The organism is Pseudomonas viciae (assembly GCF_004786035.1).
GTDB lineage: Bacteria > Pseudomonadota > Gammaproteobacteria > Pseudomonadales > Pseudomonadaceae > Aquipseudomonas > Aquipseudomonas viciae.
Map to the genome: position 1 here is coordinate 2,948,137 of NZ_CP035088.1, position 229,238 is coordinate 3,177,374.

205 protein-coding genes and 1 pseudogene (1 of these 206 running past the window's edge) are annotated in these 229,238 nt (G+C 61.5%); 96 read left to right on the top strand and 110 right to left on the bottom strand.

Annotation, left to right across the window (positions count from 1 at the left end):
* Positions 1-18: 18 nt before the first annotated feature.
* Positions 19-192: a DUF6026 family protein gene (locus EPZ47_RS30220; protein ID WP_178084252.1), complete on the bottom strand. Its 174-nt coding sequence runs from the start codon at positions 190-192 to the stop codon at positions 19-21.
* 273 nt (positions 193-465) lie between these two features.
* On the opposite strand from EPZ47_RS30220, the gene gnd reads away from it, so the two are divergent.
* Genes gnd through EPZ47_RS13460 form a run of 3 tightly spaced genes read left to right on the top strand, consistent with a single transcriptional unit; the run spans position 466 to position 3,781 of the window.
* Positions 466-1,446, top strand: coding sequence for a phosphogluconate dehydrogenase (NAD(+)-dependent, decarboxylating) (gene gnd / locus EPZ47_RS13450; protein WP_135845220.1), 981 nt, complete (start codon positions 466-468; stop codon positions 1,444-1,446).
* Complete coding sequence (gene zwf / locus EPZ47_RS13455) at positions 1,443-2,963, top strand: glucose-6-phosphate dehydrogenase (protein WP_135845221.1); 1,521 nt, start codon at positions 1,443-1,445, stop codon at positions 2,961-2,963. The genes gnd and zwf overlap by 4 nt, the downstream gene beginning before the upstream one ends.
* Positions 2,960-3,781: an HAD family hydrolase gene (locus EPZ47_RS13460; RefSeq protein WP_135845222.1), complete on the top strand. Its 822-nt coding sequence runs from the start codon at positions 2,960-2,962 to the stop codon at positions 3,779-3,781. Before zwf ends, EPZ47_RS13460 begins: the two co-directional genes overlap by 4 nt.
* 57 nt (positions 3,782-3,838) lie before the next feature.
* Here the strand turns inward: EPZ47_RS13460 and nhaB are convergent, their stop codons facing one another.
* The 3 genes from nhaB to EPZ47_RS13475 all read right to left on the bottom strand — a co-directional run bounded on the left by nhaB (position 3,839) and on the right by EPZ47_RS13475 (position 7,180).
* A complete protein-coding gene (nhaB, locus tag EPZ47_RS13465) occupies positions 3,839-5,341 on the bottom strand; it encodes a sodium/proton antiporter NhaB (RefSeq protein WP_135845223.1) in 1,503 nt (500 codons plus the stop codon).
* A 95-nt stretch (positions 5,342-5,436) separates the two neighbouring features.
* On the bottom strand, positions 5,437-6,726 hold the full coding sequence (locus tag EPZ47_RS13470; protein ID WP_135845224.1) for an NHL repeat-containing protein: 1,290 nt from the start codon (positions 6,724-6,726) through the stop codon (positions 5,437-5,439).
* Positions 6,727-6,913: 187 nt separating this feature from the next.
* Complete coding sequence (locus EPZ47_RS13475) at positions 6,914-7,180, bottom strand: hypothetical protein (protein WP_135845225.1); 267 nt, start codon at positions 7,178-7,180, stop codon at positions 6,914-6,916.
* Positions 7,181-7,519: 339 nt separating this feature from the next.
* Between EPZ47_RS13475 and EPZ47_RS13480 the strand changes: the two genes are divergently transcribed.
* Positions 7,520-8,845: a sigma-54 dependent transcriptional regulator gene (locus tag EPZ47_RS13480; protein ID WP_135845226.1), complete on the top strand. Its 1,326-nt coding sequence runs from the start codon at positions 7,520-7,522 to the stop codon at positions 8,843-8,845.
* 137 nt (positions 8,846-8,982) lie between these two features.
* Here EPZ47_RS13480 and EPZ47_RS13485 read toward each other — a convergent pair whose 3' ends face one another.
* From EPZ47_RS13485 to EPZ47_RS13530, 9 genes are all read right to left on the bottom strand, one after another.
* Positions 8,983-10,263, bottom strand: coding sequence for a transporter (locus tag EPZ47_RS13485; protein ID WP_135845227.1), 1,281 nt, complete (start codon positions 10,261-10,263; stop codon positions 8,983-8,985).
* Between the two features lie 46 nt (positions 10,264-10,309).
* Complete coding sequence (locus EPZ47_RS13490; protein ID WP_135845228.1) at positions 10,310-11,056, bottom strand: hypothetical protein; 747 nt, start codon at positions 11,054-11,056, stop codon at positions 10,310-10,312.
* A gap of 61 nt (positions 11,057-11,117) precedes the next feature.
* Positions 11,118-11,798, bottom strand: coding sequence for a C39 family peptidase (locus tag EPZ47_RS13495; RefSeq protein WP_135845229.1), 681 nt, complete (start codon positions 11,796-11,798; stop codon positions 11,118-11,120).
* 174 nt (positions 11,799-11,972) lie between these two features.
* Entirely contained in the window at positions 11,973-12,956 is a 984-nt protein-coding gene (locus tag EPZ47_RS13500) for a heme utilization protein (protein WP_135845230.1), read from the bottom strand.
* A gap of 63 nt (positions 12,957-13,019) precedes the next feature.
* On the bottom strand, positions 13,020-13,598 hold the full coding sequence (locus EPZ47_RS13505) for an adhesin (protein ID WP_135845231.1): 579 nt from the start codon (positions 13,596-13,598) through the stop codon (positions 13,020-13,022).
* Between the two features lies 1 nt (position 13,599).
* Positions 13,600-14,046 (bottom strand): hypothetical protein, encoded by a 447-nt coding sequence (locus EPZ47_RS13510; protein WP_135845232.1) that lies wholly within the window; start codon positions 14,044-14,046, stop codon positions 13,600-13,602.
* Positions 14,047-14,381: 335 nt separating this feature from the next.
* Entirely contained in the window at positions 14,382-14,906 is a 525-nt protein-coding gene (locus EPZ47_RS13515; RefSeq protein WP_135847985.1) for an AAA family ATPase, read from the bottom strand.
* Positions 14,903-15,466, bottom strand: coding sequence for a nicotinamide riboside transporter PnuC (pnuC, locus tag EPZ47_RS13520; protein ID WP_135845233.1), 564 nt, complete (start codon positions 15,464-15,466; stop codon positions 14,903-14,905). Before pnuC ends, EPZ47_RS13515 begins: the two co-directional genes overlap by 4 nt.
* A gap of 265 nt (positions 15,467-15,731) precedes the next feature.
* The gene (locus EPZ47_RS13530) at positions 15,732-17,366 is read right to left on the bottom strand and encodes a methyl-accepting chemotaxis protein (protein WP_135845235.1); all 1,635 of its coding nucleotides are present in this window, start codon (positions 17,364-17,366) and stop codon (positions 15,732-15,734) included.
* Positions 17,367-17,635: 269 nt separating this feature from the next.
* Here EPZ47_RS13530 and EPZ47_RS13535 point away from each other — a divergent pair, with 269 nt between their 5' ends.
* Together EPZ47_RS13535 and EPZ47_RS13540 are read left to right on the top strand one after the other, a co-directional pair.
* Positions 17,636-18,466, top strand: coding sequence for an undecaprenyl-diphosphate phosphatase (locus EPZ47_RS13535; protein WP_135845236.1), 831 nt, complete (start codon positions 17,636-17,638; stop codon positions 18,464-18,466).
* Entirely contained in the window at positions 18,463-18,888 is a 426-nt protein-coding gene (locus EPZ47_RS13540; protein WP_135845237.1) for a DUF1294 domain-containing protein, read from the top strand. The genes EPZ47_RS13535 and EPZ47_RS13540 overlap by 4 nt, the downstream gene beginning before the upstream one ends.
* Here EPZ47_RS13540 and EPZ47_RS13545 read toward each other — a convergent pair.
* Positions 18,885-19,235, bottom strand: a complete 351-nt coding sequence (locus EPZ47_RS13545) for an MmcQ/YjbR family DNA-binding protein (RefSeq protein ID WP_135845238.1) — start codon at positions 19,233-19,235, stop codon at positions 18,885-18,887. The genes EPZ47_RS13540 and EPZ47_RS13545 overlap by 4 nt on opposite strands.
* A complete protein-coding gene (locus tag EPZ47_RS13550; protein WP_135845239.1) occupies positions 19,232-20,140 on the bottom strand; it encodes a LysR substrate-binding domain-containing protein in 909 nt (302 codons plus the stop codon). The genes EPZ47_RS13545 and EPZ47_RS13550 overlap by 4 nt, the downstream gene beginning before the upstream one ends.
* A gap of 130 nt (positions 20,141-20,270) precedes the next feature.
* Here EPZ47_RS13550 and EPZ47_RS13555 point away from each other — a divergent pair, with 130 nt between their 5' ends.
* Together EPZ47_RS13555 and EPZ47_RS13560 are read left to right on the top strand one after the other, a co-directional pair.
* Positions 20,271-20,879, top strand: a complete 609-nt coding sequence (locus EPZ47_RS13555; protein WP_135845240.1) for an FMN-dependent NADH-azoreductase — start codon at positions 20,271-20,273, stop codon at positions 20,877-20,879.
* Between the two features lie 182 nt (positions 20,880-21,061).
* A complete protein-coding gene (locus tag EPZ47_RS13560; RefSeq protein ID WP_135845241.1) occupies positions 21,062-22,099 on the top strand; it encodes an alpha/beta hydrolase family protein in 1,038 nt (345 codons plus the stop codon).
* On the opposite strand, the gene EPZ47_RS13565 is transcribed toward EPZ47_RS13560, so the two are convergent.
* Both EPZ47_RS13565 and EPZ47_RS13570 read right to left on the bottom strand, forming a co-directional pair.
* Positions 22,093-23,286: an MFS transporter gene (locus EPZ47_RS13565; protein ID WP_135845242.1), complete on the bottom strand. Its 1,194-nt coding sequence runs from the start codon at positions 23,284-23,286 to the stop codon at positions 22,093-22,095. The two genes, EPZ47_RS13560 and EPZ47_RS13565, sit on opposite strands and share 7 nt — an antisense overlap.
* A 207-nt stretch (positions 23,287-23,493) precedes the next feature.
* Positions 23,494-25,083 carry an ABC-F family ATPase gene (locus EPZ47_RS13570; protein WP_003181279.1) on the bottom strand — a complete coding sequence of 530 codons (1,590 nt, stop codon included), beginning with the start codon at positions 25,081-25,083 and terminating at the stop codon, positions 23,494-23,496.
* A gap of 404 nt (positions 25,084-25,487) precedes the next feature.
* Here EPZ47_RS13570 and lpxO point away from each other — a divergent pair, with 404 nt between their 5' ends.
* Entirely contained in the window at positions 25,488-26,387 is a 900-nt protein-coding gene (gene lpxO, locus EPZ47_RS13575; RefSeq protein ID WP_135845243.1) for a lipid A hydroxylase LpxO, read from the top strand.
* A 117-nt stretch (positions 26,388-26,504) separates the two neighbouring features.
* On the opposite strand, the gene ku is transcribed toward lpxO, so the two are convergent.
* The gene (gene ku, locus EPZ47_RS13580; protein ID WP_135845244.1) at positions 26,505-27,383 is read right to left on the bottom strand and encodes a non-homologous end joining protein Ku; all 879 of its coding nucleotides are present in this window, start codon (positions 27,381-27,383) and stop codon (positions 26,505-26,507) included.
* 214 nt (positions 27,384-27,597) lie between these two features.
* On the opposite strand from ku, the gene EPZ47_RS13585 reads away from it, so the two are divergent.
* From EPZ47_RS13585 to EPZ47_RS13600, 4 genes are all read left to right on the top strand, one after another.
* The gene (locus tag EPZ47_RS13585; RefSeq protein ID WP_135845245.1) at positions 27,598-27,939 is read left to right on the top strand and encodes a hypothetical protein; all 342 of its coding nucleotides are present in this window, start codon (positions 27,598-27,600) and stop codon (positions 27,937-27,939) included.
* Positions 27,940-27,986: 47 nt separating this feature from the next.
* The gene (locus EPZ47_RS13590) at positions 27,987-29,135 is read left to right on the top strand and encodes a PQQ-dependent sugar dehydrogenase (RefSeq protein WP_135845246.1); all 1,149 of its coding nucleotides are present in this window, start codon (positions 27,987-27,989) and stop codon (positions 29,133-29,135) included.
* A 217-nt stretch (positions 29,136-29,352) separates the two neighbouring features.
* Entirely contained in the window at positions 29,353-30,360 is a 1,008-nt protein-coding gene (ilvA, locus tag EPZ47_RS13595) for a threonine ammonia-lyase, biosynthetic (RefSeq protein WP_135845247.1), read from the top strand.
* A 379-nt stretch (positions 30,361-30,739) separates the two neighbouring features.
* Complete coding sequence (locus EPZ47_RS13600) at positions 30,740-31,027, top strand: DUF1652 domain-containing protein (protein WP_135845248.1); 288 nt, start codon at positions 30,740-30,742, stop codon at positions 31,025-31,027.
* 90 nt (positions 31,028-31,117) lie between these two features.
* Here the strand turns inward: EPZ47_RS13600 and EPZ47_RS13605 are convergent, their stop codons facing one another.
* The 10 genes from EPZ47_RS13605 to EPZ47_RS13650 all read right to left on the bottom strand — a co-directional run bounded on the left by EPZ47_RS13605 (position 31,118) and on the right by EPZ47_RS13650 (position 42,568).
* On the bottom strand, positions 31,118-32,056 hold the full coding sequence (locus tag EPZ47_RS13605; RefSeq protein WP_135845249.1) for a carbohydrate kinase family protein: 939 nt from the start codon (positions 32,054-32,056) through the stop codon (positions 31,118-31,120).
* A gap of 12 nt (positions 32,057-32,068) precedes the next feature.
* Positions 32,069-33,556, bottom strand: a complete 1,488-nt coding sequence (xylB, locus tag EPZ47_RS13610) for a xylulokinase (protein ID WP_135845250.1) — start codon at positions 33,554-33,556, stop codon at positions 32,069-32,071.
* Between the two features lie 122 nt (positions 33,557-33,678).
* Positions 33,679-35,160: a mannitol dehydrogenase family protein gene (locus tag EPZ47_RS13615; protein ID WP_135845251.1), complete on the bottom strand. Its 1,482-nt coding sequence runs from the start codon at positions 35,158-35,160 to the stop codon at positions 33,679-33,681.
* A gap of 15 nt (positions 35,161-35,175) precedes the next feature.
* Entirely contained in the window at positions 35,176-36,279 is a 1,104-nt protein-coding gene (locus EPZ47_RS13620) for an ABC transporter ATP-binding protein (protein ID WP_135845252.1), read from the bottom strand.
* A gap of 39 nt (positions 36,280-36,318) precedes the next feature.
* On the bottom strand, positions 36,319-37,149 hold the full coding sequence (locus tag EPZ47_RS13625) for a carbohydrate ABC transporter permease (protein ID WP_135845253.1): 831 nt from the start codon (positions 37,147-37,149) through the stop codon (positions 36,319-36,321).
* A 10-nt stretch (positions 37,150-37,159) separates the two neighbouring features.
* Positions 37,160-38,092 (bottom strand): carbohydrate ABC transporter permease, encoded by a 933-nt coding sequence (locus EPZ47_RS13630; protein WP_135845254.1) that lies wholly within the window; start codon positions 38,090-38,092, stop codon positions 37,160-37,162.
* A 150-nt stretch (positions 38,093-38,242) separates the two neighbouring features.
* A complete protein-coding gene (locus EPZ47_RS13635) occupies positions 38,243-39,553 on the bottom strand; it encodes an ABC transporter substrate-binding protein (protein WP_135845255.1) in 1,311 nt (436 codons plus the stop codon).
* Between the two features lie 262 nt (positions 39,554-39,815).
* A complete protein-coding gene (locus EPZ47_RS13640) occupies positions 39,816-40,721 on the bottom strand; it encodes an AraC family transcriptional regulator (protein WP_135845256.1) in 906 nt (301 codons plus the stop codon).
* A 91-nt stretch (positions 40,722-40,812) separates the two neighbouring features.
* Entirely contained in the window at positions 40,813-42,105 is a 1,293-nt protein-coding gene (locus tag EPZ47_RS13645; RefSeq protein WP_135845257.1) for a glycosyltransferase, read from the bottom strand.
* A gap of 91 nt (positions 42,106-42,196) precedes the next feature.
* Positions 42,197-42,568: a response regulator gene (locus EPZ47_RS13650; RefSeq protein ID WP_135845258.1), complete on the bottom strand. Its 372-nt coding sequence runs from the start codon at positions 42,566-42,568 to the stop codon at positions 42,197-42,199.
* 254 nt (positions 42,569-42,822) lie between these two features.
* Between EPZ47_RS13650 and EPZ47_RS13655 the strand changes: the two genes are divergently transcribed.
* From EPZ47_RS13655 to EPZ47_RS13675, 5 genes are read left to right on the top strand one after another with little or no spacing between them, the layout of a single operon-like run.
* On the top strand, positions 42,823-46,305 hold the full coding sequence (locus tag EPZ47_RS13655; RefSeq protein WP_135845259.1) for a response regulator: 3,483 nt from the start codon (positions 42,823-42,825) through the stop codon (positions 46,303-46,305).
* Entirely contained in the window at positions 46,305-47,120 is an 816-nt protein-coding gene (locus EPZ47_RS13660; protein ID WP_135847986.1) for a CheR family methyltransferase, read from the top strand. Before EPZ47_RS13655 ends, EPZ47_RS13660 begins: the two co-directional genes overlap by 1 nt.
* Entirely contained in the window at positions 47,117-47,704 is a 588-nt protein-coding gene (locus EPZ47_RS13665; protein ID WP_135845260.1) for a chemotaxis protein CheB, read from the top strand. The genes EPZ47_RS13660 and EPZ47_RS13665 overlap by 4 nt, the downstream gene beginning before the upstream one ends.
* Before the next feature lie 5 nt (positions 47,705-47,709).
* Positions 47,710-48,990, top strand: a complete 1,281-nt coding sequence (locus tag EPZ47_RS13670) for a hybrid sensor histidine kinase/response regulator (RefSeq protein ID WP_135845261.1) — start codon at positions 47,710-47,712, stop codon at positions 48,988-48,990.
* The gene (locus EPZ47_RS13675; protein WP_135845262.1) at positions 48,983-49,360 is read left to right on the top strand and encodes a response regulator; all 378 of its coding nucleotides are present in this window, start codon (positions 48,983-48,985) and stop codon (positions 49,358-49,360) included. The genes EPZ47_RS13670 and EPZ47_RS13675 overlap by 8 nt, the downstream gene beginning before the upstream one ends.
* Positions 49,361-49,468: 108 nt before the next feature.
* Here the strand turns inward: EPZ47_RS13675 and EPZ47_RS13680 are convergent, their stop codons facing one another.
* From EPZ47_RS13680 to EPZ47_RS13720, 9 genes are all read right to left on the bottom strand, one after another.
* Positions 49,469-51,136 (bottom strand): ATP-binding protein, encoded by a 1,668-nt coding sequence (locus tag EPZ47_RS13680; protein WP_135845263.1) that lies wholly within the window; start codon positions 51,134-51,136, stop codon positions 49,469-49,471.
* Positions 51,133-52,635 carry an ATPase domain-containing protein gene (locus tag EPZ47_RS13685; RefSeq protein ID WP_135845264.1) on the bottom strand — a complete coding sequence of 501 codons (1,503 nt, stop codon included), beginning with the start codon at positions 52,633-52,635 and terminating at the stop codon, positions 51,133-51,135. The genes EPZ47_RS13680 and EPZ47_RS13685 overlap by 4 nt, the downstream gene beginning before the upstream one ends.
* Before the next feature lie 153 nt (positions 52,636-52,788).
* Positions 52,789-53,844, bottom strand: a complete 1,056-nt coding sequence (locus EPZ47_RS13690; protein ID WP_135845265.1) for a tetratricopeptide repeat protein — start codon at positions 53,842-53,844, stop codon at positions 52,789-52,791.
* A 282-nt stretch (positions 53,845-54,126) separates the two neighbouring features.
* Positions 54,127-54,894, bottom strand: coding sequence for an SDR family oxidoreductase (locus EPZ47_RS13695; protein ID WP_135845266.1), 768 nt, complete (start codon positions 54,892-54,894; stop codon positions 54,127-54,129).
* Positions 54,887-55,687 (bottom strand): SDR family NAD(P)-dependent oxidoreductase, encoded by an 801-nt coding sequence (locus tag EPZ47_RS13700; protein WP_135845267.1) that lies wholly within the window; start codon positions 55,685-55,687, stop codon positions 54,887-54,889. Before EPZ47_RS13700 ends, EPZ47_RS13695 begins: the two co-directional genes overlap by 8 nt.
* Positions 55,680-56,501 carry a molybdenum cofactor biosynthesis F family protein gene (locus EPZ47_RS13705; RefSeq protein WP_135845268.1) on the bottom strand — a complete coding sequence of 274 codons (822 nt, stop codon included), beginning with the start codon at positions 56,499-56,501 and terminating at the stop codon, positions 55,680-55,682. Before EPZ47_RS13705 ends, EPZ47_RS13700 begins: the two co-directional genes overlap by 8 nt.
* Positions 56,502-56,586: 85 nt before the next feature.
* On the bottom strand, positions 56,587-57,246 hold the full coding sequence (locus EPZ47_RS13710; protein WP_135845269.1) for a helix-turn-helix transcriptional regulator: 660 nt from the start codon (positions 57,244-57,246) through the stop codon (positions 56,587-56,589).
* 52 nt (positions 57,247-57,298) lie between these two features.
* Positions 57,299-57,664, bottom strand: a complete 366-nt coding sequence (locus tag EPZ47_RS13715) for a cupin domain-containing protein (RefSeq protein WP_135845270.1) — start codon at positions 57,662-57,664, stop codon at positions 57,299-57,301.
* A 116-nt stretch (positions 57,665-57,780) separates the two neighbouring features.
* Positions 57,781-59,079 (bottom strand): NAD(P)/FAD-dependent oxidoreductase, encoded by a 1,299-nt coding sequence (locus EPZ47_RS13720; RefSeq protein WP_135845271.1) that lies wholly within the window; start codon positions 59,077-59,079, stop codon positions 57,781-57,783.
* A gap of 312 nt (positions 59,080-59,391) precedes the next feature.
* Between EPZ47_RS13720 and EPZ47_RS13725 the strand changes: the two genes are divergently transcribed.
* The 3 genes from EPZ47_RS13725 (at position 59,392) to hpaR (EPZ47_RS13735) (ending at position 62,174) form a co-directional block, all read left to right on the top strand.
* Positions 59,392-60,561 carry a p-hydroxyphenylacetate 3-hydroxylase oxygenase component gene (locus EPZ47_RS13725; RefSeq protein ID WP_135845272.1) on the top strand — a complete coding sequence of 390 codons (1,170 nt, stop codon included), beginning with the start codon at positions 59,392-59,394 and terminating at the stop codon, positions 60,559-60,561.
* Between the two features lie 71 nt (positions 60,562-60,632).
* Positions 60,633-61,574 carry a p-hydroxyphenylacetate 3-hydroxylase reductase component gene (locus EPZ47_RS13730; RefSeq protein WP_135845273.1) on the top strand — a complete coding sequence of 314 codons (942 nt, stop codon included), beginning with the start codon at positions 60,633-60,635 and terminating at the stop codon, positions 61,572-61,574.
* 177 nt (positions 61,575-61,751) lie between these two features.
* Positions 61,752-62,174, top strand: a complete 423-nt coding sequence (gene hpaR, locus EPZ47_RS13735) for a homoprotocatechuate degradation operon regulator HpaR (protein WP_135845274.1) — start codon at positions 61,752-61,754, stop codon at positions 62,172-62,174.
* A 138-nt stretch (positions 62,175-62,312) separates the two neighbouring features.
* Here the strand turns inward: hpaR (EPZ47_RS13735) and hpaI are convergent, their stop codons facing one another.
* The 8 genes from hpaI to EPZ47_RS13780 form a co-directional block, all read right to left on the bottom strand.
* Positions 62,313-63,110, bottom strand: a complete 798-nt coding sequence (gene hpaI / locus EPZ47_RS13740) for a 4-hydroxy-2-oxoheptanedioate aldolase (protein WP_135845275.1) — start codon at positions 63,108-63,110, stop codon at positions 62,313-62,315.
* Between the two features lie 14 nt (positions 63,111-63,124).
* Positions 63,125-63,928 (bottom strand): 2-oxo-hept-4-ene-1,7-dioate hydratase, encoded by an 804-nt coding sequence (gene hpaH, locus EPZ47_RS13745; RefSeq protein ID WP_135845276.1) that lies wholly within the window; start codon positions 63,926-63,928, stop codon positions 63,125-63,127.
* A 12-nt stretch (positions 63,929-63,940) separates the two neighbouring features.
* Entirely contained in the window at positions 63,941-65,245 is a 1,305-nt protein-coding gene (locus EPZ47_RS13750; protein ID WP_135845277.1) for an MFS transporter, read from the bottom strand.
* A 51-nt stretch (positions 65,246-65,296) separates the two neighbouring features.
* Entirely contained in the window at positions 65,297-65,689 is a 393-nt protein-coding gene (locus EPZ47_RS13755) for a tautomerase family protein (RefSeq protein ID WP_135845278.1), read from the bottom strand.
* 35 nt (positions 65,690-65,724) lie between these two features.
* Positions 65,725-66,582 (bottom strand): 3,4-dihydroxyphenylacetate 2,3-dioxygenase, encoded by an 858-nt coding sequence (hpaD, locus tag EPZ47_RS13760; protein ID WP_135845279.1) that lies wholly within the window; start codon positions 66,580-66,582, stop codon positions 65,725-65,727.
* A 216-nt stretch (positions 66,583-66,798) separates the two neighbouring features.
* Entirely contained in the window at positions 66,799-68,259 is a 1,461-nt protein-coding gene (gene hpaE, locus EPZ47_RS13770) for a 5-carboxymethyl-2-hydroxymuconate semialdehyde dehydrogenase (protein WP_135845280.1), read from the bottom strand.
* 5 nt (positions 68,260-68,264) lie between these two features.
* Entirely contained in the window at positions 68,265-69,035 is a 771-nt protein-coding gene (locus EPZ47_RS13775) for a fumarylacetoacetate hydrolase family protein (RefSeq protein ID WP_135845281.1), read from the bottom strand.
* Entirely contained in the window at positions 69,032-69,709 is a 678-nt protein-coding gene (locus EPZ47_RS13780) for a fumarylacetoacetate hydrolase family protein (RefSeq protein ID WP_135845282.1), read from the bottom strand. Before EPZ47_RS13780 ends, EPZ47_RS13775 begins: the two co-directional genes overlap by 4 nt.
* Before the next feature lie 187 nt (positions 69,710-69,896).
* Between EPZ47_RS13780 and hpaA the strand changes: the two genes are divergently transcribed.
* Together hpaA and hpaR (EPZ47_RS13790) are read left to right on the top strand one after the other, a co-directional pair.
* Entirely contained in the window at positions 69,897-70,802 is a 906-nt protein-coding gene (hpaA, locus tag EPZ47_RS13785; RefSeq protein ID WP_135845283.1) for a 4-hydroxyphenylacetate catabolism regulatory protein HpaA, read from the top strand.
* Between the two features lie 123 nt (positions 70,803-70,925).
* Positions 70,926-71,348, top strand: coding sequence for a homoprotocatechuate degradation operon regulator HpaR (gene hpaR, locus EPZ47_RS13790; RefSeq protein ID WP_135845284.1), 423 nt, complete (start codon positions 70,926-70,928; stop codon positions 71,346-71,348).
* On the opposite strand, the gene EPZ47_RS13795 is transcribed toward hpaR (EPZ47_RS13790), so the two are convergent.
* The 5 genes from EPZ47_RS13795 to wecB form a co-directional block, all read right to left on the bottom strand.
* Positions 71,349-72,131 carry an alpha-amylase family protein gene (locus EPZ47_RS13795; protein ID WP_238346755.1) on the bottom strand — a complete coding sequence of 261 codons (783 nt, stop codon included), beginning with the start codon at positions 72,129-72,131 and terminating at the stop codon, positions 71,349-71,351.
* A gap of 180 nt (positions 72,132-72,311) precedes the next feature.
* Positions 72,312-74,306, bottom strand: coding sequence for an NfrA family protein (locus EPZ47_RS13800; protein WP_135845286.1), 1,995 nt, complete (start codon positions 74,304-74,306; stop codon positions 72,312-72,314).
* On the bottom strand, positions 74,303-76,417 hold the full coding sequence (locus tag EPZ47_RS13805; protein WP_135845287.1) for a glycosyl transferase family protein: 2,115 nt from the start codon (positions 76,415-76,417) through the stop codon (positions 74,303-74,305). Before EPZ47_RS13805 ends, EPZ47_RS13800 begins: the two co-directional genes overlap by 4 nt.
* Before the next feature lie 12 nt (positions 76,418-76,429).
* Positions 76,430-78,643: a hypothetical protein gene (locus tag EPZ47_RS13810; protein ID WP_135845288.1), complete on the bottom strand. Its 2,214-nt coding sequence runs from the start codon at positions 78,641-78,643 to the stop codon at positions 76,430-76,432.
* A gap of 36 nt (positions 78,644-78,679) precedes the next feature.
* The gene (wecB, locus tag EPZ47_RS13815) at positions 78,680-79,912 is read right to left on the bottom strand and encodes a non-hydrolyzing UDP-N-acetylglucosamine 2-epimerase (protein ID WP_238346756.1); all 1,233 of its coding nucleotides are present in this window, start codon (positions 79,910-79,912) and stop codon (positions 78,680-78,682) included.
* Positions 79,913-80,848: 936 nt separating this feature from the next.
* Here wecB and EPZ47_RS13820 point away from each other — a divergent pair.
* The 3 genes from EPZ47_RS13820 to EPZ47_RS13830 are packed head-to-tail and all read left to right on the top strand — an operon-like array spanning position 80,849 to position 83,748.
* Positions 80,849-81,397, top strand: coding sequence for a TRAP transporter small permease (locus EPZ47_RS13820; RefSeq protein ID WP_135845290.1), 549 nt, complete (start codon positions 80,849-80,851; stop codon positions 81,395-81,397).
* Positions 81,394-82,674, top strand: a complete 1,281-nt coding sequence (locus EPZ47_RS13825) for a TRAP transporter large permease subunit (RefSeq protein WP_135845291.1) — start codon at positions 81,394-81,396, stop codon at positions 82,672-82,674. Before EPZ47_RS13820 ends, EPZ47_RS13825 begins: the two co-directional genes overlap by 4 nt.
* A 54-nt stretch (positions 82,675-82,728) precedes the next feature.
* Complete coding sequence (locus EPZ47_RS13830) at positions 82,729-83,748, top strand: TRAP transporter substrate-binding protein (protein ID WP_135845292.1); 1,020 nt, start codon at positions 82,729-82,731, stop codon at positions 83,746-83,748.
* A gap of 164 nt (positions 83,749-83,912) precedes the next feature.
* Here the strand turns inward: EPZ47_RS13830 and EPZ47_RS13835 are convergent, their stop codons facing one another.
* A complete protein-coding gene (locus EPZ47_RS13835) occupies positions 83,913-84,704 on the bottom strand; it encodes a transporter substrate-binding domain-containing protein (RefSeq protein WP_135845293.1) in 792 nt (263 codons plus the stop codon).
* A 212-nt stretch (positions 84,705-84,916) separates the two neighbouring features.
* Between EPZ47_RS13835 and EPZ47_RS13840 the strand changes: the two genes are divergently transcribed.
* Complete coding sequence (locus EPZ47_RS13840) at positions 84,917-86,077, top strand: GGDEF domain-containing protein (RefSeq protein ID WP_202879088.1); 1,161 nt, start codon at positions 84,917-84,919, stop codon at positions 86,075-86,077.
* Positions 86,078-86,107: 30 nt separating this feature from the next.
* Here the strand turns inward: EPZ47_RS13840 and EPZ47_RS13845 are convergent, their stop codons facing one another.
* Positions 86,108-86,740 (bottom strand): TetR/AcrR family transcriptional regulator, encoded by a 633-nt coding sequence (locus tag EPZ47_RS13845; protein WP_135845295.1) that lies wholly within the window; start codon positions 86,738-86,740, stop codon positions 86,108-86,110.
* A gap of 132 nt (positions 86,741-86,872) precedes the next feature.
* On the opposite strand from EPZ47_RS13845, the gene EPZ47_RS13850 reads away from it, so the two are divergent.
* Positions 86,873-88,114: an arabinose transporter gene (locus EPZ47_RS13850; protein WP_135845296.1), complete on the top strand. Its 1,242-nt coding sequence runs from the start codon at positions 86,873-86,875 to the stop codon at positions 88,112-88,114.
* Positions 88,115-88,183: 69 nt separating this feature from the next.
* On the opposite strand, the gene EPZ47_RS13855 is transcribed toward EPZ47_RS13850, so the two are convergent.
* Positions 88,184-89,056, bottom strand: a complete 873-nt coding sequence (locus tag EPZ47_RS13855; RefSeq protein ID WP_135845297.1) for a LysR family transcriptional regulator — start codon at positions 89,054-89,056, stop codon at positions 88,184-88,186.
* 101 nt (positions 89,057-89,157) lie between these two features.
* Between EPZ47_RS13855 and EPZ47_RS13860 the strand changes: the two genes are divergently transcribed.
* Positions 89,158-89,583, top strand: coding sequence for a VOC family protein (locus EPZ47_RS13860; protein ID WP_135845298.1), 426 nt, complete (start codon positions 89,158-89,160; stop codon positions 89,581-89,583).
* A 71-nt stretch (positions 89,584-89,654) separates the two neighbouring features.
* Here EPZ47_RS13860 and EPZ47_RS13865 read toward each other — a convergent pair whose 3' ends face one another.
* Positions 89,655-90,287, bottom strand: a complete 633-nt coding sequence (locus EPZ47_RS13865) for a response regulator (RefSeq protein WP_135845299.1) — start codon at positions 90,285-90,287, stop codon at positions 89,655-89,657.
* Between the two features lie 31 nt (positions 90,288-90,318).
* On the bottom strand, positions 90,319-91,680 hold the full coding sequence (locus EPZ47_RS13870) for a cache domain-containing protein (protein WP_135845300.1): 1,362 nt from the start codon (positions 91,678-91,680) through the stop codon (positions 90,319-90,321).
* 242 nt (positions 91,681-91,922) lie between these two features.
* Between EPZ47_RS13870 and EPZ47_RS13875 the strand changes: the two genes are divergently transcribed.
* Positions 91,923-93,983 (top strand): carbon starvation CstA family protein, encoded by a 2,061-nt coding sequence (locus EPZ47_RS13875; protein ID WP_135845301.1) that lies wholly within the window; start codon positions 91,923-91,925, stop codon positions 93,981-93,983.
* A gap of 16 nt (positions 93,984-93,999) precedes the next feature.
* Positions 94,000-94,197, top strand: coding sequence for a YbdD/YjiX family protein (locus EPZ47_RS13880; RefSeq protein ID WP_003182142.1), 198 nt, complete (start codon positions 94,000-94,002; stop codon positions 94,195-94,197).
* Between the two features lie 138 nt (positions 94,198-94,335).
* On the opposite strand, the gene EPZ47_RS13885 is transcribed toward EPZ47_RS13880, so the two are convergent.
* Positions 94,336-95,643 (bottom strand): ATP-binding protein, encoded by a 1,308-nt coding sequence (locus tag EPZ47_RS13885; RefSeq protein WP_135845302.1) that lies wholly within the window; start codon positions 95,641-95,643, stop codon positions 94,336-94,338.
* Positions 95,640-96,380 (bottom strand): response regulator, encoded by a 741-nt coding sequence (locus EPZ47_RS13890; RefSeq protein ID WP_123344949.1) that lies wholly within the window; start codon positions 96,378-96,380, stop codon positions 95,640-95,642. The genes EPZ47_RS13885 and EPZ47_RS13890 overlap by 4 nt, the downstream gene beginning before the upstream one ends.
* 231 nt (positions 96,381-96,611) lie before the next feature.
* Here EPZ47_RS13890 and EPZ47_RS13895 point away from each other — a divergent pair, with 231 nt between their 5' ends.
* The 3 genes from EPZ47_RS13895 to EPZ47_RS13905 all read left to right on the top strand — a co-directional run bounded on the left by EPZ47_RS13895 (position 96,612) and on the right by EPZ47_RS13905 (position 98,725).
* Positions 96,612-96,875: a DUF2790 domain-containing protein gene (locus EPZ47_RS13895; RefSeq protein WP_135845303.1), complete on the top strand. Its 264-nt coding sequence runs from the start codon at positions 96,612-96,614 to the stop codon at positions 96,873-96,875.
* 82 nt (positions 96,876-96,957) lie between these two features.
* Complete coding sequence (locus tag EPZ47_RS13900; protein WP_135845304.1) at positions 96,958-98,169, top strand: cytochrome c biogenesis protein DipZ; 1,212 nt, start codon at positions 96,958-96,960, stop codon at positions 98,167-98,169.
* Positions 98,170-98,395: 226 nt separating this feature from the next.
* Positions 98,396-98,725 (top strand): hypothetical protein, encoded by a 330-nt coding sequence (locus EPZ47_RS13905; protein WP_135845305.1) that lies wholly within the window; start codon positions 98,396-98,398, stop codon positions 98,723-98,725.
* A gap of 9 nt (positions 98,726-98,734) precedes the next feature.
* Here the strand turns inward: EPZ47_RS13905 and EPZ47_RS13910 are convergent, their stop codons facing one another.
* Positions 98,735-100,600 (bottom strand): sigma-54-dependent Fis family transcriptional regulator, encoded by a 1,866-nt coding sequence (locus EPZ47_RS13910; protein WP_135845306.1) that lies wholly within the window; start codon positions 100,598-100,600, stop codon positions 98,735-98,737.
* Positions 100,601-100,944: 344 nt separating this feature from the next.
* On the opposite strand from EPZ47_RS13910, the gene EPZ47_RS13915 reads away from it, so the two are divergent.
* The 5 genes from EPZ47_RS13915 to EPZ47_RS13935 all read left to right on the top strand — a co-directional run bounded on the left by EPZ47_RS13915 (position 100,945) and on the right by EPZ47_RS13935 (position 106,312).
* Complete coding sequence (locus EPZ47_RS13915) at positions 100,945-102,018, top strand: ATP-NAD kinase family protein (RefSeq protein WP_135845307.1); 1,074 nt, start codon at positions 100,945-100,947, stop codon at positions 102,016-102,018.
* 3 nt (positions 102,019-102,021) lie between these two features.
* Positions 102,022-102,999: a thiamine pyrophosphate-dependent dehydrogenase E1 component subunit alpha gene (locus EPZ47_RS13920; protein WP_135845308.1), complete on the top strand. Its 978-nt coding sequence runs from the start codon at positions 102,022-102,024 to the stop codon at positions 102,997-102,999.
* 35 nt (positions 103,000-103,034) lie between these two features.
* Complete coding sequence (locus tag EPZ47_RS13925) at positions 103,035-104,051, top strand: alpha-ketoacid dehydrogenase subunit beta (protein ID WP_047228964.1); 1,017 nt, start codon at positions 103,035-103,037, stop codon at positions 104,049-104,051.
* A complete protein-coding gene (locus EPZ47_RS13930) occupies positions 104,051-105,163 on the top strand; it encodes an acetoin dehydrogenase dihydrolipoyllysine-residue acetyltransferase subunit (RefSeq protein ID WP_135845309.1) in 1,113 nt (370 codons plus the stop codon). The genes EPZ47_RS13925 and EPZ47_RS13930 overlap by 1 nt, the downstream gene beginning before the upstream one ends.
* Positions 105,164-105,247: 84 nt before the next feature.
* Positions 105,248-106,312 carry a 2,3-butanediol dehydrogenase gene (locus tag EPZ47_RS13935; RefSeq protein WP_238346757.1) on the top strand — a complete coding sequence of 355 codons (1,065 nt, stop codon included), beginning with the start codon at positions 105,248-105,250 and terminating at the stop codon, positions 106,310-106,312.
* 65 nt (positions 106,313-106,377) lie between these two features.
* On the opposite strand, the gene EPZ47_RS13940 is transcribed toward EPZ47_RS13935, so the two are convergent.
* The 18 genes from EPZ47_RS13940 to EPZ47_RS14025 all read right to left on the bottom strand — a co-directional run bounded on the left by EPZ47_RS13940 (position 106,378) and on the right by EPZ47_RS14025 (position 122,619).
* Positions 106,378-106,881, bottom strand: coding sequence for a DUF6644 family protein (locus tag EPZ47_RS13940; protein ID WP_135845311.1), 504 nt, complete (start codon positions 106,879-106,881; stop codon positions 106,378-106,380).
* Positions 106,881-107,231: a DUF6152 family protein gene (locus EPZ47_RS13945; protein WP_135845312.1), complete on the bottom strand. Its 351-nt coding sequence runs from the start codon at positions 107,229-107,231 to the stop codon at positions 106,881-106,883. The genes EPZ47_RS13940 and EPZ47_RS13945 overlap by 1 nt, the downstream gene beginning before the upstream one ends.
* Before the next feature lie 26 nt (positions 107,232-107,257).
* Complete coding sequence (locus EPZ47_RS13950) at positions 107,258-107,812, bottom strand: DinB family protein (RefSeq protein ID WP_135845313.1); 555 nt, start codon at positions 107,810-107,812, stop codon at positions 107,258-107,260.
* Positions 107,813-107,955: 143 nt separating this feature from the next.
* Positions 107,956-108,873 (bottom strand): dihydrodipicolinate synthase family protein, encoded by a 918-nt coding sequence (locus EPZ47_RS13955; RefSeq protein ID WP_135845314.1) that lies wholly within the window; start codon positions 108,871-108,873, stop codon positions 107,956-107,958.
* 145 nt (positions 108,874-109,018) lie between these two features.
* A complete protein-coding gene (locus EPZ47_RS13960; RefSeq protein ID WP_135845315.1) occupies positions 109,019-110,047 on the bottom strand; it encodes a trans-3-hydroxy-L-proline dehydratase in 1,029 nt (342 codons plus the stop codon).
* A 120-nt stretch (positions 110,048-110,167) separates the two neighbouring features.
* Positions 110,168-110,890 (bottom strand): amino acid ABC transporter ATP-binding protein, encoded by a 723-nt coding sequence (locus EPZ47_RS13965; RefSeq protein ID WP_135845316.1) that lies wholly within the window; start codon positions 110,888-110,890, stop codon positions 110,168-110,170.
* Complete coding sequence (locus tag EPZ47_RS13970; RefSeq protein ID WP_135845317.1) at positions 110,883-111,533, bottom strand: amino acid ABC transporter permease; 651 nt, start codon at positions 111,531-111,533, stop codon at positions 110,883-110,885. Before EPZ47_RS13970 ends, EPZ47_RS13965 begins: the two co-directional genes overlap by 8 nt.
* Before the next feature lie 9 nt (positions 111,534-111,542).
* Positions 111,543-112,208, bottom strand: coding sequence for an amino acid ABC transporter permease (locus EPZ47_RS13975; RefSeq protein WP_135845318.1), 666 nt, complete (start codon positions 112,206-112,208; stop codon positions 111,543-111,545).
* Positions 112,201-113,976: a cis-3-hydroxy-L-proline dehydratase gene (gene lhpI / locus EPZ47_RS13980; RefSeq protein WP_135845319.1), complete on the bottom strand. Its 1,776-nt coding sequence runs from the start codon at positions 113,974-113,976 to the stop codon at positions 112,201-112,203. The genes EPZ47_RS13975 and lhpI overlap by 8 nt, the downstream gene beginning before the upstream one ends.
* Before the next feature lie 10 nt (positions 113,977-113,986).
* Positions 113,987-114,805 (bottom strand): ABC transporter substrate-binding protein, encoded by an 819-nt coding sequence (locus EPZ47_RS13985; RefSeq protein ID WP_135845320.1) that lies wholly within the window; start codon positions 114,803-114,805, stop codon positions 113,987-113,989.
* 226 nt (positions 114,806-115,031) lie between these two features.
* Positions 115,032-115,781, bottom strand: a complete 750-nt coding sequence (locus EPZ47_RS13990; protein WP_135845321.1) for an AraC family transcriptional regulator — start codon at positions 115,779-115,781, stop codon at positions 115,032-115,034.
* Positions 115,782-115,969: 188 nt separating this feature from the next.
* Positions 115,970-117,226 carry an NAD(P)/FAD-dependent oxidoreductase gene (locus tag EPZ47_RS13995; protein WP_135845322.1) on the bottom strand — a complete coding sequence of 419 codons (1,257 nt, stop codon included), beginning with the start codon at positions 117,224-117,226 and terminating at the stop codon, positions 115,970-115,972.
* On the bottom strand, positions 117,223-117,459 hold the full coding sequence (locus EPZ47_RS14000; protein WP_135845323.1) for a 2Fe-2S iron-sulfur cluster-binding protein: 237 nt from the start codon (positions 117,457-117,459) through the stop codon (positions 117,223-117,225). The genes EPZ47_RS13995 and EPZ47_RS14000 overlap by 4 nt, the downstream gene beginning before the upstream one ends.
* Positions 117,452-118,567: an NAD(P)/FAD-dependent oxidoreductase gene (locus EPZ47_RS14005; protein WP_135845324.1), complete on the bottom strand. Its 1,116-nt coding sequence runs from the start codon at positions 118,565-118,567 to the stop codon at positions 117,452-117,454. The genes EPZ47_RS14000 and EPZ47_RS14005 overlap by 8 nt, the downstream gene beginning before the upstream one ends.
* Positions 118,564-119,496, bottom strand: a complete 933-nt coding sequence (locus EPZ47_RS14010) for a 4-hydroxyproline epimerase (RefSeq protein ID WP_135845325.1) — start codon at positions 119,494-119,496, stop codon at positions 118,564-118,566. Before EPZ47_RS14010 ends, EPZ47_RS14005 begins: the two co-directional genes overlap by 4 nt.
* Before the next feature lie 125 nt (positions 119,497-119,621).
* The gene (locus tag EPZ47_RS14015) at positions 119,622-120,542 is read right to left on the bottom strand and encodes a hypothetical protein (protein ID WP_135845326.1); all 921 of its coding nucleotides are present in this window, start codon (positions 120,540-120,542) and stop codon (positions 119,622-119,624) included.
* 131 nt (positions 120,543-120,673) lie between these two features.
* Positions 120,674-121,345 (bottom strand): GntR family transcriptional regulator, encoded by a 672-nt coding sequence (locus tag EPZ47_RS14020; protein WP_135845327.1) that lies wholly within the window; start codon positions 121,343-121,345, stop codon positions 120,674-120,676.
* Positions 121,346-121,452: 107 nt separating this feature from the next.
* The gene (locus tag EPZ47_RS14025) at positions 121,453-122,619 is read right to left on the bottom strand and encodes an MFS transporter (RefSeq protein ID WP_135845328.1); all 1,167 of its coding nucleotides are present in this window, start codon (positions 122,617-122,619) and stop codon (positions 121,453-121,455) included.
* Positions 122,620-122,752: 133 nt separating this feature from the next.
* Between EPZ47_RS14025 and EPZ47_RS14030 the strand changes: the two genes are divergently transcribed.
* On the top strand, positions 122,753-124,141 hold the full coding sequence (locus tag EPZ47_RS14030) for an aminotransferase-like domain-containing protein (RefSeq protein WP_135845329.1): 1,389 nt from the start codon (positions 122,753-122,755) through the stop codon (positions 124,139-124,141).
* Positions 124,142-124,402: 261 nt separating this feature from the next.
* Complete coding sequence (locus EPZ47_RS14040) at positions 124,403-126,544, top strand: TonB-dependent siderophore receptor (RefSeq protein ID WP_135845330.1); 2,142 nt, start codon at positions 124,403-124,405, stop codon at positions 126,542-126,544.
* A gap of 52 nt (positions 126,545-126,596) precedes the next feature.
* Here EPZ47_RS14040 and EPZ47_RS14045 read toward each other — a convergent pair.
* Both EPZ47_RS14045 and EPZ47_RS14050 read right to left on the bottom strand, forming a co-directional pair.
* A pseudogene (locus tag EPZ47_RS14045) lies at positions 126,597-127,330 on the bottom strand (SDR family NAD(P)-dependent oxidoreductase).
* A 218-nt stretch (positions 127,331-127,548) separates the two neighbouring features.
* Positions 127,549-127,755 carry a tautomerase family protein gene (locus EPZ47_RS14050; protein WP_135845331.1) on the bottom strand — a complete coding sequence of 69 codons (207 nt, stop codon included), beginning with the start codon at positions 127,753-127,755 and terminating at the stop codon, positions 127,549-127,551.
* A gap of 127 nt (positions 127,756-127,882) precedes the next feature.
* Here EPZ47_RS14050 and EPZ47_RS14055 point away from each other — a divergent pair, with 127 nt between their 5' ends.
* Positions 127,883-128,806, top strand: a complete 924-nt coding sequence (locus tag EPZ47_RS14055; protein WP_135845332.1) for a LysR family transcriptional regulator — start codon at positions 127,883-127,885, stop codon at positions 128,804-128,806.
* Between the two features lie 108 nt (positions 128,807-128,914).
* Here EPZ47_RS14055 and EPZ47_RS14060 read toward each other — a convergent pair whose 3' ends face one another.
* Complete coding sequence (locus EPZ47_RS14060; protein WP_135845333.1) at positions 128,915-129,349, bottom strand: nuclear transport factor 2 family protein; 435 nt, start codon at positions 129,347-129,349, stop codon at positions 128,915-128,917.
* A gap of 216 nt (positions 129,350-129,565) precedes the next feature.
* Positions 129,566-130,462, bottom strand: a complete 897-nt coding sequence (locus tag EPZ47_RS14065; protein ID WP_135845334.1) for a LysR family transcriptional regulator — start codon at positions 130,460-130,462, stop codon at positions 129,566-129,568.
* A gap of 107 nt (positions 130,463-130,569) precedes the next feature.
* On the opposite strand from EPZ47_RS14065, the gene EPZ47_RS14070 reads away from it, so the two are divergent.
* The 5 genes from EPZ47_RS14070 to nahK all read left to right on the top strand — a co-directional run bounded on the left by EPZ47_RS14070 (position 130,570) and on the right by nahK (position 138,663).
* Complete coding sequence (locus EPZ47_RS14070) at positions 130,570-131,967, top strand: MFS transporter (protein WP_135845335.1); 1,398 nt, start codon at positions 130,570-130,572, stop codon at positions 131,965-131,967.
* The gene (locus tag EPZ47_RS14075) at positions 131,964-133,238 is read left to right on the top strand and encodes a glucarate dehydratase family protein (protein WP_135845336.1); all 1,275 of its coding nucleotides are present in this window, start codon (positions 131,964-131,966) and stop codon (positions 133,236-133,238) included. The genes EPZ47_RS14070 and EPZ47_RS14075 overlap by 4 nt, the downstream gene beginning before the upstream one ends.
* 298 nt (positions 133,239-133,536) lie before the next feature.
* Entirely contained in the window at positions 133,537-134,721 is a 1,185-nt protein-coding gene (locus EPZ47_RS14080) for a porin (protein ID WP_135845337.1), read from the top strand.
* A gap of 206 nt (positions 134,722-134,927) precedes the next feature.
* Positions 134,928-136,091 carry a nitric oxide-sensing protein NosP gene (nosP, locus tag EPZ47_RS14085; RefSeq protein ID WP_135845338.1) on the top strand — a complete coding sequence of 388 codons (1,164 nt, stop codon included), beginning with the start codon at positions 134,928-134,930 and terminating at the stop codon, positions 136,089-136,091.
* The gene (nahK, locus tag EPZ47_RS14090) at positions 136,021-138,663 is read left to right on the top strand and encodes a hybrid sensor histidine kinase/response regulator NahK/ErcS' (RefSeq protein ID WP_135845339.1); all 2,643 of its coding nucleotides are present in this window, start codon (positions 136,021-136,023) and stop codon (positions 138,661-138,663) included. The genes nosP and nahK overlap by 71 nt, the downstream gene beginning before the upstream one ends.
* A gap of 118 nt (positions 138,664-138,781) precedes the next feature.
* On the opposite strand, the gene EPZ47_RS14095 is transcribed toward nahK, so the two are convergent.
* The 6 genes from EPZ47_RS14095 to EPZ47_RS14120 form a co-directional block, all read right to left on the bottom strand.
* Positions 138,782-139,447, bottom strand: a complete 666-nt coding sequence (locus EPZ47_RS14095) for a response regulator transcription factor (protein WP_135845340.1) — start codon at positions 139,445-139,447, stop codon at positions 138,782-138,784.
* Positions 139,448-139,501: 54 nt separating this feature from the next.
* Positions 139,502-140,035: a PQQ-dependent catabolism-associated CXXCW motif protein gene (locus tag EPZ47_RS14100; RefSeq protein ID WP_135845341.1), complete on the bottom strand. Its 534-nt coding sequence runs from the start codon at positions 140,033-140,035 to the stop codon at positions 139,502-139,504.
* 164 nt (positions 140,036-140,199) lie between these two features.
* Positions 140,200-140,991, bottom strand: a complete 792-nt coding sequence (locus EPZ47_RS14105) for an ABC transporter permease (RefSeq protein WP_135845342.1) — start codon at positions 140,989-140,991, stop codon at positions 140,200-140,202.
* Entirely contained in the window at positions 140,988-141,719 is a 732-nt protein-coding gene (locus tag EPZ47_RS14110) for an ABC transporter ATP-binding protein (RefSeq protein WP_135845343.1), read from the bottom strand. The genes EPZ47_RS14105 and EPZ47_RS14110 overlap by 4 nt, the downstream gene beginning before the upstream one ends.
* The gene (locus EPZ47_RS14115; protein ID WP_135845344.1) at positions 141,716-142,702 is read right to left on the bottom strand and encodes a YVTN family beta-propeller repeat protein; all 987 of its coding nucleotides are present in this window, start codon (positions 142,700-142,702) and stop codon (positions 141,716-141,718) included. The genes EPZ47_RS14110 and EPZ47_RS14115 overlap by 4 nt, the downstream gene beginning before the upstream one ends.
* Before the next feature lie 27 nt (positions 142,703-142,729).
* Positions 142,730-143,914: an ABC transporter substrate-binding protein gene (locus EPZ47_RS14120; protein ID WP_135845345.1), complete on the bottom strand. Its 1,185-nt coding sequence runs from the start codon at positions 143,912-143,914 to the stop codon at positions 142,730-142,732.
* Positions 143,915-144,069: 155 nt separating this feature from the next.
* Here EPZ47_RS14120 and EPZ47_RS30105 point away from each other — a divergent pair, with 155 nt between their 5' ends.
* From EPZ47_RS30105 to EPZ47_RS14130, 3 genes are read left to right on the top strand one after another with little or no spacing between them, the layout of a single operon-like run.
* A complete protein-coding gene (locus tag EPZ47_RS30105; RefSeq protein ID WP_158296354.1) occupies positions 144,070-144,210 on the top strand; it encodes a hypothetical protein in 141 nt (46 codons plus the stop codon).
* Between the two features lie 2 nt (positions 144,211-144,212).
* A complete protein-coding gene (locus EPZ47_RS14125; RefSeq protein WP_135845346.1) occupies positions 144,213-145,469 on the top strand; it encodes a HAMP domain-containing sensor histidine kinase in 1,257 nt (418 codons plus the stop codon).
* On the top strand, positions 145,469-146,107 hold the full coding sequence (locus EPZ47_RS14130; RefSeq protein ID WP_135845347.1) for a response regulator: 639 nt from the start codon (positions 145,469-145,471) through the stop codon (positions 146,105-146,107). The genes EPZ47_RS14125 and EPZ47_RS14130 overlap by 1 nt, the downstream gene beginning before the upstream one ends.
* A gap of 29 nt (positions 146,108-146,136) precedes the next feature.
* Here the strand turns inward: EPZ47_RS14130 and EPZ47_RS14135 are convergent, their stop codons facing one another.
* Positions 146,137-146,781, bottom strand: coding sequence for a pentapeptide repeat-containing protein (locus EPZ47_RS14135; protein ID WP_135845348.1), 645 nt, complete (start codon positions 146,779-146,781; stop codon positions 146,137-146,139).
* Positions 146,782-146,917: 136 nt separating this feature from the next.
* Complete coding sequence (gene exaA / locus EPZ47_RS14140; protein WP_135845349.1) at positions 146,918-148,783, bottom strand: quinoprotein ethanol dehydrogenase; 1,866 nt, start codon at positions 148,781-148,783, stop codon at positions 146,918-146,920.
* Between the two features lie 252 nt (positions 148,784-149,035).
* Here exaA and pedF point away from each other — a divergent pair, with 252 nt between their 5' ends.
* The 12 genes from pedF (at position 149,036) to mqo (ending at position 163,669) form a co-directional block, all read left to right on the top strand.
* Positions 149,036-149,497, top strand: a complete 462-nt coding sequence (pedF, locus tag EPZ47_RS14145) for a cytochrome c-550 PedF (RefSeq protein WP_135845350.1) — start codon at positions 149,036-149,038, stop codon at positions 149,495-149,497.
* A 5-nt stretch (positions 149,498-149,502) separates the two neighbouring features.
* Positions 149,503-150,378: a substrate-binding periplasmic protein gene (locus EPZ47_RS14150; RefSeq protein ID WP_135845351.1), complete on the top strand. Its 876-nt coding sequence runs from the start codon at positions 149,503-149,505 to the stop codon at positions 150,376-150,378.
* Between the two features lie 10 nt (positions 150,379-150,388).
* Positions 150,389-151,147, top strand: a complete 759-nt coding sequence (locus EPZ47_RS14155) for a quinoprotein dehydrogenase-associated SoxYZ-like carrier (RefSeq protein WP_135845352.1) — start codon at positions 150,389-150,391, stop codon at positions 151,145-151,147.
* Between the two features lie 16 nt (positions 151,148-151,163).
* The gene (locus tag EPZ47_RS14160) at positions 151,164-152,099 is read left to right on the top strand and encodes a quinoprotein relay system zinc metallohydrolase 1 (RefSeq protein ID WP_135845353.1); all 936 of its coding nucleotides are present in this window, start codon (positions 151,164-151,166) and stop codon (positions 152,097-152,099) included.
* Between the two features lie 172 nt (positions 152,100-152,271).
* Positions 152,272-153,369, top strand: coding sequence for an RHS repeat-associated core domain-containing protein (locus EPZ47_RS14165; protein ID WP_135845354.1), 1,098 nt, complete (start codon positions 152,272-152,274; stop codon positions 153,367-153,369).
* Positions 153,370-153,768: 399 nt separating this feature from the next.
* On the top strand, positions 153,769-155,544 hold the full coding sequence (locus EPZ47_RS14170) for a PQQ-dependent methanol/ethanol family dehydrogenase (protein WP_135845355.1): 1,776 nt from the start codon (positions 153,769-153,771) through the stop codon (positions 155,542-155,544).
* A gap of 267 nt (positions 155,545-155,811) precedes the next feature.
* The gene (exaC, locus tag EPZ47_RS14175) at positions 155,812-157,332 is read left to right on the top strand and encodes an acetaldehyde dehydrogenase ExaC (protein WP_135845356.1); all 1,521 of its coding nucleotides are present in this window, start codon (positions 155,812-155,814) and stop codon (positions 157,330-157,332) included.
* Between the two features lie 247 nt (positions 157,333-157,579).
* Positions 157,580-157,651 (top strand): pyrroloquinoline quinone precursor peptide PqqA, encoded by a 72-nt coding sequence (gene pqqA, locus EPZ47_RS14180; protein WP_003253598.1) that lies wholly within the window; start codon positions 157,580-157,582, stop codon positions 157,649-157,651.
* 112 nt (positions 157,652-157,763) lie between these two features.
* Complete coding sequence (ercA, locus tag EPZ47_RS14185; protein WP_135845357.1) at positions 157,764-158,927, top strand: alcohol dehydrogenase-like regulatory protein ErcA; 1,164 nt, start codon at positions 157,764-157,766, stop codon at positions 158,925-158,927.
* Positions 158,911-160,281, top strand: coding sequence for a hybrid sensor histidine kinase/response regulator (locus EPZ47_RS14190; protein WP_135845358.1), 1,371 nt, complete (start codon positions 158,911-158,913; stop codon positions 160,279-160,281). The genes ercA and EPZ47_RS14190 overlap by 17 nt, the downstream gene beginning before the upstream one ends.
* A 168-nt stretch (positions 160,282-160,449) precedes the next feature.
* A complete protein-coding gene (locus EPZ47_RS14195) occupies positions 160,450-161,637 on the top strand; it encodes an acetyltransferase domain-containing protein (protein ID WP_406550172.1) in 1,188 nt (395 codons plus the stop codon).
* Between the two features lie 388 nt (positions 161,638-162,025).
* Positions 162,026-163,669, top strand: coding sequence for a malate dehydrogenase (quinone) (gene mqo / locus EPZ47_RS14200; RefSeq protein WP_135845360.1), 1,644 nt, complete (start codon positions 162,026-162,028; stop codon positions 163,667-163,669).
* Positions 163,670-163,723: 54 nt separating this feature from the next.
* On the opposite strand, the gene EPZ47_RS14205 is transcribed toward mqo, so the two are convergent.
* Positions 163,724-164,185, bottom strand: coding sequence for an Rrf2 family transcriptional regulator (locus EPZ47_RS14205; protein WP_135845361.1), 462 nt, complete (start codon positions 164,183-164,185; stop codon positions 163,724-163,726).
* Positions 164,186-164,329: 144 nt separating this feature from the next.
* On the opposite strand from EPZ47_RS14205, the gene EPZ47_RS14210 reads away from it, so the two are divergent.
* A complete protein-coding gene (locus tag EPZ47_RS14210; RefSeq protein WP_135845362.1) occupies positions 164,330-165,223 on the top strand; it encodes an NAD(P)/FAD-dependent oxidoreductase in 894 nt (297 codons plus the stop codon).
* A gap of 22 nt (positions 165,224-165,245) precedes the next feature.
* Here the strand turns inward: EPZ47_RS14210 and EPZ47_RS14215 are convergent, their stop codons facing one another.
* The 3 genes from EPZ47_RS14215 to EPZ47_RS14225 are packed head-to-tail and all read right to left on the bottom strand — an operon-like array spanning position 165,246 to position 168,280.
* Positions 165,246-166,553, bottom strand: a complete 1,308-nt coding sequence (locus EPZ47_RS14215; RefSeq protein WP_135845363.1) for a CitMHS family transporter — start codon at positions 166,551-166,553, stop codon at positions 165,246-165,248.
* Between the two features lie 51 nt (positions 166,554-166,604).
* The gene (locus tag EPZ47_RS14220; protein WP_178084255.1) at positions 166,605-166,928 is read right to left on the bottom strand and encodes an AtuA-related protein; all 324 of its coding nucleotides are present in this window, start codon (positions 166,926-166,928) and stop codon (positions 166,605-166,607) included.
* Complete coding sequence (locus EPZ47_RS14225) at positions 166,928-168,280, bottom strand: acyclic terpene utilization AtuA family protein (RefSeq protein ID WP_135845365.1); 1,353 nt, start codon at positions 168,278-168,280, stop codon at positions 166,928-166,930. Before EPZ47_RS14225 ends, EPZ47_RS14220 begins: the two co-directional genes overlap by 1 nt.
* 101 nt (positions 168,281-168,381) lie before the next feature.
* Here EPZ47_RS14225 and EPZ47_RS14230 point away from each other — a divergent pair, with 101 nt between their 5' ends.
* Positions 168,382-169,257, top strand: a complete 876-nt coding sequence (locus EPZ47_RS14230; protein ID WP_135845366.1) for a LysR family transcriptional regulator — start codon at positions 168,382-168,384, stop codon at positions 169,255-169,257.
* Positions 169,258-169,348: 91 nt separating this feature from the next.
* Here the strand turns inward: EPZ47_RS14230 and EPZ47_RS14235 are convergent, their stop codons facing one another.
* Complete coding sequence (locus EPZ47_RS14235) at positions 169,349-170,200, bottom strand: CAP domain-containing protein (RefSeq protein WP_135845367.1); 852 nt, start codon at positions 170,198-170,200, stop codon at positions 169,349-169,351.
* Positions 170,201-170,394: 194 nt separating this feature from the next.
* Complete coding sequence (locus EPZ47_RS14240; protein WP_135845368.1) at positions 170,395-171,168, bottom strand: L-iditol 2-dehydrogenase; 774 nt, start codon at positions 171,166-171,168, stop codon at positions 170,395-170,397.
* A gap of 246 nt (positions 171,169-171,414) precedes the next feature.
* On the opposite strand from EPZ47_RS14240, the gene EPZ47_RS14245 reads away from it, so the two are divergent.
* Positions 171,415-172,317, top strand: a complete 903-nt coding sequence (locus tag EPZ47_RS14245; RefSeq protein WP_135845369.1) for a helix-turn-helix domain-containing protein — start codon at positions 171,415-171,417, stop codon at positions 172,315-172,317.
* Positions 172,318-172,329: 12 nt separating this feature from the next.
* On the opposite strand, the gene mhpT is transcribed toward EPZ47_RS14245, so the two are convergent.
* Positions 172,330-173,541: a 3-(3-hydroxy-phenyl)propionate transporter MhpT gene (mhpT, locus tag EPZ47_RS14250; RefSeq protein WP_135845370.1), complete on the bottom strand. Its 1,212-nt coding sequence runs from the start codon at positions 173,539-173,541 to the stop codon at positions 172,330-172,332.
* A gap of 316 nt (positions 173,542-173,857) precedes the next feature.
* Here mhpT and EPZ47_RS14255 point away from each other — a divergent pair, with 316 nt between their 5' ends.
* Complete coding sequence (locus EPZ47_RS14255) at positions 173,858-175,165, top strand: OprD family porin (protein WP_135845371.1); 1,308 nt, start codon at positions 173,858-173,860, stop codon at positions 175,163-175,165.
* Between the two features lie 74 nt (positions 175,166-175,239).
* On the opposite strand, the gene EPZ47_RS14260 is transcribed toward EPZ47_RS14255, so the two are convergent.
* Positions 175,240-175,728 (bottom strand): MarR family winged helix-turn-helix transcriptional regulator, encoded by a 489-nt coding sequence (locus EPZ47_RS14260; protein ID WP_135845372.1) that lies wholly within the window; start codon positions 175,726-175,728, stop codon positions 175,240-175,242.
* A 213-nt stretch (positions 175,729-175,941) separates the two neighbouring features.
* On the opposite strand from EPZ47_RS14260, the gene EPZ47_RS14265 reads away from it, so the two are divergent.
* The 4 genes from EPZ47_RS14265 to EPZ47_RS14280 all read left to right on the top strand — a co-directional run bounded on the left by EPZ47_RS14265 (position 175,942) and on the right by EPZ47_RS14280 (position 181,255).
* Complete coding sequence (locus EPZ47_RS14265; RefSeq protein WP_135845373.1) at positions 175,942-176,772, top strand: p-hydroxycinnamoyl CoA hydratase/lyase; 831 nt, start codon at positions 175,942-175,944, stop codon at positions 176,770-176,772.
* A 106-nt stretch (positions 176,773-176,878) separates the two neighbouring features.
* Positions 176,879-178,327, top strand: a complete 1,449-nt coding sequence (locus EPZ47_RS14270) for an aldehyde dehydrogenase (RefSeq protein ID WP_135845374.1) — start codon at positions 176,879-176,881, stop codon at positions 178,325-178,327.
* 143 nt (positions 178,328-178,470) lie between these two features.
* Positions 178,471-180,348 (top strand): feruloyl-CoA synthase, encoded by a 1,878-nt coding sequence (locus tag EPZ47_RS14275; protein ID WP_135845375.1) that lies wholly within the window; start codon positions 178,471-178,473, stop codon positions 180,346-180,348.
* A gap of 193 nt (positions 180,349-180,541) precedes the next feature.
* Positions 180,542-181,255, top strand: a complete 714-nt coding sequence (locus EPZ47_RS14280) for a GntR family transcriptional regulator (RefSeq protein ID WP_135845376.1) — start codon at positions 180,542-180,544, stop codon at positions 181,253-181,255.
* A 147-nt stretch (positions 181,256-181,402) separates the two neighbouring features.
* On the opposite strand, the gene EPZ47_RS14285 is transcribed toward EPZ47_RS14280, so the two are convergent.
* The gene (locus tag EPZ47_RS14285) at positions 181,403-182,353 is read right to left on the bottom strand and encodes a PDR/VanB family oxidoreductase (RefSeq protein WP_135845377.1); all 951 of its coding nucleotides are present in this window, start codon (positions 182,351-182,353) and stop codon (positions 181,403-181,405) included.
* Complete coding sequence (locus EPZ47_RS14290) at positions 182,350-183,441, bottom strand: aromatic ring-hydroxylating oxygenase subunit alpha (RefSeq protein ID WP_135845378.1); 1,092 nt, start codon at positions 183,439-183,441, stop codon at positions 182,350-182,352. Before EPZ47_RS14290 ends, EPZ47_RS14285 begins: the two co-directional genes overlap by 4 nt.
* Positions 183,442-183,679: 238 nt before the next feature.
* On the opposite strand from EPZ47_RS14290, the gene EPZ47_RS14295 reads away from it, so the two are divergent.
* The 4 genes from EPZ47_RS14295 (at position 183,680) to EPZ47_RS14310 (ending at position 191,048) form a co-directional block, all read left to right on the top strand.
* Positions 183,680-184,105, top strand: coding sequence for a GlcG/HbpS family heme-binding protein (locus EPZ47_RS14295; protein WP_135845379.1), 426 nt, complete (start codon positions 183,680-183,682; stop codon positions 184,103-184,105).
* Positions 184,106-184,272: 167 nt separating this feature from the next.
* Complete coding sequence (locus EPZ47_RS14300; protein ID WP_135845380.1) at positions 184,273-185,109, top strand: AraC family transcriptional regulator; 837 nt, start codon at positions 184,273-184,275, stop codon at positions 185,107-185,109.
* Between the two features lie 52 nt (positions 185,110-185,161).
* A complete protein-coding gene (locus EPZ47_RS14305; protein WP_135845381.1) occupies positions 185,162-185,764 on the top strand; it encodes a LysE family translocator in 603 nt (200 codons plus the stop codon).
* Between the two features lie 181 nt (positions 185,765-185,945).
* The gene (locus EPZ47_RS14310; RefSeq protein ID WP_135845382.1) at positions 185,946-191,048 is read left to right on the top strand and encodes a dermonecrotic toxin domain-containing protein; all 5,103 of its coding nucleotides are present in this window, start codon (positions 185,946-185,948) and stop codon (positions 191,046-191,048) included.
* 145 nt (positions 191,049-191,193) lie between these two features.
* On the opposite strand, the gene EPZ47_RS14315 is transcribed toward EPZ47_RS14310, so the two are convergent.
* Both EPZ47_RS14315 and EPZ47_RS14320 read right to left on the bottom strand, forming a co-directional pair.
* On the bottom strand, positions 191,194-192,168 hold the full coding sequence (locus tag EPZ47_RS14315) for a class I SAM-dependent methyltransferase (RefSeq protein WP_135845383.1): 975 nt from the start codon (positions 192,166-192,168) through the stop codon (positions 191,194-191,196).
* A 93-nt stretch (positions 192,169-192,261) separates the two neighbouring features.
* On the bottom strand, positions 192,262-192,975 hold the full coding sequence (locus EPZ47_RS14320; RefSeq protein WP_135847987.1) for a murein L,D-transpeptidase catalytic domain family protein: 714 nt from the start codon (positions 192,973-192,975) through the stop codon (positions 192,262-192,264).
* A gap of 130 nt (positions 192,976-193,105) precedes the next feature.
* Between EPZ47_RS14320 and EPZ47_RS14325 the strand changes: the two genes are divergently transcribed.
* On the top strand, positions 193,106-194,668 hold the full coding sequence (locus tag EPZ47_RS14325; RefSeq protein WP_135845384.1) for a L,D-transpeptidase family protein: 1,563 nt from the start codon (positions 193,106-193,108) through the stop codon (positions 194,666-194,668).
* Positions 194,669-194,670: 2 nt separating this feature from the next.
* Here the strand turns inward: EPZ47_RS14325 and EPZ47_RS14330 are convergent, their stop codons facing one another.
* Entirely contained in the window at positions 194,671-195,291 is a 621-nt protein-coding gene (locus tag EPZ47_RS14330; protein WP_135845385.1) for an NAD(P)H-dependent oxidoreductase, read from the bottom strand.
* A gap of 87 nt (positions 195,292-195,378) precedes the next feature.
* On the opposite strand from EPZ47_RS14330, the gene EPZ47_RS14335 reads away from it, so the two are divergent.
* The 4 genes from EPZ47_RS14335 (at position 195,379) to EPZ47_RS14350 (ending at position 199,960) form a co-directional block, all read left to right on the top strand.
* A complete protein-coding gene (locus EPZ47_RS14335; protein ID WP_135845386.1) occupies positions 195,379-196,002 on the top strand; it encodes a TetR/AcrR family transcriptional regulator in 624 nt (207 codons plus the stop codon).
* Between the two features lie 489 nt (positions 196,003-196,491).
* Complete coding sequence (gene nirB, locus EPZ47_RS14340) at positions 196,492-199,053, top strand: nitrite reductase large subunit NirB (RefSeq protein WP_135845387.1); 2,562 nt, start codon at positions 196,492-196,494, stop codon at positions 199,051-199,053.
* A complete protein-coding gene (gene nirD / locus EPZ47_RS14345) occupies positions 199,053-199,439 on the top strand; it encodes a nitrite reductase small subunit NirD (RefSeq protein ID WP_135845388.1) in 387 nt (128 codons plus the stop codon). Before nirB ends, nirD begins: the two co-directional genes overlap by 1 nt.
* 80 nt (positions 199,440-199,519) lie before the next feature.
* Positions 199,520-199,960 carry a CBS domain-containing protein gene (locus tag EPZ47_RS14350; RefSeq protein ID WP_135845389.1) on the top strand — a complete coding sequence of 147 codons (441 nt, stop codon included), beginning with the start codon at positions 199,520-199,522 and terminating at the stop codon, positions 199,958-199,960.
* Between the two features lie 102 nt (positions 199,961-200,062).
* Here EPZ47_RS14350 and EPZ47_RS14355 read toward each other — a convergent pair whose 3' ends face one another.
* On the bottom strand, positions 200,063-201,100 hold the full coding sequence (locus EPZ47_RS14355; RefSeq protein ID WP_135845390.1) for an AraC family transcriptional regulator: 1,038 nt from the start codon (positions 201,098-201,100) through the stop codon (positions 200,063-200,065).
* Between the two features lie 9 nt (positions 201,101-201,109).
* Positions 201,110-202,024: a GGDEF domain-containing protein gene (locus EPZ47_RS14360; protein ID WP_135845391.1), complete on the bottom strand. Its 915-nt coding sequence runs from the start codon at positions 202,022-202,024 to the stop codon at positions 201,110-201,112.
* 461 nt (positions 202,025-202,485) lie between these two features.
* Here EPZ47_RS14360 and EPZ47_RS14365 point away from each other — a divergent pair, with 461 nt between their 5' ends.
* The 5 genes from EPZ47_RS14365 (at position 202,486) to EPZ47_RS14385 (ending at position 209,107) form a co-directional block, all read left to right on the top strand.
* A complete protein-coding gene (locus EPZ47_RS14365; protein ID WP_135845392.1) occupies positions 202,486-205,008 on the top strand; it encodes a TonB-dependent receptor in 2,523 nt (840 codons plus the stop codon).
* Positions 205,009-205,152: 144 nt separating this feature from the next.
* Entirely contained in the window at positions 205,153-207,069 is a 1,917-nt protein-coding gene (locus tag EPZ47_RS14370) for a phytase (protein ID WP_420825050.1), read from the top strand.
* 64 nt (positions 207,070-207,133) lie between these two features.
* Positions 207,134-207,841: a protein TolQ gene (gene tolQ, locus EPZ47_RS14375; protein WP_135845394.1), complete on the top strand. Its 708-nt coding sequence runs from the start codon at positions 207,134-207,136 to the stop codon at positions 207,839-207,841.
* Positions 207,842-207,854: 13 nt separating this feature from the next.
* Positions 207,855-208,301 (top strand): protein TolR, encoded by a 447-nt coding sequence (gene tolR / locus EPZ47_RS14380; RefSeq protein ID WP_135845395.1) that lies wholly within the window; start codon positions 207,855-207,857, stop codon positions 208,299-208,301.
* A complete protein-coding gene (locus tag EPZ47_RS14385; RefSeq protein WP_135845396.1) occupies positions 208,298-209,107 on the top strand; it encodes an energy transducer TonB in 810 nt (269 codons plus the stop codon). The genes tolR and EPZ47_RS14385 overlap by 4 nt, the downstream gene beginning before the upstream one ends.
* Before the next feature lie 115 nt (positions 209,108-209,222).
* On the opposite strand, the gene EPZ47_RS14390 is transcribed toward EPZ47_RS14385, so the two are convergent.
* Genes EPZ47_RS14390 through EPZ47_RS14405 form a run of 4 tightly spaced genes read right to left on the bottom strand, consistent with a single transcriptional unit; the run spans position 209,223 to position 213,845 of the window.
* On the bottom strand, positions 209,223-209,690 hold the full coding sequence (locus EPZ47_RS14390; protein ID WP_135845397.1) for a response regulator: 468 nt from the start codon (positions 209,688-209,690) through the stop codon (positions 209,223-209,225).
* Complete coding sequence (locus EPZ47_RS14395) at positions 209,687-211,999, bottom strand: ATP-binding protein (protein WP_135845398.1); 2,313 nt, start codon at positions 211,997-211,999, stop codon at positions 209,687-209,689. The genes EPZ47_RS14390 and EPZ47_RS14395 overlap by 4 nt, the downstream gene beginning before the upstream one ends.
* Positions 211,996-212,664, bottom strand: coding sequence for a response regulator (locus EPZ47_RS14400; RefSeq protein WP_135845399.1), 669 nt, complete (start codon positions 212,662-212,664; stop codon positions 211,996-211,998). The genes EPZ47_RS14395 and EPZ47_RS14400 overlap by 4 nt, the downstream gene beginning before the upstream one ends.
* Positions 212,661-213,845, bottom strand: a complete 1,185-nt coding sequence (locus EPZ47_RS14405; RefSeq protein ID WP_135845400.1) for a sensor histidine kinase — start codon at positions 213,843-213,845, stop codon at positions 212,661-212,663. The genes EPZ47_RS14400 and EPZ47_RS14405 overlap by 4 nt, the downstream gene beginning before the upstream one ends.
* 161 nt (positions 213,846-214,006) lie before the next feature.
* Between EPZ47_RS14405 and EPZ47_RS14410 the strand changes: the two genes are divergently transcribed.
* The 4 genes from EPZ47_RS14410 (at position 214,007) to EPZ47_RS14425 (ending at position 218,650) form a co-directional block, all read left to right on the top strand.
* Positions 214,007-214,528, top strand: a complete 522-nt coding sequence (locus tag EPZ47_RS14410; RefSeq protein WP_135845401.1) for an SgcJ/EcaC family oxidoreductase — start codon at positions 214,007-214,009, stop codon at positions 214,526-214,528.
* 177 nt (positions 214,529-214,705) lie between these two features.
* Positions 214,706-215,215, top strand: a complete 510-nt coding sequence (locus EPZ47_RS14415; RefSeq protein WP_135845402.1) for a sigma-70 family RNA polymerase sigma factor — start codon at positions 214,706-214,708, stop codon at positions 215,213-215,215.
* Complete coding sequence (locus EPZ47_RS14420; protein ID WP_135845403.1) at positions 215,215-216,159, top strand: FecR domain-containing protein; 945 nt, start codon at positions 215,215-215,217, stop codon at positions 216,157-216,159. Before EPZ47_RS14415 ends, EPZ47_RS14420 begins: the two co-directional genes overlap by 1 nt.
* A gap of 67 nt (positions 216,160-216,226) precedes the next feature.
* Entirely contained in the window at positions 216,227-218,650 is a 2,424-nt protein-coding gene (locus tag EPZ47_RS14425; protein ID WP_135845404.1) for a TonB-dependent receptor, read from the top strand.
* Between the two features lie 36 nt (positions 218,651-218,686).
* On the opposite strand, the gene EPZ47_RS14430 is transcribed toward EPZ47_RS14425, so the two are convergent.
* The 3 genes from EPZ47_RS14430 to EPZ47_RS14440 form a co-directional block, all read right to left on the bottom strand.
* On the bottom strand, positions 218,687-219,088 hold the full coding sequence (locus EPZ47_RS14430) for a hypothetical protein (RefSeq protein ID WP_135845405.1): 402 nt from the start codon (positions 219,086-219,088) through the stop codon (positions 218,687-218,689).
* 251 nt (positions 219,089-219,339) lie between these two features.
* Positions 219,340-219,816 (bottom strand): nuclear transport factor 2 family protein, encoded by a 477-nt coding sequence (locus EPZ47_RS14435; protein ID WP_135845406.1) that lies wholly within the window; start codon positions 219,814-219,816, stop codon positions 219,340-219,342.
* Between the two features lie 49 nt (positions 219,817-219,865).
* Positions 219,866-220,432 (bottom strand): TetR/AcrR family transcriptional regulator, encoded by a 567-nt coding sequence (locus tag EPZ47_RS14440; protein WP_135845407.1) that lies wholly within the window; start codon positions 220,430-220,432, stop codon positions 219,866-219,868.
* Between the two features lie 122 nt (positions 220,433-220,554).
* Between EPZ47_RS14440 and pssA the strand changes: the two genes are divergently transcribed.
* From pssA to EPZ47_RS14480, 8 genes are all read left to right on the top strand, one after another.
* Positions 220,555-221,898, top strand: coding sequence for a CDP-diacylglycerol--serine O-phosphatidyltransferase (gene pssA / locus EPZ47_RS14445; RefSeq protein ID WP_135845408.1), 1,344 nt, complete (start codon positions 220,555-220,557; stop codon positions 221,896-221,898).
* Between the two features lie 11 nt (positions 221,899-221,909).
* Complete coding sequence (locus EPZ47_RS14450; protein WP_135845409.1) at positions 221,910-222,926, top strand: AraC family transcriptional regulator; 1,017 nt, start codon at positions 221,910-221,912, stop codon at positions 222,924-222,926.
* A 306-nt stretch (positions 222,927-223,232) separates the two neighbouring features.
* Complete coding sequence (locus EPZ47_RS14455; protein ID WP_135845410.1) at positions 223,233-224,204, top strand: NAD-dependent epimerase; 972 nt, start codon at positions 223,233-223,235, stop codon at positions 224,202-224,204.
* Positions 224,205-224,236: 32 nt separating this feature from the next.
* Positions 224,237-224,980 (top strand): glycosyltransferase family 2 protein, encoded by a 744-nt coding sequence (locus EPZ47_RS14460; protein WP_135845411.1) that lies wholly within the window; start codon positions 224,237-224,239, stop codon positions 224,978-224,980.
* Position 224,981: 1 nt separating this feature from the next.
* Positions 224,982-225,275 carry a lipid-A-disaccharide synthase N-terminal domain-containing protein gene (locus EPZ47_RS14465; protein ID WP_135845412.1) on the top strand — a complete coding sequence of 98 codons (294 nt, stop codon included), beginning with the start codon at positions 224,982-224,984 and terminating at the stop codon, positions 225,273-225,275.
* A 67-nt stretch (positions 225,276-225,342) separates the two neighbouring features.
* Positions 225,343-226,800 (top strand): ArnT family glycosyltransferase, encoded by a 1,458-nt coding sequence (locus tag EPZ47_RS14470; RefSeq protein WP_238346758.1) that lies wholly within the window; start codon positions 225,343-225,345, stop codon positions 226,798-226,800.
* Between the two features lie 195 nt (positions 226,801-226,995).
* Positions 226,996-228,660, top strand: coding sequence for an AMP-binding protein (locus EPZ47_RS14475; protein ID WP_135845413.1), 1,665 nt, complete (start codon positions 226,996-226,998; stop codon positions 228,658-228,660).
* Between the two features lie 16 nt (positions 228,661-228,676).
* A protein-coding gene (locus EPZ47_RS14480) for an SDR family NAD(P)-dependent oxidoreductase (protein ID WP_135845414.1) crosses the window boundary here: on the top strand, positions 228,677-229,238 show its 5' portion. Its footprint extends 200 nt past the window's final position; 562 of the gene's 762 nt are visible here — the first part of the coding sequence; the start codon lies at positions 228,677-228,679; its stop codon lies beyond the right edge, outside the window.

Genomic DNA, 229,238 nt, shown 5'->3' on the forward strand with positions numbered 1-229,238 from the left:
GCTGTGCCTCTGGGACGCTTACCGAGCCACAGACTGGCTTTGGTGGGGTAGCTGGGAGTGCTGCAACTGCATGCGCAACTGCATCACTTCATCGAGCAGCAGATCACGCTCTTCTTTGAGTAGGCGCAATTCGTCGCGACGAATGGTCACGTAAAGGGTTTGGGGAGGACGTGTGGTAACGACAGGGCCCATTGCTCACCTCGCAAATGGCTACATCAACTATAGAGATGCCGCCAGCTTTTGGTCGACACCTCTACTATCGGCGCCGATTCTGATTTCTTTTGCTTGTGATTGGAACTTTTTTATTTTTCATGGTCGCTGTGTCTTCGGCCGGATCTGGAGCGTTATCCCTTGTGATCGCTCGAATTACCCGGAAACTATGCAGCAATGCTCTGGACTAACCTCCACTAGTCGATAGCGTTTCATCTTTGACACACCTTTATTTGTAGTAGGGAGCATCAGCACATGCAACTCGGGATTATTGGACTGGGCCGCATGGGCGGCAATATTGCGCGGCGCCTGATGCTCAATGGGCACACCACTGTCGTCTACGACCGCAATGCCGCTTTTGTCGAAAACCTGCGCCAGGAGGGCGCGATGGGCGTCGCGGACCTGCCGGCACTGGTCGCCGGCCTGGAAAAACCACGGGCAGTCTGGGTCATGCTACCGGCCGGCGCACCCACCGAAGACACCATCAACGTCCTCAGCGAACTGCTAGAGGCGGGCGATGTGATCATTGACGGCGGTAACACGTACTACAAGGACGACGTCCGTCGCGCCCAAACCCTGTCGGAGAAGGGCTTGAACTACATCGACGTCGGCACCTCCGGTGGCGTCTGGGGCCTGGAGCGCGGTTACTGCATGATGATTGGCGGTGACGCCGATGTGGTGAGGCGCCTGGATCCGCTGTTCGATAGCCTGGCCCCAGGCATGGGCGATATCCCGCGCACCCGTGACCGCAAGTCTGACGATGACCGCGCCGAACGCGGCTACATCCACACGGGCCCAGCGGGTTCCGGGCATTTCGTGAAGATGATCCACAATGGCATCGAATACGGAATGATGCAGGCCTTCGCCGAGGGTTTTGACATTCTCAAGACCAAATCCAGCGAAAGCCTGCCAGCGGAACAGCGTTTCGACCTGAACGTGGCCGATATTGCCGAGGTCTGGCGGCGTGGCAGCGTGGTTTCGTCCTGGTTGCTGGACTTGACCGCCGACGCGTTGGCCAATGATCCGCAACTCGACGGGTTTTCCGGCGAAGTCGCTGACAGCGGGGAAGGGCGCTGGACCATCGAGGCGGCCATCGAACAAGCGGTGCCGGTCCCGGTGCTGTCCAGCTCGCTGTTTGCCCGTTTCCGTTCCCGTCAGCAAAGCACGTACGGCGACAAGATGCTCTCGGCCATGCGCTTCGGCTTTGGCGGTCACGTGGAGACACCGAAAAAATGACCTCGATCGGCAGCAAATCCAAGGCAGAACCCGCGCCGCCGACCACGTTGTTTCTGTTCGGTGCCCATGGTGACCTGGTCAAGCGCCTGCTGATGCCGGCGCTTTACCATCTCGGTCGTGACGGTCTGCTGGGCGATGGGCTGCGGATCATTGGCGTCGACCACAACGCCATCAGCGATGTGGACTTCGCCAAGAAACTCGAGAACTTCATCCGTAGCGAGGCGGCGAACAAGGGCGGCGACCCCGACCGGGCGCTCGACCCGCAACTGTGGGCCAAGTTGGCCAGGGGCATCAGTTACGTTCAGGGTGATTTTCTCGATGACAGCACCTACCAGGCGCTGGCGGCGAAAATCGCCGCCAGCGGCACCGGCAATGCGGTTTTCTACCTGGCGACCGCGCCGCGCTTTTTCAGTGAAGTGGTCAGCCGCCTTGGTGCGGCCGGGTTGCTTCAGGAGCAGGAGGATGCTTTCCGCCGCGTGGTGATCGAAAAGCCGTTCGGCTCCGACCTGCAAACCGCCGAGGCACTGAATGCCTGCCTGCTCAAGGTCATGGGCGAGAAGCAGATCTATCGGATCGACCATTACCTGGGCAAGGAAACGGTGCAGAACATTCTGGTCAGCCGTTTCTCCAACAGCTTGTTCGAGGCGTTCTGGAACAACCACTACATCGACCACGTACAAATCACCGCCGCCGAGACCGTCGGCGTGGAGACCCGTGGCAGTTTTTATGAACACACCGGCGCCCTGCGGGACATGGTGCCCAACCATCTGTTTCAACTGCTCGCCATGGTGGCGATGGAGCCGCCGGCGGCATTTGGCGCAGACGCGGTACGTGGGGAAAAGGCCAAGGTGGTGGGGGCGATCCGACCCTGGTCGGTGGAACAGGCCCGCGCCAACTCGATACGCGGTCAGTACAGTGCCGGTGAGGTCGCGGGCAAGCCGGTCAACGGCTATCGCCAGGAAGCCAACGTGGCTGTCGACAGCAGCACCGAAACCTATGTCGCCCTCAAGGTCATGATCGATAACTGGCGCTGGGTGGGCGTGCCGTTCTACCTGCGCACCGGCAAGCGCATGAGCGTGCGGGACACGGAAATCGTCATCTGCTTCAAGCCGGCGCCTTACGCGCAGTTCCGTGATACCGAAGTCGACGAACTGCAACCTACGTACCTGAGAATCCAGATTCAGCCCAATGAAGGCATGTGGTTCGACCTGCTGGCCAAACGGCCGGGGCCGGCACTCGACATGGCGAACATTGAATTGGGCTTCGCCTACAAGGATTTTTTCGAAATGCAGCCATCCACCGGTTATGAAACCCTGATCTACGATTGCCTGACGGGTGATCAGACGCTGTTCCAGCGTGCCGACAACATTGAGAACGGTTGGCGTGCGGTGCAGCCGTTCCTTGACGCCTGGAAGCAGGACGAAACGATCCAGCCTTACAAGGCCGGTGAAGACGGGCCTTCGGCCGCCGATGATCTGCTGACACGCGACGGTCGCGTCTGGCACAGCCTCGGATGAGTGATCAGGTGAAACAACCCATCCGCTTTTTGCTCAGTGACATGGACGGCACATTGCTGCTGCCCGACCATAGTCTCAACCAACGTACCATCGAAGCCGTTCGCGCCTTGCGCGAGGCCGGTGTGCTGTTCAGTCTCGCCACTGGGCGGCCGCCCCGGGCGATGTTGCAACAGATCGAGGCCCTTGGCGTCGACCTGCCCACCGCTGCGTTCAATGGCGGCACCCTGGTTCATCCGGACGGCAGTTTCCTCGCCGTGCATTACCTGCCACCTGAGGCGGCCCTGACCACCCTGGCGCTGTACGCCGATCAGCCCGGCATCGAGGTCTGGGTATTTGCCGATGGCGACTGGCTGGTGCGTGACGCCAACGGGCCGATGGTGCCGGTGGAAACCCGCGGTCTGGGTTATCCGCCGGTACAGGTCGACAGCTTCGAACCCTACCTGGAACGTATCGACAAGATCGTCGCCACCAGCGCCAATACGGAGCTGTTGGTTGAGCTGGAAGGCCGGCTGCATCCGCTGCTCAAGGGCCAGGCCCAGGTGTCGCGTTCGCAACCGATCTATCTGGACGTCACGGCGATGAAAGCCAACAAGGGCGAAGCGCTGGCAACCCTGGCGGCGTTTCTGGACGTGCCGTTGGAGCAGACCGCTGCGATGGGGGATGGTGGCAACGACCCGGCGATGTTTCATCGTGCGGGTTTGTCGATCGCCATGGGGCAGGCGGAGGAGACGATCAAGCGTCAGGCCGATGTCATTACCGCCGCCGTTGTCGACGACGGCGCGGCACTGGCGATCGAGCGGTACATCCTGCCTCGATAGCGACCTTTTTAAGGGCTCCTGTGGGAGCAAGCTTGCTCGCTCCCACAGGCGTGTGGTTTACAACCAATAAGTCACTGCATACCAGCCCAAGCCACCCATCACCACGGTGTAGGGCAAGGCCATCCAGACCATCCGGCCATAGGACAGGCGAATCAGCGGTGCAATCGCCGAGGTCAGCAGGAACAGGAAAGCGGCCTGCCCGTTGGGTGTGGCGACGCTGGGCAGGTTGGTGCCGGTATTGATGGCCACTGCCAGGGTCTCGAACTGCTCACGGCTCATGTGGCCGGAGACGAAGGCCTGCTTCACTTCGGTAATGTAGATGGTCGCCACGAACACGTTGTCGCTGATGGCCGACAGCAGGCCGTTGGCAATGAACAGCATGCCCGGCTGTTGATCGGCGGGCAGGGCGAGCACCCATTGAATCAGCGGCGTGAACAAATGCTGGTCATGAATAACCGCGACCACGGCAAAGAACACCACCAGCAATGCGGTGAATGGCATCGCTTCCTTGAAGGCATTGCCGACACGGTGTTCATCGGTAATTCCGGTAAACGCGGTGATCAGCACAATCACCATCAACCCTATCAAGCCGACTTCGGCAATATGCAAAGCCAGGCCGGCGATCAGAATCAGCGCCGCGATGCCTTGTACTATCAGGGCCGCTCGCTGACGGGGGGTGCGCTGCTGATTGTCCTGTTCAGCAAAATTCGCCAGCACCGAGCGTACGTTATCGGGGAGCAGGACGCCGTAGTTGAACCAGCGCAGCTTCTCCAATGCCACACAGGTCACCAGGCCGGCGAACAGCACTGGCAGCGAAACGGGTGCGACTTTCAGAAAGAACTCTACAAAATGCCAGCCCATCTCATGGCCGATCAGCAGGTTCTGCGGCTCGCCCACCAGCGTACACACGCCGCCCAGGGCCGTGCCCACGGCACCATGCATCAACAGGCTGCGCAGGAATGCACGGAATTGCTCAAGGTCTTGATGGTGCAATGACGGCAGGTCGTGGTCCTCATCAATGTTGCTGTCCTGACGGGGGTCGTTGCCTGAGGCCACGCGGTGATACACAGCATAAAAGCCAACGGCGGCGCTGATGATCACCGCCGTGACAGTCAGTGCATCAAGGAACGCCGACAGGAATGCCGAGAGAAAGCAGAACATCAAGGACAACATTGCCTTTGACCGCACGCCCAGCAACAGGCGTGAGAATAAAAACAGCAGCAAGTCCTTCATGAAGTAAATCCCGGCCACCATAAACATCAACAGCAAAAGCACCGGAAAATTGTGCACCAACTCATCGTAAAGCGCTTTGGGCGTGGTCATGCCCAGTGCCACCGCTTGAATGACTAACAGCCCGCCGGGCATCAGCGGATAGCATTTAAGAGCCATGGCGAGGGTAAAAATGAACTCGACTACCAACATCCAGCCGGCAATGACCGGGCCAAGGGTCCACAGCACCACGGCATTGAGTATCAGGAAGGTGATAATGCACGCCTTGTACCAACGCGGTGAGTGCCCAAGAAAGTTGTGCGCGAACGCTTGAGCCATTGAACCGGACATCGGCTGCTCCTTTTAATTAGAAGCGCGCAACTTGCCGTAAGAAATGCGGAATATCAAGCGTAGGAATTGATATAACTCATCCGGGACCGTCCGGCTCAGGCCCAATACCGCGCCACCACCGCTCGATAAATGCCGTGAAGCGAATATCCCCCCACCAGGATTTTTCCGTCAGCCTGCACTGCGACGCAGGTGGCGGTGTCCAGGCTGTAGCCCAGTCGCGTACGGACCCAGCCTTTGCCCTGGCCGAAATCCGGATCGAGGCTGGCATCCGGCAAATGCCGGGCGAGCACGAAATCGGCATCGATTCCGCCGATAGTGGCGCCGACGGTCACCAGTTTTCCGTCCGGTTGAACCTCGGCGGCAGTCCACTGGCTGGGATTGCGCCCAATTTTCAGAAGTCGACATTGGCCCTGGTTGCAGTGGCGGTCTGGCTTGCCATCCGGGCGCACTTTAAGGGACAGGCTATGCATCGGATCGCGGCTGCTGCCGAATGCCTGCAAATCACCGTTTTCATGTTGAACGATCTGGCTGACCATCACGCTGTGATCCTGGGCCATGATGGACATGAAGCCGCCGTCGCCGAAGCTATCATCCAGTTTGCCGCTGGGGTCATAGCGAGCTAACAAGCCTTGCTGGGGCAAGTCGATGGCGCCGCCAACCACAATGTTGCCGTCGGCCTGGAGCGCCAGGCAACCCAGCCAGGTGTTTTTCAATAAGCGCCGGACCATCACAAAACCGCGACCGTTGAACGAGGTATCCAGTGTGGCGTCCGGCAGGAGCCGGATCAGCACGCCGACATGGTCGGACAATTGGTAATGATGGTTGGCCAGCAGGAGAATTCGTCCATCGGCCTGCACTTGCATGTCGCAGGCTTCGAGGCCGGGAACGCCGGGTGGGAGCCAGGGATCGCGCAGGCCTTGGGAGAGATCGCCGCTGAGCCGGATGACCTGCCGTCCGGCGTTGCCGAAGCGTTGGACGAGGCGGCCCTGTTGATCGAACAGCGCCAGGGCGGGAAGGGTACGGTCGGCGTTTTCGTAGTGCAGGCCTGACAACAGGATATGTCCGTCGGGCAACTCAATCACTTTGCCAGCGGTCGCTTCGAAGTCGTGTTCAAAAGAGCCGATGATGCAGCCGCGGGTTCCGAAACCTGGATCGGTCGAACCGTCATGGTTGAGCCGCGCCAGTCCGAACCGGCTGCCGTGGGCGGTCTCGATCCTGGCCGCAACCAGGATCCGCCCGACGTGATCGATGGTCACCCCGGTGGTCAGGCTTGAAATACTATCGGTGAAATGAACCCAGGCTTTGCCAGTAGTGGCAAAGCCTGGGTCGAGTTGCCCGGCGTGAGCCGCAGCCGTCGGAAGCGCAAACGCGGATTGATCGAGCATGCATGCCTCTCCTTGCGCGTCGACCAGCCCGGAAGGGGCGCGACGACTGCATGAGGGCAACATTCAACCCCTGAACGTGACAGCGCACAACTGTCAGATTCTACAGATACAGGGGCGATTCGTGCCATAACAATGGCTTTACGACCCAGTACCTAGCCTGCAATCAATAATAGGCTTTAGCGACGTGTTATTCAGGCATGGACCAGGATTGCAGTGTGTAACCTTCCTCGCTCAATTCGGCACGGGCCTGTTTCAACAGGTTGGCCAGTTGGGCTGGGTCGGTATAAGCGCTGCTTGGGATCTGAGTGCGACCAATATGAGTATTGGTGCGGTCGATGACGGTCAGACTCAGTTCGCCGTTACCGTCTTGTGGAGCCCAGGCCACGCACTGGAAAGGACGGAATGCGCGGTCGGCAATCAAAAGAGCTTCGTTGATACGGAGCGGGGCGTTCATGGCATTTTCTCTTAAGTGTGCCCAATCAAATGATCTGCCGTCGGTTGGGCGTACCGTGCGGCGGGTTACTTGTACTGATGTCCGCAACAGGGGGGCAGGTCACACAATCTTTAAATAAATTTCGACTTTCTTTCAGACAAGGCTTTTAGGCTTTTGTTTGAAAGCTGCATGAAAGATTCAGACGTGGGCAACTAACGAAGGCTTGCTTATAACCGCTTTGTGGCGATTTCGATAATCAATTGATACAAGGGCGTGTCAACTTCTTGCTACTGTTACATGCAGGTTTGCCAAACGACTGTTTTTACTAATATTTCTTAATTTTGGCGCCAAGGATCAGTCATGATCGAAGCCATCACGTCGCGTCGTCTACTTGTGGTTGATCCTTGCGATGATTGTCATCGCCTGTTGCCAGGTCTGCGCAGCATCGGCTGGGACGTCGCCAGCTGTTCACTCGAACATGCTGGCGATCGCACCTGCGATGTCGGGCTTTTGCGCTTGCAGCCTTTTCACCTGGAGCGCCCGGAAGCGGTCAAGGAGTTGATCAGTCGCAGCGGTACCGAGTGGATCGCTGTGCTCAGCCAGGAAGTGCTGCGTTTACAAAATGTGGGTGATTTTGTCTGTGAGTGGTTTTTCGACTTCCATACCTTGCCATTTGATGTCTCCCGGGTTCAGGTGACACTGGGGCGGGCGTTTGGCATGGCGCGTCTGCGAGGGCAGGGTTCGGTTCACATTGATCAGCCCGAACATGAGCTACTGGGCGACAGCAAGCCCATACGCGAGCTGCGTAAGTTGTTGAGCAAACTGGCGCCCGCCGAGTCGCCGGTGTTGATTCGGGGTGAGAGCGGCACCGGCAAGGAACTGGTCGCACGCACGTTGCATTGCCAGTCTCACCGCCGCAATAAACCCTTCATCGCGATCAACTGCGGCGCCATTCCGGAGCACCTGATCCAGTCCGAGTTGTTCGGCCATGAGAAGGGGGCCTTCACGGGGGCTCACCAACGCAAGGTCGGGCGGATCGAGGCGGCCCATGGTGGCACGCTGTTCCTGGATGAAATTGGTGACTTGCCGTTGGAATTGCAGGCCAACCTGCTGCGTTTTCTGCAGGAGAAACACATTGAACGGGTCGGCGGCAGCCAGCCGATTGCGGTCGATGTGCGGGTCTTGGCGGCCACCCACGTCGACCTTGAGGCGGCCATTGAGCACAAGCGTTTTCGCGAGGATCTGTACTACCGCTTGAACGTGTTGCAGGTGGTGATGGCGCCGTTGCGTGAACGCCATGGCGACCTGGCGATGCTGGCCAGTCACTTTTCCCATTTCTATAGCCAGGAAACCGGCCGCCGGCCCCGTAGCTTCAGCGAAGATGCGCTGGTGGCGATGGGCATGCATGACTGGCCGGGCAATGTGCGGGAGCTGGCCAACCGTGTCCGTCGTGGGCTCGTGCTGGCGGAGGGGCGGCAGATCGAGGCCCGCGACCTTGGCCTGGCCAGCCATCAGGGTGTCGTTGCACCGATGGGCACCCTGGAGGATTACAAGACCCGCGCCGAGCGCCAGGCACTGAGCGATGTGCTCAACCGCCACAGCGATAACCTGAGCGTGGCGGCCAGGGTGCTGGGCGTGTCCCGGCCGACTTTCTATCGGTTGCTGCACAAGCATCAAATCCGTTAGAGCTTCCAACACAAAACCCCTTGTCGGAGCGGGCTTGCTCGCGAAGGCGGTATGTCAGTGAGATTGATTAATCTGACACCATGCCTTCGCGAGCAAGCTCGCTCCCACAAGGGATGCGCTTAAAGCAATTCTCTGCGCTAGAAGTAATACGGAAACTTCAGGCTAAAGGTGAAGTCCGGCGCGTCGTCGGTCAGCCCGATGGACAGGTTGGGCACGATGGTCAGGTTGTCGCTGGCCGCCACGGTCATGCCGATGTTGAAGTAGCCGGCGTTGGCGTCGCTGGAGACCACCGATTCCCAATCCCCGCCGTCCTGCTTGAGCTTGCTTTTCTTTTGTATGAGGTCAGAAACCGAGAACGACATGCTCATCTTCTCGTTCAAGGCAAAGGCGATGCCGGCGCCGATCTGGAAGCTGTCGCCGATCCGCACCTTGCCCGGGACCTTCTGGTTGACGGTTGAACTGATGTCGTCGAATGACTCTTCCAGGTTGTGGGTGTAGGACAGGGTGCCGAACAGCACGGCCGGGTCGAAGGTCTTGACCAGGGAGATCCCGGGGGTGATCGACCAGACGCCGTTGCCGGTGGGCAGGTCTTCAGGCACGAACAGGTTGGTGTTGGCCGGGGACTGGCGCAGCTTGATGCCGAACGGATCCTTGCCCGTTGGCGCCTTGACGCGCAGGGTAACCACTGCGTCCGGGGTGTTGATCGATTCGTCCATGAACTTGTAGGCGACGCCGAAGTTGACGTCGCCAATGGTGGGATCGCGCGTCACGGTTTCTTCGCTGGTGACGCTGCCTGCTCCTCCACTCGCACCCCCCGACTGATAGGTGGACTCGCGATAGACCACTGGCACGTTGAGGTCGAACTGCCAGCGATTGTCGAAGTTATAGCGACCGGTGAGGTCCAGCGTCCAGGTGTCGGCCTTGATCCGGTCCAGATTGATGTTGCCCAGGAAAATCGAATCCAGGGCCAGGAAGCCGTTGAGGATCAGTTGCCGCGTGTCGTAGCGTGAATAGGTCACGCCGGTTTCGAAGCTGAATTTACCGCCGCCAAAGAAGCCACTGGCTTCGTCATACAGGTTGGAGACACTTTGGGCCGGTTGCGAATCATCGGCCAGGGATTGCCCGTAGCCGCTGCCGCCGGCCGTGGCCCCGCTGCCAGCTGCGGTCTGGTTGCCTTTCATGTCGGCCGGGGATTTGGCCAGGCGCTTGGGCGGTGGGGCGGCGGGTTGGTCCTCCACTTGGCGAACCCGCTGTTCGAGCACCGCCAGGGCCTTTTGCTGGACCTCGTATCGTTGCTTGAGCTCGAGAAGTTCCTGTTTCAGGGCCTCGATGTCCGCGTCCGGTGCCGCTTGCAACACGGTCGCCGGGAACAACGTGCTTAAACACATGACAGCGCGCAACGATACGGATCGATACATGAAATATGCCGTCCTTATTTGCCCAATGGTCGCAGATCAGCGTAGCTCAATAACCGAGGTTACGAAGGCCGCGTAGTTGGGTCAGGTTGCAGTCCAGAGCCCCGGCACTGGGGCCATTATTGTTCAGCACCACATTGAGCTGCGTCATGTTGTTGACCAGGTTGCTGTTGCCCAGCAGGCGGGTGTTCTGCAGCAAGCCGCCTTGGGCCACTTGTTGCAGGGTGCTGCCCTGGTTGTGGTTGGCCTGGATAGCCATTTGCACACCGCTGCCGGTGGCAGTGACCGCGACGCTGCCGGCGGCGTTGCTGCCGCTGATGGTCTGGCCCTTGGTCAGCAACTGCCCTTGGGACGGTGCCAGTGCGGGCGCGTGGCTGCTCTCCTTCACGTTGATGGTGACGTTGTTGTAGGCGCTGTTGCCATCGCCGGCGGCGCGTACACTCTGGGTTACGCCCTGGCTGCTGCCCAGGCCGGCACCACCGGCGATCGTGCCGCTGCCCTGTTCCGGGGCGCTGCCGTTGCCGGTTTGCTGGATGGTCGAGACGTAGAATTGCGGTTTGACGGTGGCGGCCTGGATCTGCATGGAACTGCTGGCGCCGATCAGATCGCCGCTGGCGTTGCGCCAGGTACTGCTCATGACGATGCCGAAGCTGATGACGCGGCCGGGCATGACATAACGACCGCGTAGCTCGGCAAGCTCCTGGTCCTTGACTTCGATGGGTTTGAATCCGGCATGGGCATAGCCCGAGGCGGTCGCGGCCAGGCAGGCCAGCGACAGCCAGTGTGAAGTTTTCATGTGTTGCTCCCGGAGCTTCCTGCCCCTTTTGTACTTATTGGCGTTGGCAGTTTGTCGGCGATTAAAAGAAGTCGCTCTGTATGAAGCCGAAATCCATCAGTTCTGCATCCTTGACCGGGTTGAAACCGTCCAGCTTGTTACGTGCCGTCAGCGGTTGCGGAGGGCTGCGCAACGCATTGGTCTTGTCATAACCCGGACCGACGATGGCAAAGACGATGCCATTCCAGCCTTTGACGAACTCATCATGGCTGTAGCGCTTGTGCCCCAGCACCGGGTCGCCGATGTAGACCCATTGCTTATCGGCCCGCTGCAACACCACGAAGTGCTTGTAGCCGCGTATTTCCATCAGGACCACCACCGGAATCGTCACCGCTTCGATCTTCTCGGGCGGTATCCGGTAGCCCCGGGCGCGCATGCCGATGGCTTCCACGTAACGTTTCATGTCCAGCATGGAAAACCCTTGGGTGCGGACCAGGTCATGGTCGGCATTAATCAGCATGCCCTTGATGACGTGTTCTTCATCGACGTCAAGCCAATAGGCCTGGCGCAGCACCGTGGCCAGCGCGGCAGCACCGCAGCTGAAATCGGTTTTCTGCTCGACGATGTCGCTGAACTTGCGCTCGCGTACGCTTTGCACCTGTTTGAAGACCAGCATGCCGCCAGGCAGGGCGGCGACCGGCATTTGCGCAGCTTCAGCCACGCACGCCATGCAAAGCAGCAGGGAAAGGGCAGTGGCACGCATGATCAATACACCTGGTAGAAATCCTGGAAAAAAAAGCCCCCTGCGGGAGCGAGCCCGTGGGAGCAAAGCTTGCTTGCGATAGCGATTTTAAAGCCAGCAGAGGTGCCGTACGTGACGACCTCATCGCGAGCAAACGGTGCTCCCACAGAGCCACTACTCCCACAGTGGTACTTTTTACATGCAGGCTCTGCAGCCAGCGGCGATGGACAGCGAGTTGCTTTGCTGGTTGCCCACGCCCGCCGACACGTTGGCGCCGCCGTTACCGGAGAAGCCGTTCATGGAGTTGGTCATGGTGGCGTTGTTGATCACAGGGTTTTTCCAGCCGTCGCGGGTCAGCACTTGCTGAGTGTTGGTGCCGGACAGTTCGAAAGTGCCCACTGCGGAGAACTTGAACTTATCGTCATCGTGACCGCCGCCGTTGCCACCTCTGTTGCCCCATCCGCCATGGTCGTCATCTTCCACGGTGCCGGTGCCTTTGGCCTTGAAGGTGCCAGAAGCGGCGTAGGTGCTGGTGAGGGTGTCGGTTTTGTAGGTCCGCACGCCTTTGTTGTCGACCACAAGGCCGGTGGAGGACTGATTGGCCTCGGCAGAGGCCTGTGCGACACGGCCACCCGATACCGCGATGGCCAGGTTGTTTTTCTGTTGGTTGAAGTTACCGGCGGTCACGTTGATGCCGATGTTGCCGGAGCCGTTGTTGCCCGCATTGGTGAGCGAGGCGTTGTTGTGGGTCGAGTTGTTTTTTACATAGTTGTTGGTGTTGGTTTGCGTGGCACTGGAGGCGGCGACAGCCGAGCCGAAGATGAAGCTTTCGTCGGCAGTAGCCAGCGCTGCGGCGTTATCTTGTTGGTTTCCGTCGCCGGCGGCGATGTTCGCCCCCATGTTACCGTTGCTGCCATTGAGGGAGTCGGTGGCTTCGGCGGTGTTTTTGGTGCCCTGGTTGAGCACTTCGTTGCCGTCGCTGCTCTGCTCATCGATCACGGTAGCCATCGCGCTGGCATTGATGGAAAGTTGTTCTTCCCACGTTGGGCCCTTGGGACCATGGTCGCCATGACCATTGCCGTGCCCGTTGCCGTTACCGTTTCCACCGGCCTGTGCGGCCATTGCCATGACAGCGGCGAGAGCGAAAACCAATGGTTTGAGTGCCATTGTAGGTTTCATGGTGTTTCTCCTTGCGTGTCGTTGGTTAAGTGTCAGTACTTTCTTATGGGTGCTGTATCCGGGTCAGTCAGCGACCCGGATGCTCAGGGTGTTAGCCATGCGGTTCCCCACCCCGGCACTCTGGTTCACCTGGATGACCCCACGGCTGCCGGTGAATGCCTGGTCGCTGGTGGCGACCTGGCGACTGCCGGTTGGGGTGCCAGTTGCTCCTGAGTTCGGTAGCAACGCCACGTTCTGTTGAGAAAGGGCGCTGTCGTCAATGCTCTGCGGATGGGCACTGATGCCCACTCGCATGACATTGGCCATCTGGTTGTTGGCCCCGGCGGACTGGTTGACGCCCAGTACCCCGTTACCGTTGGTGAATGAGTTGCCGCCGATGTGGGCGGTTGCGTTCATGGACGGGTTGGCTGGCGTGTCCAGGCGTTGGTGTACGCGGGTGGTGGCCTGGGCATGGGTGCCAATGGCGATGGCCCGGGTGTTGGTTTGCTGGGTCTGGTCGCCGGCCGCCTGGTTGACGTTGAAGTTGCCGGTGTACTGGCTGCCGGAATCCTGCAGGGTGGCGCTACTGACCACCGCCACGCCTGGATCGGCGAGCGCAATGGAGGTGCCGAGCAGGGTAAGCAGAAACAAGACAGGCTTCATGTCACTGGCCTCCCGCCAGCCGACCCAATGGGGCCAGTCCGGAACTCAGCGAGCGGTTGATGGTGCCGGAGATCGCGCCTCCGCTGCCGCCACCATGACCGGCACTCATGCCGGGCATGCCGTTGGGATTGGTGACGACATTCAGGCCCTGCACGCCGGTGTTCGGGTTGATGGTGTTGCGGATCGAAGAGCCGCTGGCAACGCTGGCGAACTCGCCATCACTGAGTTCAGTGCTGGTGATCGCCTGATTGATTCGGTCGGATGGGTTGGCGTTGACGGTGGTCGGGTAGGGGTCTTTGCCACCGTAGCGACCAATGTGCACGGGTTGCACGTCACGGTTGAGCACAATGACGCCGTTGCCCTCGGCCTGTACCGGTAGGCTGAGTGTCGCGCCGGCGGCGCAGCCGATCACCAGCAGGCAGGTCAAACTTCTTTTGAAAGTCCCCACGGCATCGATTCCTTCTTCGGTGGGCTGGCCCTAGTCAGCGTTGGGAAGAAGAGGAGCATGTGTTGTGCCGGGTTTTGGAAGGACTGTTAATTCAATGAGTTAGGTTTTTTTTGCATGGACTGCAGAGCGGATCTGTTTCATCCGTGAGACAGCCCTGATGGGCGTTAATGGCCGTGCGCTATCGCTTGGCTCTGGATCCAGGCAGTGCAGTGAGGTGTTTCAAGAAACTGACAGTGACGATGACAATTGTGTGAAAGGGCCCTGGGGCAGGGGTTGACGCACATGGAAGTGTTTCAGGCATGGAACAAATGTGGCTGTCACCCCCGTCACAGGGGTCAGGCGTCGAGCAGCCGGGTAACGGCTGCGAACACCCGCTCCCGACGTTGCACCCAATCACCTTCGATTACTTGGAAAGGCTGCTGGTGCCGGACCAGCCAATGCTCGATCGCGTCGAAGAAGCGCAGGCGCTCTGCCAGGTCAGGCTGGCAGCGCAGGCCGTCACCGATCCATTCGACCTGCTCGGGGCTCAACAGCAGGTGCAAGTCGTAATGGCGCGCGAGCAAGGCCGGCTCGAGCCAGGCTGGGCAGTCATCGAACAGGGTCTGGCTCCAGAGGATATTGCTCAACAGATGGGTGTCGAGGATCAGCAACCTCGGCAGCCGGGCACGAGCCATGTCCTCCCAGGCCAATTGGCCGGTGGCGATGTCGGTGATGTCGCCCAGGCAGGTATCGCGCAGGTGCTGTTCCATGAAATGGCGAACGTATTCATCCACCCGCAAACCGCCGAAATGCGTCTGCAACTGCGCCGCCAGCCAGCTCTTGCCGCTGGATTCCGGGCCGGTCAGAACCACCACCTTCATGCGCGCAGGGCCGGATCGGCGCGCCATTCCCGCCAGCCTTGGATCGCCAACAGGGTGAACAGGGCGTAGAGCGCGGCGGTGAGGTGCAGGTCCTTGTAGACGAACAGGCCAACGAAGATGACGTCCAGGGCGATCCACAGGGGCCAGCATTGCACGCGCTTCTGCGCCATCCACCACTGGGCCACGAGGCTGAAACCGGTGAGCGCCGCGTCGAGCCAGGGCTGGGCGGCGTCGGTCCAATGCGCCATGGCGGCGCCCAGCATCAAGCTGCCTGCGGCACCGATGGCCAACCCGAGCAGCACCGATGGCCCACCCAGGCGCGTCACCTGCCGGCCATCATGATGCTGCCCGGCGCGGGTCCATTGCCACCAGCCATAGAGTTGCAGCACGGCGTAGATCACCTGCAGCAACATGTCCGAGTACAACTTCACCTCGAAGAAAATCCAGCTGTACAGCAACACCATGACCAGGCCGATCGGCCAGCACCAGGGGTTCTGCTTGACGGTCAGCCAGACAGCAATCACGCCGAGGGCTGCGGCAAACAGTTCAAGCCCGGACATGGCGATTCCTTGGGGAAGAGGGAGAGGGCGGGGATTGTAAACGTTATGGCGTGGGCAGCTCCAATATCAATGCTGGCTGTGCCGACGCTATTGCGAGCAGGCTCGCTTCCACAAGGGATTTGCGGTGAGGACGAAACCTGGGCTCAGTACACCCCCCTCTGTGGGAGCGAGCTTGCTCGCGATAGCGGTGGCTCAGCTTGCATCAGTGCTGAATGTGCCGCCGTCATCGCGAGCAAGCTCGCTCCCACAAAGAGTCCATCAATCCTTAGACCCGGAACTGTGTGAGCAACCCGTTCAATTGTTCACTCAGTGCCTTGAGCCGCGTGCTCGCCAGGCTCGACTGTTCGGCCGCCACGGCCGTGCTGTGGGACAGTCCGGCCGCCTGGGTGACGTTCTGGTTGATGTCTTCCACGACATGGGCCTGCTGCAGGGTGGCACTGGCGATGGAGGCGTTCAGGCTGTTGAGGTTGCGCAGGGCCTGGCCGATAGCGTTAAGGCTGGCACCCGCCAGGCCGGCCTGTTCGATGGTCAGTTGGGAGGCGCGGCTGCTGTCGCTGATGACTTTTACCGCGGCCTCGGAATGGTTTTGCAGACGTTCGATCATCGCCTGGATTTCAGCGGTGGACTTTTGCGTACGCTGTGCCAGCAACCGTACTTCATCGGCCACCACCGCAAAACCACGGCCTTGCTCACCGGCGCGGGCGGCTTCGATGGCGGCGTTGAGGGCCAACAGGTTGGTCTGCTCGGCAATGGAACGGATCACTTCCAGCACGCTGCCAATCTGGGTGCTTTCGCTCGCCAGGGTGCGAATCACTTCCACCGCCTGGTCGATGGTCTGGGAGAGGCGGTCGATCTGCTGCAAGCTGCCATCGATATTGACCTGGCCTTGCTGGGCCTGGGATTCGGCGTCGCGCATCTCACTGGCGGCGTGCTCGGCGTTCTTCGCCACGTCCTGCACGCCATAGGTCACTTCGTTGATCGCGGTGGCCACCAGTTCCATTTGTTGCGACTGCTGCTGGCTGCGCTCCTGGGCCTGGGCGGCATCGTTGCCCAACTCGTTGGAGGATTGCCCCAGCGCGCTGGCCGAGGCTTGCAACTGGGTCACCACTTGCCGCAGCTTGGCGGTAAAGGCGTTGAAGTGCCGCGCCAGTTGCGTGACTTCGTCCTGGCCGTGGGTGTCGAGGGTGCGGGTCAAGTCGCTTTCGCCGCTGGCGATGTTGGCCATGGCGTTGACCGTTTCCTGCAGCGGTCGGACGATGCTGCGCACGATCAGGGTCAATAACAGCCCCATGAGCAACGTGATTGCCAGGCCGATCAACGAGGCTTTGATCAGTTGGGACTGGAACTCGGCTTCCACGTCATCCACGTACACGCCCGAACCGATGATCCAGCCCCAGGGCTCGAACAGCTTGACGTAGGAAGTCTTCGCCACCGGCGCCTCGGCACCCGGTTTCGGCCAGAGGTAGTTGATCATGCCGGCGCCCTTGGCCTTGGCGATGGCGACCATCTCGTTGAACAGCGCATAACCGTTCGGATCGCGGATCGCCGAGAGATTCTGGCCTTCAAGTTTCGGGTTGGTCGGGTGCATGACCATGACCGGTGTCAGGTCGTTGATCCAGAAATAGTCAGTTTCGTTGTAGCGCAGGCCGCGCACGGCGCTCAGGGCCTGCTTTTGCGCAGCGTCGCGGGTCAGGGTGCCGGCGGTTTCCAACCCATGGTAGTAGGTCAGCACGCCACTGGCGGTCTGCACCACATGCTGGGTCTTCTGCACCTTGGCCTGATAGAGGTCGGTGTGGATCTGTTTCAACATGAACGCGCCCAACGTGAATAACATCACGATGGCTACGACCAATATGAGCCACAAGCGTCGGCTGATCGACACACTGCGCAAGCTATTCATACGCTGTCACTCCGTTTTTATTCTTGTCATAACGACGGCCGGCACTTTAGCGCCCGCCAGGTACGCGTGATTGACCTGGGTCATAACGCGGCAGCGTTATCAGGGCTTGTCTGATAGGATTTCGGCCCCGCAGCGCAAAACCTGAGCCTGTCCTGATTTTTTCATTGGTTTTTTTGAGAAATCGCAGTCACCGTGCGCCTGCTGTTTGCACCTGCATATTGCTTAAAATTTTTATGAGACCTGCGCAAGCATAGTCTTTTGGGGGATGAATGGATTTGTGGACCGCCTTTTCGGCACTGATTCTTGGCGTGGTAGAAGGCTTGACGGAGTTCCTGCCGATTTCCAGTACGGGGCACCAGATCATTGTCGCCGACTTGCTCGAGTTCGGCGGCGAGCGCTCGATGGCGTTCAATATCATTATCCAGCTGGGCGCGATCCTCGCGGTGGTCTGGGAGTTTCGGCGCAAGATCTTCGACGTGGTATTCGGTTTGCCAACGCAACCCGGCGCCCGCCGGTTTACCGCCAATCTGCTGATCGCCTTCCTGCCCGCCGTGGTGCTGGGCGTGCTGTTTGCCGACCTGATCCACGAATACCTGTTCAATCCGATCACGGTGGCCGCTGCGCTGGTATTGGGTGGCTTGGTGATGCTCTGGGCCGAAAAGCGCCAGCACCAGGTGCACGCCGAAACGGTGGATGAGATCACGTGGAAGGACGCCCTGAAGGTCGGCCTGGCCCAGTGCATTGCGATGATTCCCGGCACCTCCCGTTCGGGGGCGACCATCATCGGTGGGCTGCTGTTCGGCCTGTCGCGCAAGACTGCGACCGAGTTCTCGTTCTTCCTGGCGATGCCGACCATGGTCGGTGCGGCTGTCTATTCGGGCTATAAATACCGCGAGCTGTTCGTTCCGGCGGATTTCCCGGTGTTTGCCATCGGTTTCGTCACCGCATTCATTTTCGCGATGATCGCGGTCAAGGGCCTGCTGCGCTTCATCGCCAGTCACAGTTACGCGGTGTTCGCCTGGTACCGGATCGCGTTCGGCCTGTTGATCCTGGCGACCTGGCAATTCGGCTGGGTGGACTGGACGGCTGCCCGGCCATGAACGATCCAGGCACCCGCAAACGCGTGGCGCGCAATACCGACGGCGCCGTGCAGAACCTGCGGCTCAAGTTGATAGTGTTTGTCCTGCTGTGTGCCTTGCCGTTGTTCGGGTCGCTGCTGCTCGGACTGCGGTCGGTGTCCTGGGTGCCGATGGTGGCCTATGGCGTCGTCAGCCTGCTGGCGTTTCTGCTGTACTGGAGCGACAAGCGCAAGGCTCGCATTGACGCCTGGCGCACCCCGGAGAACGTGCTGCATGCGGTGGAGCTGGCCGGTGGTTGGCCCGGGGCACTGCTGGCCCAGCAGGTGTTTCGCCACAAGACCCGAAAGGTGTCGTTTCAGGTGGTGTTCTGGTTCATCGTGCTGTTGCACCAAGTGTTCTGGATCGACCAGTTGTTCCTGGGGCGCCTGCTGACGTTGCTCTAGAGCAGCAACCCGACCTGGGTGCGCTTGGGCAATTTGCTGACCACCAATTGGTGAGAGCGTTGCAGCAGGCCTCGCAGTTCATCGGCACCCAGCGGGTAGGGCACCTGCATGATGATCCACTGGGCCCGCGCCAGGTAAGGCGCGGGATGAATGCCCGGGCGGTCGCAATGACCGAGGAACAGATCCTTGTCGACCTTGAACGCCAGCGAATCGCTGCGCAGGCCCTGGAGAGCGAACATCTTGTTCCCGGCGATGGAGAACACCCGCACGCCGCCCCATTTGTAGTCTTCGCGGGCACCGGGCAAGCCCAGGCAAAACCGTGCGACATCTTCTTCGCTCAAGCTCATATCTTTCGTTCTCCACAGCTCTCAAACGCTTCTACCAGATGGTCGATCCAGGCGCGCACCGCCGGCAGCACGCCGCGTCGATGGGGATAGACCGCCAGGAGCCAGCCATCCGGCAATGACCATTGCGGCAACAATTCCACCAGTGTGCCGTCGTGCAAATCCTGCTCGCAATACATACTCGGCAATAAGGTAAAACCCAGGCCATCGACGGCGCAGGCGCGGCGCACGACGAAGTCCTCGATGCCTAGCCGCGCCTCCAGGGCCAGTTCGACGCTCTGCCCATCGGCTTTACGCAAACGCATATGCACCAGGCGATCGGCCTCCAATGCCCCTAGCACCGGCAGTTGCTTGAGATCTTCCGGGGTGTCGATTCGCCGCCCTTCGACAAGCGCCGGGCTGGCGACCAGGATCAGTTGCGCCTGGCGCAGGCGCCGGGTCACCAGCAACGGGTCTTCGTCGCCCAGGTCGCGCACCCGCAGCGCCACATCGAAGCCTTCGCTTACCAGGTCCACGCGGCGATTCATCAGGCTCATTTCCAGTTGCACCTGAGGAAATTTCGTCAGGAACGTGCCAATCACCTGCGGCAGCATCTGGTGGGCCAGGCCCACCGGGCTCGAGACCCGCAGACGCCCGCGGGGCTCGCTGGACATGCTTGCCACTGCTTCGTCGGCCATCTCGGCCTCCAACAGCATGGCCTGGCAATGGCGCAGATAACGCTCGCCCACGGCGGTCAGTTTCAACTGACGGGTGGTGCGCTGCAGCAGACGGGCGCCGAGGCGCTCTTCCAACTCGGCGATACGCCGCGACAGCCGTGATTTGGGAATGCCCAACACACGCCCGGCGGCCGCGAAACCGCCGGCTTCGACGACTTTAGCGAAGTAGTACAGATCATTGAGATCTTGCATATCGAACTCGATTGTCCTGTCAGTAGAACGAACTATCGCATTTTTGTTGGCTTATCGACCATTGGTTTCATTGATAGGATTGTCCGCAATTGATCGCCTTGGTTGCGATCCTCACTTGGAGAGCACTCACATGAAACTGCTGCACATCGATTCGAGCATCCTCGGCGACCACTCTGCCTCCCGCCAATTGAGCCGCGAAGTGGTTGAAGCCTGGAAAGCCGCTGAGCCACAAACCGTGGTGACCTACCGGGATCTGGCCGCTGACGCCATCAGCCATTTCTCCGCCCAGACCCTGGTCGCCGCCGGCACCAGCGCTGAACTGCGCGATGCCGCCCTGCAGCACGAGGCCGATCTCAGCGCCGCCACGATGGCCGAGTTCCAGGCCGCCGACGCCGTGGTGATCGCTGCGCCCATGTACAACTTCAGCATTCCGACCCAACTCAAGGCCTGGATCGACCGCATCGCCGTGGCCGGCCAGACATTCCGCTACACCGAAGCCGGCTTCGAAGGCCTGTGCGGCGGCAAGAAACTGGTGATCGTGTCCACCGCAGGCGGCCTGCATGCTGGTCAGCCGAGCGGCGTCGGCCATGAGGATTACCTGAAAGTGATGTTTGGTTTCCTTGGCATCACTGACATCGAGTTCGTCCGTGCCGAAGGGCTGGCCAAGGGTGACGAGATGCGCATCAAGGGCATGAGCCAAGCCCAGTCGCAGATCAGCGAACAGTTCGCCGCTGCGTAAGGCTTGTGTAAAAACACCAGGCCCTTCGGGCAAGCTTGGTAAAACTCTGTATTCTGGTCGTCATGGACGGTCAGGGTGCGGAGTTTTTCCGCGTCTGGCATCAGGCTTTGTGGCGCAGGTTATGCACGGCCACAGCGGCGAGCGGCAGGGGACCCTGTCGGCTGGTGAGGATGGAACATTCGATGACACGTCTTGGTGCAGGGCTACTGCTTTGCTTGTTCGCCAGCCTGGGTTCAGTGCAGGCCGCATCGGCACCGCATCCGCATTGGAGCGCTGGTTTTCATGAGCTGAGCTTTCTCGATCCGCTGGATCGGCAACCGATGCATGCCTTCGCTTTTTATCCGTCCACCGCCAGGGAGCAGTCCAGCCTGCTCGATGGCTACCAGATCGATGCTGCGCCAGATGCCAAAATTGCTATCGGCCGCTTTCCGCTGTTGATGCTCTCCCACGGCAACACCGGCACACCGCTGGCCCTGCATGACCTGGCCACCTCGCTGGCGCGCCAGGGCTTCGTGGTGGTAGCGGTGATTCATCCCGGCGACAACGCCCAGGATCACAGCCGGCTCGGGACCTTGAGCAATCTGTATGGCCGGCCGATCCAGATTTCCGAAGCCATTACCGCGACGTTGAACGACCCGATGCTCTCGCCCTTTGTTAATGCGGAGCAGGTTGGGGTGATCGGCTATTCGGCCGGTGGCGAGACGGCGTTGATCCTGTCGGGCGCCACGCCAGACCTCAATCGCCTGCGCCGCTACTGTCAGGAACGGCCGGACGATCGTGATGCCTGCAATACCCAAGGCGAATTGATTGCCGACCGCGACGACCTGTCCCCGGTGGCCGACCCCAGGGTCCGGGCATTGTTGCTCATGGCGCCGTTGAGCCTGAAATTTGGCCGCCACACCCTGGCCGAGGTCCATGTGCCGGTGCTGTTGTACAGCGGCGACGGCGACAAGCTGGTGGCTTTCGATAAAAACGCCGCCGCCTTGGCCCGCAAGCTGCCTACCGCACCGGATTTCAAGACGCTGGCCGGAGCGGGGCACTTTGTCTTCCTGGCCCCGTGTACTGAAGAGCAGATCGCCGCGATGCCGGCGTTGTGCACCGACGCTGACGGTGTCGACCGCAAGGACATCCACCGCACCATGATTTCCGAGGCCAGCCGCTTCTTCGGCGAGGCCTTGGGCAAGCCGACCCGGGCGGGGATGAGGACGGCCGATCAATAATGGGCGTTTGTCGCTTGGCGACGTAGCAGCAGGGTCAGGCCCAGCCCGCTGACCGACAGCAACGCGGCACAGAAGAAGATCGACGAATAGCCCAGGTTCAATGCCACCGCGCCCATCAGCGGGCCGGCAATCGCCAGCGCCAGGTCAAAGAACACCGCATAGGCGCTCAATCCCGCGCCACGGCTGGTGTTTGGCACTTGCTTGATCGCTTCCACCCCCAGTGCGGGGTACACCAGCGACAGCCCGAAGCCCGCCAGCCCCGCGCCGATCAGCGCGACCGCGGTGTTCGGCGCCAGCCAAAGCAATACCAGCCCCAGGGTTTCGATGCTCATGCAGGCAATGGCCGAGCTGAAGCCGCCGAAGCGGGCGATGCTGGAGATGAATATCAACCGCGCCAGGATGAAGCAGACGCCGAAAACCGTCAGGCACCAGGCCGCTCCGGTCCAGCCGCGGCTGATATAGAAGAGCGTGATGAACGTGGTGAGTGTGCCGTAGCCGATCGAGGCCAGGCACAGGCTCGCTCCGTATGGCGCAATGCGCCCGAACACCGCCCAGAAGGGCAAGCGCTCGCCACGAATGACCGGCACCGACGGTTTGTTGCGAATCATCAACAGCGCTATGCCGGCCAGCATCGACAGGGCGATGCCCAGGCTGGCGAAGCCCAGCTCGCCGACCATCACCACCCCCAGTGGCGCGCCGATGGCGATGGCCCCGTAAGAGGCGATGCCATTCCAGGAAATCGAGCGGGCGGTGTGTTCCACGCCCACCTGGCCCATGCACCAACTGATGGTGCCCACGCCAATCAGCCCCTGGGCCACGCCGAGCAGCAATCGGCCGGCAATCAGAATCAGCAGGCTGGTTAGAGGGAAGCTTTGCAGCAGGGTCGAGATCAGCGTCAGCACACCGCTGAGTACAATCCCCGATAACCCGTAGACGATCGCCCGCTTGGTGCCAACGCTGTCCGACAACCGCCCGGCCATGGGGCGGCTGAGCAGGGTCGCCAGATACTGTGAGCCAATGGTCAGCCCGGCCACCACTGCACTGAAACCCAGCTGCTCGTGGACATACCCGGGCAGAACCGCAATCGGCAGGCCGATGCAGAGGAAGGCGATGAAGGTATAGAACACAATGGAGACGATCTGCAGGGTGATCGACAGGGAGCTGGGGGCAGATGAGGGCGTTGGCATGGGGCTCGTTCGCGGGCAGCGGTAGGAGAGCCTCATCATGGCGCGAGGTGGGGATAAAAGAAAGCAGGCTAACGGTTTGCATTGGTGGAGAATGTGCCGCCGCCATCGCGAGCAAGCTCGCTCCCACAGGTTTTTACCCTTGGAAGACAAAAAGCCCTGTCACAACGGACAGGGCTTTCACGTGCAGCGTGCAGCTAAGGGCGGTGCTTAGAACACCACACCCTGACTGCGCAGGTAGTCATCATAGGTGCCGCTGAAGTCGACCACGCCGTCCGCGCTCAGCTCGATGATACGGGTGGCCAGGGACGAAACGAACTCACGGTCATGGCTGACGAAGATCAGCGTGCCCGGGTAGTTTTCCAGCGCCAGGTTCAGCGCTTCGATGGATTCCATGTCCAAGTGGTTGGTCGGTTCGTCCATCACCAGCACGTTCGGTTTTTGCAGGATCAGCTTGCCGAACAGCATGCGACCCTGTTCACCACCGGAAATGACCTTGACCGACTTGAGGATCTCGTCGTTGGAGAACAGCATGCGGCCCAAGGTGCCACGAACCAGTTGTTCGCCACCCTGGGTCCATTGGCCCATCCAGTCGAACAGGTTGACGTCGTCTTCGAAGTCGTGGGCGTGGTCCTGGGCGTAGTAGCCCAGTTCCGCGGCGTCGGTCCATTTCACCGTACCGGCATCCGGTTCCAGTTCATTGACCAGGGTGCGCAGCAAGGTGGTCTTGCCGATGCCGTTCGGGCCAATGATTGCCACGCGCTCGCCGGCTTCGACGGTGAAGCTGAAGTCCTTGAACAGCGGCTTGCCGTCAAAGCCTTTAGCCATGCGCTCGACAATGACCGCCTGGCGGTGCAGCTTTTTGGTCTGCTCGAAACGAATGAACGGGCTGACACGACTCGACGGCTTGACCTCGGCCAGTTGGATCTTGTCGATCTGCTTGGCGCGGGAGGTGGCTTGCTTGGCTTTCGAGGCGTTGGCCGAGAAACGGCTGACGAACGATTGCAGTTCGGATATCTGCGCTTTCTTCTTGGCGTTGTCCGACAGCAACTGCTCGCGGGACTGGGTCGCCACGGTCATGTACTCGTCATAGTTGCCCGGGAACAGGCGCAGCTCGCCGTAGTCCAGGTCCGCCATGTGGGTGCAGACACTGTTCAGGAAGTGACGGTCGTGGGAGATGATGATCATCAGGCTCGAACGCTGGGTCAGCACGTTTTCCAGCCAGCGGATGGTGTTGATATCCAGGTGGTTGGTCGGCTCGTCCAGCAGCAGCACTTCCGGGTCGGAGAACAGCGCCTGGGCCAGCAGTACACGCAGTTTCCAGCCTGGCGATACTTCGCTCATCGGGCCGAAATGCTGCTCGATGCCAATCCCCAGGCCCAGCAGCAGTTCGCCAGCACGGGACTCTGCGGTGTAGCCGTCCATCTCGGCGAATTCGGTTTCCAGCTCGGCCACGGCCATGCCGTCTTCTTCGGTCATTTCCGGCAGCGAATAGATGCGATCGCGCTCGGCCTTGACCTTCCACAGCTCTTCGTGACCCATGATCACGGTGTCGATCACGGTGAATTCTTCGTAGGCGAACTGGTCCTGGCGCAGTTTACCCAGGCGCACGTTCGGCTCGAGCATCACCTGGCCGCCGGACGGCTCGAGGTCACCACCGAGGATTTTCATGAAGGTCGACTTGCCGCAACCGTTGGCGCCGATCAGGCCGTAGCGGTTGCCCGCGCCGAACTTGACCGAGACGTTTTCGAACAGCGGCTTGGCGCCGAACTGCATGGTGATGTTAGCTGTAGAGATCAAAGGTTTATCCTGCGGAACATTCAGAGTAGCTAAGGGTGCGGCAGTACCTGTTCAGTACCTGTTTGCGCAGGGCCCGACCGCGCAAAGGCGTCGCGGTCGCAAGCGCAAGGGTCCATCCGGCATAAGAGGACAGCAGCATACGGAGCGCCTGGCCCGAGTTGACGTGCGCCGAAGCCGGGTTTCCGGTATCGACCAAAGGGGGCGCATGATGTTTGGCGGCGATTGTACTGATATGGCCGCATTAACGATAGGGTATTGCCTGGGCATGACAGTTTTTCACAACTGAAGGATAACTTTCGCTTACAAACTCTGGCTAAAATGCCATCTCACCCGACGCCACCTCCCTTGCCGCTCGGCTGGCCGGGAGAAAGCAGCCTGTTCACTTCTGATTTGTGACGGATTCCGTGAAACTTATCTTTGCCACGATCTACCTTCTGTCCATTGGCTATGTGCACTTGCGTGGGCGCGTGCGGCACAAGTTCGGACGCCAGTTGAGTGATCACTCGTCGTTTCTCGCTCCGATCAACTGCTTGCTCTACCTGTGCTCGAGGTTTCCTAATAAAGCTTTCCTGAGCCCGGCGGATTTCCCGGACCTGAGCCCGTTGCAGACCCATTGGGAAGAAATCCGTGCCGAAGGCCAGCGCCTGCTGCAAGCGGGGGAGATCAAGCGTTCCAATCAGTACGATGACGTCGGCTTCAATTCGTTCTTCAAGACCGGTTGGAAGCGTTTTTACCTGAAGTGGTACGGCGACAGCCATCCTTCGGCCATGAAGCTCTGCCCGCGCACCACCGAGCTGGTGCAGGGCATCGGATCGATCAAGGCGGCAATGTTTGCCGAGTTGCCGCCAGGTTCGAAGTTGGTTCGTCACCGCGACCCGTATGCCGGGTCCTATCGTTATCACTTGGGCCTGGAAACGCCCAACGATGCTGGATGCTACATCAACGTTGATGGCGAGCATTACCATTGGCGTGATGGCGAGGCGGTGATATTCGACGAGACGTTCATTCATTACGCCGAGAACACCACCCCCCATAACCGCATTATTTTGTTCTGTGATGTGGAACGCCCCCTGAAGTTTCGCTGGGCCACAGCGTTCAACCGCTGGTTCAGTCGCACCGTCATGGCCGCCGCCGGTGCGCCCAATGACGCGGGTGACAGGACGGGGGGCTTGAATCGGGCGTTTTCCCGGCTCTACAAGATTCGTCTGCAAGGCAAGGAACTGAAGAAGCGCAACCGCAAGCTGTATTACTTGCAGAAATGGGCGTTCTTTGGTGGTTTGTTGGCAGTCTTCATCTGGATCTGAGCCCACACCCATTGTGCAGGCGCTGGCGAAGCCTGCGATCTTTTGATCTTGAGACTTTTACCAGCGACTCAATGGATTGGGACAAGATCACAACCCAGACGCTTGCCGACCTCGCCATCAACCCCGGGAGGTCTTTGTGGTTTTTTTAGCGGGGGCGGACTTGGTGCTCTTCGCCGGTTTTGCTGCGGGCTTGGCCGGCGACTTGCCTTTGCCGCCCAGGCTGCGCTTGAGCAGTTCGGTGAGGTCGATGACATCGGCGCTCTTGCGTTGCTCTTCGCCCGGGTCGGTTTCCACGGCTTCGAGTCGACCTTCCTTGGCCTTTTTCTCTACCAGTTCCATGATCTTGTCCTGGAAACTGTCGCGGTATTCTTCCGGAGACCAGTCGGCGCTCATGTCTTGCACCAGGCGCTTGGCCATCTCCAGCTCGCCCTTGGCCAGGGTCGGGTGGGTCACTTCATCGCCCAGTTCCAGGATGTCGAGTTCACGCACTTCTGCCGGCCAGCGCAGCATGACCAGGACCAGGGCCGATTCCAGGGGCATGAGGGCGGCCAGATGCTGGCGGGTGTGCAGCACAACCAGGGCCAGGGCCACCTTGTTGCTCTTGATCAGGGTTTCGCGCAGCAAGGCGTAGACCTTGCCGCCACGCTTGTCGGGGGCAAGAAAGTAGGGTGTGTCGATGTTTTGCAGTGGGATTTTCTCGCTGTCGACAAAGGAAAAGATATCGATGGTCTGTGTGGACTTCGGGTGGGCGGAGCGGATTTCCTCTTCGCTGAGCAGCACGTATTGGCCTTTCTGGTATTGGACGCCCTTGACGATGTCTTCCTTGGTGACTTCCTTGCCCGTGACCTTGTTGACCCGCTTGTAGCCCACCGGGTCCATGCTGCGCTTGTCCAACCAGTCGAAATCCACGCCCTGGGAGGCGGTGGCTGACACCAGCGCCACAGGAATGTGGACCAGTCCGAAGCTGATTGCGCCTTTCCAGATTGCCCGTGCCATGGTGCAGTTTTCCTTGCCGATGAGTGTCTCTCTGGTGACCTTGGGGCCTTGGGAAAAGTTTCCACCGCGCGCCGTCTGGCTCATGGCGGGAGCAAGCCCGCTCCCCTCTGTTTTGGAGACGCTTAGTTACATCTTCAGGAGGATCTTTTACTTAACAATGGCGAACCTGCGGCGTAGCGTGTTTTCGATATGCCTGAATCCATGAGGTGTTCCGATGAACAGGCTGATGCTCGCCATCATGACATTACTGCTGACCACCGCTGTTCAGGCTGCAACGCCTGACGCTGGCACCGTGCTCGTGGCTCAGAATCTGCCCGGCAACAACAACCCCTACAACAGCCCGACTCGCCGGGCCAATCCCAATAGCATGCAGGGCACCCGGCCCAACGTGCCGATGATTCACAACAACCCGACGATTGCCGTCCCTCGTCCACCCACCCTGGAAAACGGCGGAATCGGCAATGGCTACCCTCGTTCCGGCCAGCCTGCGGGTTCGCCACGACCTACCATCGAATCCCCAACCCTGCCCAGGAAAACCAACAACGGCGATCGCTAGGCGCTGAACCCTGGCTGTTTCTTTCCACTCCACAGAAGGACGTGTGCATGTTGCGTAAAACACTCTTGGCCACACTCGGCGCCAGCGTTGTTCTGAGCTTTGCTACTCCGGCCTCTGCCGTGCAAACCCAGCAAGTGAAAAGCGAGGAGGGCACCCTGGAGGTGACCACGGTGGTCAAGGGCCTGGAGCACCCTTGGGCGGTGGCGTTCCTGCCGGATCAGCAAGGCATGCTGGTCACGGAGCGATCCGGCAACCTGCGTCTGGTGAGCCCCGCGGGCCAGTTGTCGGCGCCGTTGAGTGGCGTCCCCAAGGTCTGGGCCAGGGGCCAGGGCGGCTTGCTGGATGTGGCGCTGTCACCGGATTTCAAACAGGACCGCACCGTTTACCTGTCCTATGCCGAGGCCGGTGAAGACGGCAAGGCCGGCACTGCTGTGGGCCGTGGGCAGTTGTCGCAAGACTTGAAGACGCTGAACGGCTTCGACGTGATCTTCCGTCAGCAACCCAAACTGTCCACGGGCAACCACTTTGGCTCGCGCCTGGTGTTCGACCGCGAGGGTTACCTGTTCATTACCCTGGGGGAAAACAACGACCGTCCGACGGCCCAGGACCTGGACAAATTGCAAGGCAAGATCGTGCGCCTCTACCCCGACGGCAAGGTGCCGGAGGATAACCCGTTTGTCGGCCAGGAAAACGTAAGACCCGAGATCTGGGCGTACGGCATTCGCAATCCTCAGGGTGCCGCCCTCAACCCCCGCAACGGTACGTTGTGGGAGAACGAACACGGGCCCAAGGGGGGCGATGAGCTGAACATCATCGAGCGTGGCAAGAATTACGGCTGGCCGCTGGCGACTCACGGCGACAACTACTCCGGCGCCCCGATTCCCGAAGCCCAGGGTAAAACGGTCGACGGCACCCTCGGCCCTTACCATGTATGGCAGGTCTCACCGGGGCTCAGCGGCATGGCGTTCTACGACAACGATCGCTTCAAGGCCTGGCAACACAACGTGTTCATCGGTGCGCTGGTTTCCAAGAACCTGATCCGCCTGCAATTCAAGGATGATAAGGTCGTACACGAAGAGCGTTTGCTCGGTGAACTCGATGAACGTATCCGTGACGTTCGCCAAGGGCCGGATGGTTACCTGTATGTGCTGACGGATGAAGGCGATGGGTCGTTGTATAAAGTTGGCCTGAAGTAACTTGTGGCGGAACTAGGCCAGCTGGGTATTTTGGATTGACTTGGCCCCCATCTCCCAGCTAACTTCCAACCATGACTTCCACCGTACTGCGCAGCCAGCCAAGCATTATTACCGCCATTCCTTATTTGGCGGGCTAGCTGACGACTGCACCCAACCCGCCCTAGAGGCGGGTTTTTTCTTTCTGTCTCCAGGGTTCTGCCCCAACCAGGAGACCGCCATGACCGCAACCCCCACCGACCAAGCCCTGCTGGAACACTACGTCAAAAAAATCCTCGCCGCGCCGGTCTACGAATTGGCCGTGCGCACGCCACTGCAAGCGGCCCCTGCGTTGTCCGAAGCCTTGGGCAACCTGATCCTGCTCAAGCGCGAAGATTTGCAGCCGACTTTTTCCTTCAAGATCCGCGGCGCCTACAACAGACTGGTCCAATTGACCCCCGAACAGCGGGCTCGTGGCGTCATCACCGCCTCGGCTGGCAATCATGCCCAGGGCGTGGCGCTGGCGGCGCGGGAGTTGGGGATCTCGGCCACGATCGTCATGCCCTTGACCAGCCCGCAATTGAAGGTGCTCGGCGTACGCAACCGGGGCGCCGAAGCGTTGCTGCACGGGGAGAGTTTTCCGTATGCCCTGGAGTACGCGCTGGACCTGGCCCGGCAGACCGGACGGGAATTCGTGTCGCCTTTCGATGATCCGGATGTGATCGCGGGGCAGGGCACCGTTGCCATGGAAATCCTGCGCCAGCACCCAGGCCGGCTGGATGCGATTTTTGTCCCGGTCGGCGGCGGTGGGCTGATCGCCGGAATTGCGGCGTATGTCAAATACCTGCGACCGGAAGTGCGCATCATTGGTGTCGAATCGCAACACTCCGCCTGTTTGCAGGCGGCGTTGGTGGCCGGGGAGCGGGTGACGCTGCCAAGTGTCGGAACCTTCGCCGATGGTGTGGCCGTGGCGCAGATCGGCGCCCATGGCTTCGAAATCTGCCGTTTCTGCGTCGATGAGGTCATGACCGTCAGCAACGACCAACTTTGCGCGGCGATCAAGGACATCTATGACGACACCCGCTCAATCACCGAACCCTCCGGCGCCCTCGCGGTGGCTGGCATCAAGCAGTACGTGGCCCGAACCGGGGCCCGAGGTCAAACCCTGGTGGCGATCGATTCCGGGGCCAATATCAACTTCGACAGTTTGCGTTATGTGGCCGAGCGTGCGGCGGAGGGCGTGATTTGAGTTTTTACTGCCTGTCACACTTTTTTTGAACGAGGCGACGGATGCCCGCTCCCCCTGCTGCAATAGGGTCTACTCTAGCTTTCGACAGGAGAAAAGCGATTGCAGCTTGCATGGTTTTTTTACCGTTACCTTGCATTCTGCACGACCGGTCCGGCGCCAGGCGAAGCTAAGTATTTGATTTGAGTCAAGCCAGGGCGTCGTGAGTTCAGGCATGTTATTTGCGGGATGATTCAGGAGTTCGCTTAATGGGGCTCATTTATTAGAAACGCCAAAAACGAACGACACGGTATTCGCAGTCCCAGTCCGCATGGAAGAAACGGACGAAAAGAATGCCGCCGTTGTGTACATGAATTGGCCGCCTCAACAGGAGAGAGTTGCCATGTTTTTATCTGCCCTCGAAATGCGAAATATCATTGAAAGCAGCTTGCTGCCCAAGCGCTCGCAATGCACCTTGTCACCCGATTTGTCGATGACCATCAAAATCTACGACGATCATGAAACCGACCGCGTGGCCTTGGTCAAAACGGGCATCGATGCTCAGAAACTCACGGGTTGCCGTGCAATCAACGACCTGATTGCCGAACTGCGCACCGAACTTGACCACAACCAGCACCACAATCCCGTCGGCAATCATTTTCATCAGTTACATCGGATGACCGGGCGTTAAACCACGCGCTCCGTTCAATCACATCAACGCCTGGCCCGGTCATTGTCCGAGCCGGGCGTTGTTTTGTTCGCAATTCGCGGGCTGGAGCCCTCAGCTCAATTGTTGCCGGTAAGGCAGGTCTGGCCCGGTCTTTGCGCAGGTCAGCGCTGCGGCGCGTATCGCGAAATCGAGCATGGCGCTGATCTGATCGCGGGTCAGGGTGTTCAGGCCTTCGACCGAATCCAATTGCTGTTCGGTGAGCCAGGTAATCAATGCGGCCTGGAAGGTGTCGCCCGCGCCCACAGTGTCGGCGATCTTTACCGAGCAGGCGGGCATCGTCCATGTGCCGTGGCGGCGACTGAACACCGTGGCGCCCTGGCCACCGCGGGTCAGGAACACCAGTTGGCAACGGTGCTGCAGCCAGCCATCAATCACTGCTTGCGGTTCAAGCTCGGGGTAGAGCAGGCTCAGGTCTTCGTCGCTCACCTTGATCAGGTCGGCATATTGCACCAGTGTTGCGATCCGCGAGCGCCACAGTTCGATATCTGGCTGCGGGTTGAGGCGCACGTTCGGATCGAGGCTGATCAGACGCTTGCCGCTCTCGCGCTGCACCAGGGCCAGCAGGGTGTCGGCAATCGGCTGGACCACCAGGGAGAACGAGCCGAAATGCAAGCCGCGCACCTCCGGGCCCAACGTCGGCAGGTGAGCCTGGCTCAATTGCCGGTCCGCGCAGCCTTCGCCGCGAAAGCTGTAGTGGGGCGAGCCGTTGGCGCCGACGGCGACCATCGCGAGGGTCGTCGGTGCGTCAAAGTCCATGAGGTATCGGGCGCTGACACCTTCGTTGAGCAGCACTTGCTGCAAGCGTCGGCCAAGGTAGTCGGTGGATAACCCGGCAAACAGTGCGGACTCGACGCCCAGGCGCCGCAACCCTACCGCCACATTGAACGGCGAACCGCCGGCAATGGCCTTGAAGTTCACTTGCGAGGCCGGACCACCCGTCTCGGTTTCACTGAAAAAATCAAATAGCGCTTCACCACACACCAAATACATAGTTTCCCGCTCTCAAAGGGTTGCGACGTGTTGTCGATACTGTTCATACGCTTGTTGGGAGGCCGCGACGTGCTCGGCGATGGGCCGGGTTTCACTGCCCAGGTCAAGCTTGACGCAGCGCTCGCACAGTTCGGCCAGGTGTTCTTGCGTGCCTGAATGGCACCATGCTGCCTGAATCGCCGCGCCCAGGGCAGCGGCCTCGCTCTGTTGGGTGCAGATGACCGTGGTATTCATGATATCGGCGACGATCTGCCGCCACACCGGGCTCTTCGAGCCGCCGCCGATCAGGCGGATACTCTGGGCCTCAAGCCCGTTGGCCCGCAGCAGGTCCAGGCCGTAGCGCAAGCCGAAGGTCGTGCCTTCGACCACGGCGCGGCACAGATTGGCCCGCGTCAGGTTGGTGGTCGTCAGGCCCAGCAGGCTGCCGGTGGCATGGGGCAGGGCGGGAACGCGCTCGCCGTTGAGAAACGGCAGCATGCACACGCCCTCGGCGCCAATCGGGGCCTGGGCCACCAGGGCGTTGAAGGCGGCGATGTCCAGCTCCAGCAACTCGCATATCGCCCCGGTGGCATTGGTCAGGTTCATGGTGCAAATCAGCGGCAGCCAGCCACCGCTGGAAGAGCAGAAGGTCGCCACCGAAGCCTCTGGGCTGACCGCAGGTTCTGCGGCATAGGCGTAGACCGTGCCGGAGGAGCCGAGGCTCATGGTGATCACGCCGGGCTGGATGTTACCGGTGCCGATGGCGCCCATCATGTTGTCGCCGCCACCGCTTGCCACCACCGCATCCGGGTTGATGCCCAGGTGCGCGGCGATGGCCGGGAGAATCCGGCCGACCGGCTGATGGGCCTCGATCAGTTCCGGCAACGCCGCTTGCAAGCGCCCGCTCGGGTCGATGTGCTGCAGCAACGCTACATCCCATTGGCGGGTGCGAACGTTGAAATAACCGGTGCCCGAGGCGTCGCCATATTCGCTGCAATGGCGGCCGGTCAGCCAATGATTCAGGAAGTCGTGGGGCAGCAGGATGCTGTTGATGCGGGCGAAAACCTCAGGATGCTGTTCGCGGGTCCACAACAGCTTGGATACCGTGTAACCGGGGGCGATGACTACACCGAGGCGTTCCAGGGAAGCGTTTTCTCCACCCAGGTGCGCCAGGAGTCGATCGTTTTCAGCGGTGGTTTCGGTGTCGCACCACAGTTTGGCCGGGCGCAGGACCCGGCCTTGCTCATCGAGCAAGACCAGGCCGTGCTGCTGGCCGGAGACGCCAATGCCGAGGATGGCCTGGCCATCGACCCCAGCGGCGGCCAGCGCCTGATGGGTCGCCTGGGTGAACGCGTCCAGCCATTGCTGGGTGTCTTGTTCACGGCATCCGTTGGGGCCGCTGATCATGCTGTGGGCCGCGGCACCCTGGCCCAGGACTTGACCGGTGGTGGTGTCCAGGACAAGCGCCTTGGTGCCTTGGGTGCCGCAGTCGATGCCTAGGAACAGTTGTTGGTTTGCCATAAAAATCCTTGGTCGTCAGATCAATATCCGCAAGAAATAGCCGCTCGGTCAAACAATGCTCAGGCAAACACAAAACCCGTGGCGATGGAGCTTGCTCCCTCGCCACAACGGCAGACCGCAGTTCAGTCCGAGTCAGCCAACACCCGCTCAAGCGTCCGTGTAACGCCGTGCTCGCGCAAGCTGTTGCAGCACCATTCGAATGCTGCCACGAACTCTGGCGAACGGGGGATGGCGGTGCCAAAGATTTCTTCCACTTCGAGCAACCGCTGGGTCACCAGCGCATCGTCAGCCACCAGCGCCTGGCAGAACGCCGCCCGTGGGTCCGGGATCGAATAGGTCAGACCATTCTCGTCCACGCCTTTGAGGTACACGGCCCAGGCCGCCACCACCAGCGCCGCGCGGCGGGTTTGGCCACCGTCGGCAATCAAGCGGTTGATCGTCGGCACGGTGAATTTCGGAAATTTCGACGAACCGTCCGAACACACCCGTTCCAACTGGTCGGCGATGGCCTGGTTGGAGAAACGCGCCACCAGGGTGTTCTTGTAGTCGGTCAGGTCGATGCCGGGTACCGGCGCCAGTTGCGGCGTTACATCCAGGTCCATGTAGGCGCGCATATAGCGCACGAACAGTGGGTCGTTCATGGTCTCGTGGACGAAACGATAGCCCTTGAGGAATCCCAGATACGTCAGCGCCAGGTGACTGCCGTTGAGCAGCTTGATCTTCATCTCTTCGTAGGGTGAAACGTCATCGGTGAACTGCACACCGACCTTTTCCCAGGCCGGGCGTCCGTTGACGAATTTATCTTCCAGCACCCATTGCACGAAGGGTTCGCAGACCACTGGCCAGGCGTCGTCAATGCCGTGTTCGTCATGCAGTTGCAGGCGATGGGCGACACTGGTCATCGGCGTGATGCGGTCGACCATGGCGTTGGGAAAGCTGACGTTGTGGTCGATCCAATGCCCCAGTTCAGCATCGCGCAACGCGGCGAACGCCAGTAATGCCTTGCGGGTTACGGCGCCGTTGTGGGGCAGGTTATCGCAGGACATCAGGGTAAACGCCGGGGTGCCGGCGGCGCGGCGCTTGGCCAGGGCGGCGCAAAGGAAGCCAAATACTGTTTTTGGATCGTCGGGATGGGCCAGGTCGTGCTGGATCTGCGGCAGGTGGGCCATGAACTCGCCGTTGCTGTCGTCGATGCAGTAGCCGCCTTCGGTGATGGTCAGCGAGACAATGCGGATGTGCGGATCGGCGAGTTTGTCGATCAGCGCCTGGGCGCCGTCTTCGGCCAGCAGCATGTCGGCGATGGCGCCGATTACCCGGACTTCGGTGTCGTCGGTATCGCCCAATTCATACAGCGTGAAGAGGTAGTCCTGGCCGGCCAGGTCGTCCCGGGCACGGCGGTCTTCAGCGCGCAAGCCGACGCCGCAGATGGCCCAGTCCAAGTCAGCGCCGGTGTTCATCAGCGCATCGGTGTAGTACGCCTGGTGAGCGCGGTGGAAACCGCCGACCCCAATGTGGGCAATACCCTGGCGAATCTCGCTCAAGGAGTAGGCGGGCAGGGCGATCTCAGGCTTGAGGTGGTGCAGGTTCTGTCGGTTGAGTTTCATCACAAGTCTCGGCAATCAGGCGGCGGCGCGTAGCGCACGGGTGACCGCTACGCCTTCGGCATCGAATAGGTGGCAGTGCTCGGCGTCCAGGTGCAGGCTCAGTTGCTCGCCGAATTGGCTCGCCAGGTCTCCGCGAACGCGCATGGTCAAGGCTTCGCCGGACGCGGTCACGACGTGGCAGAAGGTGTCGCTGCCCAGGCGTTCGCTGACATCGGCGGTGACTTGCAGCGTGCAATCGCCCGGTTGTGCCAGGTTCAGGTGCTCCGGACGAATCCCCAGGGTCACCGCGCCGCCGACGCTCAAGTTGGCCCCGCTCAACGGCAAGCTGATACGGGTTCCGGCGTCCAACAGGACTTCACAACCCTGGCTGTCCAGGCGCGTAACCTTGCCTTTGAGAAAGCCCATTTTCGGCGTGCCGAGGAACCCGGCGACAAACAGATTGGCCGGTTGGTGATACAGCTCCAGCGGCGAGCCGACCTGCTCGATGCGCCCGCCATTGAGCACCACCACCTTGTCGGCCAGGGTCATGGCTTCGACCTGGTCGTGGGTCACGTAGATCATGGTCGCTTGCAACTCCTTGTGCAGCCGGGCCAGTTCCAGGCGCATCTGTACGCGAAGGGCGGCGTCAAGGTTGGACAAGGGTTCGTCGAACAGGAAGATTTTCGGGTTGCGCACGATGGCCCGGCCAATTGCCACACGCTGGCGCTGGCCGCCAGACAGTTGCTTGGGCTTACGCTCGAGCATTGGCCCCAGTTCGAGGATGCGTGCCGCTTCGTTGACCTTCTTCTCGACCTCGGCCTTGGGCACGCCGGCCAGGTCCAGGGCGAAGGACATGTTCTTGCGCACGCTCATGTGCGGGTACAGGGCGTAGGTCTGGAACACCATCGCCAGGTCGCGTTTGGCCGGGCTGACTTCGGTGATGTCCCGGCCGTCCAGTTCGATGGTGCCGTCGCTGACTTCTTCCAGGCCGGCAATCAGCCGCAGCAGCGTGGATTTGCCACAGCCCGACGGGCCGACGAAAACCACGAATTCCTTGTCGTTCACTTCCAGGTCGATGCCTTTGATGATGGAAAAGCCTTCGAAGCCTTTTTGCAGGTTCTTGATTTTCAGGTTGGCCATGATGATGGGCCTCCACTTCTGAGTAGTGTGTAGAGCGCGTTATTTCACGGCGCCAAAGGACAAACCGCGCACCAGCTGTTTCTGGCTGATCCAGCCAAAAATCAGGATCGGCGCGCAGGCCAGGGTCGAGACGGCCGACAATTTGGCCCAGAACAGACCTTCGGGGCTTGAGTAAGAGGCGATCAATGCCGTCAGTGGCGCGGCTTTGGACGATGTGAGGTTCAGTGACCAGAAGGCCTCGTTCCAGCACAGGATCAGCGACAGCAGCACGGTGGACGCCAGGCCACCCTTGGCAATCGGCAGCAGCACGCGGACCATTTCCTGCCACAGCGTGGCGCCATCCAGACGCGCGGCTTCGAGGATGTCGCGGGGAATGTCCTTGAAGTAGGTGTAAATCATCCAGACCACAATCGGCAGGTTGATCAACGTGTAGATGATGATCAGCGCTATCCGGGTGTCCAACAGGCCAAAACTCTTGGCCAGCAGGTAGATCGGCATCAGCACGCCTACCGGTGGCAGCATCTTGGTGGAGAGCATCCACAGCAGCGTGCCTTTGGTGCGCTGGGTTTCGTAGAACGCCATGGAGTAGGCCGCCGGCACCGCGATCAGCAGGCACAGGGCGGTGGCACTGAAGGAAATCACCACCGAGTTCCAGGCAAAACTGAAGTAGTCGCTGCGCTCGTTGATGTGCAGGTAGTTTTCCAGCGTCGGGGTGAAGATGAATTGCGGTGGTGTGGCGAAGGCATCGATTTCGGTCTTGAAACTGGTCAGCACCATCCAGAAGATCGGGAAGAAAATCAGGATCGCGATGGCCCAGGCCAGTGTGCCCAGCAGCAGGCTTTGCAGCCGGCGGGATTGTTGAAGAGTCATGGCGGCGGCCTCAGTGCTTGTCGGTGAGGTTTTTGCCGATCATCCGGACAAGGATGATGGCGGCGATGTTGGCGATGACCACGGCAATCAGGCCACCGGCCGACGCCATGCCGACGTCGAACTGCACCAGCGCCTGGTTGTAGATCAGGTAGGCGAGGTTGGTCGAGGCGTAGCCAGGGCCACCGTTGGTGGTGGTGAAAATCTCGGCGAACACCGACAGCAGGAAAATCGTCTCGATCATCAGTACCACGGCAATCGGGCGGGCCAGGTGCGGCAAGGTCAGGTGCCAGAAAATCGCGATGGGACCGGCGCCATCCAGGCGCGCGGCTTCTTTCTGCTCCTGGTCGAGGGACTGCATGGCGGTCATCAGGATCAGGATCGCGAAGGGCAACCATTGCCAGGACACAATGATGATGATCGACAGCAGCGGGTAATGGGCCAGCCAGTCCACCGGTTGCGCGCCGAACAGTTTCCACACCGAGGCGAGGATCCCCGAGACCGGGTGGAAAATCAGGTTCTTCCAGATCAGCGCGCCCACGGTGGGCATGATGAAGAAGGGCGAGATCAACAGTACACGTACGATGCCGCGACCGAAAAACTCACTGGCCTCCAGCAGCGCGCTGATCAACACCCCGAGCACGATACTGATCAGCAACACGCTGCCCACCAGCAACAGGGTGTTGGTGGCGCCGGGCATGAAACCCGAATCGGTGAGGAAATAAGTGAAATTCTCCAGTCCCACGAATTCGTTTTCGCCGGGATAGAGCAGGTTGTAGCGGATCAGCGAGAAATAGACGGTCATGCCCAGCGGCACGATCATCCACAGCAGCAATAAGGCGACCGAAGGGCTGACCAGGAACCAGCCGGGGTTGGCCAGGCGGAGCTTGCGCGCCGGTGGGGCGATCTCGATGGGTGCTTTGGCGGTTGTCGTTGAACTATTCATGGCATTGAACCGATTTTGTGCAGGCCTACGAAAATCCCCTGTGGGAACGGGCTTGCTCGCGAATAGAGCAGCACATCCAACATCAATGTGACTGACAGATCGCTTTCGCGAGCAAGCCCGCTCCCACAAAAGGAAGAGCGGCGGCGCGGGTTACTTGGGATACCCAGCGCGTTTCATCTCGCGTTCGGTGGTGGACTGCGCGGCGGTCAACGCCTGGTCCACGGTCTGCTGGCCGGTCAGCGCGCCCGCAAAGAATTTGCCTACCTGGGTGCCGATGGCCTGGAACTCGGGAATGGTCACCAACTGGATGCCGATGTAGGGCACAGGTTTGAGGGTTGGCGCTTTCGGGTCGGCGACTTTCAACGATTCCAGGGTCACCTTGGCAAACGGCGCGGCCTTCATGTAGTCGTCGCTGTAGGTCGAGGTGCGTGTTCCTGGCGGTACGTTGGCAATGCCGTCGGTCTTGGCGACCAATTGGCCGTACTCCTTGGAAGTCGCCCACGTGGTAAAGACCGTGGCGGCGTCCTTGGCTTTGGAACTGGTGGGGATGGCCAGCGACCAGGAGTACATCCACGAGGTGCCTTTGTCGGTTTTTTCGTGGGGGGCGAAGGTGAATCCAACGTGATCGGCCACCTTGCTCTGGGTCTTGTCGGTGACGAACGAACCGGCGACGCTGGCATCGACCCAGATCGCGCATTTGCCGCTGTTGAACAGCGCCAGGTTTTCGTTGAAACCGTTGCTGGAAGCACCCGGCGGGCCGGATTTCTTCATGTTGTCGACGTAGAAGTTGAGTGCGTCTTTCCACTCGGGCCCATTGAATTGCGGCTGCCACTTCTCATCGAACCAGCGCGCGCCATAACCGTTGGCCAGGGTGGTGATGAGCGCCATATTCTCGCCCCAACCGGCTTTGCCCCGCAGGCACAGGCCATATTGTTCCTTGCTCTTGTCGGTGAGTTTTTCTGCGAACTCACCGATCTGGGTCCAGGTCGGGTGTTCGGGCATGGTCAGCCCGGCATTCTTGAACAGGTCGGTGCGGTAATACGTGATCGAACTTTCGGCATAGAACGGCAGGGCGTAGAGCGTGCCTTTGACTGACAGACCTTCGCGTACCGATGGGAATATATCGTCGAGGGCGTAACTGGCCGGCAGATCCTTCATCGGCTCCAGCCAGCCCTTGGCGCCCCAGAGTGCGGCTTCGTACATGCCAATGGTCAGCACGTCGAACTGGCCGCCCTGGGTGGCGATGTCGGTGGTCAGGCGCTGGCGCAGCACGTTTTCTTCGAGCACCACCCAGTTCAGCTTGATATCCGGGTGCTCGGCCTCGAAGGTTTTCGAGAGCTTTTGCATGCGGATCATGTCGCTATTGTTGACGGTGGCAATGGTGAGGGTCTGTGCGCCGAAACTGACGCTGCTGAGGGTCATGCAGGTGGAGACAAGCAGAGCTTTTACCGAAGGTTTCATCGCGCACTCCTTTTCCGCGCCCGGAAGGCTGCAGAAGGACAGTTATTGTTTTTGTGTCTTCCGAATGAAGGGAAGAATGTGCGCTGATTACAGCCCTCTATGGACGGCGTGACAAATCATCCGTCGCACTTATGCTGATACTTTTTTGCACTGATGAAGATTCAGGCCAAACAAAGAACCCCGTGGCGAGGGGATTTATCTCCGCTTTGTGGGAGCAAGCTTTGCTCCCACATAAATCCCGCCACAGGATCATTCGAGCGTGTCAGCCCTGGTTCTGCTCGGTCAAGCGCTGTACCGCCAGCCGCCGGTAGTGGGAAGGGGTCATGCCCTTGAGCTGCTGGAAACGCCGGTTGAAGTTGGAGATGTTGTTGAAACCGGATTCAAAGCACACGTCCGTCACCGGTTTATCGCCATCGGCCAGCAATTCGCAGGATTTGCTGATGCGCAGCCGATTGACGAATTCGATGAAACACCGCCCGGTGGCCTGTTTGAACACCCGGCTGAAGTAGGTGGGTTTCATGCCCAGGTGCTCGGCGACTTCTTCCAGGGACAGTTCCCGGGCGTAATGGGCGAAAATGTAATCCACCGCCCGGTTGGTGCGGTCGATGCTGTGTTCGTCCGCCGTTTGCGGGGCCGTGGCGCCGGAGAGCAGTTGATAGTCATCCGTGGCGGCCAGCAGCTCCATCAGAATGAAAAAATGCCCCAGGCGGCTCATGCCCCGGGAGTCGGCGATGCGCTGCATCAGGATCATGGCCTGGCGGATGGTGCGCTTGCAGCGAAATTCGATACCGTACTGGGCGCGTTCAAGCAGCGGCGCGACGGTCTTGAGCTCGGCAAACACTTGATGGCCGCTTTCGAACAATTCGTCGGTGAAATTCACCAGCATGTCGCGCTTGGGCACCACTTCGTCTTCGGCCACCTGGCTGATCCAGTTGTGGGGCAGGTTGGGGCCGGTGAGAAACAGCGACTGCGGATAGAAGTTGCCGATGTAATCGCCAATGAACACCTTGCCGGAACTGGCGACGATCAGGTGCAGCTCGTATTCCTTGTGGAAATGCCAACGCACCAGTGGGCAGGGGAAACCGTGCTGACGGTAGATGATGGACAGCCCGTTATGGTCGTCCATCAACTCGTAGGAAGGATCGGTGATTCGCGCTGTTCGGGTCATGTGCCTGACGTCTTTTGTTGTTATCGCCGCTGAATAATGCCCCCATCGCCGCACAGGTGCCACCCTGATTGGGGAGGTGGCACTTACGCCCCTAGGCGTTGCGATTCTTTTCTTCGATCCACTGGGACATGTATTGGGTGCTCTTGTGCTGGTGGTGACGCAGCATGCTGCCGGTGAAATTGTCCCGGCGTCGTTGCGCAAGCTCGGCCCGGCAGGCCGTGATGCTTTCAATCAGCGCCGGGCCGTGTACCTGACGCTGGTAACGGTTCGCCAGCAAGGCCAGGCCGGCATCCTGGGCCTCGGTCCAGCGCACCGGGTCGCTGTACAACTGCACGGCGGCGCGGGCGATGTCTTCGGCGCTTTGGGCAATCGACCCGGGCCAGGGCAGTTCGCCGTACATGGCCTCGGCGCCGATGGGCGTGGTGACGTTGGGCGTGCCGCAGAGCATGGATTCGATCAGTTTGCCCTTGATGCCGGCGCCAAAACGCAAGGGTGCCAGGCAGACCCGTGCCGCCGACATCACCTGCAAGGCGTCTTCGGCCCAGTTCATGATGTGGAAACCCTGGGCCGGGTTGTGCAACGCGGCAGCCTTGGGCGGGGTGTAGGCGCCGTATAGATGCAGTTGCGCACCGGGCAGTTGTTGGCGGATCAGCGGCCAGATGGCGTTTTTCATCCAGAGCACCGCGTCCCAGTTCGGCGCATGGCGGAAGTTGCCGATGCTCAAGAAGTGCGCCCGCTCTTCGAACGGCACGAGTGGTTCACTCGGCAGGTCGAGCATCAACGGGCACCAGAGCAGCAGGCTGCGGGGCAGTTTGAAGTGTTCCACCAGCAGTTCGATTTCAACCTCGGACACCATCAGGTTGAGGTCGCAGCGGTACAGGGCGGCGATTTCCCGCTGGGCCAGGTCGGTGCCGGCCATCAGTGCGAACTCTTCATGCAGGGCCGGGGCAAAAACGTCGCTGAAATCCTGGGAAACGTCATCGACCTTCAAGCGATCCTTCAGGCGCTGATGACGGGCGTGGCGTAGGCTCTGCAGGTCGGAAGTCTCCAGCACGCGCAGGGCGTGCGGGCAGTTTTTCTCGACGCGCCAGCCGAATTGTTCTTCCATCATGAACTGGTCGAACAACACGATATCCGGGGCCAACTCACGGATGAACGCATCGAAACGGCTGCTATTGAGCTCGATCGGCACTTCGCGGATGCCCAGCGCGATCAGGTCGGCGCGGTTTTCGCCTGGGTTTGCGGGGCTGCTGAAGGTGATGTCCCAGCCTTGCCCGAGGAAAGTCTCCAGCAGTTGCATGACGTGTCCACCGGCGGCCGATGAGCGCGGCTCGGGCCAGACATAGCCGATAACCAGGACCTTGGTGGCGGAGGGATGAGGCATGGACGGGCGTTTCCTTGGATTGAATCAGCTTGGAGCGAATCAGGCGCAGTCAAGCAGGGGGCGCCGATAGTGACCAAGAATCCGCCTGGGCTCAAGCCAGAATGCTTTTGACCTTGTCACGCAACTGATCGATGGAGAAGGGCTTGCCGATGACTGCCATGCCTTCGGGTATATCGATGCTTTCGGCATAACCGCTGGCAAACAGGATCGCCAGCCCAGGCCGCACCAGGCAGGCCTGCTTCGCCAACTCACGCCCGTCCATTATCGGCAGGCCGACGTCCGTCATCATCAGGGCGATGGGTTGCTCGTCGTCGCGCAGAAACGCCAATGCCTGTTCACAACCGTCCGCTTCCAACACCTGGTATTCCAGCTCTTCCAGTACGTCGACGATCAACATACGCACAATGTCGTCGTCTTCGACGACCAGAATGGTGGGTTGAGTGGCGGGAGCGGGGATGGACATAGTGGCATTCTCAAAATGGGGTCGGGAAGGGCATAAAAAAACCGCCTCATGCATGAGTAAGTGGCAAGGCAGCACAAGTTCCCTGAGTTGTACAAGAAAGGATCTATAGTACAAGAGCTGACAAGGATAGTCGCTTCTTGGCTACAAGGCAGTTCGCCGCAGGATTAGCGTCTTTGTCTCGTCAGAAATGTGGATCCAACCGATGTTTTTCGGGCAGAATCCATGGTTTTCAACTGTCCACCAAGGCCTTTTCCATGACTCCTTCGTCTTCGGTTGACGAGCACAGTTTTCGCAAGCTTTTGAGCCGTAATATCAGCCTGCCGCTGGGCATGGGTGCCCTCAGCGCGGTGTTCTTCATCGTGTTGATCACCTATCTGCTGTCGGTCATTCAATTGGTCGGGCATACCGACCGGGTGATCAATAATGCCAACGAAGCGCTGAAACTGAGCGTGGACCTGGAGACCGGCATGCGTGGCTACCTCCTGAACGGCGATGAGCATTTCCTCGAGCCCTATGAAGTCGCCAAACCGCGGATTGCCGTGGCGCTGGAAACATTGTTGGAATTGACAGCCGACAACCCCATCCAGACCGACCGCCTGCACAAGGTACAAGCGCTTCAGGTGGAATGGGCCAATTACGCCCAGAGCCTGATCGACCTGCAACGCAGCAGCGGCGATTACAGGGGCATAGTGAGGGGTGGGCGCGGCAAACGCCTGACGGACGAGATTCGCAGGACCTTCGAAGACATCGTCGAGACCGAGCAGCACCTGCGCGCGCGGCGCAACGAGGAGGTGCGCGCCACCACCGTCTGGAGCATCTCCCTGTATCTGCTGTTTGTTGCCGCCGTCAGCGGGTTACTGGCCTACGTCGGTCGCCGGGACCTGCTGACCCTGTCCAGCAACTACAGCGCGAGCCTCAAAATCCAGCAGCAGAGCGCCTTGCACCTGGAGAAACAGGCTTGGCTGCGCAATGGCCAGACACTGCTGGCCGAGCAGGTCCTGGGGCAACTGACGCTGAACCTGCTGGGGCGCAACATCCTGCAGTTTTGTGCGCAGTACATGGGTACTGTCGTGGCGGCGCTTTATACGCGGGAGGAGAACGGCCTGCTCAAGCGCGTGGCCACTTATGGCATGTCTCGGGAGGAGGATGAACAGCATCAGGTGATCATCGTCGGTGAAGGCATTGTTGGCCAAGCCGTACAGCAAGGACGTCCGATCCGCCTGGATGATGTGCCCAACGATTACCTGAAAGTCAGCTCGGGACTGGGCCAGGGCTTGCCCAATAGCGTGGTGGTGGTGCCGACCAGCGACGACGACCGGATCAACGGTGTCATCGAACTGGGTTTCCTGCGCCCACTGAGCGAGCGCGACATCGAACTGCTGGAACTGGTGGCTGGCAATATTGGCACCTCCATTGAAGCAGCGCGTTATCGTCAACGCTTGCAGGAGGTGTTGGCCGAGACCCAACAGTTGAACGAAGAGCTGCAAGTCCAGCAGGAAGAGCTCAAGACGGCCAACGAAGAGCTGGAAGAACAATCACGCATCCTCAAGGAATCCCAGGTTCACCTGGAAACCCAGCAACTGGAACTGGAGCAGACCAACGAACAATTGGCGCAGCAGCGCGACATCATGGACCAGAAGAACAGCGAGCTGAACCTGGCCCAGGTCCAATTGCAGGAACGTGCCGAAGAGCTGCAACGTTCGAGCAAGTACAAGTCCGAGTTCCTGGCCAACATGTCCCATGAACTGCGGACACCGCTCAACAGTTCGCTGATCCTGTCCAAGCTGTTGGCGGAGAACCCGCAGCAAAACCTCAGCGAAGAGCAGGTCAAGTTTGCCGAGTCGATCTACTCCGCGGGCAACGACCTGTTGAATCTGATCAACGACATTCTTGATATCTCCAAGGTCGAGGCCGGGAAACTGGAAGTGCGCCCGGAAAACACCAGTGTGCCGCGCTTGGTGGAAGGGTTGCACGATATGTTCAAGCCACTGGCGGCCGAAAAGGGCCTGGGTTTCGAGGTGGAGATGCTGGCTGACGCGCCGGCGATGTTGTACACCGACCGCCAGCGGTTGGAGCAGGTAATCAAGAACCTGTTATCCAACGCCGTGAAGTTCACCGAGCAGGGGGCCGTGCGCCTGTCTGTTGCCGGCCAGCCGGGCTCAGGCATCGCGTTCATGGTGCGCGACTCGGGTATCGGTATCGCCGCCGATCAGCAGCAAAGCATCTTTGAGGCGTTCCGCCAGGCCGATGGCACCACCAACCGCCGTTACGGCGGCACCGGTCTGGGGTTGTCGATTTCCCGCGACCTGGCCACGTTGTTGGGTGGTTCGATCTCGGTGACCAGTGAACCGGGGCAGGGCAGTGTGTTTACGCTGGTCTTGCCTGAACGCTATGTCGAGCCGGGGCCAACTCCGGCACAGCCGAGAGTATTCACCCCGACGGCCACCACGTTGGCGCCGACACCTCAGAAACCTGCGCCGGCGCCGCCGATCGCCCAGCTGGACACCTCCATCGCCCGCTTCGCCGATGACCGCGACAAGGCGCCGTTCGACACCCGCTGCATCCTGGTAATCGAAGATGAGTCTGAGTTTGCCCGGATCCTGTTCGACCTGGCCCATGAGCTCGGTTACCAGTGCCTGGTGGCCCACGGCGCCGATGAAGGCTTTGACCTGGCCTTGAAACTGAGCCCCGACGCTATTCTGCTGGACATGCGCCTGCCGGATCATTCCGGGTTGACGGTATTGCAGCGGCTCAAGGAGCAGGCCGAAACCCGGCATATCCCGGTGCACGTCATTTCCGTCGAGGATCGCGTCGAAGCGGCAATGCACATGGGCGCTGTCGGTTATGCGGTCAAGCCGACCACCCGCGAGGAGCTCAAGGACGTGTTCGCCCGCCTGGAGGCCAAATTGACCCAAAAGGTCAAGCGCGTGCTGCTGGTGGAAGACGACGACTTGCAGCGTGACAGCATTACCCGCCTGATCGGCGACGATGACATCGAAATCACCGCCGTCGGCCTGGCCCAGCAAGCGCTCGACCTGCTGCGCACCAACGTCTATGACTGCATGATCATCGACCTCAAGCTGCCGGACATGCTGGGCAATGACCTGCTCAAGCGCATGTCCACCGAAGAGATCTGTTCGTTCCCTCCGGTGATCGTCTACACCGGGCGCAACCTGACCCGCGACGAAGAGGCCGAGCTGCGCAAGTATTCGCGTTCGATCATCATCAAGGGCGCCCGCTCGCCAGAGCGCCTGCTGGACGAGGTGACACTCTTTTTGCACAAAGTCGAATCCCGGTTGTCCCATGAACGGCAGCGGATGCTCAAGACCGCCCGCAGCCGCGACAAGGTTTTCGAAGGCCGCAAGGTGCTGCTGGTGGACGACGATGTGCGCAACATCTTTGCCCTGACCAGCGCCCTGGAGGCGAAGGGGGCGATCGTGATCATCGGCCGTAACGGCTTTGAGGCGATCGACCGTTTGAATGAAGTCGAAGACATCGACCTGGTGCTGATGGACGTGATGATGCCGGAGATGGACGGTTTTGAAGCCACCGCGTTGATCCGCAAGGATCCGCGCTGGCGCAAGTTACCGATCATTGCCGTGACGGCCAAGGCCATGAAGGATGATCAGGAGCGCTGCCTGGCGGCGGGTTCCAACGATTACCTGGCCAAGCCGATCGACCTGGATCGTCTGTTCTCACTGATTCGCGTGTGGTTGCCGAATATGGAAAGAATTTAGTGGACCGTGACACTGATATTGAACTTCGGTTGTTGATCGAAGCGATCTACCTCAAGTACAGCTACGATTTTCGCGATTACTCTGGTGCGTCCATCAAGCGCCGGGTCCACCATGCGCTGCGCCAGTTCGAGTGCCGGACCATCTCGGCACTGCAGGAGCGCGTGCTGCATGACCCGGGCGCGTTCATGCAGTTGCTGCAACTGCTGACGATTCCGGTCAGCGAGATGTTTCGCGACCCAGCGCATTTCCTGGCGATCCGCGAGGAAGTGGTGCCGCTGCTCAGGACGTATCCGTCGATCAAGATCTGGATCGCCGGGTGCAGCACAGGCGAGGAGGTCTACTCCATGGCGATTCTACTGCGTGAGGAGGGCCTGCTGGATCGCACGCTCATCTATGCCACTGATATCAATCCACGCTCACTGGAAAAAGCCAAGCAAGGCATTTTTTCCCTGGAAAACATACGGGCCTACACCCAAAACTACCAGCGTGCCGGGGGGCGGCAATCGTTTGCCGATTACTACACCGCCGCCTACGATTACGCGATGTTTGATAAAACCCTGCGTGAGAACGTGACCTTTGCCGATCACAGCCTGGCAACGGATAGTGTTTTCTCAGAAACTCAGTTAATTTCATGTCGTAACGTATTGATATATTTCAATAAAAAACTTCAGGATCGTGCGTTTGGATTGTTTCATGAGTCCCTCTGCCACCGCGGTTTCCTGGTGTTGGGCAGCAAGGAGACGCTGGATTTTTCGGCTTACGGCCATCGATTCGACGCGCTGATCAAACAGGAACGGATCTATCGCAAGTTATGAATTACATGATGGACAGATCCAGATCCCGAATCGAGGCCATTGTCGTTGGCGCCTCCGCTGGCGGCGTCGAAGCGCTGCTCAAAGTCTTCGGGCACCTGCGCAAGGGGTTCGGCGTGCCAATCCTGGTGGTGCTGCATTTGCCGGATGAGCGCGATAGCCAACTGGCCAGTGTGTTCGGCCACCGGCTGGCCGTGCCGGTGGAAGAGGCGCGGGACAAGCAGGACGTCGTGCCGGGTACCTTGTACGTGGCATCGCCCGGCTACCACTTGTCGGTCGAGGCCGACCGCAGTTTGTCGTTGAGCCTGGAGGACCCGGTGCACCATTCGCGGCCGTCCATTGATGTGCTGTTCGAGTCGGCCGCCGATGTCTACGGGGCGAACCTGCTGGCGGTGGTCCTCACCGGTGCCAATAGCGACGGTGCCAAGGGGCTGGCCAGGGTCCGGGAGCTGGGCGGCGTCACGGTGGTCCAGGATCCCGACGAAGCACACGTCTCGACCATGCCCGAAGCCGCGCTGGCTCTGCATGAGCCCGACCATATCCTTACTTTGCAAGACATCGGCCAGTTGCTGGCCGGGCTGGAATGAACCACATGCCAAGAGATATTCAAGCCAAGCTGCTGATCGTTGACGATCTGCCGGAGAATCTGTTGGCCCTGGACGCGCTGATCAGGCGCGATGACCGCGAGGTCTTCACGGCCCTGTCGGCTGACGAAGCGCTGTCCCTGTTGCTGCAGCATGAGTTTGCCCTGGCCATCATTGATGTGCAGATGCCGGGAATGAACGGTTTCGAACTGGCCGAGCTGATGCGCGGTACTGAAAAGACCCGCAGCATCCCGATCATTTTTGTCAGCGCCGCGGGTCGTGAACGCAACTACGCCTTCACCGGTTATGAAAGCGGCGCGGTGGACTTCCTGCATAAGCCGTTGGACACCCACGCGGTCAAAAGCAAGGTCAATGTGTTCGTCGAGCTCTATCGCCAGAAAAAGGCAATGAAGGAACAGGTTGTTGCCCTGGAGCAGAGTCGCCGGGAGCAGGAGATTTTGTTGCAGCAGTTGGAGGCCACTCGCAGCGAGCTGGAGCAGGCAGTGCGGATGCGTGATGACTTTATGTCGATCGTCGCCCATGAGGTTCGTACTCCCCTCAATGGCCTGATCCTCGAGACGCAACTGCGCAAGATGCACTTGGCCCGGGACAACGCCGCAGCCTTCAGCCTGGACAAGGTGCGGGCGATGGTCGAACGCGATGAGCGCCAGATCAAGAGCCTGATCCGCTTGATCGAAGACATGCTGGACGTCTCGCGGATTCGCACCGGTAAGTTGTCCATCCGTCCCTCGCGCTTCAACCTGACGGCGCTGGTGCAGAACCTGTTGCACAATTTCCAGCCACAGATCGCCGCTGCCGAATGCTCATTGATCTGCACCGCGGAGCCGGAAGTGGAGGGGTTCTGGGATGAGTTCCGGGTCGAACAGGTGGTGTCGAATCTGCTGACCAACGCCTTGCGCTATGGCGGTAGAAGCCCGATCGAGGTGCGCGTCTACAAGACGCAGGACCATGCTTGCGTCGAAGTCCAGGACCACGGCATTGGCATCAGCGAAGAAAACCAGAAGCGTATCTTCCAGCAATTCGAGCGGGTGTCGTCCAAGGCGGTTGCCTCCGGCCTGGGGTTGGGGCTGTTCATCTCCGAGCAGATTGTTAGCGCTCATGGGGGGACAATCACGGTCAATAGTCGCATCAACGAAGGGGCGTTATTCCGTGTTTGCCTGCCTTTGCTGAAAACCACCTTGCACAAAACCATCGAACAGACGCAACCTCTGGGTGACCCTAAGGTCGTATCAGCAGCTATTGATCGAACAAAGGCTTCTCATGAGTGAAGATGCGCAAGACGTTGTACTGATCGTCGAGGATGACCCGTCGATCCTGATGGTGCTGTCTGCCTACCTGTCGGGCGAAGGGTATCGGATACTGCAGGCGGAAAACGGCGAGCAGGCGTTCGAGATCCTGGCAAGCAAGCCCCACCTGGACATGATGATCACCGACTTCCGCCTGCCGGGCGGCATCACCGGTGTGCAGATCGCTGAACCGGCGGTCCGGTTGCGCCCCGACCTGAAAGTCATTTTCATCAGCGGTTATCCGCAGGAAGTGCGCGAGACCGACAGCTCAATCACCCGCACGGCCCCGATCCTGGCAAAACCGTTCGACCTGGATGTGTTGCAGGAAATGATGCAGGCCATGCTGTCATAACCATCTCACCTGCCCTGTAGGAGCTGCCGAGTGCAACGAGGCTGCGATCTCGCCCCAGACAATTGAGTCGCAAGCGAAAGATCAAAAGATCGCCGCCTTCGGCAGCCTCTACAGGATCATTTCCCGCACCTTGGCCGTCAACAAATCAAAGGTGAACGGTTTGGTGATCATCTGCATGCCCGGGTCCAGGAAGCCGCCACGGACCGCCGCATGCTCGGCATACCCGGTGATGAACAACACCCGCAGGTCCGGGCGGATCTGCCGGCCGATTTCCGCCAGTTGCCGGCCATTCATGCCCGGCAGGCCTACGTCGCTGATCAACAGATCGATGCGTTGGTCGGACTGGAGCAGCGGCATCGCGCCGTCGGCGTCGGCGGCCTCGACAAACGCATAGCCCAGTTCGCTCAACACGGCACTGACCAGCACCCGTACCGCCGGATCGTCCTCGACGATCAGCACCGTCTCGCCATCCCGCGCATGCGGCGCGTGCGGGGTGACGACCGGGGGCTCCTGTATCGCTTCACCGACGAAGCGTGGCAGGTAAAGATTGACCGTGGTGCCCTTGCCGACTTCGCTGTCGATCGTCACATGGCCACGCGATTGCTTGCTGAACCCATAGATCATCGACAGGCCCAGCCCGGTGCCCTGGCCGATGGGCTTGGTGGTGAAGAATGGGTCGAATGCGCGATTGATGACCGCTTCGGGCATGCCGCAACCAGTGTCCCGGACACTCAGCACGACATAGTCGCCGGGCTCCAGGTTACTGTAGGCGTCGGTGAAACCGGCATCCAAGTGTCGGTTGAACGTCTGAACCACCAGCTCTCCGCCGTCCGGCATGGCGTCACGGGCGTTGAGTACCAGGTTAAGTAACGCGCTTTCCAGTTGGTTGGGGTCGGCTTCGGCGATCCAGAGCTGATCGTCCAGTTGCATGTCCAGCCGCACGCTCTCATTGAGGCTGCGTTGCAGCAGCTCCCCCATGGACAGCACCAGTGTATTCATCTGCACGGCTTTTGAATCCAGCGATTGTCGGCGGGAGAAGGCCAGCAAGCGATGGGTCAGGCCGGCGGCGCGGTTGGCCGAGGTCACGCCGAGGTCGATCAGGCTGTCCAGGTCCTCGGTGCGGCCCCGGGCCAGGCGCCGGCGCAGCAACTCAAGGCTGCCGATGATTCCGGTGAGCATGTTGTTGAAGTCATGGGCAATGCCGCCAGTGAGCTGGCCGACGGCTTCCATTTTCTGCGACTGGCGCAGGGCTTCTTCGTTATGCCGCAATTGGGCCGTGCGTTCCTCCACCTGCTGCTCGAGGGTTTCGAGGATCGTTTGCAGGCGCAGTTCACTGTTGCTGAGGTCGATCAGGCGGTCCCGGGCTTCGTACTGCCTTCGGCGACCGCGTACGGCAGTGGTCACCAGGCTCACCAGGGTCACCGGGTGAAAAGGGCGCTCGAGGAACGTCACGTTACCCAGTTGGGCACCGATGCGGGCTGCCGGGTTCTGTTCAGGGCCGCCGTGGTGGGTCAACAGGACGATGGGCAGGTCGGACCAGGCCGGTTGCTGTTCGATATGCAGGAGCAGGGTTTCGAGGTCCGGCCCGACCAGGGCCTCCGAGGACACCACCAACAGGCCGGCACCGTGCTCCAGTTCTTCGCACAGGTGCCCCAGATGGCGACAGATGAGGCCGGCAAAGCCGGCTTCGTTGAGGATCATCAGGGCGATCTGGCTGTCCCGTCCCAGCGGTGCGAGGATCAATGCCCGCTCCGACAGGGGCTCGGCCAACGTCACGGTAAGTCATCCTTGAGCAGCGGGTTATCCGCTCCCACATAGTTTGGCACCCCACGCAATACGCCCTGGAACGCTTCCAGCGGTTCGCCGATGGTCATGCCCTGGGGGCTGATGCGGTATTCGCGAATGGTGGATTCGTGGCTGCCGGTGCGTTTCTTGATGATGGATATCGCGCGGCGGACCTTGCCCAGCGCCTCGAAATAACGCAACAGAATCACCGTGTCGGCCAGGTAGGTAATGTCCACAGGCGCCTGCATGTCGCCCACCAGGCCGTGTTGTGCCACGGTCATGAAGGTCGCCGCGCCCCTGCGGTTCAGATAGAGCAGCAGCTCATGCACATGCAGCACCAGGGCGTTTTCCTCCGGCATGGCGGCCTGGTAGCCGTTGATACTGTCGATCACAACGGTCTTGATGTTGCCTTCATCGACGCAGCTGCGCACCCGATGTGAGAATTCGCCGGGGGACAGCTCGGCGGCGTCCACCTGTTCGATCACCAGGTTTCCGGTCCTTCTCAGCGCCTCCAGGTCGATGCCTACGTTCTTCATGCGCTCGAACAGCAGGCCCAACTCTTCGTCGAAGATGAACAGCGCGGCTTTCTCGCCGCGCTGCACGGCAGCGGCGGCAAAGATCATCGAAATCAAGGACTTGCCGGTGCCGGCGGGACCCAGGATCAACGTGCTGGAGCCGGTCTCGATACCGCCACCGAGCAGGGCGTCCACGCCATCCAGGCCGCTGGAGAGCTGTTGGCGCAGGTACTGCCCGCGGTGTTCGGCTGCCACCAGGCGCGGAAAAACATGGATGCCGTCGCCCATGATGGTGAAATCATGAAAGCCACCGCGGTATTTTTGCCCGCGATATTTCACCACCCGGATCCGCCGCCGCTCGGCGCCATAATTGGGGGTCAGTTCTTCCAGGCGGATCACCCCGTGGGCGACGCTGTGCACGGTCTTGTCCAGGGACTCGGTGGTCAAGTCGTCCAGCAGCAACACCGTAGCGTCATAGCGCACGAAGTAGTGTTTGATCGCCAGGATCTGGCGGCGATAGCGCAGGGAGCTTTGCGCCAGCAGGCGGATCTCCGACAGGCTGTCGAGCACCACCCGGGTCGGCTTGACGCGCTCGACCACTTCGAAGATCTGGCGGGTCGCTTCGCCCAGCTCCAGGTCCGAGGAGTACAACAGGCTTTGTTGATGCTCGGCATTGAGCAGGCTTTCGGGCGGGGTCAGCTCGAAAATATGAACGTTCTCATCGATGGTCCAGCCGTGGGATGCCGCGCCCTGGCGCAGTTCACGCTCGGTTTCCGACAGCGTGATGTACAACGAACGTTCACCGGCTTTGGCGCCGGCCAGCAGGAATTGCAACGCGACCGTGGTCTTGCCGGTCCCCGGTTCCCCTTCCAGCAGGAACACATGGCCGCGGGACAGGCCACCGCAAAGGATATCGTCCAACCCTTCAATACCGGTGGCGGCTTTTGCGCTGATCAACTCAATAGATGTAGACAAAAATAGCCCTCTCATGACTAGGGAAGTGGGCAGCAGGCTGGAGTACGCCTGAGAATGAACTGCCTGAACACTTGACCTTTTGCGATGATGGCGGTTCCGCTTTCTGTTGCAAAACGAGGTCTACTGCACAATTTCTGGCTGGTGGTGCGATGCCTACAGGCCTTGCTGCAAGGCCGGATCGTCGGGGTTGAGCTGCTCGAGTTGGGCCAGCAGGATCTGCACATTCTGCAATTGTCCGGTCTCCTTCCAGTAGTTGATCAACAACACTCGGGCCTTGCGGTCGGCGGGGTAGCGCTGGACGATTTCCTGTAGCTGTTTCTGCGCGGCTTCCAGTTCCTGCTCGGCGTGCAGGGTGGTTGCCAGGTCATAACGGTATGTGCGGTTATTGGGTTCAAGTTCCACGGCTTTTGCCAGGCCCAGTACCGCGTATTCGTTCTGGCCATGTTGCAGCAGCCACAGGCCCAATGCATGTTGCAGATAAGCCGAGTCCGGTTGGGTTTGCAACTGCCGGGCGAGCAAATGTCTTGCGGCTTCGCCCTGGCCCTGTTTGTCCAGCACTTCGATCTGCATGACCAACGCCGGCAGGTTGTCCGGTTGCAGGCGCAAGGTGTGTTCCAGCGCCTGCTGGGCCTTTTTCAGCTCGGCGTTGTGCAAGTGCAGGCGGGCAAGCTGATAGTGCGACTCGGCCGTTTGCGGGCCGTCTTCAAGCACCTGCTCCCAGGTGTCGATGGCGAGCTGCATCGCGCCGAAATACAAGCCGAGGTCATCCGGTGACGAACCCAGTAGTGCGTTCACGGCGGCGAATCGGACGCTCTGGTCATCATCATCGAGCAACGGTCCCAGCAATAGGCTGCGTTGGCCTGTCGGCACCAGCCCGACGATGCTGCCAATGGCCGCTCGACGTACATCTGGCGATTCGCTGTGCAGGTCCGCGGCCGCCAGTTTGAGGGCCTGAGGGCTTGGGTAGTTGGGCAACTCGGCGTGCAGCCACACGCGCCGCTTGGGTGAGAGGTCCGGGCGTCCCAGTTGTTGATAAAGCATTCGCGCCGCGCCCGGCTGCCCGTTGCGGGCCTTTTCCAGGGCTTCACTGTAGCCACGCTTGATCGCCTCGGGGATCTGCGGGGTAGTGCTGCGTAGCCACACCGCGAGGAGACCGATCACCAACAGGACGGACAGGCTGATAAGCAGATAGCGGCGGGGCAGATGCATGCAGGAAATCCATAACCAGAAGCGCGAAATGTCGCAAGCTTCGGCCAGGTGCGGGCCTGAGTCAAACCTTAAGGACGCTTCGGGTGATGCCGTGGGCTTCAACCAGACCGCGTCATCGTTGATCGCGAGCAAGCTCGCTCCCACAGGGATTGGTTGTGGAAGCAGACTTTGTGATTGCCCGCAAACCAATGTGGGAGCGAGCTTGCTCGCGATGGCGGCGGCACATTCAACATTTGAGCAGGCAGCTCTACCACTATTGCCGGAAGAGCCCGGCTCCCAAACTCAAACCTCCGGCAACGTCGAACCGCCGTCGACCACCAGGGTTTGTCCGGTGACATAGGCGGCCAGGTCCGAGGCCAGGAACAGCATGGCCCCAGCGATGTCGCTCGGCTTGCCGAGGCGCCCCAGCGGTACCCGGCGGGCGATGTCCTGGTTGACTTCATCGTCCCCGAGGTTGGCCATGGCCGGTGTTGCGATCATGCCGGGCTCGACACCGTTGACCCGCACATTCTCAGCGGCCAGTTCCAGCGCCGCGTTACGAATGAAACCGTTGACCCCGGCCTTCGACGCCGCGTAGTGGCTCAGGCCCGGATACGCGACCCGCGGGCCGGTGACCGAGGAGGTCACCAGCACGCAACCCTGGCCCTGGCGCCGGAACATCGGCAGCGCGGCCTGGGTCAGCCAGAACAGCGCCGACAGGTTCACCGCCAGCGTTCGCTCAAGCAGCAGCGGCGTGATCCGGGCGAAGGGCGTCAGCGGGAAATACCCGGCGTTATGCACCAGGATATCCAGCCTGCCCAAGCGTTGCTCCAGCCCGGCCATCATCCCGGAGATCGCCGTAGCGTCGGCCAGGTCGACGCCCACGGCTTCCACCTGACAACCCTCGGCAGTCAATTGACTCGCCACTGCCTCGGCTTGCGCCAGGCCCAGGTCGGCGATCACCACGCAGGCCCCGCGCAGGGCGAAGGCTTCAACGATGGCCCGGCCAATGCCTTGGGCGCCGCCGGTCACCAGCACGGTTTTTCCGCTGAAATCCAGATCCTCAGGCATGGGCTTGCTCCATCCGACTGAAAGCCAGGGTTGGCACATCTACGATGCTGGAACCGCCGTCGGCCACCAACGTCGCACCCGTGATGATCGAGGCTTGTTCCGAAGCGAGGAAGCGACAGACATTGGCAATCTCCTGCGCGCTGGCGGGGCGGCGCAATGGCACATCGGCGCAGACCCGGTCGTAGGCCTGTTGCAGCGTCTCGCCATGAAACTGCATCAATACCTGCATTTCCTCATCGGCCATCGGCGTGCGGACCCAGCCAGGGCAGACGGCGTTGACCCGCACGCCTTTGGGACCATAGTCCCGTGCCAGGGAGCGGTTCAGGCCCAGTAGCGCATGCTTGGCGGTGGTGTAGCCGCAGACTTGGGGGCCTGCCGCCAATGACGCAATGGAGGCGATCAGCACAATGTTGCCAGCGTTTTCCCGCAGCAGCGGCAGGCAAGCCCGGGCGCTGTAGAAGGCGCTGTCGAGGTTGCTGCGCAGGGCCGCTTCCCAGGACGGCGGGCTGGTCTCGGTGGCGCTGCCCAGCCCCATGCCGCCGGCACAGGCCAGCAACACATCGAGTCGGCCATAGCGCTCGCGGATCTGCGCGATGAAGCCGTCCCAGGTCGTCGGGCAGGCCGCATCGCCCACCAGCACCAGGCCGCCGATTTCCCTGGCCAGTTGCTCCAGGGGCTCGCGACGCCTGCCGATCAACACCAGGTTGGCGCCTTCGGCGGCATACGATCGGGCGCAGGCGGCACCGATGCCGGTGCCTGCGCCGGTGATCACGACGGTGCGTAATTCAGGCATCGGGATACTCCGTCCGGTTGAGCACCTGGCAGTAGGAGCTGACCGGGAAATTGGAAAACTCATCGAAGGAGGCGCCGGCGTAGCCGAAGATCTTGCCGTCGCTGCGGTGTTGTTGCAGGTCGATCAGCACCAGGCCCAGGGTTGGGATGATCTTTTCCCGCCAGACGAACAGGTACAACTGATCGGCGATCTTGTAGGTGTCGCAGCGATCGGTGTCGCACAGGCCTTGTTCAACGCCCTTGAGGCATTGCCACGAATAGAACTGGTCGTTGAGGTAAATGTGTTCATAGACCTCGCTCGGGCTGTAGCGATACAGGTTGCGCAGCCCCACCAGTTCGCTGGTCGGGGCGTGCGGGCACAGGCCTGGCTGCCAGGGGCGGTCGAGGCTGCCGTGGAGGAACTGCACTTCAACCGAGGTCAGTGGCTTGCCGGCCAAGGCGCGGCTGTAAAGGCCTTCACGGGTTTGCTCCGGCGCGGGCATACGGCCGATCACGGCGGTGAATGCAGCGCTGGCGGTATCGAGCACAAGGCTGACCGAAAAGGTTTGCGCGCCTTCACCCTTGAGGAAATCCACCAGGTACAGACCTGGGCGTACCGACGTGGCCCGATAGACCGCGGTGCCGCTGGAGTGCCCGTCAGCCGCGTCCCAGGACACGGTGTCTTGTTCAAATCGATGCTCGATCTGCCAGCCATTGGCGAAATTCAGGGTGAAGGTCTTGCCCTTCAGATCCGCCAGGTTGGGCAGGATGAAGGCTTCAGGGGCGAAGCCGTCGGCCAGGGCGCCGACGGTGATCCAGTCTGTAGGTGTGCTCATTGCAAGGCTCCGGTTGGGTGAGATAGCCACCCGGATCATGCGGTTCTGAGCAACGGCGGCCTATCAACCGTATGGTTGAACTGCGCTAGAGGAACAGGGCACTGACCAACTCGGTACGACTGCTCACGCCAACCTTGCGGAACAGGTTGATCAGGTGAGTCTTGATGGTCGGCAAGCCCACATCCAACTCCCGAGCCAACTGTTTGTTGCTTACGCCTTGGCGCAGCAGCAAGGCAATCTGGCGTTCCTTGGGCGTCAGGTCGCTTAATGCGTCCTCATGGGCTGGCAGATAGGCGACCGCCAGTTGCAGCAAGGCCTGTAACGCGTTGAGTTGGGTCAACTGCTGGTGGGTGAAAACGCCTTGGTCGACAGTGCGCAATAACGAAATGGCAGCTTGAGGCTGACCGTCCCGATGGGCGAAGACTTCCACGACATCTACCACGCCGTAGCGCTGCAAGAAGCTGCGATAGCGCTCGCTGTCCCGCATCGGTTGGCGGGCCATGGCCAGGCCCAGCGGCACCACGGCCAGGTCGCTGGACACGTAGTATCGCGGTTGCAGCGGGTCGAACTGGCGGTAGTGGTCCAGATAGTCGCGATGCATCTCGCCGCTCATGCCCTGCAAGCTGAAGTCATGGGCCTGCAGGTGCCGGTCGACGCAGTAGAAGGCCGCCCGGCTGGCGGGAATGAGCTGGGTGAACGCGTGCAGGCAGTGGCCGGCGATGTCCTGGGTGGGGATGACGTTCATGGTCGCGACCTTCGTCAAAAGGGCCGCCGCTGGGGCCGGCGGCCGGGTCCGATCAGGCTACCGCGAAGTAGTGTTTGACGAAACTTTCGCTGACCACTTCCCACAGCACGGGCGTGCCCTTGGTCACGAACCAGCTGTCGCCCGCCTGGTAGCGGGTGCTTTGGCCGGTGGCTTCGTCGGTGAGCACCACTTCGCCGGTGACCACGGTGGCTTGTTCGCAGAACGGATAAACCATTCGGAACTTGCCCTGTGTCGTGCCGAAGTAGGCACTACTGATCGGGTCGTTCGGTGCGCCAAAGGTCATCTTGCCGAAGGCTTTGACTTCGCCTTCGAGAATTTGTGAGCCGAGATCGGCGACGGTGCCCCAGGCGTCCAGTTCGGACAGCTGGATGTCTTTTTTGAGGGTGATGAGGGGCATGGCAGTGACTCCTGGTGATTGAAATAACAAAGGTGGGGTGTGTCCAGTGCCAGTCAGTTAAACCTCGCTCCCACAAGGGGTTGCTTAACTGACCGACATCCAGGGGTGTCTGGCCGTCAGCGACGGCCATTCCAGTAACCCGACAGCTGATGCCAGGACTTGCCGGCGGTCAGTAGCAGTGGGCGGATGGCGTCTTTGCCGATGATGGTCGGGCGGTGGATCGAGCTGACCAGGTCGTAGCGCGCCGAGCCCTCGCTCATGCCTTCGGCCAGCACCTTGCAGATGATGTGGCTCGGCGTGACGCCAAAGCCTGAGTAACCCTGGACGAAAAACGCATTGCTGCGACCGGGCAGGGTGCCGATTTGCGGGAACAGGTTCGGACTGCACGCCATCGGGCCGCCCCAGGCCAGGTCGATCTTCACGTCCTTGAGATACGGGAAAATCTTCAGCATCAGGCGTCGGTTCCAAGCCTTGAGGTCCTGGGGAATATGCTCCACCAAGGGCGTGGCGGCACCGAACAGCAGGCGGTTTTCGTTGGTGACGCGGTAGTAGTCGATCACCGGGCGAATATCGCTGTAGGCGCCGCGAATCGGGCTGATGCGCTGGATCAGTTCGTCCGACAACGGCTCGGTCATCATCTGGAAGGCGTAGGTGTTGATGGTCGAGCGGTGCAGCTCCGGCTCCAGCTTGTTGAGGAAACTGTCGCAGGCCCAGAGCAGCTTGCTGGCCTTGACCGAACCGCGGCCGGTACGCACGGTGATCCGTTCGCCATAGCTGACCTCCAGGGCCGGGCTGTTTTCGAAAATTCGCACGCCGTGGCTGACCAGCGCCTTGGCTTCACCCAGCAGCAGGTTCAGCGAATGCACGTGCCCACCACCCATGTGCAGCAAGGCGCTGCCATAGGCCTTGGAACCGATGATCTGCTGCACGTCGGAGCCGCCGAGAAAGCGGATCTCGTGCTTGCTATTGACCGACTTGAAGTCTTTTTCCCAGGCTCGCAGGGTTTTTTCCTGGCGAGCGTTGAAGCCCATATAGCCGTAGCCGTGGCAGAAGTCGGCATCGATGGCGTACTTGGCAATGCGGTCCTTGATGATGTCCGCGCCCAGGTCGCTGATCTCGAAGATCTGGCGCAGGCCTTCTTCACCGACGTCCTTCTTGATTTTTTCCAGGTCATGACCGATGCCGGCCATGATCTGCCCGCCGTTGCGCCCGGTGCCGCCGAAGCCCAGGTAACGCGCCTCCAGCACCACGATGTTGGTGATGCCTTTTTCGGCGAGCTCCAGCGCGGTATTGATGCCGGAGAAACCGCCGCCAATCACCACAACGTCGGCTTCCACATCCTGTTCCAGGGTAGGGAAGCTGAGGTTGTATTTCTTGGTGGCCGTGTAATAGGTGGGCGTTTCGATATTGATCATGACGCAACCTGACAAAGTGAAAGGAAACTCCGTTGCAGCGCCTTCGCAAAGCGCTGCATGCGTTGGCCCTATTAAGAGCCCTGGCGGGAACGCCTGTCTTGATCATCCGTGCCGGGGTATTTGATCGAGCGCGCCATGTGGCTGAAACCGGCGCCATGAAAAGTACAATCTTGGATCTGGAAGGTGCATTTTTCGCTGGCTCTCGATTACCCATACTGGAGCGGCCTTAATCATTGATCCCGCCGTTTCCGCACCCTCAGGTTGCCGGGAAAACGCGGGATCGGTAGATGCCAATAATAAAAGAGCCCGTCCATGAAAAAGCCAAATCCGCTGCTCGAAGACCTCAAGCCTATCCTGCCGGCGATTGCCGCCAATGCCTTCCAGGCGGAAAAGGACCGTAGCGTCCCTGCCGAGAATATAGCCCTGCTCAAAGGCATCGGCATGCACAAGGCCTTCCAGCCGAAAAAGTACGGGGGCATGGAGATTTCCCTGCCGCAGTTCGCCGATTGCATCGCGTTGCTGGCCGGTTCCTGCGCCAGCACCGCCTGGGCCATGAGCCTGTTGTGCACCCACAGCCATCAACTGGCAATGTTCCCGGCCAAGACTCAGGAGGAAGTCTGGGGCGATGATCCCGATGCCACCGCCAGCAGCAGCATCGCGCCGTTTGGCCGCACCGAGGAAGTCGAGGGGGGTGTGACGTTCAGCGGTGAGATGGGCTGGAGCAGTGGTTGCGACCATGCCGAGTGGGCGATCATGGGGTTTCGCCGTAAAAACGCCGAAGGCACCCAGGACTATTGCTTCGCCGTGTTGCCTCGCAGCGATTATGAGATTCGCGATGACTGGTTCGCGGTGGGCATGCGCGGCAGTGGCAGCAAGACATTGATCGTCGATAACGCGTTCGTGCCGGAGCATCGGATCCAGAAAGCCAAGGACATGATGGAAGGCAAATCCGGCGGGTTTGGCCTGTACCCCGACAGCAAGATTTTCTACTCGCCGTATCGTCCGTATTTCGCCAGTGGGTTTTCCACCGTCAGCCTGGGCGTGGCCGAACGCATGCTGGAGGTCTTTCGTGAGAAAACCCGCAACCGCGTGCGCGCCTACACCGGTGCAGCGGTAGGCGCGGCCACCCCGGCGTTGATGCGGCTGGCCGAATCTACCCATCAAGTCGCGGCGGCCCGGGCCTTCCTGGAGAAAACCTGGCAGGAGCACGCCGAACACGGTGAGCGCCAGCAATACCCCAGCCGTGAAACCCTGGCGTTCTGGCGGACCAACCAGGCGTATGCCACCAAGATGTGCATCCAGGCAGTGGATCGCCTGATGGAGGCGGCCGGTGGTGGCGCGTGGTTCGAGAATAACGAACTGCAGCGACTGTTCCGCGATGCCCACCTCACCGGCGCTCACGCCTACACCGATTACGACGTCTGTGCGCAGATCCTCGGTCGTGAATTGATGGGCCTGGAGCCCGATCCCACCATGGTTTGACCGCCTGCTCACCGAGCCCGGCTCATATAACAACAATCGAGGCCGTCGCCTGAGGCGGCCGGGAGTCTTGCATGTCTAATGTTTGCGATACCGCTTTCGACACCCGCGCGTTCCGTCGCGCCCTGGGCAACTTTGCCACGGGCGTGACCGTGGTCACCGCCGCGACTGACGATGGCCGCAAGGTCGGCGTGACGGCCAACAGTTTCAATTCGGTGTCCCTGGACCCGCCGCTGATTCTCTGGAGCATCGACAAACGCTCCAGCAGTCACGGCGTGTTCGAAGCGGCCAGCCATTTTGCCGTGAACGTGCTGGCCGCCGACCAGATCGACCTGTCGAACAACTTCGCCCGGCCCAAGGAGGACCGCTTCGCCGAGATCCAGTTCGAGGCCGGTGAAGGTGGGGCCCCCGTGTTCGTGGACTGCTCGGCGCGCTTTCATTGTGAAAAATTCCAACAGGTTGACGGCGGCGATCACTGGATCATGATCGGCAAGGTCGTGGCCTTTGACGATTTTGGGCGTTCGCCATTGCTCTATCACCAGGGGGCCTACTCGATGGTCTTGCCCCACACCCGCATGACCAAACGGGAAGAGGGGCAGTCCCCCAGTAGTCACTTCCAAGGTCGCTTGAGCCACAATCTGTATTACCTGATGACCCAGGCGTTGCGGGCCTACCAGGCCAGCTACCAGCCTCGCCAGTTGTCCACTGGGTTGCGTACCAGTGAAGCGCGGATGTTGATGGTGCTGGAGAACGACGCCGGGCTGGGCCTCTGCGATCTGCAGCGGGAAGTGGCGATGCCGGTGCGCGAGATCGAAGAAGCCGTGGCCAACCTCAAGCGCAAGGGCCTGGTGAGCGATGAAGGCGATCGAGTGCGCCTGACCGTCAAAGGTGTCGATGAAACCGAAGGGCTCTGGGCAATTGCCAAGGAACAGCAGGATAAGGTGTTCGGCCAGTTCAGCGAGGAGCAGGTCGAGCATTTCAAGGAGGTGCTCAAGGGCGTGATCAAAGGCGCTTGAGCCTGTATCGACAGCAATCCCATGGCGAGGGAGCAAGCTCCCTCGCCATGGGGACCTCGATGGTTCATGGCTACTTGATCCTGATCCAGACTCTTTGAATGGATGGTTCGGTATTGGCTGGAAGCTGTTAAGATTTAGTTAACTCATTAACTAAATCCCCTTTCGCGAACACCCTCCATGCCCAAACCGCGCCAATCCTTGACCCTGACCCTGCTACAGGCCCGTGAAGCGGCCATGGGTTTTTTCCGTCCGTCCCTCAATCAGCGCGGCTTGACCGAACAGCAATGGCGGGTCATCCGTATTCTCAGCCAGCACGACGAGCTGGAGATCAATCGCCTGGCCGAACTGGCCTGCATTCTTAAGCCCAGCATGACCGGCGTGCTGGTGCGTATGGAAGCGGCGGGCATGGTGGAGCGGCGCAAGACCGAACAGGATCAGCGGCGGGTGCTGGTGCGCCTGGCTCCCCAGGGGCAGGCATGCTTCGATTCGATGAGCCAGAGCATGGAGGAGAATTACCAGCGCTTGCAGGGCCAGTTGGGGGAGGAAAAGCTGCAGACGTTGCTGGGGTTGCTCAATGACTTGAAAGCGATCAGGCGCTGAGACATCCAGGCGGCTCCACTCAGCTTTTGTGGCGAGGGGGCTTGCTTCCGCTCGATTGCGTAGCAATCGTAAGAAAGCGGGGCCGCTTCGCGACCCAGCGGGAGCAAGCTCCCTCGCCACAAGAGGTTTGTGTTGCTATCAGTACACACCACCCGCCGCAGGCTTTGGTGTGTCTTTGAACGTCGCGGCCAGGGTCTGCAAACCGCGCATCAACACCGTGGTGTCGACGCCCACCGCGACAAACGCGGCGCCAAGTTCGATGTATCGCCGAGCCAGTTTTTCATCGGCGCTGAGAATCCCGGCGGCTTTACCCGCCTGGCGGATCCGGCCGATGGCGTCCTCGATGGCGGCTTGCACATCCGGGTGGCCGGGATTGCCACGAAAGCCCATGGACGCGCTCAGGTCCGCCGGCCCGATGAACACCCCGTCAACACCGTCCACCGCAGCGATGGCGTCCAGGTTGGCCAGGCCCTCGCGACTTTCGATCTGCACCAGCAGGCACATCTGTTCATCGGCCTTGTCGAGGTAGCCGGGGATGCTGTTCCAGCGCGACGCCCGGGCCAGTGCGCTGCCGACCCCGCGCACACCGAGGGGTGGGTAGTGCATGGCACGCACCAGCTCGCGCGCCTGGTCGGCGCTTTCCACCATCGGTACCAGCAAGGTTTGCACGCCAATGTCGAGCACTTGCTTGATCAGCGCGTTGTCGCCAATCACCGGGCGGATCACCGGTTGGCAGGGGTAGGGGGCCAAGGCCTGGAGCTGGCCGAGCATCGTGCGCAGGTCATTGGGCGCGTGTTCGCCGTCAATCAGCAGCCAGTCGAAGCCGGCGTTGGCGGCGAGTTCGGCGCAGTAGGCATCGGCCAGGCCCAGCCACAGGCCGATCTGCGCTTCACCGCTGCGCAGGCGTTGTTTGAAGGTGTTGATAGGCATGTCCATGAACCGGTCTCCGATCAGACGAAACGGCAAGCGATGGAACCGAGCATGTCGTAGTCGACATGGAAGGTATCGCCCGGGTTGGCCGCCACGGGGCGGGTGAAAGAGCCACCCAGAATGATTTGCCCCGGTTGCAACGTCACGTCGTAGGCCGCCAACTTGTTTGCCAGCCAGGCCACGCCTTTGGCCGGATGATTGAGTACCGCCGCCGAGACTCCGGATTCTTCGATCACGCCGTTGCGGTAGAGCACCGCTGGCACCTTGCGCAGGTCGATCTCCGTGGGACGTACCGCCCGCCCGCCCATCACCACGCCCGCGTTGGCGGCATTGTCGGAAATGGTGTCGAAGACCTTGCGGGTGGCCTTGGTCTGCGGATCGATTTGCTGGATGCGCGCATCGATGATTTCCAGCGCCGGGATCACCCATTCGGTGGCGTCCAGCACATCGAACACGGTCACGTTCGGGCCCTTCAACGGCTTGCCGAGGATGAACGCCAGTTCGACTTCCACCCGTGGCACGATGAAGCGTTCGAATGGGATGTCGGTGCCTTCGTCGAAAAACATATCGTCCAGCAGCGCGCCGTAGTCTGGTTCGGTGATGTTCGACGAAACCTGCATGGCCCGGGACGTCAGGCCGATTTTGTGGCCGACCAGCTTGCGGCCGTCCTTGATCTTTTGCGCGACCCAGGCGCGCTGGATGGCGTAGGCATCATCGATCGTGATGTCCGGGTGGTCGAGGGAAAATTGCCGCACCTGTTCGCGCGAACGTTCGGCGTGGTCGAGGCGGGCGGCGGCTTGTTGGATGAGGTTCTGGTCGAGCATGGCAAGGATCTCTTAGTGAGGATTGACGATGGCGGCCCGGGTGCGCAGCACCAGCAGGCCGCCAAGGGCGATGAGCAGCGCCAGCACATACAGGGCCAGGCTGGCGCTCTGGGTGGTGTCGCGCATCCAACCGATCAGGTAGGGGGCGAAGAACGAAGCGATGCTGCCGAAGGAGCTGATCAGGGCGATGCCGGCGGCCTGGGTGCTGTTGGACAGGAAGGCCGGTGGCAGTTGCCAGAACATCGGCAACGCTGCGCTGGCGCCCATGCCGGCGACAATCAGGCCAGCCAGCACCAGGGTCGGGTTGCTGGGCGAGAGCCCGGCGAGCGCGATGCCGGCCGCCGCCATCAGCAGCGGTACACACAGGTGCCAACGCCGTTCGCGATTACGATCGGAGGACCGTCCGCAGCCGATCATGAAGAAGCAGCCCGCCAGGTAGGGCACGGCGCTGAGCAGCCCAACCTTGCCGTCGCTGCCGATGCCGGCGCCGTGGATCAAGGTGGGCATCCAGAAGGCCAGGGTATTGACCGCCAGCATCACCGCGAAATACACCGCCACCAGCAACCAGACCTGCGGGTTGTTGAGGATCGCCGAGAACGAGGTAATGGATTTGCCTTGCTCTTCAACGCTCAGTTGTTCGCGCAGTTGCTGCTTGGCTTGCGGCGTTAGCCAACTGACCACCTCGAAACTGTCCGGCAGGCACTTGAGCACCACCAGGCCGAGCAGGATCACCGGCAGCCCTTCGATGACGAACATCCACTGCCAGCCGCGCAAACCGCCAACATCATGGAAATGCTCGAGAATACCACCGGACAATGGCCCGCCGATCACCCCGGCCATCGGCACGGCAATGGCGAACAGCGCGGTCACCTGGGCCCGGCGCCGAGCCGGGTACCAGCGGTTGAGAAACACCAGGATCCCCGGGAAGAAACCGGCCTCGGCCATCCCCAGCAGGAAACGCAAGACGTAGAAGCCAGCTGCGCTTTCAATCAGGAACATGCCGGTGGACAAGGCACCCCAGATCACCATCAGTGTCGCGATCCAACGGCGCGGGCCGATCCGGTCCAGGGCCATGTTGCTCGGCACGCCAAACAGCGCATAGGCGATGAAGAACAGACCGGCGCCGAAGCCGTAGACCGTGTCGCTGAATTGCAGGTCAGCGCTCATCTGCATCTTGGCGAAGCCGATGTTGATGCGGTCCAGGTGGGCGAAGAGGTAGCAGACCAACAGCAGCGGCATCAGCCGCCAGGTGATGGTGGCATGGGTGCGGTCGTGCGCGATGGTGCCGACAGTGTCGGCGGTATTGGCTGTGCTCATGATTTTGTACTTTTTGTCAGAGAGGCCGAAGGGACGAGCGGGTCGGCAGGCTTAACGCGTCTGGGCCTTGAGGAAGGCGTGGACGTTGTTGGCCTTGAAGTTGAGCTGTTCGTGCAGCTCGATCATCTCGAACGACAGGGCCAGCAAACGTTGAGCCTGGAGTTCGGCGAAGTGCGCGGTGATCACCTCGAAGAGTTTTTCCGCGACTTTCTGGCGCGTGGCCAAATCGCGACCATGGCCGACTTTCAGCGTCATGTGGACGAAGGCGTAGTCGTGCTTGCCGTCGGCCATGCGCCAGGTGTCCAGGCGCACGCCGCGGCTGCGGATGCCGCCCAGGGGAAACACGCCGCTGTCGCCCAGCAAGGTGTGGACCTTTTCAAACAGGCCGGGCAGGTCGGCCTGTTGTTCGATGTTGTCGGTGTATTCAGCGATGAAGTGCGGCATGGAAGCCTCCTGCGACGACAGCGTGAAGCTGTTGCTCAAACGGGGAAAATGGCGTTGATCTGGCCGGTGCCGGAGCTGCCGAAAGGCTCGGTGATGATTTCGGCAGGCTTGTCGTAATCCGGCCCCCCGAGCAGCCCCAGAAGCATGGCGGTGTCATGCATCTTGCCTTCGCCGAAACAGTGTTCGGCGTAGTCCGGAAGCATGGCGCAGAACTCTTTCCAGCGGCCCTGGCGCCATAGCTCGACGACGTGCAGGTCGACTTGTTTGTCGAACTCGCGCGTCCAGTTATGGATATTGGCTTCGGCATTGCGATCGTCGGAGAACCGGTGCGACAGCGAGCCGGAGGCCAGCACCAGCACCTTGCGATCGCTTTTCTCGATGGCCCGGCGTACGGCGGCGCCAAAGGTGAAGCTGTCTTGCAGGCGGTGCCAGGCGCACCAGGCGGCAATCGACACAACGTTGAATTTCTGTTCTTGCGGGACGTCCATGTGCATGTAGCGCATGGGCACCAGCGTGCCGTATTCCAGCTCCAGGCTCGGGATGTTGTGGGCCAGGGTGCGCACGTCGGCGGCATTGGCCTCGGCGGCGATCAACTCGCCCAGCTCCGGGGCACCCGAGTATTCGTACTCCATGTTCTTGATGAAGTGCGGCAGCTCGTTGCTGGTGTAGATGCCTTTGAATTGTTCGCCACTGTTGACGTGATAGGCGCTGTTGACCAGCCAATGCACGTCGAACACCACGGCGGTGTCGGCGCCCAGCTCACGGGCGCGGCGCCCGATTTCCTTGTGCCCGGCAATTGCCGCGGCGCGACAGCCGTGGTGCTTGCCGGGCAGCTCCGACAGGTACATCGAGGGAACGTGGCAGATTTTCGCAGCCAGGACGACTTCGCCCATGATGATTCTCCTGAAAAATTGTTCTTGTTGAATCTCGGATAACGGGTGAATCGGGTCTTGATGAACTGTGGCGAGGGAGCTTGCTCCCGCTCGATTGCGCAGCAATCGCAAAAAATGGGGCCGCTTCGCAGCCCAGCGGGAGCAAGCTCCCTCGCCACAGGCTGTATCACTTGCACAGGTGCGTCACTTGCTACAGAGGTTCCACCCGACCTTGGGTCATACGCCCCACCGCGGAATGTGATGACTGCCCATGGAGATGCAAACGTTCTTGATCTCGGCGAACACTTCAAAGCTGTACTGTCCACCTTCGCGGCCGGTTCCGGAACCCTTCACGCCGCCGAAAGGCTGGCGCAGGTCGCGCACGTTCTGGCTGTTGATGAACACCATGCCGGCCTCGATGCCATGGGCCAGGCGATGGGCTTTGCCGATGTCCTGGGTCCAGATGTACGACGCCAGGCCGTACTCGGTGTCGTTAGCCAGTTGCAAGGCTTCAGCTTCGTCCTTGAACGGGATCAGGCAGACCACCGGACCAAAGATTTCCTCCTGGGCGATGCGCATTTGGTTGTTCACGTCGGCGAACACCGTCGGCTGGATGAACTGGCCGCGACTCAGGTGGGCCGGCAGGTTGGCCGGACGTTCCAGGCCTCCGGCCAGGAGGGTGGCGCCTTCTTCGATGCCGATCTTGATATAACCGGTGACCTTGTCGTAGTGGGCCTGGGTGATCATCGAGCCGACCTGTGTTTTCGGGTCCTGTGGATCGCCGACGATCAGGCGTTTGGCGCGGGCGGCGAACTCGGCGACGAACTGCGGGTAGACGCTTTCCTGGATGAAAATCCGGCTGCCGGCGGTGCAGCGTTCACCGTTGAGCGAGAAGATGGTGAACAGGGCCGCATCAAGGGCCCGCTCAAGGTCGGCGTCTTCGAAAATCAGCACCGGCGACTTGCCGCCCAGTTCCATCGAATACTTCTTCAACCCGGCGGTCTGCATGATTTTCTTGCCGGTGGCGGTGCCGCCGGTGAAGGAAATCGCCCGCACATCCGGGTGACGCACCAGCGCGTCGCCGGCCGTGGCACCGTAGCCCTGGATCACGTTCAAGACGCCGTTGGGAATGCCGGCCTCGACGGCCAGGCGACCCAGCTCGTTGGCGGTCAGGGGCGAGAGCTCGGACATTTTCAACACGGCGGTGTTGCCCAGGGCCAGGCAGGGCGCGGTCTTCCAGGTCGCGGTCATGAACGGCACGTTCCACGGCGATACCAGCCCACAGACGCCCACCGGTTGGTACAGGGTGTAGTTAAGCATCTGATCGTCGACCGGATACGTGTGACCGTCCATGCGGGTGCAGACTTCGGCGAAGAAATCGAAGTTGTGGGACGCCCGCGGGATCAGCACGTTCTTGGTCTGGTGGATCGGCAAGCCGGTGTCGAGGGTTTCCAGTTCGGCCAGTTTCGGCACGTTCTGCTCGATCAGCTCGCCGAGCTTGCGCATCAACCGGGCGCGCTCCTTGGCCGGCGTATTGGCCCACTTCGGGAAAGCGTCCTTGGCCGCCGCCACGGCCTGGGCAACTTCCTCGGCACCGCCACTGGCGACTTCGCCGATGGCTTCGCCGGTGGCCGGGTTGTAGTTGACGAAAACGTCTTTGCTTTCGACCTCGCGGCCGTTGATCCAGTGCTTGATCATGCTGCTCACGCCTCTTTACGGGATGCGAAGAACTCGGCTTCGCTGACAATGTGGTTGACCAGGCGGCCGACGCCTTCCACTTCCACGATCACTTCATCACCCGGCACGACGTCCGCCAGGCCTTCCGGCGTGCCGGTGGCGATCATGTCGCCGGGTTGCAGGGTCATGAAGCTGGACAGGTATTCGATCAGGTAGGGGATGTCGAAAATCATGTCCTTGGTGCTGCCTTCCTGGCGCAATTGGCCGTTGATCCAGGTGCGCAATTTCAGGTTGCTCGGGTCCGCTACATCCGTCACATCGACGATCCATGGGCCGACAGGCGTCGTCGCATCGCGATTTTTCACTCGCAGGTTGGGGCGGTAGTAGTTTTCCAGGTAGTCGCGGATCGCGTAGTCGTTGCACACGGTGTAGCCGGCCAGGTAGCCCAGCGCATCCTCGCGCTTGACGTTGCGCGCGGCTTTGCCGATGACCGCCACCAGCTCGCACTCGTAGTGCATGTAGGCGACGTTGTCGGGGCGCCAGGTCTCTTGGTTGTGGCCGGTGTAGGTGCCGGGCGACTTGATGAACACCAGGGGTTCGGTCGGCGGTTTGAACGCCAGTTCGGCGGCGTGGTCGGCGTAGTTCAGCCCGAGGGCGAACATGCTGCCGGTGGCCGGTGGCAGCCACTGGACCTGATCCTCGGTCAACAAGCGACCGTCAGCCAGGCGCACGGCATTGTGAGCTTCAACGGTGACGGCGTGGTTCTGTCCTTCAAAGCGAATGCGCGCGTGTTTCATGAACGTGCTCCTGTTGCCTCGGCCACGACGGTATTGACGAGGCGGCCCAGGCCGCTGATTTCGACTTCGACGCGGTCGCCGGGTTGTACATCGACCCGCCCCTCGGGCGTGCCGGTGATCAGCACGTCGCCGGCGTGCAGGGTCATGAATTCGCTGATCTCGGCAATCAACTGGGGAATGTTGCGAACGAAGTTGGCGGTGTTGTTTTGCTGGCAAATCTCAGCGTTTACATACAGCGTGATTGCCAGGCTGTGGGGATCGGCAACGTTGGCACTCGGCACCAGTTCCGGGCCGATGACGCAGAAGCCGTCCCGGCACTTGGCCTTGACGGCGGGGCGGTAGTAGCTGTCTTCCGGCAGGCTGAATTCATTGACGACCGTGTAGCCGGCCACGTAGTCCAGTGCCTCGGCGGCGCTGACGCGACTGGCCGATTTACCCATCACCACCCCCAGCGCCGGTCCCGCTTGCAGCCGTTCGCCGTGGCCAGGATGAACCACCTCGGCACCATGGTGGTTACGGGTGTTGGGCGTCTTGATGAACAACACCGGCTTGATCGGTGGCTTCTGGTAGGGCGGTTGCTCGAACTCGGCGAGGCGCTGCTTCAGCAGCCCTTGAAAGTTCAGCGCGACCCCGAACAGGGTGCCGGTCGCGACGTCATGCAGGGCACGGCTCATGCTTGTCTCCTGGCAGTGGCAGAGTGATGAGGGCTCTGCACATATTGTTAATGTGTTAACAGTTATAATTAAGATGTTAACTATCGTCAAGCGTGGCAAAATGGCCGGGCGCTGGTTGCCTTGCCAAATTGGGTGCAGGATGAGCGCGAGCAGGTGCCTGAATCAGAATAAAAATGAGTACTGCGTGATGACCGACCGCCAGCCGATCCCGAACATCAACATTGGTCAGGTGTACGACCAGCGCTACAGCGACGCCGAGGTGCATTACGACCGGCTCGCCAACCTGGCGGGTTTTTTCGGGCGCAACATGCCGGTGCATCGTCACGATCGGTTTTTTCAGGTGCACTACGTCAAGACCGGTACTGTGCGGGTGTATCTGGACGATCAGCAGTACGTCGAATCCGGGCCGATGTTCTTTCTCACGCCGCCGACCATCCCCCATTCCTTCGTGACTGAGGCCGACAGTGATGGGCATGTGCTGACGGTGCGCCAGCAACTGGTGTGGCAGTTGATCGACGCCGATCCAAGCCTGGCGCCAGCCGGTGTGCAGTTGCCGGCAACCTGCGTTGCGCTGGCGCAATTGGGGCCTGGGCAGGCGGGGGAGGTGCGGCGGTTGGAATACCTGTTCGAGGAATTGAGCGAGGAGGTGACGGCCGGGCGCCCGGGGCGTAGCGCGGCACTCGACGCTTTGACGCGACTGATCATGATCAGCCTGCTGCGCTTGTGCTCCAATTCCCTGGAGGCCAGGCCGGCCCGGCATGAAGACCTGAAGATCTTTCACCGCTTCAATGAGCTGATCGAGGCTCATTACCTGCAACATTGGCCACTGTCGCGTTACGCCGAGGGCATCGGCGTCACCGAGGCGCGCCTCAACGATGTCTGCCGACGTATTGCCGACCTGCCTTCCAAGCGGTTGATCATGGAGCGGCTGATGCAGGAGGCCAAGCGACTGCTGTTGTTCACCGGCAGTTCAGTCAACGAAATCTGCTACCAGCTTGGATTCAAGGACCCGGCTTATTTCAGTCGGTTTTTCCAGCGTTACTCGCAACTCACTCCTGGGGAGTATCGTCAGCGGCAATCGGGGTTGCGCTGATTGGTGGCGAGGGGGATTGCTCCCACAGAATCCCCTTCCACAGTGACATAGCGTGGCCATGCTTCTTGCAGCAACCTGGCGGCAACACTAAGCTGCCGACTCGCCCATCCAAACAGTCCGAACATGGCCACCCCCAGACCTTCACTGACCTTGACCTTGTTGCAAGCCCGCGAAGCGGCCATGGCGTTTTTTCGCCCGGCGTTGAACCAGCATGACCTCACGGAACAGCAATGGCGGGTGATCCGCATCCTGCATCAGCAAGGAGAGCTGGAAAGCCACCAGCTCGCCCACCAGGCCTGCATACTCAAGCCGAGTATGACCGGCGTGCTCAGCCGGCTGGAGCGCGATGGCCTGGTGCGGCGACAGAAGTCGAGCCAGGATCAGCGTCGGGTCTTCGTCGGCCTGACCGAACGCGGCCAGCAGTGCTTTGTGTCGATGAGTGAGGGCATGGAAAGCAACTATCGGCGGATTGAAGAGCAGTTTGGCGAGGAAAAAATGCAGCAACTGCTGGCTCTGCTCAATGAGCTGAAAAACATCAAGCCTTGATCAAGGATTGGCCAGGGATTGCTTCAACTGCTTCACCAACTCGGGCGTCATGTAATGCGGTCCGTCGAACAGGTAGAGCGGATAGCCGTCATAGGCTGCCAATTGCGGCGTGAGTTCGGCCACGGTGGCTGAGCGGAAGCCACCGCCGTATTTAGGGCGGAAGGCTTCGACGATGATCCGCACGCGATCCTTGCCCAGTCGATCTCGCAAGGCATCGGCGTAGTCGCGGGCCACCGGGGCGGTGCGCGCGTAGACGCCGACGCCGTCCTGGAAAAACACTCCGATGTCGTTCGGCAACCACTGTTTGAGCCAATCGGCGGTGGCGGCAGGGCCGATATTGGCGCCGTCGTAGACGCTGATCCATAGCGGGCGTGGCAGTTTGGCCAGCAAGGCCGGCAGCTCGGTGGCACGTGCCCAACTGGGATCGACTTCGGCGGGAAAATACCAACCGGTGACATGCAGCGGCGTCGGCAACCCGGCGATGCGTTCCGACAGCGCAGCCAGTTGCTCGATGTTGTCCCGGGTGCGGTTCTCGCTGAAATAGCCGGCCAGTCCGAGGATGACATCCTGGGCCCAAGGCGTCTTGGCGATGCGCGCCCAGTCCGGCAACACCGGAACACTGGTCAAGCCGGTGCCGGGCACGAAGGCCTGGTCGTCCACCACCGTCCATTGCACCAGCAGTTCATGCACCCCCAGTTCTTCCCAATTGCCGCTGATGCCGACGGTCTGGTTATCCGGCTGCCAGACGATGCCGACGAGGTTCGGTGCCGCAGTGGTAGTCATTATGTAGTACGTCCCTGTACCTGCGCCGAGGAACGCGGCCAGTAGCAGCACCGCGCCGATCTTGCGACTGACGAATTTGGCGAAGCTTTTCAAGCACGCCCCTTGCTGGTGCAGTGTAGTCGTGACTCGGCCAGGCGAGCCGCCTTTCGTACCCGTGCGTCGAATATCACGTCAGCGTCCTCAATAGGAGTAGGTCAGGCGGGCAAACACGCCTTTGGCGCGGTCCTCGCCAAACACCCTGGCCCGGTACTGCAGGGAAAAGTCCACGTAGGAGCGCGGCGCATTGTAGGCGTCTTCGCGGAACCAATAGCGCACGTTGTTCCCGACCCCGATCCCCCCGGCGTCGCCGGAGGAGAAGTCGCCGTTGGAGCCGCTCTTCATCTTCGAATCGTAGTCGATCGCTGCCACGACATGGGGGAAGGTCACCCAGCGTGATCCAGTACCGCCGATGGCATAGCTGCGACCCACTTGCCATTCGCTGTTGAAGTAGTTGCGCGAGTCATTGATGTAATGACCGACTTCGGCATACAACTGCGAAGTCCACCAGCTCGGCACATCAACCCGCAGGTCGGTGCCGATACTCGAGCCGTAGCCCAGGCGCACCAGCCAGTCGCCGTCGACATTGGAAGACCCGAGAGGGAAGGTCCGTTCAAGGGCGGCCATGATGTTGACGGAGCTGAAGGGTTTGACCCGCACGCCGAGCGCCCCTTGCAAGGCATCCGCGCCGGTGTCCGAGTCGCTGTTCTTGCTCCACAAGGTGTCGGTGATGCGCCCGTAGAGTTCGACAAAACGGGCGTTGCGATAACCCAACGGGCGCCAGGACAGTTCGGTGCTGTTTTGCAGCAGGTCGTTGCTTTCGCTGCCACTGCTGCTATTGGTGCTCGGCGCGCCGCTCAGACCACTGGAGCCGCGATAGCTGGTGGTGCTGGTCAGGCCCATGGCGCGCGAAACGTCACCCACGGTACGACGGGTATCGAACAGTTGTTGCGCGGACATCGGCGTTTCTGCGGTTTTTTGCCCATCGATGACGCGCTTGAAATACGCCACCGCTTCGTCGTCTTCGTGGACACGCATGGCATTGTAGGCAGCGTCCTGGGCCGCCGCCGACGGCAGTGGGGTGGCAGCATCGGCCTTGCGGAACGCGGCATGGGCTGCCCCATCGTCGCCGGCCCGAACCCGATCATAAGCGAGCTGTAGATCACTCACCGGTGCCAACGCGCCGGTGTTACCCGAGAGGGCGCAGGTCAGGCCGTAGGTGCTTTCCTGACACTCCAGGGCGGGTGGCGAAGATTGGGCCAGCGCAGAGCGCAGGTCGCGAACTTCCCTTGCCGACAGGCCAGCAAGGGACTGGGCTCGGTTCAGGTCGTCCTGGGCTGCCTGCGTTTTGCCCTGGCGATTACGGGCATAGCTGCGCAATACCCAAGGGGCGGCGTGACGGTCGTCCACGGCCAACGCGTCTGACGCGGCCTGTTCGGCAGCGGGGTAATCCTTGGCCGAGAGCAGGGCGCTGATAAGTAGTTGCTGGTTGGCGGAAACTTCCGGAGCCCAGGCTACGGCTTTGCGCGCCCGGTCCACGGCCAGGGCCGCATTGCCTTGTTCCAGGGCGCGGTAGCCTTGGGTCGCCAGCGGTACGGCCAGTTGGCGACGGATCGTATTGCGCCGCATCAGCAAGGTCGCGTCGTTGGCGAAGGTGCCCAGGGCATCGCTGACGGCCTGATCGGCGTCTTCCAGATGTTGCTGACGCTCCAGGGAGTCGACCAGCAACAACCGATAATCGCGACGACGGGGCGCTTGGGCGATGGCCTTGCGGGCCGATTGCGCGGCCAGGCCGAATTGCTCGCGATCATAGGCCTTGAAGCCCTGGGACGCCGCCGCGAAACCCGGTGAAGCGGCGGCGCGGGAAGAGGCTGCGCGCCGGGGTTGGTCGCGCAGTTTCTTGTCCCGTTCGGCCAACTCAATCAACGTGTTCAGGCGTGGCACGTCGGCGCGCTGGCGCAGGGCTTCGCGCGCCTTGGCGATGGCCAGGTCGTAGTCCTTGCGCTCGTAGGCGCTGTAGGCCTCGTTGGCGGCGCTGTAGGCCGGACCGGTCAGCGGCAGTGGCAACGTCTCGGCGGGCGCAAGCGCCGGGATCAGGCTCAGCCCCGTGGCCAAGAGGGTCAAAAAGGGGCGGTTCATGCCGGAAGCTCCGTCGGGTAGAGGCTGTGCTGGCGTGCCACCACCTGTTCGATAGTCGCCCGGGGCAGCACGCCGCTGTCGACCAGGTAATCGCCGATCCGACCGTGGTGCTGCGGCCGATACTGCAACATGGCGCGGCTGAACTGATCACGATCGAGCAAGCCCATTTCGATCAACAAATCACCCAGCAGCGGCGCACTGGCATTCGGTACGGCATGGCCGTTGCGTTCCGGCAATCGGCGCAACAGCGCGAGAATTTCACTTTCCCTGGCTATCAATTGCACCGGTTCGCTGCCCAATTCGGCGCTGACCTGCTGCAGGCCTTCGTCGGAAAGCGGGTTGGCGACGGCGATCTGTTCACGACCTTCGCCATTGGGTCCCAAGGGAATGGCCCGCCAGCGCAACGCAAACTCGCTGGTCAGTGATGAGGTTGAGGTAGCGGCTTTTTCGGCCACGTCGAAGACCCGGGGCAGGTCATTCTGGAATGCGATGGCTTCGGCCAGGGTTTCATCGTCCAGCCAGCCGTTATTCAGCAAAATCCGTCCCAGTGGCACGTTGCGCGACTGTTGTTCATCCAGGGCGCTCTGCAGGTGGGTGTCGGTAATGGCCTGCCACGACAGCAGCACACTGCCCAATCGGCGCGGTGCGATGGCGACCAGGTCGGTGGAAGGGAAGTCATGCATGGTCTTGTCCCAGACCAGCTTGCGATTCATCACCTTGCCCACCAAAAACATGCGCCAGGCCCGGGAGGCCGCCATGAAGTTGACGAAATTGCCCACCAGCATGCGCGGGATCGACAGCAAGCCGTGCTGCCAGCCGTACAACACGGTGGTGAAGTAGTAGCGGTGCAGGATTCTCCAGGCCAGCGCAATGCCGTTGGCCACCAGCAGGTATTTGATCACGCTGTTGGTTTCAAAAGGCGTTGGGAAACTGATGTCCCACCAGCCACTGTTGCGCAGGATAATCAGGCCCAGCAGTTGCACCAGGATCACGTAGGCGATGATGCTGATGAACGCTGTCACTACGCCCTTGCGGTCGCGAAACAGCAGGTATCGGTTGGCTAGCGAGCCATTCCAGCCCATCTGTTCCCAGCCTTGCAGGCCGATGCCGAGGGTCCAGCGGGCTTTTTGTCGAAACGCGGTGCGGAAGGTGTCGGGGAAAAATTCACGCACGCACAGAGGCATCGTCAGGGTCGATTCGTAGGGCTTGCGGAACCAGGATTTGCGCAGCACCCGGAACTGCACCGGAAAACGCACGAATATCGCGTTCATGCCAACCTTGGACAGCCGCGCGCCGACGTCGTAGTCCTCGGTGAGGCTGTCGGTGTTGAACGGCTGATTTTTGGTTTCACCGGCCAATACCTGCAGGGCACGATGGGAGAAACAGGTACCGACGCCGGCCGAGGGCACGGTGTCGGTCATGCTTTCACGCACCACCAGATCCTTGCCATGCCATTCGGCGAACTCGTCCATGTAGACACCCGCCACCCATTCGTACCAATTGCGCTCCAGCGATACCACTGGCAGTTGGATCATGTCCTTGCGCGGCAACAGGTAGTTGAATAGACGCAGTTCAAGCGGATGCAGCACGTCCTCGCTGTCGTGCAGGACGACGCCGGCGAAGGTCATGCCATGGGTTTTCTCGTGCAGGAAAATCGCCTGGATCACCCAGTTCAAGCAGTCGGCCTTGCAGGTCGGCCCGGCATGGGGCACTTCCACGCGGTGCAACTGTTTGTAGCGTCGCCGCATCCGCTCGACTTCGTCGATGGTGCGCTGGTCGTTGATGTAGGTGCCGACGAAGACCACGTAGTTCTGGTAGTCCAGCGTCGAGACCATGTTTTCGATCATCGGCGCGATGACGTCGTATTCCAGCCAGGCCGGCACCATGATCGCCAGGGGCTGTTCGTCCCGGGCCAACAGTTGCTCGACGGTCAGCGGCCGGTATTTACGGCCTACGGTAAACTTGCGGTACAGGCGGCGAGACCAGTACCACAGGTCAATGATCAGATCGTCCAGGCTGGAGATCAGGATCAGTACCGCGACCACGATGGTCGCGGCTTCCAGGTAGTTGTAGTAGTGGGCCAGCCAATAGGGCCAATAAAGCGACGTCATCGAAGGTTACCGTTACTGGCGATTGCGACGGGCGCTACGGCCAGCCAGCAACAAGAGGAGAAACAGGATAATGGCGCCTGGAATCAGCCAAAGCAGCGAAGGTTTGCGCCAGGCATCCAGGCCTTTGGGTTCTTCCCGGCCGATCAACTGGCTGCCGCTCGGATCCTGGGTATCGAGGATCGCCACGGCACCGCTGTCACCCAGGATCGCCACGTCGCCACGGGTCAGCACGATCGGTTTGGCCAGGCTTGGCGGCTGGCTGCCCAAGGTTCGATAGACCAGGCCGTACTGGCCCGAGCTCTGCACCACTTGCAGTGACGCCAATTGGTCGAGGCGCTGCACATCCAGCATCACCTGGTCCTTATGGTTGATGCGCAGGTGACCCTGCTCATCGACCTGCACCGATTCCTTGGTGTCCTTGAGTGGCAGTTCGAAGGCCAGGAAGGCTTTATCCGGACTGACGACGGCTTTTGGATCGGTGCTGACCTTCAACTGCGCGCGCAGCGGCGATACACCGGATGCATCGGCCACCGAGATCACTTGGGCCAGGCTGCTGGCCGGATGGTCGAGGTACGCTTGGGGAACGAGCAGTTGGGTGTCTACAGCGAAGCGTGCGGCGATACCGGAAAAATCGTCATCCAACGAGGTTTTTTCCAGCACGATATGGCTGGTTGGCAGGACCGACACCGGGAAAGCCTGCGGGGTTTCCAGGCAGCGGTCGCTGACCGGCTGACGTTGGAAGGAGACGCGCAAGACGTTTTTCGAACTCAGGGCGTAGCGTGGGACATGCCCCTGGATGCGTTGCGGTTCACCGTTGGTGGTCAACTGCTGGGCACCGATCAGAAAGTCATTGAAGTACAGCGAGGCCACGGGCGGGGTGTGCGAAGCACCCGGCGCTGCGGAAATGTCCACCACCGCGGTCACGGGCAGGCGGCCGTCATACGCCACGCTGCCCAGGGGGAACGAGGTGCTCCAGTCGAAGCGCGAGGCCACGTCGAATGTGCCCGGGGCGCCGCCCAGCCGCGACAAGGCCACGCGGCCATCGTCGCTCAATGGCGTTTGGGCTTCGGTCACCGTCAACTGACGGCTGCGGGCCAGTTTGTTCCACGCCGAACCGAGCAAGGACAAGGCTTTGCCGGTCGCATCCGGGGCGATGATCAGTACCGGGCGAGCGCCCAGCAGTGCCAGGCGCACGTTGTCAGTGCCAGCGCTCGCCATGGCTGCGTTGACGTGCTGATCGCGCCATTGGGTCAATGCGCTGGCCGCTGTTGCGTCGACGCCCTGGACCTGATTCTGCAAGGCGTCCAGGACCTGGTTGATGGCCTTGAGCAGTTGTGGGTCATTGATGGCCAGGTCGGCCTGTACATTCGGTGTCTGGCCGAGCATCAGCAGGGCGCCAATTTCGGCGGGGTTGGCCAGGGTGTGCTGGCCTTTGCCGTTGAGGCTGGCGAAGGCTGGAATGCTCAGCAGCTCGGCCGGGATCCGCAGACCGCTCAGGTCCACTTTGTCCTGCACGGCAGGGAAGGGCAGGATGCGGCTATGTTTGCCAATGCGCTCCAGGGCCACGCCCAATCGCCAGGCTGCATCATAGCTGCCGGCGGACAGCGAGCCCGGTGCGACCAGGATGCCGGGGTTGGTGGGCAGTGTCGTCCAGGCCGCGCCGACATCCTGCAGTTGGCTGGCGTCGTAGCTGTAGTTCAGGCGCGTGTCGGGTTGAATGCGCAACACGTTGCCGATGACTCGATCGTCTTCGCACAATGGTCGGGAGACGATCGAAGACCAGGCAATGCCCAGGCGCACCAGGCCGTTGTCACGCGGGGTCTTGTCTACGCCCAGCTTGACGCTGGCATCGCCCTGCGCCTCGCTGAGCCCTTCGGCACGCACCGGATAGCCGTCGAGCGACAGCAGCATGGTGTTGCGGCCGCCTTCACCATTGAGGTAACTGGCCTCCAGCTGCAGCGTCGCATCGTTGAGGGTTACGCCGGCAGGGACGGGCAAATACAGCTCGCGTCGAGCATCGCTGGCGCCCAGCAGGATCGGAGCCGTGATACCCAGATCCCGCAAGCGAATTTCGCGCTCCTGGCGGGTATCGGCGTTGAGTCGATGGATTGCCTGGGTGAGCGGGCTGTCCGCAGCCAGGGCAAAGGTTGGCATGAGCGCGAGCAGGCTCAGGCCACAGGCAAGGGCGCTGAGCGCGCCCGTAGAGATGGCAACGGAAGGCTTCATTCAGGCAAATCTCGATCTGATAAGGGTGGGTAGCAGTTATGAGGTGAAATCGGCGAGTAACTCGTGTAGTGCGGGCATCGGGGCGTGTGTCAGCGCCTGGAACGAATGCACCTGGCCCACGACAAAATCGCTGACCGGACGCCCCATCAGGGTGTCGACGATGCGTTGGCTGGCTTTGCCATCGCCATAGGGGTTGGTCGCCTGTGATGCGCGCCGCCACAAGGCCTGGTCGTCGAACAGCGCGTCCACCCCGGCAACGATCGAGGCCGGGGAGGTGCCCACCAGGCGCACGGTGCCCGCCGCCACGGCTTCGGGGCGTTCGGTGACGTCGCGCATCACCAGCACCGGTTTACCCAGGGATGGCGCTTCTTCCTGCACACCGCCGGAGTCAGTGAGGATGACGTGGGCGTGTTGCATCAGGCGCACGAACGCCAGGTAATCCAGGGGCTTGATCAAGTGCACGTTGGGCAGGTCACCCAACTGCTCGGTCACTGGCCCAAGCACGTTGGGATTGAGGTGCACCGGGTAGACGATCTGGATATCCGGACGTTGAGCCAGGTGGCGCAGGGCCTTGCAGATGTCGAGGAAACCCTCGCCGAAGTTTTCCCGGCGGTGGCCGGTCACCAGCAGCAGTTTGCGTCCGGCTTGCAGGAACGGGAACTGTTGGTCCAGTTTGTCACGCAACCAGGTATCCGCATTGATGCGTTGAGCGGTCATCTGCAACGCGTCGATGACCGTGTTGCCCGTCACCAGGCAACGGCCCTGCAAACGTTCACTCAGCAGGTTTTCGCGAGATTGGTCGGTCGGGGCGAACAGCAGGTCGGCACTGAGATCGATGCAGCGACGGTTCATTTCTTCCGGCCATGGGCTGTAGATATCACCGGTGCGCAGCCCGGCTTCCACATGACCCACGGGGATACGCCGATGGAAGGCTGCCATCGAGGCCACCATGGCTGAAGTGGTGTCGCCATGGACCAGTACCCGATCCGGCCGGGTCTGTTCCAGCACCGGGTCGATGGCACCGTACAATGCGGCGGTCAGGGAGTTGAGGGTCTGGTGCGGCGTCATCACGTCAAGGGTGAAGTCGGCCTCGAGATCGAACAGATCCAGCACCTGCTTGAGCATGCTTTGATGCTGGCCGGTGACGCAGATCAGCGACTCAATGCCGGGTTCGGCTGCGAGGGCCTTGACCAACGGTGCCATCTTGATGGCTTCTGGACGGGTACCGAAGATCGAAAGGACCTTGATCCGTGAGTCTTGAATAGCGATAACGCCCTTCCTCGCGCAGTTTTCTGCGCAGCACAACAGCCCGCCCAGGCGCGACCACGCGTTTGAGCAAACAAGCGATTTAAGTGAGTTGATTGTCCAACTGGTAGATGTCAGGCAGGGGCTTTACGTCCACGGGAAGTGGTGTAGTGGCATCTCGCAGCTTGGCGCGGCAAATTAATAACATCAAAGTCCGTTATCGCAAAGTTTTATATGCATAAGTTTGATTAATGTTTTTTTAGAAGGCTCGATGGGGGTGGGTAAGGGGAGTGTGTTAGTGGATGTGAATGGTTTATTACTTATTGAAATATAAGGGTTTTTTATGTTTTCGATGTTTGATTTTGATGCTAGGAATACCCTGGAAAATCGAATTGATGTATTTTTGGCGCCGTATTATGTGCAGCGATTGACTTGGGTTGTCATTGGAATGGCGCCTGTATGTTGTCAGGAAGTGTGAGGCCTTATTGTAAGTAGTGGTTAGGTAAAGTTAGATATTGGAGGAAGTTCAATTTCATTTTGTAATTCCCGATGGGAAGAACTAGTGAGTGACTGAAGATTCATGAGGCCAATCATTTATTTCCGATAAGGAAAGTCCCTCTAACAGACTTGGACATGTATCGGGGGGTAGACAGGTCATCCGCGCAGCTAACCGATAATCGAACGTTTTGTGTCGAACACCTGACGGGGTTATTGACCAAATTAACTGGGTGGTACATTTTGTCTGCAGCACGCTTCTTCAGCATGACCAAGACCATAATAAAAATAGAGGAATACCCTATGCGTACCCGTCTGCGAGCGCCCTTCGCCTTCCCCCCGCTTCGCTGCTTGAGCCCTGAAGCACCTTTCAACACCTCTGGTTCGATCGAATAGCGATCCCTGCGTTGCCGTTCTATCGCGCCGGGTGAACCCCGGCACTCGACAATCCGAGAGGTCTTCAAGATGGCAAAAGTCGTCGATCTGTATTTCAAGCTGCTAAAGCTGCTGATTGTGTTGTGCATGCTCGCAATGATCGTGCTGGTGTTCGGCAACGTGGTGCTGCGCTACGCCTTCAACTCCGGTATCAGCGTGTCGGAAGAGCTGTCGCGTTGGTTCTTCGTCTGGATGATTTTTCTCGGTGCTTTGGTGGCGCTCAAGGACCGTGCTCATCTGGGGATGGACAGCCTGGTCAAGCGTTTACCGCCGGCCGGCAAGCGTCTCTGCCTGGTCATCGGGCATCTACTGATGCTGTACATCTGCTGGCTGATTTTCAGTGGCAGTTGGCAGCAGGCGGTCATCAACCTGGACGTTGTCGCACCCGCCTCAGGCCTGTCGATGGCACTGTTCTACGCCGCCGGCCTGGTGTTCGGTGCCAGCGCCGCGGCCATCCTGGTTTATGAACTCTACCTGGCGTTGTTCGGCAAGCTGGGGGATGACGAACTGGTCATGGTCAAGGACAACGACGCCGCCGAGGCGATCGCCCATAACCCCATCAAGAGTACACGCCCATGACGCTGGTTATTTTCCTCGGGTCGTTGATGGGCAGCATGGCGCTGGGTATACCCATTGCGTTTGCCTTGCTGGTGGTCAGCGTGGCGCTGATGTTTTATCTGGATCTGTTTGACGCACAAATCATCGCCCAGAACCTGCTCAACGGCGCCGACAGCTTTCCGCTGATGGCAGTGCCTTTCTTCATGCTGGCCGGCGAGATCATGAATGTCGGCGGCCTGTCCAAGCGCATCGTCAATATTGCCATGGCGCTGGTGGGGCACAAGCGCGGTGGTCTCGGTTACGTGGCTATTATTGCTTCCTGCCTGCTGGCGTCGCTCTCCGGCTCGGCCGTGGCCGATGCAGCGGCCCTGGCGGCGTTGCTGGTGCCGATGATGGTGCTGGCTGGGCATAACCGTGGGCGTTCAGCCGGCCTGATCGCCGCCGGTAGCATCATCGCGCCGGTTATTCCGCCGAGCATCGGCTTCATCGTCTTTGGTGTGGCGTCCGGGGTATCGATATCCAAACTGTTCCTGGCCGGTATCGTGCCAGGGCTGATGCTTGGTGCTTCGCTGGCCGTGGCCTGGTGGTACATCTCTCGCAGCGAGAACGTCGAGACGCCGCCCAAGCGTTCCCGCGCCGAAGTGCTGCGCACGTTGCTCGACGGCAGTTGGGCCATGGGCCTGCCCTTGATCATCGTCCTGGGCCTTAAATTCGGGATCTTCACTCCCACCGAAGCCGCAGTGGTCGCAGCGGTCTATTCGCTGTTCGTTTCCTTGGTGATCTACCGGGAAATGAAAGTCAGCCAGTTGTACGAAGTGATCCTGTCCGCAGCCAAGACCACCTCGGTGGTGATGCTGCTGGTGGCGGCGGCCATGGTTTCATCGTGGCTGGTGACCATCGCGGATCTGCCGGGCCAGTTGGCGGAACTGCTGCAGCCCTTCATGGACAACCAGACCCTTTTGCTGCTGGTGATGATGGTGCTGATCATCCTGGTAGGGACGGTGATGGACATGACCCCGACCATTCTCATCCTCACCCCGGTGCTGATGCCTGCGGTCATTCAGGCGGGGATCGACCCGGTGTACTTCGGCGTGCTGTTTCTGATCAATACGGCCATTGGCCTGATCACGCCGCCCGTGGGTACGGTGCTCAATGTGGTGTGTGGGGTGGCGAAACTGGACTTCGAGGAAATCGTCCGCGGCGTGTGGCCGTTCATGTTCGCGCAGTTTGTGGTGCTACTCCTGCTGGTGGTGTTCCCTCAGCTGGTCCTGGGACCGTTGAAATTCTTCACTGGCTGATGCCGGTGCAAGCCGTAGTAGCTCGATTAAAAACAATAATGACCGGAGAGTGACATGCGAAAACTGATGAAAACCCTGTTGGCCGGGGCCTGTGCAACCGGGTTGCTGCTGGGCAGCGTGGCCAGCCACGCCGAGGAGATCCGCGAGCGTACCCTGCGATTCGCGTTCCAGAACGTCAAGGAGCATCCACAAGGGCAGGGCGCGCAGAAGTTCGCCGACCTGCTCAGCGAGAAGAGCGGCGGCAAGATCAAAGTCCGCCTGTTCCCCGGCGGTACCTTGGGCGGCGATGTGCAAACAGTGTCGGCCCTGCAAGGCGGCACGCTGGACATCACCGTGCTCAACTCCGGCATCCTGGCGGCCCAGGCACCGGATTATGCAATGCTCGACTTCCCCTTCCTGTTCAATAACGCTGAAGAAGCCCATGCGGTGATCGACGGGCCGGTCGGCCAGAAACTGGCGGCGCAGTTGGACAGCAAAGGTCTGGTGGGCCTGGGCTACTGGGACCTGGGTTTCCGCAACCTGACCAACAGTAAACATCCAGTGACCAAACTTGAAGACATGCAGGGCTTGAAAGTTCGCGTCATCCAGTCGCCGATCTACCTGGAAACCTTCACTGCCCTGGGCGCGAACCCTGTGCCGATGGCGTTTCCCGAGGTCTACACCGGCCTTGAGCAGCACACCATCGACGGCCAGGAAAACCCTTTCACGGTGATCGAAGGCAACAAGTTCTACGAGGTGCAGAAGTACCTTTCAGTGACCGGCCACATTTTCAATCCGCAGTCGTTGATCATCAGCCAGAAAACCTGGAATCGCCTCAACGACGATGAGAAGGCGATGATTCGCCAGGCCGCTGCCGAGGCGCAAAAATTCCAGCGCGAAGTCACTGCGGCGAGCATGGACAAGGCGAAAGCTACGCTGGCCGGCGCGATGACCGTCAACGAAATCACCCCGGCGGAGAAAGATCGCTTCCGTGAGCGCGTGCAACCGGTGATCGACAAGTTCGCCAAATCCCTGGATGGCGACCTGGTGAAGATGATGTACGCCGAAATCGCCAAGGTGCGGGCGGCGCAGTGAGTTGAAGTGTCGTTAGCCAAGGCCTGACGCTGAATCAGACCTCAAACAGTTCAACCCTGTGGGAGCGAGCTTGCTCGCGAAAGCGGTGGATCAGCTTGCAGTGATGTTGGATGTCCCGACGCCTTCGCGAGCAAGCCCGCTCCCACAGGATTATTGTCAGTCTGTTACTGAGCGCCCGGGACCGCCAACCACTGCCCAATGACCTTCTGATAACTGCCATTCGCCTTGCTCAGGTGCAGCCACTGATCGACGTACATTTTCCACGTGGTGTCGTCCCGTGGCAGCAGGTAGGCCTTCTCGCCATATTGCAGGTAGTGGGTCGGGTTGACGGCGCACAGGCCGGGTTTGAGTTTTTGCTGATACAGCGCTTCTGATGCGTCGGTAATCATCACGTCGGCTTTCTTGTCCAGCAGCTCCTGGAAGATGGTCACGTTGTCGTGAAAGTTGAGCTGCCCTTTGGGCAGGAAGGCCCGGACGAATGCTTCGTTGGTGCCGCCGGCCGGCTCTACCAGGCGCACCGAAGGTTGGTTGATCTGTTCGATGGTCTGGTAGCGCGCCTGGTCTTCGCAACGTACCAGCGGGATCTTGCCATCCACGTCCAGGGTGGTGCTGAAGTAGGCTTTCTTCTGGCGCTCCAGGGTCACTGAAATGCCGCCCATGCCGATGTCGCATTTTTCCGCCAGTAGGTCCGGCATCAGGGTTTTCCAGGTGGTCTGCACCCATTGCACCTTGACCCCCAGGCTGGTGGCCAGCGAGCGCGCCATGTCGATGTCAATGCCTTCGTATTCGCCGGTTTCAGCTTTATAGGTATAGGGCTTGTAGTCGCCAGTAGTGCAGACCTTCAGTTCGCCGCGTTGCAGCACTTGGTCCAGATGCGAGGGCGCAGGTTGCGCCAGGGCGCTGCCGCAGAACGCCAGCAGGCCACAGATCGTCATCGTGCTTGTTATGGTTTTCATGGAAGGGACGTCTCGCAAGGGAAGGGGACAAGACGGGCCAGTGTAGTAAAAGTGTTTGCGGGCTGTCACGGGCGTCGTGGAACTCGCCGCCACGAGCGAGTTGCTCAAACTTCACAGGTTTCCTTCCCTCAGCTCTGTCATCATGGCCAATTGCACACCTTGATCGGCGAGAGCCAGTTCCAATGGACGGATCAGTCGTCAGAATTACACTTATGTTGATGGTCCCGGGGATCCTGTCGGTCTTTGGGGGCGCATTCGTCTGCGCGTGGCTTATTGACAAAAAACGCGACTATCTGCTGCTCCTGGCCGGCGGTTGTGGCCTGTTCACGTGTGGTGCGCTCTCTCAGATTTTCGGCTTTCCGCCCGGGATCGGGCCCAATGCCGTTGTGTCCGGTGCACTATATACCTCGGCGGTCCTGGCGGTGGCCGAAGGCATTTTGCTGCGCTCGCGCAAACGCTTCGGTTGGCGGCTGGACGTCGCTGTGGTGTGCCTCATTACGCTGGCGTTGGCCTGGTTCTTTTATATTGATCGAAGCCTCCTTGCGCGCATCTACATCCAGAACTTCGGTTATGGTGCGATTTTGCTGGTGGCTGCGCTCAAGCTCAGACTGCTGGTGCGCGGCCGACTCGTCGACAAGGCGCTGTTTTGGGTGTTGCTGATCTTCGCCTTGCATTTCTTTCCGCGGACCTTGTTGACCGCTGGGCTTTCGACCCCTGTCGACAGGGTTACTTTCGCCAACTCGGTGTTCTGGCAGGCCCTCCAATTGTCCCTGGCTGTGCTCGGCGTTGCGTTGGCCTTTGCGATTCTTGCCGCCGCCATTGCCGATGTGATCGATGACTTGCGGCGCGAGCGCGATTTCGACCCGTTGACCGGTGTCTTGAACCGGCGCGGCTTCGAGGACCAGGTGTCGTTGCTACTGATGAAGAGCCCGCGTGGCACGACGTCGCTTGCACTGTGCGACATCGACAATTTCAAGAGCATCAACGACACCCACGGTCATGACGTGGGCGATAACGTCCTGCGCGAGGTTGGACAACTTCTGCGTGCCTCGGCACGCAAACGCGACATCGTCGGTCGGCTCGGCGGCGAGGAGTTCGCCGTGCTCCTGCCGGACACCGATGCCCGGGAAGCCCATGAGTGCGCGGAGCGCTTGAGAATGGCCATCGAGCACGGTGGTTGCGCCACACTGGATGCTGTCGGGCCGGTCACCGCGAGCTTTGGTGTCGGCAGCCTAGGCCCCAAGGAAACCTGGCAGAGCCTGTACAAACGCGTTGATAGCTTGCTTTACCAGGCGAAGCGAGCCGGGCGTAACCAGACGGTGGCGGATGAGTTGTCACATCGGTTCGACAGGCAGGCTGAGGTTGAGTCCTGAGCAAGCGCCCTGGTCCAAGGACGATGAGGTTCAGGGCTGTTCAAGACTGGCCAGATAGGCGCAAAACATATCGGCCATTGCCTGCGCGTATTTTTCAATCTCCGCAGGCGAGCGAGGCGTTGCTGAAAACTGTTTACCTCCGGCACTGAGCGTCGTGGTGATCAAGTCGGCGGCCAGTGTTCGGTGTTCCGCCGCTGCCGTGGGCAGCACCTCTTGCATGAAGAGTCCCATCGCCTGTTCCGTCGAAGCCCTGGCCTCTTGCGCCTCGGGGGCGTCACGGTAAAGCGGCGCGGCGTCGCTGAGTGCGACACGGATCAGCGCCTCATCGCATTCCGATTGGATAAACGCCTGCACAAGTGTACGCAGCCGTTCGAAGGGTAATTTGCCGTTGTCCTGAAGGATATTGCGCAACATCTCGCACGTCTGGCGCCATTCATCACTTTGCAGTCGGAACAGGATCGCCGCTTTGTTGGGAAAGTACTGATACACCGAACCGACGCTCACCCCGGCCCTCTCAGCCACGCGCGCCATGGTGAAGCGCCGCGCGCCTTGCGTTGCCAAAACCTGAACAGCGGCTTGCAGAACGGCGGAGACCAGTTCGGTCGAGCGTGCCTGTCGGGGTTGTTTTCTCGAGGAAATCTGTGGGCTTGAGCGCTCGGACATGAATGGATGAGCCTTGTAGGGGGAATGCGAATAGGAAATGCGACGAGGTGTTTGTATTCTGAATGCGACGAATTGATCGCATTTTAGTCGTCCCCCAAACGGCACTCAACGACTTCCTCTGGTATGACTCTCATGACTCACAAACATACGCATCCTGCTTCTTCGGCGACCTCTGGGGACGCCGGCGCCAATCCGGTGTTGAAGCTACTTCCACTGACCCTGACGGTGTTCATCGGCTTCCTGACGATAGGCATGCAACTGCCCGTCTTGCCCCTGCATCTGCACGACACGCTGGGCATGGGCACGCTGGTGATAGGCCTGGTGGTGGGCGCGCAGTTCGCCGCGGCGCTGTTTTCGCGTTCCTGGGCCGGCAACTTCGCCGATATCCGCGGCACCAAGCGTGCGGTGATTGCCGGCCTGGTGACAGCGGCCTGTTCCGGCCTGGTGTACCTGGTTTCCCTGGCGTTTGTCGAGGTGCCGGTGGTTTCAGTCTGGCTGCTGCTCTTGGGCCGAGTCATCCTGGCCATGGGCGAAAGCCTGATCGTCACCGGCGCGCTGGGCTGGGGCATTGGTTTGGTCGGCCCGCAACATGCGGGCAAGGTCATGGCCTGGAATGGCATCGCCATGTACGGCGCCTTTGCCTTGGGGGCGCCGGCGGGCGTGTTTCTGAATGCTGCGTGGGGGTTCATGGGCATTGCCGTGAGCTCGGTATTCATCCCGCTGCTGGCACTGCTGGTTGTTGCCAATGTCACCGCTGTCGCCCCCACGGCGACCCGGCGCACGCCGTTCTACAAAGTGCTGGGCACTGTATGGACCCCGGGCCTGGGGCTGGCGTTTTGCAGTGTCGGGTTCGGGGTTGTCACCGCGTTCATCGCTCTGTTGTTCGCCAGCAGGGGCTGGGGCAACTCGTCGCTGGCCTTTACCGCGTTCGGCCTGGCGTTCATTGGCGCTCGCCTCTTGTTTGGGCATCTTCCGGACAAGCTTGGCGGTGCGCAGGTGGCGTTGGTCTGTGTTGTCATCGAGGCCGTCGGGCTGCTGCTGATCTGGGGGGCCGACACCGCGCTTGTCGCTTACCTGGGGACTGCATTGACCGGGTTTGGCTATTCGCTCGCCTTCCCGGGGTTCGGGGTGGAAGCGGTGCGGCGCGCGCCGGCGCAAACTCGCAGCCTCGCCATGGGGGCTTATGTTGCGTTCCTGGATATTTCCCTGGGCCTCACCAGTCCGCTGGCCGGTGTGTTGGCGAGTGGCTGGGGCATCGAGGCTGTTTACCTTGGCGGTGCTGTGACTGTCGCACTTTCCTTTGGGGTCGCCTTGATGTTGTTGATGGGGCGGGCCGATGGGAAGCAGGCCGTACCCGTTCACTATAAATCTTGAGCCATCCATGGGGCACAGCGGTTCGCGATCTACGGTGGTTGATCGGAACTCCCGGCGCAGGGGGGCTCGTCAGCTGCCCTGGGCCTGCTCGGCCATCAGCTGTACAAGCAGGCGCACTGGCTCGGTCAGGCTTTGCGGAGCGCGGTGGACGAGGCCGATGTCGCGATGGAAGGTATGTGAGCCCAGGTCCAGGACCCGCACCCCGGCAGGCCAGTCGTGATGGGCGGCGGTCTGGGGAACCAACGCGATGCCGACGCCTCTTTCCACCAGTTTGATGATCGCGTCCAGTTCGTCCAACTCGCAGACCTCCCGCAGGGGGATGTGCATCTGGCGCAGGAAGCGGTCCACCTGCCGGCCACCAAAGGATGAGCGGTCATAACGGATGAACGGCTGACTGGCGAGCAATCCGGCCCAGTCATCCCCCGGCACATCGCGGGGTACGATCAGGCGGTAGGGTTCCTGGATCAGGGTGGTCCAGCGCAGATCGCTCTGCAATGAGAAAGGTGGGCGAATGATGGCTGCGAGGTCGATTTCGCCGACGTCCACCAAGTTGATCAGCTCGATCGACAGACCGGGAATCACCCGCGTCCGGCAGTGTGGGCACTGGCGGTGGAACTGTGCCAAGGCGTCCGGCAGAAATGAACGCTGGACTGACGCGATGGCGCCGATGTTCATCAATACGCTGGCCGGTGTGCCGACGCTGGAGGAGCCCAGGTTGTCGTATTGGCGAAGCAGCTCCTGGGCTTGCAGCAGGATCTGATGGCCCCTGCGGTTCAGGTGGGCCGAGCGTCCCTTGCGATCGAAGATCTCGAAACCAAGTTCGGCCTCCAGGCGTTGCATCTGGGCGCTCACGGCTGCCTGGGTGAGGCCGATGCGGTGGCCGGCGGCGGCGAAAGTGCCTTCGCGGGCGACGGCGATGAGGGTTTTCAGTTCTTTGATCATTCACAAAGAATAATTGTGTTTCTGACTAATTTATATTGATTTTATTATTTCAAGTGCGGCGCTAGGCTTGTTTCTCTCTTGCGAAAACGACCGGTGTCCTGATGAGTCTTTCTCCCTTTCATTTGGCTATTCCCGTTTACGATCTTGCGGCAGCCCGTACTTTTTACGCGGATGTGTTCGGACTGCCAGAAGGTCGTTCCAGTGCGCAATGGGTCGATTTCAACTTCTACGGTCATCAGTTGGTGATCCATGAACACCCGAAGACGGCGTCCCAGGAAAGCGTCCACAGCAACCCGGTCGATGGCCACGACGTTCCGGTTCCGCACTTTGGTGTGGTATTGGGTTGGGCAGAGTGGGAAGCACTGGCCGAGCGCTTGAAGTCCTTTGGTACTGAGTTTGTGATCGAGCCTTATATCCGCTTCCAGGGGCAGGTGGGCGAGCAGGCGACGATGTTTTTGTTCGACCCTTGTGGCAACGCGCTGGAGTTCAAGGCGTTCAAGGATATGAGCCAGTTGTTTGCGAAGTAACGCATACGATCTGCTGAACACTGAGCCTTGTGGTGAGGGGATAAATCGTCTCGCCACAGCGGGTTTCTCTATCAGCGCGAAATGATCCCGTGATCGATCGCGTATTTCACCAGCGCCGCGGGTTTGTCGATGTTGAGCTTGCGGCGAATGCTCAGGCGGTGGGTTTCTACTGTCCGTACGCTGATGTCCAGTTCCCGGGCCATTTCCTTGTTGTTCAGCCCCTGGACCATTTTGGACAGCACCTGGCTCTCCCGCGGCGTCAGCTCATTATCGGTGTTTTGGTCTGTGGCGAGCCGTTGGGCAATCTCGGCGCTGTAGAAGGTGCCGCCGCTGATGATGGCTTCGATGGCCGCGATGATCTCCCGCGACGGCGCGTTCTTGAGCACGTAGCCGCTGGCGCCGGCTCGCACGGATTCGCTGACGTACTCATAATTGTCGTACATGCTGAGGATGAGGATCTTGAGGCTGGGGTATTGCTTGCCCAGCAAACGGGTCAGTTCCAGCCCGTTCATGTCCTTGAGGCTGATGTCCATCAGCAGCAGGTCCGGTTGGCAGCGACCGACCATCTCGATCGCTTGCGCGCCGTTCTCGGCTTCGCCCACCACCTCCAGCCGGGGCATCACGGACAGCAGGGCCCTGATGCCGTCGCGGACCAGGGAGTGGTCGTCGACCAGCGCGACGCGGATTACGGGGGGCAGGTTCATTGGCAGGTGCTCTTGTGGGAGTGGGCGCGCATCAGCTTTCTGTCGCCGACAGGTTCATGGGCAGCAGGATGTCCAGCTCGCTTCGCCCCGGCACCGACGTCAACTCCAGCCGTCCGCCGAAATGCTCGACCCGTTCGCGGATATTGCGCAGGCCGATGCCGCTATGGCCACGTTCGACCTGTGGGACGTTGAAACCCATCCCGTCGTCCACCACCGTCAGGCGCAAGGACTGGCCGGAGCCGAACAAGGTGATGCCGACGCTTTTCGCACCGGCGTGACGCTCGATATTGGTCAGGGCTTCCTGGGCAATGCGAAACAGCGAAACCGGCGCTCCATTTTCCAGGCGGCAATCGAATTCGTTGCTTCGGTAGGACACCTCCAGCCCGCTGCGTTGCTGGAACTCTGCTGCGAGTTGGCCGATGGCGGCAGGCAGGCCCAGGGTGTCGAGCAGGGAAGAGCGCAAGTCGTGGGAGATGCTGCGAATCTCGCCGATGGCTTCGCCGAGTCGGTCTGTCGCGTTTTTCAAAATGCCCAGGCCGTTTTCCTGGCCGTTTTCAAGCACATGACTGGCCAGTTCGAACTGGAATTTTATCGACACCAGCAACTGGCTGATGCCGTCGTGAAGTTCGCGAGACACTCGCGAACGCTCTTCCTCCTGCAAGCTGACGATGCGCTGGTTCAACCGCTGCAGCTTTTTGTCGGCCAGCCGGTGTTCGCTGACGTTGAGGGTCATGCCGCCGGCAAACACCAGCAGGACCGCGACCAATGCGATGGCAGCGATGGCCTGCATGGTGGTGTGGATGCCCTGGGCCACTTCATCGCGGGCTTGCTGGGTGGCGCGCTCGACATCCTCCAGATAGATCCCGGTACCGAGCATCCAGCCCCAGCGATCCAGCATCACCACGTAGGCGAGCTTGTCGGTCACTTGGCCGGAGGAGGGCTTGTTCCAGGCATAGCGCTGGAAACCTTCGCCGGATTCGGCACTCTTGAGCAGCGCCTGGATCACCGGCAGGCCGTGGGGATCCTTCATGTCCCAGAGGTATTGCCCCACCAGTTCCGACTGCCGGGCGTGCATCAGGCTGCGGCCCTGGCGGTCGTACACGAAAAAATAGCCGTTGATGCCGAAGCTGAGCTTGCGCAGTTCCTCCAGGACTTGCTGCTGCGCGCGTTCGTCGCCCAAACCGCCGTTATACAGTGGGGCGATCAGGCTCTGCGCCATCTCGACATAGTTTTTCAACTCGGCGCGCTTGCTCGCCAGGATGCTGTCTTCGATCAATTGGGCCTGTTGATCGCCTAACTGGCGATTGAGCGAGATCACCAGTGCGCAGATGACGGCAATCGCCAGGACCAGGGGCAGGATCCCGAGGGCGACGATTTTGTGTTTGAGCAGCATCTGTACTCCTGTCCGGATTCGGCGGCGGGGAGGTGGATGGCGGGCATCATATGCCAAACCCATGTGCGAGGCATAAACCTGTGGAATATGGCCATCTACGTAGAACTACGTAGGTAGCCCGTACGTAGTACTGCGGATTTATTTATTGACGACTTACAGGGATATTGGGCCGGCTCCGAATAGCCGGGGCACACTATAAAAACAATCGCCGCAATCCACTGGATATCGGCAGGAGACACGCAATGACAACCCGTCTGGTTAAACACCTCGCCTGGTTTGCCGTGGCTGTTCTGGGAGCCTGTGCGTTGAGTGTCGTGGCCTTGCGCCGCGGCGAACCCATCAACGCCCTCTGGATCGTCGTCGCAGCCGTGGCCATCTACCTGGTCGCCTACCGCTACTACAGCCTCTTCATCGCCAATAACGTGATGCAACTCGATGCGCGCCGGGCCACCCCCGCTGTGCTCAACAACGATGGCCTGGACTACGTCCCGACCAACAAACACATTCTCTTCGGCCACCACTTCGCGGCCATTGCCGGCGCGGGGCCGCTGGTCGGGCCGGTGCTGGCGGCGCAGATGGGCTACCTGCCCGGTACGCTCTGGCTGATCGCCGGCGTGGTGCTGGCCGGTGCGGTGCAGGACTTCATGATCCTGTTCCTGTCCACCCGCCGCAACGGGCGCTCCCTGGGCGACATGGTCCGGGAAGAAATGGGCCGCATCCCCGGCACCATCGCGCTGTTCGGCTGTTTCCTGATCATGATCATCATCCTCGCGGTGCTGGCGCTGATCGTGGTCAAGGCCCTGGCCGAGAGCCCGTGGGGGATCTTCACGGTGATGGCGACCATCCCGATCGCGATGTTCATGGGCATTTACATGCGCTACATCCGCCCGGGCCGCATCGGTGAAATCTCGGTCATCGGCGTGCTGTTGCTGCTGGGTTCGATCTGGCTGGGCGGGCAGATTGCCGCCGACCCGGTCTGGGCCAAGGCCTTCAGCTTCACCGGGATCCAGATCACCTGGATGTTGATCGGCTACGGTTTTGTCGCGGCGGTGCTGCCGGTGTGGCTGATCCTGGCCCCACGGGACTACCTGTCGACATTCTTGAAAATCGGCACCATCGTCGCCCTGGCGATCGGCATCCTGGTCACCATGCCCGAGCTGAAAATGCCGGCGCTGACCCAGTTCACCGACGGCACGGGACCTGTGTGGAAGGGCGGGCTGTTCCCGTTCCTGTTCATCACCATCGCCTGCGGCGCGGTCTCGGGGTTCCATGCGCTGATCTCCTCGGGCACCACGCCCAAGCTCTTGGATAACGAAGTCAACGCCCGCTATATCGGCTACGGCGGCATGCTGATGGAGTCGTTCGTGGCGATCATGGCCATGGTCGCCGCTTCGGTGATCGAGCCGGGCGTGTACTTCGCCATGAACAGCCCGGCGGCGATCGTCGGCGGTGACGTGGTGGCCGTGGCGCAGACCGTCAGCAGCTGGGGTTTTGCAATCACCCCCGAAGCGCTGCAAGCGGTGGCCAAGGACATCGGCGAGACCACCATCCTGGCCCGCGCCGGCGGTGCGCCGACCCTGGCGGTCGGTATCGCGCAGATCCTGCACTCGGTGCTGCCGGGTGAGAACACCATGGCGTTCTGGTACCACTTCGCGATCCTGTTCGAAGCGCTGTTCATCCTCACCGCAGTGGACGCCGGCACCCGTGCCGGACGGTTCATGCTGCAGGATTTGCTCGGCTCCTTCGTGCCGGCGCTCAAGCGTACCGAATCCTGGACCGCCAACCTGATCGCCACCGCTGGTTGCGTGGCGCTGTGGGGTTACCTGCTGTATCAAGGCGTGATCGATCCGCTGGGCGGCATCAACACCTTGTGGCCGCTGTTCGGCATCTCCAACCAGATGCTGGCCGGTATCGCCCTGATGCTCGCCACCGTGGTGCTGATCAAGATGAAGCGCCAGCGCTACGTCTGGGTGACCATGTTGCCGGCCGTCTGGCTGCTGATCTGCACCACCACGGCGGGCCTGATCAAGCTGTTCGACGCCAACCCGGCGATCGGCTTTTTGGCCCTGGCGCGCAAATACAACGATGCCCTGGCCGCCGGCCAGATCCTGGCCCCGGCCAAGAGCATCGAGCAGATGCAGCACGTGGTGTTCAACGCCTACACCAACGCAACGCTGACGGTGTTGTTCCTGTTCGTGGTCTTCAGCATCCTGTTCTACGCGCTCAAGGTCGGCATCGCCGCCTGGGGCAGCAAGGAACGCACGGATAAAGAAGCGCCATTCCAGGCCGTGCCGGACGCCTGAAACGAGGAATGCAACGATGTTCAATGACTTGAGTCGCCTCGGTAAATACCTCGGTCAGGCCGCGCGCCTGATGGTCGGCATGCCCGACTACGACAACTACGTCGAGCACATGCAAACCAAGCACCCGGACAAGCCGATGATGGACTACGAGGCGTTCTTTCGAGAGCGCCAGGAGGCCCGTTACGGTGGCAAGGGTGGGCCCAAGTGCTGTTGATCCGCTGATTGCAGGTGGATGATGTAACCCTTGTGGGGGCGGGCTTGTTCGCGAAGGCGTAGTGTCAGTTAACAAATAATGTGGCTGACACAGCGCTTTCGCGAGCAAGCCCGCTCCCACAGTTGTTTTGGGTTGGTTTCAGCAGTGGCTCAGCCGCAGCTCGGCACACAGCCCGCCGCCGTCGCGGTTGCTCAAGGTCAGTGAACCGCCCATGGCATGGGCCAGTTGCTGGGCGATGGCCAGGCCCAATCCTGTGCCGCCGGTTTCCCGGTTGCGTGAACTTTCTACCCGGTAGAACGGCTTTAGCACCTCGGCCAGTTCCTGTTCATTGATGCCTGGGCCACGGTCCAATACCTGGATCGCCAATTGCCCGTTGTCAGCGAGGAGCACCTGGATCTGGGCAGCACCGCCAAACTTCAATGCATTGTCCACCAGGTTGACCAGCACCCGGCGCAGAGCATGGGGCCGGGTGTCTATGACGGACGCGTTTTTCCCGGATAACTGCACGTCCTGTCCGGTGTCCTGGTAGTCGAATACCAAGCTGTCGAGAAACGCATCCAGGCTAATGCGGCAACTGGCTTCGGTGGCGCCGTGGATGCTGCGGGCATAGGCCACGCCTTCACGCACCAGGTGCTCCATTTCACTCAGGTCGCTCCACAGCTTGTCCTTTTCAATGCCGTCGTCCATGAACTCGGCGCGTAGCTTCATGCGCGTGATGGGGGTCTGCAGATCATGGGAAATCGCCGCCAACAACTGCATGCGCTCCTTGAGGTAGGTGGCGATGCGATCCTGCATGGAATTGAACGCCTTGGCGGCATGCACCACTTCGGTCGGGCCTTTTTCGTCCAGGCGCACGCTGTGAGCGTTCGGGTCGAGGGTTTCCACCGCGTCGGCCAATCGGGTCAGCGGGCCGACGGCGATGCGCACGGCCAACCAGGTGCAGCCGATCAACAGCACTAACTGCCCCAGCAACACCACCGGCAGCCAGGGGGAGAGGGGCATCATCGCCGGCCTTACATCGATGGTCAGCGGACTGCCGTCGTTCAGGCGCAGATGGGCCTGATAGTGCTTCTGCGGCCCGGGAATGTCGGTGAAGGTCAGGGGGTAGGCCTGGCCGATGGCCTCTTGGATCGAACTCACCGACACCGGTGCGCTGGCAAGGTCCATCGGCTGGCCGGGCTGGCCTTCATCGAGTCGGTAACCGTAGTTGGGCCGGATGAGTTTGGGCAGCCAGGCCTGGCGCTCGATGGCCGGCAGGCGGTCGAGGATGGCGACAGAGGTCGAGACATCGGTTTCCAGATTGCCGAGCATGGTCGACTTGGCGGTTTGGTAGCGTTCGTAGTACTGGGCGCCAAACGACAGGCCCTGGGCCAGGATCAGCCCGATCAGGAAAATCAGCGACAGCCGCGAAGCCAGGGTGCGCGGCCAATGCAGCGGCAGACTCATACCGACGCCTCGAGGATCTCCACCGGCAGCGAGAACACATAACCCTCGCTGCGCACTGTCTTGATGTAGGCCGGCTCCCGGGCATCGTCCAGCAGGCGCTGGCGCAGACGACTGACCAGCAGATCAATGGAGCGATCGAACAGATCGGCGTCCCGGCCCTGGGTCAGGTTAAGCAACTGGTCGCGGTTGAGCACCCGCTGCGGATGGTCGAGGAACACCCGCAACAAACGATATTCGGCACCGCTCAGGGCGACCATGGTGCCGTCGGAATCCAGCAGATGGCGGGCGGTGGTGTCCAGGCGCCAGCGCCCGAAGGCCAACAGGCGACCGCTTTCAGTGACCACCAGGTTCGGCGGCAGCATGCGGGTGCGGCGTAGCACGGCGTTGATCCGTGCCAGCAGCTCACGGGCGGCGAAGGGTTTGACCAGGTAATCGTCGGCGCCCATTTCCAGGCCGATGATGCGGTCGGTTTCGTCGTTGCGAGCGGTGAGCATCAGCACCGGCGTGGCCTTGTGCTTGCCGGCGCGTAGTTCCCGACACAGCACCAGGCCGTCATCGCCCGGCATCATGATGTCCAGCACGATCAGGTCCACCGGGGTGGTTTCCAGAAAAGCGCGCATCTGCCGGCCATCGGCAACCACCGTGGTGCGCAGGCCGTTCTTTTTCAGGTAGTTGCCCACCAGCTCTCTGATCTCGCGATCGTCATCCACTATCAACACGTGATCGACATGATCCATGGTGTCCAGTCCCCTTGGCGTTTTCTTGTGATCAGTCTACAGGCGCCGGCCGGCACGGCTTGCGGCGCTTTGTATTGCAGTGTATCTGGCGCGCGACGGATACACAGCGATGCAAAAAGCCGTCTGGCCCGATACAGACGCGATACCTGCGCGGCATTCAATGGTTTACATCGAGGCAACACGACAGGCCTCGGCAGAAAAACACCCATTGAATGAATCGAGGACACCACCATGAACACCAAAGCCGTCTACGCCGCCTGCCTTTTCGCCGCGCTGAACATCTGCACCTTGTCGGCCCGGGCCGAGAGTGACGTCCAGGCGCAAACCTATGCCTACGGCACCCACCTTGATATCCAGAAAGTGCTGTCGCTGTCCGAAGACGCCGAGCCGACCTGCGGCGTGGTGAATGCCCGGATGACCTACCTGGACTCGGCGGGCCACCAGCAGGCGCTGGACTACCGCAAGTTGGCCGACAACTGCAATGACGGAAGCTGAAACTAAAGTCTCAGGAATGATTGATAACAGTTTGTTATTAAACATTTTTTATTAAAAAGTTCTCCACCATTGAGGTGATGCCATGCTTCTGATCGCTTTCCTCGGCGGGATCCTGACGATCCTCAGCCCCTGTATTCTTCCCGTGGTCCCGTTTCTGTTCGCCCGGGCCAATCGCTCGCGGGGTTCGGTGCTGCTGACGCTCGCCGGCATGGTGCTGACATTCGCCCTGGTCTCGAGCCTGGCGGTGGCCAGCAGCGACTGGGTCCTGCGCGCTAGCAGCCTGGGTCGGCAAGTCGCCCTGGGGGTGATGGTGCTGTTCGCCTTGTCACTGATGTTCAGCCGGTTCGGCACCTGGCTGGCGCGGCCGTTGGTCAGCTTGGGTAACCGGATTGATGCTGGCGCCGGACGGACCGCCGGGCCTGCCGGGGCGCTGCTGATCGGGGTGGCCACCGGGCTGCTCTGGGCGCCGTGCGCCGGACCGATCCTCGGGGTGATCCTGACCGGGGCCATGCTGCAAGGCGCCAGCGCCGAAACCAGTCTGCTGTTGCTCGCCTATGGGCTGGGCAGTGCCTTGTCGCTGGGAACATTGATCTTCGCCGGACGTGGGTTGGTCGGCCGCCTGAAGCTCTCTTTGCCGATCACCACCTGGCTGCGCCGGGGCAGTGGTGCGCTGGTGTTGCTGGTCGCTGCGGCGATTGGTACCGGTGCCGATGATCGTCTGTTGGCCAGTACCTCTTCCCAAGGCGCGGCGACCCTGGAGCAGAGCCTGCTGGAGAAGGTGCCCAAGGCCATCGATTACGTGGTCAGCAAGGCCGGCGCGGCCTCCATGCCGAGCCTCGAAGTCCAGGGCACCATGCCCTCGCTGGACGGTGCAGTGCAATGGCTGAACTCGCCACCCTTGAGCAGTGAGTCACTCAAGGGCAAGGTGGTGCTGGTGGATTTCTGGACCTATGACTGCATCAACTGCCAACGCACGCTGCCGTATGTAAACGGCTGGGCGAAGAAGTATGAAAAGGACGGACTGGTGGTGATCGGCGTCCACACGCCGGAATACGGTTACGAGAAGATCATCGACAACGTGCGCGAGCAGGTGGGCAAGCTGGGCATCGGTTACCCGGTGGCCATCGACAATCAATATGCGATCTGGCGGGCCTTCAACAACCAGTATTGGCCGGCCCATTACTTCATCGATGCCAAGGGGCAGGTGCGCTACAGCCACTTTGGCGAAGGGCGCTATGGTGAGCAGGAGCAGGTGATCCAGCAGTTGTTGCAGGAGGCGAAGGCAGGCCGGTAATTTAAATAAACATATTTAATTTCATTGGCTTAGGGATATATCCTCTACCTATTTCTAGATTGGTGTTCCGCTTGGAGAGGGGGATACCGCAGTGGCGAAGGCAAGCCGATACCTGTGGCGAGGGAGCAAGCTCCCTCGCCACAGGTGTTTCCAGCCAAGTGCTGGCCCCTTGCTCATCTTTATACCGCCAAACTTCTTTCATTTCAGAAAGTTGAGCGACAAACCTATGCGAATTTCTAAGTGGGTCGTAGCGACGTTTCTCCTGGCCGCCGTCTCGTTTGAGGCCCAGGCCAGAGCCTTGACGCCAAACCAGCAGTCTGTGTGCCGCTGGGGTTCGGACATTGCCGCAGGGGCCCAGGCGTCGAAGCTCTCCGGGGTCAGCCTGTACGGCGCGCGCAAGAAGCTGCAGGTGCGCAAGTTTTCCCGGCCCTGGATGCGCATGACCGCCTTGGGCATCACCGAGCAGACCTACAACAGCGCCTCGCGCCTCAAGCCCGCCGCAGTCAAGCAGACTTACTACGAACAATGCGTGCGTCACGAGCTGGCGCGAAGATAGCCTTCGATTTCACGCCGGGCTTCTGCCAGGCATCTCGATGCCATGTTGGTGCACTCTCCGATACAAGGTCGCTCGGGAAATCCCCAGGGCCCGAGCCGCGGCGGTGGGTTTCCAGCGGTGGCGTACCAGGGCATCGAGCAGAGCCTGGCGTTCCGGGCTGGCGCTCGGCTCCGGCCCATATGCAGCCGTGTCTGCGCTGTGCAATGACTCGGGCAGATGGCTGAGTTGGATCACATTCGCTTCGCACACCGCGCAGGCGTAACGCAGCACATGGCGCAACTGGCGGACATTGCCTGGCCACGGATAACCGAGCAGGCACTCCAGGGCCGCACCGCTCAATTGCATGGCGTCCCCGCACCGCGCCGATTCCTCTTCAAGAATACGGTTGATCAGCGCCAGTCGATCCGTGCGTTCGCGCAAGGGTGGCAACTGGAAGCGGGCGCCGCCCAGGCGAAAATACAAGTCCTCGCGAAACTCGCCAGCGGCAACCAACGTCTCCAGGTCGCGGTGGGTGGCGCAGATCACCTGAATGTCCACGGCCTTGCGACGCGATGCCCCCAGGGGCGCCACTTCGCCTTCGGCCAGCACCCGTAGCAGGCGGGTCTGCAAGGCCAGCGGCATATCGCCGATTTCATCGAGGAACAGCGTGCCGCCATCGGCCTGTTGCAACAGGCCCTGCATGCCCTTGGCCGAGGCGCCGGTGAAGGCTCCGGCGACGTAGCCGAACAACTCGCTTTCGATCAGGCTTTCGGGGATCGCTGCGCAGTTCAACGCCACGAAAGGCCGGTCACGGCGCTGGCTGGCCTGGTGCAACTGGCGGGCGAACACTTCCTTGCCGGAACCGGTTTCACCCTGGATCAACACCGGCAGGTTGCGATCCTTGACCCGCACCGCCAGGCGCAGGCTGTCGGCCAGGCGCGGGTCGATTTCGCATGGGTTCAGCGCCACCCGCGGACGCGGATTCGCTCGCCGTCGCGGCGCGCTCAAGCGCCCGTGCAGGGTCTGATCGAGCGGATAGAGACTTTCGTCGCGGGCGCGGTGCAGCAGTTGCGGATCGAAGACCTGGCTGATGTGCCCGGGTAACTGAGCGTAATGCTGCAGCAGGTACTGGCGCGCGGCCGGGTTCAGGGCTTGCAGGCAACCGTCGTCGTCCCAGGCGAACAGGAAGTCCGGTTGGCTATCGACGTAGCCGGCGTTGCGATGGGCCCGCAGCACCCAGTAGCCCTGGGCGCTGCTCATGAAAAATGCCTGTTCGATCTCCCGGGCACTTTGCACCACCATCTGCCGGATCAGATGCTGGGAGCGTCGATCATCCGGCGAGCGCACCGCCGAGACGTCCAGCACCCCGAGCAACTCGCCTTGCGGGTCGAACACCGGGGCGGCGGAGCAGGTCAGGCCGATGAAGGCGGCTCGAAAGTGGTCGCGCTTGTGCACCGTCACCGGGGCCTTGGCCGTGAGCACCGCTGCCACGCCGCAGGTGCCTTCTTCGCCCTCCGACCAACAGGTGCCCAGGTACAGCCCGGCCTTGCGGCAGTCATTGCGAATGGTGGTTTCGACCCGGTAGTCGATGGTCTGGCCCTGGGCATCGGTCAGCAACACGCAGTAATCGGCATCGCGCACCCGCCCATGCAGGCGCGCCACTTCTTCACTGGCGATATTGAGGAACAGCTCGGAACGCTCGCGGCATTGCTTGAGCACGTCCTGGGACAGGATGCGCGGGCCCTGCAGCGAACCGGGGTCCAGGTGATGTTGCTCCATGGAGCGACGCCAGGAGTCGAGGATCAGGTCCGGAACGGGCAGTTGTGGCAATTGGTCCGCGTTTTTCAGTACGCGGCTGACGCAATCCACATGCGCCCGGGAGTGAGCGGAAAGCATACGGGCCTCCGATTCAGCTTCTTATCGTTGTGCGCACATTAAGCGCCGTTCGCTGTTCGCAGACAAGCACGGCGGGCTGCCCGGAGGGCGTGAGACGCCACGTCTCAATGTCTCGCTGGAACTCCATGCAGGCTGACATGCGACGTCTCACCGAGGCGCGGTTAGCCTCATTGAACATTGCACGGTGGCCGCTCTGGACCGCGGGTTTCGCTGAATTTGTACGCAACTGGCACCGGCCTTGCTCTATGCCCTGAGCCCGCCTGACGGGTCTTCCAATAATAAAAAATCGAGGTGCTCATGGTCCCCTGCCCAGGTCATTTACCGTTTTCGTCTACGGTGACGCCATGAGCCGCCGGCCACTGACCGTAGGCATCATCGCCAACCCCGCCTCGGGCCGTGACGTGCGGCGCCTGACCGCCAATGCCGGGCTGTTTTCCAGCACCGATAAAGTCTCGGTGATCCAGCGCCTGCTGGCCGCCTTTGGCGCCACTGGCATCGAACAGGTGTTGATGCCCACCGACATGACCGGCATCGCCGCCGCTGTGCTGAAGAACAGCCACAGCCGCCAGGCCCGTAGCAGCCACTGGCCGGCCCTGGAGTTTCTGGACCTGACCCTGCGCCAGACCGTCGAAGATACCCGCCGCGCCGCGCGTCTGATGGCCGAGCGCGAGGTGGCGCTGATCGCCGTGCTCGGTGGCGACGGCACGCACAAGGCCGTCGCCGCCGAAGTCGGTGACATCCCGTTGCTGACCCTGTCCACCGGCACCAACAACGCCTTCCCTGAACTGCGCGAGGCCACCAGCGCCGGGTTGGCCGGTGGGCTGTACGCCAGCGGGCGGATCCCGGATCAGATCGGCTTGCGTCGCAATAAGCGCCTGCTGGTCTGCGATGCCGCACGGGGTTTGCGCGAAGTCGCCCTGGTGGACGTCGCCGTGTCGCCGCTGCGCTTTGTCGGTGCCCGGGCGATCAGCCGGGCACAGGACCTGGCCGAGGTGTTCGTGACCTTCGCTGAACCGCAATCCATCGGCCTGTCGGCGCTGTGCGGCTTGTGGTTCCCGGTGTCACGCCAGGCAGCGGGCGGCGCCTGGATGCGCCTGGACCCGCAATCGCCCGAAGCGCTGCTGGTGCCACTGGCCCCCGGCCTGCTGCAAGGCTGTGGCGTGCTCGCCGCCGGCCCACTGGACCCCGGCATTGCTCACGGACTGTCGTTGTCCAGCGGCACCCTGGCCCTGGATGGCGAGCGGGAAATCGAATTCAACGCGCAGGACCGGCCCACGGTCACCCTCGATGCCGGCGGCCCGCTGAGCATCGATGTCAACGCGGTACTGGCCTATGCCGCGCAACACCGTTTGTTGGCCATCGGCCGCGAACACCCGCAACACCCTCTGAATCTTCAAGAAGACACCCCAGGAGAATAAAAAATGTCGACATCGCTCAGTCACGATCAACTGCTGCATGCCTATCAGGTGATGCGCACCATCCGCGCCTTCGAAGAGCGCCTGCACGTGGAGTTCGCCACCGGCGAAATTCCCGGTTTTGTCCACCTGTATGCAGGTGAAGAGGCTTCAGCCGCAGGCGTCATGGCCCACTTGGGCGATGCCGATTGCATCGCCTCCAACCACCGTGGCCACGGTCATTGCATCGCCAAGGGCGTGGATGTCTACGGGATGATGGCCGAGATCTACGGCAAGAAAACCGGCGTCTGCCAAGGCAAGGGCGGCTCGATGCACATTGCCGATTTCGAGAAGGGCATGCTCGGCGCCAATGGCATTGTCGGTGCCGGCGCGCCCCTGGTGGTGGGTGCCGCGCTGGCGGCGCGGATGAAAGGCACCGACAGCGTCGCCGTGGTGTTCTTCGGTGACGGTGGCTCCAACGAAGGCGCGGTGTTCGAAGCCATGAACATGGCCTCGGTGTGGAACTTGCCGTGCCTGTTCGTCGCCGAAAACAACGGTTATGCCGAAGCCACGGCCTCCAATTGGTCGGTGGCCTGCGATCACATCGCCGACCGCGCCGCCGGGTTCGGTATGCCTGGGGTGACGGTGGATGGCTTCGATTTCTTTGCCGTGCATGAGGCGGCCGGGGCGGCGGTCGAGCGGGCGCGGGCCGGGGAGGGGCCATCGCTGATCGAGGTCAAGCTGACCCGCTATTACGGCCACTTCGAAGGCGATGCCCAGACCTATCGGGCGCCCGATGAGGTCAAGCATTTTCGCGAGAACCACGATTGCCTGATGCAATTTCGTGAGAGCACCACTCGCGCCGGGATGTTGGCGGTCGAGCAGTTGGACCAGATCGACAAGGACGTGGAGTTGCTGATCGAAAACGCGGTGCGCAAAGCCAAGTCCGATCCCAAGCCCACGGCGGCGGACCTGCTCACTGACGTCTACGTCTCCTATCCCTGAATGCCCTTTATAAAACAAGAATAGAGAATCTCATCATGGCGAGAAAAATCAGCTATCAGCAGGCAATCAACGAGGCCCTGGCCCAGGAAATGCGCCGCGACTCCAGCGTCTTCATCATGGGCGAGGACGTGGCTGGCGGTGCCGGCGCGCCCGGTGAAAACGACGCCTGGGGCGGTGTGCTCGGCGTCACCAAGGGGCTTTACGATCAGTTCCCCGGACGCGTGCTGGACACGCCTCTGTCGGAAATCGGTTACGTCGGCGCGGCGGTCGGGGCGGCTACCTGCGGCGTGCGTCCGGTGTGCGAACTGATGTTCGTCGACTTCGCCGGGTGCTGCCTGGACCAGATCCTCAACCAGGCGGCGAAGTTTCGCTACATGTTCGGCGGCAAGGCTTCCACGCCGCTGGTGATCCGCACCATGGTCGGCGCCGGCCTGCGCGCCGCCGCCCAGCATTCGCAGATGCTCACGTCCCTGTGGACGCACATCCCCGGGCTGAAAGTGGTGTGCCCATCGTCGCCCTACGACGCCAAGGGCTTGCTGATCCAGGCGATCCGCGACAACGACCCGGTGATCTTCTGCGAGCACAAGTTGCTCTACAGCATGCAGGGCGAGGTTCCGGAAGAGCTCTACACCATTCCCTTCGGCGAGGCCAATTTCCTGCGTGACGGCAAGGACGTGACCCTGGTGTCCTACGGGCGCATGGTCAACACCGCGATGGACGCGGCGCGCAGCCTCGCCGGGCGCGGCATCGACTGCGAAGTCATCGACCTGCGCACCACCAGCCCGATGGACGAGGACAGCATCCTCGAAAGCGTCGAGAAAACCGGGCGCCTGGTGGTGATCGACGAGGCCAACCCACGCTGTTCCATGGCCACCGACATCTCGGCGCTGGTCGCGCAAAAAGCCTTCGGTGCGCTCAAGGCCCCGATTGAAATGGTCACCGCGCCGCACACGCCGGTGCCGTTCTCCGATGCCCTGGAAGACCTGTACATCCCTGACGCGGCGAAGATCGAACAAGCCGTGCTCAACGTGATCGAGTGGAGCAAGCGCTGATGAGCCAGATTCATACCTTGACCATGCCCAAGTGGGGCCTGTCGATGACCGAGGGCCGGGTCGATGCCTGGCTCAAGGAGGAGGGCCAGGCCATCACCAAGGGTGATGAGGTGATGGACGTGGAAACCGACAAGATTTCCAGCAGCGTCGAAGCGCCGTTTTCCGGCGTGTTGCGCCGGCAGATCGCCCGGCAGGACGAAACCCTGGCGGTCGGCGCCTTGCTCGGTATTGTCGTCGACGGAGAAGCCAGCGATGCCGAGATCGATGCGGTCATCGAGCAGTTCCAGGCCAGTTTTGTGCCGGGCGATGCCGCCGCCGAAGACAGCGGCCCGAAACCGCAGAAAGTCGAATTGGACGGCCGGGTGATCCGTTATTTCGAGCGTGGCGAGGGCGGCACGCCGTTGGTCCTGGTGCACGGTTTCGGTGGCGACCTGAATAATTGGCTGTTCAATCACGAAGCACTGGCGGCCGGGCGTCGGGTCATCGCCCTGGACCTGCCGGGGCATGGCGAATCCGCCAAGACCTTGCAGCGCGGCGATCTGGACGAGCTGAGCGGCGTGGTGCTGGCCTTGCTCGATCACCTGGACATCAACGCTGTGCATCTGGTGGGGCATTCCATGGGTGGGGCGGTGTCGCTGAACGCCGCACGCCTGATGCCCCAGCGTGTGCGTTCCCTGACCTTGATCGGCAGCGCCGGCCTGGGCCCGCAGATCAATGGCGGCTATTTGCAAGGCTTTGTCGAGGCCGCCAACCGCAATGCCCTCAAGCCGCAGCTGGTGCAACTGTTTTCCAATGCCGAGCTGGTCAACCGGCAAATGCTCGATGACATGCTCAAGTACAAGCGCCTGGAAGGGGTGGACGCCGCGCTGCAGCAACTGTCAGCGACGTTGTTCGCCGATGGCCGCCAACAGGTGGACTTGCGTGAAGTGGTGCAGGCCGGCCACGTGCCGGCCCTGGTGATCTGGGGCAGCGACGACGCGATCATCCCGGCGGCCCACAGCGACGGCCTGAGCGCAAAGGTCGAGGTGCTGCCTGGCCAGGGCCACATGGTGCAAATGGAAGCGGCCGAGCAGGTCAACCGACTGATCCTCGATTTCATTGAACAGCACTGATCAAGCGGGCGGCGAAGTGATTCGTCGTCCCTACAAAATTCTGGAGGCAACGTTATGAACGTTTCAATCAAGCCTACCCGCAGCATGCGCGCCGCCGTCTGGCATGGCCGCAATGATATCCGCGTCGAAGACGTGCCACTGCCGGTCTCGCCGCCCGCCGGCTGGGTACAGATCCGCGTGCAATGGTGCGGCATCTGCGGTTCCGACCTGCATGAATACGTGGCCGGGCCGGTGTTCATCCCGGTGGACGCGCCGCATCCACTGACCGGGATCAAGGGCCAGTGCATCCTCGGCCATGAGTTCTGCGGCGAGATCGTCGAGCTGGGCGCCGGCGTCGAAGGTTTCAGCGTCGGTGAACCGGTGGCGGCCGATGCCTGCCAGCATTGCGGCACCTGCTATTACTGCACCCACGGGCTGTACAACATCTGCGAAAACCTGGCGTTCACCGGGCTGATGAACAACGGTGCGTTTGCCGAACTGGTCAATGTGCCGGCCAATCTGCTCTACAAATTGCCGGCCGATTTTCCTGCCGAGGCCGGCGCGTTGATCGAACCCCTGGCGGTCGGCATGCACGCGGTGAAAAAAGCCGGGAGCCTGTTGGGCCAGAACGTGGTGGTGGTTGGCGCCGGTACGATCGGCCTGTGCACCATCATGTGCGCCAAGGCCGCTGGCGCGGCCCAGGTGATCGCCCTGGAAATGTCCGGCGCGCGCAAGGCCAAGGCCCTGGAGGTCGGGGCCAGCCATGTGATCGATCCGAATGAATGCGATGCCTTGGCCGAAGTGCGCCGCCTGACGGGCGGCCTGGGTGCCGATGTCAGTTTTGAATGCATCGGCAACAAGCACACCGCCAAACTCGCCATCGACCTGATCCGCAAGGCCGGCAAATGTGTGTTGGTGGGCATCTTCGAGGAGCCCAGTGAATTCAACTTCTTCGAACTGGTGGCCACCGAGAAGCAAGTGCTCGGCGCGCTGGCCTACAACGGCGAGTTCGCCGATGTGATCGCCTTCATCGCCGATGGACGCCTGGACATCTCGCCGCTGGTGACCGGACGCATCCAGCTGGAGCAGATCGTTGGCCAGGGTTTCGAGGAGCTGGTCAATAACAAGGAGCACAACGTGAAAATCATCGTGTCTCCCGCACGGATCTGAGAGCGCCTGACGTGGGCGATTTGGCGATGGCCGGCAGCGGCCATCGCCTTTTTTTCAGGTGTAGTTCAGGTATAGGCCAGCAACCGACCGCAGAGAATGACCGAGGTCCATAGCATCATGGACGCCAGTGCTTGAATTCTGGCCAGGCTGGGCGCCTTGTGGCCGGTGTTCCATTGCTCGACCGAACGGTAGGTTCCAACGTGGAACAGCAGGGCATTGATGCCCGCCGCCGCAATCAGACAGAGCTTGAGCACAAAGACCTTGTTGCCGGCGAAGTCGTGGGGATGTGCGCTGAACATCATCAACCCGGCAGGCACGATCAACAGCAGGGCCGCAACGGCCCAGGGCAGCAGGTGGCGGGCCAGTGCGGTCACGGCGATGCCCGTGGACAGCCCCAGGATGCGCAGGTCGAACATCACCACCGCGCCCACCAATACCGAAAAGCCGATGATGTGCACCACTTCCACCAGTGGATAGAGCCACAGCTCGCTGCGCATGGCCAACGCCAGGGACGAATCGCCCAGCCGGTCCATCCAGCCTTGGGCTGAGCCTGCCTGGGAGGCCTGCATCAGCGCAACTCGGTGGTCTTGTTGTCGAGGGTGATGCGCTCGGCGCGCAATTCGTCGGGTTTGTTGCGGTTCGCATAGCCGACCACGGTGGCGCGGTTACCCGCTTTGAGCATGTCTTTGGTCAGTCCCCGATTCTCCATGCGTGACGGCGGGGCCAGCACGACGGTCCAGGTTTTGTCGGTGGTCTGCAAGCGCACGTAGCCATGGGGATGGGAATAGCCGGCTTCCTTGATGGTGCCTTCGAGCTCCAAGGGGTTGCTGGTGTCGTATTCGCTCCAGCCGTGGTGAGCGAGTGCTGCCGTGGTGATCAGCATCAACGCCAAACCGATGCAACGAAGGATAACGTTCATGGCAAGGTCTCCTTTGGGAGGTCGGTTCAACCGCGCAGGTATTCGCGCCAGACCCGCCGCTCATCGAGTTGAAGCCGCTGTTCCTCGTCCACGCGGAACCGACGGTCGCACTCGAGAAAAAACTCATCGAGTTGGGGCGGCTTGACGGGGGTGGCGCTGAGCAGGGTGTGGACCTGCCCACGATGATGGATCTGATGCTCGAACAGGTGCAACAGCAGCCGGTCGATTCGTTCGCGCACCACACCGTCGGCACGCACTAGGTCGACGGAGCGGGCGAGGTCGTTTTCCCGCAGGGCTTCGCAGAGCGCCACCAGCCGCTGGTCGGTTTGGGTTTGGCTTTCCCTCAACCGGGGAAAGGTCAGGGTTTCAGAAAAGTCCTTGTTCTGGCCATCTCGGTCGCCTTCGAGGGCGGTCAGGTAATAGCGGTCCACTTCCAGAATGTGGCAGAGCGTGCTTTGGATGGAGGGGAAGAAGCTGGTGCGCTCCGCGAGGTATTCGGCCTCGCTCAACTGCGCGCAGGCCGTGAGTAACCGGTGATTGGCCCACTGATTGTTCAGGGCCTGGGCCAGGAAGTAATTCATGGGGCACCTTGAATCCCTGTGGGAGCGAGCTTGCTCGCGATGATGGCGGCACATCCAGCATAGTCGATTCAGACAGACCGCTATCGCGAGCAAGCTCGCTCCCACATGGGTTTCCTTACCTACCTGGCGTGCCGGGTCGGTTCTTAAAGCCCCACATCCGGCAACACCGGCCGATTGGCCAAGGCCTTGGCCATGATCTGTTCCACATACACCCGATCCTCTTCCGGCAAGGCCAGGCGCGGTGGGCGGGTGAGGGCGCTGCCACGGCCAGCGATGGCTTCGCACAGCTTGATGCATTGCACCAGATCGGCGCGGGCGTCCAGGTGCAGGATCGGCATCAGCCATTCGTAGATCGGCATTGCCTCGGCAAAGCGCCCGGCGCGAGCCAGGCGGAAAATGGTCTCGCCTTCTTGCGGGAACACGTTGGACATACCCGAGACCCAGCCTTCGGCACCCACGGCGAGACTTTCCAGCACCACATCATCCAGGCCTGCGAACAACACAAAACGGTCACCGACTTCATTGCGCACGTCGATGAAACGCCGGGTGTCGCCGGAGGAGTCCTTGAAACACACCACGTTGTCGCAATCGGCCAGGGAAATCAGAATGTCCGGCGTCACGTCGTTCTTGTAGATCGGCGGGTTGTTGTAGACCATCAACGGCACGTCGGCATGCCGAGCGACGTAGCGGAAATGCTCGGCGGTCTCGAACGGCTTGGAGCCGTAGACCAGCGCCGGCATCAGCATGACCCCGTCGACCCCGACCTTGCGCACTGCGTTGGCAACCTTGGCCGCTTGCACACTGGTGAACTCGGCCACGCCGCAAATCACCGGCACCCGGCCCCGGGAAGCGTCCACCGCGACTTCGGTCACGGCGATTTTTTCCTCGGCGCTCAGGGAGGTGTTTTCCCCCACCGACCCGCAGACCACCAGGCCGGAAACGCCATCACGAATGACGTTGGAAATCACTTGGTGGGTTTTTTCCAGGTTGATGGAAAAGTCATCGTTGAATTGGGTGGTGACGGCAGGGAAGACGCCGCTCCAGTTGATGCGTTTGCTCATGGGTTGTCTCCGGTTAGGGTATGTGGCGAGGGGATTTGTGGGAGCAGAGCTTGCTCGCGAAACAGGCGCCCCGGTTCCACCGAAGACCGCGTTATCTTCATCGCGGGCAAGCCTTGCTCCCACAGGGGGTGTGCAAATATGGAAATCATGCGCCAGGCCAGGTATCCGACAGTCGATACCCCTGCGGCCACGGGTCGGCCGGGTCGAGCAGCAGTTGATGAGTGCCGGTGATCCACGCCCGTCCGGCGATGCACGGATAAATCGCCGGGCGCCCGGCCACATCGGTCAGGGAGTCGATACGGCAGTGGAATTCGGAGCCGATGATCGAGCGGCCGATGAACCGTTCGCCAACCTGCATCAAGCCCTTGGCATGCAGCACGGCCATGCGCGCCGAGCAACCGGTGCCGGTCGGCGAGCGGTCGATCTTGCCCGGTTGGATCACCACCGCGTTGGCGCCGGTGGCAATGCCGTTCTCCTGGACGATGGGCGCGGCGATCTGGCAGAACGAGATGTGCGACCAGTCGGGGTTCAGTGGATGCACGAAGCCCAATTGTTCGTTGGCGGCCCGGGTGATCTTCAGCCCGACGGCCACCAGCTCGGCGGCCTCAAAGGGGCGGATGGTAAAGCCCAGACGCTGGGCGTCGACGATGACAAAGCTGTCACCGCCATACGCCGTGTCCACCTGCAACGAGCCCAGGCCCTCGACTTCGATCCAGGCATCTAGACGGTCGGCGAAGGAGGGCACGTTCTTGATCTCCACCCGCTGCACCTTGCCGTCGCGGCAGTCGGCCACGGCTTCGATCAGGCCACCCGGTGCCTCCAGCACCAGGTGGGTCTGGGGTTCGGTCATGGGCAGGATGCCGCTGTCCAGCAGCACAGTGGCGACGCACAACGAGTTGGAGCCGGACATTGGCGGGGTGTCGGCCGGTTCCATGATGATCCAGGCCATGTGCGCCCGCGGGTCCTTGGCCGGCACCAGCAGGTTGACGTGGCGGAATACGCCGCCCCGGGGCTCGTTGAGGACGAAGTTGCGCAGGGTCTGGTCCTGGGCGATCCAGCGCGACTGCTCCCACACGGTGGCGCCGGGCGGTGGGGCGACGCCGCCGACGATCACGTCGCCGACTTCGCCTTCGGCGTGGCAGCTGACTACATGGATGATTTTCGATGAGCGCATGAGTCAAATCCTTGTGTTGTCTGTTCGGGCCTCATCGCGGGCAAGCCTTGCTCCCACAAAAGGTTCTGTGGTGTACACGAAACAGTGTGGGAGCGAGCTTGCTCGCGATGGGGCCATCCGTTATTTCACCGACTTGAGAAACGCCGCCGTCTCCGGCTGCAGGGGGTTGCCAATCACCTGTTCCGGCCGTCCTATCTCATGGACCCGCCCGTTGCAAAAGAACGCCACGCGGTCGGACACGTCCCGGGCGAAGCGGATCTCGTGGGTCACCAGCACCATGGTCATGCCGTCTTCGGCGAGCATGCGCATGGTGTCCAGCACTTCGCCCACCAGTTGTGGGTCGAGGGCCGAGGTGGCTTCGTCGAAGAGCATGTAGTCCGGCGACATCGCCAAGGCCCGGGCAATCGCCATGCGTTGTTGCTGACCACCGGAAAGCTTGCCGGGGAAAGCCTTGAGCTTGTCCCCCAGGCCGACGTGCTGGAGCTGTTGCACCGCCAGTGCCTCGGCCTCCTGCTGGCTTTTACCCAGCACCTTGCGCGGTGCCAGCATCACGTTTTCCAGCACGGTCAGGTGCGGAAAGGCGTTCCATTGCTGGAACACGATGCCGATCTTCTGCCGCAGGCGATTGAGGTCGGTGGCGCGATCGTGGACCTCGACGCCATCCACGCGGATGCTGCCTTTCTGGATCGGCTCCAGGCCGTTGATGCACATCAGCAGGGTCGATTTGCCGGAGCCGGAGCCGCCGATGATCGATACCACTTCACCCTTGTCCACGGTCAGGCTCACGCCCTTGACCACTTCCAGGTCACCGAAGGATTTGTGCACGTTTTCGATCTCAATCATTTTCCTGCCACCTTCTTTCCAGACGTGCGCCGAGGCGGGCGACCACCAGGCTCATGACGTAGTAAATGAGGCCCGCGATGCACAGCACCAACAGGGGTTCCTGAATGCGCGTGACAATGGTTTGCGAAGCACGGAGCAATTCGACGATGCCGATCCACATCACCAGCGCGGTGTCTTTCATCACGCCGAGCACCAGGTTCAGCCAGCCGGGAAAGGCTACCCGCGTGGCAATCGGCAGGACGATGAAACGCAAGTCCTGCAAATAACTCAGGCCCAGGGAGCGGCTGGCCCGGCGGGTGCTCAGCGGCACCGCCAGCACGCCACCGCGGACGATTTCGGTGAAGTACGCAGCGGCATAGACCCCGAGCACGATGCAGCCAACCGCGAAGGCGCTGAGGTTCAGGCCGACGATGCTCTTGAGGGAGTTGAACAGCACAAACTGGATCAACAGCGGCACGCTGCGAAACACGTCCAGCACCCAGGCCAACGGCAGGCTGGCCCGAGGCAACAGTGCTCGCAACAGGCCGAACAGCAGGCCGGCCAGGGTGCCCAGCAGGATCGACCAAACGGTCAATTGCAGCGTGACCCAGGCTCCCTCAAGCAAGTACAACAGGTCGTTAACAGTGAGGCTCGTAGAAAACATGACCAGTCCTCAATAGCGGAACAATCGCCAAGACAACAGTCGGGCGAGCCCAACGATCAGCTTGGCGATCAGGTAATACAGCAGCGCCGCGAGGGCGAAGTATTCGAAGGTGCGGAAGGTCTTGACGTTGTATTCCTGGGTGACGCCGGTGAGGTCGTTGTTCAGGCCGACGACCACACCCAACGACGTCATCAACACCGCCCAGACCATCTGGTTGGTCAACGGATAAAAGACGATGCGCAGCAGTTGCGGGACGATGATCATCCGGTAGGCCTGGAAGGCGCTCATGCCCAGGGAACGGGCGGCACGCATCTGCGTAGGCGGCACGGCCTTGAGGCCGCCGCGAAAGTTTTCCGCCAGGTAACCGGCATTGTTGAAGGTGATCCCGGCCAGCAAGGCCAGCCAGGAACTGACGTGCAGGCCGAGGGATCCGAGCCCGAAGTAGAGGATGTAAATCTGGAACAGCGAGGGCGTGTTGCGGGCGATGGACACCCAGCCATTGCCCACCCCGCGCAGCAAGGGCTGCCGCGCCTGGCGCATCACCGTCAGCACCAGGGCGATCAGCACGCCGAAAATCATCGACAGCGCTGCGGTTTCGAACGTCACCCACGCCCCAGCGAGCATGTCGGGCAGGGCGCGTAAAGCCGGGCGCCATTGGAAGCTGTAGTCAAACATGGGTCGGGCTCCCCGTGCGGGTGGTGGGTTGCAGCCACCTTGGCGGCTGGCCACTGGTCGAGGCGCTGCACGCGGCGTCGACGCAATCGGCGAGGGCGGCAAAGTGCACGCCGCGACCGACCAGGCCCGGTGCGTAGTGGGCGTATTTGCCAGAGTTGGTCATCAGCGTGGTGGCGTGGGGCGGGATCACCGGTTCGCCCAACATGCACCAGCAGGTGTCGGTCACCAGTACCGCGCCGAAGGCCTCGATGGCCGCCAGGTAGCCGGCTTTGCGGGCCTGCTCCAGCACAGCCCGACCGCAGGTGATCGCCAACACCACGTACGGATGCTTGAGCCGACCCGCGCACAAGGTCGCGAGGACGGCGAATTCGCTGAGGGAGAAATGCGGGTTACCCAGCGAGACCACGTCCACCCAATTGTCCCGAGCGCTGTTGAGCTCGCGCCAACTGGCAAGCAGGCCCGCGACGCAGACGGTTTCCAGTGGCAACGTGACCTCGCTCTCCAGCACAGCGGCAAGGTCGAGGGCTTCCGGCGTCACCCCGGCGATGTGGAACAACGGCGCGGCGCTGGTGGTGGCGAACGCGGCGCCGAAGGCCTTGAGGTCGTCCAGGGTTGGCGCGGCGTGTTCCAGGCCGCGTATCAGCGGGATGCGCCGGCCCGCCAAAGCGCCGATGTGATAGCCCAACAGCGGATAGAAACTGTCGTCCACGTTGCCCAGCGCCGGCACGTCGACGATCAGCCCGGCCTTGCGCTGGTCGTCGAGATGACAGCCAGTCAACGGCGCCCGCCCGCACAGGGCAATGCATATATCGAGGAAGTCCGGGTACTTCTGCGTGCGCGCCCCCAGCACACTGTTGGCATAAACCACCGCGTTGGATTCGGCCCAGACGATTTGCTCGCCGGCCTTGGGCGCGGTGTCCAGCAGGTAGGGCGCGCAGGTGAAACTCAGCTGGGCGCCCATCGCCATGTAGGCATCGCCCAGGGCACTGGCCGGCTCGCCCAAGGCCGGATCGACGCCCAACTCCCGCCAGCGGCGCTGGTCCACGGAAATGGAATTGAGGGTGGTGGGCACGCGGACCTTCGCGCCCCACTGCACCAGTTGTTCGGCAAAACGCAGGCTGGCCGGGCCGGTGTAGATGCAGCCGTCAATGTGGGCCTGGGTCACGTTTAGCAGTTGCGTGGCACCCTGGATCTCGGCCATGCGCAGCACGATTTGCATCGCCACTTGGGCTGCCTTGCCGTGGGTGCCGTCGAGCAACACCCGGTCCTGTTCGGTCAGGTCCAGGGTCGAGGGAGTGGGCGGCTGGCAGGCGTCCGAACCCTGCCAGCCGTCGTTGGGACGGCGGCCAGACAGCGTCAGGACGTCCTCCTCGAGGCGGACAAAGCCCTGGCCGCGCAACCCATTGAAGGCCTCGTACCCCACGCACACCACCGGCAAGGAACGCTGGAAAATCACCTGCGCCACCAGCACGCCCAGGGTCAGGATTTCATCGGCTTCGGCCAGCACCAGGGCCGCAGGTGCATGGCCGTTGCTGATCAGTTCCATCAGTACGCTGCTGCCGGTGCAGGAGCCGCGTCCGCTGGGAATCGCCAGCACCCGTCCGGCCAGGCGTTCACCGCTCAGCGGGTGATGCCGGTCAATGACTTCGCCACTGGCCGGATCGACCCCGCCCCAGAAACTCAAGCCGACATCGGCGAACAGCAGGGCGCCCTGGGCGGCGCCCCCGACCAGGCTGCGACCTTTCACACGGACAGGCGTGCTTGGCATGCGCCGATCCTCAATAGTAGACCTGGGGAACAGTCAGGTTGGCCGGCGGGATGTCGGTGCCGACCCATTTGACGAACAGCTCCTTGTACCGCCCAGTGCGCACTTGCTGGTTGACGAACAGGTTGAGGTAGTTGAGCAGGCCGTACTCGCTGCGCTTGGCACCCAGGGACACGTAGTCGATGACATAGGGCGCATCACCGGCGATTTTCAGGCCTTTGTACTTGCCCGACTTGATGGTCGCGGCTGCCACGGTGTTGGTGACCACGGTCGCGTCGATGTGCCCTTGGGCGACCGCCAGCAGGGTGTCGTTCTGCGACTGGTAGGCGCGGAAACTGCCGCTGCCCCAGCTCTTCTGGTCTTTCTCCAGGGCGATGGCTTCGTAGGTGCTGCTGGTGTTTCCGAGTTTCTTGTCCTTGAGGTCGGCGTAGCTGTTTATGCCGGTGTCGTCGCGGGTCAGCACGACCATTTGGAAGGCGAAGTAGGGCACGGTCAGGCCTACTGTCTTGGCTCGCTCCAAGGTGTCGGAGGTGGAGGCGACGATGACATCGGCGCGGCCGGACAGCAGCGCGGGGATTCGGTCAGAGAAAGGGGTTTCCACCACTTCGGCGTCCACACCGAGGACCTTCGCCAGATCGTTGCAGTAGTCCACGTCGAATCCCGCCGGTTTGTTACTTCCATCGCGGAAGCCCATGGGTGGGAAGTCCAGGGTCACGGCGCAACGCAGTTTGCCGGAACCGATGATGTCATCGAGTTTGTCGGCGTGGGCGGGGGTAATGAAAAGCGGGGTGAGGACAACGCTGAGGGCTACGGCCAATGCAGGGTTTTTCATAAATGCCTCGCTGTCGAATAAATGCGGTGAAATATCGTATTGAGGATTTCGTATACGATATTAGATAAGCAATCGGCGTGCCTGTTTGCTGTTTTCTCATGGGAACGTTGCTGCAGGACTGAGATAGAGGCGTCCCTGCAAAACGGTAACGTTCAGGGCCGCGGGAAACGTTGGCTCAGGGTGTTACAGATGGGAGCAGCCGCGGGGCTCGACGCCCCTTTAGGGATCAGCGTTGATTCTCACGATACTGGCTGGGTGACAGACTGGTCAGGGCCCGAAACTGGCGACTGAAGGCACTGTGGTCGGTGTAACCACAGCGCAAGGCGATTTCGGTGATCGGCAGGTCCTGGTCCAGTAACAGCCGGGAGGCCTCCTCCAAGCGTGCCTTGTGAATCATCTGCCGGGGCGTGAGCTGGAAAATGCGCTTGCAGTGCCGCTCCAACTGCGCCACCGACAACCCGGCGATGGCCGTCAGTTCGGCCAGGCTGATGGGGCGGGCGAAGTGGCTTTTGATATGAGCATCCACCGCCGCCAGTTTCTGGAAGGCTGGGTGGCCCGACTGGGGCAATTGCAGGTCACGGGAAATGCCAGCGAGGCCGACGATCTGACCATTGGGGTCGTGTAGGGCCAGTTTGTGGGTCAGGCACCACACGGGTTGATTGCCGTAATACAGATGCAGCTCTAGCTGGTCGGCCAACTCCCGGCCGCTGGCCAGCACCCGGCGATCCTGTTCGGTGTACAACGGGCCGAAGCGTTCGGGGAACACCTGTTCGGCGGTGAGGCCGAGCAGGTCGGCGCAGTGCTTGAAGCCGCAGCGCCGGGCCAGGGTCTGATTGACGAAGGCGTAGCGGGCTTGCTTGTCCTTGATGAAAAACACCACGTCCGACAGGGTGTCCAGCAGCGGCGCGATGGGTTGCAGGCTGCGCAGCAGGGTGTCGAGGTCGCAGGGTGCGAAAGAGGTGAGCGTGGGGTACATGGCGCCAGGTTTCTGAGGGGACGCACAGATCATAGGGGCAAAGTCATCGAGGCAGGAAGTCCAGGCCCGACGTGGTCCACTGTGGGAGCGGGCTTGCTTGCGAAAGCGGTGGGTCAGCTTGCATCGATGCTGGATGTGCCGACGCATTCGCGAGCAAGCCCGCTCCTACAGAAGGATCTGGCGTGAGCTCAAGAGGGTGGGGTTTGTTCCAGATGCAGCAAGGTATCGATTCGCGCCGGGCTGAACGGCGGGCGCGGGGTGGGAGGTGTCCAGCCGAACAGATGTTCCAGCGCGGCGCCGCACACCCGGCCCTGGCACGCGCCCATGCCGCAACGGCTCGCCAACTTCGCTTCGCGCCAGTTTTCCTGGCCGGCCAGTTCGCCATACGGCACGTCTTCGCAGCGACAGACCAGGGTGTCGGCGCGGGCCAGGGTCTTGAGTCGGGCGTCGAGGGCAAACGCCTTGTTCAATGCCCGGGCGAAACCCTGCCAGCGTGCGCGGCGGGGCCACAGGCGCTGGGCCGCCGCAGTATTGCCGATGGCGGCGTGGCCGGCGATGGCACCTTCCACCAGGGCCAGTTCGCTGCCGCCAAAACCGCTGCATTCACCGGCGGCGTAATGTCCGACGCGGGTGGTGGCTTGCCAGGCGTCAACGGCCAGCGCCTGGCCTGCCAGTGCGCAGCCCAGAGCCTGACCGAGTTGGGTGTTGGCAATGAGTCCGAAGCCACAGGCCAGTCGGTCGCAGGCCAGTTCAATCGTCTTGCCCTGTTGCAGCAGGCGCACGCCTTCGAGCCGCTCCCGACCCAAAGCCTCCAACACGTAAGAGCCAGTGCGGTAGTGGTGGTCGAACAAACTGATCGATTGGAAGAGCTTGCCCGGCCAGCGTGGCAACTGCGCGGCGAAACCGGCCACGGCGGCGCGGCTGGCCTGCTCGGCGATCCGCAGCACCTGCGCACCCTGATGTTTCGCCGTGGCGGCGCTGGCCAGCAGCAGAGGTCCGCTGCCGGCGATCACCAGCCGTTCGCCACACACCGGCAGGCCGCCCTTGATCAAGGCTTGCAAGCCGCCAGCACCGGTCACACCGGGCAGTGTCCAGCCAGGGAAGGGCAGCAGCAATTCCCGGGCGCCGGTGCAGAGGATCAAGCGTTCGTAAGTGATCTGCCAGCCGCGCTCGGCATCTTCCACCAACAGGGTTTTATCGGCGGCGCAGGCGATCACCCGGGTGCCGGTGTGGCAGCGGACGTTAGCGCAGGCATGCAACTGCTCTCGCAGGCGTCGTGCCTCGGTGGGCAGGTTGGCCTGGGGGCCGTCGCGCCAGATCTGCCCGCCCGGCAGCGGATTGTCGTCCAGCAGCACAATGTGCGCGCCGCTGCTTGCTGCCGCCAGGGCGGCCGCCATGCCGGCGGGGCCGGCGCCGATGATCAGCAGGTCGGTGGTTTCGTTCATGGTCGGGTCTGCACTTGCATGCCATCGCGGCACAACGTCTGACAGGCCAGGCGTCGATGGCCGTCGATCGTCACCCGGCATTCCTGGCAGATGCCCATGCCGCACAACGGCGCGCGGCGCTGGCCGCTGACCGAGGTGCGGCTGCAACCGTCCGCGGCCAACGCCAATGCCGCCGCGACGCTGGTGCCGTTGGCGACCGACAGCGGGCAGCCGTCGAGGAATAGATCAGGCATAGACCGGTTCTCCCAGGAATCGCTGTGGCAGGTAAGGTTGAGCGGCAAGTGGCGGCGTTTCGTTGAACAACTGCGCGGCCAGCAGATCGGCGGTCGCGGGGGCCGTTGTGACCCCCAGACCTTCATGACCCACAGCCAGCCATAGTCCCTGACGTTGCGGATGTTGGCCCACCAACGGCAGGCCGTCGGGGCTGGCCGCACGAAAACCGGTCCAGGCACGAATGCCATTGAGCTGCGCCAGCCCCGGCATGTATTCGACGGCCCGCTTGAGCATCTTTGCCAACATCCAGCCTTCCACCTGCGGGTCAACGGTGCCGAACTGCCGCGAGGCGCCGATGAACACTTGTCCGGTCGGGCGCGGCTGGATACTGCACGCCACCGATGGCCCGCTGGCGTTGTGGGCGCTGGTGACATAGCCCAGTTCCACCAGCGTATGGGTGATGGTGGCGGGGTAGCGATCAGTGATCAGCAGGTGTCCTTTTTTGGCTTCGATGGGCAGTTCCGGGCACAGCTCCGTGGCCTGGATGCCATTGGCCAGGACCACCGCTTCGGCGCTCAACCAGCGACCGTCGTCAAGGCGCACGCGGTGGCCATCGACTTCACTGACCCGGGCGCGCTGCTGGCGAATGTTGGGTGTGTCCAGCATCCAGCGGGCGGCAGCCGGGGCGTAGAGGATGCCGTCACCCTTGATCAGCAGGCCGCCTTCCAAGCCTTCGCGCAGCTCGGGTTCACGCTGGTGCAGAGCGGTGCGGCCGAGCAATTCGCAGGCTTCGCCATGGGCCAGCAGGTTCAGGTATTTGCTGTGGGCCACGGCCATTTCCTCGGCATCGGCCGCCAGCCACAGGGTGCCGTTGTTGCGCCAGGCGCAGGCGTCGGGCAGGGCCGGGGCCAGTTCGCGCCAGCGTTGCAGCGAATATTGACTGAGGGCCAGTTCCGCCGGGTTGTCATCCAGTACCAGCAGATGGCCCATGCCGGCCGCCGTTGCGCCGTGCCAACCGGCGTCCAGCACCAGGATTTTCAAGCCACGTTGGGCCAATGTCCGGGCGCAGGAAGCGCCGATGATACCGGCGCCGATGATGATCACGTCGGCGACCTGGCCCTCGCTCACGAACGGATACCCCAGGCGAACGGGTCATCCGCGTCGATGATCAGCGTGGTCTCGGCGCTGATGTAGGCTCGACCACGGATCGTCGGCACGATGCGTTCGCCCGAGCGTTCATAGGAACCCTCGAACTCGCTGCCAATGACACTGGCCTGGCGCCAGATCTGCCCGGGTTGCAGTTTTCCATCGGCGGCCAGGCAGGCCAGTTTGGCACTGGTGCCGGTGCCGCAAGGGGAGCGGTCATAGGCCTTGCCGGGGCAGAGCACGAAGTTGCGGCTGTCAGCGTGCGGGTCGTCGGCGAACAGTTCGATGTGGTCGATCAGGCCGCCGTCCTCGCCGCGAAAACCCTGCTGCTCCAAGGCTTGCTGCACGGCGTAGGTATAGGCGGTCAATGTGTCGAGGTTATCGCCGGCCACGCGCTGGCCGTGGTCGGCGATCAGGAAAAACCAGTTGCCACCCCAGGCCACATCACCCACCACCTTGCCGATGCCCGGCACCTCCAGTTCCAGAGCCTTGCGGTACCGGTAGGCCGGCACGTTGCGCACGCTGACCGAGTGATCGTCGTGCAAGGTGGCTTGTACCGTGCCCACAGGGGTTTCGATGCTGTGCACGCCGGGACCGATCCGCCCCAGATGGGCCAGCGACGCCACCAGGCCGATGGTGCCGTGACCGCACATGCCCAGATAGCCGCTGTTGTTGAAGAAGATCACCCCGGCACAGGCACGTGGGTCAACCGGTTCACAGAGCAGCGCGCCCACCAGCACATCACTGCCACGGGGTTCCAGCACGCAGGCCGTGCGCCAGGCATCGTGTTGCTCGGCCAGGCGCTGCCGGCGCTCGGCCATGCTGCCTTGACCCAGGTCGGGGAAACCGTCGGTGACCAATCGGGTCGGCTCGCCGCCGGTGTGGGAATCGATCACGGTGATGCGTTTCATGGGGGCCACGTCCGTTCAGATGAGTGACGGCAAGCGTGGCCCGCGCCGGGGGGCGACGGCTTGATGGATTTATCTGGCGCTGATGACGAAATCGGCACAGTGCGGCAACAGCCAGGTGAGCCTGGTCAGGCGTCAGCGTTGCGCCATCGCCATTCGATATGCTCGGTATTGATCCCCAAGGCCTCGAACTTCTCGGCCACATACCGCAGGCAAGCGCCACCGTCGGGCTGGTAGTGCCCGGAAGCATCGTTGACCATGGCAAGCACATGGTCCATACGATGTTCGGTGACCCTGAACTCCCCGGCACACATGACCGGCCTGCCACTGCCGAGCTGGCTATGCCTTACATAGTTGGCCCGGTCGCTATGTTCCCAGCGCTTATAAATAATGGCGTGTTCCGGTGTATAGACCCATGTGTAGCTGTTGGACTGGTCGTTGGGGGACAGCAGCTCACTGGTGTGTGTTTTCAGTTGATTGCCGATCAACTTGCCGTCCCACATCCCGACCAACTGACCTACGCCGTCTATTTTCGAAGGGTCATAACAGCGCCAATGCACCAGGTCACCGATAAAGGGCATCCACCTGATCGGATAGGTCTGGGCGTTGAGATCGATGGATCTGTGGTCGGAATTTTTCCAGTCGGCGAAGTGAACATGGCCTGACCATACGAATTGCAAGTGCGCGGATGAGTTTCTGAGCCATTTGTTGATCTGTTTGAATGAGGTATTGGCGTAGATGTCATTGGCTTTGATCAGCACCGATTCCAACGCCCAGTCATCAGAAGCGATCGGGTGTGCGACGGGCACCTGGTAGAGGACCAGTCCGTCAATTTCCATGAGTGAAATACGTGGTCGGCCGAACATCCGGGTAATGTCGATATCCACGTGGATAACTTGCCCCACTCTGGGCGCTTCACAGAACAACTGCATCTGACCCAAGGGGCCCATCGATATATAGATGCTGTCGTCCGTGCCCGCCCAGTTTTGATCCTTTATGGAGGCCGTCACAGAAAGGGTGTCGATGAAGGTGTCGAATGGATGTGTCATGGAAAGCAAGTGTCTGTTTCAGATAACCAAGGCACCTGATTCTAGAGCGACGTCGGACAGTCGCTGCGGTACATATGTATAGGTCCTCAAGAAATACCGAGTCGATCATCGACTCGATATTTCGGGCAGGCTCAATGGCTGGAAGGCAGGAACTCGAACAGCGTCTTGCAGACCCCGGCGATGTGTTCATCCAGCAGCTTCACCGCCCGTTCGACATCACCGGCGCGGCAGGCGTCGAGGATTTCCCGGTGCTCGTGGTCGGCGCGCTCCTTGCCAGCCGAAAGGCTCATTTGCATGCGCAAGTAGCGCTCCAGCTTGTCATGGACCGAACGGATCAAACTCACCAGGAAGGGTCGTTGCGCCGGCTCATAGAGGCAGGCATGCAATTGCCAGTTCAGTTCCGCCCAGCGTCCTACGTCGTCCTCACCGATGAATTCCTGGCAGATACTCTCGGCGCGGGCGAAGGTTTCTTCGGTCATGTTGGGAATCGCCAGGCGCAGCACCTTGTCCTCCAGCAGCATCCGCACTTCAAACATCTGCGCCAACTCCGCCTCGGAAACGCGCGTGACCATCGCCCCGCGATTGCGCTGGAACATCACCAGGCCCTCGGCCTCCAGGCGCTTGAGGGCCTCACGCACGGGGATCTTGCTGACGTTGAACTGACGGGCGATGTCGTCCTGGCGAATCGGCTCGTCCTCGGCAAAATGCCCGGCGACGATGGCATCGCGCAGGTGCCGGGTGATGATTTCCGAAGTGGAGGGGGTGTTGCCCAGGTCAGGTAGATTGAACTTGGATAAGGTCACGGCGGCGGGTCGTTCGGCTGAGATGGGGATATGGTATACGACTTTGCCAGGGGCAAGTCGAGCTGTCCGGGCCTCCACCTGTGGCGCGCTGTCCAAAGGTTTTGTGTTCAACCGTGGGACAGCTGGGTGGCGTAGGCCTGCGTCCGGACGATGATCAATCCCGTAACACACGCCCCGGCTGTCAACACTAGGCCGAACAAGATCAACGCCACGTCGGCACCGAAATAATCCGCCAACAAACCGGTCACCACCACCGGGATGCTGAAGCCGACATAGGCAAACAGGAAAAAACCGGCGCTGACCCGCGCCTTTTCCGCGCCGGCCATGGCCGTGACGGCGGATAATCCACCCAGGTACAGAAAGCCATAACACGCACTGCTGGCGCCCAGTGCCCCGAGTAGAACAGCGACCAGGGAACCAACACTCGCGCCCCAGGCCAGCAACGCGTAGCTCAAGGGCAGGATCAACAGCCCCAAGCCAGTGGCCCTGGCCGGTTGCATGCGGCGCACCCAAGGTTGAAAGAGCAGCCCGCAACTGATCACGGTGAAGGTCGACAGGCCGGACCAGCGCTGCAGGTCGTGGGTGGCAAGCACCGAAGGCAGGATAGCGATGACCAGGCCGGAGGTCGCCCAGGCCAGCAGCATGGAAAAGCTATAGGGCAGGCTGCCGGCGGGAAACAACGGTAGGCGCAACAGCGGTGCGTTTTTGATTTTTACGGCAGGGTCCGGTAACCGCCACACCACGACAAGCGCGATGCCGGCCAGCAGCAGTTGCAGCCAGAAACTGCCGGGTGTGACGCTGTGGTGGGCGAACAGGAACAGACTGGTCAATGCGGCGCCCAGGCCAAATCCCAGGGAGGTGCTGGCGGTGACCCGGTTGGCCGGTGAACGGGCATCCCGGGAGGCCATCAGCTCTGTCATATAAGCGGTCGCCGTCGCCGAGGCCAACCCGGTGCCGACGCCCATCATCAAGCGCGCCACACCCAGCGCCACCAGGCTCGGCCAGAGCAATGTCACCACGGTTGCCAGCATCGACAGAGCCAGGGCGATCAGGATCAACGGCCTGCGGCCCACCCGGTCGGCCAGCCCGCCGAAGGCCAGCAGGACCGGCAACACGCCCAGCACGTAAGCGGAAAATGCTACCGCCGTGGCACCGGCACCGTAGCCGGACAACTGCGCGTAGGTGGTGTACAGCGGTGCTTGCAGGTTGACCGCCAGGGTGATCAGGCAAAGGCCGAAAGCCAGTCCCCACGCATGTCGATGCTGTGTGTTCAAGGGTGTTCCTTAAGGGGTGTGAAGTCCTTGGGGACTATCACGTCCGGGCACAGTGCAAACAAGGAACAGACAAAGGCCTTTTGTGCTTAACTGTTCGCTCGAAATTCAAGAACACTTGGGCAGAGTGCGCGCCATGGACCTGAACATTGATCGCAATGCTGCTGAGCCGCTGATCCGGCAACTGGTAACTCACGTCATGGGTTGGATCGAGTCCCATGGCATCCGTCCCGGCGCGCGCATGCCTTCCATCCGTCAATTGGCCCAGGAAAATGGCCTGAGCCTGTCGAGCGTGATCAAGGCTTATGACCAATTGGTGGCCGTCGGTGTGCTGGAGTCGCGCCATGGGGCGGGCTTCTTCGTCGCGCAGCCGTTGTCCCAGCCCACGGTGCCAGACATTGAAACGGACAATACGCGCTGGCGGTTATTCGACAATCAATCGACGCAACTCAAGCTGGGCTGTGGCTGGCTGCCCGACGCCTGGCGTGACGACACCGACCTGGGCCAGGCCATCCGCCAGGTGGTGCGCAGCGACAGCCAGGCCTTGTTCAATTACAGCACCGCGCTGGGCTCCCCTCAGCTGCGTCTGCACATTCAGAAGCGCCTGGGCCTGATCGATATCCACGCCGATCTGCGGCAGATTCTCACCACCCAAGGCGCCAGTCATGGCCTTGACCTGCTGGTGCGGACGCTGCTCAAACCCGGCGACCTGGTGTTGGTGGAGAGCCCCGGTTATTACAATCTGTTCAATCTGTTGCAGCTGCATGGGGTCAAGACCCTGGCGGTACCCAGGACCGCCCAGGGACCGGATATCGCCAGCCTGGAGCGAATCCTGAGCCAGCACAAACCCACGTATTTCTTCATCAACAGCATGTACCAGAACCCCACCGGTACCAGCCTGGCGCCGAGCGTGGCGTATCGTTTGCTGCAACTGGCCACGCTGCACGACTTTCGGCTCATCGAGGACGACATCTACGCCGACTTCCAGAACGGCCCGACGTCGCGCCTGGCGACCCTCGACGCCCTGGACCGGGTGATTTACCTCGCGAGTTTCTCCAAGACGCTGTCCAGCTCGCTGCGCATCGGTTATGTGGTTGCCCAGCCCGAAATCGTCAATCGACTGGCCGAGGTCAAGATGATCACCGGCATCGGTTGCTCGCTGCTGGCCGAAAACGTGGTGGCGACGTTATTGGCCAACGGCGCTTACCGCAAGTTGATCCAACGCTTGCGCCAGCGCCTGAATAAACAGATGGCGAATACGCTGCGCCAACTGGACCCGGCGCATTGGGAGGTCTTTGCCGAACCGACGGGGGGCCTGTTTATCTGGGCCAGGCCCCGGCGACTGGAGGCAACGCGAGTGCAGCAGATTGCCCGGGAACTGCACGTCCAACTGTCCCAGGGCTCGACGTTTCTGCCCGAGGGGGAGGCGTCTGACTGGCTGCGGCTGAACGTGGCCTATACCCAGGATATTCGTGCGCAGAGGTTCTTTCAGCGGGTTGAGGAGGAGTCGGTTGTGCTTCAGTGAGCGTTGCGGGTGATGGTTAGGGGGACAGCGATTTCAACTGTGGGAGCGGGCTTGCTCGCGAAGGCGTCGTGTCAGGCACCATTGATATTGACTGATACACCGCTTTCGCGAGCAAGCCCGCTCCCACAGGAGGTCGGCTCAGCAAAAATGACAACGTTAATGGGAATATATATCAAACAAGAATGAGTTCATGTATCTTTCGCGACACATTCTTGTCGGCCCCCAAAGTGGCCGGTGTTCTTTCATTAGGATTGTGCATCGATGCGTCGGATTCTTGTATCACTGTGTGTGCTCCAGGCTTACTCCATTCCCACCTGGGCAGAGGAGCCCATCGCCGCCAACCCGGCGACCCTCGAACTGCAAGCCACGGACATCGTCGGCGAGTCGGACTATGAGACAGCCCAGGGGCCAGTGAAGGGTTATCACGCCACCCGTTCCGCCAGCGCAACCCGTACCGACACCGCGATCCATGAAACCCCGCAATCGATTTCCGTGGTGTCCCGCGACGTGGTCGAAGACCTCGGTGCCACACGCCTGCAAGACGCCCTCGATTACGCCGGTGGGGTAGGCCGGGGCAATAACTTTGGCGGCCAGGGTTTGACCACGTTCACCGTGCGCGGCTTCACCACGGGGGAGTTCTATCGCAATGGCTTCCCGATCAACCGTGGCTACCCGAACATGCCTGACGCCAACACCATCGAGCGCCTGGAAGTGCTGCGGGGGCCGGCGACCATGCTGTACGGCCGTGGCGACCCGGGCGGTACCTTCAACGTGGTGTCCAAACAACCTTTGGCCGAGCGCACGGTGACTTTGGGCAGCCAGGTCAGCGACCAGGGCATGCGCCGTGGCACGCTGGATGCCTCCGGCCCACTGGATGAACAAGGAAGCCTGGCCTATCGCCTGAACGTGATCGGTGAGGGCGGTGATACGTTCCGCGACCACGTCGAGACCGAGCGTTACGGCATCGCGCCGGTGGTCACCTGGCAGGTCAACGACACCACGCGCCTGACCTTCGAAGGCGATTTCATGCGCAACAATGCGCCGCTGGACCGCGGCTTGACGCACTATCCCGGGCAGCGCGGCACCGCGTCGCGGGATACGTTTTTCGGCGAAAAAGACGCCGGCAAACTGCACAACGACAACAACATGCTGCAAGTGCGTTTCGAACACATGCTCAACGATGACTGGACCCTCGCCGGCGGCACCCAGTGGCTCGACGGTACGTTGCAGGGCAACGCGGTGGAAGGCAACGGCATCGCTGCCGATGGACGCACCCTGGGGCGTAATTTCAACTACCGCAAACTGGAATGGACCGACCACGACACTCAGTTGAACCTCACCGGGCATTTTTCCACTGGTGGGTTCGAGCACACGTTGTTGACCGGCATCGAGTACGAAGACTACGACTACAAGTCCATCATCCAGCGTTCCGCCGCCGGGGCCGGTGCATACCCGATCGATATCTTCGATCCAGTGTATGGCCAGCCGCGTCCGGCGCTGACGCGCACGCCCACCAATGATGAGGAAAACCTCAAGACGTTCGGCGTGTTCGTCCAGGATCAAGTGGCGCTTACGGAGCGCTTGAAACTGCTGGCCGGTGCGCGTTTCGAGCGTTTTGAGCATGAGTACGAGACGTTCGTCCCTCAAGTCCGGCCCGGCAGCAGGAACTGGGATGTCACTGACAGCGCCGTCACCCCGCGCCTGGGGGTGATCTACGACCTGACCGACACCGTGGCGGTCTACGCCAACACCGCTCGCTCTTTCAAACCCAACACCGGTGCCAGCCTCCAAGGGGGCGGGTTCAAGCCGGAGGAGGGCAAGTCCTACGAAATGGGCGTCAAGTGGGAAGCGCTGGATCGTCAGTTGAGCGTCGACGCGGCGATCTACCAGATCGAAAAGCGCAACGTGCTCACGCCCGACCCACTGGATTCCACATTCAACGTGGCCGCCGGCGAAGTGCGCAGCCGTGGTTTTGACCTGAACGTGGCGGGCAACCTCACGCCACAATGGCGCATGATCGGTGGCTACGCCTATGTGGACGCCGAGGTGACCAAGGACATTAATATCCCGACCGGCACCCGCCTGCTCAACGTGCCCCGGAACACCTTCAGCCTGTTGAACGTCTACGAGTTCCAGGATGGCGGTCTCAAAGGCCTGGGCCTGGGGCTGGGCGGCAAGTACGTCGGCGAGCGGGCCGGCAACACGGCGGCCAACGCCTTTACCATGGACAGCTACACCGTCGTCGACCTGCTCGGCTACTACAAGGTCAACGAGCGGATTCGCCTCAACCTGGACCTGAAGAACCTGTTCGACGCCGATTATGAAGAAGGCGCGTTTGGTGGCGTCTACGCCTATCCAGGCGCACCGCGGACGGTGCAGGCCGGGATCTCCTACACGCTCTGAGTCCAATGCTTCATGGAAACCCCGCAGGCTCAGCCTCCGGGGTTTTTCTTTTTTACCACTTGCCGGTACTCATCCCGCCATCCACTGGCAATATCGCGCCGGTGGTAAAATCCGCGCCCGCCAGGTACAGCACGGCCTCGGCAATTTCCTCGATGGTGCCCACCCGACCGGCAGGGGCCAGGTTGTTGAGGAACTCGCGGTGCGCCGGATCATGCATCGGCGTGTCGATGATGCCGGGGGCGACGGCGTTGACCTTGATGTTGTGGGGGACAGTTCCAGTGCCAGGGCACGGGTCATCTGGTTGACGCCGCCCTTGATCAACACCGGCAACGCCGCTGGCACCTGGATGTTCGGTTGCAGGGCCACAGCGGCGGAGATGTTGATGATGAAACCTTGCTGGCGGCCAATCATGTGGGCGGCGGCAGCCTGGCTGGCGTAGACGAGCCCTTTGAGGTTGGTGTCCAGCAGCGCGTCCAGGTCCTGGGGGCTGTATTCGACGAAGGGTTTTGGCAGGAAGAACCCCGCGTTGTTCACCAGCCCGTCCACGGCACCGAACGCCTTGATGGCTTGGGTAATGAGGGTGGCGGAAGTGGCCGGATCGGCGACATCGCCGGCCACGCCGATGAAGCTGGCCGGGTGCCCGAGTTGGCCGGCGGCATCGTCCAGGCCAGATTGGGAACGGGCGTTGCCCACCACGTTATAGCCATGATCGAGAAATGCCTTGACCAAGCCAAGGCCGATGCCGCTGGAGGCGCCGGTGATGATGACGGTTTTGTTGAGGCTCATGATTGAACTCCTGATCACGTTGAGTGGAAACCGTTGCGCCTGGGGGGCGGTGGTTGAGATCAGGGTATTGATGTGTTGTGGGTTGATAAATGGGGGTTCTGGTATTTGAGTTGATACCTCATGTAATCAATTTTTATGTTCACCACCCGCTCCCACAGGAGTCATCATCAGGCACAAAAAAGCCCGGTCAATCGGACCGGGCTCGGAAGTTTAGAACGTCATTCCTTGGGCAGACTTCGATACTCAGTCGTGGTGATCCCCGCATACCCCCAGTTATCCGTATCAACCTCCTCGATCACGATATGGGTCAAGTGTGGGTCCTTGCCCAGCACGCGCTGGAGGGTTTCGGTGATTTCGGCAATCACCTGGGCTTTCTGCTCGCGGGTAACGCCGTCGCGGGTAATACGTACATTGACGAAGGGCATGTTGCACTCCTGCTCGTGGGAAATGAGCGCAGGATGTTTCCCGCGCAGCTGGGGCCACTATATTTATACGCTCGCGGCTGATAAACAGGCGCCTGGGATCTTCAGTTGATACGCGGTGTAATGAATCATGAAGCGGCATTTCGAAGACTTGCAGTTGGGCAGCATAGAGCTGTTTTGCCTGGCGGCCGAGGCGGGCAGTTTCACCGCGGCGGCCCAGGCGGCGGGCGTTACCCCGGCGGCGGTGAGCCGTTCGATCTTTCGCCTGGAGGAGCGCCTGGGCTCGCGCCTTTTTGTGCGAACTACGCGCAGCATCCGCCTGACCGAAGCCGGCAAGACCTATTTTGAGCAGTGTCGGCAGGCGTTGACCCAGTTGGTCGAGGCGCAACAGGAGATGATGGGCGCGCAATCAGTGCCGTCCGGGCTACTGCGCATCAGCCTGCCCACTACGTACGCTCATCACCGGATCCTGCCCTTGCTGCCGGCCTTTCGGACGTTGTACCCGCAAGTGACGGTGGACCTGCACTTGAGCAATCGAAACATCGACTTCGTGGCCGAGGGTTATGACCTGGCGATCCGGGTGCGCGCCCAGCCGGACTCTTCCTTGATCGCCCGGTTGCTGGAAGACGCGAAACTGGTGGTAGTCGCGGCACCGGACTACCTGCACAAGGCCGGCACGCCACAGGTTCTTGAAGACCTGGCCGATCACGAGTGCATCCAGTTCGAACTGCCCAGCAGCGGGCGACGGATTTCCTGGTTGTTCGATGTCGATGGCAAGGAGCGGGAGGTATTCGGCCAGGGTGGCTATTGCTGTTCGGATGATGTGCTGGGCGGGGTGACATTGGCCAAGCATGGCGCGGGGTTGTTCCAGACCTACAGATTTATCGTCGAACAGGAGCTGGCGGACGGTCGCCTGGTAGAGGTCCTGCAGCCCTTCGCGGGCCGCTCACGTCCTTTCACCTTGCTCTACCCCCACGGCCGCTACATGCCGCAACGGGTGCGGGCCTTCGTGGATTTTCTCTTGCAGCATCGCGAACAGTGGGCGGGAGCCTGACGATAACTTCGGGCCAAGGCGTTCCCTGTGGCGAGGGAGCTTGCTCCCGCCTGAGTGCGAAGCGCTCAGCAGAAGCTCGCCACAGAAAACACCTGAGTCAACCTAATATCAGAACCGAAACGCCTGACGACCAATCAGCAACCACTTGCCATTTTTCTGCTTCTGCCAGATCTGGAAGTTCTCGATTTCGGTGGGAACCACTTCAGTACCCTTGAGCGCCTGCGCCGAGAAATGGTTACGCACCAGCGCCACATCGCCAGACAGGGTGATTTTCTGGTTCTTCATTTCCAGGGTCTTGAACGCGCTCTTGCCGGTTTCGATGTCGGCGATGAAGGCTTTTTTGTCCTGGATGTTCCCGCTGGAGTGCCCGTAGGTCAGGTTTTCGGCGGCCAATGCCTGCAGTTGTGGGATGTCTTTGTGCAGCATGGCTTGGGTCAGGTGCTCGACGGCCTGGGCCACGTCTTGCTCGGGCGATGAAGTGGCTGCCGCTGCGTAGCCGCTGAACAGGCACAGGAAGCTGATGACCAGTGTGGTTTTTTTCATGGGGATTTCCTTATTTTTGTAGGTATCGGGAACTGAGGAGCGGTTTTGCGTCGCCCTCATCGGTCATCGTACAACTTGTCTGGGGCGACGGGAATAGGCAGGTCGTTGGTCCACTGGCAAAATCCAGCCAGGGGGTAGGGTGGGGCTTGTGCAATGTGGCGAGGGAGCAAGCTGCCTCGCCACGGATCTCACATGTCACAACGTTGCTGGCGGCCTTCACAACCCCTCTCGAACCGCCCCCCGAATCCCCTCCAACAACATGGTAAACGCCGGGTTGTCGTTGTCCTGGCGCCACACCAGGTGCAACTCGCTCTGCACCCCTTCGCCGAGGTCGATCTCGCGAAACACCACCTGCTTGAACACCACGCTGGTGGCGCATCGCGGCACCAGTGCCAGGCCCATGCCGGCGTTGACCAGCGCCAGGATCGTCAGCGACGACCCCAGCCATTGCACGAATTGCGGCGCGACCCGGGCCGAGCGCAGCATGCCGGTGAGCAGTTCGTTGAAGGGCGGGTAGGCGGAATGGGAGTACATGAGGAACGGTTGACCGTCCAGGTCCTGGACGCCCACGGTCTTGGCATTGGCCAGCGGATGTCCGGCAGGCACCGCCAGTACGAAGGGCTCACGCACCAGGCATTCGGTGGCGTAACCGGTTTCCAGGAGTGGCGAACGGACGATCCCCAGGTCGATGCGCCGGGCGCGCAGGGCTTCGTGTTGCTGGTAGGTGTTCATTTCCGCCAGGACGATCTTCACTTGGGGCTGTTTCAGCCGCGCCTCGGCAATCACCTTGGGTAAAAACTCATACACCGCACTGCCGACGAAGCTGATGGTGACCGAGCCAATGTCGCCTTGGGCAAAACGTTTGGCGGCTACGGCAGCTTGTTGCGCCTGTTCCAACAGGTTCTGCGCCTCGATGAAAAACGCCCGGCCGGCGGCGGTGAGCGCCACGCTGCGGGTACTGCGGGTGAACAGTTCGACACCGAGGTGGTGTTCCAGCAATTGGATCTGCCGGCTCAGTGGTGGCTGGGTCATGTTCAGGCGTTCGGCGGCGCGACGGAAGTTGAGTTCGGTCGCCACCGTGGTGAAGCAGCGCAGCTGGGCCAGTTCAAACATTGATTCAATCCAGGTATCAATCAAGTGCCAAGTTAGATTAGACGGGAACAATCCACCACGTCCATCATCGTCCCGTTCCCCACAAAAACAACGATCGGGAGGCACCCTTGAATAACGTAACGGACTCCACCCATGACAGCACCCTGGCGCTCGCGGCGGCCAAGGTCAAACGTCATGTACTGCCGCTGGTGGTGGTGATGTTCATCGTCAACTACATCGACCGGGTCAACATCGGCTTTGTGCGCAGTCACCTGGAAACCGACCTGGGTATCGGCGCCGCCGCCTACGGGCTAGGTGCCGGGCTGTTCTTCGTCGGCTATGCGCTGTTCGAAGTACCGTCCAATATGCTGCTGCAACGCTACGGCGCCCGGGCGTGGCTGACGCGCATCATGTTCACCTGGGGCGCAGCGGCGATGGCCATGGCCTTTGTGCGCGGCGAAACCAGCTTCTATGTGCTGCGCTTCATCCTTGGCGCGGCGGAGGCGGGGTTCTTTCCCGGCATCATCTACTACTTCACCCAATGGCTGCCCGCTAACGAACGCGGCAAGGCCATGGCGATTTTCCTCAGCGGTTCCGCCATCGCCTCGGTGATCTCCGGCCCGGTGTCTGGCGCATTGCTGCACCTCAGCGGGCTGGGCCTGCACGGTTGGCAGTGGATGTTCCTGATCGAGGGCTTTGCTTCCATCGTGTTGTGCGGGTTCGTCTGGTTCTGGCTGCAATCCCATCCGAGCCAGGCCAAATGGTTGACCGACGACGAGAAAACCGTGCTGATCGCCGCCATTGCCGAAGAGCAACGGGCCCGGGAAGCCGCGCAGGTGATCAAGCCGTCGATGTTCAAGTTGCTGGCCGACCGGCAGATCGCGCTGTTCTGCTTCATCTACTTCTCCATCGCCCTGACTATCTACGGCGCCACGTTCTGGCTGCCGAGCATGATCAAGAAAATGGGCAACCTGGGGGACTTTCAGGTCGGCTTGTTCAACTCCATTCCATGGATCATTTCCATCGTGGCGATGTACGGCTTCGCCGCCCTGGCCGGCAAATGGAAATTCCAGCAGGCCTGGGTCGCGGTGACGCTGGTGATCGCCGCGTTCGGCATGTTCATGTCCACCACCGGCGGGCCGATTTTCGCCTTCGTCGCGATCTGTTTTGCGGCGATCGGTTTCAAGGCGGCATCGGCGTTGTTCTGGCCGATTCCCCAGGGTTACCTGGATGCGCGCATCGCGGCGGCGGTGATTGCCTTGATCAACTCCATCGGCAACCTTGGCGGCTTCGTCGCGCCTACGGCGTTTGGTTTCCTGGAGCAGACCACCGGTTCCATCGAGGGTGGCCTGTATGGATTGGCCATCACCTCGCTGGTCGCCGCCGTGGTGATCTTTTTCGCCCGCACCGCGCCGAAGCGCGACACCCCGGACTCACTGTCCGGCCGGCCTGAAACCGTTACTGAAGTCGATCAGCCGCAGACACGTCAAGCCTTGAACCCTGGCCCATCGGGAGCCGCTGTATGAAGATCAAACGCGTCACTGTCACACCCATTGCGTTTCGCGATCCACCGTTGCTCAACGCCAGCGGTATCCACGAGCCGTACGCGTTGCGCTCGATCATCGAAATCGAGAGCGACAACGGTTACATCGGCCTCGGCGAGAGCTACGGCGATGCCCCGGCCCTGGCGATCCAACAGCAACTACAAAGTCAGTTGATCGGCCTGGACCCGTTCAACCTCAATCAGTTACGGGCCATCGTCCAGGCCACCGTGGCCGCCCATAAACCGGCCAGCGTCGCCGGGGCCGAACTGGCGCCGGGCTCCCATGCGAGCAAGGCGGTGAGCAATGCTTATTCGGCGTTTGAGGTGGCCTGCCTGGACCTGCAGGCCCATTACTTGAATGTGCCGCTGGTGGATCTGCTGGGTGGCGCGATTCGCGATGAGATTCCGTTCAGCGCGTATCTGTTTTTCAAGTATGCCGAGCACATCGATTCGCCGTATCCACCGGACAGCTGGGGCGAGGCGCTCAACGAACAGCAAATCGTTGCCCAGGCCCGGCGGATGATCGAGGACTATGGTTTCAAGAGCATCAAGCTCAAGGCCGGCGCCCTCGATCCGGAGCATGAAGTGGCGTGCATCAAAGCGCTGAAACGGGCGTTTCCCGGCTATCCGTTGCGCATCGACCCCAATGGCAACTGGTCCCTGGAAACCTCCATTCGCATGGCTGAACTGCTGGGCGATGACCTGCAATATTACGAAGACCCGACGCCGGGGCTGGAGGGTATGGCCGAACTGCACAAACGTACGGGCCTGCCGCTGGCGACCAACATGGTGGTCACCGATTTCGACGAGTTTCGTCGCAGCGTCGCGCTGAACAGCGTGCAGATTGTGCTGGCGGACCATCATTACTGGGGCGGCCTGCGGGACACCCAGGCCTTGGCGAAGATGTGCGGCACTTTTGGCCTGGGTGTGTCGATGCACTCGAACTCGCACCTGGGCATCAGCCTGATGGCCATGGCCCATGTGGCGGCGGCGGTGCCGAACCTGGACTACGCCTGCGACACCCATTACCCGTGGCAGGAGCCGGATGAGGAGGTGATCAAGGGGGGCAAGCTGCCGATCGTCAACGGCTGCGTGAAAATCACCCGTGCGCCGGGTCTGGGTTTGGAGCTGGACCGGGATCAACTGGGCAAGCTGCATGACCAGTTTCTCAGTTGCGGCATCCGCCAGCGTGATGATGTGCGGCAGATGCAGCGCTACCGGCCGGACTGGAAAACCGTCAAGCCGAGGTTTTGAACCCTAGGCGGAGGGCCTGCTGCGCAGGCCAGCGGGAGCAAGCTCCTGTGGCGAGGGGATAAATCTCCTCGCCACAGTTAACCAATATTCAGTAACACCATCGGCGTGCCTCCCAGGCCGCCCTGCGACCCACACCCAAAGTCTCGCGCCCGGCGCCATCAGAGTCTTACACCCAAACTGCCGCGCCGGGCCGGCGCTCCCAAAGCATCCGCCAATTGCCTCCAAGGCAGCGTATGACGCGGCCTGTGGCCTTTCGATAATCGCCTCCGACATCCAGTCCCCTGTTGCGGAGCGCGCCATGCACAACAATAAAAATACCCGCCAACGTTTTTTACCTGCGGTCATCGCCGGTCTTTCGACCCTGGGCCTGACGCCTTGGGCCCAGGCCGAAATCATGCTGTACGACAAGGACCAGACCACTTTCTCCACTGACGGTTACATCAACGCCTTTTACGTCAACAGCGACGTGGACCGGGCAGGGGAGCAGTTCGACCGTCGGCAGGCGCGGGTCAAGATGGGTTTCTTGCCCAACTACCTGGGCTTCAACATGGGCAAGCAGGTCGATGACCTCAAGCTCGGCGCCCGTGCCTCGTTCTGGGTGACCATCAACGACAGCGAAACCAACGGCACCGACACCGCCATCGACGTGCGGCAGTTCTACGGCACCGTCGCCAACCCGGAGTGGGGCGAGGTGTTGATCGGCAAGGACTTCGGCCTGTTCGCCCGCTCCAACATCCTGCTCGATGAACTGTTGGCCGGTTACGGCCAGGTCAGCGACACCTTGGGCCTGGTGGACGGCGGTGGCGTGTCATTCGGCAACATCGGCAGCGGCTACCCTTATCCGTTCCCGACTTCGCAGATCACTTACCGCACTCCGGTGATGGACGGCTTGCGAGTCGCAGTGGGCATCATGGATCCGGTGGACACCAACGACAGCAGCGCCACCGGCAAGGCCTACCAGGAAAACCCGCGCACCGAGAGTGAGATCACCTACCAGTTCGACCTCGCCGGGGCGAAGATCTACAGCTGGCTCAACGGCAGCTACCAGACCTCGGACAACACCGACTCCACTGTCGAATCGGTCACCTCCAAAGGCCTGGGTTATGGCGTCCAGGCGAAGATGGGCGGGCTGTCACTCACCGGTTCCGGGTTCCAGGCCAAGGGCATCAACCCGTTCTTCACTAACAACGCCGGTGAAGCGACGTTGCGCAACGTCGACAGCACGGGTTACCTGTTGCAGGGCTCTTATAAACTGGGCAAGAACCGCCTGGCGCTGTCCTACGGCAAGACCGAGGACGACGGCAATGGCGTGGTGGGCAGCGGCGCCGATTACGAAACCCGTGGTATCGCGCTGTTCCATGACATCAACGACAACCTCAAGCTCGTGGCCGAATACAACCAGTTCGAAATCAACGGTCACGACACCAGCGCGCAGAATGAAGACACCGATACCTTTGCGGTGGGGGCGGTGTTGACCTGGTAAAGGCGATTCCCCATCCCTCGCCACAAAAAAGCATTCCCGAGCAAGCCTGAAGTGTTTTTGTGGTGGCCCCAGCCGTGCGCATCGCGGCCAGGGCCGCCACTGTTCTCCTCCCATGGGAGCCCCCACCCGCTACCCAAGTAGCATTCGTAGAGCGGACGCGGCTTCGTACACTCAAGGTTCCTATCACGCACCCGTCGGAGGCGAAGATGCTAAAGGCCCAGAGCGAAGGTGTGGTGAGCGCCATGTCCCAGGCCACGGACGTCCAGCAGGTGGCCCAGGAGCTGGCGCGACAGTTGTTGCACCCGCACCTGGGCTTCGTGCTGTTCTTCTGTTCCGCCGAATACAACTTACCGGCCCTCGGCCAGGCGCTGTCCCAGAGCTTCGGCGGGATTCGCCTGGTGGGTTGCACCAGCGCCGGGGAAATCACCGCCCAGGGTTATGGCCGCAACTGCGTGACGGCGGTGGGCTTCGATCATCGGCATTTTTCCATCGCCGCCGAGCTGATCGGCGAAATGGAACACTTCAGCCTGATCGACGCCCAGCAAATGGTCGAGCGATTGGCCAGCGGTTGCCGCAGCAACGCCCTGGCACCGATCAAGGGCCACAGTTTCGCCTTGACCCTGCTCGACGGCCTGTCCAGCCGCGAGGAAATGGTCCTGGCCGCCTTGAGCGCCGCACTCGGGGATATCCCGCATTTCGGCGGTTCCGCCGGTGACGATAATTACCTGACCCACACCCATGTGTACTTCGAAGGCCAGTTCCACAGCGGCGCGGCCGTGGTGCTGCTGATCAATACCTGGCTGGAGTTCGAAGTGTTCACCACCCATCACATCCTGCCGCGAGAGGAAAAACTGGTGGTGACCGGCGCTGACAGCGCTTCACGACGGGTCTATGAACTCAACGCCGAGCCCGCCGCCGAGGAATACGCCCGGCACATCGGCGTGCCGGTGAGCGCACTCGACTATCGGGTCTTCGCCGCCCACCCGCTGGCGGTGCGCATCAATGACCAGTACTACGTGCGGGCCATCCAGCAGGTGCACCCGGACCTGAGCCTGAGCTTCTACTGTGCGGTGGAGAACGGCATCGTCCTTACCGCGATGACTCCGGGCCCCTTGCTGGACAACCTGCAAAACCTGTTCGACGGCTTGCAGGCACGCCTCGGCGACTTGCTGCTGACCATCGGCTGTGACTGTTTCCTCCGACGCCTGGAGCTGGAAGACCGTGGCGGCCTGGAGCAGATCGGCCAGTTCCTGCGCGAACAACGGGTGATGGGTTTCAACACCTATGGAGAACAGTTCAATGGCATGCACATCAACCAGACCTTCACCGGAGTTGCCATTGCCCGCCATCGCGTCCCCGGCCATCGCTGAGCTGCAGGCGCAGATCGCCAGCCTGCAGCATGAAAACAACAAGCTGCGGCGGATCAACGCTGCGCTGATCGAACGGGTGGAGTCCGGCGTGACCCGGGGCAATGACCCGTATGCGGCGTTCCAGCATTCGGTGGTATTGGCCGAGCAGGTTCGCGAGCGCACCGACGCGCTAAACCAGGCGATGGCCGAACTCAAGGCCGGCAATCACTTGCTGGGCGAGGCGCGGCTGCGGGCGGAAACCGCCCATCGACATTTGATCGACGCCATCGAGAGCATTTCCGATGCATTTGTGCTGTTTGATGAGCAGCAACGCATCGTCCTGTTCAACAGCCGCTTCAAGGCGTTCTGGGCCAACAGCCGGGTCCGCATCATCGCCGGGATGCGCCTGTCGCAGGTCAAGCGCTTGATGACCGCCAACGGTTTGTTCAGCGAAGAACCCCGTGGGCAGGCCGATGAGCATGTGTTGTACCGCTTGCAGAACGGTCGCTGGCTGCAAGTCAGCGAGCGGCCGACCCAGGAAGGCGGGCGGGTGATCCTGTTTACCGACATCACCGACGTCAAACTCAGCGAAACCGTGCGCCGCGAGCAGGCCATCGCGCAGAAATCCCACTTGTTGCAACGGGCGGTGGACAACCTGTCCCAGGGCGTGGCGATGGTCAACGCCCAAGGCGTGCTGGAACTGTGGAACCGGCGGTTCCTGGAACTCAGTGGCCTGGCGCCGGTGGCGGCCCATCGGTCGTTCAGCGAGGTCATCGCCGACAGCGAACTGCACCTGCTGACCCCGGCCAGTCGCGACAGCAATGGGCGGCTGATTCACGAATGCGAACAGCGCCTCTCCGATGGCCGGGTCCTGGAGATTCGCACTCATCCGCTGCCCACCGGCGGTTACGTCAACACCTTCACCGACATCACCGAGCGCTACCAACACGCTGAGGCCCTGAGCGAAAGCGAGCGCTGGATCCGCCTGATCACCGACCATGTGCCGGCGCTGATTGCCTACCTCAACGCCGATCTGGTCTACGAATTCACCAACAAGGTCTACGAACAATGGTACTGCTGGCCGCGCGGCGTGATGCTCGGCCAGAGCTTGCGCGAGGCCCACAGCGAGCAGCATTACCAACGCCTGGAGGCCTACGTGGCCCGGGCCTTGGCCGGTGAGAGCGTGACGTTCGAGTTCGCCGAAACCAACATCAACAACCAGGAACGCTACATGTTGCGTTCCTATGTGCCCAACCGGCTGGCCAATGGCGAGGTGGTGGGGATCTTCGTGCTGATCCGCGACATCACCGAACGTCGCCGCACCGCCGAAGCCTTGCACCAGGCTTATCAGAACCTGGAACAACGCGTGCAGGAACGCACCGCCGAACTCACCACGCTCAACGATCAGTTATTGCGCGAGATCGACGAGCGCAGCCGCGCGGAATTGCGCCTGCGGGAGGCCAAGCGCGAGGCTGAGCAGGCCAACCTGTCGAAAACCAAATTCCTCGCGGCCGTCAGCCACGACCTGTTGCAACCGCTCAACGCCGCGCGGCTGTTCACCAGCGCTTTGCTCGAGCGCCGCGAGCCGGTGGCGAACGCGCAACTGGTGCGCAACGTCAGCCATTCGCTGCAGGACGTGGAAAACCTGCTGGGCACCCTAGTGGACATTTCCAAGCTCGACGCCGGGGTGATCAAGGCCGATATCGCCCCGTTCGCCCTCAGCGAATTGCTCGACAACCTGGCCGCCGAATACGCCGAGGTCGCCCGCAGCGAAGGGCTGGAACTGCGCTTTGTGCCTTGTTCGGCCCTGGTCCGGAGCGACATTCAGTTGTTGGCGCGGATCCTGCGCAACCTGCTCAGCAATGCCATTCGCTACACCGATAGCGGTCGGGTAGTGCTGGGATGCCGGCGGCAGGGGCAACGGCTGTCTATCCAGGTCTGGGACAGCGGCATAGGCATCGCCGAGAACCGCCTGGAGGAAATTTTCCAGGAGTTCAAGCGCGGCGACGTGCAGCGCCCGGACCAGGACCGAGGCTTGGGCTTGGGGCTGGCGATTGTCGAGAAGATCGCCGGGATCCTCGGGCACCGGATCCAGGTTCGCTCATGGCCGGGCAAGGGTTCGATGTTCGCCATCGAAGTGCCCCTCAGCGCCACCGCGCCCAAGCCGTTGCCGTGCCTGGACATGAGCGAACCGATGCTCGAGCGCTTGCGTGGAGCGCGGGTCTGGGTGCTGGATAACGACGCGGCGATCTGCGCAGGCATGCGGACCTTGTTGGAGGGCTGGGGTTGCCGGGTGGTCACCGCGTTGTCGGAGCAGGACCTGGCCCGCCAGGTGGACAACTACCATGCCGAGGCGGACCTGCTGATCGCCGACTATCACCTGGACAACGAGCAGAACGGTGTCGACGCCGTGGCCCGGATCAACGCCCGCCGTACTTCAGCGATCCCGGCCATGATGATCACCGCCAACTACAGCAACGAACTCAAGCAGCAGATCCGCGAACTGGGCCATACCCTGATGCACAAGCCAGTGCGGCCGATGAAGTTGAAGATTGCGATGAGTCATTTGCTGGGTCAGTCCCAGAACCATTAAGCCGAACGGCTGTGTGGGAGCAAAGCTTGCTTGCGATACAGGCGCCTCGGTTCCCTGGAAGACCGCGCCATCTTCATCGCGAGCAAGCTTTGCTCCCAAAGCTATGGTGTGGTGCCTTTCACCGCCGCAAATAAGCCCCGAAATCAATATCCCCGGCACTGAGGATCGCCTGCACCCGGTTGTGCACATTGAGTTTGCGCAGGATGGCCGAGACGTGGGCCTTGACCGTGGTTTCGGCGATATCCAGCGTATAGGCGATCTGCTTGTTCGACTCGCCTTTGGTCATGCGTTCAAGCACCAGCAGCTGCTTGCGGGTCAGGGCCTGGAGCAATTCCGGTGGGAAGCTCGGGTTTTCGTTCAGGCGCCGGCCCATCGGGCTTTTTTGCGTGCGAATGATGTCGGGCGGCAGGTACACGTTGCCGTTGAGAATCTGCTCGATGGCGTCGGTCATCTGCGAACGTGGAGAGGATTTGGTGATGAAGCCCACCGCGCCATAGGTGATGGCCTGCAAGACCACCTGCTTGTCCTGCTCGGCGGAGACGATCACCACCGGGATGGTTGGCGCCTCGTTGCGCAGATTGATCAGGCCATTGAGGCCGTGCATGCCAGGCATGTTCAGGTCCAGCAGGATCAGGTCCAGGTCGTCGTGCTCGCGGGTCAGCGCCAGGGCGCTGTCCAGGTCGGCGGTTTCCATCACCTCGCTGCCAGGAAAACCGTCGCTGATGACGTTGTGGATGGCTTCGCGAAACAGTGGGTGATCGTCGGCTATCAGGATTTTATACATGGCCATTCACCTCGTTATTGTATGGGCAGGGCTGTTGCGTGCACTTCTTGCAAATCAGGGAAAGGGTTCGGGCCGGGCCGCTTGCAGGGGCAGGTTGGCCGTCTCCCAGGCATCGAGGCCATCGCGATACCAATACACATGCTTATAGCCCATGGCGGCGGCGCGTTTTACCGCGTTCCAGCTCAACCAGCAATCCGAGCGGCAATAGAAGACCAGCGGTTGATCCGCGCGCCCGGCGGTGGCCTTGCGCAGATGATAGGTGAAGTACTCCTGCCAGGTCGGGTCGAGATCACCGTCGCCGGTATTGGCCAGCCACAGGCTGCCGGGAAGGTTGGCGTGGGGCTCATTGTCGATGAACTGTCCCTGGACCCAGGGCCGACGGTAGACGTCGATCAGCACCGGGCGCGGCGATTGTCCGAGCAGTTGTTGCAAGGCTTGGGTGTCGAGCGTCCGTGCGCCGTCCACCGCTACGGGTGTCGGGCTACGGTAAAGGGCGATACGGTATCCCTGCGGGGAAAACAGCGGGGTGTCGGCCTGTGCGACATTCAGCGCCAGGCCCAGCAAGATGATCGCCAGCAAACGGGGCATAGGAATTTATCCTTTTTGTTATGCGCCCATTACATGCCAGGGTCGAGGTCTTGTGAATGCGACCATAGACAGGAAAACCAGTACTAAAGTCGTAATTTGAGACGATGGATCCTGCACAGCCCCCACAGGAATCCATCCACCAGGGAAGACGTGTGTGGGCTGGATCAGTTCGCCTTACGCAACGCCGCATGCTGCGGATTGAACGTCCACACCGCCAGCAGCGCGAACACCAGGGTCAAGCCTACGCACACCGCCATCGCCAACAGGTTGAACTGCTCATACAAGGCAAAACGCACCAATTCCACCCCGTGGGTGAATGGGTTCACCGCGCACAGCCAATACAGCCAGGGGCTGGCCTCGAGCATTTTCCACAGTGGGTACAGCGCCGAGGACAGGAAGAACATCGGGAAGATCACGAAATTCATCACCCCGGCGAAGTTTTCCAACTGCCGGATGGCGTTGGACAGCAACAAACCCAGGGCGCTGAGCATCAGGGCCACCAGCAGCAGGGCCGGCAGGGCGAGCAACAGGCCCATGGTCGGCGGCTGGATGCCGTACAGCCAGGCAATCGCGAGAAAGGCGTAGACCTGCAACAGCGAGATCAGCGAGGTCGCCAACAACTTGCTTGCCAGCAGAAAAGCCCGGGGCAGGGGGCTGGTCAACAGCACGCGCATGCTGCCCATTTCCCGGTCGTAGACCATCGACAGCGAACCTTGCATGCCGTTGAACAGCAGGATCATGCAGGCCAGTCCGGGCACGATATACACCTCGTAGGGAATGTAGGTGTCATAGGGCGCGATGATGGCGATGCCCAGCGCTGCGCGAAAGCCGGCAGCGAACACCAGCAACCACAGCAGCGGCCGCACCAGGGCACTGAGCAACCGCGTGCGTTGCAACACAAAGCGCAGCCATTCGCGCGTCACGATGCCACTGAAACAATGCCAGTACGCGCTCATGAATGGACTCCCGAGGCGGTCAAGTGGGTGAAGGCCGAGCCAAGGCTGCCGCCGTGTTCCAGGCTAACGGCATCGGCGCGGCCACTGGCGACCAGCCGCCCCTGGTGCACAATCAACAGGTTGTCGCTGGGCCGCACTTCGTCCAACAGATGAGTGGTCCACAGCACGCTGATACCGTGTTCCTGGCACAGTTGCCGCACGTGCAGCCCCAGGGCCAGGCGGCTGGCCGGATCCAGGCCGACGCTGGGCTCGTCCAGCAGCAACAGGCGCGGTTCATGCAACAGGGCCCGGGCGATTTCCACCCGGCGCCGATGGCCGCCGTTGAGGTCGCGCACCCGCTCGTGGCGTCGCTCTGTCAGGTGCTGACGGGCCAGTTCGGCGTCGATTCGAATGCTGCCTTGGTGTCGCGACAAGCCATGCAATGCAACGTGATAACGCAGGTTCTGCTCGACACTCAGGTCCAGGTCCAGGGTGCTCTGCTGGAAAACCACGCCCAACTGGCGCAACGCCGCTCGTGGTGATTTCTGCAGGGAATGACCGCCGACCAGAATGTCGCCGCATTGCACGTCGTACAGGCGCGTAAGCAGGGCAATCAGTGTCGACTTGCCAGCCCCATTGGGGCCCAGCAGCGCAGCAAATCCCCCGACGGGCAAGCCGAAGCTCACCTGTTTGAGGGCTTCACGCGCGCCGTAGGCGAAGCTCAAATCACTGACTTGTAGTGCGTTCATGGCGTGACCACCACGCCCCAGGGATAACGCCCGACCTTCACCGACTTGAGCACTTTGCGACGCTCGATGTCGATCACCGAGACATCGCCGCTCACGCCATTGGTTGCCAGTAGCTGGCGTTGGTCCGGGGTGAACGCCAGTTGCCAGACACGGCGGCCCACCAACAGATAATCCAGCACTTCAAAGGTCTTGGCGTCGATGACCGCCACATGATTGGCCGGGCCCAGGGCGACAAACGCAAGCTTGCCGTCGGCGCTGAGCTTGATACCCACCGGTTGTACTTTGTCCGGGTGCACGCCTTTGATCTGGAATGTCAGGGTCTTGAGGGGCTTGCGCGTGGCGACGTCGAGAATCGTCAAGGTACCGCCGATCTCCGCCGATGCCCACAGTTGGGCCCCGTCGTGGCTGAACTCAACGAAACGTGGGCGCTGATCCACCAGCGTATTGTCGGCCAAGGTCTGGGTGCTGGTGTCGATCCAGTGCAGCATGTTCGTGGTTTCACTGGTGTTGACCGCCCACTTGCCATCGGGGCTGACGGCCATGCCTTCGGGCTCGACACCCACACCGATCTGGCCCAGCACTTCGGAGGTCTGGGTATCGATCACCGTGACCAAGGCGTCGTCTTCGTTGGACACGTAGAGCCAGCGGTCGTTGGGGTGCAGGGCGAACTGCTCGGGGTCTTTGCCGGAGGGCAGTTCCTTGATGATCTTGCGGGTAGCCACGTCCATCACCTGGACTCGGTCTGAATCACTGGCGCAGATGTACAGCAGGCGATTGTCGTGGGACAGCAGCAAACCTCGGGGGCGCTGGCCCACCGCCAGGGTGTCGATGACTTCCAGGCTTTGCATGTCGATCAGGCTCAGGCTGTTGTCTTTCTCGTTAGAGACCCAGGCAATACTGGCGGCGGCCGGGCCGGCGACAAGCAGCGCAGCGCCGAGGGCGAGGGTTTGGCAGAGCAGGGCCGGGCGGAGGAGGCGGCGCATGGCGGTTTTCCTTATTGTTGTTATCGATCAGGGGTAACGGCAGCTCACTTCGGGCTGGTCGTAGCCCAGGCTGTCCATCTCATTGGAAGGGTGCAGAAATCCGTCCTGGGGTGAGGTGCTGACCAGTGCCCGGGGTTGAACCAGGGGAATCGGTTGACGCAGTTGGCCGTTCCACGGCCGGTAACTGAGCTTGCGGCCCTTGAAGCCATCCAGCGGCAACTGGTCGCTGAGGGCCAGTTGGCGAATGGCGAGCGGCTCGGCCTGGCGCAGTTTGCCCACGGCGCTGGCGATGCTGCGCACGGCGATCCAGGCGGCGAAGTCGCGGTCATTCATCCAGCGTCCGGCCAGGGCTTCGAAGCGCTTTTGCAACTGCGCCGCGCCGTAGGTTTCCACGGTCTTGTGCCAACCGGTGGGGGTCAGCCCCTGCGTGCCGGCCACCGGGCGTGGGTACCAGGTTTGATAGGGCACGTATTCGCCGAAGTCGCCACGCTCATCGGCGACCAGCACCACGTCGTATTCGGCGGTTTGGGTGAACAGCGGCATGTCGGCCTGGGCGCTGCGGCGTTGGTCGTTGTCCAATTGCCAGGTTTTTTCCGCGACGACCTTCAGGCCGAAGCGCTTCATGGCCCGGCGCAGGGCGGCGGCGTAGGCCAGGTCCTCGGGCGTTTGGCCGACGATCAGCAAGGCCCGTTGCCACTTGCGCACCACGCTGAACTGCACCAGGGCATCGGCGAGCATGGCCCGGTCGGGCAGGCTGTGCAGCACGTTGCCCAGGCAGTCGGTGGTGCGCAGGCTGTCGTCGGGGCTGCCGGCATTGAACAGCAGGCTGTCGGGCAGGGCGGCGCTGAGCTGGCGCAGGCTCGCGGCCGGGGCATTGACCACGAATAGCCGCAGGCCCTGGTCGTGTTGGGTGCGGGCGGCCTGAAGCAAGGCTTCGGGGCTGTCGACGCTGGCGCTTTCCAGGCGGTAGTCGTGCTTGAGAAAGCGTCCGGTGCTGTTGCTGTCGATGATCGCCAGCTCTGCCCCGCGCAGGCCGGCGTCGGCCGGTTCGGCAATGACGTTGGACAGCAGCGGCCCCGGGTCGGGGCTATACCCCAGATAGCCGATGCGCACTTGCAACGGCGCCTCGTCGCCCGCCTGGACGATGCTTGGCAGCCAACCACTGACGACCGCCAGCAGAGGGATCAAGGCGTAACTGAGAAGCCTGCGCATACCACCTCCATTGCGGGTAGCGCCAGCATAGGAAGCCCTTGGTCGCGGGGAAATATGCAGAAAGTACCGCCGGGCCAGTACCAAGGTAGTAACCCACCGCCGGAGTTGGGGTTTTACGATGCAGGCAATCGTCATTCACCAGGAGCGGACAGACTGTGCGGATTCTCAAAGCCCTGCTGCTGCCGTTGCTGCTGATCCTGAGTCTGATCGGGGTTGACCGGTTGGTCGGTAAACACAAAACCAGCAAACACCCGCTCCCACAGGAAGTGAGTGTCAGCCCGCAAACAGGCCGCTAACCATGTCCGCTCTCTGGCGAATCAATCTCTGGGTAACGGCGTTTTTCGCCCTGGTCACCCTGGCCTGCGCGGTCTTGTTGCTGCATCAGGCCATGGCCGATGTGAAACGCGAACTGCAATCGGCCGAATCGGTGGTGCATTACTTGCGCGAAACCGCCGAGCGCGACCCGGCCAGTCTTCAGCAGCGGCTGACCGGCAGCCTGCGTCATGTGCGCGTCCGTTGGCTGGCACCGGGGGAACTGTTCCCGGTGGATGTCGAAAGTGGGGTGAAAGCCTGGCTTGGCCGGCGGTTGCTGGATGACGGCCCCGCCGCTCAGGTGGTGGATTTACCGGACGGTCGGCGGGCCTTGATCGCCGTCGATCCCCGGGATGAAATCGAGGAAGTCTTCGACTCATTGGTGCAATTGTTGGGCGTATGCGCCTTCGCGCTGCTGCTCAGCTTGCTGGTGATTCGCTGGGCGGTGCGTCGGGGCATGTACTTGCTGGATGAGTTGCTGCAGGCGCTGCGTCAGGTCTCCGCCGGGAACCTTCAGGTGCATTTGCCGGCTGAAGGCGTCCCCGAAGCGCAACAACTGGCGGGGCATTTCAACCGCATGACCGCCGCCCTGGCCCAGTCCCAGGCTGATAACACCCGGCTGACCCAGGCCTTGCTGGCCGTGCAGGAACAGGAGCGCACTCGCCTGGCCCAGACCCTGCACGATGACCTGGGCCAGTACGTGGCCGGCATTCGCGCCCGCGCCTGCCTGTTGCGCCTGGTGATCGACCAGCCGCCGGCGTTGGAGCAGACCGTCAGCCAGCTCGAAGAGCATTGCGAGCATTTGCAGAAGGGTTTTCGAGCGCTGGTGCATGACCTGTACCCGGTGGTGTTGCAGCACCTGCCATTGTGCGAGGCCATCGGGCTCTTGGCCGAGCAATGGCAGGAGACCCAGGGCATTGCCTGTCAGCTGCACATCGACCAAGCGCTGCCGCCATTGTCCGGGCCGGACAAGACTCATCTGTATCGCTTGTTGCAGGAAGCACTGACCAACGTTGCCCGGCATGCCGGCGCCAGTGAGGTGCGGATCCGCGTGCAACACCGCGCCGGGCGCCTGCGCTTGTTGGTACGTGACAACGGCCGTGGCGCGGCGCAACCCGCACGCGCTGGCGTTGGCTTGCACTCGATGGCTGAAAGGGCCCGCAGCCTGGGCGGTGAACTGCGCATCATCAGCCAGCCTGGCGCCGGTTGGGCGTTGGCCTTGAATATACCTCTGGAGGCGTGATGAACATTTTGTTGGTGGACGACCATGCGGTGGTTCGGCAGGGTTATGCCGGTCTGTTGCGGGCACTGATGCCGGACTTGCAAGTCCGGGAAGCGGCCACGGGCGAAGAGGCGTTGAGCCTGGTCCAGGAGCAGGTGCCGCACCTGGTGATCATGGACTTCGGCCTGCCCGGTATCAGCGGCCTGGAAACTACCCGGCGCTTGCGCCAGCGCCTGCCGCAACTGCGGGTGTTGTTCTTCAGCATGCACGATGAGCTGCCGTTGGTGCGCCAGGCGCTGGATGCCGGTGCCGCGGGTTACCTGACCAAGAACTCGGCACCCCAGGTGCTGGTGGAAGCGGTGCGGCGAGTGTTGGCCGGGCATGTCTACATCGAACAATCCCTGGCCACGCAACTGGCCTGCGCCAGCTCCCGGCACAACGCCGACCCGCGCTTGCAATGCATGACCCAACGCGAGCTGGAGATTTTCGTCATGCTCGCCAAGGGCACCCCCGCACGCACCATCGCCGAAAAACTGTGTATCAGCGCCAAGACCGTGTCCAACCACCTCACACTGCTCAAGAGCAAGTTGCAGGTCAGCTCCCATGCCGAGCTGGTGCACCTGGGGATTGATATGGGGGTGGTGCGGGTGGCTGGCTGAAATGACGGAGCGTAGGAACGATCAGGTCCTCACTGATCCCAGGATGTTGGGCATCCGGTACAGCCTTGCATATTCGCACCCTGGAAATTCCCATAGTGCTGGCGTGAACCGCTCAGATTGGCCTGTTCCAGGTTGCTTTCGCCGAGCTTGGCTTCCTGCAGGTTGGCGTCGCGCAGGTCGGCGCCCTTGAGGTCTGCCTTGCTCAGCCAGGCCATTTCCAGGTCGGCGGCCTGCAGGTTGGCATTGTGCAAACGAGCACCGGACAGGCGAGCGAACTGAAGGTACGCAGCGCTCAGGTCGGCCCGCTGGAACTGCGCGCCCTGGGCGAACAGGCCCCAACCCTGGATCGCCTTGAGCGTGGCGCCAGTGAAGTCTGCCAAGCGCAGATTGCTCTGTTGCAGGCTGGCACGGGTCAGGTTGGCGCTTTGCAGGCGGGCTTTTTCCAGATTGGCCAGGTCCAGCCGCGCGTGACGCAAGTCGGCATCGCGCAGGTCGGCACCGCTGAGGTTCATCTTGCGCAGGTCCTGGTTGGCCAGTTTTGCGCCGCGCAGGTCGGCGCCAGGGCATTGGCTGGATTCGGCGATGATGCAGCCGTTGATGGTCAGCGGTGTTTCGGTGTCGTCGGCGTTGGCATGGGCGATGATCGTGAGCAATACAAGCGGCAGATAGTTCATGGCAGGACACTCGGGCAGCTAATGTGGGGGCGAGCTTGCTCGCGATTGCGCCGGTTCAGCTGGCATTGATGTTGGCTGACAGCACGCTATCGCGAGCAAGCTCGCTCCCACAGGGGATTGTGTTTGGGCTCAGAGGCTATTTCTGCGCCGTTGCCTTATCCCAACTCGGAATCTTGAACACCCAGAACGAGCCGCCCTGGGCCACGGGTTTGGTCAGTTCGGCCATGTCGCCCCCCCACAACGGCACGGCGCCGCCGTAGCCGACGGTTACGCCGATGTACTGCTCACCGTCCTGTTCCCAGGTGATGGGCGGGGAGACGATGCCGCTGCCGGTCTGGAATTTCCACAGTTCCTGGCCGGTCTTGGCGTCGAAGGCCTTGAAGAAACCGTCGCCGGTGCCGGTGAACACCAGGTTGCCTTTGGTCGCCAGCACACCGGCCCAGAGCGGCAGCGGCTCCTTATGCTCCCAGACCACCTTGCCGGTGGTGGGGTTCATCGCCCGCAAGCTGCCGACGTGATCGTCGTACATGCGCTTGATGCGAAAGCCCATGCCCAGGTAGGCCGAGCCCTTCTTGTAGTTCACTTCTTCGGTCCAGTATTCCTCTTTCCACTGGTTGCCAGGGACGTAGAACAGCCCGGTATCCTGGCTGTAGGCCATGGGGTTCCAGTTCTTGCCGCCGAGAAATGGTGGCGAGACTTCCACCGGCTTGCCCTTGGTTTCACCCGGCAATGGCTTGGCCGGACGCTGACCGGGGTTTTCCACCGGGCGACCGGTCTTCAGGTCGATGTGGCTGGCCCAGGTGATGTTGTCGACGAAAGGGAAGGCGTTCTGCAGCTTGCCGTTGTTGCGGTCCACCACATAGAAGAAACCGTTGCGGTCCGCGTGGGCGGTGGCCTTGACCACCTTGCCGTCCTTGTCCTTGTAGTCGAACAGCACCAGCTCGTTGTTGCCGGAGAAGTCCCAGGCATCGTTAGGCGTGTGTTGGTAGAACCACTTCACTTCACCGGTGCTCGGATCGACGCCGACCTGGCCTGAGGTGTAGAGGCTGTCGTAATCGTGGGGGTTGCCGTCCTTGGCTGTGCGGGCCCAGGTGTTCCAAGGGCCTGGGTTGCCCGCGCCGACGATGATGGTGTTGGTCTCGGGGTCGAAACTGGCGCTCTGCCAAGGCGCGCCGCCGCCATGGCTCCAGGCTTCGACCTTGCCGGTCTCGGTGGTCTTGTCGTCAGGCCAGGACGGTGCCTTGACGTCCCCGGTCGGGGTGCTGTCCTTGCCATTGAGGCGGCCCATGTGGCCTTCGACGAAGGGGCGCATCCAGACTTCTTCACCAGTGTCCGGGTCGCGGGCGAACAACTGCCCGACCACCCCGAACTCGTCGCCGGAGCTGCCATGGATCAACAGCACCTTGCCGCTGGTCTTGTCCTTGATCAGCACCGGGGCGCCGGTCATGGTGTAGCCGCCGGCGTGGTCGCCGAACTTCTTGTTCCACACCACCTTGCCGGTGTTTTTATCCAGGGCGACCACGCGCGCGTCCAGAGTACCGAAGTAGATCTTGTCGCCGTAAATGGCCGCGCCACGATTGACCACGTCGCAGCATGGGCGAATGTTGTCCGGCAGGCGATGGCTGTAGGTCCACAAGCGTTTACCGGTCTTGGCGTCGAGGGCGAACACCCGCGAGTACGAGCCGGTGACGTACACCACGCCGTCGCTGACGATGGCTTGGGATTCCTGGCCACGCTGCTTCTCGTCGCCGAACGAGTAGGACCAGGCCGGTGTGAGCTTGAACACATTCTTGTCATTGACCTGGGCCAGCGGGCTCCAGCGCTGGGCGTTGGTGCCCATGCCGTATTGCAAGACATCCCGGGTGGTCAGGTGGTCGTTGGCGATGTCTTCCCAGCTGACTCCTGGCGCTGCGGCGTTGGCCAAGGGGCTCAGCGACAGGCTGCCGGCCAGCAGCAAGGCGATGGTCAGGGCGGAGAGGGCGGGTAGCGTTTTTATTGTCATGGTGGGCATTCCCAGTGAGGTTTTGGCCCGACTAGGTTGGGTTGCGCCGGGCCTGGCCGATACGGAAAAAGTCCCGCCCTTGCCGGGAAGACTTCCCGAACCGCCTGTCTTTGCGACCCGCGCCGGATGACCCGCTACCAAGGGAGTAGAGCGCGGCCACCAAAGCAGCATTCGGCTGGCGCCAGGGGGTTCCTAAGATGACGGCACGGCTTCTTCACAGAGGCCCTGCGTGCAATCTGAGAGGGCATAACAATGACAACAAAACGCAACGCCATCATCGCTACCGCACTGCTGATGGGGCTGGCCGGCTCGGGCTCCGTGTGGGCCCATGGCAACGTAGTGCCCCAGGCAGTGGAAACCAAGGGGCTGACCCCGATCAAGGACACCAACCTGCCGCTGGACGGCGACGGTTGGGCAGCCCAGAACCCCTATCGCAGTTCGCCCGAGCGTGACAAGGCCGTGGAAATCGGCGCCTCGGCCTACAACCAGAACTGCGCGGCGTGCCATGGTCTGGAGGCCAAGTCTGGTGGTATCGCGCCGGACCTGCGCATGCTCGACGCGGCTGAAGCCGGGGATGAATGGTTCGTCGAACGCGTGCGGCACGGTGCGGTGCGCGACGGTCGGGTGTACATGCCGAAAATGGCCGACTACCTGAGCCAGGAAGCCTTGTGGGCGGTGCGTACCTATCTCGACAGCGTGCACGTCGAGGAGTGAGCGCCATGCGCCTGTTCGCGTGGGTAATCTGCAGTCTGCTGCTGTGTGGCCAGGCGGTGCAGGCGCAGGTGCGCAGCTACGATCAGATGATCGCCGCCGGGGAGTTGAAGGTGGCGGTCTATAAGGATTTCGCGCCCTACAGTTTCGAAGATCACGGCCAGCCCAGGGGGGTGGACGTTGAATTGGCCCAAGCCTTGGCCAAGGCACTGGGTGTGCGCCTGCAATTGGTCTGGGCGCCACCCGGCGAGAAGCTTGACGATGACCTGCGCGATTACATCTGGCGCAGCAGTCCGTTGCACGACCGGCAGTTGGCCGACCTGATGATGCGTGTGCCTTACGATCACGACTACGTGCAAAAGCGCAATGACGTCGGCGAACTGGCAAACGCCCAGGTGGTGATGTTCGGGCCTTATCAGCAGGAATGCTGGCAGGTGGCGTATGACCGCCGCCGGCTGGATTCAGTGGGCAGCGTCGCAGTGTTCCAGCAACACCCCATTGGCGTTGAAGTCGACAGCGTACCGTCGTTCTACCTGAGTTCGGTATTCAACGGCATGCTCAGGACCAAGACCCACCATTACCCCGGTGTCAGCCAGGCTTTCAACGCCATGCAGGCGGGGGAAGTCGACGCAGTCATGGCCATGCGTGGGGAGATCGACTGGCAAGTGCACGAAGCTGCCGATCCGCAACTGGCGCTGGCGGAAAATGCCTACCCGAACATGGGCAAGCAACGTTGGGAAATCGGCATGGCGGTGCATGAAAGCAACCGGCAGTTGGCCTATGCGGTGGAAGAAGCCCTGGAAGGCTTGATCCGCGATGGCAGCGTCAAGACGGTCTATGCCCATTACGGCCTGCGTTACGAAGTGCCCGAGATGTATCAATAGGAGCGCAGGGATGAAATGGCCCGTGTGGTGCCTGCTGTGGTGCGGTCTGCCAATGGTTGCGTTGGCGGCCGTCGAGCCGGGCAAGGATCCGGTGCCCTCGGTAATGTGGGCCTTCTATCACAAGCAACTGCTGGGCGACGCGCCGTTCGTGTTCGACGAGCGGGTCCGGTTGCTGGCGCCACCCTTTGCTGAAGATGCGCGCCAGGTGCCGCTGGAAATCGATGCCCGGGCCTTCGCCGGTGACGTGGTGCGGGTGCTGGCCTGGGCCGAACTGAATCCGCTGCCGAAGATCGTGGATTTCCGGCCGGGGGATCGTGTGTTGCCCTGGTTGTCGATCCGCATCCGGATCGAGCAAGCCACGCCGTTGCGCGCCGCCGTGCAAACCCGTGACGGCCTGTGGCACGTCGGATCGACGCTGATCGACGCGGCAGGGGGCGGCTGTACCGCGTCGAGTGTGGTGCGCACTCAGCCAGGGTGGGAGGAACACTTGGGTGAGGTACTCGGCGCCCGTTACCCCCGGGGCGATACCAATCGCCTGCGCTTGCAGGTGGCCCATCCGATGGATAACGGCCTGGTGAGCGGGATCCCCGAATTTTTCCTCAACCAGGCCCAGTTACTGGATGCCGACGGCAAGGTGCTGGCGCATCTGGAGCTGTTTCCGGCGGTCAGCGAAAACCCCAACCTGGGCTTCGACATACAAGGCCCCGGGCAGACCCGCCTGTTGCTGCGCGACAACAGTGGCAACACGTTCGAGGCGGCGATCCCCTGACCACAAGGAGCGCGCCATGCGCTGGTTGTTGCTGATCTTCATGAGCCTGTGCTGGCCGACCTGGGCCGCGACGGACTATTCACTCAAGCCCCGGCAGATCGCCGAGGGCACCTGGCTGCTGGAAGGCAGCACTGAGAATTTTGCCAAGGCCAACGGCGGCAACATCGTCAACACCGCGTTCATCGTCACCGATGCCGGTGTGGTGGTGATCGACACCGGGCCCTCGAAGCGTTACGGCGAGGCGCTGCGCCAGGCCATCGCGGCGACCACGGATAAGCCGGTGATCCAGGTCATGCTGACCCATCACCACCCCGACCATGTGTTGGGCAACCAAGCCTTCAGCAATGTACCCATCGGCGCCTTGGCGGGCACCACCGACCTGCTGCGGCAACAGGGCGATGCACTGGCGGAAAACATGTACCGACTGGTGGGCGACTGGATGCGCGGCACCGAGGTGGTCTTGCCGACCCAGGTGCTGGTGCCTGGGACGCTGAAGGTGGGCAATCATTCGCTGCGTCTGCTGCAACTGGCCGGGCACACTGGCGCCGACCTGGCGATTCTCGATGAAACCACCGGCGTGCTGTTCGCCGGGGACCTGGTGTTCTACGAGCGAGCCCTGACCACCCCCAACAGCCCGGGCCTTGAGGTGTGGCTCAAAGACCTCGACACCCTGCAAGCCTTGCCCTGGAAGCAGATCGTCCCCGGCCACGGCCCGGTCGCGACCGATGCCCGGCCTTTCTTGCAGATGCGCGATTACCTGGGCTGGCTCGACCAACTGATGCGCGACGGCGCCGCCCGTGGCGACGACATGGCCGAGATGATCCGCAGCCCCATCCCCGAGCGCTTTGCCGGGATCAGCTTGAGCCGGTATGAGTTGATTCGAAGTGTCAGCCATCTCTATCCACGTTACGAGCGAGCGGGGATGAAGCGGGTGGACACCAAACCCGAATGATTCAAGCTGTCCCGTGGCGAGGGAGCTTGCTCCCGCTGGGCTGCGCAACTGCCTGAAGAATCCAAAAGCGCGGTGTTCCAATTCGTTCACCTAACAGTTCTGTTAGTGGTCGCCTGATGCAGTTACCGAATACCCTTCAATTGCACGTCAAAACTTACGAGGGTGTCATCCTATGCCTACCCAACACGAACCGTCGCTCTGTCGATACCATTACGACCCGCTCGACCGATTGATCGGCTGTACGTTGCTGGATGAGCCTGAATATCAGCATTTCTACTGTAAAAAACGCCTGACCACAGAGATTCGAGGCACGATAAAAAATTCAATATTCCAACACGATGACCAGCTACTCGCACAACAGCGTCACGGCGATAAGTTTGACGCTACGCTGCTGATAACCGATTGCCAGCGGTCGGTGTTGCACACGCACGGTGAGAACAGTCAGCGACAATCCATCGCCTATTCACCTTACGGCCATCGTTCCATTGATCGCGGTATAGCCAGTTTACTGGGATTCAACGGTGAGCGAGCGGACCCGGTGACCGGGCATTATTTATTAGGTAATGGGCGTCGGGCGTTCAGCCCGGTGTTGATGCGATTTAACAGTTCAGACAGTTTTAGTCCGTTTGGGGAAGGTGGGCTAAATGGGTATACATACTGCTTGGGTGACCCGATTAATAGAAGAGATCCTACAGGGAACACTCCACAGGCATTGTTAGGCTTGAAAAAAACTTACGTAGGTCAAAGTCTTTGGACAAAAGGAGGGGTCGCCAGTTCTGACGGATTCCGTGCGTTAAAAAGGATTAATGCTTTAGGTGAAAAGATTGAGAAGATTAAACTTGATGCTCAGAGGCAGATCTTCACAGCAGATAAGAATGTATTGGACGCGGGGGGCGACATCCAAAACACCACCACGCCAAAAACCGGAATCCGACTTGATAACCTTGCTTATAAGGTAGCGCGCCCTGAAACGCATCCGTTTTCTTCATTGACAGACAAATTTCCAAAACCTTATTTAGACCTCATGCAGCGCCAAGCGACCATCGATCAAGCTAACTACTATGATGTCTTTAAATATTTGGAGGGAGTGGTGTCGGATGAGGGTATGCATCTTGCGGGCGCCCTGGAAAGCAAAACTCTCAAATTCAACAAGGAAATAGTTGCCTCGTATAAACTTAGGTTGCGATTATTTTCATTAGAGGAGGTTTCTAAGTTGGTTGCAGAGCAAAATCGAATTCGCGACAAATACTTGACTTATTCGCCTCAATAATATCGCCCCCGGAAATAGTTGAATCCGTATCGAGCTAGACTGCAATCAGCCACATTTCAAGAGGTTGCTAAATTGGTGAAGGAGCGCAACCGAACTCGCGCAAAGTACTTGCGCGGTAGATAGAAAGACCTTAAGCAGACTACATTGGATGCCCAAGGAGTTGTGGTTTTTTACCGACGAGACCGCCGCACAAGCGTCAGGGTGCTCAAATAAGAGAGGCAGTTGCTCACTCCCTCGCCACGGGGCGTTGTGTAGGCCGACCAAGCCGCCTTTGACATGTACCAAGGAACTAGAAAACTCAACACAGCGGGCAATTGTTGCCGGCGGCCCCTGGCCCAAGAATCTGCGACAGACCGGGAAAATTTCCCGGGTATAACAATAACCGCAGAGGTAGCCGTCATGAGTCATCCCGCACGTCGCCAACCGTTCGCCGTGAGCCTGCTGCTCAGTGCCATGCTGCTGTCCGGTTCGGCTCTGGCCGCCGTGACCGATCAGGAAATTCTCCAGGATCCGAAAAACCCGCAACAGGTCGTGACCAACGGCCTGGGGGTTCAGGGCCAACGCTACAGCCCGCTCGATACCCTCAATGTCAATAACGTCAAGGACCTGCGCCCGGTCTGGGCGTTTTCCTTCGGCGGCGAAAAGCAGCGTGGCCAGCAAGCCCAGCCGATGATCAAGGACGGGGTGATGTACCTCACCGGTTCCTATTCCCGGGTGTTCGCGGTGGATGCGCGCACCGGCAAGAAGCTGTGGCAGTACGATGCGCGCCTGCCGGATGACATCCGCCCTTGCTGCGACGTGATCAACCGGGGCGTGGCGTTGTATGGCGACCTGGTGTTCTTCGGCACCCTCGATGCCAAGTTGGTGGCCCTGAACAAGGACACCGGCAAAGTGGTCTGGAGCAAGAAAGTCGCCGACCACAAGGAAGGTTATTCCATCAGTGCCGCGCCGATGGTCATCAACGGCAAGCTGATCACCGGGGTAGCCGGTGGCGAGTTTGGCGTAGTGGGGCAGATCAGCGCCTACGATCCGAAGAACGGCGAACTGCTCTGGACCCGCCCGACTGTTGAAGGTCACATGGGCTACGTCTACAAGGACGGCAAGGCCGTCGAGAATGGCATTTCCGGCGGCGAAGCCGGCAAGACCTGGCCCGGTGATCTCTGGAAAACCGGCGGCGCGGCACCTTGGCTGGGCGGTTACTACGATCCGGAAACCAATCTGCTGCTGTTCGGTACCGGTAACCCGGCGCCATGGAACTCCCACCTGCGTCCTGGCGACAACCTCTATTCCTCGTCGCGCCTGGCCCTGAACCCGGACGACGGCAGCATCAAATGGCACTTCCAGAGCACGCCTCACGACGGCTGGGACTATGACGGCGTCAACGAACTGATCTCGTTCAACTACAAGGAAGGTGGCAAAGACATCAAGGCCGCGGCCACCGCCGACCGCAACGGCTTCTTCTACGTGCTCGATCGCACCAACGGCAAGTTCATCCGCGGTTTCCCGTTTGTCGACAAGATCACCTGGGCCACTGGCCTGGATAAGGACGGCCGACCGATCTACAACGACGCCAGCCGTCCGGGTGCACCCGGCAGTGAAGCCAAGGGCAGTTCGGTGTTCGTCGCACCGGCCTTCCTCGGCGCAAAAAACTGGATGCCCATGGCTTACAACCAGGACACCGGGTTGTTCTACGTGCCATCCAATGAATGGGGCATGGACATCTGGAACGAAGGCATCGCCTACAAGAAAGGCGCGGCGTTCCTGGGGGCCGGTTTCACCATCAAGCCGCTGAACGAGGATTACATCGGCGTGCTGCGGGCCATCGATCCGAAGACGGGTAAGGAAGTCTGGCGCCACAAGAACTTCGCGCCACTGTGGGGCGGGGTGCTGACCACCAAGGGCAACCTGGTGTTCACCGGCACGCCTGAAGGTTTCCTGCAGGCCTTCAATGCCAAGACCGGGGAAAAAGTCTGGGAGTTCCAGACCGGTTCCGGCGTGCTCGGTTCGCCCATCACTTGGGAAATGGACGGCGAGCAATACGTCTCCGTGGTCTCTGGCTGGGGCGGCGCGGTGCCGTTGTGGGGTGGCGAAGTGGCCAAGCGCGTGAAGGACTTCAACCAGGGCGGGATGCTCTGGACCTTCAAGTTGCCGAAAGAGTTGGTGGCCAAGCGCTAGAAGCTTGTCGAAACCGTGGCGAGGGAGCTTGCTCCCGCTCGGCGGCGAAGCAGTCGCCGAAAGCGGGGAGTGCTACGCACTCCAGCGGGAGCAAGCTCCCTCGCCACAAGGGCTTGCGCTGGCCTTGAACTTGCGCCTATCGCTTGAAACCTACGACCAAATAACGAGAGCCCCCCTGCCAATGACGCATTCGTCCGGCATGCGCGGCTCTCTACCATCGGTCTATCGCCTGTCCCGCGACAGGCATCGACCAGGCAGAGGCCCATCATGATCTACGCACAACCCGGAACCCCAGGCGCCGTCGTTTCCTTCAAGCCGCGCTATGGCAATTTCATCGGCGGCGAATTCGTCGCACCGGTCAATGGCGAGTATTTCACCAACACATCCCCGGTCAACGGCGAAGTCATCGCCCAATTCCCGCGCTCCAGTGCCGCCGACATCGACAAGGCCCTGGATGCCGCCCATGCCGCCGCCGACGCCTGGGGCAAGACCTCGGCCCAGGACCGCTCCCTGGTACTGCTGAAAATCGCCGACCGTATCGAACAGAACCTGGAAATCCTTGCCGTCAGCGAAACCTGGGACAACGGCAAGGCCGTACGCGAAACCCTCAATGCCGACGTGCCGCTGTCGGCCGATCATTTCCGTTACTTCGCCGGTTGCATCCGCGCCCAAGAGGGCGGGGCCGCCGAGATCAACGAGCTGACCACGGCGTATCACTTCCATGAGCCGCTGGGCGTGGTCGGGCAGATCATCCCGTGGAACTTTCCGCTGCTGATGGCCGCTTGGAAGCTCGCCCCGGCCCTGGCCGCTGGCAACTGCATCGTGCTCAAACCAGCGGAGCAGACACCGCTGTCGATCACGGTGTTCATCGAGCTGATCGCCGACCTGCTGCCCGCCGGGGTGTTGAACATCGTCCATGGCTTCGGTCGCGAAGCCGGTGAAGCCCTGGCCACCAGTAAACGCATCGCCAAGATCGCCTTTACCGGCTCGACACCGATCGGTTCGCACATCATGAAATGTGCAGCCGAAAACATCATTCCGTCCACCGTCGAGTTGGGCGGCAAGTCGCCGAACATCTTCTTCGAAGACATCATGCAAGCCGAGCCGGCCTTCATTGAAAAAGCCGCCGAAGGCCTGGTGCTGGCATTCTTCAACCAGGGCGAAGTCTGCACCTGTCCGTCTCGGGCGTTGGTGCAGGAGTCGATCTACGAATCGTTCATGGCCGTGGTCATGAAGAAGATCGCCAAGATCAAGCGCGGCGACCCGCTGGACACTGAAACCATGGTCGGCGCCCAGGCCTCCGAGCAACAGTACGACAAGATTCTTTCGTACCTGGAGATTGCCCGGGAAGAGGGCGCCGAGCTGCTCACCGGCGGTGCGGCCGAGCGACTTGAGGGTGATTTGTCGGGCGGCTATTACATCCAGCCGACCCTGCTCAAGGGCCACAACAAAATGCGTGTGTTCCAGGAAGAAATCTTCGGCCCGGTGGTGGGCGTGACCACCTTCAAGGACGAAGCCGAAGCGCTGGCAATCGCCAACGATACCGAGTTCGGCCTTGGCGCCGGCCTCTGGACCCGCGACATCAACCGCGCCTACCGCATGGGCCGGGCGATCAAGGCCGGTCGCGTCTGGACCAACTGCTACCACCTGTACCCGGCCCATGCCGCGTTCGGTGGCTACAAGAAGTCCGGCGTCGGCCGCGAAACCCACAAGATGATGCTCGATCACTACCAGCAGACCAAGAACCTGCTGGTGAGCTATGACATCAATCCGCTGGGGTTCTTCTAACCCAGCAACACCGCAAAACCCAATGTGGGAGCGGGCTTGCTCGCGAAAGCGGCGGAACAGTCACTCGATCAGTGTCTGATCCACCGTCTTCGCGAGCAAGCCCGTTCCCACATTGTTGGATGTGTGCAGGCCAAACATTGCTACCAACGCACCCCACCCACCGCTTCGAAAGTAGCATTCGAGCCCTGGGCACGGCGTGCATTAATGACCTTGCCGGAATTGCCCGGTACAAGAAGAGGAAAGACCCATGTGGACTAAACCCGCGTTTACCGACCTGCGTATTGGCTTTGAAGTGACGATGTACTTCGCCAACCGATAAGGGCAGGCCCGGCCTGATGCGTTCAGGCCGGGCTCACCATTTGGTCTGATTGCAATCACGGTGGGATGCTTTAGGCTCAGGGGATCCCAAGACAATAAGAACAGGCTTACCGATGAGCCAGAGTCTCAGTCCGCTGCGCAAGTTCGTTTCCCCCGAAATCATGTTCGGTGCCGGTTGCCGGCACAATGTTGGCAATTACGCCAAGACGTTCGGCGCGCGCAAGGTGCTGATCGTCACCGATCCCGGCGTGATCGCTGCCGGATGGGTGGCCGATGTCGAGGCCAGCCTCCAGGCCCAGGCTATTGATTACTGTATCTACAGCGCGGTCTCGCCCAATCCCCGGGTCGAGGAAGTGATGCTGGGTGCGGACCTGTACCGGGAAAACCACTGCGACGTCATCGTTGCGGTGGGTGGCGGCAGTCCGATGGACTGCGGCAAGGCCATTGGCATCGTCGTCGCCCATGGTCGCAATATCCTCGAATTCGAAGGCGTGGACATGCTGTACATGCCCAGCCCGCCGCTGATCCTGATTCCCACCACGGCCGGGACTTCGGCCGACGTGTCGCAGTTCGTGATCATCTCCAACCAGCAAGAACGCATGAAATTCTCCATCGTCAGCAAGGCGGCGGTGCCGGACGTGTCGCTGATCGACCCGGAAACGACCCTGAGCATGGATCCGTTCCTGTCGGCCTGTACCGGCATCGACGCGCTGGTACACGCCATCGAGGCGTTCGTATCCACCGGTCACGGCCCGCTCACCGACCCCCATGCGCTGGAGGCGATGCGGCTGATCAATGGCAATCTGGTGCAGATGATCGCCAACCCGGCGGACGTCGCCCTGCGGGAAAAGATCATGCTCGGCAGCATGCAGGCCGGGTTGGCGTTCTCCAACGCGATCCTCGGCGCGGTGCATGCGATGTCCCACAGCCTGGGCGGCTTCCTGGATTTGCCCCATGGCTTGTGCAACGCGGTACTGGTGGAGCATGTGGTGGCGTTCAACTACAACTCGGCGCCGGAGCGTTTCAAGGTGATTGCCGAGACCCTGGGCATTGATTGCCGGGGGCTCAATCACCGGCAGATCCGCACCCGGTTGGTGGAGCATTTGATTGCCCTCAAGCACACCATCGGTTTCCACGAAACCCTGGGCCTGCACGGGGTGAGCACCTCGGATATCCCGTTCCTGTCGCAGCACGCGATGCACGATCCCTGCATCCTCACCAACCCTCGGGAGTCGAGTCAGCGGGATGTCGAGGTCGTTTATGGCGAAGCCCTCTGACGAGCAGCAAAAAGCCCTGGCCGGGCTGCTGGGGCTGGGCAATCACTCGACGCGCAAGAGCCATTATCCGGAACTGGCGGCGCGTCTCGATGAACTGGAGCAGGCGCGGCAGCACCTGCAACAACTCAACGACCAGTTGGAACAGCGAGTGGCCGAGCGCACCGACGCGCTGCTGGAGGCCAACCATAATCTGCAACAACAGATCGCCCAGCGCGAGTTGGTCGAGCAACAGTTGCGCGACGCCCGGGATGCCGCGCAGGCGGCCAACCGTAGCAAGGACAAATACCTGGCCGCCGCCAGCCACGACTTGCTGCAACCGCTCAACGCCGCACGCCTGCTGATCGCCACCTTGCGTGAGCGCACGCTGCCGACCTCCGAGCAGGTCCTGGTGGAGCGCACCCATCAGGCCCTTGAAGGCGCCGAAGACTTGCTCACTGATTTGCTGGATATCTCCCGGCTGGACCAGGCCGCCGTCAAGCCGGACCTGGCACCGTATCGACTGGATGAGTTGCTGGCGCCGCTGGCTTCCGAGTTCCAATCGGTGGCCAGTGCCGCGGGGCTGGAGTTGCGGGTGCGCTTTGGCGACGAAGCGATCATGACTGACCTGCGGCTGATGACTCGCATCCTGCGCAACCTGCTCAGCAATGCCTGCCGCTACACCGCCCAGGGCGGCATTCTCCTGGCTGCGCGGCGCCGGGGAGGGCGGTTGAGCCTGGAAGTCTGGGACACGGGGCGTGGCATTGCGGCCGATTGCCTGGAGTCGATATTCCTCGAGTTCAATCAATTGGACGTCGGGCGGGCCGCGGATCGCAAGGGTGTGGGCCTGGGATTGGCGATTGTCGAACGCATCGCCCATATCCTCGGTTACCGAGTCCAGGTGCGTTCCCGACCGGGACGTGGCTCGGTGTTCAGCATCGAGGTGCCGCTGTCTGCTGAAAAGCCCTTGCCTGTGCCGCAGATACCGGTACAGGCGGTCGCTGGCAACCCGCTGCCGGGACGCCGGTTGTTGGTGATCGACAATGAACTGAGCATTCTGCAAAGCATGGCTGCGCTGCTGGGGCAGTGGGGTTGCGACGTGTTGACCGCCACCGATGAAGCAGGCGCCCTGGATGTGCTGCAAGGCCGTGCGCCGGAGCTGATCCTGGCGGATTTCCACTTGGATCATGGGGTGGTGGGCTGTGAAGTGGTCAAGCACCTGCGCGAGCATTTCCATCAGGCCATCCCGGCGGTGATCATCACCGCCGACCGCAGTGACCAGTGCCGCCGCGCCCTGCGCAAACTGGATGCGCCGCTGCTGAACAAACCGGTCAAGCCCGGCAAGTTGCGGGCAGTGTTGAGCCAGTTGCTCGGGTAGCGACCCTGAAACTCATCCACCTGAACCCATCCAACCTGTGGGGGCGAGCCTGCTCGCGATAGTTGTTTCGTGTTATGTTATCCGATCTCGTTTGGCAGGGATTCTCATTCCTGGCCTTGCATGAACACGAACTCTCATCCGAGCATTTCCATGAGCCTATCTCCAAGCATGACGAGCCCGTCCGGCGTCATCGCGCCTGTACTTGCAACCCGCACTGCCGAAACCCATGTGCGCATGCTCGCCATCGATGCCCTGCGCGGTTTCGTCATGCTGCTGATGCTGGTTGATCACGTCCGCGAGACGTTCCTGCTGCACCGTCAGGTCAGCGATCCGATCGATGCGCTGAGTGTCACCCCCGATCTGTATTTCACCCGCCTGCTCAGCACGCTCTGCGCCCCGGTCTTCATCTTCCTCACCGGTTTGTCGGCCTGGCTCTACAGCCAGAAACACACTGCCGGCCAGACCTCGTTGTTCCTGCTCAAGCGCGGTCTGTTCCTGGTTTTCCTGGAACTCACCTTCGTGTGTTTCGCCTGGAACGCCGAGTTTCCGCCCAAGACCTTGTGGCTGCAGGTGATTTGGTGCATCGGCATCTGCATGATCGTCCTGGCGGCGCTGCTGCACCTCAAGCGCAGTTGGCTGGTCGTTCTTGGGCTAGCCATTGTTGCCGGGCACAATCTGTTGGACGGTGTAGTGCTGGGGCCTGACTCTCCGTTCTTCGTACCGTGGTCGATTCTTCATCAGCGGGCATTCATCGATATCACCGAGTTCACCCGGGCCCGCACCACTTATCCGGTACTGCCGTGGATCGGCGTGATCCTGCTGGGCTGGGCCATCGGCCCGTGGTTCGGCAAGGACGTGGAGCCCGCCGTACGCCTGCGGCGGCTGCTCAATATCGGCATCGGCTTGCTGCTGCTTTTCGTGTGCATCCGTTACCTGAACGTGTACGGCGACAAACCCTGGGTACAGACCGGCGATGCACTGCGCACCTTCATGAGTTTCATGAGCGCGACGAAGTACCCGCCGTCGCTGATGTTCCTGATGCCGACCCTGGGGATGGGCTTGATTCTGTTGGCGCTCTTCGAGAAAGCCCAGGCGCGGGGGGCCATTGCGATATTGGCGATCTACGGCGGTGCCCCGATGTTTTTCTACCTGCTGCACCTTTACGTACTCAAAGCCTTGTACCTGATGGCAGTTGTCATTTGGGGCACCAACCAGGGCGCCTATTTTGGGTTCGACCATTTGCCCATGGTGTGGTCATGGAGTGTGCTGCTGGGCGTCGCGCTGTTCTTCCCGACGCGCTGGTTTGCGGCTCTCAAACAGCGTCGTCGTGATATCGCGATTCTCAAGTATTTCTGAGCCAAGGGCCTGATGACCGACAGTGCTGACTGAATGTGGGGGCAGAGCCATTAAAATGCCGCCGTTTGGTCGGCGTTTTCGCCAGAAATGTAAAAAGACGCTTCGGTCTGTTTATTTCCTTATGTAAACTCCCCCCGCTGCGACAATCGGGCACGGCCTCGCCAGGCCCGATGGCAAACGTTTTGCAGTGTCCCTCACCCAGCTGAAGCCAAGACCTACAAGAAGTCAGTGCCGGAGAGACATAAATGTGCGGCCGATAATTGCTCGGCCCTGTAGGTCCATCCTCCGGTCCTTCCCGCCATAGCCCGCTGACATTTCAGGCCATGGCGTGGTCTATCATTGATCAGGACAGGTGGATGGAATGGCGTTCTATCCTAGGGATACACACATGTTGAAGAAAACACACACGGCGCTGCTGGGCCTGGCGATGGCGATGGGTCTTGCGACCACGCACGCCGCCGAGCCAAAAAAAGTGGATGTCTTGCTCATTGGTGGGGGCATCATGAGCTCGACACTCGGCGTCTGGCTCAATGAGCTGGAGCCGGGCTGGACCATGGAAATGGTCGAGCGTCTGGACGGTGTTGCCGAAGAGAGCTCCAACGGCTGGAACAACGCCGGTACCGGTCACTCTGCGCTGGCCGAGCTGAACTACACGCCGGAAGACAAGAACGGCAAGGTCGATATCTCCAAGGCCATCGAAATCAACGAAGCCTTCCAGATCTCCCGTCAGTTCTGGTCCTGGCAGGTCAAGAACGGTGTGCTGAAGAACCCGCGCTCGTTCATCAACTCCACACCGCACATGAGTTTCCTGTGGGGCGACGAGAACATCGCGTTCCTGAAGAAGCGCTACGAAGCCCTCCAGGCCAGCCCGTTGTTCGCCGGCATGCAGTACTCCGAAGATCGCGAGCAGATCAGCAAGTGGGTTCCGCTGATGATGCAAGGGCGTGACCCGAGCCAGAAAGTCGCGGCCACCTGGAGTCCCCTGGGCACCGACGTGAACTTCGGCGAAATCACCCGCCAGTTCGCGACTTACCTGCAAACCAAGCCGAACTTCTCCCTCAAGCTGTCCAGCGAAGTGGAAGACATCACCCGCAACGAAGACGGCACCTGGCGCGTTTCCTACAAGAACCTGAAGGACGGTACCGAAACCGAGACCGACGCCAAGTTCGTGTTCATCGGCGCTGGCGGCGGTGCCTTGCACCTGCTGCAGAAGTCCGACATTCCGGAAGCACGTGAGTACGCAGGTTTCCCGGTGGGCGGCTCGTTCCTGGTCACCGAAAACCCGACCGTTGCCCAGCTGCACCTGGCCAAGGCTTACGGCAAGGCCTCGGTTGGCGCACCGCCAATGTCGGTCCCGCACCTGGATACCCGCGTGCTGGATGGCAAGCGCGTGATCCTGTTTGGCCCGTTCGCTACCTTCTCCACCAAGTTCCTGAAGAACGGTTCGTACTTTGACCTGCTGACCAGCACCACCACCCACAACGTGTGGCCGATGACCAAGGTTGGTATCGAACAGTACCCACTGGTCGAGTACCTGGCCGGCCAGCTGATGCTGTCGGACGAAGACCGCTTCGCCGCTCTGAAAGAGTACTTCCCGGAAGCCAAGCAGGAAGACTGGCGTCTGTGGCAGGCCGGCCAGCGTGTGCAGATCATCAAGCGTGACGAAGAGAAGGGCGGCGTGCTGAAACTCGGCACCGAAGTGGTCGCTTCCCAGGACGGCAGCATCGCCGGCCTGCTGGGTGCTTCGCCAGGCGCCTCGACCGCTGCGCCGATCATGCTGACCGTGCTTGAGAAGGTCTTCAAGGACAAGGTCGCCAGCCCGGCCTGGCAGGAAAAACTGCGCCAGATCGTGCCGAGCTACGGCACTAAGCTCAACGAGAGCCCTGAGCGTGTAGCCCAAGAGTGGGCTTACACCAGCGAAGTCCTGCAACTGGACCCGCCGCCGGCGATCGGCAAGCCAGGCGTTCCCGCGGCACCGGCCAAACCGGCTGCTGCCCGTGAAGCCAACCCAGCGGCTGACATGGCGCTGTAAGCCGGACACTGTCTGGTGAGGTAAAAAGAACGCCGCTCATTGAGCGGCGTTTTTTTATCCGGTGCCGTTCTGGCGCATGTCGACCCTGGGCTCGCTCCGAAACCGCCGATCAAAATCCTCCGCCAACTGCGCCAGGGTAATACTGCCCAAACGCTTGAGCAGCAACGCTTGGGCCTCATCGAAGGCATCCGTCAACGCCGCATTGACCGCTTGCTCCACCAGGCATTGCGGGTGATCGGTGGACAGGCCGACGGCAAAGATCGACGTGCTGCCCAAGGCCTGGTGGATGTCGAGCAAGGTCATGTCCGACAGGGGCTTGCTCAAGGTCCAGCCGCCGCGATGACCTTTCTCCGAGGTGACGTAACCCTGTTCCTTGAGCAGCGCCATGGTCCGGCGCACCACCACCGGGTTGGTGCCCAGCATCTGCGCGAGGGTGTCGGAAGTGGCGGATTGTTGGTGGCGGTCCATGTGAATCAGCACATGAAGCATGCGGGACAGGCGTGTGTCAGTTCTCATGATGTTGGCGTGTTCTGTGGCTGAGGCTGGCGTGAGTATCGCCTGTAATTGCAAAAGTTACGAGATCGTTGACAGTGGCTTTTCAAGGAACTTACGATGTGTCGAGACTTTTCGGCTCCTTCGAAAACCACCCTGGAGATAGACATGGAATACGACGTCATCATTGCAGGCGGCAGCTACGCCGGTATGTCCGCTGGTCTTCAACTGGCCCGGGCCCGGCGCAAGGTGCTGGTGATCGATGCGGGCCAGCGTCGCAATCGGTTCGCCGCCAGCTCCCATGGTTTTCTCGGCCAGGACGGTCGGGCTCCCGGCGATATTGCCGAGGATGCTCGCCGCCAGCTAATGGCCTATCCAACGGTGCAATGGGTAGCGGACACGGTGACCGGGGCCTGCAAGGAGGCGGATGGCTTCTCCCTGGAAACCGTCAGCGGCGATCGCTACAGCGCCCAGCGCCTGCTGCTGGCCACCGGTGTGATCGATGATCTGCCAGACGTGGAAGGGTTGGCGCAGCGCTGGGGCAAAAGCGTGTTCCATTGCCCGTATTGCCACGGCTATGAGCTGGACCAAGGCCCGATTGGCGTGTTGGCGACCTCAGAGATGTCGCTGCACCATGCCTTGATGTTGCCGGACTGGGGCCCGACGACGTTTTTCACCAATGGTGTATTCGAGCCCGCCCCCGAGCAGCGCGCGAGCCTTGCGCAACGCGGGGTGACGCTGGTGCAGGAGCGTGTCGAACGTATCGAAGGCGACCGGGCCAATGTCGTGTTGGCGGATGGACGCGTGGTGCTCATCGACGGTTTGTTCGTCTTGCCCCGTACGCGAGTGGCCAATTCCTTGGCGGCGTCCCTGGGGTGTGCGTTCGAGGACGGCCCGCTTGGGGCCTTTATCCAGACCGACATGACCCGTGAGACCAACGTGGCGGGGGTGTTTGCCTGTGGCGATGCGGCGATGCCTTTCGGCTCGGTCGCGCTGGCCGTTGGCGATGGGGTCAGGGCGGGGTCAGGTGTGCATCGGTCCTTGATCTTCAGTGCCCACTGAAAATGCCCCCGCCAATCGTGGCTTACACCTGCACCGCCCCGGTCGCTACGGCAAAGGCAAGCATCACCAGGCTCACGCCCCAGGCCCAGAAAAAGGTGTAGGCCATGTGCGTGCGCAGCTCCACGCCGCTCAGCGCCAGAGCCAGGTAGACACTGGGCACTACCGGACTGATGGAGAAACCGGTGTTCTCGCCGATGAGCATGGCCCGGGCCACGGCTTCAAGGGGAACGCCAGCGGCGGCGGCCACGTCCTTGATCACCGGCAACAAGGCAAAATAGTAGGCATCCGGCGAGAAAATCATGCCCAGGGGGACGCCGAAGAAACCGACGATCACGTGCAGGTACTGGGCAGAACCGGCGGGGAGGATATCGATCAGTGCCAGGGCCATGCCATCGGACATTTTTGCCCCGGACAGCACACCCAGCAGTACGGCGGCAGCCATCATCACCAGCACCATTTGCAACGCGTCGGATGCGTGTGCCTTGAGGCGTTCGGCCTGGGCGTCCAGGGAAGGGAAGTTCAACGGCAGGGCGATTCCCAATCCCACCATGAAACAGGCGTACAGGGGGAAAATGCCGGTGAATAGGCACGCCAGGATTGCACCGGTCAGGGCCACGTTCAGCCAATAGCGCAGCTCGCGTGGCGAGAGGCTGAACTCGCGGGTTTCAGTGGACAGGCTGCCCAGGTCGACGCTGGCGGCGGCCCCCAGTGACATCGGCCGGCGACGCTGGGCCCGCAAGCCCAATACCGTCGCCACGAGCAGCATGCAGACCAGGCCCACCATCTGCACGGGCAACAAGCCCAGCCACAGTTCGGTGGCATCAAGCCCCGACACCGCGGCGGCCCGGGCCGTGGTGCCACCCCAAGGCACCATGTTGATCACCCCGGCCGTGGTGCCCACCAGGCACAGCAGCATGGTCGGGCTCATGTTGAGGCGTTTGTACAAGGGTAGCAGCGCCGGAATGGTCAGCAGAAACGTGGCGGCACCGACGCCGTCCAAGTGCACGACCGAGGTCACCAGTACCGTGACCAATGCCACCGCCAGCGGCTTGCCGCCGGTGCTGCGGATCAGCAGGTTGACCAGCGGATCGAATAGGCCGCGATCACGCATAATGCCGAAAAACAGAATGGCAAACAGAAACAGCGCGGCGGTGGGCGCCACGGTGATCAGCCCGGCCTTGATGAACTCACCAATTTGTCCGGGGTTGAAACCCGCCAACAGGCAGATGGCGACGGGCAGAGTGGTGAACGCCACTACGGGGCTGATCCTGCGCAGCAATATCAGCCCGATGATGGCCAGCATCATCAGGAAACCCAGGGTTGTAATCATCTTGCGGCCTCTCTTTTTATTGTTGTCGATGGTTCGGTGGCGGCGTGTCGATCAGCCTTGTGGCCCAGGCAGGCGCAGGGCCAGAAGCAGATAACTCAGGCTCTTGCCATGGCGATCAAGGCCGCAGCTGAGGTTTACGCCGCCTTCCAGGGCGTCTTCGAGCACGAAATTCAGTGCGCTTAGGTTCGGCAGTTCGTAGCGATGCACCTTGGAAGGCCTCCGCGTAGCGAATTGTTCGGCGACCCGTTCGCAGCTCAGTTCACGCAGCAACCAGGGGTAGTGCGCCGGATCGTGGGGAAATACCGCGACGCTGAGAATATTGCCTTTGTCGCCGGCACGGGCGTGGGCGAAGTCGGCGAGAGTGACGAGGTTCATCAGTACCACTCCAGGGTCGTGTGGATTTCGCTGCGCGGCAGCAGGAAGCTGCGGGTGGTGACGGCTTCGGCGAGGTGGCGGCGAACACCGCCGCCACCGGCCGGCCCGTTGGTGTAGAGCGACTCCACCTCGGCCAGCAGGGCTTCGACCAGCGACCGGTCGGTGTGGGTCAGGCCGACCCGCACACGCACGTCTTCGAGGGCTGGTGCCTGGGCTAGCCGTTGCTGCAGGTAGCGGCCAGCGTGGTCGTTGAACAGGCTGGCGATGCCCGACAAATCGATCCACGGCTGTACCCCTGGCGCCAACCGATCGAAACGCTGCAGTAGAATTTCCCGGGCCAGAGTGGCGCGGGCTACGGCGCCGGGGCCGGCATAGGAGATCTCCGCCTCGCCAAACCAAAGTCCACGCACCCCGGCCAAGCCTTTGAGCGTGTCGGGGCGCGGATAGCCGAGCAGGCCGCTGATTTCGACGCGATCCTCGCCCAGGTCCTGGACACGGGCTTGGCCCAGATCCAGTACCACATCCGGCGTCAGATAACGCCGTGGGTCGTGCACCTCATAGAGCAATTGTTCCTTGACCGTCTGCTCGCTGACCCGTCCGCCGCAATGGCGGGTCTTGCCAATGATCAAGCGTCCGTCCTGGTGGACCTCGGCAATCGGGCAACCGAGGTTGGCCGGGTCGGGGATTTCTTTCATTCCGGGATGGGCAAAATACCCGCCGGTGACCTGGGTGCAGCATTCCAGCAGATGCCCGGCGGCGGTAGCGATGGCCATCTTCTGCCAATCGTCGGCGGCCCAGCCCAAGCCGTGGCGAATCGCGCCTACCGCCAACGAAGGGTCGGCAACCCGGCCACAGAGCACGATGCCGGCGCCTTCAGCCAGTGCCGTAGCGATGCCATCGGCGCCGGTATAAACGTTGACTGACACCGGATTGTCCCCCGCAAGCTCCAAGGCCAGCCATTGACCGTAACGGGATGGGGTTTCTTCCAGCAGGTCGTCACCCAGCACGCAGGCAATTTTCAGTTCCGGATAGCGCCCCGCCAGTGTGTGCCGCAGCCGTTGCGCCGCCGTCCTGGGGTTGGCCGCGCCACCGTTGGTGATGATCGGGATGCCAGCCTCGATACACACGTCCAGCATGGGTTCGAGGAAGTCGAACAGACGAGAGGAGTAGCCAGCTTGGGGATCAAGCCCTTTGCGCAGTTGCGCCTCGGCCAGGGTCCGCTCGGCCAATAGCTCAAGCATGATGTAGCGCTGGCCTGGCCGCTGTGCCAAGTCCTGGGCCAGGCGTAACGCGGCATCCGGGCGATCATTGGCGAAACCGGCGCCGCACCCGACGAGGATTGTTTTTGTCATGTCCGTTTCCACTAGGGGGATGGCCCATAGTGGCTGGCATCGATTGTTCTGTGAATTTTAAAGGTAGAATCAATTGATCCATTATTTTTATAGGTGCGGGTATGAACATTTCCTTCAGACAGCTTCGTGCCTTCATCTTGATCGCCGAAACCTCAAGCTTCACCCGCACCGCTGAACAGCTTCACCTGTCCCAACCGGCCCTGAGCTACAGCATCCGTAAGTTGGAAGAGACCATGGGGTTGCAGCTACTGGCGCGTAACACCCGCAGTGTCGAATTGACGCTCGCCGGTGAACACTTCCTGCCCCAGGCCAGGCGCATGCTCAGGGACATGGACGATGCTGTACGCGACGCCCGCGATACTCTCAGCCTGAGCCGTGGCACGCTGCGCCTGGCGGCACTGCCCACTGCCGCCGCTTCGTTCCTGCCAGTGGTGATTGCCGCGTTCCAGCGCGAACACCCGGGGGTACGGGTGAGCGTATTGGACGGCCGCGCCGGGGAGATCATGGGGTGGGTGCAGCGTGGCGAGGTGGATGCAGGCATTACGTCGTTGCCGGAGGACTTGTCCGGGCTGAGTTTTGTACGTTTGCTGGATGACAACCTGGTGTTGCTGACCCACAAGGACCATCAGCGCAACAGCCTGGATGACTGGAAGCACCGGCCCTATATCGCCCTGACGCCCGACACCAGCATCCGGCCCCTGGCCGATGCCGCGTTACGCTACCTGAACGTCGATCCGCAGCCGGCCTGGGAAGTGGCCCACATGAGCACGGCCACCGCCCTGGTGCGCGAAGGGTTGGGGTTTTCCCTACTGCCGGCCAGTTGCACGGCAGTGTTCAATATCGGTGAGCAATGCACGGTCATTGCCATCGACCAGCCCGGCAGGCGCTCGATCGGTCTGTTGCAACGCAAGCCCGTAGCCCAGTCACCGTCGTTGAGCCAGTTCATGCAGCATTTACGGCAGACGCTGCGGCAGTGATGTTGATGGGCGCACTGCATATTTCTCATGAACCCCACAAATCCCTTGTGGGAGCGAGCTTGCTCGCGAAAGCGGTGGCCCGGCCACCGCGCTATTGCGTGCCAAACATCGCCGTCCAATAGATCCCGGCATCGCTTTTCGGATCGGTCGCGTAGCCGGCGCCCAGTTCGCGGAACTGCGGGTTCATCAGGTTGGCGCAATGTCCGGGGCTTGCCAGCCAACCGTCCACCACCTTCAGGGCGGTGTCCTGCCCGGCGGCGATGTTCTCGCCAATCAACTGGCCAAGATAGCCCGCCAGTTCGGCACGGTCGCCCGGCATGCGGTTGTCGCGGTCCTTATGGTCGAAGAAATTGTTGTTGGCCATGGCCCGGGTGTGGGTCACGGCGGCCAGGGCCAGGGTGGCGTTCCAGCTCAGCGGCGTCGTGGCCGTGAAGGTTTCGGTGCCACAGCGGCGGGGCTGCGCACGGGCGCTGTTGATCAGCTTCAGCAGTTTCTGGCCTTCGGCTTGCCAGTCCCCCAGGCGCGCCGACAGCAGTGGGCGCGCCAGCACGATGCGCCATTCGCGATCCAGGCGGCTGACGCCAATGTCGACGAACTGCGGGTCCAGGACAACCTGGCAGAAACTTTCCTGCACGGCCTTCATCGCGGCTTGCGCGTCGCGCGGCCCGGACAGGCTGATGGCCTGCACGTTGACCATCGGGTAAGCCGTGCGCGCCAGCGCCTGCTGCAGGTCGCCGATGCCATTGGCGGACAGGATCAACCGCGAATCCATCGCCAGCGGCGGCAGCTCCAGAGAGGCCTGGCCCGCGCAACTTTGAGACTGGCTACGGTAAAGATTGATGGTCTCGACCAGTTGCGTCTCTTCGGTGGCTGCGGCGCTGGCGGCGAAGGCCAGGCCCAGCGACAGCACGACAAGACGCATGGCGGATGAAATGGCACGCATGTAAATCTCCCTTGAGCGGACGGCGCCTATGATGCGCAATTTTTGCCCGGCTGGGGCAACGGTATTCACGCTCTCTTGAAATCCCTTGGAACGGCACCGTTTGGTACCGTTTGGGACAATCTTCAAGTAGTGGGATCAGTTTTCCGCCGAATAAGTCCATTTCCGTCGTTTCAAAGCTATAAAACCGCAGATTTTCAGCTCATCCAGTTCCCCCCATCGACGTTATAAGTCTGCGCCACCACGTATTCACTCTCCGTCGAGGCGAGGAAAATCGCCATGCCCGTGAGGTCATCCGCAGTGCCCATCCGGCCAAAAGGCACTTGCTGGCCGACCTGGCGCTTCTTTTCCCCCAGTGGCAGGTTTTCATGGCGGGCAAACAGCGCATCCACGCCGTCCCAATGCTCGCCATCCACCACGCCGGGGGCGATGGCGTTGACGTTGATCCGGTGTTTGATCAAATCCAGCCCGGCAGACTGGGTCAGGCTGATCACCGCGGCCTTGCTGGCGCAATAGATGCCTACCAGCGGCTCGCCACGCCGACCGGCCTGGCTCGCCATGTTGATGATTTTGCCGCCGTGACCCTGGTTGATCATCTGCCGAGCCGCCGCCTGCAGCGTGAACAGCGTACCGGCGACGTTGATGGAAAACAGCCGTTCGTAGCTCTGGCGGGTGATTTCCACGATCGGCGCCAGGTCGAACAGCGCCGCGTTATTGATCAGGATATCCAGCTTGCCCACCCGCGCCACGACCGCATCGATGGCCTGGTCGATGGACGCCTGGTCGGTCACGTCCATTTTTACCGCATAGGCGCTGTCACCCAGTTCGGCGGCTGTGGCCTGGGCCCGTTCAAGGTCGATATCGGCAATTGCTACGGTGGCGCCTTCATTGATATAGGCCTGGGCAAATGTCCTGCCGATACCACGGGCGGCGCCGGTTATCAGGGCACTTTGTCCTTCGAGTCGTTTCATGGGCTTGTCCTGTCTCTAGAGGTCCATGGGGCGGGGCGGACCTGCATGTGCGCCATGGTTGGGCGATTACAGCAGCGCACCTCAACGCCGACAAACGCAGGGAGGATGACCCGGTGATACTTTTTTAACTCCTACACGGGTAGTTCGGTCGGGTTAAAAAAGTATCAGTGGGCAGTCAGGTGGGAACTGGCGAACCGCTGCGCACCCGGCGTAAGGTGCTGGCTATAACGATAAGAGAGGCACGACATGCCTGATCACCGAACGCCTTTGTTCGAACAGCGACCGGCCGAACTGGAAGTCATCCTGCCCGAGCCCGAGCACAGTTTTCGCTGGTATGAGCATGACTACCCATACCCGATGGCACGCTGGAACCACCACCCTGAATTTGAAATCCACCTCATCCGCCAGGGCAGCGGCAAGTTGCTGGCGGGCGACTATATCGGCCCGTTTGGCCCCGGCCATGTGGCGATGATCGGCCCGGACTTGCCCCACGACTGGATGGGCGACCTGGCGCCGGGCGAGCACCTTATCGGGCGCGATGTGGTGCTGCAGTTCGACGGCGCCGTCTTGTTGACCCTGCGCCGGACCCTGCCCGAATTGGGGGATTTACAGACGTTGTTCGAGCGGGCGCGGCGAGGCCTGGCCTTCAGTGGCGATACCGCCGTTCATGCTGCAAGCCTGCTCGAGGCCATCGGCCCGGCCCAAGGTCTGGGGCGGCTGGCGCTGTTTCTGCAACTGCTCGAGACCCTCAGTAAAGCGCCTCAAGCGCAAGCCTTGTGTCTGGCGAGCCCCTGCTACGCGCCAACCCTGGATGCCCGTAGTTCTGAACGCATTCACAAAGCGTTCGAGTACCTGCAGGCTGAACTCACCGGCGACCTGCGCCTGTCGGTGATCGCCCGGCAGCTGGACATGAGTGAACCTGGCTTTTCGCGCTTCTTCAAGCGCATCACCGGACACGGCTTCATCGATCTGATGCGCAAGTTGCGGGTCCAGCGAGCCTGCCGGTTGCTGTTGCAGAGTGAAATGCCGGTGACCGATATCTGCTTTGAGGTGGGTTACAACAACCTGTCCAACTTCAACCGGCATTTCCGCATCGAGATGAACCAGACGCCCAGTGAGTATCGCCGGGGCGCCTTGTCGTTGATTTGAAACTGCAACGCTTCAGCGCACAGTTTGCGCCGCACCCACCGTCACCGCACGGGCCATCACACTGATCGCCGCCACAGCCGCAATCAGCAGCCCAGGCGATGTCGCCAGCAGCACACCGGTCGTTCCCGCCCCGGCAGCCAGGATTTGCCCCGCGGCCAGCGGCCCGGCGACCGAACCCAGGCGCCCGATGGCCACCGCCGCACCAACCCCCGTCGCGCGCACAGCCGTCGGGTAGGAGGGCGGCGCCAAGGCGTAGAGCACCAGTTGTGCGGCCATGACGAACAACCCGGCAGCGAACCCGGCGATGGCCATTGGCACGATGCCGACCGACAACCCGACCCCGGCCAGGGCGCTGAGCAACCCGGCATAGACGAACAGCACTACCTTGATGCCATTGCAGCGGTCCAGCAACAGGCCGCCGAGCAGCGAGCCGAGGGTTCCGCCGATGTTGAACAGCATCTGCACCAGGCCGGCCTGGGGCTTGCTGAAGCCTTGTTCCAGCAGCAACGACGGCAGCCAGTTGAGCAGCATGTACATGACCGTCAGGGTGAAAAAGTAGCTCAGCCACAGTGCCAGGGTAGTACGGCTCCGGCCATCGCCGAACAGCGCCTGGCCGGTCGAGCCGCGGGCCTCGCCGCCGGCACCCTGCACCTGGCGAAAGGCACTGGACTCAGGGAGCCACAGCAGCATTAGCGGCACCACCAACAATGGCGCCAGCCCGCCGATGAAAAAGGTCATTTGCCAGTGCTCGCCAAACAGCATCGCGACCACGGCCGCCAGCGCACCGCCCAACGGCACACCCGCGTACATCACGCTGATGGCCGTGCCACGCCGCTGCTCGCCTACGGCTTCGGCACACAGGGCAATGAGGTTGGGCAGGGCGGCGCCCAGGCCCAGCCCAGTCATGAAGCGCACCAGCAGCAGGCTGGAAAAGTGTTCGACATACGCGGTGCTGAGGGAGAACACCCCGAACAGCAGGACGGCGGCAATGAGGATTTTCTTGCGACCGATCCGATCAGCGATCCAGCCGCCGAAGAACGCCCCCGGTAGCAACCCGATGATCCCGGCGCTGAAAACCCAACCCATCATTTTCGGGTCCAGGGCAAACGTCTGCCGCAGGCCGGCAGCGGCAGTGCCGGCCGACTGCAGGTCGAAACCCTCGATCAGCGCAACGATAAAACACAGGGCGATGGTCAGCGTCGCGCGACGCGTCGGACTGTTCATGGCAATTCCTCTTATTGTTTTTGTCTGGGAAGCACCGGCTCGGGGGAACACCGGCAAGCACGATTAAGATTAACAAAGCTAACTAAAAAAAGAATCGAAAGAGGCGATCGGATATAGCGCCTGAAATAGTCAATAAAATCAGCTGATTGACAGTGCTGAATGAAATAATTGATGAATTAGTTAATAATATTAATGTTCGATTATCGATCATTTCGGATTGACGAAGCACCTGTGTCATTTCCATTCTCTTTGCGCAGAACCCAACGCCTCAGGCGATAGGTCGATCGAAAACAACAACAATAAGTGGACATCGAACATGCCAAACCGTACCCGGGCGCCCCTTGCTGTGGCCCCTGTTTCACTTCTCGTTCATTTGTTGGCCGGTCTCGGGCTGAGCCTGGGCTCCAGCGCAGTGTTGGCAGAGGGATTCATCGAAGACAGCCACGGCACCCTGACCCTGCGCAACTACTACATGGACCGCGACTACAAGGACGATGGCGCCAAGACTGCGACCCGGGAGTGGGCCCAGGGTGTGATCATGAACATGGAGTCGGGGTTTACCCCGGGCACCGTCGGTTTCGGCCTGGACGCCCGAGGATTGGTGGGGATCAAGCTGGACTCGTCGCCGGATCGCAGTGGCACTGAATTGTTGCCGGTCTCCAGCAGCGACAAGCGCGCAGCCGATGAGTATTCACGCCTGGCCTTGACCGGCAAGCTGCGTTTCGGCCAGACCACGGTGAAGACCGGTGACGTGTCGATCTTCCTGCCGTTTGCCTTCGCCAGCCCATCGCGACTGTTGCCACAGACTTTTCGCGGTACGACCCTCAGCTCCAAGGACATCGATGGGCTGACGTTGAACACGGGCTACATCGACCGCATCAACCGCCGCGATTCCACCAACTACCAGCCGATGAGCATCGCCTCGCCCAACCGTCGCTTTAACGGCGCGGCGACCTCGTCTCACATGGCGTATATAGGGGGCGACTATCAGCTCAACAAAGACCTCAGCCTTCGGGCTTACCACGCTGAAGTGGCGGATCTGTACCAGCAGAACACCCTGGCATTGCTGCATAACCTGCCGTTGGGCGACGGGGTGTTGACCACCGACCTGCGCAGTTTTTTCAGTGACGAAGACGGCGCGGCCAAGGCTGGCAAAGTAGATAACCGCAATCTCTCGGCGCTGGTCGGTTATCGCTTGGGCGGGCATCGCGTGAGCCTGGGCTACATGCATGCCAGTGGCGATACTGCCACGCCTTATGTGTCCGGTACTGAGTTGATGGGCTTGAGTGAAATGACCATGAGCTCGGATTTCCTCAACGCCAAGGAGCGCACCTGGCAAGTGATCCATGATTATGACTTTGCGGCGGTGGGCGTACCGGGCCTGAGGACCCGATTGCGTTACGTGCGTGGCGATCACATTGAGCTGGCCGCCCTCAATGCCGAGGATCGCAAGGAGCGCGAGTTCCAGATGGAGCTGGGGTACGTGATCCAGAGCGGATCGCTGAAAAACGTCGGGCTGCTGGCGCGCAAGTCGATCTACCGCAACGATTTCCCGGGTACGGCAGCGTTTCGCGATGAGAACCAGACCCGGTTCCTGGTGACCTACAACGTGCCGATCTGGTGACGCCCTAATAGGCGACGCCGTGCTCTTGTGGCGAGGGAGCTTGCTCCCTCGCCACAAGAGGGCTGCGTCAGGCCTTATTGCTGGTAAACCTTCTTCAGCAACCGCAGCAATTCCTCGCGCTCGCCACCCGAAAGGGCCGCGGTTGAATCCAGATCACTCTGGGCGGCGATCTGCTTGAGTTCCTTGAGCAGGGTTTCGCCGGTCTTGCTCAGGAAAATCCCATAGGAGCGTTTGTCCGGCTTGCACCGCACGCGCACGGCCAGGGCCCGGCTTTCCAGTTTGTTCAGCAGCGGCACCACTTGCGGTGGTTCGATCGTCAGGGCCTTGGCCAGGTCGGCCTGCATCAGGCCAGGGTTCTGGTCGATGATCGCCAGGGCCGAAAATTGGGCGGGCCGTAAATCGTGGGTGGCGAGCCGACCGATCAGGTTCTGGAACAGTTTCAACTGGGCACGGCGCAGGGCGTAACCGATCAGGTCGTCCAGTGCGGAGTCCAGCGGCGCCTGCGCGTCGGCACCGGCAGCCAGGGCCTCGGCGGGTTCGGCAAGCTTGGAAGACTTGGCCATCGGAGAAAGCATCCTCGAGGTGAGTGATTAACAAGGCTATCCAGTTTGCCGAGGTTGGGACGCTATGGCTACGGTCTATCGCATATTCGTTGATCTGATGCTTTGCTCCCCGCACTGAAAAATACAGGTAAATCGATTAATAGTTAATTGACATAACTAATTTTCCGGTTTAGTTTTTGATCATCTTCAGCCAAGAACAAGAGAGCACGCATCATGAGCAACTACGAAGGTCGCTGGAAAACGGTCAAGGTCGATATCGAGGAGGGTATCGCCTGGGTCACCCTCAATCGCCCGGAAAAACGCAATGCCATGAGCCCGACCCTCAACCGCGAGATGATCGATGTGCTCGAGACTCTGGAACAGGACCCGGCCGCTGGCGTGCTGGTGCTGACCGGCGCCGGTGATGCCTGGACCGCGGGCATGGACCTCAAGGAATATTTCCGCGAAGTGGATGCCGGGCCGGAAATTCTTCAGGAGAAGATCCGTCGCGAAGCCTCGCAGTGGCAGTGGAAACTGCTGCGCATGTACGCCAAACCAACCATTGCCATGGTCAATGGCTGGTGCTTCGGTGGCGGTTTCAGCCCGCTGGTGGCGTGCGACCTGGCGATCTGCGCCGACGAAGCGACCTTCGGTCTTTCGGAAATCAACTGGGGTATCCCGCCCGGTAACCTGGTCAGCAAGGCCATGGCCGACACCGTGGGCCATCGCCAATCGCTGTACTACATCATGACCGGCAAGACCTTTGGCGGGCAGAAAGCCGCTGAAATGGGCCTGGTCAACGAAAGCGTGCCCTTGGCGCAACTGCGTGACGTCACCGTGGAACTGGCGCGTAACCTGCTGGAGAAAAACCCGGTGGTGCTGCGTGCAGCCAAGCATGGCTTCAAGCGTTGCCGCGAACTGACCTGGGAGCAGAACGAAGATTACCTGTACGCCAAGCTCGATCAGTCGCGCCTGCTCGATACCGAAGGCGGTCGCGAGCAGGGCATGAAGCAGTTCCTGGACGACAAGAGCATCAAGCCGGGCCTGCAGACCTACAAGCGCTGAGACAATCGCGCGGCGGGCGCCGATCAGGTGCCCGCAGGCTGTTCGTCCAAGGCCCTCGGCGCTACTGTGAACGTGTTCCCTATAAAGACAATAAAGAGGAATCACCATGCTGGACGTGCCCCTGTTGATCGGCGGCCAGTCGTGCGCCGCCCGTGACGGCCGGACCTTCGAGCGCTGCAATCCGGTGACCGGTGAAGTGGTGTCTCGTGTGGCCGCCGCTACCCTGGAAGATGCCGACGCCGCCGTGGCCGCTGCGCAAGCGGCGTTTCCCGCCTGGGCTGCATTGGCGCCCAATGAACGTCGCACGCGCTTGCTGCGCGCCGCCGAGCAATTGCAGGCCCGCAGCGGCGAATTCATTGCTGCCGCCGGCGAAACCGGGGCCATGGCCAATTGGTACGGTTTCAATGTGCACCTGGCGGCGAACATGCTGCGCGAAGCCGCTTCCATGACCACCCAGATCAACGGCGAAATCATTCCTTCGGACGTGCCCGGCAGTTTCGCCATGGCCCTGCGTCAGCCCTGCGGCGTGGTGCTGGGCATCGCGCCGTGGAACGCCCCGGTGATTCTCGCCACTCGCGCCATCGCCATGCCTCTGGCTTGCGGTAACACCGTGGTGCTCAAGGCCTCGGAAATAAGCCCGGCGGTGCACCGGCTGATCGGCCAGGTGTTGCAGGACGCCGGTTTGGGCGATGGCGTGGTCAATGTCATCTGCAATGCGCCGGCGGATGCACCGGCCATTGTTGAACGCCTGATTGCCAACCCGGCGGTACGGCGTGTCAACTTCACCGGTTCGACCCACGTCGGGCGCATCGTCGGCGAACTGTCGGCGCGCCACCTCAAGCCGGCACTGCTGGAGCTTGGCGGCAAGGCCCCGTTGTTGGTGCTCGACGACGCCGACCTGGACGCTGCGGTAGAAGCGGCAGCCTTCGGCGCCTACTTCAACCAGGGGCAAATCTGCATGTCCACCGAGCGACTGATCGTCGATGCCCGCGTGGCCGATGCTTTCATCACTCGGTTGACCGCCAAGATCGCCACCTTGCGCGCCGGTGATCCCGCTGCCTGTGATTGCGTGCTCGGCTCGCTCGTGGATGTCAGTGCCGGCCTGCGCATCAAGGGGCTGATCGACGATGCCCTGGCCAAAGGCGCGAGGCTGGTGGCAGGGGGGCAGTTGGAGGGCAGTATCCTGCAACCGACCCTGCTCGATGGCGTCACCGCGGACATGCGTCTGTACCGCGAAGAGTCCTTCGGCCCAGTGGCGGTGTTGCTGCGGGGGGAGGGCGACGAAGAACTGCTGCGCCTGGCCAACGATTCCGAGTTCGGCTTGTCGGCGGCGATCTTCAGTCGCGATACCACGCGGGCCCTGGCCCTGGCCCAACGGGTCGAGTCGGGCATCTGCCACATCAACGGTCCGACCGTGCACGACGAGGCGCAGATGCCCTTCGGCGGGGTCAAGTCCAGCGGATACGGCAGCTTTGGTGGCAAGGCGTCCATCGAGCATTTCACTCAGTTGCGCTGGGTGACGTTGCAGAACGGACCCCGGCATTACCCGATCTGAAATCCGTCGCATGGCGGGCGGCCGGGCCTTGAAAGCCGCCGCCCCGATGCAGGCCAGAATAACAATGACAAGGCCGCAGCCAGACGCTGCCACGCTCCGCTCGCTTCGCGCGACCCGAGTGTGCCTTGGTGGAGGAAATGTACGTGAGTTCCGAGTTCAGATCGTCCTCCCGACCCGGCCCCGGGCAGTATCGCCAGGTGTCGATTGGTCATCCCGCCGTTGAAGTCAGGGAAGAGCGCGGCATCCTGCACATGCGCTCCCTGGAACCCCTGGCCCCGTTGCCGGCGCGGTTGCTCGATCGCCTGGTGCACTGGGCCGAGATGCGCCCGCAGCAGACGTTCATCGCCGCTCGCGAGGCCGGCGGTGACTGGCGTCGCGTCAGCTATGCCCAGATGCTCGAGAGCGTCCGGGCCATCGCCCAAAGCTTGCTGGGCTACGGCTTGTCGGCCGAGAAACCCTTGGCGCTGCTCTCAGGCAACGACATCGAACACCTGCAAATGGCTCTTGGCGCAATGTATGCGGGCATTCCGTATTGCCCGGTGTCGCCGGCCTATTCGTTGCTGTCCCAGGATTTCGCCAAGCTGCGGCATGTCTGCGACCTGTTGCAGCCGGGGCTGGTGTTTGTCAGCGATGCCGCACCGTTTGAGCGGGCGATCAATGCCGTCTTGCCGGCCGACGTGCCCTTGATCACGGTGCGTGGCGAGATCCCGGATCGCGCCAGAACCAGTTTTGCCAGCCTGCTGGCGCAACCCGGCGGCGTCGAGGCCGAACGAGCCTTTGCCGCTTCCGGGCCGGATAGCATCGCCAAGTTTCTCTTTACCTCGGGTTCGACCAAGCTGCCGAAGGCGGTGATCACCACCCAACGCATGCTCTGCGCCAACCAGCAAATGCTGTTGCAGACCTTCCCGGTGTTTGGTGAAGCGCCGCCGGTGCTGGTGGACTGGTTGCCGTGGAACCACACGTTCGGTGGCAGTCACAACGTCGGCATCGTGTTGTACAACGGCGGCACGTTCTACCTGGACGACGGCAAACCCACGGCCCAGGGCTTCGCCGAAACCTTGCGTAACCTCAAGGAGATTTCGCCTACCGCCTACCTGACCGTGCCCAAGGGCTGGGAAGAGCTGGTCAGCGCCCTGGAGAAGGACGCGGAGCTGCGCGAGCGTTTTTTCAAGGACATCAGCCTGTTCTTCTTTGCCGCTGCGGGTCTGTCCCAAAGCACCTGGGATCGACTCGACAAAGTCGCCGAGCAGCATTGTGGCGAACGGATCCGCATGATGGCGGGCCTGGGCATGACCGAGGCGTCGCCGTCCTGCACCTTCACCACCGGGCCACTGTCCATGGCCGGCTACATCGGCCTGCCGGCCCCTGGTTGCGAAGTGCGGCTGGTGCCGGTGGACGGCAAGTTCGAAGGGCGCTTTCGCGGGCCGCACATCATGCCGGGCTACTGGCGCTCGCCGCAGCAGACCGCTGAGGTATTCGACGAGGACGGTTTCTACTGTTCGGGGGATGCGATCAAGCTGGCCGATCCCGGCAACCCGCAACTGGGCTTGATGTTCGATGGACGGATTGCCGAAGATTTCAAATTGTCCTCTGGCGTGTTCGTCAGTGTCGGTCCGCTGCGCAACCGCGCGGTGCTGGAAGGCACGCCTTACGTCCAGGACCTGGTGATCACCGCGCCGGATCGCGAGTGCCTGGGTGCGCTGGTGTTTCCGCGGCTTGCGGAATGCCGACGTCTGTCGGGTCTGGCTTCGGACGCCAGCGATACCCAAGTGCTTGCCAGCGAACCGGTACGCCAATGGTTCGCCGACTGGCTGCAACGCCTGAACCGCGAAGCCACCGGCAACGCCAGTCGCGTGGAGTGGATTGCCTTGCTCGATGAACCGGCGTCGATCGATCGTGGCGAAATCACCGACAAGGGCTCGATCAACCAACGGGCGGTGTTGCAGTGGCGGGCGGCGAAAGTCGAGGCGCTGTATCGCGGTGAAGATGCTTCCATCCTGCGGGCCAGGTCTGTGGCTTAAATAAAAAACCTTGTGGGAGCGGGCTTGCTCGCGAAGAAGGTGTGTCAGTCAACATCAATATTGCTGACCCACCGCTTTCGCGAGCAAGCCCGCTTCCACAGGGTTACGCTTCTTTGGTTGGCTCCCGCCCACCGTGACACACCGCCCCAAGCCTTTTACTATGCCGGTTCTCCTTTCTCTGGAATTCACCTGGATGAGTAAGCCTGGCCAAACGGTGCTGGTTGCGCTGCGCAGAATGATCGCTTCGGGTGAACTGGCGGCCGGCGAGCGCTTGATGGAAATTCCCACAGCAGAATTGTTTGGCGTCTCGCGGATGCCGGTGCGCATGGCGTTCCGCACGCTGGAACAGGAAGGCTTGCTGGTGCGTTTCGGTGGCAGGGGGTTTCAAGTGCGTTCGGTCAGTGCCGAAGAAATCGCCGGGGCCGTGGAGGTGCGTGGCGTGCTCGAAGGGCTGGCCGCGCGGCAAACGGCCGAACGTGGCTTGTCCGAAGAGGGCCGGGCAACACTCGAACAATGCCTGGTGCAGGGCGACGAACTGTTCGCCAAGGGCTATGTGACCGAGGATGACCTGGAGGTCTATCACGACCTCAATATGCGCTTTCATCAAGTGATCGTCGAAGGCAGCCACAACCCGGCGATCGCTGATGCACTGGCCCGTAACGATCATCTGCCGTTCGCCTCAGTCACCGCCCTGGCGGTGGATCGCCAGAACATGGCCGGCGAGTTTCGCCGCTTCAACTATGCCCACATGCAGCACCATTCGGTGTTCGACGCGTTGATTCACCGCCAGGGCGCCCGTGCCGAGGCGATCATGCGCGAGCATGCCAATGCGACCTTGCGTTATGCCGAGGTGTTCGGCTCGACGTTGGCTGATGAGCGGATGACGGTGATATTGCGCTCGGACTGAAGGCCCACATACTCATATGCCTGTGGGAGCAAAGCTTGCTCGCGATGACAGATATTCAGCCAGCATTGATATCAACTGGCGGACCGCTATCGCGAGCAAGCTTTGCTCCCACAGGGCTCTCCCACAGGAGGGCGGGTTGTTCGGAGGTTAGAGATCCAGCACCAGCAACGGTGTCTTCGACCGCGAACAGCACGGCGTGAACTGGTCGTTGCAAGCCTGTTCCGCCTCGGTCAGGAACATGTCTCGATGTTCCGGCACACCTTCCAGCACGCGGGTCAGGCAGGTGCCGCACACGCCTTGTTCGCACGAGATCGGGATCTCGATGCCATGGCTCTCCAGCACCTGCACCACGCTGCGGTCGGCGGGCACTTCGAAGACCTGCCCGCTGCTGGCCAGTTTCACCGCGAAGCGGCCATCGGCGCTGGTGTCGGTGGGCGCGGCAGCGAAATATTCGCGGTGCAGGTGGCTGTCCTGCCAGCCCAGGGCCTTGGCGGTGTCCAATACATGCTGCATGAAACCGCCGGGACCGCACACGTAGAGGTGCAGGTCATCGTTTGGCGCAGCCAGCACGCGAACGGCGTCCAGCCGTGTTTCGGGCTCTTCATCGAAATGCAGGAAAACCCGGTCGGCATAAGGTGACTGGCGCAGGCGCTCGACAAAGGCTGCCCGCTCCCGGGAGCGGGTGCAGTAGTGCAGTTCGAACACTGCACCGCTCTGGGCCAGGTGCTCGGCCATGCACAAGATCGGTGTAATGCCGATGCCTCCGGCAAACAACAGGCTGCGCCGGGCCTCAGGCGCGAGAGGAAACAGGTTGCGCGGTTCGCTGATGTGCAGCCGTGCGCCGGGCTGGATCAGCTCGTGCAGACTGCGTGAACCGCCGCGCGAGGCCGAATCCTTGAGTACGCCGATGAGGTAACGATGCCGCTCTTCGGGATGGTTGCACAGCGAGTACTGGCGGATCAGGCCGCCGGGCAAGTGCACGTCGATATGGGCGCCGGCAGTGAACGCCGGCAAGGGTTGGCCGTCGATACGGGTCAGCTCGTAGCTGCAGATATCCAGGGCTTCGTTGTGCCGCGCGACGACTTGGACTTCGATCATGACCGTTGCTCCGCATGCTGCGGCTGCTGGGTCTGGGTGCTGGCGATCAATCCGGCTTGCGATTCGCGCTCGCGCGCAATCAGACGCTCCAGCACCCGACGCGACTGCACGCCGCCGGCATCGATGTTGAGCTTGAGCAGGTTGCGCTGCGGATGGTCCAGCAGGTTGCGCTGCTGGCGTTCAAGCATCTCCAGGTCTTCGCTGAAAATCTTGCCCTGGCCTTCGCGAATGCTATCGGTCAGCGCTTGATCCTGTGGCTGGAAGTGCCGGGCCATGCCCCAGAAGTACCAGATGGAGGTTTCGGTTTCCGGCGTGATGAAATCCACCACGATGCTCGATGCCTTGAACTGCGGGGCGGCGTGATAACCACCGTTGCCGGCATGGGCCACGCCGACTTCGATCAGTACGTGGCTGGGCGGGGTGAAACGGCAGATCTGCCAGCGGTCCACCGGCACATCGTCGGCCAGGTTGTTACCGCGCAGGGCCATGCGCCAGAAGGGCGGGGCCATGATGTTTTCCATGTGCCGGGCGGTGACCACTTCGTCGCCCTCGACCGTGGTTACGGGGGGCGCTTCGTCGATTTCCTTTTGGCCAATGCTGGACGCGTGCACGTAGGTTTCGTGGGTCAGGTCCATCAGGTTATCGATCATCAGGCGGTAGTCGCACTGGATATGAAACAGGCCGCCACCGTAGGCCCATTCATCGTTTTCGGCCCATTCCAGATGATGGATCAGCGCCGGGTCGGCCAGCGCCTGATCACCGGGCCAGACCCAGATGAAGCCATGGCGTTCCTCTACCGCAAAGGTCTTGTTGCAAGGGAAGCCCCGGACCCGTTGCCCTGGCATCTCCACGGTCTTGCCGTCACACCCCATCACCAGGCCGTGATAGCCGCACACCAGGTTGCCGTTTTCGACGTAGCCCAACGAGAGCGGGGCGCCACGATGGGGACAAAAGTCTTCCACGGCCGCGACCTTGCCCTCGTGCCCACGGTAAAAAACTATCTTTTCGCCACAGATCTGGCGGCCCAGGGGCTTGTCGGCGATTTCATCGGGGGTGCAGGCAACGTACCAGGTGTTTTTGGGGTACATGACGGGATCTCCAAACGGATGTTGTTCTTGTCTGTGGATCCATTAACTCTCTTAACCAATTTGTTTGTCAATGTTATAGGCGGATTAAAAGATGATCGGTTTGTTTTGTGGATCCATTAATTGAAAGGTTTCTCAAGCCTGCGGTGGTCGACTTCGAATGTATTGGCTCAAATATCATCGAGGAACAATACTGCGGCTCTGGCCCTCGGGCTTTCAGTCACAGAGCACGGAGTGATTCATGAAAACCAAAACGGTACTCACTGAACCGGACGTTTCACAGTTGCTCGTCCTCGCCAGGGAGAGGGCTCACCAGCACCAGTGGGCCGTGTCGATCTGCGTGGTCGACGACGGCGGTCATCCCCTGGGGTTGCTGCGTCTGGACGATGCCTCGCCGCTTTCAGCCTACATCGCCACCGAGAAAGCCCGTACCGCCGCCATGGGCCGGCGTGACAGCAAGGTCTTTGAAGACATGATCAATGGCGGCCGCTACGCCTTCCTCAGCGCTCCACACCTGCAAGGCATGCTCGAAGGCGGCGTGGTCATCCGCCGCGACGGGCAATGCATCGGCGCCATCGGCGTATCCGGCGTCAAGGCCGAGCAGGATGCCGAACTGGCGCGGCTGTCGGTGCAGACGTGGGAGGAAGCGATTACGCCGGATACCTGATTGACTCGACCCGTGGCGAGGGAGCTTGCTCCCGCTGGGCTGCGCAGCAGCCCCACATCCTTTCAGGTAGATGAACAACCTGTGGGAACGGGTTGCACAAATCTTCCAGACGCCATCGCCCTCAGCGGGTAATCTGCCCCGAGCGGATAGACAACACGAGACGGCTCATGACAGTGCGCAACTGGATCGATTTCAAGCAGGACGCCACGTCCGGTATCGAGACCGTGCGTGCGCATTTCGAGGGGCATGCCTACGATCCGCATTGGCACGACGCTTATCTGGTGGGCGTGACCGAGCAGGGCGTGCAGCAGTTTCATTGCCGCCGCCAGCAGCACAACAGCACGCCAGGCAAGGTGTTTCTGCTTGAGCCCGGTGAGTTGCATGACGGCAACGCGCCCCACGACAACGGTTTCACCTACCGCACGTTGTACCTGGAGCCTCAATGGCTGGAGCGCGAGTTGCGTTCTTTGTTCGACGTTGCGCCGGACAATGCCCAGTTGGGCTTCGCCGCCACGCTGACCGACGATGCGCGGCTGGCGAGCGCCACGGCCATGGCGTTCCAGAGTCTGCATGAGCAGGAAATCCGAATCGTGCGCCAGACCGCCCTGGACACTTTGCTCGCCAATCTGACCCAGCACTTGCATTGGCGGGCGCGGATCAATCCCGACCCAAGGTTGCCGCTGGTGGCGCAGCAGGCCCGCGATTATCTGCACAGCCACCTGAGCGACGATGTCGGGCTGGACGACCTGGCGCGGGTCACCGGCGTGGATCGTTTCCGCCTGACCCGCGCCTTCAAGGCGGCGTTCGGCCTGGCGCCCCATGCTTATCTGATCCAGTTGCGCCTGGCCCGGGCGCGACGCTTACTGGCCCGTGGCGAGAGTGCCGTGGCGGTTGCCGCGATGCTGGGGTTTGCCGACCAAAGCCACTTGGGCCGCTGGTTTCAGCGCGCTTATCGCCTGAGCCCGGCGGACTACCGCAAGCGCTGCTCAAACGTTCCAGACTGAGCCCGGTTTCATCGCGATGATCAAGTCACGATCATTGCCGAGATATTGCTCCATGGACCAGTTGCTGCCGTTTGCCCTGTTCGCATTTGTCGCCTCCATCACCCCGGGCCCGACCAATATCCTGGTGCTGAGCCACAGCTCGCGCTTTGGCCTGGCGACCACCTGGCCGATCATCCTTGGCGCATGCGCTGCGGCGGCCTTGTTGGTGCTCTTGGTTGGAACGGGACTGGGGGATGTGCTGGCACGCCATGCCACACTTCAAACGCTGCTCTCATGGGCCGGCATCGCCTGGCTGAGTTGGATGGCCTGGCAGATTTTCAGTGCTCCGGCCGAGGCCATCGACCCTGAGCGTCCCGTAGAGGGGCGGCGGCTTGGCTTGACGGGGGCCGCCGGTTTGCAGTTGGTAAACCCGAAAACCTGGATGATGGCGCTGGCGGTGGTCAGCGTTTTCGCTGGCGCCGAGGCCGACCGTACGGTACGAGTGCTGTGGTTGTCCCTGGCGTTCTTCGTGATCTCAATCCCCTGCATGACCGCCTGGGCTTACCTGGGGCTCGGCGCTGCCAGGTTCTGCCGTTCCGCGGTGGCGATGGGGCGGTTTAATCGGGTCATGGCGGTCTTGCTGTTGGTGTCGGCGTGGTTGACCTTGGTGGTGTAGCCACGAGTCGTCCCGGACAGACCTGAAACGCCCTCGCCAGGCTTTCGCGCCTGTCGCTGCAACCCCTGGCAACAGTCTGACGGTTTCAAAAAACCATCGTTTTGGGGAGCATCGACCACGCCAAAGCTTGGCGAACTTTAAATTTGCAATGCCCAATCGACCCCAAGGAAGGAGGTCCATCATGTCCACTCTCGATACCCATATCGAGTTCATCCAGGCCAGGCTGCCCGTCTGGCTGAAACGCGCCTCGCGGATCCACCAGGAGCGTTTCAAGGCTCTTACCCAGCAATTGCAGCGCGACAGCGACGCGCTCAACGGGCTACTCATCGACCTGCCGGCACCGGAAACTTTCACCCGCGACTTGCTGCGGGCCCGGCCGGAAATGCAGGCCTGGCGCCTGGTGAATGGCACCGGCAGCGTTGCGGATGCGCTACGACGGGCCAAGGTCAAGTGCGACCACTTCGGCGCCTCGCTGTCGGTGGTCGAAGCGGCCATGCGCAACTATCCTCCCGCCGATGCGGCCACTGGCAGCGCTTTCGATAAAAACGGCGAGCTGTTCATCAAGGGCAAGCCTGGAGAGTTTTACCGCTGGGGGGAGCCCTCGGACACCACGGCAGTGCCCATGACCCCAGCCAGCTTCGCGCGTCTGTGCCGGGAGCTGGATGTGGGCGGTGCTTATCAACGCCTGCTCAAGCAGCGACTGCCACAGATTCGCAACGAGGTCCCGGTTGTCGCCCACGCCTATATCAAGTACGCACGCAGCCTGCTCACCTATGACGCCTACGAGGCGAAGCTGGATGGACGCCTGGATGAAACCGGTGAGCGGTTGCTGGCCTATGTCGGGGTGCAACTCAACGCTCACCCGGTCGAATCCCTGGCCTGTGAGGTCAAGGCACTGGAGGTGCTGTCTGTGCCACTGTTCGGCGCCCGGGTGTACTGGGGGCTGGAAGGGGACGCCAAAGGCGTTCGTCCGGTCGTCTTGCACATGCCCTATGACGTGGTGGCGCCGATCAAGCAATTTCCCAGCTTGCAGGCCATGGCTGCGCAGTTGATCGAACGGCTGCGCTGGCGGCGTTATCGCGAGAGCCTGATGCGCTACTTCCCGGTACGTCTGCAGGCCCGGCTCGGCGACGCCCTGCATGATCAATTGGAGTGGGAGATAAAGGACAACCTCAATATTTTCCAGGAAATCCACGCCCGCATCGTGGGCTGGCGAGAGGGTGAGCTTGGCGAGGATGGCAACCCCCGACGCATTCGAGTGCCTGCGCCCCATGTGCCCTGGACCCTGGGTGATGTGCGTGAAAATCACTGGGACGATCGCTATCACGAATGGCGGACCCACACCTTGGCCAATGCCTCGGCGCTGATGGTTTCCACCAAGGACCAGGATTGGCAGGCGCTGCTGGCTCGCCTCGAATACTGGGAAAGTCTCGCCGAGCGTTCCCTGATGCTCGCCGTCAGCTTCATCCCGTTCTGCGCACCTGTCGGGATGGCTGCGGCGGCGGTGGGCGGGGTGCGCCTGGTGTATGAGTTCTTCGAAGGCATCCAGGCGTTCAACGAGGGCCATGCGCAAGAAGGCATCGACCACATCTTCAACGTCCTGTTCGGGGCCGCCCAAGGCGCCTATCTGGGTTTTATCGGCGGGGCTGTCGAACCCATGCCGGTGCGCGACGGTACGACGCGCCTGTGGAATGGCGATGTCACGCCTTTCCAGGCGCGGCGCCCGCCACCCATTGAGGCCGAGCAGGATGCCTGGGGGGTGTGGCGTACAACGGACGAGGCATGGGTGCGGATCGAGGGCCGTTATTTCGAGGTGCAGGGCACAGCCGACGCCCTGGACCTGCGTCTACCCGCCGACCATCGTGGCGTGACGCCTCTCATGGAGTGGAACCGTGCCCGTGGCTGGCAGTGGGCGCACCGCAACCCGTTGCAGCGCGGCAATCTGCAACTGCTGCGTAATTTTGTCGAGACGCCAGCCGAACTGGACGACCCTACGATTCTGGCCTTGCAGCGGCAGGTGGGTATCAGCGAGGCGCACTTGCGCTACCTGCAAGTGAACGGGGAGCCGATGCCGGCCATCTTCGCCGATGCCCTGGGTGAAGCACGGGATTGGCAACGGGTGCAGCAAACCATTGGGCGTCTGCGCGGCGGCGACGCGCCAGGCAACCTGCACGTTGGAATCACTCAGACCCTCGTGGATCTGCCGGGTTGGCCAGAGACGATGACGCTGCGCTATCACGAAGGGGTGCAGGTTCACTCTACGGGTGACACGGCAGCTCCGCGCTTCCTCGATCTGAACCAGGCTGATCTGGAGCACGATGGCTGGGCTAATCGCATCCTGGCTGGCCTGAGCGTGAGCGAGCAACGCACACTGCTGGGGCAAAGCCCCCTTGGCCTGCGGCCGGTGGAGAGCAGTCGGCTGTTGGCCGGCCGTTGGGCGACTCACCTGGAACGCAATGTTACCCAGGTGACCGCCACCATGGCCCGGTCCACCGCGCTCGATCCGTTGGCCGTTCCCGTGGCTCGGGCCTTCCCCGGGCTGCCGGAAGCCATGGCCAACGAGCTTGCCAGCCAGGCTCAAGGCCAGGACCTGGTGCGCCTGCGTGCCGGCCGGGTGACGGGTAACCTGGGTAAACAGTGCGTAGAAGCCCTGACTGAGCTGCGCCTGACACGTACGTTGCGTGCTTTGGCGCGCGGAGAAAGTAGCGCCGATCGAGACCGCGTTGTCATGGGCTTGCTGGGCAATATGGCCTCATTACGCGGCCGGTTGCGCTTGCGCCTGGTGTCGAGCGAATTGGCGAGCCCGTTGGAAGTGGGGGAGGAGGGGCCTTTGAAAGTCATTCGCCAGTACGGTGGGGAATACCAGGCCTTTGACGAACAAGGCAATGAACTGGGCGCAGGGTCGAGCCTGGAAGAGGCGCTGTTGAACGCAATGCCGGACGAGGCTCGCAGGGCGCTGGGATTCAACATTTGGGAGGCGGCCAGGCTTCGCCAGGCGCTGCTGGAGCAAGCCCTTGGCGATCGGCAAGGCCTGCGTGCGTTCCTGCGACTCAAGCGCCTGGACAGCGACACGCAAGGCCCGCAATGGCAGAACGGACGCTTGGGTTATCCGCTCAGCGGGCGCGGAAAACTGCCGTTGCAGGGCTGGCGCCACAACCTGGAGGGGCGTCTCGAGCGACTCTATCCTCACTATGCCGGGGATGCCCTCGCGGGGCTTCAGCGTAGCCTGACCGCCCAGGCCGCGCGTGAAGGCCTCAGCTTGAGCGACCTGGTCACCCGGTTGAGCAATGAGTGGGCAACGCTGGATGAAGGGCTGCGCCAGTGGGAGGTCCATGAGGGCGTTCACCACCCGGTCGAGAGTCGCTACATCCGTGAGGATATCCTGGCGAATCGTCGCGGCGTGGCCAACGAAGTCCGCCGCGCCTGGCGGCGTGAACCCGATCCGCGCAGGGAAGACAGCGAGTTGACATTGCGCCTGTCGGGGTGGGACATCGGCAAGCTCCCGCCGATCCGCGCGCGTTTCACTCATATCGAAGCCCTGACGTTGTCTCACCTGGGCTTGAGTGAGGATCCCTCGGACTTCCTGCGGCTGTTTCCCAATATCGAAATGCTGCGTCTGCACGGCAATCACCTCACCGCCGTGCCCGTGGCGGTGGGCGAGTTTCACAATCTGCTGGAGCTGGCATTGGGTAAGAACCCACTCAACATGAACGCGGATGTATTTGCCCCCCTGATTGGCGCCAATCGTGCGACCAAACTGCGGATACTGCAGCTCTCCGAGGTGACTGGCGGTGCAGAGCCTGGCGCCGAGGCCAACATGGTCGCAGCCATCGGCCGCCTGGCTGAGCTGCCCGCCCTGCGTGAACTGGTGTGGTCCGATAACCTGCATTTCACTGCCCAGCAATTGCAGGCCATTACTGCCTTACCCGGGTTGGAAGCGCTGGACCTGGTGCGCTGCGGCCTGCGCCTGGATGAAGAGGGCAGTGCCTTCCTGCGGACCGCCACGGCCCTGAAAGATTTGCGCCTGAGTGGCAATAACTGCCGCGATTTACCCAACCTGACGGAGCTCGTCGCCCTGGAAGAGCTGGAATTGGCCTACGCAGGATTGGAACGGGTGCCGACGATGGCCTTGACGCTGCTATCCAGGCGTTCATCCGACCTGATCTTCCTCGACCTCAAGGGCAACCGCATCACCAACATTCAGGATGACCTGCTGCCCGCGCTTGCCAGCATGCCAAGGAGTAATACCCTTGGGTTGGGGATTGAAGACAATCCACTACCCAGCGCCCAGATCAACGCCCTTCGCGAACTGGACCGTCACGCTTTTCGCTACACGGTCGATGACTGGCTGGATGACTTTCCTGATCTGAAGAAAGCACTGGAAGTTGCCCGGGACGATGCCGGAGGGCGGCGTTTCATTGACTGGTTTTCCGGCCTCATACGCGACGTCGATGCCAGTGAACCCAACGGGCTGGCCCTGGGATATCGTCAGCGGGCCGCAGGCATTCTGCAGTACTACACCGGACACTCAAATCTCTATGCCGACCTCTTGATTCGGCTTCCAGACTTTGACCAGCAACTGGGACAACTGCGCACCCGCCTGCAAGCGCGCGTGCTGGACAGGCTAACACCAGACATCGCCGAACTGGAGGTGCATTTCTTGATGTTCGAGTCCGTCCAACGTGCCCGCCTCGATCCCCAGGGCGTGCCTTTTGCGCGGTTCCTGGGCACTCAGCACGAGTATTGGAACCGGGTACTGAGCAGCCTCTACCCAGAGGTATCCCAGCGCCGGGCAGCCACGACCCGGGAGGGCTTCATCAATTGGCTCAGCGACGCCCAGGACACCTTCGACAGCAATGACCAGATTCCCCGCATAGGGGAAATGACCTGGCGTCCCTACCTGGGGTTGATGTCCCGCGATTGGCTCGATGGTCTGGCGATCTGGAACACGGTGGAGGACAGCCTGGTGGATGCCTTCAGCGACCCCGTGGATCCAGCCCATTGGCCCCAGGTGCTGTTAGATAACCTGAGGCAACCTGACGCCGACCTGCCCAGCGCCCTGGAGTCAGTCACTCTACCCAACGGCACAGTCTGGCACCGTGTGAGACTGGAAGCCGTGGCGGATGTGGATTGGGCGGCGGGTCAGCCGGTGATGCTCACTGAAGATCAATTGCGGCGGACCATGGCCATCTACCGCTCGGTCAAGAGCCGGGAGATTGAAGCCCTGGTGAGGCGGATAACCACCGAACTGGTCACCCCTTGGTGGTTGTCGCGACGGCAATAGCTTTCAGGCAGAAGGTCTTGGCCAGAAAAAAGCCAACCCTCGTTGAGAGGCTGTTCCCAATTGAGTCCGTGGCCAGCGAGCTTGCTCCCGTTGGGCTGCGCAACAGCCCTATACGGTGCAGCAGGAAAAAACCGGCGACAGGTTTTTACGGCTGCTGCGCAGTCGAGCGGGAGCAAGCTCCCTCGCCACAATGGAACACCAACGCTTTCAGGCCACACTCCATATCAGCATCGGGAAATTCCGGGGGATTTGCCAGGCGCTGGTCGAACTTCAAGCCAGGCGCTTCACGGGTGACACCGTCGATGAGAAAGTCCGGGCCGGTGGCCGGGTCGTTGCTGCAGGCCAGGACCGTGCCGTCGGCGCTCAGCAGTTCCGGCAGGCGGCGCAGGACGCGTTGGTAATCCTTGGTCAGCAGAAAGCTGCCTTTCTGGAACGTAGGCGGATCGATGATCACCAGGTCATAGGGCCCGCTGTTGATCACCTTGCCCCAGGATTTGAACAAGTCGTGGCCGAGGAAACTCACCTGGCTCAAGTCATGGCCGTTCAAGCGATGGTTATCGCGGCCGCGGCTCAGGGCCGCGCGGGACATGTCCAGGTTCACCACGTGCTGAGCACCGCCGGCGATGGCCGCCACCGAAAAACCGCAGGTGTAGGCAAACAGGTTCAGCACGCGTTTGCCGTTGGCATTGGCTCTTACCCAGTCGCGACCGTAGCGCATGTCCAGAAACAGGCCGTTGTTCTGTTTTTTGCCCAGGTCGATCCGGTAATGCAGGCCGCCTTCGGTCAGCGTCCATTCGTCGATGGGCTCGCCCACCAGCCATTGGGTGAGGCTTTGGGGCAGGTAGCGATGTTGCACGGCCAGCGTATGAGCCGCGCTGTGTTGCCAAGCCGGCGAAGCGGTGAGGGCGAGCAGTGTCGAGATCAAGTCATCCAACTGCCCTGGCGCAGGCTCCTTGAACAGCGAGACCAGCACCACCCCTTGCAACCAGTCGACGGTGATCTGTTCCAGCCCCGGCCAGCAGCGACCGCGGCCATGGAACAGGCGACGGGTTTCTTGCGGCACCGCGGCCAGTGCCGTCAGTAAATGAGTCTGCAGGGTTTGAAGGGCTTCAGGGTTCATCAGGCAAGGCCGGCAATTCGAAAGGCCGGCATTTTAACCACAGCACGTTCTTCTGTGGCGAGGGAGCAAGCTCCCTTGCCACAAACGTACTGATTAACCACCGCTGGTGGCCAGCGCACTCGCCACCTGCTGCGGCTGGCAGTTGAGATAGGCCGAACGCTTGAGCCAGCCCGGGTCCGGGTACCAGGAAAACATGAATTGACCGCCCTTGAGCCTGTCGATTACCTGGCGCGCCACCTGGGGGCGCACGGCCGGGCAACCCAGGCTGCGCCCGATACGGCCCTGGCGCGCGCTCCACAGCGGGTTCACATAGTCGGCGGCATGGATCACGATTGCGCGGTCACGGGCCAGGTCATTGAAGCCCGGTTCCAGGCCGTCCATGCGCAGCGAGTAACCGTGGGCACCCTGATAGCTTTCCTGGGTGCGAAACAGGCCCAGGCTGGACTGGAAACTGCCCAGGCGATTGGAAAATTGCGTAGCGAAGTTTTCCCCGGATTTCTGCCCGTGGGCCACCAGATCGCGCAACACCAGTTTCTTCTGGCGCAGGTCGAAGATCCACAGGCGACGGGCCGTGGAGGGTTGCGAATAGTCGATGACCGCCAGGTGACGGGCCTGGCTGGCGCCATTGGCGACCGCGCATTGCATGGCACTCAGGGCACTTTTCAGTGCCTGGGGATTGAGTTCCGGCGCTGCGTGGGCGAGGCTGTTGTAAAGAAGTTGAGAATTTGCCTTTTCGGCCATTGCCGGACTGCACATCACCCCAAGGCTGGTCATGACCAGGCACGCTCGGCGCAAAACGCTCAGCACGGATGAAAAATTCCCACGGTGGTGTTGGTCTGCGGCATCCCGTCCGGTTTTGTGTGTATGCATGATGGCGGGTCGTACCTGTCGCAAAGTTTGACCGTCAACGAGACGGCCATGGATTGGAGTAAAGCAGTTGTTCAAAAAGTCCGCATGTTACCTGAGCCTTTTATTGCTCACTGCGCCATTGGTCGCGACAGCCGAGGACGGCGATCCGGCATTGGTGCAAACCACCCTGGCACAATTGTCCGTTGCGTGCCCGGAGGTGGCGGCGGGCGTCGACTTTCCGACGATGATGAGCTTGCAGGCGTTTTATCAGCAAAACGCAGGCCAGGCCGTCTGGTCGGACGACGAACGATTGATGGCGTTGCGGGTTCAGTTGCAGCAACTGGCCGATGACGGCCTGGACCCGACGCGCTACAGCCTGCCGGTCGAAGGTGCGGCCCAGAGCGCCCATTGTGTCGATATCGCCATTAGCCAGCGCTACCTGCAAGCCTTGTATGACCTGCGTTTCGGCTACCTGCCCCAGGACCGTCTGGAGCCGGTGTGGAAGGCCTACCCGCAGCCACTAGACCGTCAGGCCGTGGTGCTGGCCATCGCCGGGCCGGGCGTGGAGAACCCGGCAGAGGCCTTTGAACAGGCCCGACCGACCCTGGAGCTGTATCGCAACCTGCGCGGGCTCTATGCCCGGCTACGGCAACAGCCCTTGGCCGACTGGCCGCCTGTGCCTGGCGGACCGCTGTTGCAACCGGACAAGCAGGACGCCCGCGTACCCGTCCTGGCCCAGCGACTGTTCAATGAAGGTTACCTGAGCGCGCCGCCGCTGCTCACCGACGAGCATTACAGCCCCACGCTGGTGGAGGCAATGAAGAGCTTCCAGCTCCAGCATTCCCTGCAAGCCGACGGCGTGGTGGGGCCGTGGACCGTCACCGAGCTGAATATCAGCCCGGCCATGCGCCGCGAACAGTTGCGCATCAACCTGGAGCGCATGCGCTGGCTGGCCCAGGATCTGGAACCCGACAGCGTGCTGGTCAACGTGGCGGCGGCGCAGTTGACGGTTTACCAGGCCGGCGCGCCAGTCTGGCAAACCCGAACCCAGGTCGGTCGTGCGCAACGACAAACACCCCTGATCAAATCCCAGGTCACCCGTCTGACGCTCAACCCGACCTGGACCATTCCGCCGACCATCATGCGCGAAGACAAACTGCCCGAGATCCGCCGCGATCCAGAGTTTCTCACTCGACATAACCTGAGGATTCTCGATCGCGATGGCCTGCCGCTGCTGGCCTCCGACATCGACTGGGAACATCCGGGCGACCTGATGCTGCGTCAGGATCCCGGTCCGAAGAACCCCTTGGGCAAAATGGCGGTCCGCTTTCCCAACCCGTTCTCCGTGTACCTGCATGACACACCGAGCCAGTCACTGTTCGTCAAAGGCCCCCGCGCGTTCAGTTCAGGCTGTGTGCGGATCGAACAAGTGATGCACTTGCGAGACCTGCTGGTGAGTCCGGCTGAACGTGCCCGCACCGACACACTGCTGGCCACCGAGTTGACCCATGAGTTCAGGCTGGCCAGGCCCGTGCCGATCCTGCTGGGATACTGGACGGTGCAAGCGGACAACCAGGGCCAGGCGGTGTACATCCCGGACATCTATGGGCGTGATGTAGCGCTGTCCGCTGCTCATGGCCGGGCGCTCTGAGGTCAAACGCTAGTGAGCTGCGCGGCCTCTTCGACTGTCGCGAACAAGCGCTGGCCGATGAGGTTGGCAGTGTCCAGGTGCAGTGCGGGATCAAGGGTTTCCGACTCGAGCAAACGCTGGGAACTCACCACGCGAGCGCCGCAGTAATCGAAGATGCCATGCTCGATTTGTGTGGTCATCGCCTCACCATAGCCGTGGCGTAGAAAGGCGTCGGCATCGGCGCCCCCCACCTCTACCAGATGCACCCGCAAGCGCTGCAGCTTTTTGCGCAACGGCTGATCGAGACTGAAATCGAATGCCCAACCGTTGGAAAATACCCGGTCGATCCAGCCCTTGAGCAGTGCCGGCATTGACCACCAATAGATGGGGTAGACCAGTACCAGCGCGTCGGCCCGCTCGATTCTGCCTTGCTCGGCCAGCACATCCGGCGGCGGCGAGGCTTCGCGGCGGTGAACCGCGTGATCGGCGAGACTGAAACGCGGATCGAAGCCTTCGGCGGCCAGGTCAGCTATCTCGAAGGTGTGATCGGGATTGGCCTGGGTAATGCCTTTGGCAATCTTCCCGGCGAGGCTATGGGTGAGGGAACGAGGATCGTGATGAGCGACGACGATAAGTGCGTGCATGGCGAAAACTCCTGCTGGCGACGAAGACTTGAAAGCGGGTATGCTCGCTTAAGTTACCTTTAGTAAGTTACGGTTGGTAAAGTTAGCATGTCAAGCACCGGAGAAAATTCACCGACTTCACCTCGTCGTCGCCTCTCGCGGGAAGACCGGCAACGGCAGCTGCTGGACGTCGCCTGGCGGCTGGTACGGGAGGAGGGCAGCGAAGCGCTGACCCTGGCCCGGCTTGCGGAACAGGCCGGGGTGACCAAGCCCATCGTCTATGACCATTTCGTCAGCCGTTCCGGGTTGTTGGCGGCGCTGTACCAGGATTTCGATGCCCGCCAGACCGCGCTCATGGACGCCGCCCTTGAAGCGAGCGAGCCGACGTTGCAAAGCCGCGCGGCGGTGATTGCCGCGTCCTATGTCGAATGCGTGCTGTTGCAGGGCCGAGAGATTCCGGGAGTGATCGCTGCGTTGACCAGCTCGCCGGAGCTGGAGCGGATCAAGCGGGAGTACGAGGCCATTTTCCTGGACAAATGCCGAGCGGTGCTGGAACCGTTTGCCGGTCCAAGGGGCATCGCCCAGGCCAGCCTACGGGCGATGCTTGGGGCGGCGGAGGCACTGTCCAATGCGGCCGCCACCGGGGAAATCAGCGCGGCCGAAGCAAAGGAAGAACTCTTTGTGAGCATCGTTGCGATGGTCGATAGAACCGCCAACATCCCTTCAAGCTGACCCACCGCCATCGCGAGCAAGCTCGCTCCCACAAGGGAACTGTCGTGAACTCCAATCTCGCGGTCACCCACAAAGCTGCACTTTTATGAAGCCGGTGGGCGGTGGGTCGCACCATGGGAAGGCAATCGCCAGCGCTTGGAAGCTGGATGTCGGGGCAAGTTTATGTGCCTGGCTGAGCGGACGCCTTCGCGAGCAAGCCCGCTCCCACAGGGATTTCAGGCGCCAGCGAGGTAGTGGAGTCAGAGTGTTGGGGAAGCTTGGCACGCTCGCTGCAAGAGGCTATCCAGGTCCACCGCGAACACAATTGAGTGGGCAGCCCCGTCGGTCAACGAAGATCGAGCGCCAGCAGGCCGGGGAGTCACGGTAGGTCAGGGCGTAGTCGCCGGGCCGATACCGCACAGAACAGGCAAAGACGCCTGGAACCGCAAGGTTTCAGGCGTCTTTTTTTTTGCTTTCAAAATCGTGATGGGCTTTTGTCGGGTGCTTTTTATGAATACCAACGTTGCTTCTCTGAACAAGCTGCAAACGCTGATCGTGATCGGCAATGGCATGGTCGGCCATCACTGCGTCGAACAACTGATCGAGCGCGGTGCCCTCAATCATTACCGCCTGCACGTGTTCAGCGAAGAGCCGATGCGCGCCTATGACCGCGTGCATCTGTCCGAGTATTTCTCCGGCCGTGACGCCGAGTCCCTGGCCCTGGGCGAAGCTTCGTTGTACCAAACGCCTGGCGTCACGTTGCACCTGGGCGTACCGGTCCTGGAAATCGACCGTGACGCGCATCAGGTCGTGACCGCTCAGGAGCGCATTCACTACGACAAACTGGTACTCGCCACCGGTTCCTACCCGTTCGTGCCGCCCATCGAAGGCGCCGAAGGTGATTCTTGCCTGGTCTATCGCACCCTCGAAGATCTGGATGCCATCCGCGCCGCTTCCAGCAATGCCCGCCGTGGCGTGGTGGTCGGGGGTGGCCTGTTGGGCCTGGAAGCGGCCAACGCGCTGAAGACCCTCGGCCTGGAAGCCCACGTGGTGGAATTCGCTCCGCGGCTGATGCCGGTGCAGTTGGACACCCAGGGCGGTTTGGCCCTCAAGGCGCGCATCGAGAAATTGGGCGTTGGCGTGCACCTGTCCAAGGGCACCCAGTCCATCAGCGCCGGTGAGCAATACCGCTATCGGATGAACTTCGCCGACGACGATTTCCTGGAAACCGACCTGATCGTGTTCTCCGCCGGTATCCGTGCCCAGGACGCCCTGGCTCGCCAGAGCGACCTGCAAATCGGCCCGCGTGGGGGCGTGGTCATCGATGACCATTGCCTGAGCAGCGACCCGGATATCTACGCCATCGGCGAATGCGCGGCCTGGAACGGCAGCATTTTCGGCTTGGTCGCCCCGGGTTACCAGATGGCCCGCAACGTCGCGGCGCGCCTGTGCGGCGAACACGGTGAAGCCTTCACCGGTGCCGACATGTCCACCAAGCTCAAGTTGCTCGGTGTGGACGTTGGCTCCATCGGCGACGCCCACGGCAACACGCCGGGTTCGCGCAGCTTCCAGTTCATCGACGAAACCAGCGCCAGCTACCGGCGACTGGTGGTGGATGCCGACGGCAAGCGTGTGATCGGCGCGGTGCTGGTGGGCGACAACAGCTACTACGACACCTTGCTGCAATACATGCAGAACGGCATCGCCTTGCCCAAGGAGGCTGCCAGCCTGATCCTGCCCTCGTCCGAAGGCGCCCCGACCCTGGGCCCTGCGGCATTGCCCGAAACCGCGACTATCTGCTCGTGCCACAACGTCACCAAAGGCTCGATCTGCTCGGCCATCGACGGCGGCTGCACCGATCTGGGCCAACTTAAATGCGACACCAAGGCCGGTACCGGTTGCGGTGGTTGCGCAGCCCTGGTCAAGCAGGTCTTCGAACACGAACTGATCGCCCGTGGCGTCAGCGTCGACAAGAGCCTGTGCGAACACTTCGCCTACACCCGCCAGGAGCTTTACGCCCTGGTGCGGGTGGAAGGGATCATCAGCTTCGAAGAGCTGCTGGCCAAGCACGGTCGTGGTCACACTGGTTGTGACCTGTGCAAACCGGCGGTGGGCTCGATCCTGGCGTCGTGCTGGAACCAGCCGATCATGGACCCGTCCCTGGTGGCGTTGCAGGACACCAATGACACCTTCATGGCGAACATGCAGAAAAACGGCACCTACTCGGTGGTGCCGCGTATCGCCGGTGGGGAAATCACCGCCGACAAACTGATCGCCATCGGCGTGGTCGCCAAGAAATACGACCTCTACACCAAGATCACCGGCGGCCAGCGCATCGACCTGTTCGGCGCCCAGTTGCACCAGTTGCCGGACATCTGGGCGGAGCTGATCGAAGCCGGTTTCGAAACCGGGCATGCCTACGGCAAATCCACGCGCACGGTGAAATCCTGCGTGGGCAGCACCTGGTGCCGCTACGGCGTGCAGGACAGCGTGCAGATGGCCCTGACCATTGAGGATCGCTACAAAGGCCTGCGCTCGCCGCACAAGCTCAAGTTCGCGGTGTCCGGTTGCACCCGCGAGTGCGCCGAGGCCCAGAGCAAGGACGTCGGTGTGATCGCCACCGAGAAGGGCTGGAACCTCTACGTGGCCGGCAACGGCGGCATGCGCCCGCGGCACGCCGAATTGTTCGCCACCGACCTGGATGACGAGACCCTGATCCGCTACATCGACCGCTTCCTGATGTTCTACATCCGCACCGCCGACAAGTTGCAACGGACCTCGGTCTGGCGCGAAAGCCTGGAAGGCGGCCTGGACTACCTCAAGGACGTGATCATCAACGATAGCCTGGGCTTGGGCGCCGAGCTCGAAGCCCAGATGCAACTGGTGGTCGATCGCTACGAATGCGAATGGGCCAACGCCCTCAAGGATCCGGAAAAGCTCAAGCGTTTCCGCACCTTCGTCAACGACAAACGCGGCGATCCGGACGTTCATTTCGTCCGCGAACGTGGCCAGCGCCGGCCCGTTCACGCCGGTGAACTTCATCTGATTCCCGTTACCGAGGAGGTGCTCTGATGAGCCAGTCAAACGTCGTTCGTATCCCCACCCGCGCTGCGGACCAGGAACCGGCCCAATGGCGAGCCCTGTGCAGCCGCGAGGACCTGGTGCCCAATTCCGGCGTGGTCGCCTGGCACGACGGCAGCCAGGTGGCGTTGCTGTACCTGCCCGAGCATCAGGACAAGCCGTTGTACGCCATCGACAACCGCGACCCCAAGTCCGGTGCGAACGTCATCGGCCGCGGCTTATTGGGCAGCATCAAGGGGGATCTGGTGATTGCCTCGCCGATGTACAAACAGCATTTCCGCCTGGAAGACGGCCATTGCCTGGAATATCCGGAGCAGCGGCTGCGGGTGTGGCCGGTGCGCTTGAATGGCGATGTGGTTGAGATTGGCGAAGACTGAAGCAAACACAATCCTGTGACGCCTGGCTCAAGTCTTGTTGTTTGGTTGGTATCGCCTTTAACTGAAGTTGGGGATTAACAATGAAAACCGCCGCTCAACTGGTGAAACTCAAAAGTGTGCAGAACCAGCAGGTCCACAGCATCGCCCCGGAACAGACGGTGCTCGAAGCGCTGCAAATCATGGCCGAGAAAAACGTCGGCGCGCTGCCGGTGATCGAAGACGGTCAAGTGGTGGGCGTGTTCAGCGAGCGCGATTACGCGCGCAAGATGGTGCTGCAAGGACGCTCCTCGGTGGGCACGGCGGTGCGCACGATCATGAGCGCGCCAGTGATCACTGCCGACAGCCAGCAAAGCATTGATCGTTGCATGGAAGTCATGACCGACAGCCACCTGCGGCATTTGCCGGTGCTGGATAACGGGCAGTTGATTGGCTTGTTGTCCATTGGTGATCTGGTGAAAGAGGCGATTGTCGAGCAGGCGGATTTGATTCGGCAGTTGGAGCACTACATCCGCGGGCACTGACTCCGCGCTGTGTTCGAAAAAAAACGGCTCTCGTGGCGAGGGAGCAAGCTCCCTCGCCACAACAGTGTTGCGCCCTAAGCGTTTCTTGAGCCGCGACAAATCTCAACCCAACGCCAACAACTGCCGGATCAGATTCGGCGTACTGCCGGTCCAGCGCTTGAACGAGCGCCGGAAGTTCGCCGTGTCGTTGAAGCGCAAGTACTGCGCCACTTCCTCGTTGCTGAACCCCTTGACCTGATACAAGTACAACGCCACATGGGTGTGTACCCGGTCCACCTGTTGCTGGAACCCGGTGTGGTGTTTGTGCAGCTTGCGCTTGAGGGTCGCCGGGCTCATGGCGAAGGCCTGGGCGGTCTGTTCCAGGCTTGGCGTCTGCTGCACATGGGCGTGCAGGTAGTCGTAGACGCAATCCAGAAAGCTTGAGGCAAAGCCCAGTTGATCAAGCTGTTCCCGGGCTTGGATCCGCGCCACCTGGCCAGCGGTGGCAGACACGTCAGGCCAGGGCTGGGCGAGGCAATGGCGGGGCAGGCGCATCAGGTCCAGCGGCCGGTCGAACAGCGTATGTTCACCCAGGTGCACCCAATATTGCTCGACGTAACGTGGCTCACGGTGGCGAAAGCTGCACTGCCAGGGCAGGCGTTCGCCACTCAGCCAGGCACTCATCGCGACCATCGAGGTCATGCTCGCTTCCAGCACAAAGCGCCACTGTTCATCGGCTCCGCAACTGTCCAGCCAATGGACATAGGCATAGTGCTCGTCTAGCAGCAGGCGCGGCGCGGCCAGTGGACTGAGCAGCGCCTGCTGCTCAATCAGCGTTTCCAGGGCCTGATGCAGATTCTGCGCATGGCGCAAGGCATGGCTGGCCGGCCCGTAATGCCCCGGTAGCAATCGTTGGCCGAGCAGGAAACTGCTGTCGCTGGCATCCAGCAGGCGCCGGCTGTTGTCGATCAGGCCGAGAAACTGCTGCGGGCTGATACGGCTCTGTCCGGCCAGGATATCCTCGTGAAACAGCCCGGTGCCGCGCAGCAGGCGATGGCTGTCGATGTCCCGCGACAGCGCCAGGTCGATCAGCGCGGCGGGCTGATAGTGCCCCGGGATGAAGCGACTGTCGGTTTCGTATCCGCAGGTCTTGAGTGTCATGGAACGGCCTCAGGCGCTTTTCGCCAGCGTGGTCCGGGACTGGGCCAATGCCAGGTTGAGTCGTTTGAGCAGGGCCTCGGGAGACTCGTCGAACGCCATCACCACCGCCGTGCTGGCGACCAGTTGCAAGCGCTCGCCGTGCTGTCGGGTCTTGTGGGCCAGGCTGCGAACCGCGATCTCCAGCTCCAGGGCCAGGCGCTGGGCCTGGCTCTCGCCAGTGTCGGGCAACAGCACCACAAAACGATCTCCGGCCAGGCGGCAAAGCAGATCCTGGCGACGCAGGTTCAACACCAGCAACTGGCTGACGGCTTGCAACACCGCATCGCCCTCGCCATGGCCAAAACGCTGGTTGATGGCGGTAAAGTTATCCAGATCCAGGGCCAGCAGCGACAGTGGCTGTTGGCGGCGCCGACTGTCCTCCAGGCTGGCGGACAGCTCATGCTTGAGAAAATCCGCGCCCCCCAACGGCGTGAGTTTGTCGAACAAGCGGTGTTCGCGGAACAACCGCTCGCGCTTCTCCATCTGCCCGTTGATTGCCAACTGTTCCCGGTGCCAATGATAAATGCCGAGGGTCAGCAGGATCATGCCCACCGGCATCGGCCCGGATTCGAGCCAGTGATCCCAGGTGATGCTGTCGGGCAAGCGAATGAATTCGTCGAGGCTGTCGATCCACCAGGAAAAGAAGATGCAACCCAGGCCCAGGATCAGGTAATTGGTCACCCGCCCGGCCGGGCGGCTTTTAAGTACCAGGCCGAGCCAGACCAGCGCCAGCAACGCGGATCCGCCTTCACCGAGAATATCCAGCCAGACCCACTGCGCGACGGGTTTGAGCTCACCGCTGGCCAAGTGCAGGATCAACCCGAGGTTGGCCGCCAGCAGGAGCAGGGCGAGTTTGAGGCGGTGCGGGCGCAGCACGGAGAACATGGCCGGAATCCTTTGCCAGAAGCGGAATGCGGCCCAGCACAGCAGATGGATGTGACAGTGCGGTGACGACAGGCGAATAGCCGGGGGAGGTCGAATCAGCTCATCGCTTGAACTGGATTCTTCTTGGTCAACACGCATACCGTGGCGAGGGAGCTTGCTCCCGCTGGGGTGCGCAGCGCCCCCAAAACCTGGCGCCACGGTTCCGACAGACAAACCGCATTCTCCGATCCGCGCCTGCTGCGCAGTCGAGCGGGAGCAAGCTCCCTCGCCACGGAAGATGTTCGATCTCTATTTCCGTGGGTCATTTCAGCTCATTTTGATCTGCCAACCCCCTCAAATCAGCGCATTTCACCCCCTCCAGCCAAACCCTGTCACAGAACCGTCATTCGCCACCCCTAGCGTGCCCTCCCAGTTGCCGGGCCATTGCCTGGCGGATGTTCGGATTCCTGGGGAGGACCACCATGCACCACCGCACCAGCACTGCCGGGTTCGTCGGTTTCACGTTCACCGCATTGGCGATGGCCATTGCCAGTGAGCGGCTGAGCGCCGCCGAGCAGGCGAGCACTGAACACGTCGAAGTGGTTGGCCAGGCCGCCAGCATCGACCAGGCCCTCAAGGAACAACGCAGCGCCGACACGATCAAGAGCGTGGTGCATGCCGACGGCGTGGCGCAATTGCCGGACGAAAACGTCGCAGAAGCAGTGCAACGCCTGCCCGGTGTCAGCGTCGAGCGCGATCAGGGTGAAGGCCGTTTTGTCAGCGTGCGCGGCCTGGGGCCGGACCTCAATAGCGTGACCATCAACGGTACCCTGGTGCCGGCCCCGGAAAGTGAACGTCGGGCGGTTGCCCTGGATGTGCTGCCTTCGGAGCTGGTGCAGTCGTTGTCGGTGATCAAGACCCTGACGCCGGACATGGACGCCAACTCCCTGGGCGGCACGGTGGACGTGAAAAGCCTCTCGGCCTTCGACCACAAGGGTCTGTTCTACACCGGCAGCAGTGAAGCCAGCTATGACAAGAACACCGGCCAGACCAGCCCGAAATTCTCCGGCGCCATCAGCGACCGCTTCAGCCTTGGCGACGGTATCGACAATTTCGGCGTGGCCGCGGCGCTGAGCTGGCAGAAGCGCGACTTTGGCTCGGACAACGTTGAAACCGGCGGCGCCTGGAATTTCGAGCAAGGCTCACGCCTCGAAGAGTTCGAACAGCGTGATTACGACATCCGCCGCGAGCGTGCCGGTGGCGGGTTGAACTTCGACTACAAGCCCGATGACTTCAGCAGCTATTACCTGCGCACGCTGTACAGCCGCTACAAGGACAGCGAAACCCGCAACGCCGCCAGCATCGCCTTTGAAGACCCACAAGCGGCGGGTGAGTTGGGGGACGCGGAGGGTGAGCGCAAGCTCAAGCAACGTGAAGAAACCCAGGAAATCCAATCCTACGTACTCGGTGGCGAACGGATGTTCGGGCTCTGGACCCTGAGTGGCCAGGGCGGCTACAGCCAGTCCAGCGAAGACAGCCCCGGCCACATCGCTGGTGCCACTTTCGAAGGCATCGACGGTTTCAACGGCGGTTTCTACGACAACGACAAGCCGCGGCCGATCATTGGCTCGGGGTTCTATGACCCCGCCAACTTCACCCTCGACAAGGTGGATTGGGAGGAGCAGAAGACCACCGACACCGAGAAAAACCTGCGCCTGGACCTGGCCCGAGACTACGACTTGCGCGGCTATGCGTCCCAAGTCAAATTCGGTGGCAAAGTCAGCCGACGTGATAAGGACAATGACCTCAACGCTTGGGTCTACGAAGATTTTGATGACCTGGGTTTCACCGATGACCAGCTCAACCTCGGGCAATTCCAGAAAGGTAACGTTGATTATCGGCTCGGACGCTTCGGCCCGGGCATCAGCGCCGATGCCATCAAACAGTTGCTCGGCGGCCTCAATCGCGATGATTTTTTTGACGAACAGGAGTCCCGGGTCAACGACTTCAAAATGAGCGAGGACATCAACGCCGCGTACCTGATGAACACCGTCGATGTCGACGATTGGCGCTTCATCGCCGGCATGCGCTACGAAGGCACTGAATTCGACGCCAAGGGCACCGGTGCTACTGACGGCGTGTTCACTGACACCGAGACCCGTCGCAAGTACCACCACTGGCTGCCAGGCCTGCATGCACGCTACCAACTGGACAAGAACACCCAGGTCCGAGCGGCCTGGACCAAATCCGTGGTGCGCCCGACCTTCGGCCAACTGGCGCCGGGTTTTGTCATCGACGATGACGAGGCGACCTTCGGCAACCCGGAACTCAAGCCGCTGGAGTCGAGCAACCTGGATTTGGGTATCGAACACTTCATGGGCCATGCCGGCACTGTTTCGGCTTTCGTGTTCTACAAGGACATCAAGAACTTCGTCTACAACACCGACCTGGCGGGCACTGGCGCCTGGACCGACTTTGCCGAAGCCCACAGCTACGCCAACGGCGACAGCGCCAAGCTCTATGGCCTGGAGTTGGCCTACTCGCAAAAATTCGACTGGCTGCCGGCCCCCTGGAACGGCGTGCTGTTGGGGGCCAACACCACCTTCAGCCGTTCGGATGCCGAGATCGAAGGCTTCGACCAGGCCAGTGGCACCCAGCGCAAACGCAGCATCGACCTGCCAAACCAATCGAACACCGTCGGCAACCTGATGCTGGGTTGGGAAAACGACAAGCTGAGCCTGCGCCTGTCGGCCAACTACAAGTCGGCTTACCTCTATGAACTGGCGTCTATCAGCGACCGTGCCCATGACCTGCACGTCGACGCCCAGACCTTCGTCGATTTCAGCGCCCGTTATTCGCTGACGAAAAACCTGCAGGTCAGCCTGGAGGCCCAGAACCTCACTGACGAGTCGTATTTCGTCTACACCGGCCACCGCTCCTACAACGGCCAGTACGAAGAGTATGGCCCGACCTACAAGCTAGGCCTGACCTTTACCCATTTCTAGATTGCGAGGCTGACCACTTCTGGCGAGGAGATTCAACTGTGGGAGCAAGCTTTGCTCCCACGGGGATGAACGCCCTCGCCACGGAAGTGAGCAACAAGCCCGTTTGAGTTTGGCCTAATGACAAGGACTTTTGCGTTGAACACGATGTTGCTTTTACCCAAGCGCTACCTGCTGGCGATGCTGGTCAGCCTGGCGGCGGTCCCCGCCCTGGCGGCTCCCGCGGCTCCCAAGCTAATACTGAAACCCTGGTCTCCATCCCAGGAACTCTCGCTCAACGCCCTGGCATTCCTGCCTGGCCCGTCAACGACCGAGCGGCTGGCCAGCGCCCGCGAGGGCTTGTTGTTGCTCGATGCCCAAGGCCTTGAACTGGCGCGCCTGGAGGGCAGCTATGAAGGTCTCGACAGCCGCTCCCTGGGGCCGAATGTCCTGGTCGCCAGCCTCGATGGCGCACGTCAGCAGGCGTTGCTGGTCAGCCTCGACCCGCAGAAGCGCCAGTGGGGAACCCCTCTGTATCTGCCGACACGGGATTTTCCGGTAAGCGGCCTGTGTCTGTACCGCGATGACGCGAGCAATCTGTTTGTGTTTCTGGTGGGTGAGGAAGGCAAGGGCGAGCAATGGCTGGTCGGCAATGGCGAGCATCTGAGCGGCACCGCGCAACGGGTGCGCGGCCTGCCGTTGCCACCGGACGCCAAGACCTGCCAGGTGCAGGACGACACCCACCAGTTGTTCGTCAACGAAGAGCGGGTGGGCTGGTGGGTCTATCCGGCATCCTCCGAGGCCGAGACCGTGCGGGTGCCCGTGGCGATGCGCATACCGTTCGGCGACATCCGGCAAGCGGCGGGGGCCATGGCCGTGTTGCCGGGTGGCTTGCTGGGGTTGGACCCTGAAGCTGCGCAGTTGCATCTTTATCAGCAGGACAGCGAAGGCTGGGCGTCAAGGGCCAGCCTGCCGCTGCCGGGCCTGAAGGAGCCGGAAAGCATCGCGGTACGCTCGACAAAAACCGGGACCGAAGTGTTGCTGCGCGACGATGACAGTGGGCGCCTGTACCAAGGTGAAGTCGATTGGCAACCCGCTCCGGTGCCGGTGTCGCCGGTCCTGCCCAGTGTTGCCGCTATCGGCCAGAGCGAACCGGTGGCTCGCCAGGGCGACGCGGCGGATGACCCGGCGATCTGGGTCCATCCGACGACGCCGGCGTTGAGCCGGGTACTGGGCACCAACAAGAAACAGGGGCTGCTGAGCTATGACCTGCAAGGCAAGCTGCTGCAGGAGCTTGCGGTGGGGCGCCTGAACAACGTCGATGTGCGCGGTGGCTTCAAGCTGGGTGCGCAAACCGTCGATCTCGCGGTCGCCAGCAACCGCGATCGCAACAGCCTGAGTCTGTTCAGCATTGACCGTACCAGTGGCCAATTGCGCGAGGTCGGCGAGATCCCTACGCCGCTCAAGGAAATCTACGGCATCTGCCTGTTCCAGCCCCACGCAGGTGAACTGTATGCGTTTGCCAACGGCAAGGACGGGCGCTATTTGCAATACCGCCTCAGTGCGCCGGACGGCGTGGTGAAAGGCAAGCTGGTGCGCCAGTTCAGCGTCGATAGCCAGCCCGAAGGCTGTGTCGCCGATGACCGGCGCCAGCGCTTGTTTCTCGGCGAGGAAGACGTCGGCGTCTGGGCGGTGGATGCCCGGGCCGACCAGCCAACGACATTGAGCGGCGTGATCAAGGTTGGCCCGCAGTTGCACGCTGATGTCGAAGGTATCGCCCTGTATCAGGGGGCTGACCACGATTACCTGGTGGTCTCCAGCCAAGGCAACGACAGCTACCTGGTGCTCGATGCCGAACCGCCCTACGCCGTGCGTGGCGCTTTTCGGGTCGGTCTGAACGCTGCTGCGGGCATCGACGGTGCCTCGGAAACCGATGGCCTGGAAGTCACCTCGGTGAACCTTGGCGGGCCTTGGAACCAGGGGATGCTGGTGGTCCAGGACGGGCGCAAGCGGATGCCCGAGCAGGCCCAGAATTTCAAGTTCGTGCCCTGGACCGACGTAGCAAAAGCCTTGGGCCTGCCTTGAGCGACGTTGTCATCAACCGGTCACGAACATTTCATCGAATAGCCGCCAGACAGGAGTTCTACCCATGCAAGCCACTTTGGAACACATGACGATCTGGGGCCTGATCAGTGACGCGAGTCTGCTGGTCAAGGCGGTCATGCTCACGCTGTTGCTGGCCTCACTGCTGAGCTGGTACCTGATCATCCAGCGCGGCGCCGTGCTGCAACGCAACGAGCGGCAGCTCAAGGGGTTCATGCAGCGCTTTCGTAGCGCCCAGGATCTGCTGCCGCTGTACCGGGAAACGGCGCAGGCTCGCGAAGAGGAGGGTGGCATAACACCGATTTTCCAGGCGGGCGTGCTGGCCTTCACTCAGCTCAACCAACCCTCAAGCACACCGGAAGTGGTGCTCGAAGGCGTCGAGCGTTCGCTGCAGGTGGCGATCAGCGAACAAGAAATACAGTTGGAAAAAGGCCTGCAGTTTCTCGCCACCGTCGGCTCGGTCAGCCCGTACATCGGTTTGTTCGGCACTGTCTGGGGCATCATGAATGCTTTTATCGGCCTGTCCCAAGTACAACAGGCCAGCCTTTCCACCGTGGCGCCGGGCATCGCTGAAGCGTTGATCGCCACGGCCATTGGCCTGTTCGCAGCGATTCCCGCGGTGATTGCCTATAACCGTTTCGCTGCCCGCGGCCAGACCTTGCTGACCCGCTACTACGCCTTTGGCAACGAGTTGCAGGCCCGTTTGCACCGCAAGCTGCACGGTGCCTCGGTGAACCTGGCCACGGCCGCTTGAAAGGAGAGGGCAGATGCTAGTCAAACCGCAACGCAAGCACGGACCCAAGGCTGAAATGAACGTGGTGCCTTACATCGACGTGATGCTGGTCCTGCTGGTGATTTTCATGGTCACCGCACCGATGCTGACCCAGGGGGTGAAGATCGAACTGCCCAAGGTCGCCAGCGAGGCATTGGCCAACGACAGTCGCCAGCAGATCCTGACCCTGTCGGTGAAGGCCGAGGGCGGCTATTACTGGAACCTCGGTGGTGAACTGGACACCCAGCACCAGACCGACAGTGCCGTGGACCTGGACCAGATGCGCATCAAGGTGGCTCAGGTCGTCGCCGAACGTAGCGATACCCAGGTGTACATTCGTGCCGACGATCATGCCGACTACGGTCGGGTCGTCGCGGCCATGGCCGCCTTGCAGCAGGGCGGGGTGAGCAACCTGGGGTTGGTGACCGAGGCCCCCCGATGACGGCGATGATCATGCACAGTCCATCCCTGAGCTTGTCTGCCTTGACGCGCAACGGCGTTTGGAAAAACAGCCTTGCGGCCGGGCTCGCCGTGGCCTTGCATGTCGGGGTGGCTGCGCTGCTGGTGTTGGCCTGGAACGTGGAGAAGCCGGCGGCCGAGTTGCCTCGGGTGCTGCACACGCAACTGGTGATGTTGCCGGCGTCACCAGTGCCCGAAGCCCCTGTGCCAGCCCCTGTTGCCCTGCCACCGGTCGTTTCCATCCCGACGCCGGTAGAAACGCCACGCCCCGCGCCAGTCAAGCCTGTAGCGGATCCGCGTGCCCAGGCGCAAAAGCTGGAACAGGCGGTCCTGGCCCGCAAACGGCTGGAGGATCAAAAGCGCGAGCAACAAGCCCAACAGCAACGTGAACGCCAGGAGAGCGAACGACGCGAGCAGCAAGCCGAGCAGCAGGCCGCCGAGCGACAGCAACAGGCTCAGCAGGCCCAAGCGCTCGCACAACAACGTCGCGCCGAACAGGCACGCCTGGCTGCCGCCGACAGTCGCAGCTATCAACCCCTGAGCAAAGAGGCCCCGGACTATCCACAACGAGCTCTGGACAAGGGCCTGGAAGGTGACTGCACCGTGGAGTACAGCGTGACGCCGGACGGAAGGATCGCCAGCCCCAAAGTGCTCGACGGTTGCCATCCGCTGTTCATCCGACCATCCCTGGCCGCAGCACAGACCTTCCGCTACCAACCGCGTATCGTCGAAGGCAAGGCCGTGACCGTGCCGGCGGTGCGCAACACCTTTCACTACCGGATCAAATAAAAAACCGAGCCGATACAGGATCCCCCAGTGGCGAGGGAGCAAGCTCCCTCGCCACGGGTGATATGGCAGGCGAATTGATACAGGCTCAACTTTGTGGCGAGGGTATGGTTCGCTTCTAGACCGGATCGACAGTTGGCCGATGCTGACGCAACAGTTCGATCTGCTGGGAGGGGATCAAGTCGCGCAACGCCTTGTACAGCGCTCGGGTCTCCAGCAGGTTCCAGATGCGCAGCATGGTTTCCAGCGCATCCAGGGGTTTGCTGATGAAGTCCCGGGCGCCGAGGGCCAGGGCGCGCAGGCGGGTGTCACGGGTGGCGTCGGCGGTCAGTACCAGGATCGGCAAGTAGTCGTTGGCCGGGATGCGCCGGTTGAGTTGTTCCAGCACGGCGAAGCCATCGAACGCCGGCATGTGCAAGTCCAGGATGACCAGGTCCGGCTCGAAGCTGTTGAACAAGTCGAGGGTGCGCAGGGGCTCGGTGCTGCTCAGCACATTGTGCAGCCCTTCGCGGGCCAGCAGTTGCTCCATCAGGTCCAGGTTGGGGCGCTGATCGTCGACGATCAGGATGCGTAAATCGCGATTCATGCGGGCTCCGGTAAATAGTGCTCGAGGTGGCCCAAAAAGGCCTGGATATGAATGGGTTTGGTCAGGATCGCCGTGGCGCCGGCGTCGTGCAGGGTGCGGTGAGTCAGGTCGCTGGCGTCGGCGGTGATCATCAGCACCGGCGTCGACGCGGTGGCCGGGGAGTGGCGCAGGCGCCGCAACACCTCCAGGCCATCCAGGTCCGGCAGGGTTACATCCAGCAGGATCAACTGCGGAGCGTGCTGGCGGGCCAGGTCCAGGCCCATCTGGCCCTGCATGCTCGACAACAGCTGAATGCCGGGGCGGCGCTGCATCAGGGTCTCGATCAGCGCCAGGCTCGACAGGTTGTCTTCGATGCACAGGACTTTGCCGTGATACTCGACGGGCGGGCGCGTCACCGTCAGTGCCGCGATGGGTGGCAGATGGGCGCCGGACACCAGGGTGCCAGGCAACTGCAGGGTGAAACAGCAACCTTGTCCCGGCTCGCTGTGTACCTGGAGGCTGCCCTGCATCATTTCCAGCAGACTCTTGCTCAAGGACAGCCCAAGGCCAGTGCCTTCGACCTGGGGATCGGCGTCCAGGCGCTCGAAGGGCTTGAACAGGTGATCCAACTGTTCGAGAGCGATTCCATGGCCGGTATCGCTGACGGCGATGCTCACTTGTCGGGCCTGTATCGTCACTTCAATGCGTACTTCACCACCGGGCCGGTTGTATTTGATGGCGTTGGACAACAGGTTGAGCAAGACCTGCACCAGACGCTGACGATCGGCGAGCACACCGCTGCCATCGGGTAGTGGCGGCAGGTCGGCCAGATGAATCCCGGCATCGGCCGCCATGGGTGACACCAGCGTCAGGGCTTCGTGCAACACCGTCGACAGGGCGATCGGCTCGATGTTCAGCGGCAGGCGCCCGGCCTCGATCCGGGCGATGTCCAACACCTCGTTGATCAATGCCAGGAGGTGCTGGCCGGCACGCAGGATGTGACTGACTTGGGGGCGCTGGCCTGCCGTGGAGTCCATGTCCAGCAGTTGTGCAAAGCCGAGGATGGCGTTCAGCGGCGTGCGCAGTTCGTGACTCATGCGCGAGAGAAACTCACTCTTGGCCCGGCTGGCGCTTTCCGCTTCTTCGCGGGCGGTGCGCAGGGCGATCTCGGCGGCGCGTCGGTCGGTGATGTCGCGGGTGATCTTGGAAAAGCCGCGCAGGGCGCCGGTACTGTCGTATTGGGCGGTGATGACCACGCTGGCCCAGAAACGGCTGCCGTCCTTGCGGCAACGCCAGCCTTCCTCCATGTAATGACCGTCGCGGGTGGCTTCGCGCAGGGCCATGTCCGGGTGCGCCGGGCATTCTTCGACCAGGTAGAACAGGGAAAAATGCCGACCGAGGATTTCCTGCTCGGTGTAGCCCTTGATCCGTTCGGCGCCGGCGTTCCAAGTGGTGACATAGCCTTGGGCATCCAGGGCGAAGATCCCGTAGTCCTTCACCCCGTCAATGATCAGCCGCAAGCGCTCTTCATTATCGCGCAGCGCCCGCTCACGCTCGGCAAGCAGTTGCCCGGCCTCCACCAGGCGAGTGCCCAGTTGGCCGATTTCGTCTTGCTCCGGCGGTTGCGGCAGCAGGGGTTGGCCCAATGCCAGGCGCTGGGCGTTGCCTTGCACCTGCTGGACCCGGGCGACAATGCCCTTGGACAGGAACAGCACTGCGACAATCGCCCCGAACAGCCCGCACACCGCCGCCAACAGGGTGGCGAACAACAACCGCATGCGCGTGGCCGAGGCGGCGGCGCTGCGGTCGGCGAGCAAGGCATCCTCGCGGACCCGCATGGCACTGATCTGCTCGCGCAACACATCCAATACTTGTTTGTTTTCGATCAGGATCGCGGTGATGGCCTCGGTGTCCCCGGCCTTGCCGTTGCGCAACGCGACCAACCCGTCGAGTTTGTCGGCGATCAGCGGGGTGATGGTCTTGAGGTGCTCGCGCATCCTGGCGTCGCGGATGTTCTGGTCCAGTCGTTGCAACGCGGCCTTGATCAGCGGTGTGGCCTGCTCGTAGCTGGGCAGGAAGTCTTCACGGCGGGTCAGCAGGTAACCGCGCACGCTGGCCGCGGCCTCGGCCAGCAGGGTATGCACCGTCTGGATATCACCCTGGACCAGCAGCACCCGCCGCACGTCCTCCTCGGCCCGCGCGGTCTGGCGTTCGGTGATGTAAATCAGTACCAGCGACAGCAACAGGACCACCAGCGGCAGGGAAATCACCACCAGTGCCTTGCCCCGCAATGGCAGGTCGGCCCAGCGGCGGGCGGCGAGAAACCTCATGGCCATTGCCCGGCAGGTTGCGCCACCAGCCCCAGGGCAACGCCGCGCACGGCGGCCTGGGTGCGGTCGGCGGCGCCCAGCTTGCCGATGACTCGTTCCACGTGGGCCTTGGCGGTGCCGGGGGCGATGCCAAGTTTTTCGCCGATTTCACGGTTGCTGAAACCGCCGGCCACCAGCCCCAGCACCTGGCGCTCGCGTGCTGTCAGGGCCTGGACCTGGGTGGCGCCACTGGCACTGCGCTCGGCCATGCGCCGCAGCAGGCGCGCGCTAACGGAACTGTTCAGCGCCTCTTCGCCCTGGGCCACCCGTTTGAGGGCGTCCAGCACTTCATCGCGGCTGGCATCCTTGAGCAGATAACCGACGGCGCCCGCACCGATGGCGGCTTCCAGATGGTCGGGGCTGTCGTCCATGGTGAAGATCACCACTTTAATCGCAGGCTGGCGCTGCTGCAGGATCCGCGCCGCGCCCAGGCCGTTGAGCACCGGCATGCGGATGTCGAGAATCGCGATGTCCGGTTGCAGCCGTTCACACAGGTCCAGGGCTTCCTGGCCATCGCTGGCCTGGCCGACGACTTCGAACCCCGGGTTGCCGGCCAGCATGCTGATAAACCCGGTGCGGGTGACTTCATGGTCATCGGCCAACAGCAGGCGTAAAGGACGGTTCATGGGTGGACTCCGTGGGCCGGTAGCGGCACGCTGGCGAGTAATCGGGTGCCGTTGTCGGGTTGACTGCAGCAGGTCAGGTGGCCGCCCAAGAGATTGGCGCGCTCCTGCATGGCGGCCAACCCCAGGTGGCAGGTGCCGTTGGTCTCGATGGGTTGTTCCAGGGCAAAGCCACGGCCGTTGTCTTCCACTCGCAGGCAAGCGTGGCCGTCCTCCACCGCAAGCCCCAGGCACACGTGGCTGGCCTGGGCATGTTTAAGAATGTTGTTGATACCTTCCTGTGCGATGCGAAACAGGGCGATCTCCGTGTGGCCCGGCAGGCGAGCCGCGCTGTGTTCGGCCCAATGCACCGTCAGGCCCGCGTCACGCAGGCGATCGGCCTCCTTGTCGACGGCTTTGTACAGGCCGAAATCGTCCAGCACGTGGGGGCGCAGGCCGCCGATCAGTTGCCGGCCTTCGCCGACGCAGCCTTGGGCCAGGTCGAGAATCGTGCGCAACTCGTTCGCGAGTTCCGGAGCCAGGGATGGGCAGCGACCAGCGAACCCTTGCAAACGCTGATGCAACCCGGCCAGGTTCTGCGCCAGCCCGTCATGCAGGTCGTAAGCCACGCGCTTGCGTTCGTCCTCCTGGGCGCTGAACAACCGATGGACCAGCTCGGACATGGTGCGCTCACGGGCCTGGAGCGCTTCGAGCAGACGACTGTTCTCCAGGTGCGCCGCCAACAGGGTCGCCAGCAATTGCAGCGACTCGATGTCTTCGTTGTCCGGTGCGCCGAGCGCCACGCTGTTGCCCAGCATCAATGCACCGAACACCGCGCCGTCGGAGGCCCGCAGCGGGACGCGCAGGACCTGGGGCAGGGCGCTGTCGGGATATTCCAGCCATTGCGGGCCGGGCGAGGGCGGCTGGGCCAGGCTGGCGAGCAGATCGAGGCGTTCGCCGCTGCCGTGGCTGGCGACGGTGCGCGGCGGCGTATCTGGCGCCCATTCCAGCAACAGGCCGTGGTCCATGGCCATGAACGCGCAGGCCCGCTGCACGGCGCGTTGACGCATCTGCGCCAATGGCAGTTGAGTCAGCTCATGGCCGGCGCCCAATAACAGGCCAAGGCGCGCGGCACGGCTTTGCGACTGGCGATACTGGCTGCGGATGGCCAGGGCGCTGCCGGGGTCATGAGGTGGGCTTTGCATAGGAAAACTCCAGCGTGAAGGGGCGCGGTGGCGTCATTAAAGCCTGCCATCGACACTGGGCCTATCTGCCGAATGGCATAGACGATACGCACCGGTTGGCCGATGGCGAAGACCGCGAAGGCCGGCAAAGTGGGCTCATTGAAACCCAAAGGAACGCTTTGATGAAAATGAAAACCTGTGCCATCGCTGCCTTTTTCCTGCTGGGCGCGCCGTTGGTTCATGCCGCCGAGGCCACGCCTTACGTGTACCGCACCGTGGCCGAACAGCCCAAGAACGTGAATGACCGTGAGGTCGCTGCGCTGTTCGATCGCTGGAACGCCGCGTTGCAAACCGGCAGCGCCGGCGCGGTGACAAGCCTCTACGCCCCGGACGCAATTTTGCAACCGACTGTTTCCAACAAGGTGCGCAACACGCCAGCGCAGATCCAGGATTACTTCGAGCACTTTTTGGCGGCTAAACCGGTCGGCCAGATCAACTACCGGGAGATCCGTCATCTGGGGCCCGACGCGGCGATGGACAGTGGAGTCTATACCTTCACGCTCACCAATGCCGATGGTTCAAAACGTGATGTCCAGGCGCGCTATACCTTCCTCTATGAGCGTCTCGACGGTCAGTGGAAGATTATCAACCATCACTCATCGGCGATGCCCGAAGTGCCGAAAGCATTGCACGCCAGTCACTGATACCGCGCCTTGTGCCGAGGGTGCTGTCGCTGGGCTGCTTGGCAGCCCAGCGACTTCTCCCAAAGCCATAGGCCTTCAGCGTATTTTCACGGTCCTGCATAAAGAGCTTGGATTAGCCTGCGAACATTAATTAGAATCAGTCTCATTTGAGACATTCTTTGCGCAAGGCTTCCTGACATGTTTGACGCAGCTACGCCGACGGAGCACTCCCTCCATGCGTTGTACCGCGACCACGGCGGCTGGCTGGAAGGCTGGTTGAGACGGCGCATGGGCAATGCCTGGGATGCGGCGGACCTGCGTCAGGATACGTTTCTGCGCGTTCTGTCCAGCGCCCAACCGCTGGCCGATTTGCACGAGCCTCGCGCCTATCTGCTGACGGTCGGCAAGCGTCTGCTGAGCAATTTCTACACCCGCCGCAACCTGGAGCAGGCGTACCTCGATGCCCTGGCGAGCCTGCCCGAAGACAGTGTGCCGTCTCCGGAACAGCGCTGGCTGCTGCTGGAAACCCTGCAAGCCCTGGACGAATTGCTCGACGGCCTGCCGCCCCTGGTGCGACGGGCTTTTTTGTGGAGCCAGCTCGAAGGCCTTGGCTATCGAGAGATAGCCGAGCGCATGCAGGTGTCCGAACGCACCATCAAGCGCTACATGGCCCAGGCCTACGAGCACTGCCTGTTGGTAGACTTTTGATGCGCCCGGCGCCATCGCCCGAAGCCCGTGAAGCCGCCCGGGCGGCTGCGCGCTGGCTGACGCTGATGGAGTTCGACGGTGACGCGTTCGACTCGGCCGCCCTGCAACGCTGGCGCGATAGCAGCGCGGACCACGAAGCGGCCTGGCAAAAGGCGCTGCGCTTGCGCGAGCGATTCGCCGGGGTGCCGCCCTCGTTGGGCATGGCGACCCTGGATCGTCCGGCAATGGCCCGGCGTGCGGTGCTCAAGCGCGCCTTGGGCGTCGCCGCATTGGTGCCGGCCGCGTGGCTGCTGGGGCGAGAGCTGCCATTGGAGGTCTGGCGTGCCGACTTGCACACTGCCACGGGCGAACAACGGCGGTGGTCGTTGATCGATGGCAGCACCCTGCAGTTGAACACTGACAGCGCCGTGGACCTGGACCTCAAGGCCCGGCGGTTGGTACTGGTACGGGGCGAGGTGGCCCTCAAGGTCACAGGCACCACACCATTGGCCGTTCAAGCGCCTTATGGGCTCATCACGGTCAGTCGCGGTGAGGTCTGCGTGCGCTTGAGCGAACACCGCTGTCGGGTCTCGGTGGTTAGCGGTTCGGTGCAGCTGCAGCCGTTGCGCGGGCCGTCGCTGATGCTGGAGCAAGGCCAGCAAGTCAGCCTCCAGGCGGCGGGTGCGGGGCCGGTGGGGGCCTTTGACGGAGCGCAACCGGATTGGCGCGACGGGGTGCTGGTGGCACATAACCAACCGCTGGGGGATTTTCTTCGCGAGCTGGGTCGCTATCGCCCGGGTGTATTGCGCTGGGACCAAGCCCTGGAATCCCTGCGTGTCACCGGCAGCTTTCGGCTGGAAAACACCGACCGTATCCTCGCGCTGCTCTCGGCCAGCTTGCCGCTGGATGTGCAAATGCGCACCCGCTACTGGGTCACGTTAACGCCGCGCAAGAATATTGCGTGAAGCCTGTCCCCTTTTTTTGTCTCGCTTGTCATTCATGGCAACTGAACAAAAATGAGAGCGCCTTCCAATGTCCGCAGCAGTACCTTTGCGTTTTCGTCCAGCCGTTGCCGGCTGCCGCGCGCTGTTCAACCTGAGTCTCATTCTGAGTCTGGGCACCAGTCCATTTTTCATCTCATCCAGCCAGGCCGAAGAAGTGGCCCGACGCAGCTATCAGGTGCCGGCTGGCAGCCTCAGCGCGGCGCTGACTCGCTTCGCCGGGCTGGCGGGCGTCAACCTGTCGGTGGACCCGGCCCTGGTGAGCGGGCGCAACAGCGCCGGGCTTTCGGGTGAGTATGGGGTGCAGGAGGGTTTTGCCCGGCTGTTGCAGGGCTCCGGCCTGCAACTTCAGCCGGTAGGCGAGCAGGCATACATCCTGACCCCCGCGCCAGAACGCGGCTCCCTGCAACTGGCCCCCACATCGATTCTCGGCGCCACAGCCTCGACCGAAAACGAGGTGTATGCCGGCGGCCAGGTTGCACGCCGCGGGTCGCAAGGCCTGCTGGGCTCGCGCGACTTCATGGAAACGCCGTTCAGCATGACCACCTACACCAGCCAGACGGTCAAGAACCAGCAGGCGCGTACCTTGGGCGACCTGATTGCCAGCGACCCGTCGGTTCGCGCCACCAATCCGGCTGGCGGGCGTTATGAGCAGTTCACCATTCGCGGGTTGAGCCTGTTCAACAGTGATGTCGCCTACAACGGTCTCTACGGCGTCCTGCCCACCTATACGATCGACATGGAGATGGCGGATCGCGTCGACATTCTCAAGGGCCCGACCCAGCTCATCAACGGTATCTCGCCACGGGGTAGCGTGGGCGGCGGGATCAACGTGGTGCCCAAGCGCGCCACGGACAAACCGATCACCTCGTTCACCGGCAGCTATGCGTCCAACAACCAGCTCGGCGGAGCCGTGGATGTGGGGCGGCGCTTTGGTGAAGAGAACAAGTTCGGTATCCGCTTCAACGGTGTGAAGCAGTCCGGCGACACAGAATGGGATCACCAGAGTGTTGACCGTGACATGGCCGTGCTAGGCCTGGATTTTCGCGGTGAGCGCTTGCGAATCTCGACGGACATCGGGCGCACCGAACGTGATACCGATGCGCCGCAAGAACGTGTCCAGGTCGCCGCCGCTGCGCCGGTACCTCGTGCCAGCGATGTGGATCGCAACTATGCGCAGTCCTGGAGCAAGGCGCGCACCCAGGACACTTTCGGCGCGATAAACGCTGAGTTCGATGTCAACGACTCCGTCATGCTGTACGGTGGTGCCGGGGCGCGCAAAAGTAATCATGAGTTCCTCCGGCATGCCGTTTCGGTCCTCAACGAGGCTGGGGATTTCCGCGTTCAACCCCGTGATTTCACCCGCGACGAGAATGTCCGGACCGCCAATGCCGGGGTGCGCAACTGGTTCCATACCGGGCCGGTCAGCCACGAAGTCAACCTGGCCGCCAGCTATTTCTACATGGACTTCACCAATGGTGGCGCCCGTTACGGTCAGTCCGACAGCAACCTGTATGACCCGGTGGAAACACCAACGCCGAGCGTTATCACGCGGTCAGATCCAAAGGTCTACACCGAGAACCATTTCAGCGGCGTGGCGTTGTCGGACACCTTGGGCTTTTTCGATGACCGCTTGCTACTGACCCTTGGCGCCCGCTGGCAGCGAGTGGAGGTTGACGACTGGTCGAATGGCGTCAAAGGCCGCACCGCCTACGACGAGGTAAAGGTTTCGCCGTCGGGCGGCATCCTGTTCAAGGCCACCGACAAACTGTCGCTGTATGCCAATTACATGGAAGGCTTGAGCCAGGGCAAGATCGCGCCATCAACGTCGAACAACGAGGATGAGATCTTCCCACCGTTCATCAGCCGTTCGGTTGAAGTCGGAGGCAAGTATGACGCGGGCCCGTTCGCCTTTACCGCCGCCGTATTCCGGATCAAGCAGCCGGCCTACGAGACCAACGCCACGACGCGGGTTTTCGGCCCCAATGGCAAGCGTGAAAACACCGGTGTGGAACTGAGTGTGTTCGGTGAACCGTTCAAGGGTACCCGTTTGCTCGGTGGCGTCATGTACATCGACAGCAAATTGACCAACACCACCGACGGCAATTTCGATGGCAACCGCGCACCCGCCACACCGAAATACAACGTCAACCTGGGGGCCGAATGGGACGTGCCGACCGTACAAGGACTGACCCTCACCAGCCGCGGCATCTATTCCAGCTCGCAGTACCTGGATCAGGCCAACACCAAGGAAATCGACTCCTGGGAGCGTTTTGACGTGGGGGCACGCTACGCGTTCAAGGTCGACGACAAGCACATCACCCTGCGTGCCAATGTCGAGAACGTGGCGGACAAGCGCTACTGGAGTTCGGCCGGGGCCTCGGATGACAGCGAGCCAGGCTTGACGCTGGCGACCCCGCGCACCTACCTGTTGTCCGCAACCGTCGACTTCTAGGCTACTGTGCGGCTCCAAGGAGGGAGCCGATTGCGTTCAGGCATCGCGGAACAGGTCGTGGGCATCGAGCAAACGCCAGGCGATTTCAGGGCGTTTTTCCAGCCCGCGCCGTATGGCGGTGGGGATCGATTGACGTATCTTGCGGCACAGGCCGGGTTGATCCTGGAATTCGATGGCAATGCCACGCATGGTTCGTACTTCGTTGTAGCCGGGTTCGACGGTCAGGCGGATCCCCAGGTTTTCGTACAGGCGTTGCTGCAAACGCTGGAGTTCATCAAGGCTCTGGATGTTCTCCAATCGTTCAAGCAGGCGCTTTTCTTCCTGGCGGTTCAAGCACAGGATGCGCAGGTCGCTGCCAGGCGTTTGCAGCAACGCATCACGCCCGCAATCGCAGACGCCGGGCGGGCAGGGGGGACGGATCGGGGGCGACGCGGTCATGGGCTTCACAAAGTCTGCAACATCACGAAACTGGCTCCAGGCAATGTGATGCCTGAGGGCACGCGGGTCAACCCTGTTATGTGGGAGCGGGCTTGCTCGCGAAGGTGGTGTGTCAGTCACAGCAATCTTGGATGTGCCGACCCCTTCGCGAGCAAGCCCGCTCCCACAGGGTTTGGTGGTGTCCACAAAGGTTGCGTTCATCACAGATCCATTGTGGGAGCGGGCTTGCTCGCGAAAGCGGTGTGTCGGGCCTACAGCCCCAGCTCAGACAACCCCGGGTGATCATCCGGCCGGCGGCCCAGGGGCCAGTGGAATTTGCGCTCGCTTTCCTTGATGGGCATGTCGTTGATGCAGGCGTAGCGGTTGTACATCAGGCCTTGCTCGTCAAACTCCCAATTCTCATTGCCATAGGAGCGGAACCAGTTGCCCGAGTCGTCGTGCCATTCGTAGGCGTAGCGCACCGCGATGCGATTGCCGGTGAAGGCCCAGAGTTCCTTGATCAGCCGGTAATCGAGTTCCTTGGCCCACTTGCGGGTGAGGAACGCCTTGGCTTCTTCGCGGTTATGGGCGAATTCGGCGCGGTTGCGCCATTGGGTATCGAGGGTGTAGGCCATGGACACTTTTTGTGGATCGCGCGAGTTCCAGCCGTCTTCAGCCAGGCGAACTTTTTCGATGGCTGACTCACGGGTGAAAGGCGGCAGGGGCGGGCGAACTTCAGGGGATGACATGGCAGATCTCCAGGTTAAGTTGCACAAGGGTTCAATGGGACGGGTGTTATCAACGGCTTACTAATAAAGTTTCCAGCATGTCCTGGGCATGATCCGCAGCGCTGTGGTCGCCCATGACCAGCGCCACGGTAATGGCGCCGTCGATCAGAATCAGCAGTTGCCGGGCCAGCGCGTCGGGCTTCTCGACACCTTGCTCTACGCACAACCGGGTCACGTAATCGAGTAACTTCTGTTTATGCAGCTTCGCCAGTTGGCGCACCGGATCCTGTGGATCGCCGGTTTCGCCGCTGGTATTGATGAACGCACAGCCACGAAAACCTTCGCTGACGAACCACCCCTTGAGCACGGTGAACAGGTTGAGCAACCGTGCTGCCGGTGTCGGGGCCTTGTCGACCTCGGTACTGAACCAGTGCATCCAACGTTCATCCCGCCGCTTGAGGGCGGCCAGGATCAGATCGTCCTTATTGGTGAAGTAGCGGTAGATACTTTTCCTGGAGACGCCGGCAGTTTTCACCAGAAGGTCCATGCCAGTGGCGGCGATGCCACTTTTATAGATCAACTTTTCGGCGACATCGAGAATGATGTCTCGTGTTTCATTGCTATTGATTTCGTTCATGCGGCCTACAGTAGAACGATCGTTCTCCTTGGTCAAATCTTTTTTCATGACGACGGGAAGACCCCACCCCATCCCATGGTGTAAGCTCATCCGTTCTTCGGAATCGACCTTTTGCGAGCCCTATGCCGTCGCTCTTCAAACGCTCCCTGCTGCCCAAACTGCGCAGCTTTGCACTGACCGCCGATGCGGTGACCATCCTCGATGGCGCCGCCGAGTTCCGCCGTTGCCTGCTGGAGAAAATTGCCCAGGCCACCCAGCGCATCTACATCGTCGCCCTGTACCTGCAAGAGGACGAGGCCGGCCAGGAAATTCTCGATGCCCTGCATGCTGCCAAAGCCGCGCGTCCCGAACTGGACATCGTTGTGGTGGTGGACTGGCTGCGGGCCCAACGTGGGTTGATCGGCGCCAAGAAGCAGCCGGGCAACTCGGCGTGGTACCAGGAACAGACACGTACCCATGCCAGCGAAGTGCCGATCTACGGCGTACCGGTGCAAACCCGCGAGCTGTTCGGCGTGCTGCACTTGAAAGGCTTCGTGATCGACGACTGCGTGCTCTACAGCGGCGCGAGCCTGAATAACGTCTACCTGCACAAGTTCGACAAGTATCGCTACGACCGCTATCACTTGCTGCAGAGCACGCCTCTGGCCGACTCGCTGCAGCACTTGGTGCAGCATGGTCTGATTGCGTCCAAGGCCGTGCATCGCCTGGACCTGCCGAACCTGCCCAGCACCCGCAGCCTGCGCAAGGACATTGGTGACCTGCGCAGCCGCCTCAAGTACGCGACGTATGACACCACCACCGGTAGCGTCGACAAGAGCGGCCTGTCGGTAAGCCCGCTGCTGGGTGTGGGCAAGAACAACCCGCTGAGCCGAGTGATCGGCGAGCTGATCGCCAGCAGCCGTCAGCAACTGACCATTTGCACGCCATACTTCAACCTGCCCCTGGCCGTGACCCGCGAGATCAACCGCGCCCTGGCCCGCGGGGTGAAGATCGACATCATCGTCGGCGACAAGACCGCCAACGATTTCTACATGGCGCCGAGCGAGCCGTTCAAGATCATCGCCGCGCTGCCCTATCTCTATGAGATCAGCCTGCGGCGCTTCGCCAAACGGCACCAGCGCTACATCGACAGCGGCCAGTTGAACCTGCACTTGTGGCGTGACGGCGACAACACTTATCACCTCAAGGGCATGTGGGTCGACGAGCGCTACACCTTGCTGACCGGCAACAACCTCAATCCGCGGGCCTTTCGCCTGGATCTGGAAAACGCCCTGTTGTTGGACGACCCCAAGGGCGAGTTGCTTGCGCCGCGCCAGGCCGAACTTGAGCAGATCTATCGGCATACTCGCCGGATCGAACGTTACCAGGACCTGGAGACCCTGCCGGACTACCCCGCAGCAGTCGGCAAGTTTCTCAAGCGGGTCAGCCGGGTGCGGATCGAGCGGTTGCTTTACCGGATCCTGTGAACACCCGCGCCATGTCGGAAAAAGACACCATCTCCATCCAGTTGGTGCGTGAGGCGCTGCTGCAAAGCTGCGCTCCCGGCGCCGCCACCGAAGAAGTGCTGAGCAAGGTCGGTATCGACCCGGCGTTGCTCGGCGATGCTCAGGCGCGTGTGCCGGCCCATGCCTATGCACGGCTGTGGCGGTTGCTGGCCCGGCGGCGGGATGACGAGTTCTTCGGCATGGACCCGCGCAAGCTCAAGTCCGGCAGCCTGGCGTTTCTCTGCCAATGCGCCATGGCCCAGCCGACACTGGCGAGCGGGTTGACGGCGGCGCTGGGGTTTCTCTCGCTGATGCTTGAGCACCTGCCGGCCCAGTGGGTCCGCCAGCAGAGTCTGGCGGAGATTGTCCTGTTGGAGGACGAGCAGGAACCGCGTCGCGCGTTCACGTATTTTACCTACTGGATGATCGTCCATGGCGTGGCCTGCTGGCTGGCCGGGCGGCGCATTCCGATTCTTTCCGTCGAGTTACGCTGTCCGGCACCGGATTTCTGCGACGACTACCGGGTGATGTTTTCCCAGAACCTGCGCTTCGACCGGCCCCGCACCCGGATGATTTTCGCCGCCGAGTTCCTGGACCTGCCCATCAAGCGCAGCGCTGAAGAACTCAAGCGCTTCCTGGCCCAGGCGCCGGCCAACATTCTGGTCAAATACCGCGACCCGCAAAGCCTCGCCAGCCGCATCCGGCACGACCTGCGCCAGTTGCCCGCCGAACAATGGCCGGAAACCGAGGCCCTGGCCCAGCAGCTGTGTGTTTCCGCGTCCACCCTGCGCCGCCGCCTGGCGGAGGAGGGCCAGACCTATCAAGGCCTCAAGGACAGCGTGCGCAAGGAACTGGCGATCACCTGGCTGGCCGAGCCTTCGATCAGTTTCGTCGACATCGCCTCGCGCCTGGGTTTCGCCGACGCCAGCTCCTTCTACAAGGCGTTTCGCAAGTGGTCCGGCTCCAACCCGGGGCATTATCGCAGCTTGATTCTCAACGACCTCGACTGACCTGTTGTCGGGCCGCGCCGAATCCTGTGGGAGCGCGCTTGCTCGCGAAGAGGCCGGCAAATCCAGCATCTCCGTGACTTACATACCGCTTTCGCGAGCAAACCCGCTCCCACAGGGATTTCGCTCAGGCGACTGGCACGCTCACAAAACCGTCATTTCTTTTTGATACAAGCCTGTGCAGGTGCCGGAGAAGCCAGGCCATCAAGCAGAGTAAGGTATGCAAGTGACCGTTTTGGGTAGCGGCTATGTCAGTTTGAATGAGTTTTCCTGCCTCGTAGTTGAGCAAGGTCCGCAAGGACGAGGCGAATGAAAATACTGGTAACCGGTGTCGCAGGTTTTATCGGCTTTCATACGGCCAGGCGGCTGTGTGGAGATGGCCACCACGTGATCGGCATCGACAATCTCAACAGCTACTACAGCGTTGAGTTGAAACAGGCTCGACTCTCGCAACTGGCGACCTGTGACAATTTTCAGTTCCAGTGCCTGGATGTCGCAGACAAACAGGCGCTGCTGGATATCTTTGCCGACAACGCCTTTGACCAAGTCGTCCACCTGGCGGCACAAGCCGGCGTGCGTTACTCCATCGACCACCCGGATGTTTATGCGCAAAGCAATCTGGTGGGCTTCCTCAACGTGCTGGAAGCCTGTCGTGCCCATCGGCCGGCGCACTTGATCTATGCCTCAAGCAGCTCGGTGTATGGCCTGAACGAGCGCCTGCCGTATGCCACCACTGACCCGGTCGATCAGCCGGTGTCGTTCTATGCCGCGACCAAGCGCGCCAATGAACTGATGGCGCACGCGTATTCGCACCTCTATGGCATTCCCACCACCGGCCTGCGGTTTTTTACCGTGTATGGGCCTTGGGGGCGGCCGGACATGGCGCCGTTCAAATTCACCGACGCCATCCTCAACGGCCGCCCCATCGACGTCTACAACGACGGCGCGATGTCGCGTGACTTCACCTACATTGACGACATTGTCGAGGGCCTCGTGCGCTTGCTCCCGCTGCCGCCTACCGATCAGGCCGGAGTCCCCAACAAGGTCTACAACATCGGATTCGGTTCACCGGTGAGGCTCCTGCAATTTATCGAGTGCATAGAGGAAGCTCTGGGGATCCGCGCAATCAAACACTTCTTGCCGTTGCAGTCGGGCGATGTGGTTAACACCTGGGCGGACACCCGTGAACTGGAGGCCCGCGTGGGGTTCAGGCCGCAGGTTTCGGTGCCTGTCGGTGTGCAGGCGTTTGTCCATTGGTATCGCAACTATTACAGCGTCTGACCACTCATTTCCCAGCCTTTTTCTGGAGCATCATGCACGAAATTCCCTATGTGTCGGTCCTGATTCCGGCCAAAAACGAGGCAGGCAACCTTGTTCCACTTCTCGAAGAAGTGCGCTCGGCGCTGGCCAACGAGGCCTTTGAAGTCATCGTGGTCGACGACGGCAGCACCGACGCCACCGCCGCCGAGTTACGCACCTTGCAAGACCGTGGCTACCGGCAGTTGCGGGTGCTCAGTCATGCTCGCTCCCTGGGCCAGAGCACCTCGATTTACCACGCCGCTGAGGCTGCGCGCGGGTCTTGGTTAGCAACCCTGGATGGCGATGGTCAGAACGATCCCGCTGACTTGCCGAAGATGCTCGACCTGGTGCGCGGTTCAGAGGGCCAACCGGCAGGGGTCAAGCTGGTGGCGGGGCATCGGGTCAACCGCCGCGACACGGCGAGCAAACGCTGGGCATCGCGCTTTGCCAACAAACTGCGCGCCAGCCTGCTGAAGGACCAGACGCCCGATACTGGCTGCGGCATCAAGTTGATCGAGCGCGAGGCATTTCTACGCTTGCCATATTTCGATCACATGCACCGCTTCATTCCTGCGTTGATCCGCCGGCACAACGGCCGAATGCTGGTGCACCCGGTGAACCACCGTGAGCGTGGGGCAGGGGTTTCCAACTACGGAAACCTCGATCGGGCGCTGGTGGGCATTGTCGATCTGTTCGGGGTGTGGTGGCTGATCAAGCGCACTCGCCTGGACGTCAACGCACAAGAAACCGAGGTCTGAGATGGGCAGAGAATCTTTGTGGCTGGCCGTTGGCTTCGGTGGCCAACTGGCGTTCACCGGGCGTTTTGCCCTGCAATGGCTCTACAGCGAATACAAAAAGCGCAGCATGATCCCGGTTGGATTCTGGTACCTGAGCATCGTCGGCAGCGCGTTGTTGCTGGCTTACGCGATCTACCGCGAGGACCCGGTTTTTATCGTCGGTCAGTCCTTCGGTTTCGTCGTGTACCTGCGCAACTTGCAGTTGATCGCCAAGCATCACCAGCGGGAAAGCGGCGAACTGGATAAAAAGGGCTGAGACGGTGCGGATACGATTGTCTTCCTCGCGGCTGGAGTTGCTGGCTTTTGTGCTGTTGACGTTGCTCATGGTCGGTGCCGGTCTCGGCTGGCGCCAACCGATGAACGTCGATGAGGAGCGTTTTCTCGGCGTGGCCCTGGAAATGCTGCAGAACGGCTCCTGGTTCATTCCTCACCGCGCCGGCGAAATTTACGCCGACAAGCCGCCACTGTTCATGTGGGCGGTGGCGCTGTTCATACAGTTGACCCACTTGCCAAAAGTCGCCCTGTATTTGCCGGCGCTGCTGGCAAGTGCCGTTACCACGGCCTGTTTGTATGACTTGGGGCGACGCTTGTGGGGGCGGCGTGTCGGGGTAATCGCGGCGCTCCTGTTTCTCGCGACCTACCAGACCTACAGCATCTTGCGGACCGGACAGATTGACGGCTTTCTCGCGCTTTGGACGATTCTGGGGATCTATGGCTTATGCCGGCATTTGTTGCTGGGTCCGGCGTGGCGCTGGTACTACGTGGCCTGCGCAGCGATGGGCTTGGGCATCATCAGCAAGGGCGTGGGCTTTCTGCCGGTGTTGATGCTGATCCCCTACGTCTATGCCGTGCGCAAAGGTTGGAACGGTGTGGTGTCCATGCCTGGCGAGGCGGGGCGCTGGTGGTTGGGGCTGGCCGTGGCGCTGGCAGCCATCGCGCTATGGCTGGTGCCTTTGCTGGTGATCGTGGCTCAGGGCAGCCCCGACAGTTTGGCGTACGCCGAGGAAATCCTGTTGAAGCAGACGGCCGGACGCTATGCCAATGCCTGGGAGCACCGCGAGCCCTTCTGGTATTTCCTGGTCCAGGTGATTCCGAAGTACTGGCTGCCGATCTTTTTCATGTTGCCGTGGCTGGTGCCGGCCTGGCGCAGACAATTGCTCAAGCACGACGCTCGAGTGTTGCTACTGCTCGGCTGGGTCCTGCTGGTGCTGTTGTTTTTTAGCCTGAGCAGTGGCAAACGCAAGCTGTACATCTTTCCGGCGCTGCCTGCCTTGATTCTGCTGGTGGCGCCTCTGCTACCGTGGATGCTGCGCCGTGGGTTCCTCGGGCGGGCGAGGGGCAAGGTGGTATTCAGCGTATTGACTGCGCTGTGGCTGGGTGCCTGGTTTGCCCGCGGCTTCATCGAGCCCCACAGGGAAGGCATCAACCCCCACGAAACCCTGATGCGCGATGTGGCACGGCTCAGTGGCAATGCCGAATTGGTGCTGGTGGGCTGGCGGGAGGGGCATTGGGTTTTCGCGCAGCAACCTATCGTGCATTTTGGCTTTTATAACGGCCACTCCCTGGAACAATCCGCCCTCTGGCTGCGCAGTCACCCGCAAGCCTATGCCTTGGTGCCCGCGCGGGACCTGGCACGCTGTTACGACCCGCAAAAAGCCCGCCGTGTCGGCGCTACCTCGAGGGCCGAGTGGTTCCTGGTGGGGGCTGATGCAGACAACCAGCGTTGCCAGTCCCCGGTGCCGGAGAAGGTCTATTCATTCGCCTGGAAACAGCCGCTGTAGCAGCCATCAAAAATCCCTGTGGAAGCGAGCTTGCTCGCGATAGGGCCCTCACTGACAACACATTCCCCGGATCATGGCCAAACCAGTCAAGCAACTTGATGGCTTTGACCATTGCCGCCAAAGCCCTTCGGCGCGAGTATTTCCCTGCTGTTTACGGTTCCCCCCAACCAATAAAAATACAGAGGGATTCTGGTCATGCGCGATCATTCGTCCGCCACGTCGCAGTTCGATTACCTGCACACCGTCAACGCCGCGCTGCACGGCTCGCTCGAGGCGCTCAATGCCTGTGTCGAGTGTTGCGACCGGCACGCGTTGCCGGGGCGTATTGCCTTGTTCTGGGAGGGGCGCGACGGCAGCGAAGCCACCTGGACATACCGTGACTTGCAGGACAACGCCGCGCGCTTCGCCAATTTCCTGCTGGCCCAAGGCGTCGGCAAGGGCGACAAAGTGGCCGGCCTGCTGCCGCGTACCGCTGAGTTGCTGATCGTGGTGCTCGCCACCTGGCGCATCGGAGCGGTGTATCAGCCGCTGTTCACCGCGTTCGGGCCCAAGGCCATTGAGCACCGCCTCGGCAGCTCCGGCGCCCGCATCGTCGTCACCGACGCCGTCAACCGCCCGAAACTCAACGAAGTCGCCGCTTGCCCCACCATCGTCACGGTCGGTGGTGAAAAAGGCCAGGGTATCGTCCGGGGTGACTACAGTTTCTGGGCTGAAGTGGCGAACCATTCCAGCCAGTGCGAACCGCTCATGCTCACGGGCGAAGACCCGTTCCTGCTGATGTTCACCTCCGGCACCACCGGGCCGGCCAAGGCCCTGTCGGTGCCGCTCAAGGCCATCGTTGCGTTCCAGAGCTACATGCGTGACGCCGTGGACCTGCGCCCGGAAGACGCCTTTTGGAACGTCGCCGACCCGGGCTGGGCCTATGGCATCTACTTTGGCGTGACCGGGCCGCTGGCCATGGGGCATCCCATCACGTTCTACGATGGCCCATTCACCCTGGAAAGTACCTGTCGGATCATCAATAAATACAGCATCACTAACCTCGCGGGCTCCCCCACGGCCTATCGTTTGTTGATCGCTGGGGGCGAGCAGTTCGCCCGCTCGATCAAGGGCAAGCTGCGCATCGTCAGCAGCGCCGGTGAGCCGCTGAACCCGGAGGTAATCCGCTGGTTCGCCGACAACCTGAACGTGGTGATCAACGACCATTACGGTCAGACCGAGCTGGGCATGGTGCTGTGCAACCACCACGGGCTTGAACACCCGGTGCACCTGGGGGCGGCCGGTTTCGCCTCGCCGGGCCACCGGATCGTGGTATTGGATGATAACTACCAGGAACTGGGCGTCGGCCAGCCAGGCATTCTCGCCGTCGACCGCAGCCAATCACCGATGTGCTGGTTCGCCGGTTACGAAGGTGGGCCGACCAAAGCCTTCGTCGGCAACTACTACTTGAGCGGCGATACCGTTGAGTTCAACCCCGACGGCAGCATCAGCTTCGTCGGCCGCAGCGACGACGTGATCACCACCTCGGGCTACCGCGTCGGCCCGTTCGACGTGGAAAGCGCCCTGATCGAACACCCGGCCGTGGTCGAAGCCGCCGTGATCGGCAAGCCCGATCCAGAGCGTACCGAGCTGGTGAAGGCCTTCGTGGTGCTCAGTGCCCAATACCGCGCAGCGCCAGAACTGGCCGAAGAGCTGCGCTTGCACGTACGCAAGCGCCTGGCGGCTCATGCGTACCCTCGTGAAATCGAATTTGTCAGCGACTTGCCGAAAACCCCCAGCGGCAAATTGCAGCGCTTTATCTTGCGCAACCAGGAAATCGCTAAAGCCCAAGAGGCTGCGGCGCATAACGTTTCGGCTTGAATCCAAGGAAACCATGATGCAGATCGACAACAAGATTTTCCTCGTCAGCGGCGGCGCGTCCGGCCTCGGTGCGGCCACCGGCGAGATGCTGGTCAAGGCCGGCGCCAAAGTGATGCTGGTGGACCTCAACGCCGACGCCGTGGCCGCCCAGGCGCAAAAGCTCGGCTGCCAGAGCGTGGTGGCGGACATCAGCGATGAGGCGGCGGCTGAAGCGGCGGTCAAGGCCACCGTGGCGGTGTTCGGTGGTCTCAATGGCCTGGTGAACTGCGCCGGTATCGTGCGCGGCGAGAAAATCCTCGGCAAGAACGGCCCGCATGCCTTGGCCAGCTTCAGCCAAGTGATCAACGTCAACCTGATCGGCAGCTTCAATCTGCTGCGCCTGGCTGCCGCGGCCATCGCCGAAACCGAGGCCAATGCCGACGGCGAACGTGGCGTGATCATCAATACCGCTTCGGTGGCAGCCTTCGACGGCCAGATCGGCCAGGCTGCCTATGCCGCATCCAAAGGCGCCATCGCCAGCCTGACCCTGCCGGCGGCCCGGGAACTGGCCCGCTTCGGTATCCGCGTGATGACCATCG

Coding starts and splice junctions, on each gene's coding strand:
- EPZ47_RS30220 (WP_178084252.1), bottom strand. CDS start 192: ATGGGCCCTGTCGTTACCACACGTCCTCCCCAAACCCTTTACGTGACC.
- gnd (WP_135845220.1), top strand. CDS start 466: ATGCAACTCGGGATTATTGGACTGGGCCGCATGGGCGGCAATATTGCG.
- zwf (WP_135845221.1), top strand. CDS start 1,443: ATGACCTCGATCGGCAGCAAATCCAAGGCAGAACCCGCGCCGCCGACC.
- EPZ47_RS13460 (WP_135845222.1), top strand. CDS start 2,960: ATGAGTGATCAGGTGAAACAACCCATCCGCTTTTTGCTCAGTGACATG.
- nhaB (WP_135845223.1), bottom strand. CDS start 5,341: ATGTCCGGTTCAATGGCTCAAGCGTTCGCGCACAACTTTCTTGGGCAC.
- EPZ47_RS13470 (WP_135845224.1), bottom strand. CDS start 6,726: ATGCTCGATCAATCCGCGTTTGCGCTTCCGACGGCTGCGGCTCACGCC.
- EPZ47_RS13475 (WP_135845225.1), bottom strand. CDS start 7,180: ATGAACGCCCCGCTCCGTATCAACGAAGCTCTTTTGATTGCCGACCGC.
- EPZ47_RS13480 (WP_135845226.1), top strand. CDS start 7,520: ATGATCGAAGCCATCACGTCGCGTCGTCTACTTGTGGTTGATCCTTGC.
- EPZ47_RS13485 (WP_135845227.1), bottom strand. CDS start 10,263: ATGTATCGATCCGTATCGTTGCGCGCTGTCATGTGTTTAAGCACGTTG.
- EPZ47_RS13490 (WP_135845228.1), bottom strand. CDS start 11,056: ATGAAAACTTCACACTGGCTGTCGCTGGCCTGCCTGGCCGCGACCGCC.
- EPZ47_RS13495 (WP_135845229.1), bottom strand. CDS start 11,798: ATGCGTGCCACTGCCCTTTCCCTGCTGCTTTGCATGGCGTGCGTGGCT.
- EPZ47_RS13500 (WP_135845230.1), bottom strand. CDS start 12,956: ATGAAACCTACAATGGCACTCAAACCATTGGTTTTCGCTCTCGCCGCT.
- EPZ47_RS13505 (WP_135845231.1), bottom strand. CDS start 13,598: ATGAAGCCTGTCTTGTTTCTGCTTACCCTGCTCGGCACCTCCATTGCG.
- EPZ47_RS13515 (WP_135847985.1), bottom strand. CDS start 14,906: ATGAAGGTGGTGGTTCTGACCGGCCCGGAATCCAGCGGCAAGAGCTGG.
- pnuC (WP_135845233.1), bottom strand. CDS start 15,466: ATGTCCGGGCTTGAACTGTTTGCCGCAGCCCTCGGCGTGATTGCTGTC.
- EPZ47_RS13530 (WP_135845235.1), bottom strand. CDS start 17,366: ATGAATAGCTTGCGCAGTGTGTCGATCAGCCGACGCTTGTGGCTCATA.
- EPZ47_RS13535 (WP_135845236.1), top strand. CDS start 17,636: ATGGATTTGTGGACCGCCTTTTCGGCACTGATTCTTGGCGTGGTAGAA.
- EPZ47_RS13540 (WP_135845237.1), top strand. CDS start 18,463: ATGAACGATCCAGGCACCCGCAAACGCGTGGCGCGCAATACCGACGGC.
- EPZ47_RS13545 (WP_135845238.1), bottom strand. CDS start 19,235: ATGAGCTTGAGCGAAGAAGATGTCGCACGGTTTTGCCTGGGCTTGCCC.
- EPZ47_RS13550 (WP_135845239.1), bottom strand. CDS start 20,140: ATGCAAGATCTCAATGATCTGTACTACTTCGCTAAAGTCGTCGAAGCC.
- EPZ47_RS13555 (WP_135845240.1), top strand. CDS start 20,271: ATGAAACTGCTGCACATCGATTCGAGCATCCTCGGCGACCACTCTGCC.
- EPZ47_RS13560 (WP_135845241.1), top strand. CDS start 21,062: ATGACACGTCTTGGTGCAGGGCTACTGCTTTGCTTGTTCGCCAGCCTG.
- EPZ47_RS13565 (WP_135845242.1), bottom strand. CDS start 23,286: ATGCCAACGCCCTCATCTGCCCCCAGCTCCCTGTCGATCACCCTGCAG.
- ku (WP_135845244.1), bottom strand. CDS start 27,383: ATGGCACGGGCAATCTGGAAAGGCGCAATCAGCTTCGGACTGGTCCAC.
- EPZ47_RS13585 (WP_135845245.1), top strand. CDS start 27,598: ATGAACAGGCTGATGCTCGCCATCATGACATTACTGCTGACCACCGCT.
- EPZ47_RS13590 (WP_135845246.1), top strand. CDS start 27,987: ATGTTGCGTAAAACACTCTTGGCCACACTCGGCGCCAGCGTTGTTCTG.
- ilvA (WP_135845247.1), top strand. CDS start 29,353: ATGACCGCAACCCCCACCGACCAAGCCCTGCTGGAACACTACGTCAAA.
- EPZ47_RS13600 (WP_135845248.1), top strand. CDS start 30,740: ATGTTTTTATCTGCCCTCGAAATGCGAAATATCATTGAAAGCAGCTTG.
- EPZ47_RS13605 (WP_135845249.1), bottom strand. CDS start 32,056: ATGTATTTGGTGTGTGGTGAAGCGCTATTTGATTTTTTCAGTGAAACC.
- xylB (WP_135845250.1), bottom strand. CDS start 33,556: ATGGCAAACCAACAACTGTTCCTAGGCATCGACTGCGGCACCCAAGGC.
- EPZ47_RS13615 (WP_135845251.1), bottom strand. CDS start 35,160: ATGAAACTCAACCGACAGAACCTGCACCACCTCAAGCCTGAGATCGCC.
- EPZ47_RS13620 (WP_135845252.1), bottom strand. CDS start 36,279: ATGGCCAACCTGAAAATCAAGAACCTGCAAAAAGGCTTCGAAGGCTTT.
- EPZ47_RS13625 (WP_135845253.1), bottom strand. CDS start 37,149: ATGACTCTTCAACAATCCCGCCGGCTGCAAAGCCTGCTGCTGGGCACA.
- EPZ47_RS13630 (WP_135845254.1), bottom strand. CDS start 38,092: ATGAATAGTTCAACGACAACCGCCAAAGCACCCATCGAGATCGCCCCA.
- EPZ47_RS13635 (WP_135845255.1), bottom strand. CDS start 39,553: ATGAAACCTTCGGTAAAAGCTCTGCTTGTCTCCACCTGCATGACCCTC.
- EPZ47_RS13640 (WP_135845256.1), bottom strand. CDS start 40,721: ATGACCCGAACAGCGCGAATCACCGATCCTTCCTACGAGTTGATGGAC.
- EPZ47_RS13645 (WP_135845257.1), bottom strand. CDS start 42,105: ATGCCTCATCCCTCCGCCACCAAGGTCCTGGTTATCGGCTATGTCTGG.
- EPZ47_RS13650 (WP_135845258.1), bottom strand. CDS start 42,568: ATGTCCATCCCCGCTCCCGCCACTCAACCCACCATTCTGGTCGTCGAA.
- EPZ47_RS13655 (WP_135845259.1), top strand. CDS start 42,823: ATGACTCCTTCGTCTTCGGTTGACGAGCACAGTTTTCGCAAGCTTTTG.
- EPZ47_RS13665 (WP_135845260.1), top strand. CDS start 47,117: ATGAATTACATGATGGACAGATCCAGATCCCGAATCGAGGCCATTGTC.
- EPZ47_RS13670 (WP_135845261.1), top strand. CDS start 47,710: ATGCCAAGAGATATTCAAGCCAAGCTGCTGATCGTTGACGATCTGCCG.
- EPZ47_RS13675 (WP_135845262.1), top strand. CDS start 48,983: ATGAGTGAAGATGCGCAAGACGTTGTACTGATCGTCGAGGATGACCCG.
- EPZ47_RS13690 (WP_135845265.1), bottom strand. CDS start 53,844: ATGCATCTGCCCCGCCGCTATCTGCTTATCAGCCTGTCCGTCCTGTTG.
- EPZ47_RS13695 (WP_135845266.1), bottom strand. CDS start 54,894: ATGCCTGAGGATCTGGATTTCAGCGGAAAAACCGTGCTGGTGACCGGC.
- EPZ47_RS13700 (WP_135845267.1), bottom strand. CDS start 55,687: ATGCCTGAATTACGCACCGTCGTGATCACCGGCGCAGGCACCGGCATC.
- EPZ47_RS13705 (WP_135845268.1), bottom strand. CDS start 56,501: ATGAGCACACCTACAGACTGGATCACCGTCGGCGCCCTGGCCGACGGC.
- EPZ47_RS13710 (WP_135845269.1), bottom strand. CDS start 57,246: ATGAACGTCATCCCCACCCAGGACATCGCCGGCCACTGCCTGCACGCG.
- EPZ47_RS13715 (WP_135845270.1), bottom strand. CDS start 57,664: ATGCCCCTCATCACCCTCAAAAAAGACATCCAGCTGTCCGAACTGGAC.
- EPZ47_RS13720 (WP_135845271.1), bottom strand. CDS start 59,079: ATGATCAATATCGAAACGCCCACCTATTACACGGCCACCAAGAAATAC.
- EPZ47_RS13725 (WP_135845272.1), top strand. CDS start 59,392: ATGAAAAAGCCAAATCCGCTGCTCGAAGACCTCAAGCCTATCCTGCCG.
- EPZ47_RS13730 (WP_135845273.1), top strand. CDS start 60,633: ATGTCTAATGTTTGCGATACCGCTTTCGACACCCGCGCGTTCCGTCGC.
- hpaR (WP_135845274.1), top strand. CDS start 61,752: ATGCCCAAACCGCGCCAATCCTTGACCCTGACCCTGCTACAGGCCCGT.
- hpaI (WP_135845275.1), bottom strand. CDS start 63,110: ATGGACATGCCTATCAACACCTTCAAACAACGCCTGCGCAGCGGTGAA.
- hpaH (WP_135845276.1), bottom strand. CDS start 63,928: ATGCTCGACCAGAACCTCATCCAACAAGCCGCCGCCCGCCTCGACCAC.
- EPZ47_RS13750 (WP_135845277.1), bottom strand. CDS start 65,245: ATGAGCACAGCCAATACCGCCGACACTGTCGGCACCATCGCGCACGAC.
- EPZ47_RS13755 (WP_135845278.1), bottom strand. CDS start 65,689: ATGCCGCACTTCATCGCTGAATACACCGACAACATCGAACAACAGGCC.
- hpaD (WP_135845279.1), bottom strand. CDS start 66,582: ATGGGCGAAGTCGTCCTGGCTGCGAAAATCTGCCACGTTCCCTCGATG.
- hpaE (WP_135845280.1), bottom strand. CDS start 68,259: ATGATCAAGCACTGGATCAACGGCCGCGAGGTCGAAAGCAAAGACGTT.
- EPZ47_RS13775 (WP_135845281.1), bottom strand. CDS start 69,035: ATGAAACACGCGCGCATTCGCTTTGAAGGACAGAACCACGCCGTCACC.
- EPZ47_RS13780 (WP_135845282.1), bottom strand. CDS start 69,709: ATGAGCCGTGCCCTGCATGACGTCGCGACCGGCACCCTGTTCGGGGTC.
- hpaA (WP_135845283.1), top strand. CDS start 69,897: ATGACCGACCGCCAGCCGATCCCGAACATCAACATTGGTCAGGTGTAC.
- hpaR (WP_135845284.1), top strand. CDS start 70,926: ATGGCCACCCCCAGACCTTCACTGACCTTGACCTTGTTGCAAGCCCGC.
- EPZ47_RS13795 (WP_238346755.1), bottom strand. CDS start 72,131: ATGACTACCACTGCGGCACCGAACCTCGTCGGCATCGTCTGGCAGCCG.
- EPZ47_RS13800 (WP_135845286.1), bottom strand. CDS start 74,306: ATGAACCGCCCCTTTTTGACCCTCTTGGCCACGGGGCTGAGCCTGATC.
- EPZ47_RS13805 (WP_135845287.1), bottom strand. CDS start 76,417: ATGACGTCGCTTTATTGGCCCTATTGGCTGGCCCACTACTACAACTAC.
- EPZ47_RS13810 (WP_135845288.1), bottom strand. CDS start 78,643: ATGAAGCCTTCCGTTGCCATCTCTACGGGCGCGCTCAGCGCCCTTGCC.
- EPZ47_RS13820 (WP_135845290.1), top strand. CDS start 80,849: ATGGCAAAAGTCGTCGATCTGTATTTCAAGCTGCTAAAGCTGCTGATT.
- EPZ47_RS13825 (WP_135845291.1), top strand. CDS start 81,394: ATGACGCTGGTTATTTTCCTCGGGTCGTTGATGGGCAGCATGGCGCTG.
- EPZ47_RS13830 (WP_135845292.1), top strand. CDS start 82,729: ATGCGAAAACTGATGAAAACCCTGTTGGCCGGGGCCTGTGCAACCGGG.
- EPZ47_RS13835 (WP_135845293.1), bottom strand. CDS start 84,704: ATGAAAACCATAACAAGCACGATGACGATCTGTGGCCTGCTGGCGTTC.
- EPZ47_RS13840 (WP_202879088.1), top strand. CDS start 84,917: ATGTTGATGGTCCCGGGGATCCTGTCGGTCTTTGGGGGCGCATTCGTC.
- EPZ47_RS13845 (WP_135845295.1), bottom strand. CDS start 86,740: ATGTCCGAGCGCTCAAGCCCACAGATTTCCTCGAGAAAACAACCCCGA.
- EPZ47_RS13850 (WP_135845296.1), top strand. CDS start 86,873: ATGACTCACAAACATACGCATCCTGCTTCTTCGGCGACCTCTGGGGAC.
- EPZ47_RS13855 (WP_135845297.1), bottom strand. CDS start 89,056: ATGATCAAAGAACTGAAAACCCTCATCGCCGTCGCCCGCGAAGGCACT.
- EPZ47_RS13860 (WP_135845298.1), top strand. CDS start 89,158: ATGAGTCTTTCTCCCTTTCATTTGGCTATTCCCGTTTACGATCTTGCG.
- EPZ47_RS13865 (WP_135845299.1), bottom strand. CDS start 90,287: ATGAACCTGCCCCCCGTAATCCGCGTCGCGCTGGTCGACGACCACTCC.
- EPZ47_RS13870 (WP_135845300.1), bottom strand. CDS start 91,680: ATGCTGCTCAAACACAAAATCGTCGCCCTCGGGATCCTGCCCCTGGTC.
- EPZ47_RS13875 (WP_135845301.1), top strand. CDS start 91,923: ATGACAACCCGTCTGGTTAAACACCTCGCCTGGTTTGCCGTGGCTGTT.
- EPZ47_RS13880 (WP_003182142.1), top strand. CDS start 94,000: ATGTTCAATGACTTGAGTCGCCTCGGTAAATACCTCGGTCAGGCCGCG.
- EPZ47_RS13885 (WP_135845302.1), bottom strand. CDS start 95,643: ATGAGTCTGCCGCTGCATTGGCCGCGCACCCTGGCTTCGCGGCTGTCG.
- EPZ47_RS13890 (WP_123344949.1), bottom strand. CDS start 96,380: ATGGATCATGTCGATCACGTGTTGATAGTGGATGACGATCGCGAGATC.
- EPZ47_RS13895 (WP_135845303.1), top strand. CDS start 96,612: ATGAACACCAAAGCCGTCTACGCCGCCTGCCTTTTCGCCGCGCTGAAC.
- EPZ47_RS13900 (WP_135845304.1), top strand. CDS start 96,958: ATGCTTCTGATCGCTTTCCTCGGCGGGATCCTGACGATCCTCAGCCCC.
- EPZ47_RS13905 (WP_135845305.1), top strand. CDS start 98,396: ATGCGAATTTCTAAGTGGGTCGTAGCGACGTTTCTCCTGGCCGCCGTC.
- EPZ47_RS13910 (WP_135845306.1), bottom strand. CDS start 100,600: ATGCTTTCCGCTCACTCCCGGGCGCATGTGGATTGCGTCAGCCGCGTA.
- EPZ47_RS13915 (WP_135845307.1), top strand. CDS start 100,945: ATGAGCCGCCGGCCACTGACCGTAGGCATCATCGCCAACCCCGCCTCG.
- EPZ47_RS13920 (WP_135845308.1), top strand. CDS start 102,022: ATGTCGACATCGCTCAGTCACGATCAACTGCTGCATGCCTATCAGGTG.
- EPZ47_RS13925 (WP_047228964.1), top strand. CDS start 103,035: ATGGCGAGAAAAATCAGCTATCAGCAGGCAATCAACGAGGCCCTGGCC.
- EPZ47_RS13930 (WP_135845309.1), top strand. CDS start 104,051: ATGAGCCAGATTCATACCTTGACCATGCCCAAGTGGGGCCTGTCGATG.
- EPZ47_RS13935 (WP_238346757.1), top strand. CDS start 105,248: ATGCGCGCCGCCGTCTGGCATGGCCGCAATGATATCCGCGTCGAAGAC.
- EPZ47_RS13940 (WP_135845311.1), bottom strand. CDS start 106,881: ATGCAGGCCTCCCAGGCAGGCTCAGCCCAAGGCTGGATGGACCGGCTG.
- EPZ47_RS13945 (WP_135845312.1), bottom strand. CDS start 107,231: ATGAACGTTATCCTTCGTTGCATCGGTTTGGCGTTGATGCTGATCACC.
- EPZ47_RS13950 (WP_135845313.1), bottom strand. CDS start 107,812: ATGAATTACTTCCTGGCCCAGGCCCTGAACAATCAGTGGGCCAATCAC.
- EPZ47_RS13955 (WP_135845314.1), bottom strand. CDS start 108,873: ATGAGCAAACGCATCAACTGGAGCGGCGTCTTCCCTGCCGTCACCACC.
- EPZ47_RS13960 (WP_135845315.1), bottom strand. CDS start 110,047: ATGCGCTCATCGAAAATCATCCATGTAGTCAGCTGCCACGCCGAAGGC.
- EPZ47_RS13965 (WP_135845316.1), bottom strand. CDS start 110,890: ATGATTGAGATCGAAAACGTGCACAAATCCTTCGGTGACCTGGAAGTG.
- EPZ47_RS13970 (WP_135845317.1), bottom strand. CDS start 111,533: ATGTTTTCTACGAGCCTCACTGTTAACGACCTGTTGTACTTGCTTGAG.
- EPZ47_RS13975 (WP_135845318.1), bottom strand. CDS start 112,208: ATGTTTGACTACAGCTTCCAATGGCGCCCGGCTTTACGCGCCCTGCCC.
- lhpI (WP_135845319.1), bottom strand. CDS start 113,976: ATGCCAAGCACGCCTGTCCGTGTGAAAGGTCGCAGCCTGGTCGGGGGC.
- EPZ47_RS13985 (WP_135845320.1), bottom strand. CDS start 114,805: ATGAAAAACCCTGCATTGGCCGTAGCCCTCAGCGTTGTCCTCACCCCG.
- EPZ47_RS13990 (WP_135845321.1), bottom strand. CDS start 115,781: ATGTACCCCACGCTCACCTCTTTCGCACCCTGCGACCTCGACACCCTG.
- EPZ47_RS13995 (WP_135845322.1), bottom strand. CDS start 117,226: ATGAACGAAACCACCGACCTGCTGATCATCGGCGCCGGCCCCGCCGGC.
- EPZ47_RS14000 (WP_135845323.1), bottom strand. CDS start 117,459: ATGCCTGATCTATTCCTCGACGGCTGCCCGCTGTCGGTCGCCAACGGC.
- EPZ47_RS14010 (WP_135845325.1), bottom strand. CDS start 119,496: ATGAAACGCATCACCGTGATCGATTCCCACACCGGCGGCGAGCCGACC.
- EPZ47_RS14015 (WP_135845326.1), bottom strand. CDS start 120,542: ATGACACATCCATTCGACACCTTCATCGACACCCTTTCTGTGACGGCC.
- EPZ47_RS14030 (WP_135845329.1), top strand. CDS start 122,753: ATGGACCTGAACATTGATCGCAATGCTGCTGAGCCGCTGATCCGGCAA.
- EPZ47_RS14040 (WP_135845330.1), top strand. CDS start 124,403: ATGCGTCGGATTCTTGTATCACTGTGTGTGCTCCAGGCTTACTCCATT.
- EPZ47_RS14050 (WP_135845331.1), bottom strand. CDS start 127,755: ATGCCCTTCGTCAATGTACGTATTACCCGCGACGGCGTTACCCGCGAG.
- EPZ47_RS14055 (WP_135845332.1), top strand. CDS start 127,883: ATGAAGCGGCATTTCGAAGACTTGCAGTTGGGCAGCATAGAGCTGTTT.
- EPZ47_RS14060 (WP_135845333.1), bottom strand. CDS start 129,349: ATGAAAAAAACCACACTGGTCATCAGCTTCCTGTGCCTGTTCAGCGGC.
- EPZ47_RS14065 (WP_135845334.1), bottom strand. CDS start 130,462: ATGTTTGAACTGGCCCAGCTGCGCTGCTTCACCACGGTGGCGACCGAA.
- EPZ47_RS14075 (WP_135845336.1), top strand. CDS start 131,964: ATGAAGATCAAACGCGTCACTGTCACACCCATTGCGTTTCGCGATCCA.
- EPZ47_RS14080 (WP_135845337.1), top strand. CDS start 133,537: ATGCACAACAATAAAAATACCCGCCAACGTTTTTTACCTGCGGTCATC.
- nosP (WP_135845338.1), top strand. CDS start 134,928: ATGCTAAAGGCCCAGAGCGAAGGTGTGGTGAGCGCCATGTCCCAGGCC.
- nahK (WP_135845339.1), top strand. CDS start 136,021: ATGGCATGCACATCAACCAGACCTTCACCGGAGTTGCCATTGCCCGCC.
- EPZ47_RS14095 (WP_135845340.1), bottom strand. CDS start 139,447: ATGTATAAAATCCTGATAGCCGACGATCACCCACTGTTTCGCGAAGCC.
- EPZ47_RS14100 (WP_135845341.1), bottom strand. CDS start 140,035: ATGCCCCGTTTGCTGGCGATCATCTTGCTGGGCCTGGCGCTGAATGTC.
- EPZ47_RS14105 (WP_135845342.1), bottom strand. CDS start 140,991: ATGAGCGCGTACTGGCATTGTTTCAGTGGCATCGTGACGCGCGAATGG.
- EPZ47_RS14110 (WP_135845343.1), bottom strand. CDS start 141,719: ATGAACGCACTACAAGTCAGTGATTTGAGCTTCGCCTACGGCGCGCGT.
- EPZ47_RS14115 (WP_135845344.1), bottom strand. CDS start 142,702: ATGCGCCGCCTCCTCCGCCCGGCCCTGCTCTGCCAAACCCTCGCCCTC.
- EPZ47_RS14120 (WP_135845345.1), bottom strand. CDS start 143,914: ATGCGCAGGCTTCTCAGTTACGCCTTGATCCCTCTGCTGGCGGTCGTC.
- EPZ47_RS14125 (WP_135845346.1), top strand. CDS start 144,213: ATGTCCGCTCTCTGGCGAATCAATCTCTGGGTAACGGCGTTTTTCGCC.
- EPZ47_RS14130 (WP_135845347.1), top strand. CDS start 145,469: ATGAACATTTTGTTGGTGGACGACCATGCGGTGGTTCGGCAGGGTTAT.
- EPZ47_RS14135 (WP_135845348.1), bottom strand. CDS start 146,781: ATGAACTATCTGCCGCTTGTATTGCTCACGATCATCGCCCATGCCAAC.
- exaA (WP_135845349.1), bottom strand. CDS start 148,783: ATGACAATAAAAACGCTACCCGCCCTCTCCGCCCTGACCATCGCCTTG.
- pedF (WP_135845350.1), top strand. CDS start 149,036: ATGACAACAAAACGCAACGCCATCATCGCTACCGCACTGCTGATGGGG.
- EPZ47_RS14150 (WP_135845351.1), top strand. CDS start 149,503: ATGCGCCTGTTCGCGTGGGTAATCTGCAGTCTGCTGCTGTGTGGCCAG.
- EPZ47_RS14155 (WP_135845352.1), top strand. CDS start 150,389: ATGAAATGGCCCGTGTGGTGCCTGCTGTGGTGCGGTCTGCCAATGGTT.
- EPZ47_RS14160 (WP_135845353.1), top strand. CDS start 151,164: ATGCGCTGGTTGTTGCTGATCTTCATGAGCCTGTGCTGGCCGACCTGG.
- EPZ47_RS14165 (WP_135845354.1), top strand. CDS start 152,272: ATGCCTACCCAACACGAACCGTCGCTCTGTCGATACCATTACGACCCG.
- EPZ47_RS14170 (WP_135845355.1), top strand. CDS start 153,769: ATGAGTCATCCCGCACGTCGCCAACCGTTCGCCGTGAGCCTGCTGCTC.
- exaC (WP_135845356.1), top strand. CDS start 155,812: ATGATCTACGCACAACCCGGAACCCCAGGCGCCGTCGTTTCCTTCAAG.
- ercA (WP_135845357.1), top strand. CDS start 157,764: ATGAGCCAGAGTCTCAGTCCGCTGCGCAAGTTCGTTTCCCCCGAAATC.
- EPZ47_RS14190 (WP_135845358.1), top strand. CDS start 158,911: ATGGCGAAGCCCTCTGACGAGCAGCAAAAAGCCCTGGCCGGGCTGCTG.
- EPZ47_RS14195 (WP_406550172.1), top strand. CDS start 160,450: ATGACGAGCCCGTCCGGCGTCATCGCGCCTGTACTTGCAACCCGCACT.
- mqo (WP_135845360.1), top strand. CDS start 162,026: ATGTTGAAGAAAACACACACGGCGCTGCTGGGCCTGGCGATGGCGATG.
- EPZ47_RS14205 (WP_135845361.1), bottom strand. CDS start 164,185: ATGAGAACTGACACACGCCTGTCCCGCATGCTTCATGTGCTGATTCAC.
- EPZ47_RS14210 (WP_135845362.1), top strand. CDS start 164,330: ATGGAATACGACGTCATCATTGCAGGCGGCAGCTACGCCGGTATGTCC.
- EPZ47_RS14215 (WP_135845363.1), bottom strand. CDS start 166,553: ATGATTACAACCCTGGGTTTCCTGATGATGCTGGCCATCATCGGGCTG.
- EPZ47_RS14220 (WP_178084255.1), bottom strand. CDS start 166,928: ATGAACCTCGTCACTCTCGCCGACTTCGCCCACGCCCGTGCCGGCGAC.
- EPZ47_RS14225 (WP_135845365.1), bottom strand. CDS start 168,280: ATGACAAAAACAATCCTCGTCGGGTGCGGCGCCGGTTTCGCCAATGAT.
- EPZ47_RS14230 (WP_135845366.1), top strand. CDS start 168,382: ATGAACATTTCCTTCAGACAGCTTCGTGCCTTCATCTTGATCGCCGAA.
- EPZ47_RS14235 (WP_135845367.1), bottom strand. CDS start 170,200: ATGCGTGCCATTTCATCCGCCATGCGTCTTGTCGTGCTGTCGCTGGGC.
- EPZ47_RS14240 (WP_135845368.1), bottom strand. CDS start 171,168: ATGAAACGACTCGAAGGACAAAGTGCCCTGATAACCGGCGCCGCCCGT.
- EPZ47_RS14245 (WP_135845369.1), top strand. CDS start 171,415: ATGCCTGATCACCGAACGCCTTTGTTCGAACAGCGACCGGCCGAACTG.
- mhpT (WP_135845370.1), bottom strand. CDS start 173,541: ATGAACAGTCCGACGCGTCGCGCGACGCTGACCATCGCCCTGTGTTTT.
- EPZ47_RS14255 (WP_135845371.1), top strand. CDS start 173,858: ATGCCAAACCGTACCCGGGCGCCCCTTGCTGTGGCCCCTGTTTCACTT.
- EPZ47_RS14260 (WP_135845372.1), bottom strand. CDS start 175,728: ATGGCCAAGTCTTCCAAGCTTGCCGAACCCGCCGAGGCCCTGGCTGCC.
- EPZ47_RS14265 (WP_135845373.1), top strand. CDS start 175,942: ATGAGCAACTACGAAGGTCGCTGGAAAACGGTCAAGGTCGATATCGAG.
- EPZ47_RS14270 (WP_135845374.1), top strand. CDS start 176,879: ATGCTGGACGTGCCCCTGTTGATCGGCGGCCAGTCGTGCGCCGCCCGT.
- EPZ47_RS14280 (WP_135845376.1), top strand. CDS start 180,542: ATGAGTAAGCCTGGCCAAACGGTGCTGGTTGCGCTGCGCAGAATGATC.
- EPZ47_RS14285 (WP_135845377.1), bottom strand. CDS start 182,353: ATGATCGAAGTCCAAGTCGTCGCGCGGCACAACGAAGCCCTGGATATC.
- EPZ47_RS14290 (WP_135845378.1), bottom strand. CDS start 183,441: ATGTACCCCAAAAACACCTGGTACGTTGCCTGCACCCCCGATGAAATC.
- EPZ47_RS14295 (WP_135845379.1), top strand. CDS start 183,680: ATGAAAACCAAAACGGTACTCACTGAACCGGACGTTTCACAGTTGCTC.
- EPZ47_RS14300 (WP_135845380.1), top strand. CDS start 184,273: ATGACAGTGCGCAACTGGATCGATTTCAAGCAGGACGCCACGTCCGGT.
- EPZ47_RS14305 (WP_135845381.1), top strand. CDS start 185,162: ATGGACCAGTTGCTGCCGTTTGCCCTGTTCGCATTTGTCGCCTCCATC.
- EPZ47_RS14310 (WP_135845382.1), top strand. CDS start 185,946: ATGTCCACTCTCGATACCCATATCGAGTTCATCCAGGCCAGGCTGCCC.
- EPZ47_RS14315 (WP_135845383.1), bottom strand. CDS start 192,168: ATGAACCCTGAAGCCCTTCAAACCCTGCAGACTCATTTACTGACGGCA.
- EPZ47_RS14330 (WP_135845385.1), bottom strand. CDS start 195,291: ATGCACGCACTTATCGTCGTCGCTCATCACGATCCTCGTTCCCTCACC.
- EPZ47_RS14335 (WP_135845386.1), top strand. CDS start 195,379: ATGTCAAGCACCGGAGAAAATTCACCGACTTCACCTCGTCGTCGCCTC.
- nirB (WP_135845387.1), top strand. CDS start 196,492: ATGAATACCAACGTTGCTTCTCTGAACAAGCTGCAAACGCTGATCGTG.
- nirD (WP_135845388.1), top strand. CDS start 199,053: ATGAGCCAGTCAAACGTCGTTCGTATCCCCACCCGCGCTGCGGACCAG.
- EPZ47_RS14350 (WP_135845389.1), top strand. CDS start 199,520: ATGAAAACCGCCGCTCAACTGGTGAAACTCAAAAGTGTGCAGAACCAG.
- EPZ47_RS14355 (WP_135845390.1), bottom strand. CDS start 201,100: ATGACACTCAAGACCTGCGGATACGAAACCGACAGTCGCTTCATCCCG.
- EPZ47_RS14360 (WP_135845391.1), bottom strand. CDS start 202,024: ATGTTCTCCGTGCTGCGCCCGCACCGCCTCAAACTCGCCCTGCTCCTG.
- EPZ47_RS14365 (WP_135845392.1), top strand. CDS start 202,486: ATGCACCACCGCACCAGCACTGCCGGGTTCGTCGGTTTCACGTTCACC.
- EPZ47_RS14370 (WP_420825050.1), top strand. CDS start 205,153: ATGTTGCTTTTACCCAAGCGCTACCTGCTGGCGATGCTGGTCAGCCTG.
- tolQ (WP_135845394.1), top strand. CDS start 207,134: ATGCAAGCCACTTTGGAACACATGACGATCTGGGGCCTGATCAGTGAC.
- tolR (WP_135845395.1), top strand. CDS start 207,855: ATGCTAGTCAAACCGCAACGCAAGCACGGACCCAAGGCTGAAATGAAC.
- EPZ47_RS14385 (WP_135845396.1), top strand. CDS start 208,298: ATGACGGCGATGATCATGCACAGTCCATCCCTGAGCTTGTCTGCCTTG.
- EPZ47_RS14390 (WP_135845397.1), bottom strand. CDS start 209,690: ATGAATCGCGATTTACGCATCCTGATCGTCGACGATCAGCGCCCCAAC.
- EPZ47_RS14395 (WP_135845398.1), bottom strand. CDS start 211,999: ATGAGGTTTCTCGCCGCCCGCCGCTGGGCCGACCTGCCATTGCGGGGC.
- EPZ47_RS14400 (WP_135845399.1), bottom strand. CDS start 212,664: ATGAACCGTCCTTTACGCCTGCTGTTGGCCGATGACCATGAAGTCACC.
- EPZ47_RS14405 (WP_135845400.1), bottom strand. CDS start 213,845: ATGCAAAGCCCACCTCATGACCCCGGCAGCGCCCTGGCCATCCGCAGC.
- EPZ47_RS14410 (WP_135845401.1), top strand. CDS start 214,007: ATGAAAATGAAAACCTGTGCCATCGCTGCCTTTTTCCTGCTGGGCGCG.
- EPZ47_RS14415 (WP_135845402.1), top strand. CDS start 214,706: ATGTTTGACGCAGCTACGCCGACGGAGCACTCCCTCCATGCGTTGTAC.
- EPZ47_RS14420 (WP_135845403.1), top strand. CDS start 215,215: ATGCGCCCGGCGCCATCGCCCGAAGCCCGTGAAGCCGCCCGGGCGGCT.
- EPZ47_RS14425 (WP_135845404.1), top strand. CDS start 216,227: ATGTCCGCAGCAGTACCTTTGCGTTTTCGTCCAGCCGTTGCCGGCTGC.
- EPZ47_RS14430 (WP_135845405.1), bottom strand. CDS start 219,088: ATGACCGCGTCGCCCCCGATCCGTCCCCCCTGCCCGCCCGGCGTCTGC.
- EPZ47_RS14435 (WP_135845406.1), bottom strand. CDS start 219,816: ATGTCATCCCCTGAAGTTCGCCCGCCCCTGCCGCCTTTCACCCGTGAG.
- EPZ47_RS14440 (WP_135845407.1), bottom strand. CDS start 220,432: ATGAACGAAATCAATAGCAATGAAACACGAGACATCATTCTCGATGTC.
- pssA (WP_135845408.1), top strand. CDS start 220,555: ATGCCGTCGCTCTTCAAACGCTCCCTGCTGCCCAAACTGCGCAGCTTT.
- EPZ47_RS14450 (WP_135845409.1), top strand. CDS start 221,910: ATGTCGGAAAAAGACACCATCTCCATCCAGTTGGTGCGTGAGGCGCTG.
- EPZ47_RS14455 (WP_135845410.1), top strand. CDS start 223,233: ATGAAAATACTGGTAACCGGTGTCGCAGGTTTTATCGGCTTTCATACG.
- EPZ47_RS14460 (WP_135845411.1), top strand. CDS start 224,237: ATGCACGAAATTCCCTATGTGTCGGTCCTGATTCCGGCCAAAAACGAG.
- EPZ47_RS14465 (WP_135845412.1), top strand. CDS start 224,982: ATGGGCAGAGAATCTTTGTGGCTGGCCGTTGGCTTCGGTGGCCAACTG.
- EPZ47_RS14470 (WP_238346758.1), top strand. CDS start 225,343: ATGGTCGGTGCCGGTCTCGGCTGGCGCCAACCGATGAACGTCGATGAG.
- EPZ47_RS14475 (WP_135845413.1), top strand. CDS start 226,996: ATGCGCGATCATTCGTCCGCCACGTCGCAGTTCGATTACCTGCACACC.